Here is a 230,686-nt window from a genome sequence, read left to right on the forward strand (position 1 = left end):
CAGACTGGAACTTGTCAGTACTCTCCTGGCACGGGCTGCTAGTGACGCGGACTGAGAATCGCTTATTCGGGCAGAACGGCCGTATTTGCAGATCAAGCGGACTCAGAATCCCTTATATATCCGCAGATCCTCATTTCAGACAAAAACACATATGATAACGGAATCTCAGTCCGCTTCGGCGCCAATATGATGATTAATGGAGAAATAAGCGCTTCTCAGTCCGCTTGCGTCAGGTTCAGCTATTCAACTATATAAACCCCATTTAGCAACAACCCTACAACTACCGTTCAGCTGCTGTGTGGGACTGGAGGAATACATCAATTCCATAAGCTTGATTCGTTGCCGGCAGAAAGACTCTTAGGAAGCTCTGTAGACATAAATGTTGTACGTTCTGCAACTTTGATTCCTTGATAGCAGGGCGTTCGGGCGGATTTTCGTATAAAAATACAAGAATAATCCTGATAAACCCCTTGAACACAGTGAAATCCTTCCTTTTATACAACATTTTGGACTTGCGCCGATAGGATGAGGGAAATGTTGTATTTTGGGCAGGATTTTGTATAAAGTTACTCTATTTCTGCCCCAGATAGCTGATGATTCGGTGAATTCCAACGACAACTACAGCAACCACGGTAAATACGTAAATACGTAAATATGGCATTACGGCAATAGCAGACGCCCGGAAGTCCAACTATTCAGAGGGTGAAGGATAGAATATAGAATAAAACCACAAAAAGACCCCGTGAACCATGGGGCCGGCTGTACATCGATTTCACATTAATTCGACACCGGAACGGCATCATAATATTCTTCGAGGGTAATCCCTCTCTCCGATACGGACGCGGCAATCTCCTTCCCTACATAACGGACATGCCAAGGCTCATAAATATATCCGGTGATCGCCTGCTTGCCTTCGAGGAACCGTATAATATATCCGTATTCAGCGGCATGATCCGCAAGCCATTCAGCTTCCTTCGTACCGGCAAAGCAGCTTTCGGCCGCACATTTGCCATCACTGCCGGACAGGTCTATCGCCAGACCCGTCTGATGCTCGCTGTGTCCGGGCAACGCACTGTAGGTACGGGCTTTCTCTTCACCATCCCGGGCTACATAGTTATTGAACAGCCTTCTCTGGGTCGCTTCCGAACGGTAGCCGGATACGCCGGCCAGATAAATACCGTCCTTCTTCGCTCCGGCAAACATCTCCTCCAGCGCCGTGGCAGCTTCACGCCGCAGCATCCGCTTCTCGATCTTCTCCGAGAAAATAAAAGGCACATCAGGATAGACCAGATCGGCCGGCTTATATTTGTCAGGCAATCTGTACTGCTTATTAACCATGACCGCGATACTCTCCGGTTCGGCGGCAACCATCTCTGCGTCACCATTACTGCCCGAATCCGTAGCCGCCGGCTTATCCGTAGGGGCAGGCTTGTCCGTAGGGGCAGGCCTGTCCGTTGGTTCCGGAGCCCCGGCCGCATTATTCTCCCCGCTCGTTGAATCCGCCGGGGCTTCAGTTACAGCCGGCTCTGGCTCAGCCCCTGTATTATTGCCGGAGCCCTGCTCCTGGCTGTCCGGATCTGCGTTTGGCAGTGCTGAAGTCTCCGGCGCCGTACCCGGCCCTGCCCCGAGATCGGTACCTGTATTTATATTCGTTCCGTCTTCCCGGGAAGCGGATGGGCTAGTATACTTCCCGATTCCCCAGCCGACAGCAATGACAACGATGAACATGATGACAATCTTGGTAGTTCTGGACATATGCAGTTTCGTTCCTCCTAAAAATCTGTATTCTTCCCAAAAGCTTAGTCTGGTAAACATGAATGCTAAGCTATGCCAGCTTCCCGTACAGATCTTCTTCTGATGTGAAGCGGAGCTGTTCATGCATTTATTAGACAGGCTGAAGGGCCGAAATGTTTCAGTCCGGGCTGATAAATGTGCAGTAGCCCCTTAAAACAAATATTACCATAGAACAATTAGCCGATACGCTAACCGCCCTATGGTAACAAGTTTCACTTATGAATGTAAAGCGCCTTTATCTGGATGAGCCGCGTCCGCCGCGTGAACCGCCGCCGGAGCCGCCACTGCGTCCGCCGCGCGATGAGGTTCCGCCGCTGCTGCGTCCGCCCGAGCTGAAGCCGCCTTTGCCGCCCTTGGAGCCGCCGCCGGCACTATAACCGCCGCGTGAGCCGCCGCCCTTGGTAGCGGGCGCGCCTGAGCCGCCGCCTTCATTGCTGCGGGCTACATGCGCCCGGAATTTCGGGCTCGACTTCGCTCCGCCCGGGTTGTACCCGGCACCGGAGCCGGCGCCCTTCGAAGCACCATAGCTGAATCCGCCGGCATCCGCGCCTCTGGATACATTGGTGCTGTAGCCGCTGCTCGGGCCGCCGCTTCTGGCACCGCCACCCTTATTGCCGCCGCGTCCGCCTGCGGCATTCGCTCCAGCGGCATAACCCGGAGCCGGGCTGCTGTCGCCGCCGCTGGCGAAGGCGCCGTAGCCGCCGCCCGGTCTTGGCTTCGCCGCGCTCTTGCCGGCGGAGTCGCCGCCCCGCGGAGCCGCAGCCGCGCTGTACGCGCTGCGCTTGCCGCCACCGCCTGCCGCGTCCTTACGGCTGCGGCTTCCGCCTTCCGCAGGCGCACCCCAGCCGCCTGCTTCCTTGCCGCCGCGTCCGCGTCCGCCCGGACGCCCTGCGGCTTCCGCGCGCGGAGCACCGCCGCTGCGGCCCTGCCCGCGGCCGCCGCGTCCAGCGCGCGCCGCTTCAGGCGCTGCGCTCTGCCGCCCGCCGCGCGGCGAGCCGCCGCCTTGCACAGAGGTGAATTCGCCAACGCCGAATTCATCCTTCTCGTACCGGCGGCGGTCCAGCCGCTGGGAAATGCCGTGCTCGATCAGTTCGAGCCCGGCGCGTTCACGCGGCGAAGAGAACGTGATCGCAAGGCCCTTGCCTCCGGCGCGGCCCGTGCGGCCGATCCGGTGAATATAGCTGTCCGCATCCAGCGGAAGATCGTAGTTGAAGATGTGGGTGATGCCTTCCACATCAAGCCCGCGGGCTGCTACATCCGTAGCAACCAGCAGCTGCAGCTTGGCATCGCGGAACCGCTTCATGACGGCTTCGCGTTTGCCCTGGGACAAGTCGCCGTGCAATTCGTCGCAGTCATACCCGGCTGCCTGCAGCGCTTCGTTCAGCTTGATGGCCCGGCGTTTGGTCCGGCAGAAAATAATAGCCAGATACGGACGGTCCCGCTCAATCAGGGCAATAAGCGCTTCTTCCTTATTGCGGTCAGAGCATTCCACCACCTGCTGGCGGATATTGTCCAGCGGAATTGGAGACCCGCTCTTGATAATGATATCGAGCGGTTCTTTCATATAATTCGCAGCCAGCCGTTTGATCGGGTCCGGTATTGTCGCAGAGAACAGCATCGTCTGGCGGCGGTAAGGCACAGCCGTAATGATCGTCTCTACATCCTCCAGGAAGCCCATGTGGAGCATCTGGTCCGCTTCATCCAGCACCAGCATCTTCACGCCGCCAAGGTCCAGCGTCTCCCGGCGCAGGTGATCCAGCAGCCGTCCCGGCGTTCCGATAATCAGATGTCTGCCGCCTTCCAGCTTGCGGAGCTGCTTCTCCACATCCTGTCCGCCATAGACTGCCAGAATCTTCACTCCCGTATGCCGCGCCAGCTTGCGCGCTTCTTCGGTAATCTGCAGTGCGAGTTCACGCGTCGGCGCAAGAATAAGCGCCTGCGGATAAGCCGCCTCTACCCGGATCTTGTCCATAATCGGCAGCAGGAAAGCCAGCGTCTTCCCTGTTCCCGTCTTAGCACGGGCGATAACGTCCAGACCCTCTACGAGCGGCGGGATCGCTTCTTCCTGCACCGGCGTCGGTTTCACGATTCCCTGCCCCTTGAGCAGATCGTTTAGTACTTCAGAAACTCCTAATTCTTTAAAACCCGGCAATTGCTCCACCTCACTATTTTCCCTAAGTTTTCACTTCATAACTTATATTCATCCATTTATCGGAGTAATGTACGCATTCACAAGGCTTGGCCTGCGGCATAAGCCCGTTATCAGGCGGCAACGGCTGCACCGTCCTGCATAGTGTGCTGTGCCAGGACAGCCAGTCCAGTTATCGCTCTCAGGTATCCGTATCAAACAAAAGCGGAAGAACCCCGTTGCCGGAGCCCTTCCGTTCCACTGGCCCGCAAGGCTGCAGTCGAAGTTCGGTTTCTGGGGCAGCAGCGATCCACCGGACATTCAGACGGCACTCCATTTGCGTTCCATTACACTTTAATTTTGGGCAAGTTATCTTAATATATTGTACTTGATTTCGCGTAGCTTGTGTGCATCTGGGGAAGAATAATTATTTCCCGGGCTTATCCCGCTAGAATCTTCCTGATTTGAATATCGAGAACAGCAGCCATACAATCATCAGCATAGCGATGACGGAGCCGATCTCCACGATGGGGAAATCCCAGAGCAGCGAAGGCTCGCCGCGCAGAGAGGAAGCCACAATTAGACCGGCCATAATAATGCTGAAGGCCAGCAGCACGATACTGAAGGAGAGCCGGTTGCCGACCCGGCTGAACTTGTGCTCCAGATTCTGGAGCTCAGGGACCCCAATCTCCACCTTGAGCTTCCCCTTGCTGAGCAGCGCGGAGAGCTGCCGGGCCTGGGCAGGAAGCTCCACCAGACTCTCGGCAAGATCGGCTACTCCGCCGAGCAGCTTGCGCTGAAGCCGGCTTCCGCTGAATCGCTGCTTCACCAGTTGCCTGCCGAACGGCTCGGCCATCTGCACTATGCTGAAGGCCGGATCGAGGCTGGCGACCATGCCCTCCAGCGTCAGCATCGTCTTACCCAGCATCGCGAGATCGGGCGGAATAACCAGCTGGTGCTTGCGGGCAATGCTGAACAGATCATTCAGCGCCTTGCCGATGCTGACCTGCTTGAACGGGATATCATAATACTGCTCCCGCAGCCGGTCCATATCATCGTGCAGTGCCATACGGTCGGCATCCTCCGGAATCACACCCAGCCGCAGAATGGCACGTACCATCGAATCGGTATTCTTGCGCATCAGTGCGATCACGAGCGCGGACAGCCCATCCTTCATTTCCTCGCTCAGCCGCCCGACCATCCCGAAATCAATCAAAGCCAGCTTGCCGTCCTCCAGCACCATGACATTGCCCGGATGCGGATCGGCATGAAAGAAGCCATGGATAAAAATCTGGTTCAGCATCATCTCTACAAGCTGCTGGGCAATAGTCTTGAGCTTGACGCCCTTGTTCAGTAGCTCATCCCGGCGGTTCAGCGTAATTCCGTCCACGTATTCCATCGTCAGCACCCGTGTGGAGCTGAAATCCCAATAGATGGCCGGTATATATACATTATCCTGGGCAGACAGATGCCCGGCTATACGTTCGGCGTTGCGCCCTTCCTGGGCATAATCAAGCTCGGCCATCAGGGCACGGGAGAACTCCTCGACCATCCGGGTTAATCCGTATTGTTTGGCCCAGTCCATCTTCCGCTCAGCCAGGACGCTTAAATCCAGCAGAATTTCAAGATCCCGGCTCATGGTCCGCATGACACCGGGACGCTGAATCTTGACCGCGACACTCTGGCCGCCGTGCAGGACGGCCCGGTGCACCTGACCGATGGAAGCTGCAGCAAGCGGATTGTTCTCGAAGTACTCAAAGACCGCATCCATATGCTGATCGAGTTCCTGCTCGATAATATTGCGGGCCGTCTCCGCCGAGAACGGCGGCACATTGTCCTGCAGCTTAATAAGCTCTTGTATAATTGAATCCGGCAGCAGATCGGAACGTGTACTGGCGAGCTGGCCCAATTTGACAAACGTCGGCCCCAGATCCTCCAGCACCCGGCGGATCCGCTCCCCGAGTGTTACACTTTCGTGAACCTCCTGCGTAATAATCCGGCGCGGAAGGGACAGAAGATGATAAAGGCCCAGTTCCTCCACCATATAGCCGAAGCCATGACGCATAAGCGCCATGGCTATTGCCCGGTACCGGCCGGCATGTCTTATGCGGACTGCCATTTATTCCGTGTGCGTTTCCGGCACGACATCCTCCTGGGTGCGGGGAGCCGTATGGCCCTCCAGCTCGGCCACGCGGCGCTCAAGCACAGCGATGCGCGATTCCAGTCCGGCAATGTCTCCTTGAACAGGCACCTTGAGCTCCCTTAGCACCTTCTGAACCTGCTCATGTACAGCGGATTTGAAGGTACCGCGTTCTTCTTCACCGCGCTCCACCAGCCGGTCAACCAGTGCCTTGGATTCCGATGGCGCAAGCTCGCCCCGCTTGACGAGTTCATCTACGACCTTTTCAACCTTTTCCTTGCTGACAATGGTGAGGCCCACTCCTAAAGAGATTGCTTTCTTGAACAAATCACTCATGGTACTTCCCTCCCAAAGATTCCAGTTATGGTTAGAGTATACCCCTTAGCGGGCCAATTCACAAAATAACCCCACAAAGTGGGGCCAAATCTTCGATGATTACTCAGGTACTTTGCGGGGACACCGAAAATATATACTGTCTTTCATAAAAGTCCGGGTTATCTGGGAATCCGTGCCGCCCAGGTGGCTGCGCGCAGAATCAGCTGGCGGACTGCCGGATGTCGGAACGACGGCTCATGATGGCCGGGCATCAGATAGACAACCCGTCCCTGACCGTAGCTGTGGCACCAGGCCGCAGGCAGCAATTCCCCGTCCGCTTCATATTCAAGCAGAATCTTCTTATCGGTGAAGGGGTCGAACTCGAAACGGTACGGCTCTTCATCGAGCTGGAAATCCTCAATGCCTTCGGTGATATCATGTTCCCGCACCTTGAAATTCAGCGGTGTATAGGGAGGATGTCCGGTGAATCTGCCGCCGATCAGATGTGCCAGCTCATACCGCTTCGCCAGCGAAACACCGGTATGCAGGACAATCAGGCCGCCGCCGCCGCTTACATAACTCAGCAAACCCGCCGTCTGCTGGGGAGATACGGTTTCGTTCCATAATTCGTTATATGCAATGCAGAGATCATATCCTGCCAAATGTTCGCTTAACAGCAGCTTTTTATTCTCCGAGCACTGTACGGTCAGAAGATCATTCAGAATCTCGCTGACCTGCTTGTCTACGCCTTGCAGCGGGTGAAACCTCGGGTGGGTATAATCGCCAAGTAACAGGCATTTTCTCTTATCCATGGGTCTCCTCCTCCTTATTTCTTTATCTTTGTAGTGGAACGTTGCCTATTCCTGTGCCGCCCGGCCGGGTGCTACCGGTTACCGGGAAGCCGCGATATACCGGCCCAGCTCTACGAACATGCTGCCCATCCGTTCATGCTCCGGCATAATGATCCGCTTCACGCCCTCTTCCTTGAGGGCTTCAGAGGTAAGACGGCCGACAGATACAGCCAGCACCTTATCCTCGAATGCCTGAACGAGTTCTTCCAGCCTGCCCTGGTCCCGCGCATACTGCGCCAGGAAACGGAATTGCGGAGCACTTGTGAAGGCTACCGCATTCACCCGGCCTTCTGTAATATCCGCCAGCAGCAGGGCCAACGCTCCTGGCTCCGGCTGCGTGTACCGGTACGGCTGTACCCAGCTGACCTCTGCTCCCGCATGCTCCAGCCACTGGACCAGATGCGGGGCGGACTCTCCGTGCAGCTGCAGTCTGACCCGCTTGCCCTGTAAATCCCAATCCTGCAAACCGCGGATCAGCCCTTTGGTGCTGCCGTCATCGTCGCGCACCACGGGCTCCAGCCCCCGCTTCTTCAAGGCATTGACTGTCTTATAGCCGCGCGCAGCAATAGGTGAAGCGGAGAGAACTTCCAGGAAGCGGTCCGCAAGCTCCAGCTTCGCGGCCATCTCGAACAATGCGTCGAGTCCCATTCCGGTCGTCAGAACTGCCAGGTCCGGCGGCTGGTCTGTCCAGGCGGTCAGCCCGTCACGCAGTGCAGCATCATCCAGAAATGACGTCCCCTGGGCGGGACGGTGCAGCGCAGTCCCACCCATATTCTGTATCAGCTTTGCCATTTCTTCCGCCTTGCGCGGACCCGCCAGGGCAATGGTAATGCCCTTCAATTGCTCTGCCATGAATGCTTCTCTCCTTCGTCACCCCATATTATTGCTTATCAGTATACTTGCAAAAGGAGGTAAAAGGGAAGACCGCAGCGCATTTTTAGCTTCAGGAACTCCGCTGGTCTCCGGAACCACCGCTACCTTGCCGGACGGTATCCGCTGCACCCGGAGCCTGATTTCCCGGATATAATTTGAATTTGCCGACCAGCCGCTGCAGTTCATCGGCAAGATGGCTCAGATCTGCCGAGGAAGACGCGATCTCTTCCACTGATGCCAGCTGCTGCTGGGCAGCAGCAGAGATAGTTTCGGTATTGCCTGCCGCCTCCTCGGTGATCCCGCGGATCTCTCCGATGGCCTTCTCCATACTATCCGCTTCTTCCGTCAGCGTATGCACAGCTCCATTCATCGCTTCAATTTTCTCCGCCGCCCCTTTAACCGCCCTGCGGATCCGTGAGAAGGAGCGTCCGGTCGTATCGACCGCCATAATGCCTTCGGATACCCGGTTCTTCGCATACTCCATGGTAGCTGTAGCCTGGATCATCTCCGCATTAATGGAAGTAATCTGTTCGGAGATCATCCTTGCCGACTTCTCTGATTCTTCAGCCAGCTTGCGCACCTCTGAAGCCACAACCGCGAAGCCGCGGCCCTGCTCGCCTGCTCTGGCCGCTTCAATGGAAGCATTCAGGGCCAGCAGGTTGGTCTGCCGCGAGATCCCGGTAATTACACCGACAATCCCCTGGATCTGTCCGGTCCGCTCATTAAGCTTATCAATGACCCCGCCCAGCTCCTCTACCGTTTCATGAATCCCGTTGATCTTATCGACTACGCTGATTACAGATTCATTCCCCTCCGAAGCAGAGAGCGAGGTCTTGTCCATCATCGCCGATACTTGCTCCATAAACCCCGAAATATGCTCTACTTCGCTTGTAGTGGCAGCCGTACTTATCATTCCTTTATTGACACTGTTAACCTGGCGTTCTGTTCCGGCCGCTACCTCCTGAATCGCTATCGTAACATGCTCTATCGCTTTGGTAGTCTGCTCGGCCCCCGCTGTCAGTTCCTCTGCGGATGAGGAGACATTGTCGGTCATCTCCTGTACACCGATAATCATCTGCCGCAGATTGCCGACCATCAGGCGGAAATTCTCAGCCAGCAGGCCAATCTCATCTCTGCGGAAGTCCCCGATATCCTGCGACAGATCGCCCCCGGCGATTAGCTCTGTCGCTCTGCGCAGCCGCACCAGCGGCTTCAGGATCGATGAGACATTGAGGTAGATAAGGACCAGCGCCAGCAGTACAGAAACAGAGATTACAATGAATACCGTCTCCCGGATATCACTCGTCGCACGGGTAATCTCATTCTTGCTGATCGTCCCCCCGATTCTCCAGCCGGTCAGCTCATTCACCATGAAGGTCATCTTCTTGGATGAATCTTTATAGTCATAATCAAAGCTGCCGCTCTCACCTTCGAACATTTGCTTCACGAAATCAAGCGAGGACTCCTCGCCAATAGTCTCAGTCGGGTGAACCAGGAATTTCTTGCTGCTGTCGATAATTAGTATATAGCCTTCTTCGCCTACCTTGATATCTGTCAGATCAGCCAGCGAAGACAGGTTCAGATCCAGACCCACTACCCCGTTCCCGCCTTCGAGCACTGCTGAAATAGCAATGGCCGACTCTTTATTCACGGTCTGAAATACCGGAGAGATCACAATCCCGCTGCCATGCTTAAGGGCATTGATATAAGCGTTCTCCTTGCGCGGGTCATAGCCGTCCGGCAGCTGGATATCGGCCGCACGGATACCCTTGCCTTTACTGGTTCCGGCATAAATATCAAGTACATCGGAATGCAGTTTGGCATACTCCTTAAGTCTGGCCTCCAGTACAGGCGCGGCCGCCCCCGCCGCTTCATTGTTAATAGTGTCCGCCGTGAGCTGTGCAGCAAAGTAGTTAATATCAGCAATTTTGGATTGAATGTTTGCATCGATAATCTCGTTAACCGCCACTACACTTTCCGTGGCATTTTGGGTGAGCTGCTCCCCGACTTCACTGCTGGCAGATTGATAGGTCAGCCAGCCTATAATGATGCTAGGTACAAGCAAAACAAGCAAATATGTAAGAATTAGCTTCGTGCGGATGGTCAGACGCGCCTTTTTATTCATATGATGGGCTCACACTCTCTTTCTTTATGGGTCTTAAGCACGATAAATCTGCAGACTCAATATATAATTAAATATCGCCGCTGGAAATCCTCTTTTCTTCAAGAATTCATTATTATTCTCATATGTTGCTTAATAATTTTCATAGATACATAGCAAAAAACCGTTTTTATGAAAACGGTCTTTTGTTATATTTATTCTTTTCACTAGTGCGAATTCTTATTCCGGCAGGCTGGACATACGCCTCCAAATACAACATGTGTATGGGTGATTGAATACCCCGTATCCTCCGCTACCGTGTCGATCCACGCCTGCGGAACCTGACTCATCACTTCATCCACGGCACCGCAGATTTCACAGATAATATGCTGATGGTCGTCCAGACGGGCATCATATCTGCTGGCTGCCTCTCCGAGCTTCAGTTCACGGATCATTTGTTTATCCGAAAGATACCGCAATGAATTATAGACGGTCCCATAGGCCAGGTTATGCCCCTGCTCTACAAGCCGGTTCATTACCTCGGCAGCAGTAGGATGGTCATGGGAATTACGGACGATATCATACACGGCCTGACGTTGAGAGGTTAAGTTCAGCGTTCTCATCTTTATCATCCTCTAACTTGTTTTTAGATCAAGTATAAGTCCTGATGCTGGAAGCGTCAATGCACGGGACACTATTTGATCATTCCCGAGTATTTCACTTCCACGTCGGCTTTCACCTCGAATTTCAGACGGGGATACAGGCTCTCCCATACCGCCATTTCCGTGTCATTATTCCAGTGTCGTGCCCCGTAATGCAGCCCCCAGCCCAAGGGATCCATTCCGCTGTCCCGGATTTTCAGGAGCAATGCAGTAACAGCCTGGCTAAGCTCCGTCCCTCCGGCGGCGGCAATCTTCTGCAGCATATGATGAGTGATCATCTGCACCGTACTGTTCTCTTCCAGGATCGCACGGATCTTAATTTGGTAGCGAATGGCCGGTTCCCCATCCTGCCTCGTCACAATCCGGTAGCTGGAAGAACTGCTCTCCGTATAGTACTGATACATTCCGTCGCCTAAACGGGCGGGAAAGTTCGTGCGCAGATTGGAACGGGACAGCAGATTGAACAGCCGGGTCTCATCGGGTGAGAGGACAAGCTTGATTTTACTCTTATCCAGCAGAGCAATCTTGTCGATCAGGAACTGCTCCTTCCCCTGTGCCTCGATAATCGGCAGTATGGGATCTATACCCTTCTCATAAATACTCCGCATCAGCTGATAGGAGTATACACTCGAGATAAAAGGCGACTCTGTTCCTTGTCCGCTCATAGCCAGAATCAGCGAGTTGGACGGAATACGCTCAGAGGGCGGCTTGACCTGCAGCACTTCAAGCGCTCCCGGCTTTCCTACCGCAAAATTAAGAATCGACTGGATATCTCTGCGCCTCATCGCCCAGTCTGTCACATGCCGGATATCTTTGGCGGCGATTTGCTCGCCCAGAATCAGCGTCTTGCAGTGGACATAGTCCAGCTCCTTCTCTACTTTGGACTTCATTCTCCGCAGCGCTTCAGAGATGCTCTCTGATTCTTCAGTGACGATCAGCATCTTCTCATCAATCTTGGTAACATCCCCTTGAGGGATAGCCAGCTTCAGGCTTACCTTGAACGTCCCCTCCTCCTTACCGGGGTCTATCCCGATGGCTACTACAAATATTCTCCGGTCAATATCTTTGAAATTGCAGCCTGTCAATACCATACACACCAGCAGCAGGAGAAGGATGACTCTGCCACGCATGCTTCTCATGCTCTCCGCCCCCTCACAACCCAGTAGCACCAGAACAGCAATCCAACCATCAGCAGCTCTCCGTACCAGCGGATATGCAGCAGGAATACACCAAGCATATTAAGGTTGTATTGATCCAGACGCAAGAGGGCAACCGCTCCTGCAGCAAACAGGCTCAGGATAACAATTTCCTGCCAGAGCTTTGTCTTAGGCTTCCCGGATGTGGAGGGAAGCAGGCTAAGGAACAGCTCTTTGCCGACATGCCACTGGATAATGGCACTGACCAGCGATAAGGTACTGTAGGCGAAATAGAAGATATACAGCATGCGTTCGATCAAAAAAGCTTCAACACGGATACTGTCCGCCGTCGTGAACCAGGTATACACATGCCGCTCGATACCGATTGTCCCATGATACCCTATAGGCACGAAAAAAGTGACCAGCAGCATCAGGAAACCTTCCAGACTGAGGATCCATATATGCTTAAGCTTCAGCCCATGAAATACCCGGTTGAATACCGCCATATTAATGTAGCCGCTGAACGTAAAGGTCGCTGCTGCCAGGCTGTTCATATCCGGAGCATGCAAGGAATGGGTCATTACCTGGAGCACAGCGTCCCAGCTGAAATCCGGATTAATCACTGCCTTGACCATCGTATACAGGATTAAGGGCAAGGTGATGGCAAGCGTAACCTCCAGTCCATAGAGAAGTGACAGTGAATCTATCCGGGAACACAGGCAGACGAGCGCCAGGAACCCAAACATTACCGCATAAGGACCTGTATCCGGACTGATAAACCGCAGTGTAATATCCACGAAGGACAGCAGGATAAGCGCCCCCGCCATATACCAGAGCACCGCATATACCAAAATCAGCGGAGAAGCCAGCAGCTTTGGCAACGCAGATCCGAAGATTTCCGGCAGTCCCTGCCCAGGAAATTTATTAATGACTTTGGTGAACAGGTAGATGAATAAAGTGCCCACAGCCACTGCAACGAGAATGGAGGACTGTGCACCGTCGAAGCGGGCATCGATCAGCTCCCGGGGGGTGAAATTAACGATATTGATCAGGGTATTCATGAGAAAAAGGCAATAGAAATAGCGGCTCTTGGCCCTCATTGTCTACCGCCTTTCTTCCTCAATGCAGTTCCCAGCGTATCGAGAAAAAACAACTTGAAATACGGCTGGCCGAAGCTGCGCTGGCTGCATAAATACATGGTAAAGCCTACGAGGCAGACGACAACACCAACGAGTCCCAGCACCGCTGCCGCCATGACAAAGAAATATTTCAGGACGCGGATGGAGAAGCTCATCATATTGAGGGGAATCAGGAAATTCGATATCGCCACTACGGATACGAGAATAATCATAATATTGCCGATCAGCCCTGCTGCAGTGGCGGCTTGTCCCAGAATCAGACCTCCAACCGTTGTGGCCGTCGGGCCAATGGCTCTGGGCAGCCGCAAACTCGCTTCCGTCAGAAATTCCATCATGATCATCATAAGAATGACTTCGACAAAAGAAGGATACGGCACAGTAGCCCGGCTCCCCCCGATTAAGAGGGCAATCTGCACACGAACAATCTCTGGATTGTAGGAGGTAAAGGCAATATACAGGGCCGGCAGCCACAGCGTCATGGCCACACCGAGAATACGCAGCATTTTTAAGAAACGCCCTACAAAAGGCAGTTGAATCTTGTCATCCATGGCCGTGAAGAAATCATTGAAGATCGAAGGAAGCACAATCGCATACCCTGTGGTATCCAGCAGCACCGCTACTTTGCCTTCAGCTAAATTGAATACCACCCGGTCGGGCCGCTCTGTAACAATCGTTTTGGGAAAAATGCGCAGCTTATCGCTGCTGATATATTTCTCCAGCTCACCGGCAGCCTGCAGAACATCCAGCTTCAGCGTGTCCAGCTTCTCTTTTAATTCGGCCAGAACATCGTGATTCACTCTGCTTTCGTCATAGAGTATAGCCACTTTGGTCTTGGACACGTTGCCGATAATGGTGAATTCCATCTTCAGTTCGGAAGACTGATAACGCCGCCGGATCAGGTTCAGACTAACCGCCAGACTCTCACTGAGCGCATCGGAAGGTCCCTGGCTGATACTCTCCGTAATAGTCTCCTTGACACTGCTGACCTCAATCTTGAGCGCATCGAAGAAGCAGAGCTTGCCAGAGCTGCCTATACAGGCATAACCGCTTAGCAGAAGATCCAGCGCGCGCGTCCCCTCCGTAACTTCCTCACTCCCGGGATAGTCCGCGATGTAATTATAGTACGCTGACGGATTACCCATCTCGTAGAACGGCTTCACGATATTCCGGCTGACCGTCAGTCCATCCGTAATACTCTTGATATACAGCAGGCTGACCTCTCCCGAGGGAACAGCCATGATATTGTCCTCAAGGTCACCGAAACCGCTCAGCTGTCCCCTGATCCATTCCAGGGTCACTCCCTGCTTATGCACTTGTCCTGACATGGATCATTCTCCCTCCAGGCCCGAATTGCCGGGAACTTCCCCTTATTTTGGCACTGTCGCCCTCATTTCATACACCCGCTGCCGGATCGAGGCGTTTCTTTTGCCGGGAGTGTGGTAATAAATGAAATGAATAATGACTAATGGAGGGATCACTTCATGAATTCACAGGATCACCGCTCGCAAGGTCTTCCGCAATTTCCGGAATCATTATGGAGGGGCAGTACAGAACTGCCCTCTTTTCCGGAGCTTGCGGAAGATCATGTCACAGATGTAGCCATTGTCGGAGCAGGCATTACGGGTATTACGACAGCTTATTTGCTGTCCAAGGCAGGGTATAAGGTCACTCTGCTCGAAGCGGGAGAGATCCTTGGCGGCACCACCGGCTTCACCAGCGCCAAAATCACCGCCCAGCACGGAATGATCTACAGTGATCTGCTGAAGCACTTTGGGGAGGAACAGGCCCGGCTCTATTTCCAGTCAAACAGTGAAGCGCTGGAGTGGATGATCGCTACGGCTGAAGAAGTGGGGCTGTCCTGCGGGTTGACGCGGGAAGCTGCGTATCTGTATGCCGATAGGGGAGATGAGAAGACGCTCAAGCAGCTGGCTGCTGAATTCGAGGCATACAGTAAGCTTGGACTGCCGGGAGAATGGCTGGACCAGGTTTCGCTGCCACTGAGAGCAGGCGGTGCGATCAAGCTGCCTGGACAAGCCCGTTTTCATCCGCTGGAGTACCTGAAGGGGCTGCTGCAGGTCGTGCTGGACAAGGGCGGCAAGGTATATGAGCATACGATGATCGGGGAAAAGGTCGATACGGACGGGCATCTCACCCTCTATACCGAAGGGGAGAAGTTCAAAATTAAATGCCGCCATGCCGTGTCCGCCTCCCATTTCCCATTCTATGATGGAGGCTCCCTCTATTTCTCGCGGCTGCACGCGGAGCGGTCCTATTGTCTGGCTATTGAGCCGGAAGCTGATTATGAGGGCGGCATGTACCTGAGTGCCAGTGAACCTACCCGCTCGCTGCGCGCGGTGGAATGGGACGGGCGGAAGCTCGTAATCGTCGGCGGTAATAACCACAAGACCGGACAAGGCATCTGTACCTTCGGCCACTATGAGAATCTGGAGAAGTTTGCGGGAGAATTGCTCGGCATTCGCAGCATTCCCTTCCGCTGGTCGGCGCAGGATCTCATCACTCTGGACCGGGTCCCCTACATCGGCAAGCGGGCGGAGGATGAAGAAATCTATATTGCCACAGGCTTCGCCAAGTGGGGAATGACCAGCGGGACGCTGGCTGCACGCCTAATTGCAGATGGGATCCTGGGAAGCAGCAACCCTTATACAGAGCTGTACGATCCGACACGCTTCAAAGCTAATCCGGGCATCAAAAATTTCATCGTGCAGAACTTCTCGGTCGCCAAAGAGCTTGTAGCCGGAAAAGTGGAGATTATCCATAAAAAAACAGAAGATCTTGCACCGGATGAAGGGGCCGTTGTTTTCCATGACGGCAAACGGGTTGGCGGCTACCGCGACCCTGAGGGCAAGCTGCATCTCGTGGACAGAACCTGCACACATATGGGCTGTGAATGCGAGTGGAATAACGGGGAACGCTCCTGGGATTGCCCGTGCCACGGCTCCCGCTTCTCTTATGAGGGCGATGTGATCGAAGGACCGGCCACAGTCCCGCTTAAGAACCTCACAGCCAAGCAGTAAGCCTGCTTCATATACAGTAGTGTACAGAGCATACAATTAGAATGGACTGTCTTGTCCCTCTTCGCCTGTCCCGGCGTGATTGTCTCTGTCCGCTCAGGTATAATAGGCTTATGTTCATCCAATATATAGAATTTTCTATCTTAAGGAGCGTGACGACAGGTTATGGATTTAAGAGGAACCAGTATTGTAATTACAGGTGCAGGTAAAGGGATCGGCAAAGCTCTCGCGATGGCACTCGCTAAAGAAGGCGCTAACCTGGGGCTTATCTCCAGAACTTCAGCAGATCTGGAGGCACTGAAGTCGGCATTGACTGAGGTATATGACATCAAGGTCAGCATTGCTGTAGCTGATATTGCGGTGCGTGAGGAAGCAGAGCGGGCGGTTGTGGCCCTGCAGAATGACCTTGGCCCGTTCGACGCACTTATCAACAATGCCGGGATTGCCCAGTTTGGCACCTTCCTGGAGATGGACCCTGCTGACTGGGAGCGCCATATGCAGATCAATCTGTTCGGCACTTATTATGTAACCCGTGCGGCACTGCCTGCTATGATTGAACGTTCCAGCGGTAACATCATCAATATCTCTTCTACGGCAGGAGAACGCGGCTTCGCTACAGGCTCAGCCTATTGTGCTTCCAAATTCGCTTTGATGGGTATGACGGAAGCGCTGGCGATGGAGGTCCGCAAGCATAATATCCGTGTCGTGGCACTAACCCCCAGCACCGTCAACACAGGTCTGGCCACCGGTGCCGGCCTGAAGATCGGTGATGAAGACCGGATGATGCAGCCCGAGGATGTGGCCGAGCTGACGCTCGCTGCCTTGAAGCTTCCAGACCGCGTCTTCCTGAAGACCGCTGGCATCTGGACGACTAATCCGCAATAACAATGGCAGATTACACCCACACCCTATGAGGAGGACTTGGCATGCTGGTAGTAACCAACACGATTAAGATCAAAGAAGGACATGGCGAAGCACTGGCCTCGCGTTTTGGGGCAGACAATGGGGTGCAGAGCATGCCCGGATTTATCCGCATGGAGGTCTGGCAGGGCGCGCCCAAAGAAGGCGTGGAGGAGCTGAAGATCTGTACTGTCTGGGAGAGCGAGGAAGCCCTAAGCGGCTGGACGTCCAGTCCCGCCTTCCGCGATTCGCACCGCGGGGCCGGCCGGAATGAAGCCATTGTCGGCGCCTCACTCGACAAGTATGAGCTGCTACTCAGCCGAACTCCCGGTAACTGAATCCAGCCGTTATACGCATATACACAACAGGGATGCCCCGCAGCCTTTAAGGCTTGACGGGGCATCCCTGTTATTGCTTCTGTAGTTCACAACCCGGTTATTCGCGGCCTGTTGCCGGAGACTCGCCCACGTCCTGATGCTTGCCCGGCCAGAAGGCCCGGCGGCCCAGAAGCACGGTGATGGCCGGAACCAGGAACGGCCGGACCACGAAGGTATCGAGCAGCACGCCAATCGCGGTGATGATACCGAATTGCACCAGCACCTGAATCGGCAGACTCGCCAATACAGCGAAGGTACCTGCCAGAATGAGTCCGGCGGAGGTGATTACCGATCCGGTTTCGTTCACGCCTTCGGCGATGGCCTGCTTCAGCGGCATAGCTTTACGCTTTTTCCAGATATTCGAGATCATGAAGATGTTATAATCCTCGCCCAGCGCTACCAGGAAGACGAAGGAATAGAGCGGAATTGCGCCTTGAATTGCATCTGCACCGAGCAGATAATGAATAATAATCCAGCCCAGACCGAGTGCCGAGAAGAAGGAGAGAATTACCGTAGCTACCAGATAAATGGTCGCCACTACAGATCGGAGATAGATCAGCAGCAGCACTGTAATCATCCCGATAACCACCGGTATAATCAGATCGGTATCCCGTTCCCCGAGCTCCTTGGTATCATACTGGGTAGCGGTCTGTCCGCTAATCCATACCTTATCCTGCGCGTTCTCTATTCCCGACTCCGCCAGGGCCTGCTCTACAGTAGCCTGGAGTGCCGGAATGTGATTCATCGCCTCGATGGAATACGGATTAGCCTTGAATTCAATATCATAGGCAGTGATGTTCTTATTAACGGCCCCCTGCTGCGGATCAGATACCACGTCCACATAGGACAGGCCGCCCAGGATGACCTTCAGATCTTCTCCGCCGCGCAGGCCCTCTGTATCCACCATCAGCTTGGCCGGTGCCAGCTCTCCGGGAGAGAACTGCTTGCCGATCTGGTCGAACCCTTCACGCGATTCCATATCTTTCGGGAAGGAGGATAGGATATCATAGGTGAATTTAATTCCGCTGGAGAACGAGGCCAGGATGCCCAATACCACCACGGTTACTCCCACGATCGCCCATGGCCGGGAAATGACAAGATACCCGATTCCTTTTTTGGGTGAACTCTTCGGCTGCGGTACCGGCTTCCCCTTGGCCTTGGCCCGCTCAATCTCCATTTGCGGAGTGCGCGGAACGAACGGGAAGAACGAGGTTCGACCAAAGATAGCCAATAGTGCCGGAACCAGCGTCAGACTGGCAATCCCCATAATGAGAATAGAGACACTGAACGGAACCGCAAAGCGGTGGTACGCCCCGTATTTGGCCAGCAGCAGCGCGAAGAGCGCAAGCACAACTGTGAATCCGCTCATGGCGATCGCTCCGGAGGAATGGGTGATTGCACTCAGCAGTGCACGCCCCTTGTTCTCCTCAACCTTCAGCATCTGGCGGAACCGGGAAATCATAAACAGGCAGTAGTCTGTCCCCGCCCCGAAGAGCAGCACCGTCATAATAGATACGGCCTGCGAATCCACCGTAATCCAGCCTTCCTCTGCCATCTTGCCAAGCAGCGGGCTGGTTACACCGTAAGCAAAGCCGACTGCAACCAGCGGAATCAATGCCAGAATCGGCGAACGGTAGATCAGCAGCAGGAAGACCAGCACCAGTATTACGGTTGCGATCAGCAGTGCAACATCAGCATTCTTGAATAAGCCTGTTGCATCTACCGATATCCCGACTGGACCGGAAACCCTAAGGCTTAAATCGCCGCTGTCTTGCTTGGCTGCAGAAGGGTCTGTGCCAGTTTCAGCGCCGATCAGCGTCTTCATCTCGGTCAGTGATTCGCCGAGCTGTTCACTGTCTGCCTTCTTGTCAAACAGCACTGGTGTGACGATTGTACTTCTATCCTCCGACAGTGAAGCCTGCAGCGCCTGTGGCGGCAGCTGACCAAGCGGCGGAACGAAGTTCTGATGCGCGAGCGGCTGCTGCTCAAGCTTGGAGTATACAGCAGTTATATGTAGGAGATCTTCCTCTGACAATCCGCCTTCACGATGCCATACCAGCAAGGCCGGTACGCCGCTTCCGGCAGGGAATTCTGCCTCCGCAAGCGCTGCTGCGCGGACAGATTGCGAATCCTCCGGCAGGTTGGGCGCGTTATTGACAACCTGCGAGTTCACCGAAGGCCAGATCATAGTCAAAGCCCCTACAACTGCAATCCACACCAGAAGGGTAATCCATTTTGTTTTGCCTCCTGCTACCCATTTACCGTAGCCTGACATTCCTTTCATCCTCTCTCCCATCCGCAAGCCCAAAATGAGCCGCGGGTCATTTTACTATCCTTATCATATATACCTTAAAAATTTTAAGCAAACCTTTTTTCTAAAGCAATAGATAGTAAGAGTTACAGTAGACGACATTGCCTCATGAAACCCCTGATTCATTACGTCTAGAACGGGTGAGCACCGTTGTCTCTATTTCTATTATTATCTGGAAACTAGTATATGATACCCAAGGGAAAATAGATGGCTCTACTTAAGCCGCGCGGCATGATTCTGCCCGAAATGTTGCCTTTTGTACAAAAAATTTTGATTTTAGACCGATTTAACGAGGGGATTGTTGTATTTTATGCAGGATTTTTAAGCGAATAGTCCATTTACCGCCACCTAACTCCAGCTCAACTGACCGTATATAGTAAAAGCCCCGGCGTTCACGCAGACTGCCTGCAGTGAACGCCGGGGCTATGAGCTAAGCTGAGGGATACAGCCGATTGTTAAAATACATCTTCACAGTACATTTTAGAAGAGATGTTTGGAGTAATCTCTACAGTTTACCCGCGGTCATATACCGTTTAGCCCACGTCCGGCAGATCATCCCCGGAGAACTGGCTGTTGTAGAGGTCGGCGTAGAAGCCGCCTGCTTCGAGCAGCTCCAGGTGGGTGCCCTTCTCAATCACGCTGCCCTGATTCATAACCAGAATCAGATCCGCATCACGGATGGTGGACAGGCGGTGAGCGATGACGAAGCTGGTTCTGCCGTTCATCAGCGTATTCATAGCCTTCTGGATCTGCACCTCCGTGCGGGTATCGACGCTGCTGGTGGCTTCATCCAGAATCAGGATTGAAGGATCAGCCAGGATTGCCCGGGCAATGGTAAGCAGCTGCTTTTGCCCTTGGGAGATGTTCGAGGCTTCCTCGTTCAGGATCGTGTTATAGCCCAGCGGCAGCGTGCGGATGAAGTGGTCGGCATGCGCAGCCTTGGCTGCCCGGACCACATCAGCTTCCGTAGCCCCTTCGCGGCCATAAGCGATATTGTCACGGATGGTGCCGTTGAACAGCCAGGTATCCTGGAGCACCATACCGAACTTGCTGCGCAGCTCGCTGCGCTTCATATTGGTGATGTTGACACCATCGATCACAATCTCCCCGCCGCTGATCTCATAGAAGCGCATCAGCAGGTTGATCAGGGTCGTTTTGCCGGCTCCGGTTGGACCTACAATGGCAATGGTCTGTCCTGGGCTGACCTCGATATTCATGTCTTCAATGAGGATAGCATCCTCTTTGTAGCCGAACTTCACGTGGCGGAATTCCACGGAGCCCTCTTCGGCATCCACTGGACGTTTCGCAAGTGAAGTCCCCACTTCAGGAACTTCCTCTTCTTCATCCAGCAGTTCAAATACACGTTCCGCCGAAGCGATGGTGGACTGGATGATGTTGGCGATATTGGCCGTCTGCGTAATCGGCATTGTGAACTGGCGCGAATACTGGATGAAGGCCTGGATGTCCCCGACATCAATTGCTTTTTTGGTTACGAAGATCCCGCCGACCACACAGACGAGCACATAGCCAAGGTTCCCGATAAACATCATCAGCGGCATAATAATCCCGGAGATGAACTGGGATCTCCAGCCGGAATTGTACAGGTCATCATTAATTTTGTTGAAGTCCTTCAAAGAGTTCTTCTCGCGTCCGAACGCTTTGATAATACGGTGTCCGGTATACATTTCCTCAACATGACCATTCAGCTGTCCCAGCGACTTCTGCTGGCCGATGAAATAGGTCTGTGAGCGTTTGGTGATCAGCATAATGACCACGAAGCTCAGCGGCAGTGTTACTATGGTAATCAACGTTAGCCACGGGCTGATGGTCAGCATCATTACTATGACACCAATAATCGTCACAATGGACGTAATAAGCTGGGTCAAACTCTGCTGCAGGGTAGTACTGATATTGTCTACATCATTGGTCGCCCTGCTTAATATTTCCCCGTGTGTCCGGGAATCGAAGTACTTCAGCGGCAGCCGTTCAAGCTTGCTGTTGATCTGTTCACGCATATCATAGACGACCTTCTGCGCCACACCGGCCATTACATACTGCTGTATATAACTGAACAATGCGCTTAACAGATACAGTCCGGCCAGGAGAATCAGAATATCATTAATATAGCCAAAATCAATCTCCGCTCCAGGTACACCCATCAGCTTGCCATAGGCGCCTTCAAACAATTTGGTGGTAGCTCTACCCATTACTTTAGGGCTGAAAATGCTGAATATGGTACTGGCAATCGCCATCACAAACACAATAATCAGCTGAACCTGGCGCGGGCGCAAATACCGGGTCAGGCGCCGCAGCGTTCCTTTGAAATCCTTGGCTTTCTCAGCCGGCATTCTCATGCCCGGACCGCCGGGTCCTCCGCCTGGTCCGAAGCCACCACCTGAACGCTGCGGCGGTTTCATGTTTTTATTCTGCTCACTCATGCTATTTCCTCCTCTGACAACTGCGAGGATACGATCTCGCGGTACACCTCATTGTTATCCAGCAGCTCACGGTGTGTGCCCATTCCAACAATCTCACCGTCATCCAGTACGATAATCCGGTCTGCATCCATAACCGTACTGACACGCTGTGCGACAATAAGGACTGTAGATTCTGTAGTCTCGCCTTTAAGGGCAGCACGCAGCTTGGCATCGGTCTTGAAGTCAAGCGCCGAGAAGCTGTCATCAAACAGATACACTTCCGGTTTCCGTACCAGTGCACGGGCTATGGACAAACGCTGTTTCTGGCCGCCGGAGACATTGCCTCCACCCTGGGAGATTTCCGAATTGAAACCGTCCTTCATGGCCGTTACGAAATCATAGGCCTGGGCCACCTTGGCGGCATGAAGGATTTCATCGTCCGTAGCGTCCTCTTTCCCGTAACGGATATTCTCGTTAATGGTACCGGTGAACAGCACGGCTTTTTGCGGGATATAACCGATCTTACTCCGCAGATCCTCCTGCGTCATCTGGCGTACATCCACTCCATCGACGCGGATCGAACCTTCAATAGCATCATAGAATCTTGGAATCATGTTTAGCAGCGTTGATTTACCTGACCCTGTTCCGCCGATAATAGCTGTAATCTCGCCGGGGCGTGCACTGAAGGTAATCCCGGACAGTGCAGGCTGTTCAGCCCCCGGATAAGAGAAGGTTACATTGTCGAACTCCACAAAACCACGCATTCCGTCACGGCCGTCAGCATGGGTAGCCGTAGCTGTAGTCTTCAGGTCTGCAGTTGTCGGATCTGTAATTTCAGGCTGCATATCGAGGACTTCATTGATACGCAGTGCAGAGGCAGAGGCTCTTGGAATCAGGACAAACATCATTGAAACCATGATGAGGGAGAACATAATCTGCATTGCATATTGAATGAAGGCCATCAGTGAACCTACCTGGAGATCACCGTCTCCAATCCGGATTCCACCATAATAGAGGATAGCGATCATGGAGAAGTTCATTACGATCATCATCAGCGGCATCAGTCCGGCCATAACTTTATTCACTTTGATTGCAGTATCCGTCAGATCTGCATTGGCCAGACTAAACCGCTTATTCTCATGCTCAATCCGGTTGAACGAGCGGATGACGCGGATACCGGTCAAATGCTCTCGCAGCACAAGGTTTAATTTGTCCAGCTTGATCTGGATGGCTTTAAACAGCGGAAGTCCCTTCATTCCAATGAAGAAGATCGCTCCAACCAGCAGCGGAATCACCACTACAAAGATCAGCGAGAGCTTGGCATCCTCAGACACCGCCATAATAATCCCGCCGATCATCATCATCGGAGCACCAATCATCATGCGAAGCATCATTGTTAATACAGTCTGGACTTGTGTAATATCGTTGGTAGTACGTGTAATCAACGAAGCCGTACCCAGCTTGTCGAATTCATGCAGCGTGAAATTCTCGACATGGTTGAACATCCGTGACCGGGTGTTCTTACCGAAGCCCGCTGCTATCTTAGCCGACAGATAGCTGGCAACAATGGAGCAGGCTGCACCGCCGGCCGCTACGAGCAGCATGAAGCCGCCGATTCTCCAGATGTAATTCTGGTCGCCGTTCACAATCCCCCTATCAATAATGTCACTCATCAGGGTCGGAAGATACAAATCTCCCATGGACTGCAGGAATACGAGAATCAGTACTGCGGCTATTGCCAATCGGAAGGGTCTCAAATGCTTTAGTAATTTAATCAAGTTTCTCATCTCCGTTCATTTGTAACCGGTCTAGATTTGGCGGTGGATTGTCTTTCATGAAGGCATGTACTTTAAGCAGCAGCTCTGCCAGCTGATCGGACTCTTCCTCACCCAGATACTCCACCATTTTGTTAAGCGTGGCGTCCATATGCTTCTTGGCCTTGCGGGTAATAATTTTCCCCTGTTCCGTCAACTTGATGCGTACCACTCTCCGGTCGGAGACGTCGGCTTGCCGTTCCACCATGTGCTTAGCCTCCAGACTGTTGATCAGCTGTGTGACCGTAGGCGGAGTCAGCCCCAGAAAGCGGCTGATTTCAGAAACCTTGAGTCCTACATCAGATGAATGGGACGCCCGTGCAATACATATCAATAAAGTCATCTCACTTGGCTTATGACCCTCCACGGAATGATACAGGTGGCCTTTGCGCAGCTGCCGGAGTGCGGAGAAAAGCTTGTGTCCGACTGAATTTTCATCTTCTCTATTTATCCCAATGTTCCCACCTCTTTTTTAGTTAGGTATACAAATAATTAAATACTATATTAATTAGGCTACCTAATTATATTTTCCGGGCAATACTTTGTCAATTCCTGAATTCGCTATCAATTATTACAGATTGAAGAACGCAGGTTGAGGGATGTTTGTGCTTTTTTCACATAATTACGCATAAATGCTCCCGCGACACGGATGGCCGGGGAGTGATCCTTAGATAAGGCAATGATAAAGTTAAACTACGCCAAAACGGGGGCTCTCATGATCAGTAATTTCCTCACGCTGTCTTACATCCCGTAGCAGCTCCCTGTAAGCGGTCTGCTGGGTGTCGGAGGAGGCGTCCCTGTTCAATTCGAACAGGGTCACACAATTAATGAAGTCCTTTCCGCTATTCAGCCTGACGGTTAGCCGCAGACATTGAATAATATAGTCAATTCCTTTGGAGTACTGTTTACGTGAGATATAATACATGGCTATCTGGTAATAGAGACGGTACACACGGTCTACATTAATCGGGTCCTGAAATTGTTCAAAACGCAGCATCTCCCTGGAAAAGCGTGACAGCACAGCGTCTGCAGAGAATCCGAAACGGTTGGCCGACTCCAGAATAATGACCATGCCGGATAGAATTTCACCGGGATGCTCTGCCAGAAAAGCTATATATGCCGGCAGCTCAGAAGTATTGCCCATTAATATCTCAAGGGTAAAGCTATTGGCTACAGCAAACAGCCGGAAGCTATCCACGGCACTGCGCCCTTCATCATCCAGCAGCTCAAACCATCCCAGATCTGCATACCCGGCGGTGTATTTCTTGGCCTGCTCATATTCTCCCTGCTTAGTAAGCGCCGAAGCCTTCAATAGATAGCCATGGCCATAATAGACTACCAGCGGGCGTTCCGCCTGGAAAGCCTCCACCCGTTTCCCCTTGCTTCTGCGCAATTCCTCCCGGTAGATCCCATGGGTTAATGCTCTCAGCTCATCGGCATATTTCTCTACATCCTTCCAGCGGTGCAATGCAAAGCATACCTTCGCCAGCTTAAGCAGCCCGTCCAGCTGCATGTCCTCGGGAAGCAGACCGCGGAACGGCTCAAAGCGGATTACAGCGCGCAGCTTCTGTTCCATGTCCACATCAGGTGTAGACTGCAGGGATTTGAACATACGATACTGGCTGATGGCCATCCGTTCCGAGTAGCTATCCGGCTCATTCTCTACAATAAGCCTGTAGAACACGACCGATTCCTGTGTCTTGCCGCTGCAGAACAGCCTCTCCGCTACCGTATAGATGATATCCAGCGGTTTAGGATATTCCATAATCCTGCTCAAGACTTCATCAATACACTGCTGCTTGCCAATTTCGGCACAGCGGACCAAAAAAGGCTCCATACGGCGGCGTGAAATTCTGTCCTCACTAAAGCACTCTTCCACAAATAGCGGATACAGCCAGCCCTCCGGGAATCCGAAGGCCCGGGTCATCGCATCCAATTGTCTCAGAGAAACCGGCTTAGGCGGATTACCATGAAGGATCGCACTGAGACTGCCGCGGTTCAGTCCGGATATTTTGGCAAATGAGGCAAGATTATGGCCCGAGCGGGATAAATTTTTCTCAATTTCTGTTCGTAGCGTAGTCAGTTTCGCCTCCACCCGGCACCTCCTCAAGGATTCACTTGTACCCCTTCTATTTATTGCCATTATAGGTGATGACTATTGAAAGCACAACAAAATGGCCCCACATAGTGAGACCTCAACATCCAGACGCTAACTGGAGTTATTGTATAAATTCAGACTACTGCTGCAAGGCAGCTTTATTTCTGATCCGCTGGTTTATGGTGTTCTTGGTGTACCCTGCTGCCCCGTTCTTGCGGCTGCGCAGACTCTCCATCATCAGATTCTGGGCCAGTACAATATATCCGTCCAGCCGCTGGCTGAGTTCCAGAACCGCATGATCACTCAGACTCCGCTCCTGGGCCACCTCCAGCAATTCACTTCTTAAGTTCTCTATAGTAAGAAACAGCTCATCTTCTCTGTAATCCCTGCTCTGGTTATCGGAAGAATTCTGGTAAAGGTTCACGGTTACTCACCTTCTCTCTATCAACTTCTCCCTTATCATAATTCATGATGCCAAAAAACATATTTTGAAAAAAAAGAAAAAAATGTCGTTTACAGTTCCCCGAGCACTTTCATCGCGAAGGCGATCCACTCCCGAGCGGCGAAGGACAGATAACGGTCTCTGCGCCAGATCATCCCCAGCTGCCAGGGAATCACAGGCTCGGTCATTGGGATGACAGCGATCCGTGAACGGTCCATATCCCGGCATATGGTCTCCGGCAGTAGCGCAATGCCCATTCCTGCAGCTACCATCCGGCTGATCAGATCCCACTGCGAGCTCTCATAGACTACCTTAGGCTGGAAGCCTGCTTTGACACATTCCGAAATAATCCGGTCATGCAGGGCGAAGTCCTCCCGGAACAGCACGAATTCCTCTTCTGCCAGCTCTTTCAGTTGCACATTCTGCACCCCGTCCAAACGGTGTCCTGCGGGAACCAGCAATTGCAGCTTCTCCTCCACAAAGGTGAAGCAGTGAAACTTGGCTTTGTTGACAGGCAATACAATCGCCCCGATATCAATCAGGCCGGCCTCCACATCATCCTCTACCTTTTTGGCGCCGTCTTCATGCAGCCTTATCGTCACCTCCGGGTAACGGCGGTGAAATTCCCCGATGACAGCAGGGAAGAAACTGGCACCTACCATAGGAGGCAGTCCAATGCGGATATGACCCTGCTTCAGATTGCGCAGACTATCCAGTTCCGAGGAGAGGCTCGTGAAGGACTCTACAATATTCTGCGCCTTAACCAGCAGTAGCTCGCCTGCATCTGTCAGACGGATGCTTTTGCCTTCCCTGTAAAATAGATCCGCCCCCAGTTCAATCTCCAGATTGCGGATCATCTTGCTGATCGTGGGCTGGGTAATGTACAGCGATTCCGCCGCTCTGGAGAAGCTATTCAGCCTGGCCGCCTGTACGAAATACTCCAGTTGTCTGATGTCCATACCGGTAACCTCCATATATAGATGAAAAGAATGTGAGATATTCAATCTATTCATTGTACCTATGAAAGAAAAGGATGTAAACTTTCAGTAAGACGAAAGGAAGTAATCGCTATGAAAAAGATCGCCTTAGGCTTACTGCAGGTAGCCGGACTTACCGTCTTCTCCCTGCTGGTGAATACGTTAACCTCATTTCTGCATATTCCGCTTCCCGGAAGCATTATCGGGATGATTCTCTTATTTCTGCTGCTGGAATCCGGTGTGATCCGGCTGAACTGGGTAGAGGTTGGCGCCTCTTGGCTGCTTGCTGAGCTGCTGCTGTTCTTCATCCCTTCCGCTATAGGTGTTATGAAATATTCGAAGCTGCTCGAGGCAGACGGTCTGCAGGTGCTGGCGGTTGTACTCGTAGGTACGTTTGCTGTAATGGCCGGCTCCGGGGTACTCACGGGTGCAATTTATAGAATAAAGGAGCGTAGAAGCTCATGATAACCGGATTATTATTTCTTGGACTCACCGTCGCTGTCTACCTCCTGGCCAAACGCATCTATGCCTCCAGCGGCAAAATGTACACTTCCCCGCTGATTATTACACCGCTGCTGATCATCGCCTTTCTGCTGATGACGGGCAGCTCCTATGAATCTTACAATGCGGGAGGCAAATGGCTATCGGACCTGCTTCAACCGGCGACTATCGCCTTTGCGATCCCACTCCATAAAAACTTCAAGGTACTCAAAAAGCACGCCGCCGAAATTGCGGCAGGCGTGCTGTCAGGAACGGTTATTGCCGTGATCTCATCCATGCTGCTGGCCAAATGGCTGCATCTTAGCGGTGATCTGGCAACCAGTCTGGTGCCTCGCTCGGTGACCACACCGATCGCCATGAGCATCTCACAAAGCATCGGCGGTGTTCCCAGCATTACAGCGGTCTTCGTCATTCTGACCGGTGTACTGGGAACGATGATGGGACCGTCCGTGCTCCGCCTTTTCCGCATTGACAATGAAATTGCGCGCGGGGTATCGCTGGGAACCGCAGCGCATGGTACCGGCACGTCCAAAGCCTTCGAGCTGAGTTCGCTGACCGGCACCATCTCCAGTATCGCGATGATTCTGACGGCGCTGTTCTCTATCGGGCTTGCGCCGGCACTGCTCGCGGTTTTCCTCCACTAGGCCGCCCCGGCTTGGGCCATAGACCGGCAGCAACGGCGAAAGCCATGCTGCGGGTCTTTTTTCTACATAGTAACCATACATGCCTCCTACAACTTCACCGGCAATCCGCTCTGTGCGGAGTCATAAGCTGCGCAGGTCACCTTCAAGGTCTTATATCCGTCCTCATAATCGCTGAGAATGCGGGAACGGTCTCCGGTCCGCACAGCATGCAGGAATGCTTCGCTCTCCACCGCGTAAGGATTACCTGTGTTCTTGAATTCCTTGCTGGCTCCGCTGCGGACTTCCAGCAGACGTTCCGGGTTCCAGTCAAGCATTCCGTTATCATTATAGAAGCTGATGCCCGCTTTACCTACTTCTCCAGGCAGCACGCAGGTGTTGGAGATGCTGGCAATGATGCCGCTCTCCAGCTTCAGGGACACTGTACCCACATCGGACACAGTCACCCCTTCATGCTTCTCATGCATAATCCGGTTGCCGAACATCCCATAGACCTCCGTTACCTCACCGGCCAGATAACGCAGCAGGTCGACGATATGCGTAGTCTGCTCCGTGAATTGTCCGCCGGACTGCTCCTGGTTGCGCCACCAGGCCACGCCCGGCATACCGCCCATCCATTCTCCGACGATCATCCCTACCTTATCCGAACTAAGCGATTGCTTGAGCCGCTGGATGTTCTCCTGATACCGGAAATGATAGCCGACGGAAGTCAGCAGCTGATGCTCCTTAATATCCTGCAGCAGGCTGGCCGGAATGGCCGTGCTTGAGCCCAGCGGCTTCTCAACAAAGAAAGGGATATCCCTTCGAATCAGCGTCCGTTCAATCGCCCCGTGTGACTGTGGAGGCACACAGATATAGACGGCATCCAGCTTGTGCGCATCCAGCATCTCGATAATATCCCCATAGCCCTCGGCTCCGTAAGGACGGGCCATGTCCTCACCCTTTGGCTTGCTGCTGCCGCAGACGGCCTTCAATGATACATCCTCCATCCCTGCCAGCAAATCCGCATGCACCTTGGAGAACCACCCTGTTCCGACTATTCCGATATTTAGCGTCATGTCCTTACCTCCTGTTGTCTATGAATGCCTTTTCATTCGATTATACCCGCTTATGCCATGACAAAGTAGTCCCGCCACTCCTCGGGGAGCAGTTGCCGGTAAGAACTCTGGAGAAAACGGTCATCCGCCAGCACAATAATGCCGCTGTCGTTCTCGCTGCGGATCAGCCGGCCCCCTGCCTGCTGCACCTTGCACATGCCCGGGTAGACATAGGCGTAATCGAATCCGTTCTTGCCCTGCGCTTGAAAGTAGCTCCGCAGCAGATTGCGCTCCAGCCCTACCTGCGGCAGGCCGACCCCGACCACCATCACACCATTCAGCCGGTCACCCGGCAAATCCACCCCTTCGGAGAAAATCCCGCCCAGCACAGCAAAGCCGAGCAGGGTATCCGGATTGTCCGGGCGGAACGCTGCAAGGAAGTTCTCCCGCTCGGTCTCGCTCATCCCGCTGCCCTGCAGCAGGGTAGCGACTTCAGGGTATTTCTCAGTGAACACTTCATATACATTCTTCAAATAGAGATAAGAGGGGAAGAAGACCAGGTAATTCCCTTTCCTTGAGACCATCCCTTTCAGTGCATCGCTAAGCGGCTGTAAGGAGGCGTCCCGGTCATGGTAGCGGGTGGATACCGGAAGCACAGATACCTGCCACTGCTCTTTATGAAAAGGCGAGGACAGGCTCAGGCTATAGTCCTCCTCATCTGCGCCGATCATATCCCTGTAATAGGAGAGCGGCGAGAGCGTGGCAGAGAACAGGATTTGGCTGCGGAAGCTCCCACCCATCTGCTGCAGCAAATGCGACGGATCGAGATTGAACAGCTTCAGGTACACATCACCGCTGCGCACTTCCGCATAGGTCATGTAACGCTCATCATAGGTCTTGAACGTACGCAGCATCCCCTGCACCGCATAGTACGTATCCAGCAGACTGCCGGCTTCCCCCTCCGCCGGCGGAGTGATCAGTGAGGAAGAATGCAGCAGCTCCAGTTCGGCTTCGGAAGCGAAAAGCTCGAGCAGCTCCGGCAGCTCTGCGTGATACTCCTTCCATTCTCCAGCCCCCTTGTCCCCGCAGCTTTTACGCAGCGCAATGAAGAAGGCATTTACGGCCCTCGCCGCGCTGCTTAGCCGCGGATTCACTGTTTTGTACTGCCGCTGAAGTGCCAGGAACGGCGCCTTGGTCAGCGAGGCGGAGTACATCTCCCGCCCCCGGTCTACCAGATTGTGCGCTTCATCCACAAGCAGCACAGTTTTTTTCTTCCGCTCCTCGGACAGCCGCTTCAGGCTGATCCGGGGATCATAGATATAGTTATAATCGCAGATAACAATGTCGCAGGCGTAGGCAGCATCCAGGGAGAATTCGAACGGGCACACCTCATGCTTTCGGGCATACGCGGCAATGATCTCGCGCGTCATCAGCATTTCGTGCTCCAGCATATCGAGCATGGCGGCATTGATCCGGTCATAGTAGCCTTCGGCAAAAGGACAGGAATCCGCGCCGCAGCTTCCATCCTCACGGAAACACGCCTTCTCCTTGGCCGTAAGCGTAATCACATGCAGATGCAGCCCCCGGCTGTTCAGCATCATCACCGCCTCCTGTGCCGCAATCCGTGTAACTGTCTTGGCGGTCAGATAGAAGATGCCGGACACCTTATCCTCTCCAAGGGCTTTGACCGCCGGGAAAAGGGTGGACATCGTTTTGCCGATGCCTGTGGGTGCCTGCGCGAAGAGATTGGCCCCCTCTGCAATCGAAGTGTAGACTGCAGCAGCGAAATGACGCTGGCCGGGCCGGTAACCCGAGAACGGAAACGACAAGCTATGGATGCTCTCTCCCCTCTTCGCCTTGTAGCGGACCATCATTTCAGCATATGGCGCATACTTGGCTACCGTCTCTTCAGCAAAGGCTGTCAGCTCTTCGCGGGTCATTTCCCTGTATAGGCTGTACTGCTCCTCACTTCCCCGCTGCACATAGGTTAACTTAACCTGTATTGCCTGGAGATCCAGATCCTGCGTGAGGATATAGGCATACATGAAAGCCTGTGCCCAGTGTACCTCCCGTCCTTCCAAGGCGGAATCCGGCGTTCCGGCGATGGATTTGATCTCCTCCACAGTCAGGCTGCCGTCCCCGGCTGCAAGCAGGCCGTCGCAACGCCCGTCGATGATGAACAGCAGATCCCCATGCGGAATCTCCGTTTTTAAATATACCTCTTTGCGGTCCGCTTCCTTATATTGCTTCTGAATCAGCTGATGGCTGCGCGTACCCTCCACCATAGCCGTACCGCTGCGGAATCCCGGCTCCAGACTGCCGCTGCTGAAGGCATATTCCACCAGTGCCCTCACGGACAACGCGATTTCTGCATAGCTCATCTTGCAACACCTCCATTAATTCCCGGTTTATTCTTTTGACTCAGATGTCATTTTCGTCCGTTATCAAGGATTTAAGCCTGCCTGAGGGCATTACCGGCCCTTGGATTCATTCAGGATTGATTTTACGCTTTCCCCAAAGGGTATACGGCGGTTTCTGATTTTTGACATTCCTTGCCTGGCGCTGCATAATAGGCTTTATTGATAATGGTATTCTTTTGTCCTCATGCTGCTGTTTCCTCCCAGCCGGGAAACATGTTTATTCTTAAGAAAGAAGGCGAAGCTGTGTCATCCGTAACGATCAAACGATGGTTGCTCAAGCCATTTGTGTTCTTCTCTATTATTTTCGTCCTTAAAAGCCTTTTAGCCTGGGGTGTCATTTTTGAAGACCTGCAGTTCTGGAAATCGGTACTGACTGAAATCCCTTTTGTCTGGGCACTTTTCTTCCTGATTGAGCGTTTTGCCTCCAAACGGAAACTCGGATATTATATGACGGTTAATCTGCTGGTTACCGCCATCTTTTTTGCCGCTATTATGTACTTCAAATATTACGGGGTTATTGTCACTTACCATGCGGCAGAGCAGGTGAACCAGGTCACTGCGGTGCGCAACAGTGTATTCTCACTCATGGACCCTTATTATCTGCTGATCTTCACCGACATTATCGTCCTTGGCTTCTACTTCTTCATTAACAAGAACGGACGCAATTACAAGAAGGATACCATCAACCGCCACAACGGAAGAATGCTGCATGTCGTCCTGTTCGCTGTTTCACTCGGACTCTGCCTGTTCAATATTCTTCCCAACAAAGCAAGCATGAACGAGATCAAGAAGGCCCAGGAAATGGGTATCCTTAATTATGAAGCATATACTATCTTTGCTCAAGATAAACCAGAGCTTGTAAATGCCAGCGAGATTACGCAGGACACCATTAATCAGCTTAAGGGAATTGATTCTTCAGCAGTATCCCCGTATGCCGGGGCTGCCAAGGGCAAGAATCTGATTATTATCCAACTGGAGTCCTTTCAGACTTTCCTGATGGGCCTTAAGATAGACGGACAGGAAATCACACCTAATCTGAACCGCCTGATGGAAGACAGCCTGTATTTCAACAACTTCTATCAGATGGTCGGCCAGGGCAATACTTCAGATGCAGAATTCGTAGTTAACTCATCCTTCTACATTCCTCCGCAGGGTGCAGCTACAATGTCTTATGTGGATAAGGAAGTGCCAAGTCTGCCGCGTCTGCTGCAGGCCAACGGATATCAGACAGCCACCTTCCATACGAATGATGTGGAATTCTGGAACCGCGGCGAGCTATACAGCTCACTGGGCTGGGAGCATTATTACGATCACAAGTTCTTCGGGGACGAGGACACCTTCTTCTTCGGGGCTTCCGATGAAATGCTCTACAGCAAAACTGCTGATAAGCTGAAGGAAATGAAAGACGGGGGACAGCCATTCTACGCACAGGTGATCTCCATGTCTGCGCATCATCCGTTCACTATCCCTGCAGAAAAGTACAAAATGAAGCTGCCTGAACGTTATGAAGGCACGTTCGTCGGAGACTATATCCGGTCGCAGAATTATGCTGACTATGCCTTCGGGCAATTCGTGGATGAACTGAAGGCGGACGGAATATGGGATAACAGCCTGATTATGGTCTACGGCGACCATATGGGACTGCCCATCTACTCGCTTGATCACGACGATAAGGAATTAATGAAGGAAATCTACGGCTATGATTATGCCTATGCGAATATGCTGAATATCCCGCTGCTCGTTCACGGCAAGGGATTGGCGGCGCAGACACTTGAGCAGGTGGGCGGAGAAGTGGATATTATGCCTACTGCTGCCAGCCTGCTGGGTGTATCGATGGATAACAATATTCATTTCGGCCAGGATTTGCTCAGCCAGTCTTACAATCTGCTGCCTCAGCGGTATTATCTGCCTACTGGCTCGTTTATCGCCAGCTCCGGCCTGCTGATTCCCGGCAACAGCTTTGAGGATAATACACAATATCCGCTTGCGAGCGGCGGTCATGCTCCGGCCGGCACCGAGGATGAATATACCCGTGCCTTACGGCTGCGCCAGTTGTCGGACAGCTATGTTACACAGCTGCCGGACAAAGAACCGGCTGAAGAATAGTTCTGAGTCTGTCATAGAACCTACAGAAATAAGCCAGCCTCCCGAAATTAGGGGGCTGGCTTATTGTATATACTCCATGGCTGCTATCACTGTTCAAGGATTATCGTTCCTGCTTCTCCAGCAGCAAATAATAGTGTGCGAAATTCTCGAGCTCTTCTGGCTCAAGTATGGATAAATGCTCTTCCAGCAGCAGCATCGACCGGTGTTGCGCTTCTTCCAGAACTCCTTGCCCCTTACCCGTTATCGTCACGATTACCGCCCGGCGGTCGTTCTCATCGGGAACGCGCGCAATCAGCTCCAGCAGTTCCAGACGGTCCAGCATTACCGTGACCGCACTGGATTTCACCTCCATTTTATCGGCCAGCTGAATAACCCGTGCCTGTTTCTCCTGAGCGATCATATGCAACAGTCCAAATTGCGGAACCGTTAACCCTAATTCCTTATGCAGGGACATCTGCGACATTATTTTGCGTTGCACCTTCCACATGGATATGCCCACGCGTTCGATCAACGGATTGATATCTTGCGTCATCCCTTCAGCTCCCAGTCCGTTTGTCTTATTCCAAGCGTACCATTATCTTGGCTACAGATTCAATGCTTTTCGTTTACACAAATCATCATTCTCCGACACAAAAATACTTTATTCTGGCTGATGCCTTGGCATCAGCGATGCGCTATAATCGTAGCAGTGATAAGAACTCACTTAATATACTTAGAGTCAGGGCTGGTGATCATTTTTATGAAATTGGCAACAAAATTAACGTGGATGATGCTGATTGTACTGCTTCTGGTCGGATCATCCATTGGCTTTTTCGGTTATAATGCTGCTTACAAGCAAATCGATGAAGCCGCAGGAATTGAACTGGTAGGCTGCGCCAATATAACTACCGGCCTCATTGATCCCGCCGATATAGCCGCTCTGGCTGCAGGCGATACTAGCAAGTTAAGTGCCATTGAGGACCGCATAGGCTGGATTAATGAACATAAACCTATTTTTAAAGAAGCGTTCATCCTCTCGCTCGACGGCAAAGTGCTGGCCGCTGATGCCCGGTTCAAAGAACGAGGTTATAAAGCCGGAGATCCCTTCTATTTCTCCGATGAAGATAAAGAAATGATTACCACCATGAAGCATTCCGCATACTCCAAAGTATATACATATCAAGGAACCTCGCTTAAAACCGGCTACGGCCCCATTTATCAGGACCATGACCCTACCAAACCAATCATTGCCTTGATGGCTATTAACTTTGACGGCCCGCTGATTCAGACGCGGACAATGGATATTATTACTCAGCCCTTCATTATCGGGAGCTCGATTCTCATTGTGGCCATATTTGCCGCATATCTGATGATTCGCCGGATGGTGAACCCGCTCACCAAACTGTCCGCTTCCGTAAACACCGTAGCCAAAGGTGATCTTAGCCGGGAACCTCTACTCCTCAAGAGCAGAGATGAGATCGGGAAGCTGTCGGGCGATTTCAATGAAATGACCCTGAATCTGCGTAATCTGATTACACAGGTTAATGATACCTCGATGCTGGTCGCCTCCTCCTCCCAGGAGCTCTCCGCCAGCGCGCAGGAGACCAACCGCGCCGGGGAACACAGCGTCAATGTTACCCTCGAATTGGCAGACGGTGCACATACGCAACTGCAGAATCTCGAAGGCAGCTACAAAGCCGTACAGGAAATGTCGCATTTCATTACCGAAATCGCCGACAATGCGGATAGCGCGATGAACAATGCCGCCGTTAATGCCCAGAAAGCCCGGACAGGCCGGGAGTCTATGGATTTGACCACATCCCAGATGGAGATTGTGAGCGTAAGCATCTCCGATCTTTCCGGCATTATTCAAACGCTTGGCAGCCATTCCAAGGAGATCGAGAATATTGTCGGTACGATTGCCAGTATTGCCGAAGAAACAAATCTGTTATCCCTGAATGCAGCCATTGAAGCGGCCCGTGCCGGGGAGGAAGGCCGGGGATTCGCCGTTGTGGCAGGCTCTGTCCGCAAGCTGGCTGAACGTTCGGCGAAGTCTGCCGGTCAGATCGGTGAACTGGTCAGTCTCATTGTGAATCAGATGGACAAAGCCGGAGAGACTATGAAACGTTCCACGGAAGAGATGCATCAAGGCAAAGAGATGATCATCGCTGCCGGACATTCCTTCTCAGAGATCGAGACCTCCGTCTCCGATATGTCTTCGCAGAGCCAGCAGATCTCGGCAACCGTCCGTGAGCTTGCGCTGATCTCCGACGGCCTTGTAACTGCTATCCAGAAGATTGTAGACGTCTCTAACCAGACTGCTGAAGGTGCAGAGACCTTATCGGCCACTTCCCAGGAACAGCTTGCCGCCATGGAGGAAGTAGAATCCTCCGCAGCGTTCCTCTCCTCCCTCGCCGAGAAGCTGCAGGTATTGGTCGAGAACTTCAAAATCGCCCCATGAAGCGGGACCTTGGCTTCCGAGATTATTCAGGTACTATCCGGGGACCCGGGAATATAAATTCTTCTCTTTCAAAAAAAGGCTGTCCCGAACGTGGAATGCTCCACGGCCGGGACAGCCTTTTATTTCGAATGAATCGGCATACATTATGCCGTATTCTCTATGAACCATTGGCCCAGTTCATTGACCGGCATCGGCCGGCCGTAGTAGAAGCCCTGCATCACTCTACAGCCCAGGGATTGCAGCAGTTCAATCTGCTCTGTAGTCTCTACGCCTTCGGCAACAACCTCCATATTAAGATTGCTGGCTATGGCAATGATATTACTGATAATTGCTTTCTTGGAGTGCATCTTGCTCTTACGGATGAATACCTGATCAATCTTCAGTGTATTGACCGGAATCTCATCCAGATTGCCCAGGGAAGAGAAGCCTGTTCCGAAATCATCCAGCGAGACTCTTACTCCGAGATTACGCAGCTTGGAGAGCTGGGCAACCGTTTCTTCCATGTTGTTCATCGCAATGGACTCTGTAATCTCAAGTTCAAGGAAATGCGGCTCCAGACCAGCACGCGACAGTGCTTCTTCCACCACATCGTACAGACTGCCGTTCTCAAACATCCGGGCTGACATGTTGATCGAAACCGCTACATTCGCCACCTTCGCCTTATGCCAGAGCATATTCTGTCCGCATACATCATGGAGCATCCAGTAGGTAATCGGCACAATCAGGCCCGTCTCCTCGGCAATTGGAATGAATTCAGCCGGAGAGATAATTCCATGCTCCGGATGTCTCCAGCGCAGCAGGGCTTCAAGACCTACGGTAACATTCATCAGTGAATCCCACTTCGGCTGGTAGACAACCATGAACTCCGATCGGGCCAGCGCCTTACGCAGATCCTTCTCCAGCGACATCCGCCGTACCTGATGACGGTTCATTTCCAGATCGAACACACTGAACTTGTTCTTGCCCGAGTCCTTGGAAGTATACAGGGCTGTATCTGCAGCCTTCATTAGCGCCGAACGGTCCGTTCCATGCGCGGGAGTCATGCTGATCCCTAAGCTGGCGGTTACATACAGTTCATTGCCTTCGATGCTATAAGACTTCTTAAGCTCCTGCAGAATATGCTGCGCTTCTTCCTCCGCTGCTCCAATCGTACAATCGGGCAGGGCAATCAGGAATTCATCGCCGCCGAGCCGGAAGACCTTGCCTTTCCCGCCCACACAGCAGGTCAGCCGTTCGGATACTTCCCGCAGCAGCAGGTCGCCGATATCATGTCCGAGCGTATCATTAATGGATTTGAAGCGGTCCAAGTCAACGAAGAACACGGCTCCCGAGATCCCTCCGAAGAAATCATCCTTGAAATAACGCTCCAGTCCGTGCCGGTTCGGCAGTTCAGTAAGCGGATCATGGTAAGCCATACGCTCCAGGACATGCCTGTCCAGAAAAACAGCTCCGCCGGAGAGTGCCAGCATAAGCAGGGTAACCAGCGAAATGCCGGTCAGCAGAATGACATCTGCCTCCATGAGTGCAGGGTTCGTGCCCAGCCAGTTATCATACTGCAGATGGCTGGTTGACAGACTGGTATAATGCATTCCGGTAACCGCAAGGGCGATGATCAACGCTGAATACAGCTTCCAGCGGCTAAATCCTCTATAATCCTTGAATTTGCGAAACATAAATACTCCGATGTAGGAGGCCAGCAGAGCAATCAGAACAGACAAGGCCTGTTCCTTAATTTCGTAATGAACCTTTACCTCCATTTCCATGGAGGACATTCCGATATAATGCATGATTGAGATACCGCCGCCCAGTATTACACCCCCAATAAGAAACCGCCACAATCTCTGGCGGGAAGCCGTCGCTATCTGGAGTGCCGCATAACAGGACAACATACTGACGAGCAGGGACAGAACAGCTGTACCTGGATGGTAGCTGACCTTGAAAGGGAGATGGCTGGCCATAATGCCTACAAAATGCATGGCCCAGATTCCGCTTCCCAGCACGCAGGCACCAGAGAGCAGCCAAAGGCGCCTGACTCGGCCAGTAGAATGGGACACCTGCGAAATCAGATTAAGCGCAGAGTATGCCGCAGTTGCAGCAAGCGCAAAAGATAGTAAAACAATCCAAATATTATAGTGGATTCCCATTTGATCCATAGTTGACCTCTTCACCGGTTTTATTATCATCGTCGTTTTCAGTGTTAATCTCAAGTTAAAAATCAATATACGAATAGTAGATAAATGGAAGAGTGCATAAAGATTATAGGCGATCCCTGAAATATAACTTTAGCTGTATTTTACCTTTTATTTGGCAGACTGTCTAAGTAAATACTGGAACTTAGACCCTTTTTTTAGTGTCGGCAAAAAATGTCCATATTTGGCTTCAGCCCCCCGCCCGAAGGGTTGGAAGCCGGCCGCTGCGCGAATCCTCCGGCAGGAAGGCCCGGTGCCATATCCAGGCGTTTGCAGCTGCCAGAATTACCAGATAGATGTATATTCCCGCAGGAATTAAAGTGAATACATAATGTATCCCGGCCAGTCCTGCCAGAACGAACAGCTGCACAAAAGCACTGCCGGTGAATTCCTTCCGCCGCGCTGCTTCATACTTCTCCGAGAACGGCAGCGCCCTGGGGAACAGAAGAAAGCAGAGCACCGAATACAGCAGCAACGCAAGCAGTACGGCTGCCATATCAGCAATAATCCTGGACCCGAACAAGCCGATGAACACAGCTGCCTCCAGAGTAAACAAAGGCACCAGCAGCTTAAGCACCACTGCCTTCAGCATCCCGCGGTACACCATAGCGGTTCCCGGCAGGGGGATTACTTTATAGATCCATGCGCCTTTATAGCTGGTGGAGTAGCGGAGCATTTGTACCGCCGTCATCATCAGGAGAGCACTGTAATAGATAAACAGGAACGATCTGGAGCCTCTGATGGCTGCCAGATCCCCGCTCCACACCTGATTGAAGATAAAGATAAAAGGCAGCACGAGGGACAAGCCTACAGTTGGATATACCCTAAGCTTGAATTCGCGCTCGTGCTTCATCATCGACCAGGTGAAGCGGAAGAACATCGCCTCTACCTTGTTCCGGCATGTTATCTCTGATAGCCTGCGGGATATCCGCCCGTTGCCCTGCCCTGAAGCGCCTTGTTCAGCCAGCTTCTGGAGACTGCGTTCAAACAGCGGCATCAGCCGGATATAGGCTGCAAACAACACGATAGGAGCTGCGAGAGCGAGTACGGCCAGGATAGTTAGATGCCTGCCCTCCGCTCCCCCAACCAGCAGCTCAAACGGAGCCCCGAACCAGACGGGAGGCAGCGCGAAGTGCCACCACGCAGGAGTGAAGCTGAGGCCGAACTCTGTGATATTAAACAGGCGAGATACGAGCTGAGCACCGACAGTTACACCAACGGACAGAATAATCTGCACATAATTGATGATGTCCTTAAGCTTTTCACCGTCAAAAAACCTTAAAATCAGCAGATAAACCAGTGCGGTAAACACCAGAATGAAGCCGTCCATCAGAATGATCTCCGCAGCATACAGGAAGAAGAACAGTGCCCCGTGCCGGAATAACGAGAACAGAAGCGAGGGGCCGGTGAAGGTCAGGGTTAACGTGAGCAGATAGATCAGAATATGGATGCTTTTGGCCATGTTTAGCGTCCGGCGGTCCACCGGCTTGGAGAAGAGGATGTTTTTGTCCCGCAAATCCAGCATGACTGTCGAGAAATCAGATATCAGCGTCGTTGTGATCATGAACATCACTATGCTGAACATCAGGCTCATGGTCAGAATATAATTGTCTGCAGGTACAACCAGCGCGATCAGCATCAGCCCGAGCAGCAGATACAGCCACTGTACCCGGAACGGAGAGCCTTCCATATTCAGCTTGGGTTCCTGCGATCCGGAGAATATCGTTGGTGTCCGCCGGCCGTCCATCGTAAGCTTAACCTGAAGAATGCGGCGCAGTACGGCATAATCGACTCCGAGGACCTTAAATATCCACTGCATCCGGTCCAGCAGCTTCAGTACAAAGAAATCACGCATGCGGCGCACCCTCTCCAATCACAGCAACGAACTCACTGGCGATATCCCTGTACTTGTCAAATCCGGTCAGCTGATTGAAAATCTCCTCAAGCGAGCCCTCCCGGCTCTGCTCCCGCAGCTGCGCGAAGGTTCCGTCCGCAACGATATCTCCCCCGTCCAGCAGAATAATCCGGCTGCTGATCTTCTCCACCACGTCCATAATATGCGACGAATAAAAGATTGTTTTGCCCCTTGCCGCAAGTGTTGCAAAAATCTCCTTCACCACCATTACACTGTTGGCATCCAGACCGCTGAGCGGCTCATCCAGGAACAGAATATCCGGGTCATGCAGCATGCTGGCAATCAGCAGCACCTTCTGCTTCATCCCTTTGGAGTAGGAGGCAATCCGCATGTCGTAGGCCTTATCCAGGTTCAGCAGGCCCATCAGTCTCTCCGCCTTGAGCTCAGCATCCGCCTTCTTCATGCCATACAGCTCTCCGATAAAAGTAAGATATTCCCGGGCAGACAGGCTGTCATATAGCTCCGCCACCTCCGGCACATAGCCGATTCTTCTTTTGTAGGCCGTGTCCCCGTCTGAGATATCTCTGCCAAAAATGCGCACCGTCCCGCTATAGCCCTCCACGAGCCCCAGCATGATTTTGACCGTGGTACTTTTGCCGGCGCCATTGGGGCCGATGTATCCGATAATCTGTCCCCGGTATACCTCCAGGTCAATTCCCCGCAGCACCATTCTGTCACTGTAATTCATCCATAGACCTTCAATTGAAATGACCGGTTCTTCTGTATAACCCACTACCCTCTCTCCCTTCGGCATGCACATCCATCATCTTCAAATTATGTTTTAGCTGTTGTCCCTATTTTAGCAAATTTTAACACCTACTACCTATGAGTTATCGCAACACACATGACTGCATAGGCAGAAATGTTGTACGAATTGCAGCTTTGATTGGGTGTTACCGTGGTGTTCCGGAGGATTGTTGTATAAAATACATGAATTGGCCTGCTTATGTAATTATATAAATACGCAAAAAAGGGATACTGCTTCCTGCGGCGGTATCCCTTTTTCTTGAGGAAAAATGATTATTCCTGATTGCAAATGGCAAGCGCTGATTCCTGCCGGCTACACCAAGCTGATTCTTTCCCGTTTCCGGGCAGATTCCAGGCAGCTCTCAATCAGCTTCATATTAAGCACCGGGTCCTCTTCGGCGATCCAGGGCTTGCCGCTGAAGACCGCTGTGGCGAAATGATCCGCCTGCTGCACGTACGGATTGGCTCCGAAGGCTTCCACCAGCCGAGGCTCTCCGCTGCTGCCATACACGAAGAACTGTGCATCGTCGAACCTGGCGTTGAACGGCATCGGGATTTCGATCCGGCCTTCTGTGCCAAGCACCTCCAGCAGCTGGCGGTTATACGCCCACATGCCGCAATCGAAGATCAGGCTCCGCCCGCCGGGGAACTCAACCAGGCCGGAGGCCATCATGTCTACATTATCATGCTCCGGTGAGAAGAGCGCCTGCACAGTTACGGCCTCCGGCTCTGCACCGAACAGCAGCCGCGCCGCTGTGAGCGGATAGCAGCCGACATCATACAGCGATCCTCCTCCCCAGGCAGACTTGAAGCGGATATTGGAAGTATCCGTTACACCGTTATAGGTAAACGTGCCGCGGATGGAACGCAGTTCCCCGATCTCACCGCCCGCTATGATCTCCTGCAGCTCAGTGATCCGCGGATGATGGCGGTACATATAAGCCTCCGCCAAGTGAACTCCCGCCTTCCGGCAAGCCTCCACCATCCCGGTTGCCTCACGGCTGTCCAGGGCAATCGGCTTCTCGCACAGGACATGCTTGCCTGCCTCTGCCGCGCGGATCACCCATTCATAGTGCAGATGATTCGGTAGCGGAATATAGACCGCATCGACATCCGGATCGGCCAGCAGTTCTTCATAGCTGCCATAAGCCTTCCCAATACCGAACTCGGCCGCAGCAGCGCTGCTCTTCTCAAGCCCCCGGCTGGCGATCGCCGTAATCACTCCGGTCTCTGACTCCTGGATGGCCGGCATTACTGATCCTGTGGCGATCTGCGCGCAGCCCATAATTCCCCAACGAAGCTTCTGTGTCATAGTTATACACCTTCCTTATATAAGTTCTTCCGCGTATCCCCTATAAACACAATATCATAGAATCGGGTATACCTCTAAGCAGGCCATATGGAGACCCATATAACAGCTATACCCAGCACTATGATTCTTGCCGCGCTCATGAGCATGAAATTCTTGACGGACAGAATGAAGGTCGTACCTTTATGCTGCTCCTGCTGGAACCGCGCGATATTGCGGCGCAGCGGAATCAGTGTCAGCAGGAGCAGAAGCACCAGTACCGGATGCACACCAAGCAGGACCAGCACGATCAGATCAATAAAAGAAACATAGTAGAGCAGCTCGAACAGCAACAGCGCATTTTTGCGTCCGATATACACAGGCAGCGTATATCTGCGGTTATCCATATCATCCTCAATATCGCAGATGTTGTTAGCCAGCATGATGCCGGCAATTCCGAGGATGGCCGGTACCGAGAACCAGAACAGATACAGTACCTCAAGGAAATTAATGTGCAGACTGATCCAGTTCCCCTGAAGCAGGAGGGTTACCACAGCCTGATCCGAGTGAATGTATGCCGAGATGAAGATAATGACGAAACCCATGAACAGGCCGGAGAACAATTCCCCCAGCGGCATCCGCGAGATTGGAATCGGCCCGAAGGAATACAGGATGCCGATTAGGAAGGACAATCCGCCGAGCAGAAATACAATCAGTCCCGTCTGGGAGACCAGAGCGATCCCGCCGCCCGCCGCAAGTACAAGGAGGGTGACGATCGTCGCCACCACCGTGCTTTCCTTCAGCTTGTAATGGACGATGGGATTATGGGTTTCATACCCGTAGCCGTGGGTTTTTGCCGCTTTTTTGAAATCATAGTAGTTATTGATCGCCGTTGTTGCCATATCGAAGCTGAGGAGCGATACAAACATCATCGCGAAGCGCAGGATATAGAAGTCCTCGAACCGGTATAAGGCATAGAGTGTTCCCAGCAGCAGCGGCAGCATACTGGCTACCTTCGTTGGCAGCTCGACAAACTTGAAGAAAATTTTTATATTCACGGCCAATCATCCTTATCTGTTAGATGCGCACTGTTACTTTGCAGAGGTTGTAACGGTCACCGGTGACCATTCTGCAATTACCGTCTGCCCGTGTGCGGATACGCTGCCCTCCGGCGTCAGATCCTTCTCGGTCATAATGCCCAAAGCGATAGTGAAGCTGTTGAATTTAACCGGCACATTCTGCTCGCGGCGCACCTCTTGACCGTTCACAAAGAATACAGCCTCGTTTTTACCCCGGTGGTAAGTGATTTTGTAAGTATTGAATTCACGCGCCTTGAAGCCGGTATCCTCTGTGAAAATGCAGAAGTATTTGGTTCCTCCGGTCTCGGGTACTGTTACACCCGGAAACGGCAGAATTCCATACACACTGGCATATTTATCGTTGCCGGCGAAGAAATCAAGCGCGGCACCTGTCGTGAAATCAAGTAAATTCAGCGAAACATAGCCGTCATACAGATCGCCCGGCGCTGTCCCCTGCGTACGGGCACGGATCTGCAGCTCGAAGCTGATTTCCCCCTCTTCAGGCACTTCTACCGGCTGGGCCGAATAATACATATGCTTGGCGTTATCAAGAATCTGCACATGGTCGTTCTGGCGACTCAGCTGAGCCCGCACATACAGATATCCATTACGTACAATCACTACAGCTTCCGGTTCACGGTAAGCCCAGAACGAGCCGTCAGGCAGCGTGAAGCCGCCGGTTCTCCAGACCTTACCCTCAGTCAGAATGGTATGAAAATCTCCGATTACAGTTTGTTTAACCTCAGCCGGTTGCACTTCTTCACTAATTGGTTTGTTCTTGTCCATGGGTTTTCCCGCTTTCTGTAATGTAGTAAATTCCCGGTTCAGACCAGTCCCTGAATGAGCAGTGCCACCGCCATGATTAACCCGCAGCGCACAGAGGCCCGCTGTGAGGCGCCCATGAGCGGCAGATAAGCGGCAGATGCATTCTGCGGCTGCAGGTTGCGGTAGACATGCACCGGTGTAATGGCCGTCAGCAAGGCGAGCAGCGCATACACCGGCAGTACATCAAGCAGTACACAAACAATAAGGGATGCATATGAGGTATAGAGCAGCACATGAGAGAAAATCAATGCTCTGCGTTCGCCCCATACTACAACAAGCGTACGCTTGCCGGCCTGCTGGTCAGCTCTCCAGTGCAGGAAGTGGTGGTTGAACAGCAGCAGCGTTGTCAGAAGCCCGATCGGCAGAGACAGCAGGACAGGCTTCAGGCTGAATTCCCCGGTCTGAACGAAATAGGCGCCCAGAACAGGCATCAATCCGAACGCAAGGAAGATAGCAAGCTCACTGTAGCCCTTGCCGCGGTAGCCGAAACGCAGCGGCGGCGCGACGTAGAAATAAGCGATCAGTGCACCGCCGGCGACAAACCATAGTATCTCCCAGCCGCTGTACAAGCTAAGCAGTAATCCGCAGGCGACTGCAACGGCCAGCAGACCCCAGGTCAGAAGCGCAAATAGCGACTCCCGCATCATTCCTCCGGACAAGAAACCGGAATTCGTAGAAATGGCCTCAGGTGTATTATGCGCCTCCGTGTCGGTTCCGTTGCGGAAGTCCCATAAATCATTCACCATGTTGGAGAATAAGTGTGCCGCAGCCGCTCCGACAAAGGTTATAACAAACAAAAACGGATGGAATACTCCCTGCCATACATATGCCCCGACTGTTCCCAAGACAACAGGTATAAGCATAACGGGAATAACTCCAAACCGTGAGGCTTTCTTAAATATCGTCCATTTTTCCATCATGCCAAGGATTATCTCCTTCAATTATTATTTGATAATAATTATCATTAAATTATTATACATCAAATTTCGACACTTTGGGGAGATTTACGCTGCAAAATATTCCCTAATCGTGGTACACTATTATAGATGGTACTTATTTCCTATTAAGTCTAAAATATTAAAGGGGAACACCATGAAACTCCGCAAAAAAATAATGATCTTCATTGGCTTTGTAGCCGTACTCGGAATAGGCACTACCTACCTGCTTCTTCACATGATTCTGCTTAACCGTTTCGAGAAGCTGGACGAGGCGCAGCTGCAGCGCAACTTGAACAAAGCTGTGGCTTCCTATAATGAAGAACTGCAGGACATGAAGACCGGACTACTAAATTACTCCGTGGGGGAAGAAACCTACAGGTTCATGGAATCCGTAAGAAATAACGGCCCGGCCTTATCCGGCAGTATTGCCCCCACCCCCAGCAGCTTAGATCAGACCACCTATGAAATCAACCGTTTCGATATGATCGCCCTGCTGGATTTGAACGGCAGTCCAATATACGGCGGCTCCTACGATCTGGCATTAGGAAGTGTTACCCCCTTGACACAGGAACAGCTCACTCTTTTCAAGCTGATCCACAGCCGTCTGCCTGCTTTCACCGGAACCGAAGAGAGCAGGAGCGGCGTTGTTATTCTGGATAAGGGTCCTATGCTGATTACGCTCACGCCCATTGCCGGCAGCAGCAGTGACAAGGCAGTGATTGGAACGGCCGTTGCCGGAAGAATGCTACACCCGGAAGAGAATACGCATATCTGGAAGGACACCCTCTCAACTATTCATGTGTCCCGCGCCACCTCTGCGATGCTTGCGGAGAGCGGAGGCCAGCCGACCTGGACCCGCCTGGTCTCGGACGATATGATGTCGATTCATACGGCGGTGAATGATTTGTTCGGTGATCCGGGCCTGATCATCTCCCTGAAGGAGCCCCGGCAGCTCTACAATAGCGGACTGAAGTCCATAGGCACCTTCTGCAGGCTCTATTTCATCTCCATGCTGCTGCTGCTTGCCGCAAGCATGCTATTCGTCAACCGGTTTATTCTGAACCGGATGTCATCGCTGATAAGAAATATCCGCGCTATCGGCAGCAGCAAGGATCTGTCTATCCGGATTCCCAGCACCGGGCGGGATGAATTCGGCGAAGTGGAGGTTGAATTCAACCGGATGATCGATTCACTTGAACAGGTGCAGGACGAGCTGCGGCAGCAATCCCTGCTGGACCCGTTGACCCAGTTGCCTAACCGCTCACTCTTTTTTGCCAAGCTGAATGAAGCCATCGCCGGGGCCAAAGCAATCAACCGGCAGATTGCCCTGGTATTTATTGATCTGGATCATTTCAAGACGGTGAACGACACTCTGGGCCATGATTTCGGGGATGCCATCCTGAAGGAGACGGCCTTCCGGATCTCACAGGTTGTCGGCAAACACGATGTGGTCTCCCGGCTTGGCGGGGACGAATTCACCATACTGCTCTCCGATATCGCCGATGCCGGGAGCATTCATACGCAGCTGTCGCAGATTCAGGCGGCCCTCTCCATGCCGCACCATATTAAGGGACATCTTCTATATAATACGGCCAGTATCGGTATCAGCATTTATCCGCAGAACGGTGAAGATGCCGATTATCTGGTCAAACAGGCTGATCTGGCCATGTTCCATGTCAAGGAGACAGGCCGCAATAACATCTTTCTGTATTCAGAGGGTCTTGAGGCAGGGATCCGGCGCAAGAAGGTCCTGGCCCAGCAGTTGCTCTCAGCCGCAGTGGCGAACGAGTTCGAGGTGCATTATCAGCCTATCCTTGGTGCAGGTACTTTGCAGGTATCGAAGGTGGAGGCACTGCTGCGCTGGACCAGTCCGAGCTACGGAAGCATCTCACCGGCCGAGTTCATCCCGCTGGCGGAGAGCAGCGGCTCGATTGTCGGCATTGGCGGCTGGGTACTGCGGCAGGTCTGCTCCGATATGCGTGAATTCCGCAGCCGGGGCCTGGAAGTCACCGCCGCAGTCAATATCTCTGCTCTGCAGCTGATGCAGCCCGGTCTTCTTGAACTGCTGCTCGATCTGCTTCATGAGTATGAGCTGCCTGCGTCAAGTCTGGAGCTGGAGATTACAGAGAGCGTTCTGGTCTCCGGGGACAGCATCTTCCGGTCGCTGCAGCAGCTTAGAGCCCACGGCTTCCGGATCTCGCTTGATGATTTCGGCACAGGTTTCTCTTCCTTAAGCTATCTTCGCCGCTTCCCTGTCGATGTGATTAAGATTGACCGTTCATTCGTTTCCGAGATGTCTCCGGCCCCGCCGGGTGATGTGCTCGTCAAGGCAATTATTGAGCTAAGCCATAACCTCGGGCTGCGGGTAGTCTCCGAAGGTATAGAGCATAAGGAGCAGTTCGACATGCTGCGCGAGCTGGGCAGTGACGAGCTGCAGGGATACTATATCAGCAGGCCTCTTCAGGTCACGGCGCTTTATTCTTTTTTGGCGCAGAAAAATTACTTTTCGGAGTCAAAATAAGCAGTAATTTTATAGGCAAGCTACCGGGTATATGATATGATAGGCAAGCTGATAACAGCACCCGCTCCGGGTGCTGTTATCCTATGCGAACAATTATGAAAATTGGAGGCTTTAATTGTTATGTCAGCGCAACCGCAAACAACTCAATCCGTCAAAATCGTCACCGCCGACCCCAGCGCCATCGGCTTGTTCGGATTGGCTATCGTCACCTTGGTCGCTTCTTCACAAAAGCTCGAAATCACAACAGGTCTAAGCTACGCTATTCCATGGGCTATCTTCCTCGGAGCCTTCGCCCAGCTGTTCGCATCCATTCAGGATGCCAAGCACAACAACACCTTTGGCATGACCGCTTTTGGTGCCTATGCATTCTTCTGGTTCGGCATGGGCGCAAGCTGGCTGATCAAGCTCGGGGTATTCGGTACGGTGCTGGCAGAAGGCGTTGATCCCAAGCAGCTCGGATTTGTTTTTGTAGGATATCTTGTGTTCACCCTGTTCATGACGCTCGGCGCTGTTGAAGCGAACCGCGTCCTGCTGGTCATCTTCATTCTCATCGACTTCCTGTTCCTCGGCCTCGCTATGGATTCCTTCGGAGTCGCTGCGGAATTCTTCCACAAGCTGGCTGCCGTTGCGGAAATGGCTATCGGAATTGTATCCCTCTACGGCTGCGGCGCATCTGTGCTCAATGCTCATTTCGGACGTACTTTCCTGCCGATCGGCGCACCGCTGGGCATCTTCAAGAAATAATTACAGGTTCAGGCTCAAGCTACTTGGGCTCCAATCTTAAGAGCAACGGATAAATACTTGCTGCCCCAGGCAGAAGGTGTTTATCCGTTTTGAATTTACACGGCTGTTTGTTAGGTTTTTCCTTGCGCAAAGACGATAAAAATGACATGCTATAGAGACACCTACGACATATCTCGACATTTTTCTGCGGTGCAGGAACCGCTTTTTATGAATAGCAAATCTACTGCTTTAATCTTTCGGGTATCGGAGGCAATCCATGGCTTTCATTAATAAAAAGCCTTTAACGATTATTGTCGGCTTCTTAGTCGTCCTGCAGCTCTCGCTGTTCTATTATTATTCCTTGTCCGTGAACCGGGAATACAGGGCTGAGAAGGCCGATCTGTCCTCACAGGCAGTCATGCTGACCTCAAATATTGAGGAGAGAGTGGCAATTGTCAAAGGCGTAAGTTCCTTTATTCAAACGGTCGGCTTCGATGCTGATCCCGCACTCATTAATAACTATCTGGTAACGGCACACAACAACAACTCAAGCTATGTCACGAACATTATGATCGCTCCTGACGGTCTTATCCGCTACCTCTACCCTCTTGAAGGCAATACAGCGATTCTGGGCAAAAGCCTGCTGCTGGATGCCTCCCTGGCCTCCCCCGGCATGATCCAAGAAACGATACGCTCCCGCGGCATTACGGTAGACGGGCCCCGTACACTAGCCCAAGGCGGCTATGGAATGGTAATCCGGCAAGCAATTTACAAAGACAACTCTTTCCAGGGCATCGTCTCGGTTACAGTGAAGATTGATAACATTGTGAACCAGCTTGCGCTCGAGGACAGCAATATATATGTTACAGCCGAGGACCACACGTTCCTCTTTGGCAATGAATCCCATGCAGATGAACTGCAGCTTACCGTTCCTGTTCAGGCCTATAATCAGCATTGGCTGATGGGGATTTCCCTGCCCACCTACAAGAAATGGCAAGTGTTCCGCAGCGTACTGTGGATCGATATTGCCTTCCTGCTTGTGATTGCCTTCATTCTCTATATCTTCTGGCATCAGAGCCGGTTCAACCGTGAGCTGGAGCGGGTAGTCAGCATCCGGACCCGTGATTTGCGTATTTCCAAGCGTCTGTATGAAAAGCTGGCGCATTACGACAGTCTGACAGAGATACCGAACCGGCGGTTTTTCATGGATGAATTCGAGCGGCTGCTGCAATGTTCTGACCCGACTCAGACTTATAGCTTATTCTTTTTCGACTTGAACCGGTTTAAGGAGATCAATGATACGCTTGGGCACTCTACAGGAGATCAGGTGATTAAGACACTGGCCGGCCGGTTGAAATCCGGTGATCTGCCCTTCAAGCTGTTCGCGCGTACCGGCGGAGATGAATTCGTCATGATCTTCCCTGACCTGCCGCATGAGCAAATCCCTGTAGTTGCCGAACAGATTAGCTTAATAATCTCGCAGACGCTGCTGATCTCCGGAGCACATCTCAGCTTGTCCACCAGCATCGGCATCTCCCTGTACCCTGAGCATTCGAAGAATAAAGATGATCTGCTCAAATTCGCGGATATGTCCATGTACCAGGCCAAGATACAGGAAGACACCAACTTCTTCATCTTCGACTGGGAGCTGCGTGAGAAGCTGGAGCAGAAGACGATGATCGCTAAGTATTTGCATTCTGCACTGGAGCGGGAGGAATTCGTGCTGTATTATCAGCCGCAGATCAATGCAGTCACAGGTAAAATGATCGGTATGGAGGCGCTAATCCGCTGGAACCATCCCGAGAAGGGTCTGATCGGACCGGGTACCTTCATCGCCGCCGTGGAAGAAGCCGGACTGATGATCCAGCTGACCGACTGGGTGCTGCGCGAGGTATGCCGCCAGCTCTGCGAATGGAGAAAACTGGGGATTCCGCTGCTGCGGACATCCATTAATATCTCCAACAGCTGGTTCTACAACCGCAATCTGATCGAGAATCTGCTCTCCGTGCTTGACCAGTACGGACTGGATACCAATGTGCTGGAATTCGAGATTACAGAGAGCACCGCATTGCTGGAAGAACACTATCCGCTGCTGCAGCAGATGCGCGATCACGGAATCATCGTTTCCATTGACGATTTCGGCACGAAATATTCCTCACTGAATTACCTGAAGCATTTTCCCGTGAACAAAATCAAAATTGACCGTACCTTCATCACCGGCATCGGTGTCAGTTCCATTGACGAGACCATCATCAAATCCATCGTCTTTGTCGCCTCGCAGCTTGGCTATGACCTGATTGCCGAAGGGGTAGAGACACCGGAGCAGCTCGCCTTCCTGGTGAAGCATGATTGCCCGCATATTCAGGGATTCCTGTTCTTCCCTCCGCTGCCTGCCGACGAAATCCGCAAGCTGGCTTCATAAACGGGGGATCGTTATAATAAAGGTAAGACTGATTTTAACCCGAAAGACGAAAGGATTATGAGAACATGAATGGATTGACTACCGGCGAAATTGCCGGAACTGTTATATTTGCGCTGATCCTGGCTATACTTGCCTACCGCATTATCCGCGGCATGCCGAAGATGGCCGGAGAACTTACAGCTTTCCGCAAACGCACACTCGTCTGGACCCAGGTCGCATTGGTACTTACGGTCCTCCAGTTGAACTTCAAAGCAGGAGACTGGCGTTTCGGAATTATTCTTGGACTGATCGTGCTCTTTACCGGAAGCATCTGGCTGTCCGCCCGCCGTTATGATAACGCCCGTCAGGCTGAGTCCGCAGCAGAGCAGCAGGACAGCACCAGAGAATAACATACTAATCTTTCAAGTGGAAACGGCTTTGCCGTCCTTTTGAAGGGCGGTATCCGTTTCAGTGAGAAATAGAAGGATAATTAATAGCGTGTAACATATAAATTCTTATATTTGAATTTGAAGCTCCCGCGTGGGGGCTTTTTTTAAAAAGGAGGAGGAGCTGTGAGCAATACAAACGAACTGGGCATCTACGGCTTCCGCTTCAGTGAGCCGGACCGGCTGCCGCTGCTGAATCTCTTTGCAGCCGGGCATTCGGTTGAGCTGAGCCCGGAGTATCACTGGAACGGCCTGGAGCGCAGCGATGGTCCGCTGCTGCTCTTCCAGTACACCGTTTCGGGAAGCGGGATCTATGAGCTTGACGGGGAGAGCTTCAGCATCGGCCCCGGACAGGCCTTCATGGCTGAGATTCCCGGCAGCCACCGGTATTATCATCCCGGCGGCACGGAGCCGTGGGAGTTCTATTTCCTGCTCTTCCGGCCGGAGCCGCTGCTGCCGCTCTGGAATGATATCAAATCCAGAATCGGGGAAACCCCGGCCCTGGATTCCGGAAGCCCGCCGGTCCGTATGCTGCGCGATATCGTCCGTGAAGCCCACGCCGGACGGATTACCGATCCCTACTCGGCTTCCTCGCTGCTTCATCAATTCATGATGGAGCTCGGCAGGCATACCTCCGGCGGTCCGCGCGACGCGGCCGACTGGCCGCCCGCCATCCGGGAATGCGTCCGGTTCATCGAAGCGAATTACTGCTCTATGATCGGCCAGGAGCAGCTCGCCGGGAAGCTGGGCCTCTCGAAATTCCATCTGCTGCGGACCTTCAGCAAGGCAGTGGGTGTTACCCCCAATGACTATTTGAACCGGGTCCGCACTCAGCATGCCGTGGAGCTGCTGAGAACAACAGACTGCAGCATCGAAGCCATTGCGGGTCAGGTCGGCTATTCCTCTGGCAGTTACTTCATTAAGGTATTCCATAAGCTTACCGGCCAGACACCAGGTGCCTTCCGCTCAGGGAACAGCAGCCTGAATTACAGCCGTCTGTTCTTCAGCTGAGTGTTGCTGATACACGCCCCTTGTTTTGGAGTTGGATAGACATTTGCGCTCGGTGAGGACGCTCCGAGAACGGACCGTTGCTCCAATCGCTGTGCTCTCCAGATTTTTTTCATTCCCCTTTGCGGTGAAAATCCGGAGACCAAGGCGAACGCTATCGCTTTTCCACAATCGTTCCGTCCTCTCCGCTGTTTAAGCGGGAAATGGACAACAATATTTATATAAATGCAAAAGAAACCACTCTTTTGGTAAAATGGAAGTGCGACCAACCATTTCAAAGGAGAGGTTTCTTTTGTACATTCAATATACAATGGACCAACTTTGCCGCACGCTCAACCGCTTTCGTTCTCAACGGATGAAGGACGTCCTTGAAACGGTTTTTACCGCTGTGCTTCAGTTTCTGGCGGACGAGAAATACATCTCCTTCGAGCATTATTTTGTAGATGGCATAAAAATAGAGGCGAATGCGATTCGCTATACCTTCGTGTGGGGCAAAGCCGTCAGTAAACATAAGGCGAAGCTGCAAGAAAAGGTACATGCCTTGTTTGCCAACATTGAGGCTGCAGAGAAACAAGAAGAACAGAAACACCGCGGCCAAGACCTGAGCGAGCTTGGCGAGTCCGCCGAGATCGACAGCGAGAAACTTGAACAAATGACCCATGCGCTAGAGTCGCAACTGCTGGAGAAACCTAAGGACAAGCCCATGAAAAAAGCGGTTCAGAGGCTCCGTAAGGATCTGTTACCGAGACTGCTGAAATATGAGCAATACCAAAACCTGCTCGGGGACCGAAACAGCTTTAGTAAGACGGACCCGGATGCCACCTTCATGCGGATGAAGGAAGATCACATGCGAAACGCTCAACTCAAACTCGGCTACAATGTACAGATTGGAACCGAAAACCAGTTTATTTTGGCGTATAGTTTACACCAAAGACCGACCGATACCCGTTGTCTACAACCACACATGGAAAAGGTATGGCAGATCCTGGGGAGACTTCCGCAGGCGGTGATTGCGGATGCCGGCTACGGTAGTGAAGAGAACTATGCGTATTTGGAAAACGAACACGTGAAGGCTGTGGTCAAATACGGCAGTTACCACAAAGAAAAAAGCAAAGCGTGGAAAGAGAACGACGGAAAGATAGAGAAATGGACGTATGACGAAACCAAAGATACATGGACCTGCCCTGCCGGACAAACGCTACATTTCCGCAATGAAAGCAAGGAAACGCTCAAGAATGAATATAAGATTCGAAAACGTCATTACCGTAGCCAGAGCTGCGAGAACTGCCCACTGAAGGAACGATGTACGAAATCCGAAGGAAATCGAGAAGTAGTCGTCAGTTTGGAACGACTGCGGCACCAGAGTCAGGCTCGGGAGATTCTACGGAGTGAAGAAGGTTACGCCTTGGCCATCCGCCGAATAACAGAACCAGAAAGCGTGTTTGGACAACTGAAGAACAACCGTGGCTTCCGAAGGTTTCTGCTTCGCGGCATGGAAAAAGTGACGCTTGAAGTCGGGAGGCTTTCTCTTGCCCATAATCTGCTGATGCAAGCTGCCAATGACAAAAAACGCAGAGCAGCGATCCTCCAATAACGGGAGGATCGCTGCTCTGTTGACTTTATTGGGTTTTTGAAAAAGAGGAAGGGTCTGTCTCTGCTCGTAAAAAATCCACTTATGGGACAGCCCCTCTTTTCCCCATTTATAAATACTTCCGGCAGCTCCCCCCGCTGTTGCCAGGCGATCCTACACATCACTCTTGAGTCTAGCCTTATGCTCATACATTGCCCGGTCAGCATAAGTGAATACTGTATGAATATCCTCCCGGCCCCTTGTATGAAAAACGGAGTAGCCGTACGCAAGCACAAGAGGAAATCTCCGGTTCCGGTTGATATCCTTTGCTGCGTGATCCATTTGATATAAAGCTTTGTCCACGGCCTCCACCGGCATGTCCTTGCACAGCACACAAAACTCATCACCGCCGATTCTGAAGGGTCTGCCGATTCCTTTGAAGCTCTGTTTAATCACGTTAGCACAATCCACAATGGCTTCATCTCCAGCAGTATGTCCAAAGCAGTCATTGATTGTCTTTAAGTGATTTAGATCAATCACTACGACCACCACTTGCTCGCTGGCCTTCCCGCTATGCTCCATATCCTTTTCAAAAGCAGAACGGTTCTTAATCAGCGTAGGTGCATCATAAGTAAACTGCAGCTCACGCAGATAGATATAGTACATCAACAGGGATATCGCGACACTCGCCCAGATAATGATGAAACCGGTATAAATAATCTGAATCACCATGCATAAGACGGGTACGAGCAAAATGAGCAGCAAAACCTTGTTATTCTCCCATTCGTATTCTGCATTGGTTCTCAGAATAGCTGCGATGAGGCCAATGATGTAATACATACTTACGATTGCCGGCAACAGAAAGAGGTCTCCTCGCGTATAATGGCCTGCAGCATCTACATAATAAACCCAACCCGTCCAGCAGCTCAGTACACAGACTACAGCATTGATAAGGAGCGGTATCCGCAACAGCAGAGCTTTAAGGGTGCTACTCTTGCCGATGCTATTCAAACACAGCAAAAAAAAGGGTACAAGGGGACTTAGTGAAAAGCCCAGGCTGTTGATCATCCGGTAGAGGATTACATAGCTTGCACTCCTGTTATTCTCCAGATAGACCGTTGCAGTCTCAAGCAGCAGCAAACAAATCGTCGTAACCGCCGCACACAAATAAAGGTTATTCTTCTGACGGTTAACGACGATGTTTTTTGTGGCAAAACTGATAGTCAAGCATAAGGAAAATATACCAAGGGTATTCCCAACAATAGTATCGGTCATATCTTTGCCCCCACCTGCCCGTCCGTATCCATATTCACTGAATTCCGTCTCCTGTTGCAGCTTTCCTTGATTATATCTCCATCTCCGGCAGTTTCCCATCATTTCCTTTCATTCTGGAATTGAACTATACACGTCACTGCTTTAAATTACATTAATTACCACTTTACGTTCAACAGGCATACTTTACCTCCGTACAACCATACTAATGACATTCTATGAATACTAATGGAGGGTTAACGTATGGGTAAAAAATTAAATCTGCTGATGTTCAGCGGAGAATATGACAAAGCCATGGCGGGACTGATTCTGGCGAATGCCGCTAGGGATATTGAGGTAGAGGTTACGATGTTCTTCTCATTCTGGGGGCTGTTCCTCATCCGGGACCCGGAGACAATGACGCTGGAGGACAAGAGTATCTACGAGAAGCTGATGGATGTTATTACGCCCAAAGGGCCGGAGCAGCTGCCGCTCTCGCGGATGAACTTCAGCGGCCTAGGCAAGCTGATGCTGGAGGAGATGATTGAGGATCAAGGGGCACCGAAGCTGATTCACTTCCTTAAGGGGGCGCGCAAAAAGAACATCAAGTTCTATGCCTGCAAGCTCTCGGTGGAAATTATGGGCTTCAAGCCCGAGGAGCTTCTGCCTGAGGTGGAGATTATCGATGCTGCCGCGTACCTGAAGGACGCGCTGGAAAGTGATATCCAGCTTTTCATCTAAGCAGCATTAGGTCCAGCATGGGCTTTAACCTAATTCCGGGCACGGGCATATACTGAGGGCAAGCGGAAACGGATTTGCCGTCGTTATATTAGGGCGGTACCGCCATCCCTCCAAGGACGGTCCCCTTCCGTATCCGCGACCACAGATTCATTGTCTGGAGGGATTATCCGTGCTGAGTATCCGTCACGCCGGTGCAGCAGAGGCGCCGCCATCATTGCAGGAGCATTTCGCGGCTTTTCGCGAGCATACCATAGGAAACCGTCATATGATTACTACCCCGTACGGCCGCCAGCCGCTGCTGTATGCCGACTGGACGGCCAGCGGTCGGCTCTACGAGCCGATCGAGCGCAGAATGCAGGAGAGCTTCGGCCCCTATGTTAGCAATCCGCATACCGATTCCAATACTACAGGGCTAACGATGACCCTGGCTTATAATGAAGCCCGGCAGATCATCCGGCAGCATGTGAATGCCGGTCCCGGAGATGTGCTGCTCTTCTGCGGCAACGGCACTACCGGAGCGGTGAACAAGCTGCAGCGGCTCATGGGCCTGAGGCTGCCGGAATGGCTGCAGCAGAACTACGTCTGCCCGCCGGAGGAACGCCCGGTTATCTTCGTCAGTCATATGGAGCATCATTCCAATCTGCTGCCCTGGCAGGAAGGCATCGGCGATGTGGTCACCGTTCCATCCGGGCCGGGCGGGCAGGTTGACCTTCAGCAGTTAGAGGAGCTGCTGCTCCGCTACCGGAACCGCCGCTTCAAAATCGGCTCTTTCACCGCCTGCTCCAATGTGACCGGCATCCAGACACCCTACCATCAGCTTGCCGCGCTCATGCACCGGCATGGCGGGGTTTGCTTTGTCGATTTTGCCGCGAGCGCACCTTATGAACGGATTGACATGCATCCCGTATCTCCTCAGGAGAAGCTGGATGCCATCTTCTTCTCTCCGCACAAATTCCTCGGCGGCCCCGGAACAGGCGGAGTGTTGCTGTTTGATGCCGCACTTAGCACCGGCAGTGTGCCGGATGAACCCGGCGGTGGCACCGTGGTATGGGTCAACCGCTGGGGCGGGCGGCGCTATATTGCTGACGTGGAGGTGCGCGAGGACGGAGGCACCCCCGGTTTCCTTCAGGCTATCCGCACAGCGCTGTGCATCAGACTGAAGGATCAGATGAATGGACCCGGACAATATATGGTCGTCCGGGAGCAGGAGCTATGCCGGAAGCTGCTCGCGGAGCTTGCGCAGATTCCTGGCTGCTCTGTACTAGCAGGCGCGCAAGCTGAGCGCCACGGGATCATCTCCTTCACGCTGAAGGAGATCCACTACAATCTCGCCGTCCGCCTGCTGAATGACCGCTTCGGTATTCAAGCGCGCGGAGGCTGCTCCTGCGCCGGCCCGTACGGCCATCAGCTGCTCGGGCTGGACCCTGCGGATTCGCAGGCGTTCATCCAGGCGATCCTCGCAGGTGACCAGTCACTGAAGCCGGGCTGGGTCCGCCTGTCCCTGCACCCGGTCATGACTGACCGGGAGGTGGAGCATATGGCCTTCGCCGTCCGTTCCATCGTCAGCCGCATCGGCGAATGGAGCAGCGACTACCGCTATAATCCTGCCACCAACAGCTGGCTTCACTCCGGGGATACCAGGGAACCTGGCGGCGAGATCCGCGAATTATTCTCTCTGTAGCGGTTTGCTGCTTGATTCCCGTTCCCGGGCCATCCGGGCGAATCTGGACTCAATCGCCTTAACCCCCCACAGCGACACCCCGATAAACAGCAGCACGTAGACCATCTCTCCCGGATGACGGATGAACCGGTCCACATCATTGCCGATGTAGGAGACCGCGAATACCATAATGGCTTTGCCGGCGCAGAGGGCAATCAGATAGGAGCGAAGACGCATGGCAGCAAGCCCGGCAGCCATATTGATGACTACGAATGGCCCTACCGGAAACAGACTGAGCAGAAAAACATAGCTGAACCCGCTCTGGCGGACCCAGGTCATGCTTTTGGCGACCTTGGGCCGCTCGGCCCATTTGCGCAGGTAGCGGTGGCTGCCGATTTTACGGATAATCAGGAAGGTAGTTACACACCCCGCTACAAGACCGATCCAGGAATACAGGAACCCGAGCCATAAGCCGTATACTGCTCCGTTAAGCCCCACAATCGCGATGGTCGGCAGCGGCGGCACGAATGATTTCATGAAGGTAAGACCCACTCCGGGCAGCGGCCCGAGCGAGCGGTACTGCTCCAGCAGCGTCCGCAGCCGCTCCTCGGTCAGCCATGACATTATATCTAAAAAGAACATTTCCTCAGCTCTCCTCATTACATTCTGGAATAGTTGAAAGTTATACATAGCATTGAGTTTCAATTATACAATACTTCTGTCCGCCTGACGCTAAAACGTCAACTGACTAGACAAGCATAAGCTGCCGGGGATATGATGAAATCAACTAGTAACAGAGTCGGCATGAACCTGGATATACTCTTATCCTGTCGAATTATCAGTCAGCCCGAAGTGAGGTCTTCATGAAACCATTTGATTATAGTCTGCTGGCCAAAAGAACGCTCGCCCTGCTGTGCATCTGCCTGCTTGCCGCATCTGCCCTGGTACCCTTGCTCGACAACTCCGCTTCTGAATGTACTAGCCGGAATCCCGGTTATATAGATTTGTCCACATGTACCTTCGATGATTCTGCTGTCTTCCCGCTGGATGGAGAATGGGAATTCTACTGGCAACAACTGCTGGACCCGCAGGAGAACCTCTCCAGGACTGCGGAAGCGCCAGCTTATTTGACCGTGCCCGGGACTTGGACCCCGCGTACTGAAGCTAGCGGATTCTCCCGTTATGGGTATGCCACTTACCGTCTGCTGGTCCAGCTCCCGCCGGATATCCCCGCCTTTGCGCTCAAGGTAACCAGCATCCGCTTTGCCAGTCTGGTATTTGTGAACGGCAACCTTCTGGAGGGAAGTGGAATACCGGGCATATCCCGTCAGAACACTGAACCGCGGAATAACCCGTATTCTCTTACCTTCAGCGCCAAGAACAATAAGGCTGAGATTCTGATTCACGTGTCCAACTTCACTTATACCAACGGAGGAATTGCCGAGTCTATCCGGATTGGCACTCCTGCTGCTATAGGAGCCATGGACCAGCGCAACAGCACCTACGATATATTTCTGGTGGCAGGTTTTGCTTTTATCGGACTCTACTTCTTCGGACAGGGGTTGCAGCGTAAGGAGGATAACTCTTCCCTACAATTGGCCATGTATTGCTTCACTATTGCCCTCTACATGATGACACACAGCGAGAAGCTGCTTTTTGAATACTTCCCTTCGATCTCTTACGAGGGATTCAGCAAGCTGCAGGCGATGTCTAGTGTGATCGGATTCTATTTCGTATCCAGCTATACCTATTCCCTGTTTCCTTCTCTCTATTCCCGGCTTTTCCGGTGGATTACCCTTATTTATTCACTAGGCTTCTGCCTGATTGTCCTTACAAGTACAATTACTGTTTACTCCCGCGTCGCAAGTATACTGCTGATTTTCAGCCTCATCTCCGCCTGCTATACCTTCTATGTTATGGCGAAGGCTGCCTGGCGGCGGGAGACCGGTTCTTATTATTTGCTCATCGGTGTAGTCGCTGCGATCATGTTCACCTCCTCGCTCTCCGCCAACCTGTTTCTGGGCACAGGACTATATGCTATCCCTCCGGTGTCCGGCCCCATCTTCGTTCTTGCCGAGGGTTTGTTTCTGTCTGCACGGCATGCACATGCCTATCAGACGATCAAGCAGCTCTCCCTTCAGCTCGAACGCAAGGACAGGGACAAGGATGAGTTCCTGCTCAAGACTTCGACCCAGCTGCGTACACCGCTGAATGCTATCATCAATATCTCACTGTCTATGTATGAGGGCGCCGGCGGGCCGCTTACCCCTTCACAGCGTGAGGATATGCGGCTGATCCTCGGAACCGGAAGACGGCTGGCCTTCCTGGTCAGGGATATCCTAGATTATGAACAGATCAAGCGGCAGCGCATCACCCTGCACTGGGGTGCTGTGGATATTCAGGGCGTTGCGAAAATTGTAATTGAAGTCTTCCAGTTTCTAAATAAAAACGGTGAGATCCGTATCAAGAACCGCATTCCGCCGGGTGCGTTCCTGGTCCAGGCCGATGAACAGCGGCTGATGCAGATCCTCTACAACCTGATGGATAATGCGCTGAAATTCACCGATCGCGGCAGCGTGATTATTGAGGCCGCTCAGCTGGATGATTCCATATCGGTTACGGTCACCGATACCGGCCGGGGCATTCCCCAGGAACAGCTGGAGAGCATCTTCCGTGATTATGAGCAGGTTAACGAAGCCGATTCGCTGGAGACTGGTGGACTGGGCCTGGGTCTGGCCATTACCCGTAAGCTTGTAGAATTGCACGGGGGAAAGATTACCGTGTCCTCCACGCTTGGCCGCGGAAGCAGCTTCACCTTCACACTCCCCGCCAGGCAGGCTGACGCTGCCGTTAAGGAGGAGCCGGAAGACCGTCAGCTACTGCTTAGACCGGTGCAGTCGCCTCCGGAAGCTGTCGATGAAGAGTGGAAGTACAGAACCACCCTAGTAACACACTCCACCGGACAGGCTGGCCCCTACGCTCCCCGCATTCTGATTGTGGATGACGATTATGCCAATCTGAAGGCGCTGACCAACCTGCTGTCGCTGGAGAATTATACGATCTCCAGTATGGGCAGCGGCAATGACGCACTGGCACTGCTTGCAGAGGACCGTGATTTCGACCTCTGCATCATCGATGTCATGATGCCGGGAATGTCGGGCCTAGAGCTGTGCAGGAGGATCCGCCAGACTTACACGCCTCTGGATCTGCCGATCCTGATGGCCACTGCCGGACAGCAGCTTCACTTCAATGAGGCGGCCTTCCGTGCCGGAGCTAACGACTTCATCCATAAGCCTTATGCCTGGAGCGATCTCAAGGGGCGCGTCAATACCCTGGTACAGCTGAGACGATCGGTATCCGACCGGCTAAGTTCGGAGATCGCGATGCTGCGCGCGCAGATCAAACCGCATTTTCTCTACAATGCCATTAATACGATCATCTGGATGAGCACACGCAACAATGAGAAAACCCGGCATTTGTTGTACGATTTGAGCCACTTTCTGCGCGGCAGCTTTGATTTCAGCAATCAGGAAACGGCGATTCCGTTTGAGAAGGAGCTTGAACTGATTGAGGCTTATCTGTCACTGGAGCAGGCCCGTTTCGGGAAACGGCTGAATGCCCAATATAATATTGAAGTCAGTGAATTCTCATTGCCGCCGCTGATTGTGCAGCCGATCGTGGAGAATGCCGTACGCCACGGACTGATGGAGAGGATTGATGGCGGAACCGTAATCCTCTCCACCAGACAGGAAGGCAATTCCATCCTCATTACTGTCGCCGATAACGGTAAGGGAATGAGCGATGAGCAGCTCTCCTCCTGGATGAACGAGGGCTACCGTTCTCCACATGGAGAAGGCACCGGAATCGGCCTGCGGAATATCAACCGCCGGCTGCTGACACAGTTCGGCTATCCGCTTGTCATTTCACGTGGGAGCAACGGGGGTATTGAGGTACTTATAACAATCCCATGGAAGGATGAGGTCTCCTGAGTATATCTGTAATGGTTATTGACGACGAATGGCCAGCGCTGGAGCAGATGCGTGAGCTGCTGCTTCAGTGTGACGGCATTCCCTCTGTTATTGTGTATGATAATCCGCGCGAAGCTTTTACGGCTGCTGTAGAACATAAACCTGACATTCTATTTCTGGACATCCAGATGCCTGAGCTGTCCGGCTTGGCTTTTGCCGAGAAGCTGCTGCCCTTCTCACCGGACACGGATATCGTATTCGTGACAGCGTACCGGAATTATGCCGTCGAAGCCTTTGAGCTGTCGGCGGTGGATTATCTGCTGAAGCCCGTAGACCCCTCCCGCCTGCTCAAGACGTGGAACAAGATACTCTCCAAGCGTATGCTTCCCGTCGCCACCGGGACAAGAAGTGCCGAAACGGCCTTCCGCCTTCTTGGCGGTTATGAGCTGACCGGTCCACAGGGAGCCGTGAAATGGAGCACTCATAAGGCGGAGGAGTTATTCGCCTATCTATGGATTCACAGACAGGGCAGCGTAAGCGTAATTCTGAATGATGTGTTTCCGCAATGGAACTATGAGAAGGGCAAGCAATATCTGCACACCACTGTCTATCAGATCCGCAAAACCTTAAAGAAGGCTGCGCTGGAGGACAGTATTGAGCTGACCTTCGACAGGGAAAACTACCGGCTGGAATCCAGGGGGATCGAAGGCGATACCGAAAGATTCATGGAGGCAGCCACGCTCGCACTGCAGAACAATCAGCTGGAGGAGATGCGCGAGGCTGCCGCCCAGTACAAAGGGGACCTGCTGCAATCGCTGGACAGCCTCTGGGTCTATTCCTCCCGCGACAAATACCGCCGTCTCTACCTCAAGCTGCTGGAGCAGCTTACCCTGGAGCTGATACAGGCCGGGCGTCATTATGAAGCGGAAGATTATGCCGTGCGCCTGACCGAGCTGGAGCCGCTGGATGAGAGCTATGCCCTGCAATTGATCTCCATTTATTATGAAATCGGCAAGCCTCTGAGGGCGCAGCGAAAATTCACCCAATTCAGAGACTCCTACCAAGCCGAGACGGGCGATGACCTGCCGGAATGGTTCATGGAGGTCTACCAGCGGCTGGGCAAATAAATGCTGAAGCGCACTTTTTCTTCGTATATTTCACGAGGCGCGGGCAATTATAAAAGACGACATTCCTTCCCCAGCCTGGCGAAGGAATGTCGTCTTTATAGACTTCATCTTTACTGAGATAAGTCTCAGTGAGCTCGTTAGCTTATAATCCCGTTCAATCACATTGAAAGAGGCGTATCCATGCTTACGAAAACAACAACAGATGATTTTATCATTTAGATACTAATTGGTTCTCGATAGCTGCCGCCAAAATCTCATAAGAAGAATCCGGTAGTAGTGTCCCGTTAACCATAAATTGAGGAGTTCCATTTATTCCGTAATGTCCAGCTGTTTTATAATCTTGTTTAACATCCAACATATACATACATTTTTTCGTAAAAACCCCAAAATATTTCATTATTTTGATGGGCAATTGCTTCTCCGGCGCTTGCTGCGAGAATAGAATCACGATCTATAAATGCGTAGTTAATAAAAAATATTTCTGCTTTACCCGAATCGACAAATTCCTTTTTTAGACGTTCCCGGTTTGCTTCCTTCCACTTTTTACAGGCTGGGCACTTAAAGTCAGCATATTCAATCACCTTTACTTTAGCATCAGTATTTCCAAGGTGTGGCTGCTTTTCGTATTTAAATCCCTCCACATAATACTTTCCTTTAATTTCCGTATAATTTGGCATCTTTTCCAAAGCGGATATTTTAGGAGAATTATTATTGTATACAACAAGAAGCGCAAGAAATATTACAAGAAGAGATAATATAGAAATAATAAAATATAGGCTCTTATTACGAAATTTATTCATACTCTCTCTTTCTCACTTCATATTCTAAGGTTGATTTTTCATCCATACAATCTGACCATTCTGATTAATATATACTTCTTCTTCTTCAACACTACTATATGTGTAAGAAAGACCATTCGTAAAGTTCTGGGCCCATGCCAATGTTGGCTGGATAACCCACACTCCTGTCTTATTAATGAAGCCTGTCTTCCCTCCCGTTTCAGCAACTGCAAGTCCCTCATGAAAGTCGCCCGCCGCATCAAATTGGTTGTGAATAAGCAGCATTCCTTTGTTATCTATATAACCTGATTTTCCATTTATTTTAACAACTGCCAATCCTTCCGAAAAGGAGTGAACTGCCTCATAGATAGCAGGAATCACTAATTTTCCTTTCTTATTAATAAAGCCATACTTAGTTCCCGCTTTAACAGCTGCCAATCCTTCTGAAAAAGATTCCCCATTTGAATAATTTGCATTGAATAAGAATTTCCCTTTGTTATCGATATAATGGGAAGTTCCATTTATTGTAACCTGAGCAGCCCCTTCAGAGAAATCCTTAGCGCTGTTATATTGAGCCTTAATTACTATTTTCCCTGAAGAATTGATATATCCATATCTACTCCCCACCTGGACAGCGGCCAATCCTTCGGAGAATTTATTAGCTTTTTTAAACTGCGGTTTTATAACACTGGCTCCCGTAAGGTCCATATAACCATAGTTAGAAACAGCATAGTTAGATGCAGTATCAAGCGTTCTATACGCTGCAAGTCCTTCTGAGAAATCTTTGGCATCATAGTAGTTTCCCTTGGATATCACTTTATTCCCTTGCTGATTGATGAATCCGTCAAATTTTGCATTTGAATAAACAATAGCCAAACCCTCATTAAAAGCATAGGCATCTGTAAACTTTGTTTGATAATCAATTACAATCTTGCCATCCGCATCAATATAGCCGAATTTCCCACCGTTTGATACCGGAAAAAGATTTTGCTTAGAGTATAGTGAGACAATTTGAGAATTCCCATACCACTTCACTTCGAGACTGCTAGCTTCACCTATAAAACGAAGAGGTACAAATGTTGTCCCATATATAATCTGAGGAGCTACTTGAAGTGTAATTGGAGCATCATTAATCCATGCCGTATTTTGATTAATTACTAATTTAATAGTAGTGCCTGCTTTATCTCCAAAGATTGTTTTGCTTGCTGAATCATAACTAACAGTAAAACCCAGTTTTGCGAATATGCCTTTAAAGGGAACCAACACCGTATTATTTTTCAGAATTGTGGAGTGCTCCATTTGAATGGAATTTCCATATAAAATAACCTTAATCCCATTTTTTGCAAAAGCAGACTCTTTACTGACTATTACAATAATGAATATAGCAATGAAAAATGAGAAGGCCACTTTTATTGATTTAAACATACCCTACAATTCAGCTCCTTGTATCTTTCAAATTCATCAAAGAAACTACATGATATAGCCAATTCCCTAACATCGCAGGAAATTGGCTATACCATTGATTACATTCCAGTTACGGCAATTATAACATTGTTGCTAGCATCACGTGTTACGGTAGCATAATCTTGATCTGGAGCTGGGAACGCACTACTTGGTACAGCTACTCCATCGACTTTGATATTAGTAAATTCCGACTTGTTTTTTCCGTCATCATCTCCGGTTACCACTGATAAAAGTTTCCACTTCTGAAAACTTGATGGCTGAATATTATAATTAGTATTAGATACTATTATTGTAGTCAATGGTTTATCAGCTGAACTACTACATCCAAGATCGCCACAAATAGCTTTACCATCAATTTTCATACGGATTTTCATGTTATTGTTGTACCATGCATAGAAAGTAACCTGTGAACCTGCTGTACCAGCATCGATGAATGTTTCCATATTTGATTCTGAGTGATCAACTGGAACAAAAAATGCTTTCTTTTCATGATTAACATCTTCTTCGTAAAAATAATAACCGTTATCTTCTACACTTATATAATCATATACCTGCTCTGAGAATGTTGTAGTAGCAAATCGTTTTAAATTTTTTATTAGCTTCTCTTTCTGAACCTCAGTAGCAGCCTCGGAGAGGAATTGATCAATTACATTCTGTAAGATACCAATTTCATTTAGTATCTCAACTTCACTTGTTGGCTCATTGGTTACTGAAATAGCCGCATTTTTAAAATCCATTGTTTTTTCTTCCTATAATTTAATTTTTTGAATAAAAAGTTTCCACCCAACGCTCCTCTCATATAATGAAATATTTGGAATTTTAAAGCTTATAATATTCCATATTTTTCAAAAATACAATCTATTTTAGAAATGAAAGTTATTTAAAGTTATATAAAACCAATTTTACATTTTTTATTAATTCGCATTTACTGTAAATTTATTTTCATAAGTAAGTGGTTAGCATATAAAAGACGATATTCTTCCCGCGGCAGTCGGGTGAATATCGTCTTTATTAAATATAGATCCTGAATCACCAAAATATACATAAAAAGCACAACATTTCATCCGCAGTTTTGCGGGTAAAGATCGTATTTTTTGGGGTATTGCTACAAGGGGGGGAATTCACTTTTCAGGCTGCTTTTTAGCGAAAATATGTATATTTTGTGCTCATCGATTCGATATTTTACGTCATAGTTCGACGTTTATCAGTGTTTTATCAGTGACAATTGTTACCATAGCCTTACACAAGTTAATTCAGACACAGGACCCATGATTAGAGCTATGGAGGTTATATAATGAATAAATGGACCGGATTCAAAAAAGTTGTCAAAAACACCCGATTGCTTCCACTTATGATGTCGATCATTCATGATGTTACTGTAGATAGTACAACTCCTGCGATGTCTGTAGAGGTTGCCACGGATAAAAGCTCTTATTTACCCGGGGAAGAAGTAACCGTGCTGTTGCTGTTGCGGGATTTCGCTCCTAATGACCATGGCTACAGCTATTTCAACTTCATTGTGCAATATGACAGCCAGGTATTCGACAACTCCGAATACACGCAGCAGTCAGTCTATACTGAAAGGAACTTTACCCCAGGTGACGAAGTGAATAATATGTTCCAGTTCAATTTCCAGAACCCGGTTGACGGAAGCATCTATATCGGAATGAATACCACTATGCGCGGAATTGATATTCAAGTCGAAGCTGCCAATAAGCTAAGCTTCATTCCGGCTGTAGACCAGACGCTGATAACCTTCAAGCTGCGGGTCAGAGAACAGACGCTTGCGTCCTCCTCGACCATCAGCCTTGCGAATGAATTCACCAGAATCCGAACTTCTGAGGCGGGCAACAGCTTTTATCTCTACTCACCCGATGTTAACGAAATCGCTCCCGTGCCTGTTGAAATCACCCAATCCCCGTCCGTTTCCGTCTTCTCACTGGAGTCAACCAACCGTCTGGCGTAGCGAAGTACCCATCAAAACCAGATCCAGCTTCAGATACACTTCAAATTGGCAGCCGGCTCTCCTTCCTGTACTATAGCTGTATACATACTCAGGAAGCAGGTGGATTGTTATGCTGCATTCAGAAATTATAAAGTTACGGGCAACAACCCTGGAAGATCTCGACTTTGTCCTGGATGCCGAAGGGGCTGAGCTAAACCGCCGGTTCATCGGCCAGTGGAGTAGGGATCAGCACACAGCAGCTTTGGATGACGGAGATATTATGCACCTGATTGTTCAAGACTCAGCCGGGGAACCGGCAGGTTACGTGATCCTTACAGGAATTCAGGACCGTAACCTCACGATCTGTATCCAGCGGATTGTCATTCAGACCAAGGGCTGCGGCTATGGAACAATGACACTGAAGCTGCTGACCCACTGGGTCTTCACCCATACAGATACTCACCGGCTGTGGCTGGACGTCAAAGATTATAACGCCAGAGCACAGCATGTCTATGAAGGGGCCGGCTTCAAACCGGAAGGCATCTTGCGCGAATGTGTACGAACTGAGGAAGGCTTCGAATCGCTGCAGATCATGTCTATCCTGCGGCAGGAATACAGACACGAATAATTACTGCAAAAACAGCCGGTCAGCCCATGTTCAGGGGCGATCCGGCTGTCTTTATTATAGAATGCAGGAACTGCAGTCACGATAATATTGGCAAAAAGCCGCGATCCCAGGATCGCAGCCCCTCTATCCGATATGTTGATTTACGTGTGGGTTTCAATCGGAGCCGCTGGCTTGCTGCCGCCAAAGATCAGCGTCGTCACATGCTTGCGTGCATCTGCTGTAAGCAGCAGCAGCTCTACCGGTTCTCCGGCCGGCTCCCTGCGGATAAATCGGACCTTCGCCCCGTCCAGATCCTCGAAGATGCCGGTAACCGTATATCCTTGCAGCAGGAGGCTGTCAATCGCCTGCCGCTCTTGGTCGAACTCCTCGAATGCCGACATCTCAGATCACTCCTCCGCTGATTTCCGCCTGGACCGGACGGGGCGCTTCAGCCTCGAAACGCTTGCGGTGCAAATACTTGCCCGCACCGGCCGTACCGACGAACGCCTTGTCGCGGATAACGAATTCTCCGCGGCTGAGCACAGACACCGGCTCGCCCTGAACCTGCATACCTTCAAAAGCATTATAATCCACATTCATATGATGGGTTTCTGCGGACAGCGTTCTTTCTACAGCCGGATCGAAGATGACGATATCTGCGTCACTGCCTACAGCGATTGTGCCTTTCTGCGGGAACAGGCCGAACAGCTTGGCACTGGAGGTGGAGATAATATCCACGAACTTGTTAAGTGAAATGCGGCCCTTCTGCACACCTTCAGAGTAGAGTACACTGAACCGGTCTTCGATGGTTGGCCCGCCGTTCGGAATCTTCGAGAAATTACCCAGTCCCAGATCCTTCTGTCCCTTGAAGTTAAAAGAGCACTGATCCGAGCCAATCGTCTGCAGCGTGCCGCTCCACAGCGCATCCCAGAGTACATCCTGATTCCACTGCTCGCGCAGCGGAGGAGACCAGACATACTTCGCACCCTCGAAGTCCGGCTTCTCAAGCGCTGACTGGTCCAGCACCAGATACTGCGGGCAGGTCTCGCCGTAGACGCGCAGCCCTTTCTTGCGGGCTTCCGCGATCTTCCAAGCCGCTTCGGCGCAGGTCACATGCACTACATAGAGCTGCGAATCCGTCAGCCCCGTTAAATATGCCGCCCGGCCGGTGGCCTCGCCCTCCAGCTCAGGAGGACGGGTCAGCGCGTGATAGATCGGATCGGTGTTGCCGGCAGCCAGCGCCTGGTCGACCAGATACTCGATCACATCACCGTTCTCGGCATGCACCATAACGAGTGCGCCTTCGCGCCTCGCCGCCTGCAGCGTCTTGTACAGCACGCCATCATCGGCCTGGAACGTGTTCTTATAAGCCATGAAAACCTTCAGCGAAGTGATGCCTTCCTTCTCAATAATCTGCGGCAGCTCGCCAAGCACCTTGTCGTTAAGCTCTGAGACCATCAGGTGAAAGCTGTAGTCAATGACTGCTTTATCCTGCGACTTGTTATGCCAGGTGTCTACCGCCTGCTGCAGCGGCTGGCCCTTGGTGGTCAGGCAGAAGTCGATAACCGTTGTGGTTCCGCCATAGGCGGCGGCCATCGTGCCGGTCTCGAAATCATCGGCAGTGACGGTACCGCCAAAAGGCATATCCAGATGCGTATGCGGGTCAATCCCCCCCGGAAATACGTAACAGCCGGAAGCGTCGACAATCTCTGCTCCCGGCGCTTCAAGATTCAGGCCAATTCCGGTGATGATCCCATCTTCAATCAGGACATCCCCTGTATAAGTATCCGCTGCTGTGACGATAATGCCGTTCTTGATGATCTTCTTCATCTTAACCCACCTCCACTTCCGAATAAGAACCGTTTAATCCGCTAATGACCTGATTACGCTGATTCCAGGTCATCGGGGCCGCTCCGCTATCCAGTGCAACCATATCAATGGCACCCTCCGCCGGGCAGACAATCGAACACAGATTACAGCCTACACAATCTTCCTCACGCACCTGCAGAATCGCCTTGCCTTCGGCATTCGTAAGCATGTCGATACATTGATGCGAAGCGTCCTCGCAGGCGATATGGCATTTATTGCAGTTAATGCAGTTATCCTCGTTAATCCGCGCAACCACTTTATAGTTAAGGTCGAGATCGCCCCAGTTGGAATACTTGGGCACCGATTTGCCGATCAGCTCCATCACAGAGGCCAGGCCCTTCTCATCCAGGTAATTATTCAGGCCGTCGATCATCTCCTCCACAATCCGGAAGCCATGATGCATAACCGCCGTACACACCTGAATGCCGGTGGAGCCCATCAGCATGAACTCTACGACATCCTGCCAGGTGGAGATGCCTCCGATTCCTGAAATCGGAACACCGACTGCGCGGTCGCGGGCGCATTCCGCCACCATGCTGAGGGCAATCGGCTTCACTGCCGGACCGCAGTAGCCGCCGTGTGCACCCTGTCCGCCGACATTCGGGATCGTGTTCCAGCTGTGAATATCCACTCCGGCCAGACTGTTGATCGTATTGATCAGGCTGATTGCATCCGCGCCGCCCTTGACGGCATGCCGGGCTACGACCGTAATGTCGGTGATATTCGGCGTCAGCTTCACAATGACCGGTGTTGTCGCCACTTCCTTGACCCAGGCGGTCTGCGCCTGCACCAGATCGGGCTGCTGGCCGGAGGCTGCGCCCATTCCACGCTCGGCCATCCCATGCGGACAGCCGAAGTTGAGCTCAAGGCCGTCTACGCCGACCGCTTCGACGCGCTTGACGATTTCATGCCATTTCTCCTGCTTGGGCTCGACCATCAGCGAAGCGATAATCGTATTGTTCGGGAATCTCTTCTTCGTCTCATAGATTTCCTTGAGGTTAACCTCCAGCGGACGGTCGGTAATGAGCTCGATATTGTTGAAGCCCGCTACACGCTGCCCGTTAAAATGAACGGCAGCAAACCGCGAGGAGGTGTTAATGACCGGCTCGCCCAGCGTTTTCCACACCGCACCGCCCCAGCCCGCTTCGAAGGCACGCTGCACCTGATAACCTGTATTGGTAGGCGGCGCAGAGGCCAGCCAGAACGGATTCGGTGACTTGATTCCTGCAAAATCAATACTGAGATCTGCCATTGATATTCCCTCCCTGTCTTATGAAATCTATACCGCAGAGCCAACCACACTGTCCTGATGGCCCGACATTTGCTTCACAATCGCATAGGCGGCATCCTTGCCCTGCTGGGCGGCGGAGACAACCATCGCTTCACCTGCACCGGAACCGAAGACGATATCACCGGCAGCATAGATCTGCGGATCAGAGGTACGCCCGGTTGCCCCGTCAATCTTCACTACACCCCGGTGATGCTCCAAGCCCAGCGCTTCAATGAGGTCAATCCGCCGCTTCTGCCCGATCGCCACAACTACAGCGTCCACGGGCAGGATGAATTCTGAGCCCTCCACCGGCATCGGAGCAAGGCGGCCATCCGGACCTGTCTCACCCGTCAGCTTCATCTGCACACATTCCAGCCCGGTAACATTCCCAAGCCCGTCCCCGACAATCCGCTTCGGCAGGGTCAGCCAGCTGAACTCCACGCCTTCCTGCTTAGCGAATTCATATTCGAAGTCATAGGCCGTCATCTCCGTACGGGTCCGGCGGTAGACCATCTTCACGTTCGCTGCGCCAAGCCGCACGGAGCAGGTAGCCGCATCAATTGCCGTGTTGCCTGCACCAATGACAGCAACGCGCCGGCCCATCAGCTCCAGGGTAGGAATCCCGGTCTTCGTGGTTTCCACCAGCTCTATCGCATCATAGACACCGGACAGCTTCTCGCCCTCGATGCCCAGCGGAGGGACATAGCCCATGCCTGCAGCCAGCACAATAGCATCATACCCGGCCTTCAGCTCTTCTACAGAGATATCCACTCCGACCTTCATTCCGGTGCGGATCTCTACACCCAGCTTCTCTACCTGCTCTACTTCCCACAGGGAGATAGACTGCGGTAGCCGGAAGGATACGATCCCGTGCGTATCGAGGCCTCCTGCCAGCTGCTTCGCTTCATAGATCACCACCTGGAAGCCTTCCCGCGCCAGCTCTCTGGCTGCAGACAGCCCGGCCGGTCCGCCGCCGATCACGGCGACTTTTTTACCGTTGGGGACACCTGCCTTGAATAATTGAACGCCGCTGCTGATCGCCCAGTCAGTAGCGTAACGCTGCAGCAGGCCAATCTGAATCGGCGCCGAAGCGTCATTCAGGACACAGGCACCCTCGCACAGCTCTTCAGTAGGGCATACGCGGGCGCAGCTGGCACCTACCGGATTGGAATCCATAATCGTCTGCGCCGAACCCTTCAGGTTATCGGTGGCGATTCTTTTGATGAAGGAAGGGATATTAATGCTGGTCGGACAGGCCTTGATACAAGGGGCATCATAACAATACAGGCAGCGGTTGGATTCCTCGATTGCACCTTTGCGGGTAAGTCCCGGCTCAGCCTCGGCAAAATTACGCATGAATAGTTCAGGTGTGAATGTTAACGGTGAAGCCTGCTCCATCGGTTATCCCTCCTTTTGTATGATAGCTTCCGCATTCGAATCAGGTTTGTGTTATATAATATAACATTATTACGATGATTGCCTTAATATTTTACTTACTTATCAGGATTATTGTAGTAAAATAAACTCTAAGCCAACATCAACACCCTAAAATTAAATATTGAGTCATATTTCCTGACATATTATATTAAAACTATAGTCAATTCGATTTTTCGTTACATTAGACACATTGTCTAATTTCAAAACTCTATTTTTTACCTGTGAGAATGTGCTGAGAATGAGGAAGCCGCGCAGGCGGGCTGCAAGATATACGTTCAAGCGAGGGGGAAGCTTATGGATTGGGAACTTGTATTTACGATCCGCGATGCACTGAAGAGACCGCTGTTTGCGGAAGCCGAGCTGATTGGAGGAAGAAACGGCCTGAACCGGGCGGTCCGCTGGGTGCATGTGCTGGAGAGCTCAAGCTTCGACAGCCTGATTCACGGAGAAGAGATGATTCTGACCACCGGGATGAGTGCAAGCACTGATTTAGCCGCTTCATTATCTTTTATGCAGAATTTGATCGATAAGAACGCTGCCTGTTTATGCATTGAGCTTGGAGCGTATTTCAGCTCGATCCCGCAGGAAATGATTGATCTGGCGGGCCGTCACGACTTCCCGCTGATCCAGTTTACCCGCACTGTACGTTTTGTAGATATCACGCTCGATCTGCATTCCCTCATCATCAACCGCCATCACCGCATGCTGCAGGAGCTGGAGAGCATCTCCCGCGAATTCCACCGTCTGACGCTGACCTCCCAGGGGACCCTTAAGGTATTGCAGTTACTATGCAAAAGCACCCGCACGCAGATTGTCTATATGCAGATTCAAGGTAAACCCCTCTTCTTCCCGGCCCTGCCGCCCGAGGAGCAACAGCCGCTGCTGAATTTCTTCGAGACCTTCAGCGAAGAAATGGAGGGCGTTCAACCGGATGCCGCACCGCATATCCGTGAGTACGGCCATAAGACCATTGCCCTGAAGCCAGTCGGAGCCTTAGACCAGACCTGGGCCTATATCCTGATGGTCTGCAATCACAAGCCGCAGGAATTCGACTGCCTGCTGCTCGATTCGGCCTCCCTGTCGATCGCCCAGGAGCTGCTGCGCACGCGGTATATGGAGGAACGGAAGCTTTTCTCCGAGAATCTATGGGTGGATGAGCTCGTTAGCGGCCGCGGCCAGGATGATAACCGGATCAAAGGGCTGGTCGGACCCGATTTCAACGTGGTTAACGAGCTGCCGTACCGCGTATGCCTGATCGAGATTGAGAACCCGCGTGACGTCAAATGGAACAGCTCGGAGAATGACTGGGAATCGATCACCTTCCATCTCTCGCTCATTCTGCGCTCGATCTTCGAGAAGTACTCCCTCCGTCCGCTGATTACACTGAAGAATAACCGGCTGACCGTCATCGCCCTGGACATCCAGTCCAAGCTGCCCGGCAAGCTGCGGCTGCAGCAGGCGCTCGACTCCCTGCAGCATATCCGCTCGGACGAGAAGCTGAAGGACCTGCAGCTCGTTACCGGAGTCAGCAAGTCCCACAGAGGTCTGAAGCATGCCCATGCCGGATACCAGGAAGCCGTACAAGCGCTGTCTCTCTATTCTTGTTACCAGAAGTCCATTCTGTTCTATGAAGAACTCGGCGTCTTCCAGCTGCTGCTGAGCCTGAACGACGGCAAGACGCTGGAGAATTTCATCCGCAGCTATCTCGGCCCGCTGATCGACCACGATGAGGCCAAGGGCAGCGAACTGATGCTGACACTGCGCGTCTACCTCGACCATGACGGCTCCAAGCAGATTGCCGCGCGGAATCTGTTCATTGTACGGCAATCCCTCTACTACCGGCTGGACAAAATCACCGAGCTGCTCGGCGAGGACTTCATGCTTCCGGAGAACCGAATCTCCATTCAGGTGGCCCTGCGGGCTTACCAGTTCCTGTACCCGGAGAAGTTCAGTTTGCCCAGCTCCCGTTCAGCACAGCTTTGAAGGTGTCGATAATGAACTGAATATCCTCATCGGTGGAGGATAAAGGAGGAGCGAACGTGAGGACATTATTGAAGCCCGCTACCGTATCCCCGTTCTTGCCGATGATCAGCCCCTTGGATTTGCATTCCGCGATAATACCCTTGACGATGCTGAGGTCAACAGGCTGTTTGGTGGCTTTATCCGCAACCAGCTCGATGCCTATCACCAGCCCGAAGCTGCGGATGTCACCTACCAGCTTGTGATCCTGGAGACTAGCGAATTCATCGGACAGCCTTTTGCCCAGAATGGCGGCGCGCTCCACCAGATTCTCCTGCTCCAGAATCTCCAGGTTACGCAGCGCGAGCGCACAGGCAGCCGGATTGCCGCCGAAGGTATTCACATGACGGAAGTGGCCGTAGTCATCGCTGCTATCCTTGAAGGCCTCATAGATCTCCTTGCGTACCGCCGTGGCCGACAAAGGCAGGTAGGCGCTTGTCAGCCCCTTGGCCATCGTGACAATATCCGGCTTGATTCCGAAGTTGTGGTGGCCGAACTTACGGCCGGACCGTCCGAAGCCGCAGATCACTTCATCGATGATCAGCAGCACACCGTGGGTACGGCAAATCTCCTGCACCCTGTCCAGGTAGACCTGATGCGGCACAATCACGCCGCCGCCGGTAATGACCGGCTCCATAATCACCGCCGCGACCGACTCTACGCCCTCCCAGATGATCATATCCTCAATAGCCTGTGCATTCTGAAGGTTGAACGCTTCCTCGGTCATCCCCTCAGGACGGCGGTAGCTGTCAGGCGGAGCCACATGCAGGAATCCGCCGCTGAGCGGCTCATATTTGTATTTGCGCTGTGCCTGGCCGGTGGCCGACAGGGAGCCCATCGAGCTTCCGTGATATCCGCGGTAACGGGCAATGAATTTATGACGGTAATGCTGGCCAATCTGCTGCTGGTACTGGCGGGCGATTTTGAAGGCAGCTTCATTGGCTTCCGAGCCGCTGTTGGAGAAGAAGATGACATAATCATCCTCCAGCCATTCGTTCAGCTTCTCCGCCAGAGCGATCGCCGGCATATGGCTCTGTGTCAGCGGGAAATACGGCAGCGTCAGCAGCTGATTATAGGCCGCTTCCGCCAGCTCCTTACGCCCGTACCCGACATTCACACACCATAGCCCGGACATCCCGTCCAGAAATTTGTTGCCATCGATATCGGTAACCCATGAACCGCTTGCGGATGCGGCAATCATCGGCGGGTTCTTCTCGCTGTATGGCGTAATATTATGCCATAAATACTGCTGATCCTTCTTGAGCAACTGCTCGCTTTCTTTGCCCAGGCTCTGCACGGCACTCTCTCCTCTCGAAACTCCCATTTGATATTTAAAATAATCAACTAATAACGCGCGGTGACCATTTTCTTGCGGGTGTAGAATTCAACGCCGTCCCGGCCGTTAGCATGCAGATCGCCATAGAACGACTTCTTATAGCCTGAGAACGGGAAGAACGCCATCGGGGCAGGTACGCCCAGATTGACCCCCAGCATCCCGGCATCAATTTCTTCGCGGAACTCACGGATCGCCTTGGCACTATCGGTATAGATGCAGGCTCCATTGGCAAAAGGCGACTCGTTCGTGACGGCTATCGCCTCCGCCAGATCCTTAACCCGCACTACAGACAGCAGGGGCGCGAAGATTTCATCACGCCAGATCGTCATGCCCGTCTGCACATGATCAAAGATCGTCGGGCCGATGAAATAGCCGCCGCCTGTTGCTGCAGCGTCCTTCCGGCCGTCCCGCACCAGTTCAGCCTGCTCGGCAAGCCCGGTCTCGATGTAGGCTATCGTCCGGTCCTTGTTCGACTGCCGGATAACCGGCCCCAGGAACACGCCGTCTTCCTTGCCGTCCCCGATCTTTAGCCCGTCGGCCGCCTCCTTCAGACGGATCACCAGTTCGTCCGCGATTGCCTCATGCACCGCGACCACCGAACAGGCCATACAGCGCTCACCCGCCGAGCCGAAGGCTGCGGAAATGATGTTCTTTACCGCATTGTCGAGATCCGCATCGGGCAGCACAATCGAATGATTCTTGGCCCCGGCCAGCGCCTGGACCCGCTTGCCGTGGGCTGTGCCATGCTTATATACATATTCCGCCACCGGCTGCGAGCCGACGAAGGAAATTGCCTTCACCTCTTCATGCTCCAGCAGGCCGTTCACCACCTCATGTGTACCATGCACGACATTCAGTACGCCCGGCGGAAATCCCGCCTCAGCGAACAGCTCTGTCAGCCGGCCCACAAGGAGCGGCGTCCGCTCGGAGGGCTTCAGCACAAAGGTATTGCCGCAGGCAATGGCCAGCGGGAACATCCAGCAGGGCACCATCATCGGGAAGTTGAACGGGGCAATGCCGCCGATTACCCCAAGCGGGTAGCGGTACATCCCGGATTCCACGCCCGTGGCGATATCCGGCAGCTGGCTGCCCATCATCAGTGTGGGAATACCTGCGGCAAATTCCACACATTCGATGCCGCGCTGCACTTCGCCCAGCGCCTCCTCCAGGCTTTTGCCGTTCTCCAGCGTGATCAGCTCCGCCAGCTCTTTCCAGTGCTGTACCAGCAGCTGCTGGTACTGGAAGAAATAGCGGGCCCGGCGAGGAACAGCTACTCTTTTCCACGATGCATAGGCCACTGAAGCTGCCTGCACAGCAACGTTCAGCTCTGTACGGCTGGAGATCGGCACATAAGCAATCACTTCGCCCGTTGCCGGATTGAATACTTCCTCTTCCTGCCCGGATGAGGATTCCACCCAAGCACCATTCACATAGTTCTTCACTTTACCGGCCTGCCCCACGAGCAGAGACATAGTCTGCACCTCTTTCCATATTCTGGGCTGCTTATTATAATAGATGACCGCCGTGCCCGGGCGGCCATCTATTATAGCTATATAAGCTGAACTTAAGAATGATGCCCTGCTGATTCTTAAACTCACTATATATAGGAAGGAACTTGGTTATTTTGCCGCCATCTCAACAATTTCGTTCGTATAGGCTGCATTCACATCAGATGCTGTCTTGATTACTCCGAATTTGAGCGCAATATCAGCTGTCTGCTGGAATGCCGCTGCATCCGTATACCCCATCTTGGAAGCATCGAAGCCCTCCGGCTGAATCAGCTTGGCAACTTCAGTCATCATGGTCAGCTGATGCTCGCGGGACGTACTACCTTCTTCCGCAAGCTTCATTACACTGTCCACAGCCGCTTCTGGATCGGCTATCGCATCTGCCCAGCCTTTGAGAGAAGCACGGACGAACTTGGCTGCCGTCTCCTTATTGGCTTCCAGCCACTCCTTGTTGGCGAACAGGTTGTCTTCGAGCATCGCCACACCCTCGTCATTCATGTCGATTACACTCAGGTCCTCTGCCTTGATACCTGATTCCAGCACCACCTGATATTCGTTGTAGGTCATGGCCGAAGCTGCATCAATCTCACCGCCGAGGAATTGGTCCATGGTGAAGCCCTGCTTGGTGAAGTTCAGATCTTTATTAGAATCCAGTTTGTATTTATCAAAGAGTGCCAGAATTTCGAACTCGTTACCGCCCATCCAGTTGCCGACCTTCTTGCCCTTCAGGTCAGCCGGTGTAGCGATACCCGCGTCCTTCTTGGATACCAGCACCAGGCCGCTCTTCTGGAAGATCTGGGCGATCTGCACCAGCGGCATTTCCTGCTCCTGGCTGGTCAGCAGACTCGCCACCCAGTCTACGCCGATGTCCGCCGAACCGCCGGCCACCTGCTGCTCCGGCACGATATCCGGACCGCCGGGCAGAATCTCGACATTTAGCCCTTCTTCTGCATAATAGCCTTTGTCCTGAGCTAAGAAGTAACCGGCGAACTGCGCCTGTGGTACCCACTTGAGCTGCAGCTTCACGGTAACCGGATCCGCCGCCGGTTCTGTAGTTGCCGCCGCTTCCGGTGAAGCCGCAGCCGCATTGCCCGCTGTCGCCTCTGCCGCCGGGGCAGTATTGTTATTGCCGCCGCAGCCTGCCAGCAGTGAAATCATCATAATAACCGCCGCCATCATTAACCCGCCACGAAATTTGCTTTTTTTACCGTTCATCTCAGCAACTCCCCCTACCAAATTGAGTTTTGTAATCCGGCCAAACACAGCATGGTTGCCATCGTGGTGCTCTATGCATACGGTCATGCGTTGACAGCTTCTCTATATCCCGTCAGCGCAGAAGCCGGATGTAACAGGTACAGGGTGTTACGGTTGTTGCAGGTGTTACGCACGCTGGGAGGGATGCCACTTGATGAATACCTTCTCCAGCCGTTCAACGGCCAGGTAAAAGATCACTCCGGCAATGGCTGCCAGCACAATGCAGGACCAGCCCAGCGGCATTTTGGCCACCTTAATGGAGTTGGAGAGCAGATAGCCGAGTCCCCGCGAGGAGAAGAAGAACTCCCCGACAATGGCTCCAATCATACTCGCCGTAGCGTTGATCTTCAGCGCCGTGAATACATAGGGCAGGCTGTTCTGAATCCGCAGATAGCGGAATACCGCCGGTTTGTCCGCTGCATAAGAATGCATCAGATCAAGGGCCAGTGGATCAACAGCCGCCATGCCTTTGTAGGCATTAATGGCCATAGCCGCCATCGTGGTCGCAGTAACAATAGCGGCCCGTGAGCCGATGCCGTCACCGAACCACAGGTTCATGATCGGGGCAAGCGCCACGATCGGCACGGCATTCAGCGCAGCTACCATTGTCAGGCTGCCCCCGCCCCAGCGGGGCCAGGCCGTTGCGGCCAGTGCAATGAGGAAGCCGCAGGCTGAACCAATCAGCATGCCAAGGACGGCTTCTGCGAGGGTGTATCCGGTGTAAGAGAGCAGCAGGCTGAAGTTATCCCGCATAGCTTCAGCTATGGCCGAGGGCAGCGGCAGCTGATATTTCTTCAAATCGAAGATTCGGTGAAACACTTGATATTCCCACAACACCAGGAATATCACCCCGGCCAGGAGGGGAAGGATGATTCCGGGACTCAGCCGCCGAAAGGGACGGCGGGGATTCTTAGACTTCCCTGGTTCTGATGAAGTTCCGTTGTTAGATGCAGAATTCGGAGCAGAACCCGCCTCCGCGCCGGCAGAAGTAATGAATGGGATATCGCGCACAGAATTGCTTGCCATCAGCGGCTCCCTCCTTTGGGACGGAATTCCGGCTGCCATGGCGCCACCAGACGTTCGGCCAGGCTCATCAGCCAGTAGCTTGCCATGCCGAGCAGGGCGCCGACCAGTACCGTGGACCAGAACATATACGTATGAGAAGGGCCGTAGTAGAGATTGCGGAGCATAATTACACCGATGCCGTGCTGCGCACCCATCAGCTCAACGAGAATAGCTCCCGTTACAGCCAGCGGTGCAGCAATCTTCAGGCCGCTGAACAGACCCGGCAGCGCTGCGGGGAAACGCAGCTTCCAATAGACCGCCCAAGGCTTAGCGGCATAGGAATGCATCAGCTCCAGTGCGGATAGATCCACACTGCGCAGTCCGCGCAGCATGTTAAGCGCCACTGGGAAAAAGGTGATATACCCGGATATAATAATCCGCGACACCTGCTCGTCGCGTACAATGCCGTAGATAATCGGCGCCAGGCCAAGGATTGGAATCATCTGCGAAGCAATGGCATAAGGGAAGGCAAGCTGTTCTATTGTCTTCGACAGGCTCATCAGCACTGCCAGAATGACCCCGGCCAGCGCTCCGATCAGAAATCCGACACCAGCGTTGCCGAAGGTGGCCCCGCCCTCTTTCAGGAGCGTCCCGCTATACTTCCAGAGGGTTGCGGCCACTTCATGAACATAAGGCAGCTTGGACTGGGCCAGCGGCGTCTTCGCTACGTTCAGCAGCCACCATGAGACAGCCTCCCAGACCACCAGCAAACCAAAGATCCAGACGAACAGCGGCAGCACGCGCTCCCGCATAAACGCACTGTTCTGCTTCATGCCTACACCCCTTCGAAGCTGTCGCGGATGCGGGCGATCAGTTCAAAAAACTCAGGACTGTTTCTCATCTCCGCCGTCCGCGGGCGCGGCAGCGGAATATCAACAATCGCAGACAGTCTTCCCGGATGCGGGGATAGCACGAATACTCTGTCTGACAGGAAGATGGATTCAGGGATGCTATGAGTGACGAATACAATCGTGCTCTGGACCTTGCTCCAGACGGAGAGAAGCTCTTCATTCAGGCGTTCGCGGGTAAATTCGTCCAGCGCAGAGAAGGGTTCATCCATGAGCAGAATTTCCGGCTCCATCGAGAGTGCTCTGGCGATGGCTACGCGCTGCTGCATCCCTCCGCTCAGCTGCCAGGGATATTTATCAGCGAACCCCTGCAATCCCACGAGATCCAGCAGTTCCAGCGCTTTATCCTCGCGGACCGATTTCTTAACGCCCATCAGCTCCAGCGGCAGCGTAATATTATGTTTGACCTTCCGCCAGTCATACAGCACCGGACTCTGAAAGACAATCCCATACTTTTGTGCCAGCCGTGCTTCCTTCGCCGTCTTCCCGGCCACCATGATATTTCCGGCTGTTGGTGTTATAAGATCTGCCATCAGTCTCAGCAGTGTGGTTTTACCGCATCCGGAAGGCCCCAGCAGGGACACGAACTCTCCTTTGGCAATATCAAGACTTACCTGATGCAGCGCAAGCACGTCAGCCGCTTCCGTCTGATACCGCATCTCGACGCTCTCCAGCTGTATTTCAGGAATTTTCGTCGCTACTAATGACATTCCCAGCTCCCCCTTCATCCCTGAATCTATTGTATGTTAAATAACATAACACATATGTTTTGAAAAAACGCCTTTTTTCTTATTCCGTGTTCGATTAACTAACATCTTACACTTTGCTCTGCAGACCCACATTAGACAAATCGTAAAATGGACTCTGAGAAATTCCGTCATTTTGTCCAGGAGCCCGTTTGTATTGTTAATAATCTAGAATTGTGCCGATAAAGTTAGTATGTATTCTCACCCTCTGTTGCCGGATTCCTGCCAACTGTTATCTATGCAGTTGTGTGATATCATTTAACTATATCTACTCTTATAGAGGAGACCTTGAGCCAATGTTCAAAGCCTATTCCTACACATGGAGGCGCTACCCATGGAATCCATGATTTCCAACTATATAGTCATCGTCTCAATCTCAGGTGTGCTGAGCGCATTGCTGGCGCTGTTTGCCTATTATAGGAAGACAGATTTCTCCGGTCTAAAAGCTTTCATTGTAAGCTCAGCTGCTTCGGCGATATATACCTTCGGGTTCGCGCTGGAACTCTCCGGCAGCACCATGCAGGAAATTGCGTTGTGGGTTAAGCTGGAGTACCTCGGTATGCCTTATATCGCCCCCTCCAGTTTGCTGATGATTATGCACTTCGTAGGTCTGGAGCGGCTGATTTCCAAAAAACTGCTGACCGTCCTGTATTCGGTGCCCGTGATCTCTACTATGCTCGTATGGACCAACGAGTCCCATCACCTGTTCTATCAATCCATGCATTTCCGGGAAGGTGCCCCTACGCCGCTAATCGATATCGTTATGGGGCCCTGGTATATCGTGCAAGGCAGTCTGACCTTCGGCTGCATGCTGGCCGGCATGTGCCTTATTCTCTGGCGCTGGAACCGGATGAAGCGGGCTTACCTGCGGCAGATGGTGATCATCTTCATCGGGCAGTTTCTGCCTGCGCTGGGCGCATTCCTCTACCTGATAGATGCGACCCCGTATGGAATGGACCCCGTGCCCGTAATCATGAGTGTAACGTCCACCCTGTATATATGGGCTATTCTCTCCCGGGGTATGCTTACCGCCGCGCCCATTGCCCGCGAGAATCTGTTCGAGAGCATGCGGGACGGCGTGCTGGTCATGGACCTCTCGGACAAGCTTGTCGATTACAACCGGGCCGCAGCCGGGATGCTGCAGGATCTCGATGCCTCCGCAATCGGCAGGCCGCTGGCACAGCTGTTCCTTCCCGCCGGCAAGGAAGCTGTCGATTATGTGATGAATTCCAATCCCGGGGACAGCGAGGAGCAGGAGCTTGTCTGGAATATGGGGGAGGATGTCCGTTATTACCAGATTCGCTCCTCCCCGGTGCAGAAGCATGACGGGCATCTGGCCGGACGGATGATTATGCTGATCGATGTCACTGAACGGACACTGCTCCAGGAGAAGCTCCTGCAGCTGGCCACCATCGACAGTCTTACCGGTATTTATAATAGGACGCATTTCATGGAACTGAGCCGGGGCTTGCTGGAGGAAGCGGCCGAACGCTCCGCCCCCTTTTCGATCATTCTGCTGGATATCGATTTCTTCAAAAGCATCAATGACCGTTACGGACACCAATATGGCGATATGGCATTGCAGCATGTAGTGGGTATATGCAGCCGGCATGTGCGGGAAAAGGATATCTTCGGACGTTATGGAGGCGAGGAATTCGTCTTATGTCTGCCGGATACTCCCTTGAAGCAGGCGGCGGTCATCTCAGAGCAAATCCGCGGGGATATCGAGCGCAGCGCTTTCTACACGCTGTCCGGGTCCATCAATGTAACGGCAAGCTTCGGTGTAGTGGAAGCCTTCCGCAGTAATATATCGCTGGAGGAGCTGCTCTCCGAAGCCGATCATGCGCTCTACACCTCCAAGCGTAACGGCCGCAATGCCGTTCACTTGTCCAGTGGTTCTGCGATCACGCATTTCAAACCCGTATAAATTCATAACAATAACACTACCCTCATGCCCGGAGAGAATCCTCAGCACGGGGGTAGTGTTATTTTTGAGGAAATTCTTTTTGGGTACCAGAGAGGATGGAATGTCGTGGATAAGTTAACAGAAATATTAGAGGCCAAGCAAGTGGAGTTTGAAATCCTCCATCATGAAAGACAGATTCGTACAGCGCTAAGCCTAAAGAGGTTGAGCAGATAACCGGCTCTACCGTTGGCAATGTTTCCATGGTACTTCCCCTGCCCTATATTCTGGACAGAGGGCTTTTCCGTTACCCGTTTATTTACGGAGGCACAGGCGTGCCGGTATCCACACTCAAGCTTAATCCGCATGACTTGGAGAAGCTGAATCAAGTGGTTGCTTTTGGGGATTAGTCTCGGCTTCGGCTGCGGAGTATCACCTTGCGCCCTCCAGGAAATATTCCACGCTCCGCAATAAACCCGATGGCAGCTCCTCCAGCTGAAGATACGCCTTAAGCTCCAGCAGCACCCGTTCACGGTTATCCCCGAAGACATCCACAATCCGGGCAAGGCGTTCCCAAGAGGCTATGTCTGCGCGGAATTCCTGGTCCGTCATCGGCACTCCATGTGACTCCACAAGCACGTGCGCCTTATAGCCGGAGATAAGCCCCAGCAGCTTAAGGAACCCCGTACTGCTGTAGCGGCGCGGCCCGCCGTATACGGAGGGTCCCAGAGCATCTCCCAGGAAGAGAACTTTATCTTCTATAACATGCAGGACGCAGGAATCAGCTGAATGATCACCGCCCACATGGTTTAGCTTACAAGTGACTCCGCCCAGATCTACAGTAATGCTTCCGCTAAATATAAGATCAGGCGGACACACGGTAATTACCCGCGGAGAGCCATATTCCAGGCGGATATGCTCTGCACTCCCCTCACTGATGGTCCCCTCCTGCACCAGGCGCTCCAGCTCTTCATCACTTCCGCTCAGCCCTGCGAGCCGGTTAAGTACCCGCGCCGTTTCTTCATGCGCAATCACAGGGACGTTCCAGGCTGTCATTCCGAAGGTGTGGTCCCAATGCCAGTGCGTCAAGGCCAGCAGATCCGGCTGACGCCAGCCCCCTCTTGCCAGCTCTTCCCGGAACAGCTCCGCATGGGCGGGGGAATTCCCCGCATCCATCAGCAGTGTCCGGCGTGAGCCGGAGACGGCCGCCAGGATCGGGCGGTCCGTGTCATGCTCCGCATGCATGATAAGAATATGCGGACTTAGCTCCTGAAACTTATGTTCCATACACAACTTCCTTTCCATAGCTATACCTTAAAGGGTAGAGTAAGCAGAATAAAAGGCATTCTGCCGGAGTATATCCTCTTCCTCTTTTGGTGATAACAGCACCATTAGCAGTTTTTCATTCACAGTATTCTGTTCCAAATTCTATCTTCATGTTGCCTGAGTTTCAGCTTTTAATCAAATGCCCTTGTTTGCCTTGACGGGTTTTCAGTTTAATAAGAGATAGCCAGTGTTGAAACTGGCGTAGAGCAGGCTGATACAAGGAGGGCGTTCTATGATTAAGATCGGGCTTACCGGCTTCGGAGACCACGAGGAGCTGTACGGCAAAATCAAACCTGCCGACCGGCTTCCTGCATATAGCGCTTATTTCTCCATTGTGGAGATCGACAGTTCTTTCTATGCTGTGCAGCCGGTCAAGAATTATGTGAAGTGGGTTAACCAGACGCCGGAGCAGTTCAAGTTCATTGTGAAGGCTTACCAGGGGATGACCGGACATCTCCGTGATAAAAAAAATTATTACTATACGCCGGAGGAGATGTACCGCGCCTTCCATACCTCCATTGCCCCTGTGCGTTCGGCAGGCAAGCTGGCCATGACGCTGTTCCAGTTCCCTCCCTGGTTCGACTGCACCAAGGACAATGTGGAATTTCTGCGTGAGGCTAAGGAAAGAATGCTGGATGTGCCCTCCGCCATCGAATTCCGCAACGATTCCTGGTACAGTCCTGAGCTGCGCAGCAGAACTTTGCAGTTCCTGGAGCAGGAGGGCTGGATTCATACCATAGCCGATGAGCCGCAGGCTGGTTCAGGCTCGATCCCGATTGTACCGGTCGCTACTACGCCAGACATCACCTATGTACGGCTGCACGGCCGCAATACCGGTGGCTGGAATCAGAGCAGTCATCCCGATTGGCGGAAGCTGCGATATCTGTACCGTTACAGCACCGAGGAACTGGTGGAATGGAAGAACCGTCTGCTTACACTTACGCAGAGCAGCCGTGATATCTACGTAGTCTTTAATAATAATTCCGCCGGTGATGCTACACCCAATGCGCAGGAGCTGCAGTCCCTGCTTGGGATTGACGGCGGTTTGGCCCCGCGCCAGCTGGATTTATTCACCTGAGGTTCGGAGGTCTACATAAATCTCTTCTACTCCTTGCTGAAGCAACAGACCCAAGAATTGTTCCATTCGTTTCACAACCCTTAAGGAGGCTAACCTGGAATGAAGAGAAACCATACCATGATGCAATTTTTTGAATGGCATGTTGCCGCAGACGGAGAACACTGGAAACGCCTTGCCCAAATGGCCCCTGACCTGAAGGCAGCGGGGATTGATTCCGTATGGGTCCCTCCCGTAACCAAGGCGGTCTCTCCAGATGATACCGGTTATGGAGTCTATGATCTATATGATTTGGGGGAATTTGATCAAAAGGGTGCCGTGCGCACGAAATACGGAACCAAGCAGGAACTGGTCGACGCGATTGCCGAATGTCTGAAGAACGGAATCGCGGTTTACGTGGATCTGGTCATGAACCATAAGGCCGGGGCGGATGAGACAGAAGTGTTTGAGGTCATTGAGGTCGATCCTAACGACCGCAATAAGGATATCTCCCAGCCGTTTGAGATCGAAGGCTGGACCAAGTTTGATTTTCCGGGACGCGGGGATGAGTACTCCAGCTTCAAATGGAACCATACCCACTTCAACGGCACCGATTTCGATGCCAAGGCGAGCCGCAACGGCGTATTCCGGATCGATGGGACGAACAAAGGCTGGAATCAGAATGTGGATGACGAATTCGGCAATTACGACTATCTGATGTTCGCCAACATTGATTACAGCAATGAAGACGTGAAGAACGAAATGCTGAACTGGGGCAAATGGCTGGTGGACACCCTGCAGTGCAGCGGCTACCGCCTGGATGCTATTAAGCATATCAACCATGAATTCATCAAAGAATTTGCGGCGGAGATGAAAAAGAAACGCGGCGAAGACTTCTACATTGTCGGCGAATTCTGGAACTCCAACCTGGAGGCCTGCCGCGAATTCCTGAACACTGTTGACTATCAGATCGATCTGTTCGATGTATCGCTGCATTATAAGCTCTACTCGGCTGCGCTTGCGGGCAGGGACTTCGATCTGACACATATCTTTGACGATACGCTGGTCCAGACGCATCCGGCCAATGCCGTCACCTTCGTTGACAACCATGACTCCCAGCCGCATGAGGCGCTGGAATCATGGGTCGGCGACTGGTTCAAGCAGAGCGCCTATGCCCTGATTCTGCTGCGGAGGGACGGATACCCCGTTGTCTTCTACGGCGATTATTACGGTATCGGCGGCCCGGCGCCGGTGGAGGGCAAGAAAAACGCCATCGATCCTCTGCTCTGCGCCCGTTACAATAAGGCCTACGGCGACCAGGATGATTATTTCGACCATCCCAACACCATCGGCTGGGTGCGGCGCGGCGTCCCGGAGATCGAAGGCTCCGGCTGCGCCGTAGTGATCTCGAACGGAGACAACGGAGAGAAGCGGATGCTCGCCGGCGAAGAGCGCGGCGGGGAAGTATGGGAGGATCTGACCGGCAACCGCCAGGAGACTGTCACCATCGGAGAAGACGGCTGGGCGGTATTCCCGGTGAATGGCGGAAGCGTCTCGGTCTGGGCTCTGCCTGATCCGGAGCCGGAGGACGTCTGCGTGAAAGAGTGAGCATTGGAGTCTTGGCGGGCGGTGCACAGCCGGGGCGGGCAATGGACTGGCGAGGACAGGCGGCGGGCGGGCAGACGAGGACAGGCTGGGCGGGCGGGGAGTGACGAGGACAGGCGGTGAAATCAGGGGCACTTTTGCCCTTCATTCCCACTTTTGCCCCGCATCCGGCCAAATCAGGGGCACTTTTGCCCCTCATTTCCTCCTTTTGCCCGCATTCGGTGAAATCAGGGGCACTTTTGCCCCTCATTTCCTCCTTTTGCCCCGCATCCGGCCAAATCAGGGGCACTTTTGCCCCTCATTTCCTCCTTTTGCCCCGCATCCGGCCAAATCAGGGGCACTTTTGCCCCTCATTTCCTCCTTTTGCCCGCATTCGGTGAAATCAGGGGCACTTTTGCTCTTCATTTCCTCCTTTGGTCAACGTCCGGGTGTGATTAGAGGGATTTATCCCTTTGATTTCACCGTGCTGCCGACTCCCGGGGGATTCGGTGAAGTTTCCTGATATAAGAACAAATTTGTCCTTCAAGCGGATTGGCTCCAAGCTCCAAAGAAGCGTAACCAGGACATCTTGCACGTTTTATCGACTACAGACGGACATCATAATTTTCTAAATAATAATAAAAGAGGCGACTCCCTGCCATACGGCAGCGAAATCGCCTCTTTGCTCCGTGCAGCCAGCCATTAGCCAGCCTCATCCAGCCGTTCACCACCTCAGCCAGCCGTTCGCCAGCCTCAGTCAGCTGTTCGCCATCTCAGTCAGCTGTTCGCCATCTCAGCCAGCCGTTCGCCAGCCTCAGCCAGTTGTTCGCCACCTCAGCCAGCCGTTCGCCAGCCTCAGTCAGCTGTTCGCCATCTCAGCCAGCCGTTCGCCACCTCAGCCAGCTATTCGCCACCTCAGCCAGCTATTCGCCACCCTCAGCCAGCCGTTCGCCATCTCAGCCAGCCAATTAGCAGCCTCAACCAGCCACAGCGGCTAACGAATGACGGTTGACTTCTCCCCGTCTGCCCAGACACCGGAATCACTGTTTAAAATACGGTCGATCGGATACACCTTCCACACAGCCGTCACTACGGCAGAGCATAGTACTGCCTTGGTCAAGTCGCCCGGAATGAACGGCCACATGCCTGCAGTTAACGCCTTGGAGAGCGAGTCCATGCCGGTAGAGTGGGCCAGCCACCATACGCCGCCAGGATAGACAAGCAGCGCACCAAATATAAAGTTAGCCGCAAGCAGCTTCACGAAAGTATATTTATCCTGCTTAATACGCTGGGCGAAGAAGCCGATCAGCCAGGCTACGAACGGCCAGGAGAAAATATAACCAGCAGTCGGGCCAACCAGCACCGCGAGTCCGCCGCTTCCGCCCATCACCGGGAAGCCCGCAGCAGCAAGTCCGATCACGATCAGTACGGCGAGGGTGCCGTAGCGTGCTCCCAGAATAGAACCGGCCAGCATGACAGCCAGGGTCTGCATAGTAATAGGTACAGTAGAAAAAGGCAGAGAGATCTTTAAAAAACTCAGAGCAATCATTACTGCGCCGAATAATGCACTGAATATCAGGCCGCGGGTCGTCCATTTCTTCATTGCCGGGAGTACCCCCTTTTTTAGGATCACTATATCATCCCCCTCCGGATACATCAATCCTTAAATCTTTGTTATAATGGGGAGCGATTGTTGACTAGAGCTGTAAGGAAAGCGGGCATGAGGATGATCAGGGCGCATAATTTGACCTTGTCTTTACGGGATGGCCAGCACAGGCGCCCGGTTCTGCAAGGGATTAGTATCCATATTGGACGGGGAGAATGGGTTGCGCTCACAGGAGCCAACGGCTGCGGTAAAACATCGCTGGTCCGCACCTTCAACGGGCTGATCCCCCCGTCAGGAGGCAGTCTGTCCGTCGCCGGGCTGGATCTGCGCTCGCCTCAGAACCGCGCGGACGTGAAGCAGCAGGTCCAGCTTGTATTTCAGAATCCAGAAGCACAGACGGTGGGCTCTACGCCCTTTGAGGACATCGCTTTCGGGCTGGAGAACCGCGGACTGGACCGGAATCTGATGATTACGCGAATCTATGATATTCTGCAGCAGGTAGGACTGGCCCACAAAGCCGATGCAGATGTCGCCAGTCTATCCGGCGGAGAACGCCAGCGCCTGGCTGTCGGCTGCTGCCTTGCCCTGGAAGCCGGCATGATCATCTTCGATGAGGCCACTTCCATGCTGGACCCGGTGGGAAGGCAGGATATTCTAGAGCTGGCCCGGCGGTTGTGGAGGAGCGGCACAACTGTGCTCTGGGTCACGCAGCGGATGGAGGAACTGGCCGAGAGCCCGCGCATTGCCGTTATGGGCGAGGGCCGGCTGCTCTATGACGGCGATCCGCGCACCCTGTTCTACGCCTCCGGCCTGCCGGATGCGCTCGGATGGGCTCCATCGCCCGTGGTCCGCATCGGGAGACTGCTGCAGAGACAGAACTGGCCGCTTCATCTGCTCCCGCTGACCGAGCCGCAGCTGGAGGCGATGCTATGAGGATTCGGGCAGAGCATCTCTCCTTACATTACGACGGCAAGTACGCCGTGCAGGATATCTCCCTAAATATCTCCACAGGCACACTGACCGTGCTCTGCGGAGTTAACGGAAGCGGCAAGTCCACTCTGCTGCGCCTGCTCGCCGGGCTGGAGCAGCCGGCATCCGGCAATATCATTCATGAGGATACGAAGCCTGCGGACCGCAAGGCCGGGGAGGCTGTTGCTATGGTATTCCAGCAGCCGGAGACCCAGCTGTTCGCGGACAGCGTCCATAAGGATATCGAATACGGCCTGACGCAGCGCGGCGTGCCTAAGGTACAGCGGACGGACATCATCCGCAGCGCCCTCGCGCGCACCGGGCTGCCTTATGAGGTGTTCGCCGAACGTTCCCCTTTCCTGCTTAGCGGAGGCGAGAAGCGGCGGGTCTGCATTGCCGGAGCCATAGCCTCCCGGCCCGGGCTTCTCATTCTCGATGAGCCGACCGCAGGACTGGACCCGCTGGCGGCACAGTCGCTGCTGGAAATGGTGCAGGAGCTGCGGCAGAGCGGCCTGACTCTGATCATCGGCACACATGATCTGGACAGCTTTCTGCCGATTGCCGACGGGGTGATCGTGATGAAGCAGGGCGCAGTCCATTATGATGGCCCTGCTGCGGCACTGACAGCAGATCCCGGCCTGCTTAGAGGTGCCGGACTTACGCCTCCGGCTTATGCCTCGATAGGCCGCAGGCTTGTTGAACGCGGCTGGCTTGAAGCATTGCCGGACAATCTGGAGGAGCTGCTCGCCGGACTGGATAAGCAGCCTCTGCCCGTTCCGCAGGATGTCAGCCCCCCGGCGAACATCCCTGCAGCTCCTGTGCCGGACGGCCAGGATAACCGTCAGAGGGATCACGGTGAAGGGACACAGGACCAGAGTGCCCCTCCCCTGCAAATCGTCGCAGAGACGGTGTTATCTGCATCAACATCATTCAAACAAGCCCCTGGCCGGATACGCTGGCAGGGACTGGATCCCCGGGTCAAATGGCTGGGGATGATTACCGGATCACTGACCGTGCTGGGGATGGACACCTTCCTCCCGCTGCTGCTGGCTGCATTCCTGCTGGCCGGACTCACGGTTTCGGCCGGAATTTCCTGGCGGAGAGCCTTCCGTTTCTTCCGCCCGTTCCTCCTCATGTTCCTGTTCCTCTGGCTGCTGTCCGGGCTCAGCTGGAACTCACCCGGCTTCAGCATGGGTCCGCTCAGCTTCAGTTCTGCCGGACTTCAGCGCGGAGGAATCAGCGTGCTGCGGTTTCTGCTGCTGATCGTCCTCGGGTTCCTGTTCACGGAGACCACTACCGGCACTCCGCTGCGCGAAGGGCTGGAATGGGGAATTGCTCCGCTGAGACATCTTGGAATCCGGACCCGCAACTGGTCGCTGGCTGTGTCCGTGACGCTGCAGTTCGTGCCCTGGATTCTCGGCAAGCTGACACAGCTGCAGCTGGCGCTGAGCTCGCGCGGCAGACGGGCCCGCGGACTGGCGCGCTGGTCCCCGCGTCAGATTGCCCTGATCATCGTGCCCCTGCTGATCCTTGTCCTGGGCATGGGCGACGAGCTGGCTACAGCCGTTGAATCACGCGGGTATGATCCCGCCAAGCAGCGGACTCCTGTCTATCAGCTGGCCTGGAACAAGCGCGATACATTGGTTGCGCTATGTATCCTGACGGCAGCGGGCCTGCTGTGGTGGGTTGCCCGGATCAGCTAAGTGTATAGCTGAGCATGTATTCCGTATTCGGACTTCCGGCTTCTATACCTGGATCATTAATGGTCCAGGTGCCTGGGATATCCAGCTCCCGGCAGGCCAGTTCGAAATTGCAGGCGGCAATGCCGATATCAATCCGCTGCATCTGGAACCCGAGCTTATTGCCGCTGTAATTAGGCGTATGCTCCAAGTAGAAATGTAACTGCTGCCGGTCTGGAGACAAGACAAGTCTCCAGGGCTGCTTGTTGGAGGCTGACGGGCCGATCCGGACCATCTCGATGGGGACGGCCAGCTTCCCCGCGGCTTCCGGTGTCAGCCGTTTGCTGAAATCACCGTCACAGAAGAGCTCCTGCCAAGGCTTCTTATTGTCGGCTCTGACCACATACCGCATCGTGGTATCCAGCAGGCGCTGCTTCTCCCGCGCGTAGCCTAGCGGCGTAATGCAGGGAATAATCTCCCCTTCGGCAAGCTCCAGCTCACGCGTAAAGGATTTGCGGTTAAAGGTTCCACCAATCCAGCAGGTTCCAAGACCCAGCCCGGTCGCAAAAAGAATCAGCTTCTGGAAGGTATATCCGAACTCCAGCAGTTCCAGCTTCCCGTTACGCACGGAGCCTACCAGATAAGCCTGCGGATTCACAATGATCCCGTAAGCGCCCAGCTTCATGCCCTTGCCTTCCCCCGCCCCGCCTTTGGCCCAGATCCATTCAATCCCTGATATCCCGCCAAAAGGACCGCGCAAATTCTCTTCCTTATCCAGATACTCCATAATGGAGGCATGGGCTGCTGTATCAATTGGTGTGGTTTCATAAGTCCGCACAGACTTGCGTTTCTCCATAATTTCCATTACTGCATTCCCCATAACAGCCGCCTCCTCAAATTATCCCGCAACCCTGGCTTGCCCTGCCCTGTCCTTACTGGCTGACTTAGCCTCCTTGTTACAGCTTCAAGCCCAAGAAAGAGGGCTCCGCTAAGAACAGGAGCCCTCCCGAAATGATCTATACTCTATAGTTGCCTGTTCTGCAGTCCGGTTGCTGGTAAAATTAGTATCCTCCATTTCAGGAGAATCGTCCAGCTCTTATTCCTTATCCTCCGGACCCGGATGGCGCGAAACCAGTCTCACCAGATCGAGGGTTAAAGGGTACAGGGTAAGCGATGCAGGATAGGCCAGATACCGCGGCTCCCACTGCGGCCCGAATTGCTCCTTATACCGCCGCAGGCCGGAGAATCCGTACCAGTGCCCGCCGCGTTCAAAGACCAGGCGGGCCACCTTCTCCTCGCGCAGCGCTCCGGTATTCCTGCCGGCACCAGGCAGTGGGGCATGACCCAGATGAAAGCTGCGGAACCCCCGCGACTTCGCCCACTCCAGCAGACACAGGAATACGTACTCCATAATCCCGTTTGGGGTATCCTTGCGGTGGCGCATGAGATCAATGGACACGGACTTGTGTCCGTAGCAGCAGATGACCCGTATAACGGTTGTATGTTCACCAGAGTTAGACAGCCGGCAAAGTGCAAATCACTGCAGAGTAGCAATAACCAGAGGAATAGCTTGAGTTTCAGCGGAAAACCGAAGGTTGATTGATCCTGGGATACAAAATAATGGGATACAAAAAATAGACACCCGGACTGCGATCAGTCCGGATGCCTATTTCTTGTTGCACCCTGGCAATTGCGGTCCTCTTCTCAGGCATGCTGGTTAGCCGGGGTTATACCCGAATGTCAAATCTACCTTCGCGATCTGTAGTTGCCGTCGCAATTTCCTGCGCAGATGCCGCCATCAGCTTACTGCTGTCAGCAGGTTTCTCTGGCGGTACAGCTGCACTTCCGGCCGAAGAGGAGCTGCTTGTCCCCTGTGACTTTTGGGCAATTTGCGCTTCGATCTGCTTGATCTGCTGCTCAAGCTGTTTGGTCTTGGTTTCTTTGGTCTTCTCGTCGTCTTTACTTGAACTTACCTTCTCAAGATCAGCTTCCAGCTTTGCCTTTTGCTTCTCTAGCGCGGCTGTGTCCGTTGCACTGGAGGACGAATACGAGGTGGACGTTGATGCGGATACGGATGAAATATTCATGCCTATCCCTCCCTTCACCTCTTCAATATAGCCCTCTCACCCCAGAAGAACGTTAAAATGCGCTGAAAGTTTGCTGAATGTCTGTTGTCCTAAGACCTGCGCAGCTTCCGGTTAACCAGTGTTACGCTCAGCAGGATGATAACCAGTCCGGCAAGGGTATTGGCATAGACCGGCTCATGCAGGAAGATGGCTCCCCACATCAGGCCGAATACAGGCACGAGAAATGTGACGCTGACGGTCTTGACCGGACCGATGCTCGCGATCAGGCGGAAGTACAGCAGGTAAGCCACCGAGGTACAAATCAGCGACAAACCTAGTACGGAGTATACAGCAGCGGCCGAGGGCAGATGATCCGGGGCAAAAATCACCGCCAGCGGCAGCAGCACCACGCTTGCACCCAGCTGTTGTCCGGCAGCAAGCGCCAGCGGCGTGAGGCCGGAACCCACACGTGAAGCATACAATCCTCCGAATGCATAGCACAATGCGGCGCAGAGCGAGTACCCCACTGACAAGAGAACTGTACTTGTGAGCGGTACCGGACTCCAGCCGACCAGAACAGCTACGCCAATTAGACCAATGACCAGGCCGGCCGACTTGGCCAGGCCGGGCTTCTCCTGCCGGGTTCCCCAGGCGGCCAGGGCCGCAAACATCGGGGTCGTGGCATTAAGGATTGCCGCCAGCGAAGCACTCAGATGCAGCTCAGCCATGCAGATCAGGGTGAACGGAAGCGCGGCATTAATGGCACCGAGCAGCAGGAACTGCTTCCAGTGCTTCAGGATGCCCATCTTGCGCCGGGTCACTAACGCATAGAGCAGCAGGGCTGCTCCGGCAAGCGTAACACGCAGCTCGGTCGTGAAGACCGGCCCCAATTCGGGAGAGGCGATCCGCATGAACAGGAAGGAAGCTCCCCAGGCAAAGGCAAGCAGCAGCAGGGTGGTGAGATCCTTGCGGCTCATGGCTTGTCCGCCCTTTTGCAGAGCAGCAGGTAAGATAAAATGGACAGAATTCCTGCGCCTGCGATGACCAGCGCCATCGGCAATGCAGAATCACTGCCGCCAAGTCCGACTAACGGAGCCGCACAGCTGCCCAGCAGCAAGGGAAGCAGACCCAGGAGTGCAGAGGCACTGCCTGCCGTTTCCCCCTGATCCTGCATGGCAAGTGAGAAGCTGGTTGTACTCACCAGACCCACACTGGAGACCACGGCGAACAGGCAGACCAGAATCGGCAGCAGCCCGCCTCCGGCAAGGAGGGTAACCAGCAGCAGGACACCGCCGAAAGTACAGAGCAGAAGGCCGCTAATCAGCAGCTTGCGCTCCCCTACTCTTGCGGACAACCGGCCGGCAATCTGCCCGGAGATAATAATGCCGAGCCCGTTAACTGCGAAGATCAGGCTGTACATTTGCGGGGATACCCCATAAATAATCTGCAATACGAAGGAAGAACCGGAAATGTAGGCGAACATAGCCGCTGTAACGAAGCCCTGGGAGAGGGCATAGCCCATAAACTTGGCATTGCCGAGCAGGATACGGAAGGTGAGCAGGGTCCCTTTGAGCCCGCTTTTGATTCGGCGTTCTTTGGGCAATGTCTCCGGCAGGCGCAGCAAAATAATGGCCGCAAAAAGCAGTCCGAACACAAACAAGACTATAAACACACCCTGCCAGGTGGTTACTCTCAGCAGCTGTCCCCCGATGACAGGAGCAAAGATCGGCCCCAGCCCGTTGACAATCATCAGCAGCGAGAAGAACTTGGTTAATTCCGAGCCGCTGTACATATCGCGGACCGCCGCCCGGGAGATAACCACACCTACCGAGCCGGCCAGCCCCTGGATGAACCGCAGAAACACCAGCAGCCCGATTGAAGGACTGAACGCACAGAGCAGTGAAGATACCGCGTAAATCACCATACCGATAAAGAGCGGAACACGGCGTCCATGGACATCGCTGAGCGGTCCGGCCACCAGCTGGCCCGAGGCCAGCCCCAGCAGGAAGAAGGTCAGGCTGAGCTGCACCATGGCCGGACTGGTGGTGAAATGGACGCTTAGTGCAGGCAGAGCCGGCAGATACATATCAATGGACAGGGGGCCAATCGTGGCGATAGCCCCCAGAATGACTGCAAGCTGCAGCCGCTGTTTCTTGGACGGCCCACCCTCCGCCAGGCCTGAAATATGATTTTGCTTAATCATGAATAGTGACGCAACCTTTCTCTTGGCACCCCTTTAAAAGACAGCAAATCCGTTTTTGCTCAGGTCCGTTTTTTATTCTTCATACTACCCGATCACAGCCTGAAAGTTCAATGCTTTTATGCATTAACGGGGAATAGAAGGGGAGCAAATGTATCGGGCCTATACCTTTATATCGCAAATAACCGCCTGCAGGAGCCGGCCAGCCGATTATGTCACTGATCAGCAGCCCCCGCAGGCGGTGCACATACTATTATATTTATTCTCCGGAAGCTGTGAGACCGGCCAGCCAATCCCTGGCCGCTTCAGCCTCGGCGGCGCTCAGGCGGTGTCCCTGATTGCCCCAGTGCGAGGTGACCTCGGCTCCCGCGCCGCTCAGCAGGGATTCCAGCTCACGTGTCTCTTCAGAGCGGATGATCGGATCATTGGTTCCTGCCCCGATAAAGACCGGAACCCCCTGCAGCGACGGGATTGCAAGGCCGCGCAGCGGAACCATCGGATGCAGCAGCACTGCCGCGCGGAAGAGGCCTCCGTAATGGAAGAGCAGGCTGCCGGCGATGTTCGCACCGTTGGAGTAACCCACTGCAACCAGATTGCCGGCATCGAATCCGTACTTCGCTGCAGCCTCATCCAGGAATTGCTTCACCTCATGGGTGCGGAAGATCAAATCCTCCTCGTCGAAAATCCCTTCAGCCAACCGCCGGAAAAAGCGCGGCATGCCATTCTCGAGTACATTCCCGCGGATGCCCAGTACCGAGGCGCCGGGAGCCAACAGCCCGGCCAGCGGCAGCAGGTCATGCTCGTTGCCGCCTGTGCCGTGGAATAATACCAGCGTCGGCTGAGTTACATCCGTACCTTGATGGAATACATGCGTCATATTCATTTCTGCTTCACCCCGATTTCGCGGATTTCAAATGGGCTTAAGTTCTGTTCTATCACCGCACGCTGCGGCTCAAACCATGCCGGAAGCATCAGCTTCTGTCCCAGCGCGTCCGGTGCTTCATCACGGGCAAAGCCGGGAGGATCGGTCGCAATCTCGAACAGGATTCCACCTTCTTCACGGAAGTAGATGGCATTGAAGTACTGGCGGTCCTGCACCGGAGTCGGCTGATAGCCGTGGCTCTGTACGCGGCGGCCCCATTCCAGCTGCTCGGCATCATCTTTGGCGCGCCAGGCGATGTGGTGGACGGTACCTGTGCCGCCAGCCCCCTGCGGAACCGGAGTAGACTTCAGATCGATAATATTCCCGATATCACCGGCAGCTCTGTACCGGATGTAGCCGTCACCTTCAGCAGTCCGCTCCATTCCCAGCGTACGGGAGAGAGTGTCTGCTGTTTTGTCCGGGGCAGCGCTGTAGAGAACAGCACCTCCGAAGCCTTTGATCGCATGTTCTACGGGTACTCCGGCGAAGGACCAAGTGCTCAAGGAACCCTCTTCACGTTCCACCAGCTCAATCCGCAAACCGTCGTAGTCCGCGAAGGAGAGATAAGACTCGCCGATCCGGCTTACTTTGGTAACCGGAATCTGATAAGCGGCCAGCCGCTGCTCCCAGAACCCGATGGAGCCTGCCGGCACAGCATAAGTGGTTACGCCCACCTGACCGCCGCCAATTCTGCCCTTGCGTCCGGTAGACCAGGGGAAGAAGGTAATAATGGTGCCCGGTGCACCCTGCTCATTGCCGAAGTAGAGATGATAGACGTCGGGTGCGTCGAAGTTGATGGTTTTTTTGACAAGTCGCAGTCCGAGAATTCCGGCATAGAAATCAGCGTTGCGCTGAGCGTCTCCTACAAAAGCGGTGATATGATGAATTCCTGCAGTTTGCATAGTCATGATTATTACCTCCTGAAATTGGGTGTGTTGTACAATCTGTTTTTTCGTAAAATGAGGATGCTATCTTGACGTCCGCCTTGGGCAGCCGCCCGCTGTCTGTGGAGCAGGCTGCCTGGCGAACCGGCTATTATTTAAAGAATAGTGCATCAAGTGAAATCGAACCCGGACCCGCCAGGGCCACCCCGACCGCCACCACCAGCACCGTCAATGGAAACTCGATCCCGTTAGCCGTAGACCAGAACCCGTTAGGAGCATGGACTTTGACAATCGCGCCAAGCATGGTTGCGGCAATCAGCACAGCAGCCACCGGGGTCAGCAGACCTAGTGTGAACAGCAGTCCTCCGACCAGCTCCATCAGTCCTGCCAGCACCGCCATGCGTACGCCGGGCTTAATGCCGATCGACTCCATCCAGCCGCCTGTACTTTTGGGGCCGTAGCCGCCGAACCAACCGAACAGCTTCTGTGCACCATGCCCGATAAACGCTACACCAATTACCAATCTCATCAACAATAAACCTACACTAACCATTTTAAACACTCTCCATTCTCTCGATTTTAATTATCTTAACGTTAAGATATTAGGTAAAAATTTTGGGTCCTGCTGATCTATATATAATTTGCCCGCATCCGGGGACTTAGCTTGATCATCAATGCCTCATCCCGCTGCTAAAGCTGACTGTCATCTATTGGGCTCCGGCCAGTTCTTCAACTTGCTGCGCGGTCCATCTTCTATACACCCTTGCCCAGCTTCTTCAGCAGCTGAGTGGCTTGAGCCTTCTCTTCACTGTCCAGCCCGCCCATCAGGCTGTGTATGGAACTGACATGACGGGGAAAAATATCATCGAACAGCTCGCGCCCCGCTTCCGTAATCTCGGCATAAGTTACACGGCGGTCGTCCTCGCATGGAACGCGCTTCAGAAGTCCGCGCTTCTCCAGCTTATCGATGTTGTAGGTGATGCTCCCGCTGGTGACCAGAATCTTCTCGCCAATCTGCTGCAGTGGAATCCGCGTTCTATGATACAGGACTTCCAGCACCATGAACTCCGCCGATGCCAGCCCGTGGCTCTTCATATCCTTCACCGCCTGATCCATCAGGCTCTTGTAAGCCTTGGACAGAACAACGAATAATTTCAGTGATGCCGCCTGCTCCTGATCGATGCTTCCTTCAGCTGCTGTACCTGCTGTGTTTGTTGTGTCATTAGTTCCGCTCATAATGTGCACCTCCTTCGTGTTCGCGTTTATCTTTAAGTTAATTATCTTTAAGTTAAGATAAATATACAGCATGCTGTAGAATCTGTCAACAGTATAGGGTGTACAAAAATTTAGACCCCATTACGTATAGAAACGCCCCCTTTACTCATTTACTTGCTTCTGGAGAAAAATATCCAGCTTCTTTCTAAAAGCTGTAGAATTACTCTGTGACAACGGAATAATATCCCCGTTCGTAATATAGATATTGTACCCCTTTACATAATTAACATAGTTCAGATTAATTACAAAACTCTTATGCGGAACCACAAAATCATATAGACTCATTTTCTTCGAAATATTAGATATCTTTTCTTTATGGATTATGTATTCTTTATCCCTTAGTGTCTGTAGATGTATGTCACGGTTCATATACTCAAAGTATAATATTTCCTTGAGGTGAAACGACTTCACACCTTCCTTGAACAAAAATTTAACCTGTTGTGTGTCTTTTTTTCTCGGCGAAATGTACTTAACGGTATCTCGGAGTATAGCAGAAAGAATATCACGATTAACCGGTTTAACCAGATAGCCAAAAGCATGAACTGAGAACGCATAATCTTTGTAGATTGAGTAATTGGTTATAAATACTATCTTCACTTCTGTATCAAGCTCCCGGATTTCCTGTGCCAGCTCATATCCGTTCATGCCCGACATATCTAAATCTAGAATCACCAGATCAAGAATTTCTCTGTCCTTTAGCATGGCCATTCCGAAATTGTATTCCTTGATGCTGTATTCTATTTCATTGTTTAAAGCTTCTTGAATACAACAGCTAATTTGATTAAGGACGTTTTGTTCATCCTCACATATTCCTATCTTAAGCATCTATGTCATCTCCATACATTTTTCTATGAGACCTTCACAATACAATTTTGATCTGTAGGTGGTCTCCAGATAACTCGGCACTGATCGTTCCGCGTATTTTATCAATTAGAATTTTGACGATCGACAATCCTAGCCCTGTGCTCCCTACACTTCGCGATACATCTGAAGTATAGAAGCGGTCGAACAGCCGTGCCGGATCAACCTCTTTCGGACTTGATATCGTATTCGTCATCATCAATTCTGTCTTACTATTCTTCAGCAGGGTGATCATGATCTCGCCTGTGGCATACTTTGCTGCATTATCAAGCAAGTTCTGTAGGATACGCCGCAGCATATCCTCATCCGTCCAGACAAACACGCTATCTTCCGGGAGCGTTATCTGCGGATGCAGCCCCCGCTCTTCAAACATGGCGGCGTTCTCCACAACGCTATCCATAATCACATTAGAGTAATTCACATTCTTGAACTTCGGCTGAATTTCTTCTGAATCCAATACAGCCAGTTCATAAAATGATTTAATTAATGTCTGCAGATGATGGCCCTTGCGCAAAACAATTCCTATTTGCTCACGCTGCTCTGGTGTTATAGCCCCTTTTTGCAACAGCTGGAGGTAGCCAATCATCGAGGTCAGCGGTGTGCGCAGGTCATGGGAGATGTTAGCTATGGATTCTTTCAGATGATTGCCGCTTCGTGCCATGTTAATACGGAGCTCACGCTGCTTCGTCAGGTTCTTGTTTATTTCTGCAGTGAGCACATTCAAATTCTTATCTATTAATGAAATATTCAACTTCTTTTCAATAGTCCCGGATGACAGTTCAACCATCTGTTTAGTGACATTGCGTATTTGCCTTTTCAACGAAAAGAGGCGAAACATAAGCACCGCAAGCATTACCGTGAGCAGAACAACAATATACATCATGGATTATTACGCCTCCTTCCCCGTCCCTATTTGAGTTCACAAGTATTGAACCTCTGAAATGAAAGTGCGATGAACAACAGCAGGTACACTATCCCGGAAAGTGCAATCTCTGTCGCCTGGACCAGGGAGAGAGAATAGGCTAAAGATGCTCTAATTTGATTCATCGGCAGAAACCGCAGCCACGGTACAACATCATACCAGCCCATCGGCCCGGCATAGGCGATACACATAGCGCTGATAAACAGAACAATCATCGATACAGATACCGTTTTAGCAGAATCCTTGAATATGAAGGCAAAAAATATACAGACTGAAAATACTGCGCTGTTCAGCAATAACGAAAACAGGATTACCCGCAGGATATACAAAGCATCATGATTCCATGAATCTCCCCAGCCCAGCTGAAAAGACATTCTTATGCTACCCACCACCGGACCCAGCAGCATTAAGAGGTTAAACACGGCTAAATAGATAAGACATTTGCTGAAGAAGATTTTTATTCTGGAATGACCTGCTACAACCTCCAGGTGAATCGTGCGGTTAGTGAAATCATGACCGATCATCAGAGCCACGATAGCAGAGAACAATACAAGCCAGACAGTGGAGTCATAAACCATGGCATAGAAAATCCCTATAGCGTCTTTATGTGTGGTCAAATCGGCAATATAGCTTTTGCTGGCAAATAGTCCGTAAATGATACTCAGCAGCGCACAGCCGACAAAAAATTTATTGTACTTTATGCGGTACCATTCCATCTGCATAAGATTATTCATGGCATCCCCCCCTTTAATAAAGTTCCGAATGGTTAAAAATCCTGCCGGCCGCTACGCAGAAGCAGCCTAATAAAATTATTCCGACCAGCAGAGCCGCTCCTGTCGATGAAGAATCCCCGATTAACAGTCTCAGCTGCCCCAGGGGAATAAACCGCGCAATTTCTTTCGCGTTCGGGCCGTTTAACAGGAATATGGTCAAAAAATAAAACAGCGCTGGAATGGATAAGGTTTTACCAACATCTTTACATATGAATGCCGCCAGTAGGGAGATTCCGCACATAGCCGCATTCAATACGGCTGTTGTAAGAAATAATTTTATTATCTCCTTCAGATCTGACCCGAAAGATTGGTGCCCCCACCCGTAAATACCGGCATTAAGAGCGATACTAAGGATCGGCTGCAGGAGTAAAATCATGTTCGACCCCGCTACAAATAGGATCGTTTTGCTAAGAAATACATGGTTCCGTGAATGCCCAGCGCAAATCATGTGATGCAGCGTGTGGTCTGCAAAATCCTTTCCAATGTAGAGCGCCCCAAATACACATGTCAGCAGCATTAATATAGGTGCATTATACAAGGACGCAAATACACTCTCATATCCGGTAAGTTTTCCTTGATCCAGCATAAGGAAGCCGCCCAGTACTATAGACAAAGCCAAAAGGATAAAAAAGCTCCGGTCATGCACCAGCTTGTAAATTTCTGCTTTAATGAGACAATGCATGCTTCTCTCCTCCAATACGGTCGAGGAAGTAACTTTCCAGAGTATCTCCAGCCATTGTCATCCCCGTAATCAGGACGCCTTCCTTCATTAATGTGGACGAGATGCCTTCCATGTCATCCAAGTGATCATACAGCTTAATGGTTCCGTCAGGCATAACCTGATAATCTTTGATATGCAGCCGGTTTTCTAAAGCAAGCAGGGCATTCTCTACATGATTGGTCTGCAGCGCAATATGGCGTTTGCACTTCTCATTCAGCTGGCTTTGTGTTAATTCTTCAATCAGGACACCTTGATTAATAAGGATATACTGCGACACCGTCTGATAAAGCTCGTTAAGGATATGGCTCGATATCAATATCGTGGTCCCGCGTTCCGCATTTAAGCGTTTCAGCAAGATCCGCATTTCGGCGATCCCCATGGGGTCTAGCCCATTAATCGGCTCATCTAAAATAAGCAGTTCAGGGTCATGCAGCAAGGCAATCGCAATACCCAGCCGCTGGCGCATTCCCAGAGAAAAATTACGGACCGCTTTTCTGCCAGTAAGATGATCATCCAGACCGACCAGCTCCAGCGTCTCCCTGATAACATGCCGATCGGGTATTCCCCGCTGAATCCGCTGGACTTCCAGATTCTGCACAGCAGTCATATTGGGATATAGAGCAGGCGTTTCAACCATACAGCCGATCCGTTTACGCTGCTCTTGCAGCGCCTGCTTCCCTGTCTTGCCGAACAGGTACAACTCGCCGCTTGTCGGAAAGGATAACCCTACAATAAGGCGGATCAGCGTTGTTTTCCCAGCCCCATTTTGACCAATGAAGCCATACATCTTTCCTCTTTCAATGTTCAGATTAATATTATCCAAGGCCAATGTATGATTATATTTCTTGGTGAGATTGTTGGTCGTAAGGATGATGTCACTCATGTCTGTCACGCTCCAGTTCTACGGTTAAGCATTAAGTATATATTTACCGTTACTGACTATAGTAAGAGGTAATCTTAAAGAAATTCTTAATTTCCTCCGGGATCTCTTTAAAGAATTCTTAAAGTTATGGTTCATGCGAGCTTTTGCTCCCAACAGGAAGAGCCGCTTGCGCCATGAGCAAACGGTTCCTTCATAATAAGGCATATAATAATCAACCGGTTCTAGTCTGTTTTATACAAGCGGTAGCCTATTCCCCAAACGGTTTCTATGTATAACTTATCCGGACTGGCTGCCTTCAGCTTATTGCGTATATTGCTAATATGAACATTTAGTGTATTGTCTTCACTCATATATTCTTCATTCCAGATGCTTTTGAATAGATTGGCTTTAGAGTATATTTTCTCCGGATGTTTCATAAGCAGTTCAAGAATTCCATATTCTTTGGCTGTAAGCGCAAGCTCGCGACCCTTAACCTCTACATTATGCTTCATCTCATCGAGCTGAATATCCTGATAGGTTAAACATCTGTTTCCCGCAGTATCCTGGTTCATTTTATTCCGCCGTAAATTACTTTCTATCCGCGCAAGGGTCTCATCGAGATCAAAAGGTTTAGTGATATAATCATCTGCCCCGATCCGTAAAAGCTCAATTTTGGTTTGCGTTGTATCCTTGGCTGAGATCACAATCACTGGTACTGCAGAATGTTCCCGTAATTCACACAGAAGCTGATCTCCGCTCTTATACGGCAGCATCAGGTCTAGCAGAATCAGATCATAAGATTCTCTTTGAATAAGTTGCAGGGCCTCTAATCCGTTATACGCAGAAGTAGTCAAATAACCGTGTTCCGATATGAAGCAGCGAAGCAGACCGTTAATTTCTTTCTCATCCTCAACTATCAGTATATGCTCCAATTTTCCACATCCTTATATACCTGCATTCACTGCTCACAAATCCGGCCAATCTCGGACTCATGGAATTTTTACGTATATTTTTTCCTCTTATCCTTTATTTTAACACTTATTCTTGAAAAAACGATTATCAACATCCTGTTATATCTTTGCGCATAGAACACATTTTTTTCAACATAAGATCAATATTTTCCAGTCCGATAGCCAAAGAAATACTGTTCGGAATAGCATTTGTATCTGCCGTTATACACGTCTGGAGATTCCGTTAGAACACCCCCTGCGAATTTGACCTGTTCTCAGAAACGGCGTAGACTTTCAAAGGTAAAGATGAATTGAAGGAACAGAATCCCGGCAAGCGGTTTTATCGAAGATCTTTAGATACAAACATATAAAGGGAGGCAGATTATGGAAGCGAAGGTTGAGTTGAATTCGCAGACCGCCGCGGACCTTGTTGCAGCGCAAGAAGCACGCGCGGCGCGCGTGCTGATCGTAACCGCTGTCGCAGCCGAGCGGGATGCCGTCCTGCGCGGCCTGCAGGGCAGCCGCAGGTTCCATGTCATCGCAGCGGGAGCCGGCACCGCTGCGGCTGCGGCGGGCACCGCCGCCGCTCTGGCAGCCGGCTCCTACGGCTGCGTCATCAGCGCCGGGATCGGCGGCGGCTTCCCCGGCCGTGCACCCGTAGGCTCGCTGGTCGTCGCCAGCGAGATGCTTGACGCGGCCCTCGGCGCAGAGACGCCGGAGGGCTTCCGCAGCGCTGCCGAGCTCGGCTTCGGCAGCGTGTCCGTGCCTGCGCCGGGCGGCACGGTCCAGGCCCTTGCGGCCGCGCTGGCAGCGGCCGGGCTCACGGTAAGCACGGGCACCGTGCTTACCGTGTCGACCGCGACCGGCACCGCCGGGACGGCCGCGGAGCTTGCCGCGCGCCATCCGCAGGCGGCGGCGGAAGCGATGGAAGGCCACGGGGTCGCCGTGGCCGCCCATGCCTTGGGGATCGCAGCGCTGGAGCTGCGCGCGGTCTCGAACCCGGTCGGCCCGCGCGACCGGGCCGCGTGGAAGATCAAAGAAGCCCTGGATGCCCTCACAGCGGCAGCGGCTATTCTACTGGAGGTGCTGTAATGACAACCGAACTTCATATTGCTTTTTCTCCATGTCCCAACGATACCTTCGTATTTCATGCCTGGGCGCACGGGCTGGTGCCGGATGCACCCAAGCTGGAGGTGACCTTTGCCGATATTGATATCACCAACGGACTCGCGGCAGACGGTGCCGGTCCGGAAGTGCTTAAGATCTCCTACGCCGCGCTTCCCTGGGTGCTGGATAAGTACAAGCTGCTGCCATGCGGCGGTGCACTTGGACGGGGCTGCGGCCCGCTCGTACTTACGCGCAAGGGTGCAGGCGCGATCAAACATCCTCGTCAGCTATCCGGCCGCAGAATTGCAGTGCCAAGCGAGCGCTCCACCGCCTACCTGCTCTTCCGGCTGTGGGCCGCGCAGCAGGTGCCGGACGGCCCGGCCGAGATCGTCGTCATGCCCTTCGATGAAATTATGCCTGCTGTACAGAATGGCACGATTGATGCCGGGCTGGTCATTCATGAAGCACGCTTCACTTACCCGTCCTATAACCTTAATCTGCTGACTGACCTCGGCAGCTGGTGGGAAAGCGACACCGGCCTGCCTATTCCGCTCGGCGCGATCATCGCCCGCCGGGATCTGGACCACGAGTCCATTACCGGCTGGATCCGCAGCTCTTTGCAGTATGCCTGGGATCATCCCCTGGACTGCCAGGAATATGTCCTGAGCCACGCCCAGGAGCTCTCCCCGGAAGTAGCCAAATCGCATATTGATCTTTACGTCAACGAGTTCACGATGAACCTGGGCGAGGACGGCTACGCGGCAATCTCTGCCCTGCTGACCCGCGCCGCTGCCGAGGGTCTCGTGCCTGTCATTGATCCGGAGCTGCTGCGCTAACTCAGAAGCTGGTTGCTTTTTATCCGCCTATGTTTATCCGGCTTCTTGATATCACCGCTTGGACTATCTATGATAAAGCACAAACACAACTCATATGGAGGCTGATTCCTATGATTCCTGCAGGTAACAGCAAGCCTAATATTGACCGCTTCTTGGGATATCAGGATGAATACGACCGTTACCGGCCCGAAGCGCCGCCGCTGGTTATTGAGCTGCTGAGTAATTACCTGGGCCGCCGTCCGGCCGTGGTCGCTGATATAGGCTGCGGCACCGGTCTGTCCACCTTCCTGTGGAAAGACGCCGCCGACTCCGTAACCGGAGTGGAGCCTAACCCGGATATGCTGGGCAAAGCGCAGGAGAAGCTGAATCGCCTGGACAACGGGGCGCAGGTTTTGTCTTTTATCCAAGGCTACTCCAATCAGCTTCCCTTCGCCTCAGAGGGCGTCGACATCATCACCTGCTCGCAGTCATTCCACTGGATGGACCCGGCCAGCACACTTCAGGAAATCTCCCGCTGTCTGCGTCCCGGCGGAGTGTTCGCAGCCTATGACTGCGATTGGCCTCTGGTACTGAACCCTGCTATTGAAGCCCGTTACAACAGGCTGATTGCCACTTCAGACGCCCTGCTTAAGGAGCTCCAGCCTGATTCGGATCAGGCCCGCAAGTGGGATAAGGAAGGACATCTGGGCCGGATCAATGCCAGCGGATGTTTCACTTACGCGCGAGAAATTGTTTTTCACAACACAGAAGCCTGCGATGCAGAGCGCTATATCGGATTGGCCCTCAGCCAAGGCGGGATACAGACTGTCCTGAAGCTTAGCCCGGCCTCACTTGAGCAAGAGATTGCCGAGTTCTCGGCAGAGGTTAAGAACTACTTCCGAGGCCGGACATTGCAGGTGCTGATTAGCTACCGGATGCGGATCGGCGTGAAATAAAAGCTTTTCATGCTGTCATTCTAGCCTTATCCAAGCTTTTCACCTATACTTAATAACAGCGAGACGAAGAACGTCCCGGTTGCCCTCAGCGAGGGTGCCGGGGCGTTTTCTATTTTCCGGGGAGGCTTGAGAATCATGACATTTGAAGAAGCACATCTGCAGTTTATCAACGGACATCTGGGCAGCAGACCTGAAGGAGAACGCCGGGCACGATTGGATCGGGGGCACCGGCATGCCGAGGTTCTGTTCCTGAGGAACATCTGGTGGCCTCTGCGGGGCCACTTTGGCGGACTTCATCCGGAGTATGAAGTCATGGACTGGCGGGGAAGATCTTATTTTGCAGATTTCGCCTGGTTACCGGGATACGTGAAGCTGCTCATCGAGATCAAAGGCTATGCCTCACATGTACGCGATATGGACCGGACTAAATACTGCGGCGAACTTAACCGGGAAACGTTCCTGTACGCCATGGGCTATCATGTGATTTCATTCGCGTACGATGATGTTGAGCAGCGCCCTGAGCTTTGTATGACCCTGCTGCGGCTCGTACTGGGCAGATATCAGCCTGCCGAGGCACCTGTGTCACGTGTACAGCTAATGGAGCAGGAGGTAATCCGGCTGATTATCCATCTGGCCCGGCCCATCCGCCCACAGGATGTGAAGGAACATTTCTCTGTCGATTACAGAACCGCAGTCCGGACGTTACACAACCTGGCTGACAAAGGCTGGCTTCTTCCCGTCCCCACCAGTAATCAGGAACGGACCGCACGGTATGAGCTGAAGCGCAGTGTGCTTGAATATATTAATTAATCTGCATACGGAGCAATCTACTTGCGTTTCCGCAGCAGACCAAATTTAATGTAACGGCTGCGGGCTGGGGCTGCGGACCAGCATTAATGCGACCCGTTGCGGGCCATACACTGACGTAGATGAACATTGCAACACAAGTGGATCTCCACTATACTTTGTCCGCTCGACGTTTGCCCAGTAACATGTATCCGAAAAGTACGCTGAGCTTTAACCAGAACCGCCAGCAACGTTCAGGTGGATCGTTGAACCCGCTGCTGGCTGTAGGCTGTAGTGCCGCGAATCAACTGCTGTAACAGTAAGTGGAAAAAGGTATCTTAATTTATCGATTTCGTTGGATCGTGGGCAAGCAAGTGGAAAAACAGCAACTAATTGGGGTGGTTTCAGCTACGTGGGGTGAAATGTAATAATTTAAGTGCTGTTTATCCACCTGCTGCATTCGCAGGGTTCATTCGTTCACCAGCAAGTGTAGAAAATCCAACTAATACTGCCTCTATTGCCTCAGTAGCCGGTGAGGGCCATACAATTCTCCAACAAGTCATGCCCCTCACCAGTGCTCTGACCCTAGCCTTCAGCTTCGCCCGTCTAGCCAACCCCTCTGACCCTAGCCTTCCGGCTTCATCCTTCTCACCCTCCCTTTAATCTCATCCTTAGCTTCGTCCTACTCCCCCTTCCTCTAGCCTCAGCCCTCCAGCTAACTCTTTCTCTTCAATCCCTCTAGCCCCAGCCTCCCCCCTTCCTCTCCCTCCAACTTCACCCTTCTAGCCCAATCCCTCTAGCCTTATCCCTCCAGCTTCCCCCTTCTCTCCCTCAAGCCCTAGCACCCAGCTTCATCCCTCTAGCCTTAGCCCTCCAGCCTCACCCTTCTCCCCCTCCCTCTAGCCTTATCCCTCCAGCCCCATCCATCTATCCCATCCTGCCAGCCATCCCGCTCTGCAGAAGCTCCCCCTACCCTTCCCCAGCAAAAAAACACCCGCATGCGAAACCTCCGCATGCGGGCACTCAATGACCGGCAACCTACTTCTTATTCATCTTAAACTTCAGGAACAGCTCGTTATAATGGGCAAGCATCCGCTTACCGAGGTTATCGTAGACCTCCAGCCGGTCTGTGATCTCGGCGGGCGGGTAGAAGCGCTCGTCGCCGGAGATGTCCTCCGGCAGCAGCTTCAGGGCAGGAACGTTCGGCGTAGAGTAGCCGACATATTCCGTATTCTGCGCCGCCACATCCGGGCGGAGCATGAAGTTGATGAACTTATGTGCCCCTTCGATATTGGCTGCGCCGCGCGGAATGACCATGTTGTCGAACCAGATGTTCGAGCCTTCCTCCGGCACTACGTAATCCAGCTTGTCGTTCTCATCCATAATCTCCGAAGCATCGCCGGACCAGACGATTCCGACAGCCGCCTCCTCGTTCGCCAGCAGCATCTTGATCTCGTCGCCGACGATCGCCTTCACATTCGGCGACAGCCGGTTCAGCTTGGCCAACGCCTCCTGCAGATGCTCTTCATTCCTGTCATTGACGGAATTGTGCAGACTGTTCAGCGCCATGCCCATCACCTCGCGTGCTCCATCGACCAGGAAGATATTATTGTCCAGCCGCTTATCCCAGAGCGAATCCCAACTGCTGAAATCGATGCCCTCCGTCATCTCGGGGTTGTAGATGATACCTACCGTCCCCCAGAAATAAGGCACCGAATACAGGTTACCGGGATCAAAGGACAGATCCATGAATTCGGACCCGATATTGGCCAGATTCGGAAGCTTGCTGTGATCCAGCGGCAGCAGCAGGTTCTCTTCGCGCATCTTGGCAATGGCATAGTCGGAAGGGACCACGACATCGAAGACCGTACCGCCCTGCTCAACCTTGGTCAGCATCGCCTCATTAGAGTCAAAGGTCTGGTAGATCACCGTAATGCCGGTCTCCTCCTGGAACTGCTCCAGCAGCTCAGGATCGATGTAATCACCCCAGTTGTAGATCGTCAGCGTATTGCCGCCGGAATAGCCCTCGGCCGAGTTCAGCCTGGAGGCCAGGAACATCAGCCCGAATGCCACGATCAGAATCGCCAGAAACGTATTTACCAGCTGTTTCATCTAGGCACCCCCGCTTCGGCAACCGGTTCTGCAATCTGCATAGGCGGGCGGCTCTTCCGCTGGTTAAGGTAGTAGTAACCTACTACAAGCAGAATCGTGAAGAGGAAGATCAACGTCGACAATGCATTAATCGACAATGAGACCCCTTGGCGTGCCCGGGAATAGATTTCAACCGACAGTGTGGAATATCCATTACCGGTTACGAAGAAGGTTACCGCGAAATCGTCCAGGGAATAGGTAAGCGCCATGAAGAACCCGCTGAAAATCCCCGGCTTGATGATCGGCAGAACTACCTTCGTAAGCACATCGCGGCGCGTAGCCCCGAGATCCCGGGCAGCGTCAGTCAGTGTCAGGCTCATCTCCTGCAGATGGGGCAGGATCATGATGACGGCAATTGGAATACTGAACGCCACATGCGAGAGCAGAACGGAGGTGAAGCCAAGCTTGATCCCGACAATGGTGAACAGGATCAGGAACGAGGCTCCGATAATCACATCCGGGCTGACAATCAGCACATTATTCAGCGAGAGCAGCGTGTTCTTGGCCCGGCGGCTGCGGACATGCTGGATTGCCAGTGCTCCGATGATCGCAATCAGTGTCGCAATCGCCGAAGACAGGAGCGCGATCACCAGCGTGTTAATCACAATAATCATTAGCCGGGTATCAGCAACGACCTCACGGTAATAATCCAGTGTGAAGCCCTCGAATTCATGCATGGTGCCGCCGCTGTTGAACGAGTAGTACATCAGATAGAAAATCGGCGCATACAGAACAAGGAAGACCAGCACCAGATAGATATTGGCAATCCCGTTTTTATTTTTGCTTTTGTTTCTCACCCGCGCACCCCTTTCCGCGAGCTGCCCGTAAGAATCATGAACAGCGCCATAATGGCGATCAGGAATACCGCTACCGTAGAGCCCATGCCCCAATCCTGTGTGACCAGGAAATGCTGCTCAATCGCGGTGCCGAGTGTAATGACCCGGTTGCCGGCAATCAGTCGTGTAATCATGAAGAGCGACAGCGCCGGAATGAATACCGCCATAACGCCGGAACGGACCCCGGAGATCGTCAGCGGAAACACAACCCGCCGGAACGTCGTCCACCCGGAGGCACCCAAATCACGTGCAGCATCCACCAGCGACAGATTCATCTCATCCAGGGCACTGAAGATCGGCAGGATCATGAATGGAATGAAAATATAGACCGATACAAACACAAAGCTGAAGCCTGTGAACAGGATCTGCTGCTCCCCGAGCCCCACCAGATCAAAGAAATTGTTGACCGGGCCGAAGGTGCCGAAGATACCGATGAAGGCATATGTCTTCAGCAACAGATTGATCCATGTCGGCAGAATAATCAGCAGCAGCCACAGCTGCTTGTGCTTCGTGCGCGTCAGCAGATAAGCAGCCGGGTATGCCACCAAGAGCGAGAACAGTGTGATCAGAAAAGCATACCAGAAGGAATTCAGCATCATTCTCATATATACCGGCGTGAAGAAATTGACGTAGTTGTCCAGCGTCAGCTTCCCGTCCAGATCGAACAGGGAATAATAGACAACCAGCAGCACCGGTGCAATAACAAACAACGCAATCCACAGGTAATACGGGATGAGGTAGTACGACTTGCCCTTACTCTTCATCGCTCTCCACCTCGCCGTAAGCCTCCAGACGTTTGTCGAACTCTTCCTCCGTTTCGCCGAAACGCATAACATGGATCGCTTCCGGATCAAAATACAGCCCGATTTCGCTGCCTACCTCCGCCTTGCGGGTGGAATGGACCAGCCATTCATGGCCTGAGCCGTCATAGCAGCTGATCTCATAATGTACCCCGCGGAACAACTGGGAATCCACGCGCACCTTCAGCTTTCCCGCTTCTACTGTGGCAATCTCCAGATCCTCCGGCCGGATGACGATCTCCACCGCCTCATTCGGCTTCAGGCCGGCATCGACGCACTCGAACCGGTGGCCGTTAAATTCAACTACATAGTCCTCAATCATTACGCCCGGCACGATGTTCGACTCGCCGATGAAATCCGCCACGAAGCGGTTGATCGGCTCATCGTAAATATCATTAGGCGTACCGCTCTGCTCAATCTTTCCGCCGTTCATGACGAAGATCCAGTCGGACATCGCCAGCGCCTCTTCCTGGTCATGGGTAACGAAGATGAAGGTGATGCCCAGCCGCTGCTGCATTTCCCGCAGAATATACTGCATCTCCGTGCGCAGCTTCAGGTCGAGCGCGGACAACGGCTCGTCCAGCAGCAGTACCTGCGGCTCGTTGACAATCGCTCGCGCAATTGCGACACGCTGTCTTTGTCCCCCGGACATCTCATTTATCGCCCGCTGGTCATAGCCGACCAGATTGACGAAGCGCAGCGCCTCCTGCACCTTTTGATTAATAACATCCTTCTTAAGCTTCTTGATCCGCAGTCCGAAAGCCACATTCTCAAATACGTTCAGGTGCGGAAACAGCGCATAGTCCTGGAATACCGTATTGACCTGCCGCTCATTGGCGGGAATATGGTTGATGATTTTGCCGTTCAGATAAATGGAACCTTCAGTCGGCTCAGCGAAGCCGGCAATCAAACGCAGAATGGTCGTTTTCCCGCAGCCCGAGGGGCCCAGCAGTGTATAGAATTTACCACGTTCAATTTCGAAGCTCACGCCTTTTAATACAGCCTCTTCATCGTCATATTGCTTAATAACCTGATCAAAAGAAATAATAGTGCCTTCCTGGGTAGCTATAGCTAACAACCTCCCTACCTTATGTAGTACAACCTATTTTACCCGCTTATTGCGGGAGACAATCCATAAGCAGCATCCTCAGCGCGGATAAGTGACATTTCCTCCCTTTGTTCGACAGACTTCAATATATATAGCATATAGGAATCATTCGATATATGCGATAGCTTACATTATTAATTGCAGTACAGAAACTTAACAAGTTCGTAAAAAATGGACCCGGCGTGGCCTGTTTTGAGGTGCTATAATGAAAACGGCTGAAAAACATAAAATTTTTCTTACATTTGCGAAAGAAGATGACTACCATGAACGAGGGGTTACAAGACCGCCTTGAGAAGTTCGGATTATCCCTTTATATGATACGTGTTACCCTTGCTGCATCACTATCCTGGCTCGCGGTACACAGCTTGTATGGCGACCGTTATCTGTACTTTGCGCCGCTGGCGGCGATTCTTATCACCCAGAGCAGTGTCAAAGCCTCGCTTGAAAAAGGGGCATACCGGCTGCTCGGTATTGTGCTAGGCGGAATCGCCAGCCTGGTCGTGGGCCGCTTCTTCGATGTTGGTGCGCTCTCGATTCTGCTGATGCTGCTGCTCGGTATAGGCGTAGCCACCGCCTGCCGGATTAATATCCAGGCCGTTTCGCAGGTTGGCGTCACTTCCGTCCTGGCGCTCACCTTCTATCAGGATGGGTACATCGTCTGGAGAGTCGCCGAGACCCTGATCGGCGTGCTGATTGCCTTAATTATAAATATGATTATCGTTCCGCCCAAGGGGTTCGTCAAGGTCAAGGACTTGGCACTGAGGGGCAGCCTGACATTGTCCGATGCCTTAACCGGCCTGACGTCCGGCGGACGGGATGCTGCCCAGGCACTGACCGCGCTTAAGCTTTCCGGTGAACTGCTTGGCAAGAGTAAGCAACTGCAGAACGAGCTTCACTTCACGCTCTCCCATTACCAGTGCCGCAAAGAGCTCGGTACACTGTCACAGGCTACCTCCCATCTTAGCAGGGTGCATTCCTACGTCAAAGGAATTTCCGAAGAGCTCTCCCTGCTTCCTGCCCATTATGCCGCAGCCGACTGGATGACAGAGGTTGTGACGGCAACGGCAGACTGCATTGCCTTATATGGTACCCGGACGCTGTCGGATGCGGAATGCGGACGTTCGCTCCCCGAGAGCCTTCGCCGCGCCCGTGATGTGCAGCTGGCCTGGTTCTCTGAGCTGCAGGGTCAATGCCCGCTCGCCGCATTCCGTGATCTTGGCGCGGTGTTCTCGCATCTGAACCGGATTCTTGAAGAGATTGAACGCGCTGATTATGCGGCAATCTCAGCTGGCGCGCAGCCCGCCAAGGCTGCACCGGCGCGCGCTATACGTTTCATACAAAAAGGACTCTCCCATAAGCTATAAGCTGGGGAGCGTCCTTTTTTTGGGGGTGGGGGCTAGTACAAGTGATCCATTCAACAATTCAACAATTATGTGAAGTTCAGATCGAAGTGAACATTCAGTTGAACATTCAGTGATAGTTGTATTCTGTACAATTAATAACAGCAAAAAGGATGGCTTGCCTCTGATAACTGTAGTCTGTACAACTAAATTTGCCCGAATGAGTGAAACCCAATCTATGTAGAGCAGAGTAATTCTACGAAATACAACTAAACGGATGATCGGTTGTAAATAAGGGGAATTAGTTGTACAAAGTGCAATTAAGTATACCGCATGTACCGTAATCGGGGACTGCGTAATTATTATCTTGCCTTCTTCCGGAATATCAAAAAACTCATGAACAGCCTGGAATCTACACCGCTTGTCAGGAATATCAAATCGCCCCGCAAGCAATACTTCTGCTTGCGGGGCGTTCGCGCGCTCCAACAGGACATTATTCAATTTACAGGAAGATTTTTCCATCCCCCGTATGCCGTAATATTCTCGGCCCCGGCTGCGGCATAGCCTTCGCATATGAAGCCAGTCACTTCCCGGCCGTCTTCGAGCACCACCCGCCCGAGGCCCAGCGGAGCAGGAATGAGCGATGCGAACGCACCCAGCGACTCTGCCGGCATCCGCCACAGCTCCAGCTCGACAGAGCCTCCCCCCTCCGCCTGCCGGAGCAGGCCGGGCTTGGGCGGCACGGTCTGGAGCTTGACCAATTCATAGCACGGGGCCGTCCGCGCCTCCCGCCAGAACCGGGCACCATGCTCCAGCATCTGCTTCTCCAGCGGGAAGCCTCGCATATGAAGACCGCAGACTGCCAGTGTCATCATACCCGGAGATGCCGTCTCATCAGCAGCACCTTCCGGCGGACCGTTCTCTCCAAGAAGCTGTGCGCCCGCTCCGGCCAGCAGATGCTCGCTGTCCGCCAGAGCGAACATCGTGATGCCGAACGGCAGGCCCGCCGCCGCATCCCCGGCAGGAACCGCCACGGCTGACAGATCAAGCAGGTTGCAGTGGTTGGTATAGCGGCCCATATCGGAGTTGGCCCCTACCGGATTACGTGCAACCTGCTCCCGGGTCCAGGTTCCGCCGCAGGTCGGGAGCACCAGCACGGCATCCTTCAGCAGCAGCTCCGCTTCCCGCTTATAGCGCTGCAGCCGGTGCATGGCCTGGAACAGGCTTGCGGCCGTATGGCGCCCGGCCGCCCCGGAAGACAAGATGGACTCCGTCACCGGCAGAACAGCTTCACGGTGATTCTCCACGAACTCACCCAGACCGGCCCAGCGCTCGGCTACCCAGGGACCCTCGTACAAGATAGCTGCCGCTTTGGAGAACAGCGTACAGTCCACCCGTTCAACCGGCAGCCCCAATGCCTGCACGGCAGCTTCGGCCCTTCCCCAGGCCTCCCGGTATTCTTCGGCATGGGGGCCATAGAACTCCGGCGGAGACTCCGGAAGCAGCAGCTTCGCCGGAAGAGCGGCGGGCCACAGCTTCACGGAACGCGACCAGGGGTCGGCTTCATCGAAGCCGCGCGCTGCGCGGTCCACCGCGAGGGCATCCTCCAGATTGTGCGCAAACACGGTGACGCAGTCCAGGCTGGCACAAGCGGGCACTACCCCGCGCACCGGCCAGGCGCCGAGGCTGGGCTTATAGCCGACCAGCCCGTTCAGCGAAGCAGGCACGCGGCCCGAGCCGGCGGTATCGGTGCCCAGGCTGAACACGGCCTGGCCACGGGCAACAGCCACGGCGGATCCGGCGCTGGAGCCTCCGCTGATATATTCCGGGCGCAGGGCGTTATGCGTCTCGCCGTAAGGGCTGCGTACACCGACGAGACCGGTGGCGAACTGGTCCAGATTGCTTTTGCCCAGAGGGATAGCTCCCGCAGCAACCAATCTTGCGACAACCGAAGAGTCATGATCCGGCTGATAAGCATATTCAGGACAAGCTACCGTTGTGGGCAGTCCTTTAACATCGATGTTATCCTTAACGGCGAACGGAATGCCCCACAGCGGATGGCTCTGCGGGTCCAGCTCCCTGAGCCTCTCAAGAAAGGGACGGATATGCGCCTCGGCAGGCGGCTCAATCCAGATGTTCATTGCCTTGTCGCGTGCAGCGCGGCGGATGATCTCCCGGACCACCTCCTCCGGGTCCAGCACACCGCTTAAATATTGCCCGCGCAGCCAGCCTGCGGTCAGCTTGGCGGGAAATTCAGTTGTTGCCGTCATGATGCTTCATCTCCTTCTCTGCGATTCCGTACGTATCCTGCGGCCGCTGCTCATCTCGTGCAGCTTGAGTGCAAGCTGCAGCTCCAGCATATCGTCACCGTCATTCTGGCTGAGTCCCAGCAGCTCGCAGGCCCGTTCTATCCGGTAAGTCACCGTATTATAGTGGGTGAACAGCTCGGCTGAGGTCCGTTTGATGTTGCGGTTGCACTTGAAATACAACTGGAGTGTCTGCACGAGAGACACTCCATGCTTGCTGTCATACTCCAGCAGCGGAACGATGTACTGGTCCCTGTACCCGCTGATCTCCGCAAGCTCCGGCAAATGGTACAGCAGCCGGAAGACACCCAGCTTCCGGTAATCCACATAAGCCCCGCTGTAACCGCTGACCTCGCAGATACGGGCGATTTTGCGGGCGGACTCATAGCTGAAGCGTACCTGGTCGGGACCTTCCGCAAGATCTCCGATGCAGAAGGCGCAGCTCTCCTTGGCAAACACCCGGTTCATCTCAGCCAGCAGTCGTCCCAGCGTTTCCTCCAATGGAATATCCGGCTGCTCCGGAACCGTCAGAACCAATTCCCCTTCAAGGATCGTAAGCTTCACATGCTGAAGATCTCCCCGGGCCCGCACCCGCTTCACCGCTTGCTGCAGCTGCTTAAGCTCCGGCTTCTCCTCCAGCCAGCCGACGGTTACGGCGCGCAGCGGGCGCTCAGGAAGCGGGCAGCCGCAGGCCTCGGCCCGCAGCTTCAAATCCTCAGCTGCGGCAATCCGGCCGCTGATCCAGTCCTGCAGAAACTGGTCGACATACTTCAGTTCAACCTCCCGGCGGGCACCGGCGTTGATCATCTCCAGGCCGACCAGTACACCCACCCGGTCAATGGTTAACTGATCTACAACCGCCAGCTCGCGGTTCCACTCCAGCAGCACCAGCAGGCATTGATCCACCCCCTTGTCATGGACGGACGAGACATATGCGCGGATCCGCCGCTCTCCGACCGTCAGGAAGGTAATCCCCAGACTGCCCTCCTGGCGCAGCTGCATCCATAACGGAAGCTGCTCTGCCAGCGCCAGCGCCTCTGCCTGCGGGGAACAGAGGACCTGATCGGTATCATCCAGCAGCACGACCGGATTATGCAGCATACCATCCAGCGTCAGCAGGAAATCCTCGATGCCGTCGCCATGCAGAAGCTGCTTGGACAGCTTCTGGAAACGGCTCTGCAGCTGGGAGAGCTCCCTGGCCTCCTGCACGAGCACCCGTTCCATAATGTCACGTACAACGTCGGAGAAGGAGATAGCCGCCGGCAGCTCGAAGATCGGGAAATTAAGCTGATCCGCCAGCTCCAGCGCCCGTGCCGGAATTTCGTCGATATAACGCTTTGTCTTGATCCCAAGCGCGGATACGCCCTTCTGGTTCAGCTGGGGAATAATCTCGGTGATGAGCTCCGGCTGACCGTGGAAGGGGAAGCCGCTGGTAATCAGAAATTCTCCCGGACGGACCCAGTCAATCACATCGGGAACCTCCATCACATTGACACGGTTAATGTAACGCCCAAGACCTCCGGCTCCCGCCAGGACCACCGCTTCCTTCAGATCGGGAATCAGCAGGATATCGCTGCAGTTCAATCCGGTGATTACATTGCTGCCCATAGCTCCGCCGCCTTTACTTTAGCTTGGAAGAATACACATCCTCGATCAGTGTGGTGCCAAAAAAATGGTTCGCAGGTACATTCGCCTCGGCCGGCACAAAAATACTGATCTGCTCAGACGGCGAATCACCCGCATTCGCAACGGAGTGGACTACACCCGCAGGTACATGGAAGGTATCCCCGGCCCGGTAGCTGTACCATTCACCCTCGCACAGCAGCTTGACCTCCCCCACAGTGATATGAATAATCTCCACCACATCATGATGGTGCGGTAATACCTGGCCGCCGACGCCCAGCTTCTCCCACAGAATGGAGCTCATCCGGATGCCCAGACGGTCCGCCTGCGCTGCCGAGACGATCTCCCGGTGGTACAGCTCAATATGATTCGGCATTAACTCCCATGTCATGTCCGCCGCTGTCAGCACTTCCGTTTCCTGTGTATGCATAATCCATTCCTCCATGATGTATAAGTTATAGGTATAGGTTGAAAAAAGCCCGCTATCTGCGGCGGAATACAGCCGCTACCGGCCCTCCGCCTTGTGGCCCCTGGTGCTCGCCTCCGCCGGATACGTAGATCATCGGATCGCCGCCGACATAGGCCAGTACACCTCCGACCACGGCCCGCGCATGCCGCGTATGATTGATATCCGAATCATCCAGCATGATATGGCGCCGTCCGCGGATGACTCCGTCCGGATCAGCTTCAGCTTTGGCCAGCACCTGCACCAGCTCCTCACCGGGATACCGGTCCAGCAGGCCCTGCAGCGCTGCGCCGTCAATAGCATCCTTCATGACTGCATGGTCGATGTGATACGGGCCTTCCGCAGACAGCGAATTGCCGAACACAATCACTTCGCAGTAGGCAAGCTCACTTCCGGCTGAAGTAGACGCCACAGCACTGAATTTATCCCAGTTCACGCATATATCTTCTTCACTTAAGGTCGAGCGCTCCACTTCACCCAGGGCAACGGCAGTCCCAAGTGCGGATGCACCCCTGGAATATCCCATGGATTTATAGGTATCCTCTGTAACGAGCGATACCTGACGGCTGTGCGCGTCATATATCTGCTCTGCAGTGAGCAGCGGGCATTTAATCTGCACAAAATGCACATCCGCTTTCACGGTGATTCCGGCATCCAGGACCGCCCGGGCCACGGCATCCGCCACAGCGTCCACCTGGCTGAGCCGGCCCAGCTCCTCCGGCCGGAAGATCCGTGTTCTGGCAGTACCGACCGCAAGTGACTTCAGACCATCAGCATTTATGCCCGTCTCTGCCTGGCCGCTGCGGCTAATTACCGTGAAATGCGGGCTGAGCACACCTTCCGTCCCTCCGGACATCACATAGGATATTTCTGCAGGCCGCTGTTCCTGAGACACCCCGGCGAAGAACGCCTTCAGCGCCATAACGGCATAGCCCCGCGTGAAATCATTGACACAGCCGTTCCCCTCGGTCTTTCCCAGTACAGCTGCAACCTCTTCGGGCCGCAGCACCCCCTCTTCTATCGCCGCCTGCAGGCCGGACATATCATTCGGCGCACCTGCAGGGATTTTGATCACCGAGCATTTCATCACAGATCATCGCTCCTTGTCCAGAAAATAACCTTCTTCTCCAGCAGCCCGATACACCAGAACAGCAGCAGGCCGCACAGCGCCGAAGCAATAATGGCCGAGAACATCACCGGAGTATCCATATGATAGGAGGAGACAAGCACCACATAACCCAGCCCCTTATTGGCCCCGACAAATTCGCCGACAATCGCTCCAACAATGGCAAGCGAGGTCGAGATTTTCAGTGCGGAGAAGATATAAGGCAGACTGGTCGGCAGCCGCAGCTTCCAGAAGATTTCACTTTTGGTTCCTTTATAGGTGGAGAACAGCTCCCAGGCCTCGTATTCAATCGCCTTAAGACCTTTGACACTGTTCACCAGAATCGGGAAAAAGCAGATCAGCATTGAAGCGATGACCTTCGAGGTATATCCGGTCCCCAGCCACACGACAAGCAGCGGCGCCAGCGCAACCAGCGGTGTAGTCTTAAGGGCAATGGCGAGCGGGAACATCCCCTTCTCGATCGGCTTGGAATGAACAAAAATAACCGCAGTAATCAGGCCCAGTATGTTAGCGAGCATGAACCCGGTCAGGGATTCACCCAGGGTAACCAGCGTATGGGACCACAGCGAACCGTCGATGGCCGAGACCACCTGGGTTGGAGAAGGCAGCAAATACATTGGAACCGACAGGAGCCGTACGGCCAGCTCCCACAAGATCAGGAAGCCGAGCGCAAAGGTGACCGGGTACAGGCTGTCCTTGAGTTTGGCTGTCATAGATGCTTCACCCGCTTTCTCAATTCCTTGACGGTCCGGTGGAATTCCGGCAGCTCTTCCATTCCCGCTTGACGCGGTGAAGGCAGCGGTACCGGAATAATATCTGTCACCCCGGCCGGCCGGGGTGACATCATCACCACCCGGTCCGACAGAAGCACGGATTCCTGAATGGAATGGGTAACCATTACAATGCTGCTTAGACTTGTCTCCGGACTCTCCCACAGACGCAGCAGCTCAAAGTTCAGCTTCTCGCGGGTCAGTTCATCCAGCGCACCGAACGGCTCATCCATCAACAGCACGGTCGGATCGGCGGCCAAGGCTCTGGCAATCGCCGCCCTCTGCTGCATTCCGCCGCTGAGCTGATGCGGGAAGTGGTTCTGGAAATCCTGCAGGCCGACCAGCCGCAGGGCGCTTTCCGCCTTTTCACGCGCTTCCTTTTTGCTGAATTTCTTCTTCGGGCCCAGCTCAAGGGGCAGCATGACATTCTGCAGGGCACTGAGCCATGGCATCAGGACAGGCTTTTGAAAAACCATGCCCAGCGACAGATCCGGGGAGGAATACGCAACCTCCCCGCCTCCTTCCGGGCTTAGCAGCCGCAGCATCAGCCGCAGCGTCGTTGATTTCCCGCAGCCGCTCGGTCCGAGAATGGAGATGAATTCATTGCGGTATACGTCAAGACTGACATTATCAAGCACAGGCACATTGCCGAAGGAAAGAGAGCAATTGTGCAAGGAGAGCATCGTGTCCCGGGTACCGGGATTCTTCACAGGGGCGGAATCCATCTGTTCTTTCATCGCTGTTGTCATACCGGTTCCCTCCTTATTTCAAGTACTCATTGGTGAACAATGAGCCGATGTCCTGCTGCTTCTTCACAAAGTCCAGGTCAATCAGATTCTGCTGCAGCGTCTCCCACGCCGCCTCATCCATCGAGCCGAGTGGAAGCTTCTCCGGCTCAAGCAGCGGAATGCTGGCCTTCATCATGCTGACTTCATGCGCAAGATCAAGCTTTTCTCCATATTTCAGGCCGAATTCTGCCGCTTCCTCAGGATGCTCCATCGCATAATCCCAGCCCTTCATAGAGGCCTGTACGAAACTCCGGACCATTTCCGGATTCTTCTCAATCACAGACTCCGTGGTAAACAGGGTATCGGCATAGAAATTGATGCCATAGTCGTTCGGGTCGATAATATTAACTTCCTTGCCCTGCTCCTGCACAGCCAGCACCTCATTAATTACATATCCGGGCCATGCCTTGACCTGGCCGGTCAACAAGGGGCTGAGATCATATTTGATCGGCATCTCTTCGATTTGCGAGGTTTCGATGCCCGCGCTTTTCTCCATAGCACGGAAGGTCAGCTCTTCATTGCCGCCGAGCTTGATGCCCACCTTTTGGCCGACAAGATCTTCCATTGTAGTGATACCGGATTCTTTAAGCGTGAACATTACGAACGGGGTTTTGCGGTATATCGCAGATAACGCCTTAACCGGTACGCCTTTTTCTCTGGCAATAATGATCTGATCAGCACCGGTTACCCCGAACTCCTCACTGCCCGAAGCGACCATCTGTACCGCCGGAAAATCCGAGCCTCCCGGCCGAATCTCGACATCCAGCCCCGCCTCCTTATAGAAGCCCTTTTCAACTGCGGTATAGAACCCGGCAAACTGCGCCTGATGAATCCACTTCAACCTCAGAACAACCTTCTTAAGCTCACCGGAGCCTTCCGCCCCCTGCCCCTCAGCCTTGCCGGTATCCGAATTGTTGCCGCAGGCCGTAATGAGCAGCATTAGTGAAGTGAGCAGGATGAGCGCTTTGGTTCTGGACTTGTTCCACATGGTGATTCCCCCGTTATGATGTTATTTGGAATACTGGTCATTCGTAATTCGTATTTAGAATTGCTCCAGCGCCTTAAGCACCGCTTGCGAATCACTCACACTGCCGAAGACACCGCCCTGCATTTTGACCATATTCAACGCTGCCAGGTGATTGGCATAATCCGTAGCGCCCGTGCAATCCTCCAGGATCAGACATTCATAACCGCGGTCATTGGCTTCGCGCATCGTCGTGTGTACACAGACATCCGTCGTGATTCCGGTCAGAATCAGATGGGTAATCCCTTTATTCTTCAGTATTAAATCCAGGTCCGTAGCATAAAAGCTGCCTTTACCCGGCTTGTCGATAATGTGCTCTCCCGGTATAGGTGCCAGTTCATCAATGATCTGCCAGCCGCGCTCACCCCGTACGAGAATCCGTCCCGCCGGTCCTTCCGAGCCGATCTCAGCACCGATCTGTCTGCTCCGCCACCGTTTATTCGCCGGCAGATCGGACAAATCCGGCTTATGGCCTTCCCGGGTATGGATAACGGTGAATCCGTTAATTTCCCGGATGCGTGCCAGCAGCCGCCCAATCGGCTGAATCGCTCTGGCTGTTAATGAGAGGTCGTAGCCCATTCGCTCCACGTAACCGCCTTTGCCGCAAAAATCCGTCTGCATGTCGATAATCATCAGTGCCGTCTTCGCCGGATCAAGGACGCCGTCATAGGGCCAGGTGTAAGGTGCTGCTGTAATCTGCATGGTTCATGCTCCCCTTCCAGAATTCAATGCATGTATTTAATGTTATGTTTATTAACATTAATTTCATCTTTCCTGCCGTTTGTTAGATTATATTACAACAAATTTGCAATGTCTTCGTTTTTATTACGAAATAATGCGCTAATTGTTTGTGTTATTCTACATATATAACATAAAAGTAACATGCAAACCCCGAATTAACCCCATTCATATATTAAAAAAGCCGCCCAACGCAGGCAGCTCAGCAGCAGTCCGTTCTCCAGCTCAAAGATCCGGCTGTTCTTGCAGAGCAGACTTCTCCCATAAGCTGTAAGCGCTGGGAAACCAGTTTTTCAAGCAATATAGAGCTGCACATTTCAAGATTATTAATAGATTGGCAGAATACAGTTGAAAAATAGCTCCTTAAGTACTAGAATTAAGCTTGTTTGCAGAAGTTCCTACAGCCCAGGAACCAGTTATGACCTTTTTTGTCGATTGCGGTCGATTGAAATCGCCTCATGCTGAGTGTATATCATTGATCTATTTCTAAAGGCAAACTTCCTGAAAGGGTAGGACGCAAAGCAATGGGCCTAAGAATGCAGAGAATCCGCATTTATGGTCGCCAGGCTGCCAATAGAGACCACGTAAGCCATCAGTCACCGGGAGATCCCCCAGGCTTTATGATGCTCTTTTCTGTACGAATGCCATTGATTATACGAAAAAGCGAGGTTAAGATAATGCCGCAGCAATTCATCGAACCAACCCGATATGATTTCGTGGAATCCTTGATGCTTGAACGGACCGGATTCCTGGATTCTTTCTCTGTGGAGGGCCGGACTTCCGGTGGGATGAATGGAGATAAGGATGGAATTATCCTTGTGCAGAATAATCAGATCTTCATTACTCCCCCGCTCTCTGGCGGCAAGCCCGCCCGGATCTCCGCTGTTCATCCTGTAGTGCTGAAGATCAACTGGAAGACCGTTACAGAGCCTACTGAGGTGACCTCAGCGGACCATATTACCTGGGAAATTTGCGAGAAGCCACAGTATCAGATTACAGTTTCACCTGACAAGCTCAAAGTGCATTTCACCTTATACCGTGCAGAGAAGTACGCCTGGAATCTGGTCAATTGCCCGGCTTCCTTCGAAGCCGCAGTCCGGGCCGAGCCTAACCGGGCGATGCTGCTGTCCACGCTCACCATAGAACAGATTCTCTCTTCGCTGGATAACCGCTCCATTCTGCGGAATCTGAATATCCCGGCCCTATACGCCGAACTGAACAACCCTACATATCTCCCTGTCTGTATCGCAGAAGGGAGAGCCCCGCTGCCCGGCAAGAAATCAAGGCTGCAGCTATCCCTCCCGGAGCATACGCTCACAGGTAATGGAATGCTCCGGGAGGGGCGAACTGCGGAAGGTGCAGATTCCTTAGATTATCTGCGGTTTCCGGGAGCACCCTTCGCCAGAGAGGGAGAGGTCTTCGCCCGCAAGCTGCCGCCCGAAGAGGGAATTCCCGGATTTGACGTAGAAGGAGGCATCTTGCCTCCACCTCCACCGCAGGATATTTATTTCGCAGCCGGAGACAATGCACGGCTGCTTCCAAACGGGGAGATCGCAGCTCTGCGTACGGGCAGACCCCGCATCTGCGGAGACTCCGGCAGCGTTACAACCTGCGATTTCCCGGCCCTATGCCTCATCACCAAGGAAACGGCGGCAACGGCCCGTGAGATTATGTTTGCAGGTGACATCGTTGTACCCTCAGATATTGAAGGCCCTATGTGTATTGAGGCGTTAGGGAATGTGTATGTCTACGGCAACGTCTGCCAATCTACAATTACAGCTACCGGCAGTATCTATATAAGCGGTCAAGTAACCGGCTGCAGCCTGCACACCGGACTTGCCGGGGTACACCAGCACCGCCTGCACCGCTTCTCCAGTCTGCTGCTGACTGAAGTTGGCGGACTGCGGGAAGCCGCCCGTCTGCTGGCCAAGAATGTAGAATCCCGCCAGCAATCCGTGAAATACGGTCTGGTGGTTATGCTGCTGCTGGAGGATAAGTACAGCCATATGGAACGTCTGATCAGCGATCTTAAATCCGCACTGCTGTGCATGGAAGGAGCTTCCCGGCCCGGTACGGATCAGCTCAAGCAGATGCTGGAGGTTTTTACCCATCCGGGGCAGTTCACCGAGTTTATCACTGACAGTGTTCTGAACAGCTTCTCCCGGCTGCTGCGTAGTCTGTGTGAAGACATTGAACTGCTCCAGGAGGAGCATGTCTTCATTAATATCGCCCGTTCCCATAACAGTATCCTGGAGTCCGGCGGAGAACTGATCCTGCGGGATTTGGACAGAGATCCTATCTGATCCTGCTGTGACCCCTGACAAGTACAAACGGCTGCCCCTCTTCTGAGGGAGCAGCCGTTTGTTTATTCCTTACCCAGACCGGGTACCGGGGTCTGCAGGACACTCCCGGCCTTCCGGCCCAGCCTGACATTCACCAGAATAATGCTGCTCACAATCAGCAGCATACCGATGACCAGATTCAACGTAATCTGTTCATGCAATAAGACTACACTGGAGCCGATGGAAATCAGCGGAATCAGAAAGGTGAACGAGCCTACCTTGCCGGCCTCTCCTTCATTGATCAGCTTGAAGTATACCATCCAGCCCAGCGCAATCACGAAGACCGCGATGAACAGTGTATTGATTATAAAAGTACTACTCCAGGTAATATCCGCCCAGCTCTCCGAAGCCGAGCCTGCCGCCAGCAGGATTACCCCGCCGATCATGATCTGCATCGCGGTCATCCACAGCATATCTACTCTGGCTGCGTTACGTTTGGTGTAGACCGTAGCCAGCGCCCAGCTGAGTGCACTGGCCAGGGCCAGGAGGACGCCTATTGGCGAGATACTTCCGGTTAATCCCCCAAGGCTTAACGAGGCTACCCCGAGGAAGCCGATGACGAGGCCGGCGATCTTAAGCCCGTACATCCGCTCGCCCAGCCAGATCCAGGCAAAGATTCCGAGCAGCACCGGCTGCAGGAATACAATGGCCGAGAAGAGGCCGGACGGTACATACTGCAGGCCAATCGTCTGGAAGCCATAGTAGAAGACGATACTGAGGAAGGCTGACACCAGATAGACGGGCCAGAGCTGGTGCAAATTCAGCTGCTTCCGCTTCGGCAGAGCCGCGATGATTAGTATAATACCGGCAATGACCGTTCGTATTCCGGCGAACAGCAAGGGCGGGGCATACGTTAAGGCAATTTTGGAGAGCGGCCAGTTGATGCCCCAGACAATAACCAGGAACACTAGTAAGCCAATGGTTTGCTTCCGCTTCTGCATGTGTTCACCTCTTGTTCTGATTTCTTCCCAAATGATACAATAGATTCAGTCATAATTGAAATGAATTATAATCATGAGGGGCATACCAGATTAGATATGAATAATACTCAAATTCGCCTATTTGTCTTAATCGCTGAGAGCCGCAGCTTCACCAAGGCAGGTCTTGAGCTGAATATGACCCAGCCCGCAGTCAGCCGGGCCATCGCCGCACTCGAAGCCGAGCTGGACGTGAAGCTGCTGCTGCGCGACCGGCGCAGCGGATTGATACTGACGGATATCGGCAAGCGGATTCTGGTTATCTGCCGCGGAATCCTCAGCGGCCTTGATAAGATTGACCAGGAGATTGCCGCCGAGAAGGGTCTGGAGAAGGGCCTCATCCGCATCGGCGCCTTTCCGGTTGCCGCTGCCTATTTTGTCCCGAAGATTATCAGTGCCATCACTGCCAAATACCCCGGAATTGAGATCAGATTATATGAAGGTTCGGTCGCCGAGGTGAAGGACTGGCTGGCATCACGGTTCATTGACGCAGGCCTGATGATTCCGCCGGTCGAAGATCTCGCCTCCCTGCCGCTGTTCCGGGAGAAGCTCTACGCCGTATTGCCCGGGGATCACGAGCTTCGGCACAAGCAGATCATCTGTGTGAAGGATCTGGAAGCTCAGCCTATGCTGCTCTGCCGGTCGGGCTACGAGCCTCCGGTAGTGGACTTATTCAACCGGGCCGGAAGCAGGCTGAATGTGAAATACGAGGTCAATAGCTACATTACCGCACTGAACATGATCAGGGAGGGGCTCGCCGTCGGTGTGATGTCCCAGCTCTCCCTCTTGTCGCTGCCGCCGAATGTCGTGGTCCGGGAGCTGGCTCCTGATGCTTACCGCGATATCCATATCGCCGTCCCTTCCCTGGAGGAGACTTCTATTGCCGTACAATTATTTATTGATACTGCACTGCAGCTGTTCTCCGGCAATGAAGCTGCTCCCCCGCCGCTGGCCGCAGCCAGCCTAATTAACGTTAATGATAATAAATAATGATAATGATAAGGAGTGATCATGATGCATTATAAGCGTCTCGGAAACAGCGGCCTGCAGGTATCTGCACTGGGTCTTGGAACCAACTCGTTCGGCAAACGGGCCGATCAGGAGGCCTCGATCCGCATTATTCATGCCGCCATGGATCAGGGAATCAACTTCATCGATACTGCCAACATCTATGCCGGCTCCGAGTCCGAGCGGATTATTGGCCTCGCTCTTGAGGGCAGACGCCATGCTGCCGTTCTGGCTACCAAAGCCGGCCTTCCGAAGCATGACGGGCCTGACGGAAGCGGCTCTTCGCGCCGCCATCTGATGCAGGAGCTGGAAGGCAGCCTGCGGCGGCTGAAGACGGATCATGTGGATCTGTATCAGATTCACACCTTCGATCCCTACACCCCGCTGGAGGAAACGCTGCGCACCCTTGATGATATGATCTCTGCGGGCAAAGTGCGTTATATCGGAGCCTCCAATTATGCTGCCTGGGAGCTGATGAAGGCGCTGGGCATCAGCGAAGCGCGCAGCTGGGCCAAATATGTCTCGATCCAGTGCAGCTATTCGCTTGCCGACCGCACACCTGAAGCAGAGCTGCTTCCGCTGTGTCTGGATCAGGGACTGGGCATCATCCCGTACTTCCCGCTGGCCGGCGGCATTCTCACCGGCAAATATACCAGCAGTGCCCCTGCCGGTTCCAGAGCGGAAACCGATCCTAATTTCCGCCGCTTCCTTACCCCGGAACGCATCTCGCTCGGGGAGCAGGTTAGTGCAATCGCGGAAGAGCTGGACACTTCACCGGCGGCGCTGTCTCTGGCCTGGCTGATGAGCAGGCCGGCCGTCTCCACGGTGATTGTCGGTGCCACCCGGGTGGAGCAGGTGGAGCATAACCTGCAGAGTCTCTCCGTCCGGCCGGATGCGGCAACGCTTGAGAAGCTGGATCAGGCCAGCGCCGCCTTCCGCAGCGGGGAGCCGTTCGCTGTCTATCGGCTGCCATAACCGCAGCCGGCGCACACACAAATAAGCGCGTCCCCGTTGTGCCGGGGACCCGCTTATTTGTGCGTTACATAAGATGAACAATCGCTTTAGTCAACCACCAGACAAGTTACCGAAAATTCCTGGCATTAGCGGCCAGCTGAAGGTCTTGTGAGACATAGCGCCGCAGGATAGACGGTCAGTTATTCTGTGTTACACTGCTGCAATGAACCGCTCCATGTCTTCCTGTACGGTAGTAATGCCGCCTATGCCAAAGCTGTCTACCAGCACCTTGGCTACATTAGGTGACAGGAACGCCGGAAGTGTCGGTCCGAGGTGAATGTTCTTCACGCCCAGATGCAGCAGCGCCAGCAGCACAATTACCGCCTTTTGTTCATACCAGGCAATATTGTAGGAGATCGGGAGATCGTTGATGTCGTCCAGGCCGAAGACTTCCTTCAGCTTCAGCGCTATGACCACAAGGGAATAGGAATCATTGCACTGGCCTGCATCAAGCACGCGGGGAATTCCGCCGATATCGCCAAGCGCCAGCTTATTATATTTGTATTTGGCACAGCCTGCGGTAAGAATCACAGTATCTCCCGGCAGCTCTGCCGCGAAGTCCGTGTAATAATTCCGGCTCTTCATCCGGCCGTCGCAGCCCGCCATTACGAAGAATTGTTTGATTGCGCCGCTCTGGACGGCCCCGACTACCTGATCTGCCACGTTCATTACTGCCGCATGGGCAAAGCCGCCGATAATCTCACCTGTCTCGATTTCTACCGGAGCGCTGCAGCCTTTGGCCTGCTCAATCAGTGCCGAGAAGTCCTTCACTCCGTCTGCTCCTGCTGCAATATGCTGAACTCCCGGATAACCTGTGTTGCCTGTTGTGTACAACCGGTTCTTATAGCTTTCTTTTGGAGGTACGATACAGTTCGTAGTCATTAGGACCGGGCCGCCAAAGCTATCAAATTCTTCAGTCTGCTTCCACCAGGCGTTGCCGTAGTTGCCCACGAAATGGCTGTATTTCTTGAAGGCCGGATAATAATGGGCCGGCAGCATCTCACTATGCGTGTATACATCGACTCCGGTACCCTCCGTCTGCTTCAGCAATTCCTCCATATCCTTGAGGTCATGTCCGCTGATCAGAATGCCGGGGTTCGTGCCCACACCAATATTCACTTTGGTAATCTCCGGACTGCCGTAAGCCGCCGTGTTCGCACGGTCAAGCAGTGCCATCACATCCACACCGAATTTGCCGCATTCCAGAACCAGGGCAGTCAGCTCCCCCCCGCTCAGGGTATCATCCAGCACGGCCGTCAGGCCTTTTTCCATAAAAGCATGTGCGCCTGCTTCATAGAATCCCAGCACCGCCGCATGCTCCATATAAGCTGCCATTCCCTTCAGACCATAGGTCAGCAGTTCGCGCAGAGAGCGGATATCCTCATGCTCTGTAGCAAGCACACCCACGGTTGCCGCCTTGTCCATCAGTTCCTCATCCGTAACAGCACTCCATTGCGCTGCGTCATGCTCTGACAGATACGCGATCACTCCGGCATCCGCAACTCTGCTGCGCCAGTTATCCCGCAGGGCCAGCCCCTCCCGGATCTTCGCAGTGAAGTATTCCGGTACAAAATTAGCGTTGGTAATCGTAGCGAACAGGCTCTCTATAATAAATTTCTCTGTCACCGGATCGGTAATCCCCAGCTCACGGCCGCTGCGTGCGAACACTGCAATGCCTTTGAGCGTATACACCAGAAGATCCTGCAGATTGGCTACATCACTGGTCTTGCCGCATACCCCCTGAATCGTACAACCCGTCCCCTTGGCTGCCTCCTGGCACTGAAAACAAAACATGTCGCTCATTACACATTCACTCCTCATTATGAATTGGATAGCTGGACAGGACAACGCTGCGTCCCGCCTTTACAGTTACCAGTAATTGTAGTAGACTTTCGTCTATCAATCGGTAACGGATGTTACCGATTATTATGAATTCGGAGGAAATGTATGAAACCGGAGCCTGCCGCGCTGCAAGCCTGCCTGTTATTCCGCGGGAAATCCGCAGAAGAGATCGAACTGCTGCTGCATACGCTGGCCTATACCGTCAGCACTTACCGCAGGAATGCCATCATCCTCGCCGAAGGCGATCCGGCTGACCGGCTGGGAATTCTGCTCTCAGGCCGGGTCGAGGTACAGAAGACACATTCCACCGGCAGCAGCGTTACCATCGCCCACCTCAAGGAAGGACAGACCATCGGGGAGGCCGTGTTATTCCGCAGGGATAATGTAGCCCCCGCCACGGTAACAGCAACGGGGCCCTGCAAGGTGATGTTCATCGGCAAGCAGGAGCTGCTGCGAATATTCGCAGCAGACACAGATATCCTCACCCGCTTCATTGAGAATCTGTCCGAACGGCTGGTGCTTGTTAACCGGAAAATCGAGAACCTGTCCGCCGGGCCGCTGCGGCGCCGGATCATAGACTTCCTGCTGGAGCAGGGCACGCAGCAGGCCTCCGATACGCTGAAGCTCCCCTTCAGCCGCAAAGAATGGGCCGGGCATCTGAATACCGCCCGTCCTTCATTGTCCCGGGAGCTTGGATTCCTGCGCGATCAGGGCTGGATTGACTTCAAGGGCAGTGAAATCACGCTTCTGGACCGCAGCCGGATGAATGATTACCTCCTGAGCCTGCCCTCTTCAGCAGGTAACCTGTGAACAACGCCTCTGTTGCAGAGCAGACTGGGCTAGACTAAATAGACGCACCAGGCAAGCTGTTATATTCCGATAGATTCACCCGAGGAGGATGCAAGCATGTTGCAGTTAACCGCACCCCATATCGACCAGCTGCTGGCAGAGCATAGACAATGGTTCAGCAGCGGAATCACGAGAACCCCCGGCTTCCGGCTGGAGCAGCTGCAGAAGCTGAAGGATGCCATCAAGCGCAGTGAGCCCCGGATTATCGCCGCCTTGAATAAGGATCTGCGTAAGAGTGAGTTCGAGGCGTACGCCACCGAAATCGGCTTTACGCTGGACAGCATCGGCTATATGATGAAGCATCTCCGGCGCTGGATGAAGCCGGTTAAGGTAAGATCACCGCTGCATATGTTCCCGGCGAAGAGCAGCATTATAGCAGAGCCTTATGGGACTGCGCTCATCATCGGACCTTTCAATTATCCGTTCCAGCTTCTGATTGAGCCGCTAATCGGGGCCATTGCCGCCGGCAATTGCGCGGTATTGAAGCCTTCCGAGAGTACCCCGGCTACTTCGGCAGTCATTGAAGACATGATCCGGGAGACCTTTGACCCCGCATATATCCGGGTGGTGCAGGGTGAGAAAGAAACGACAAATCTGCTTATTCACGCGAAATTCGATTATATATTCTTCACCGGCAGCGTGCCTGTAGGCAGAATTGTCATGGAGGCGGCAGCGAAGAATCTGGTGCCTGTAACCCTTGAGCTGGGCGGTAAAAGTCCGGTCATTGTCGACAAGACCGCCAATCTGGAGGCCGCGGCCAAACGGATCGTGTGGGGCAAGCTGATCAATGTCGGGCAGACCTGTATCGCCCCGGATTACCTGCTGGTCCATAGCGATGTTGCAGCTGAGCTGATCGGGCGGATCAAACACAACATCACCGCATTCTACGGAACGGATATCCGGCATAACACAGACTACGGACGGATTGTGAATGAACGCCAGCTGCGGCGGATTGAAAAGATGCTTGAGCAGGACCGCGATAAGCTGATCCTGGGCGGCAGCGTTGTGCCGGAGGATCTGTACATTGAGCCGTCCCTGATCTACCCGGCTTCCTGGAGCGATGCCTCGATGGAGGATGAAATCTTCGGACCGGTGCTGCCGATTATGGAATACAGTCAGATTAGCGAGGTGATCCGGACTATCAACGATCACCCTAAGCCGCTCGCCCTCTATCTGTTCACTGAGGATAAGCAGGTCGAGGAACAGGTGATGGGCAGCGTTTCCTTCGGGGGCGGCTGTGTGAATGATACCATTACCCATGTAGCCAGCACCCATCTGCCGTTCGGCGGTGTGGGGAATTCCGGGATAGGCGGCTATCACGGCAAGCATAGCTTTGAGCTTTTCTCCCACCGCAAGAGCATTGTTAAGCGAAGCACGAGACTGGATTTCGGGATTGTCTATCCGCCATACGGCAACAAGGTCAAGCTGGCACGGAAGCTGCTGAAGTAGAGGAGACGGGATAGCCCCCTACCCCACTTTTGCGCAAAAGAATAAACAAAAAGGAAGCCTCCCTTGCTAAAAGGTGGTTTCCTTTTTGTTGTTATATTACATACCTGGACTATAAACGGAGTACATTCCGTATACCTATTGCTTCAGCCCGCACGCCGTCCGGCAACCCAGCCCGCAACCTCTTTCTCCGGGATAGGCCTGCTGATATAATAGCCCTGAATCTTGTCACAGCTCGTCCGCTCCAGAAAAGCCAGCTGCTCAGGTGTCTCCACCCCTTCTGCGGTAACATTCAGGCCCATATCGTGGCCGATGGTCACAATGGAGCTGGCCAGCGACATGTTGTTCGGGGTATCGATACTGTCGATGAAGGACTTATCGATCTTCAGTGTGGTAATCGGCAGCTGCTTCAGATAGCTCAGTGAAGAATAGCCCGTACCGAAGTCGTCCAGCGCGATGCCGATCCCCTTCTCCTTGAGTGCTTCCAGCTTGGAGCTAATGGCTTCGAAGGATTCCATGAAGATCGACTCCGTAATCTCAAGCTCCAGATATTCCGGGGCAAGTCCGGTATCCCGCAGCACCGTAAGCACCATGTTCGTGAAATCATCCAGCATCAGCTGAATGACCGAGATGTTAACCGAGATATGATAACCCGCATACCCCTGGCTCTGCAGATCCTTGATGAACTGGCAGGCGGTGCGCATCACCCATTCCCCGATAGGCACAATCAGCCGGCAATCCTCGGCAATCTTAATGAAGGACAACGGCGATACGAAACCCAGCACAGGATTGTTCCAGCGGATCAAGGCCTCGAAGCCCCAAATCTCGTTCGAACCGATATCTACCAGCGGCTGATAATGCAGCGATAGCTCATTATTGGAGATGGCGTTTCTTAGATGCATCTCAATAATCATCCGCTCATCGAAATGCTGCTGCATCTCACGCCCGTAGATCACATAAATGCCTTTGCCTGCTTCCTTCGCTTTATACATGGCAATGTCGGCATTCTTCAGCAGTTCCTCCGCGTTCACGCCATTCTCCGGATATTGGGCAATCCCGATACTGGCCGAGATATGTACGACACTGGCACTCAGCTGAAACGGCTCCTTGAAGCCCTGAACCAACGAGTCCGCATAGCGGATTACTTCACTATACCCGTCTACATCCTTGAAAAGAATCACAAACTCATCGCCGCCGAAGCGGAAATGCTTACTGCGCCCGTCAGACAGCTCCAGCAGCCGCTCGCCGACCTTCACCAGCAGCTCATCGCCGAAGGTGTGGCCCATCGAATCATTGATATACTTGAAATTATCAATGTCCAGGAAGAACAGCGCCGCATGGCCGCCGGAGTGCTCCTGAATAAATTTCTTCAGCTCTTCGGAAAGCGACAGCCGGTTCGGCAGGCCGCTCAGTACATCATTATAGGCCAGCAGGCGGTACTTCTCTTCACTGGTCTGCAGCAGCGCCTGGTTCTCCACCACCTTGTTATACTGCTCCAGCAGCTCATCCTGCAGTGCTGTCAGCTCCTCATAAGTAGACTCCAGCTCCTGATAGCTCATCTGCAGCTTGCTCTCATACCCTTTGCGGTCGGTGACATCGACCATCGACCCGGCAAACCGGATATATCCGCCGCCTGCATTACGCAGCACCTTGCCCCGGGCCTGGAACCATTTGTATTCCCCCGACTTGCTGCGCATCCGGTATTCGGCGTAGTAATACGAAGAACGACCCTCCAGATGCTGGGTCCGCAGCCGGTCCTCCTGCTCGGCATCCTCAGGATGCAGGAGGTCTCTCCAGCCGCCGCGGGTCTCATTGACCTCATCCCGTTCATACCCCAGCAGCTCGTACCAGCTGTCCGAGAAGTAATAGATCATCGTGGACATGTCCACGTCCCAGATTACCGCGTCCGCGCCATAGGTGGCCAGGCTGAAGCGTTCATTGCTTTTTTCCAGATTGCTTCTGATCCGTTTCACCAGCTGTACATAGAATAATAAAACAAAGATAAAGGTCAGCAGCACGGCAAAAGCGGCAATAATGCTCAGTACCAGCGCTTTGTAGGTCTGATAGAAGGAGAACGGCTTGTTAATGACTTCGCTGCCCTCCGGCAGCTTGTCCAGCGGTACGCTGAAATGCTGAAGCTCATTGTAGTCAAATACATTGCGGACATTGCTGTCAGTCACCACAGGGATATTATCCGCACGCTCCCCCTGCAGGATACGCAGCGCCAGCTCCGCTGAGGTCTGGCCCTGAATTCTGCCGCTGATCAGACTGCCGCCAAAGGCGCCGTGGTTTAGTCCAAAATCATAGATATGGTACACCGGAACACTGCTGCTCTTGCCCAGTTCACTTGAGAACCTGTCAAACTCAACAATCCTTCCGGTAGAGTCACTATAGTATGTAGTCATCAGCACGATGCTGTCCGGAGACAGGGCGGATGCCGTTGCTTTAATTTGTTCAATAGAAAAACGGTTCATAGGGAAGATCTCCAGCCCCAGGTTCAGGGCGTCAATCTGATCCATCACCATTTTGCCGGTCGACAATCCGCTCTCCGAATTATCAAAAACAACGTAAACCTTCCTCACGGAAGGGTTGATCTCCAGCGCCATTTGGATCGTACGCGTAGGATCAATCTTCTCGATAACGCCTGTGATATTGTGAGTGTCCGGGATGCCGGCCACACCCAGCTCATTGACACCGCTGAAGATGATAGGAGCATCATCCAGGATCTCCCGGCGGTATCTCATAGCAAAGCTCAGGGCTGCATCATCTGTGGCGAGAACCGCATCAATATGGACATTCTGATACTTGAATTTGATCGTTTCGTAGAAATGTTCGAGGTTCTCCTGATTGGGATACCGTTTCCAATCCATATACTCGGTATAGATTACGGGCAGAGCGGCTGCACTTTTGAGGCGTTCTTCAATTCCGGCACTCTGTTCATCGCTCCAGGCAAAACCTTTCTGATAGGAATGCAGCACCAGCACATTCTGAGCGGGAAGTTCTTCGGCGTAGGCGTGTGTGCCTTCTGTCGTACACAGTAAGATAAACAGCGGCAAGAGCAAGCTTTTTAACAACCTGAGATGAATTTTATCTACACCCATTCGCACACTCCCGTTCATCTATCTCAAAGTCAGATTTCGATTATAAAACGAGGAATTTCGACATTATACTAATTCGTTAAACCCATTTCCCATCCCTCTTTTGAGCGAAAAAAGCCACCCCATTCTGCACCGTACGGTATCAGCGTAAAAAATAAGGATAATTTATTGCATAAAGCAAATGAATTCTTATCTTTTAAATTTGCCGCTTTCTTATAATTATAGGGGGAAACGATATTTTAATAAACAACAAATAGAGCGGAGCTGCGGCCTTTGTGGACAGAGAACAGCGCTCACGTTAGAATGAATTTGCAGTTGACTGCTTAGACAGGAGGCCAGGCCATGCCGACCATCAAAGACGTTGCGCTGAAGGCTGGCGTATCGGCGACTACCGTATCCCGGGTGCTGAACAACAGGGGGTACTTAAGTGAAGAATTGAAGCAGAAGGTGCAGCAGGCGATGGACGAGCTCAATTACCGCCCGAATGAACTGGCCCGCTCCCTCAGCCGCTCGAAATCAAACATCATCGGACTGATTATTCCGCATGTTTCCCTGCCCTTTTTCGGGGAATTGACCAGTCATATTGAAGAACATGCCTACCGGGAAGGCTACAAGCTGCTGCTATGCAACTCGTGGCAGGACAAGCAGAAGGAGCAGGAGTATATCAACATGCTGCGCGCAAGCCGGGTCGACGGCATTATTATGGGCAGCCATACGCTTGAAGTCGAGGATTACCGGCAGATGAACCTGCCTCTGGTTACCTTTGACCGGCAGATTTCGCCGGATATTCCTTATGTATGCTCGGATAATTATACGGGAGGACAGCTGGCCACGACCCTGCTGATTCAAAAAGGCTGCCGCCGCCTGGCCCATATCGGCGGGCATCCCAAGCTGAATATCTTATCGCATCTGCGCTGCGTGGCCTTTGAGGATACCGCGAAGCAGCACGGCGCCCAGTACGTTTCGCTGCATACGGACAACAACAGCTTCGACTTCGATGCCTATGAGCTGCTGCTGGCCCAGCTGTTCCGCGAGCATCCTGAGGTGGACGGCATCTTCGCCGGCAGTGATATCATTGCCGCCTGTGCCCTGAAGGCCTGCCAGATCAGAGGGCGGCGCGTTCCCGAAGATGTGCGGATAATCGGCTATGACGGCATCGCCCTCCGCAGCCTGCTGTATCCGGCCATCAGCTCTATCCGCCAGCCGATGGAGGCGATGGGCAAGCTGGCCGTCGATTTAATCCTGCGCCAGGTGCAGGGTGAGCATGTCGAGTCAGCATACATCCTGCCCGTGGAGCTGGAGGAGGGCGCTACGACTTAGCCTTTGACATGGGCATAGGCACAGACACAGACACAAAGTCACCCTAACGGGTGAATCAGGCTGGAGTTTATACGGTTAAATGACATATAAGGCCTGCTGGGCAGCTCATGCAGATATCCAGGCCGCCACGCATGGCTTCATTCAGGCTGCTTCTGGGTCGCCCCGGTGAAGCCTGGGAAATCAAGGGCACTTTTGCCCCTCATTTCCTCCTTTGGGCCGCAACTGGCGAAATCAAGGGCACTTATGCCCCTCATTTCCTCCTTAGGCCCGCAACTGGCGAAATCAAGGGCACTTATGCCCCTCATTTCTTCCTTGCGCGCGCATCTGGCGAAATCAAGGGCACTTATGCCCCTCATTTCCTCCTTAGGCCCGCAACTGGCGAAATCAAGGGCACTTATGCCCCTCATTTCCTCCTTAGGCCCGCATCTGGCGGAATCAAGGGCACTTATGCCCCTCATTTCCTCCTTTGGGCCGCATCTGGCGGAATCAAGGGCACTTCTGCCCCTCATTTCTTCCTTGCGCGCGCATCTGGCGAAATCAAGGGCACTTTTGCCCCTCATTTCCTCCTTTGGGCCGCAACTGGCGAAATCAAGGGCACTTATGCCCCTCATTTCCTCCTTAGGCCCGCATCTGGCGGAATCAAGGGCACTTATGCCCCTCATTTCCCCTTTCCGCCCACTTCCGGCGGGGATTAGAGGAATACAGCAATAGTTTCTCAATAGTCTCTATATAGTGTCTATATTTGAATTCAGGGATAGACTCCTGATCCAATCCTATTCACACTTTATAGTTGAAAGGAAGCGATGTTTTGATGCTAACGCCTATGATTGCAGAGCTGCAGCTGCTGCTGGCAGCAGTACCCGCTGCGTATAACCGTCTCACACCAGAGGAAGCCGCCGCACCGCGTCGGGGAGGCAAATGGTCCTGTTTGCAACTACTCGGACATTTATGCGATTCGGCAATCAACAATCTCACCCGGTTCATCAAGGTTCAGTACGAGCCGCAGCCCCTGCAGCTGGCTTATTATGACCAGAATGAATGGATGAATGCCCAGCATTATGCCTCGGCTCCGCATGAAGAAGTGCTGACCCTGTGGATCAGCCTGAATCAGTCGGTCCTGCGCGTAATTTCGCGACTGTCTGCTGAGCAGCTGAACCTTCTTTTCCTCCGGAATGACGGTACTACAGTCACCCTGCAATGGCTGGTTGAGGAATACGTGAATCACATGAAGCACCACCTGCGGCAAATGTTCCCGGAGCAGGGCTGGGATAGCTCAGCGATAAATAACCTTAACCCGTAAGAAATAGCCTTGCCGTCATTAATAAGGACCGTCCATTCCAGCGGGAAATAGGAAGGAGAAGTAATCGTGTGAAACTTATACATTCTTGAATTTCAACAAAGACGCCCATGCTCCCCCCACCAACTAAGGAGAACACGGGCGTCTAATATTTCTCTTAACCGCAAAGCGGAGCACTTCAGCATACTACGGCTCCCTTCACATGCCGTACATACACCGGTTTCAACACCGAAAGTTCGCTGCTCTGCCGGTTACCGTGCGCACAGCTCCAGCAGCTTCCCGGCATCCAGCGCCGAGGTAGACGGCAGCAGCAGGTCAGCCGCGCTCAGCTGCGCCGCGCTGCCAATGCCTACGGCCTTCATGCCCGCCGCCTTGATCGCGGCGACCCCTGCGGCCGCATCCTCCACGCCGATGCAGTTGCCCGGCGCGGCCCCAAGCAGCTCCGCCGCCTTGAGGAAGATCTCCGGGTCGGGCTTGCCCTTCCGGAGCTCAGCCGGGTCGGCGACCGCCTGGAACCAATGGGCTGCGCCGAGGCGCTCCAGAATCAGCGGCGCATTCAGGCTGGCCGAGGCCAGCCCCGTAGAGATTCCCCGCTCGCGCAGGGAATCCAGCAGTTCAGGAATCCCCGGCAGCAGGTCAGCCGGGGTGATCCGGCCGATCATCTGCTTGTAATGATCGTTCTTCTTCTCCGCCAGCCGGAGCTTCTCGGCTTCTGGCAGCAGCGCAAGTCCGCTGCCCTCCAGCACAATCTCCAGCGATTCCATCCGGCTGACCCCTTTCAGCCGTTCATTCTTCTCTCGGCTGAAGGGAATGCCCAGCTCATCGGCGAGTGCCTGCCAGGCCAGATAATGATATTCAGCCGAATCGGTAATGACGCCGTCCAGATCGAAGATTACCGCCTGAAGCCGGCCCGCAAGCGAAATCTTCACCGGTTCCTGCGGAAGCAGCCGCAGCAGCTGATCCTTATGCCGGATCTCAAGACCCGTACCGGCCAGCAACGTATATACGGCAACCTCACGATCAACGAATATATCCAGAAGCTGCCCGCGCACGGTGATCTTGAAGCGGTAGCTCTCCCACTGCTCCGGCAGGGCAGGATCAAAGCTCAGCTGCCCTTCATACAGCCGCAACCCTCCAAAGCCGTTCACGATCGACATCCACGAGCCAGCCATCGCCGCCATATGCAGCCCGTCCTTGGCGTTGCGGTTAATGTCATCAAGATCCATCCGCACAGTGCGGTCGAAGTAGGCATATGCCCCGGTTAAATCACCGATCTCAGCAGACATGATGCTGTGAATACAAGGCGATAAGGAGGAGTCGTGGGTGGTTAGCGGCTCATAGTAATTATAGTTGCGGATTTTATCCGCCAGGCTGAACTTGTTCCCGAGCAGGAACATGGCCATCACAAGATCCGCCTGTTTCAGCACCTGGTGGCGGTAGATCACCAGCGGATGATAATTCAGCAGCAGCGGATATTTATCCGGCGGCGTATGCTCGAAATCCCACTTCTGCTTCGTCAGGAACGTATCATCCTGGGCATAGATGCCGAGACCCTCGTCGAAAGGAATAAACATCCTTCCGGCGGCTTCCCTCCAGCCCTCCGCCTCTTCCATAGACAGTCCTATGGCCAGCTGCAGGCGTTCATAGTCTGCAGGATATTCCTCCTGCAGAAGTTGGGCGGTCTCATAGGCATACATGAATTGGTCCTGAACCATGAGATTGGTGTAGGCATTGTTATTCACAATCGCCGTATATTCATCCGGTCCAGTCACAGCATCAATGCAGAAGGCACCTCCGCGCGCGGGGTTGTAGTGACCAAGATCGGCCCAGAAGCGCGAGGTCTCAAACAGAATTTCCGCCCCTTGGGCAACCAGGAATTCCGTGTCGCCCGTTGCCAGCACGTATTGCTTCAGCCCGTAAGCAATATCGGCATTGATATGCGCCTGGGCGGTCCCGGCAGGGAAGTAGGCGGAGTTCTCCTCACCGTCAATCGTCCGCCATGGATACAGCGCCCCCTTCTGGGACATGACCGCCGCACGTTCCCGCGCCTTGCCAAGCGTAGCGTAGCGGAATTCCAGCAGCGCCCGGCTGACTTCAGGCTGGGTGAAGGTGAAGAACGGCAGCATGTACATTTCCGTATCCCAGAAATAATGGCCTTCATAGCCTTCTCCGGTTAAGCCTTTGGCCCCGATATTGGTCGCGCCGTCCCGGCCTGCCGATTGCAGTAGCTGAAAAGCATTAAAGCGGATACCCTGCTGCAGCGCCGGGTCGCCGTTGATCTCCACATCCGTATGCGCCCAGAAGGTATCCAGATATTCCTGCTGCTCCCCGGCCAGACCGGTGAATCCAAGCTCTCCGGCCATCTCCAGCACCCTGTCACTCCGGCCCTGCAGTTCCTCCTCCACGTAATCCTTGGAGGTGTGATAGGTTATATATTTGGTGAGTCTTACGGTCTCACCGCTACACACCGCTGCGGCATAACATACCGATATCCGTTGACCGATCAGTTGGTGGCTCATCTCGCGCCCGGACTTCGCCAGCAGCCCATGGCTGACTGCGGTCAGCAGCGCAAACCGCGTATGCCGTGTCCGCTGCTTCATCCATAGCTTCCGGGTGGCAGTGTCGTAGCCGGTATCCTCCAGCAGCAGGCTGGGCTCGGCACTGCCTGCACCCAGCCGCGGATCATCGGTGGCCTCCGGCCGCCGGATCTCGCCGTCCACGGCAGATTCAAACTTCAGCGTGCCGGAGAAGTTCAGCGCGGTCACTGCATAGTCGATTGCGGCCAGATGCTTGTGCACAAGCGACACCATCCGGCGGATCTGCAGCAGCACCCGGTGGCCGGCAGGGGATTCCCACTCCACCTCCCGGTGCAGAATACCGCTCTGCATATCCAGGCAGCGTTCATACCGGTGCACCTTCCCTTGGTCCAGCCGGAAGTCATGTCCTTCAATACTGAGTTCGATCATACGCGCATCGGTCACATTCAGCATCGCCTGATTCCGGGAAGGGAACCCGAAGGCCCCTTCGGGATAGACAATCGGCTCAGAATCATAGAATCCGTTCAGATAGTTCCCGGCTACGGAAGTGCCCGCCTTGCCTTGGTAGCCTTCCTCGAAATTACCGCGCATACCGATATATCCGTTGCCGAGCGCGAATACGCTCTCGCTCCGCTGATTATACTCCTCCTCGTAGTGTTCCTCACCGAGACTCCACTCGCGGTAAGGATATAATGCCGGCGGATGTTCATAGGGCTTCATCTTCATCTCTATATTCTCCTCCTGATTGCGAATTTCTCCTGACCCCCGTATTGGATCTCCGGGGGACAGACCTCCGCTCTTTACATTCCCGCCGGAAATGGCGGTACTCATGTACACCCGGCACCTGCTCTGAGCCATGGGCTCAGCCCTTCACCGAGCCGCCCATCAGACCTCTGACGAAATACTTTTGCAGCAGGAAGAAGATCGCCAGCGGCATCAGCATTGAGATAAACGCAGCTGAAGTCAACAAATGCCAGTCATTGCCGCGTGAGCCGACCAGATCGGCGATCTTCATGGACATTACCTGCACCGACGGCTGGTTGCCGATGAAGATCAGTGATACCAGATAATCATTCCACACCCAGAGGAACTGGAAGATTCCGATGGAGGCGAGCGCAGGCACAGAGAGCGGCAGAATCAGTCTGCTGAAAATGGTAAAGTGGCTGGCCCCGTCAATGAAGGCTGATTCAAACAGATCCTTCGGCAGCTGGCTGATGAAGTTATACATAAAGTACGTAACCAGCGGCAGGCCGAAGGCCGTGTGCGCCAGCCAGATTCCGAGATAACTGCCGTTGAGCCCCAGCGACGTGTAATCCTTCAGCACCGGAATCAGCGCAACCTGTATCGGAATGACCAGCATCGCGATAATGATAACGAACAGCGTCTTGCGGCCGGGAAATCGTAGCCAGGCGAAGGCGTATGCGGCAAAAGAAGCGATCAGCACCGGAATCACCGTAGCCGGAACGGCAATCGTCAGCGTATTCCAGAACGCCTGCGATAATCCGCTGCCCTTCTGCACCGTCTCACTGCCGTCGGCTTCCTTAAGCTTGTATTCCTTGCCGGACAGTACATTCTTATAATTATCAAGCGTCAGGTCAGGCGTAGTCTTCCAGCCCTGCTCCTGCATATTGACCGTGCGTGCTCTGCGGTTCTCCCAGATCAGGCGGCTGTCATCCGCCTTCACACCAGCTTTGAGCTGATCATCACTGTAGGTTTTACCGTTCACCTCAATCGGCTGCCGCAGATCCACATCCTTGGACAGCTGCAGCGTTTCGCCAGCCTTCCACTCCTGATGAGGGAAGACCTTCCACCAGCCGGTGTGCAGAATATCCGCAGCCGGACGGAAGGAGGAGGCAAAGAGCCCGAACGTTGGCAGAATCCAGATGAAGCAGATGACGCCCAGTATCAGGTTAACAACCGTTTTGCTGCCTTTTCTTTTCTTTTTGCCGACCATTAGAATCCCCCCTGCTTGCGGAACTGACGCAGATTAATAAGAATAACAGGCAATACCGCGATCAGGAGTACGATAGCCAGTGTTGAGCCGTAACCGAAGTTGCGGTACATGAAGAATTGCCGGTAGAACTGTGTCGCTACTACTTCTGTATCGTATTGACCTCCCGTCATCACCATGACGACGTCAAATATTTTCAAGGTAAAGACAATAATGGTTGTGGTTACAGTCAGGATTGTCGAGGAGATAAACGGAATCATGATACCGAAAAAAATCTTCACCTCACCGGCGCCATCCACCCGTGCGGCTTCCAGAATATCGTCAGGAACACCTTTGATCGCAGCGGAGAAGATCACCATCGCGAACCCCGTCTGCATCCAGATCAGGATAATTATAAGGAAGAAATTATTCCAGGGCTGCAGCATACTCGTCCAGGCCTGCGGTTCGCCGCCGAAATAGGTTACGATTGCGTTCAGCAGTCCGATTTGCTCATCGCCCGGCTGATAATAATAGACAAACTTCCAGATCACACCTGCGGCAACAAAGGATATGGCCATCGGCATGAAAATAATTGATTTGGCGATACGTTCATAACTGCTGCGGTCGGCAAGAATGGCAATAAGCAGCCCGAAGCATACACAGGCCAGCGTACCCACAAACACCCAGAGCAGATTGTTTCGCAGTGCAGTTGCCATCAGATGGTCGCTGAAGATTGCAGCATAGTTGCTGAGTCCGACGAACTTCTCCGAAGAAGCATTGAAGAAGCTTAAGTACAGGGTCCGCAGCGCAGGCAGGATTAACAGCCAGCCGAGGATAATCACCGCGGGTCCGACAAATACGTAGGGCAGCACTTTCCTGCGGATACGATCGGGGTATTGCTCAACCGCCCAGGTCAGAGTGTAATAGATCAGATATACACCCAGTACGCCCCACAGCACGGCAAGCACCGCAGTCAGCAGCGGATTAAGCGTAGAATCGCGGAAAAACAAGAAGATCAGCCCATTGATCACAATGTTAGCGAGCAGCACTCCCAGCGATAAAAGCACCGCCCGGCCGCTGATTCTCTGCTTGGCCTGCGTACCTGGGGCACCGGCCTCCGGCTTTATTTGTGCATCCATATCAGTTCCTCCTAATAAGTTTTGCGCAGCAAAACTCTCTACATAAGCATTCTTTAACAAGTGGAAACGGCTACGCCGTCCTTAATAGGAATGCGTATGCTTCCGAAGCAGCGATACTACGTATCGCTTTCAGGTATCCGTTTCAGCGAGAAATAGAAGGATAAATTATGGTGTGAAACATATAAATTCTTATAATTCAAGAAAAAGAGGGGCAGGATTCATCACTGCTGCCCTGCCCCTCTTCATCATTTACTTCCCCCTAAGTCCCGCTTACACGCTCCTTAGTTGTTCCAGCCGGACTGGATCTGCTCCAGGGCCTGATCCAGAGTAGCCGTTCCGCTCACATAGTCGGTCATGCCTTTCCAGAACGTGCCCGCACCCACCTTGCCGGGCATCAGGTCAGAGCCGTCAAACCGCAGGGTTGAAGCATCCTGCACCAGCTGCGCCATCCGGCGGTCGGATTCGGACTGGTACCAGTCCAGCGGGGCATCATTCATTGGCGCCACTACGCCGCCGGATTGTACCCAGCTCTTAATCGATTCACCGGTGGTGAAGAATTCCATGACAGCACGTACTTCAGGACGGTCATTGAACATCGCGTAGATATCGCCTGCTACAAGTACCGGCTTGCCGTATTGCTCATCAATCGGCGGGAGGTAGAACCAGTCATAATCTTCATCAACCTTGGCGGTTTCCGGGAAGAAGCTGGTAATGAAGTTCCCCATCAGGTTGAACCAGGCTTTGGGAGGGTTCTCGAACATTGGCTTCGGAGCATCCCCGAAAGCAGTGGTTACGATGGATTTAGCGCCGCCGTATACATAGTCCTTGTTCATCCAAATTTTGGACATCACTTCTACAGCATTCTTCACTTCAGGAGAGGTGAACGGCAGCTCCCCGCTTACCCACTTGTCATAGTTCTCAGGAGTTGTGGTGCGCAGCATGATGTTCTCCACCCAGTCGGTGGCTGCCCAGCCGGTAGCCGCGCCGCTCTCAATACCGATAGCCCAGGCAGGATCACCGTCTTTGGCAATTTGCTCTGTCAGCGCCATCATCTCATCCCAAGTCTGCGGAACCGTGTATCCGGCATCGTCAAATTGCTTCTTAGGGTACCAGACCAGACTCTTCACGTTGCTGCGGTTCCAGATCCCGGCCATAATCTTGCCGTCTTTACCGTCCATGGTGGACATATCCAGCCAGCTCTTATTGTAATTGGCTGTCAGTTTCTCTTGATCCAGCACCCCTGTCAGATCGACTACCTTGCCGGTCTTCGCAATGGAAGCCAGGAGGCCCGGCTGCGGGAAGTCAGCGATATCCGGAGCGTTGCCGCCGTCGACACGGATATTAATCGTAGCTTCGAATTCCTTGGAGCCTTCATACTGAATATCAATCCCGGTTTTTTCTTCGAACTCTTTGATGCTGCTCTCAAATTTCACCTGGTCGGCGTCCACAAACGGGCCGAACATCGTTACCTTAGTCCCTTTATATTCACCTTTCATCGCTAAGTCCAGCGGGCTGCCAGCAGCTGTAGCCTCCGCATTATTTGTCGATTCCTGGTTGTTATCTGCTGCTGTTGCTGCCGGGGCCTCTGTTGCTGCCGGGGCTTCCGTCGGTGCCGCATTATTGTTATTCCCGCCGCATCCGCTGAGCATCATGGTGAAGGATAAACACAGCACCATAGCGAGTGACAGTTTACGTCCTGGAGCCTTCTTCATTGTTTCATACATCCCCTTTAATTGTTTTTAGAGACTGCATTAGGTCAGCTTAATTCCCGGAATGGCTACCGGCTGAGCACTGGACCACCTCCTTGCAAAGCTTTTCAGAGAATGATAATTTGTACAGTTTAATGTCAGGGATTCCTGAGTCAGCAACATTAATATAGCGCTTACATTTCCATAATATCACATGTTGAATGCGTTTCCAATACTGTAAATTCATCTTTTCCAGGGTTTTATTTTTAATTTGAGGTATTTCTGCACCTTTCACCTCTGGCAACCGTATTTTCGGCAGATTTTCGTGTAAACTAAGCGTAATAATTTACATTAATCTGCTGAATTTTGGTGAAAAGCTTTTCAGATTTAGAAAAAGAGACCGCTCTGCCCCTCCACAACCCAGGCCGCAGCGCTTCAATCCTGTCCGCAAGCAGGTTTCATTTCTCACGCGAGGATTCTCTTACAACCAGCTTATGCTCCATCTTTTCTTTCATGACAGCCACAGAGCCGGTCGTTAATAACTCATGCAGCTTCTCCGCAGCCCGGTAACCCAGTTGATAAATCGGCTGTGCGATCGTTGTCAGCTTCGGAATGAACATGCCGGACATCCGCAGATTGTCGAAACCGATCACCGACACCTGACCCGGCACCAGAATATTGCGGTCCTTCAGATAAGAGATCGTTCCCATGGCGAACTCATCGGCCACACAGAATACAGCGGTCAGCTCCGGATAGTCACTGAACAGCTCATGCGATGCCTGATACGCCTGTTCAAAGCGGTGATTGGCGTATTTGACCTTCTCCACATTACGTTCCAAACCGAATTCCTTGAGCGCTCTGACGAATCCGGCAACACGCGGGGGCCCGGACACCGAGTTATCATGATTGAAGCCGATCATTCCGATCTCCTGGTGACCCAGCTCAATCAGGAATTTCACCGCATCATACGCTGCCTTCTCATCATCGACCTCCACCGAAGCCACCTCATACTCATCGGAATGGGAGGAGACCAGCACGAACGGAATTCTGCAGCCTACCAGCTTCTCATAATACTCGGGGTACAGCACATCACTGGCGAACACGACTCCGTCCACCTGCTTCTCATGGAAGGTATCGATATAAGACAGCGTCCGCTCCTTGTCCCGGTCTGTATTGCAGATCATCAGACTGTAGCCGAGCTTAATGCAGGCATCCTGCATCCCCCGGATCACCCCTGCGAAATACAGGTTCTCAATATCGGGAATAAGCAGGCCCAGTGTATAAGACTTCTTGTAAATCAAACCGCGCGCAAACGCATTAGGCTGATACTTCAGCGCTTCTATGGCTTCCATGACCCGGCTGCGTTTACTCTCAACTACCGTGTCCGGCGCATTCATTACACGGGAAACCGTGCTGATGGATACATCGGCCATTCTGGCTACATCCCTGATTGTTGGCTTCATAGCTCTGACTTCCTTTTTATAAAGATAAGAGTTTATCTGCTTACGCAATAAATGTTCCTTATCTTTCTCGCTGAAACGGATACCTGAGCCGATATGTAATATCGCTGCTCCGGAAGCATAGGCTTTCCTGAAGCACAGCGCAGCCGTTTTTAATTAGAAAAGCTTTTCAAAGCGATTATAGCAAGGCTCCCGCAAATTGGCAAGATCTTTGTTATACGCTTACATTTCGCTTCCCCCGGAAGGAATTTCTGATAATTAATCCCCCTTATGCTATTCACCGGCTGCGGATTTTGCCTGTTTGGCTAATGGACAACGCCTATTTTTTAATCACCTCCGTCCATCTGAAAAGCTTCCCAACTAACCATTTCACCTTACCCTGCAGACCATTATGTAGCTATAGCACATTAATCGCTATACCTATATGGAGTGAACTTACGTATATAGATCTAACTTGCTGAACAACGCCTGCATATCAATTGAGAGTAACGAGTGTGGAATGCACAGCAGTTAATTGTATTTCCTGCAGACAACTATTCAAATTCCGGTCAGTCACTGCGGGACTGGGGGAGTACGTCAATGCCTTACACTTGATTCTCCAGCGGAAGAGTAGAGACTTCTTAGGGAGCACTTTAGATACTGTAGAAACCGTAGATAGTTTAGAGACTTTAGAGACTTTAGAGACTTTAGACACTGCAGACAAAAATGTTGTACGTTTTACAACTTGGATTGATGGTTAGCCGGGTGTTCGGGAGGATTGTTGTATGAAATACAACAATAATCCTGCTGAGCCGCTTGAACAAGGTAAAATGTTGCCTTTTGTACAACAATTTTGGATTAGGGCCGGTATGAGGAGGATAATGTTGTATTTGGTGCAGGATTTTACAATAAGTAACTGCATCTCTGCCACAGAAAACGGATTAAATCGGGAAATTCCTCGTCAACAGTGCCGCCTAGAAGTTCAATTCACAGAATAACGGATTAGCCAGGATTGGTTTTATGTTGGGGTTTTATGGTGAAATCTTGAGTTCAGTCTAGACAATGCTAGGATAAGGGTCCGTACCAGCCTGCCTGCAGATTAAGCCATGAGCCCGGTGCAGATCTGGTGCTGATTTAGTGCTGATCCGGTGCTGACCTGGTGCTGATTCGGTGCTGACCTGGTGCTGATCCGGTGCTGATCCGGTGCTGATTTGGTGCTGATTTGGTGTTGACCCGGTGCTAATCAGGTGCTGATCCGGAAGAATACCGGACCAAGCGATATAGCTTCTTCATCCGTAATATCCCCTCCTTCCCCATACCGCTTACTTAAAGTGTGTAAATAATATTATTTCATGTTATAATTGGCGGGTAGATCAATCCATAGCTGCAAATACTGCTTACTGATGCTGAAGCATCCATTATGGGAGGGATTATGGTGAAGCAATTGCACGACATTCCGTTCTCCGTGCTGGATTTAGCCCCTATTCGCGAGGGCGGAACAGCGGCGGATTCATTTCATAACACACTTGATTTAGCACGTCATGCCGAAGAATGGGGATACCACCGTTACTGGCTGGCGGAGCATCATAATATGCCCGGCATTGCCAGCTCTGCCACGTCCCTTGTGATTGGACATGTAGCTGGAGGAACCAAGCGTATCCGCGTCGGCTCGGGAGGCATCATGCTCTCCAACCATGCACCGCTTGTTATCGCTGAGCAATTCGGCACGCTGGAGTCCTTATATCCCGGACGCATCGATCTTGGCCTCGGCCGGGCTCCCGGCTCCGACCAGGCCGCTGCCAGAGCGCTGCGACGAGGTCTTGGCAGCGACGGCAGCGAATTCCCCGAGCAGCTCAGCGAGCTCCGGGCTTATTTCGACGCTAACGGGGCAGGCGGCCGCCCGCTCGGTGTACGCGCCGTTCCCGGCGAAGGACTGAATATTCCGATCTGGCTGCTTGGCTCCAGCGGCTTCAGCGCCCAGCTTGCGGGCCAGCTCGGTCTTCCGTTTGCTTTTGCCAGCCACTTTGCACCGGATTACCTGCTGCCGGCACTGCATTTGTACCGCAGCAGCTTCAAGCCTTCCGCTGTGCTCGATAAGCCCCATGTCATGATCGGACTGGGAATAACCGCCGCAGATACGGTGGAGGAAGCGCGTAGACTGGCTACCTCACAGCAGCAGCAATTCCTGAATATCATCCGAGGCCGTACCGGCAAGCTCCAGCCTCCGGTGGACAGCCTGGATGGAATCTGGACGCCACAGGAGAAGGCGATGCTGCTGAGCAAACAGCAATATTCCATTGCCGGCGATCCTTCGCTAATTAAAGAACGGCTGCTGGAGATTCTCGAGGAGACTGCTGCTGACGAATGGATTATTGCATCACAGATTTATGATCACTCCGCACGCCTGCACTCTTATAAGCTGGTATCCGAGCTGCTGCAGGAGCAATAAACCGATACCGCCCATCAAATAACCGGCCCGTTTAACTACACACGGAGAAATCCGTGCATGTAGCTTAAATGGGCTATTTGTATGCAAGAAACACCGCTAGTCTCTTCATTTACAGCTTAACAATGAGTCGTTCTCTATAAAATACTACATATTCATTAATATCCGGAGAAATAATGAGTGAACAGCAGTAAACTGTAGAAAACAAATAATTATGTGCATCAAACCTTCATTTATACCTAATTTAGACCAATTTCAATGTTTTTATTTATCTTTAAATTTGATTATACTGTAGTTATTCGTTATAACGAACAAATGCGCAATTGCATTCTTCAAGTTCGTTCTATCGGGTACTATCGCCCCATTTCGTAGTGGTTCTCTAAAAAACCACTTTATTCGACAAAGCATGTGCAGGCAGGCATGAATTGCGGCGGATCGTGGCTGGAAACTGCAGAATTAGGCGGTTATAGGCTAGGAATTACGGGTTGTAGGCGGGCGAGTGAAATAGAAATAGAGTAAAGATGACTTCCCAGAAGAGAGGGGCGGGAATGTGAAAAAGAGCTATCGCGCGTCCTTGCTAGGCGCTTATATTCTAGTCGTGCTGGCTGGTGTCGTATGGCATGCCGGAGGGGCCAGCGCCGAGGACACGATTAAGCTGACCGTGAATTCGCATACGACCAGCACTGCGACCATGAACAACATGCAGCCGGGAGATACTATGGCTTCAGACTATACGGTCATCAACGACGGAAATGACCCGTTTGATTATTCTGTAGACTTCAAATTCCTCTCCGGGGACGCAGAATTGTACAAAATCCTGCAAATGACCCTGCAAAAAGAGGGAGTAATCATCTATACAGGGGTAATGAGCGAGGCAGAAGGCCGGGTGACTATCGGCTCGCTTGAGGGCGCTGAACAAGAGGCCATCCAGATGGACGTGGTATTCCCGCCTGAAGCCGGCAATGAATTTCAGGGGAAGACGGTGAGCGTAGCCTTTGAATTCACCGCTACGGCAGAGCCTGCGCCGACAGCTGAGCCTACGGCAACGCCGGTACCGACCGCGACACCAGACCCTACAGCTGGGCCTACGGGAGAACCGACTGCCGAGCCTACGGCAGCACCGACTGCTACGCCAACGCCGGACTCCACAATCGGACCCGGCAGTACGCCAACAGCAACGCCAACTGCAACACCAGCACCGACGGATACACCATCCAGCACGGAACCTGTAGTTACACCATCTCCTTCCCCAACAGCTGCAGCAACACCGGCAGTTGATGAAGTGACTGTAAGTGAAGCACCGGTACCCCTGGGCGGCGGGGATAACAATGGAGGGAGCAGCCCGTCTGCTACGCCAGACGCTGGAGCTGTCACCGCCAGCAGTACCCCAGCGCCTTCACCGGAGGATGGGGTAACCCTTACCGATGACGAGCTTCCGCTCGCCGGACCGGATGAGGACGGCAAGCTGCCGGATACCGCAGAGCCCTGGTACAATCTGATTCTGGCCAGCATGGCTGTAGCTATTCTCAGTCTGATCGTCATCCGCAAGCTGGGCTCGAAGAAATAATATTTCACACAAGGCTGGAGGAGAGAGTATGAAGAAGCGTTCCGGTATATCCATAGCCGTGAAGCTGATCTTCATACTCTCTTTATGCGTCATGCTGTATTCGGCCGTCCAGATCTTCAAAGCGCCTGCAGAAGCCCGGGAAGCCCTGCAAACCTGGGAGAAAAAGAAGGAGGAAGCCCATCTCCCTGTGGCAACAGAGGAAGAAACCCCGCTGCCTGACGGTATGATCAGCAACCCTGCAGAACAAGGCGGCGCCAACCCCGCATATACGGAGGGGGAGGTGATTGGAGAGATCTATTTTCCCAGGCTGGACAAACGGGTGGCTATTCTGGAGGGGACGGGACGGCACGCTCTTAAAAAAGGGGCAGGACATGACGAAGGAAGCGCAGCCATAGGCTCCTCCGGCAACAGCGTGCTGGCAGGACATCGCGATACGGTGTTCCGGGGCCTTGGAGAGCTGGAGAAGTCGGATGTTATTGAACTCGAAACGGCGGACGGGAAGTTCACCTATGAGATCACAGGGAGCAGGATTGTAGACGGAGAAGCCCGGGGAGCCATTAAGCCAAGCAAAGAACCTGTCCTTACCCTGATCACCTGCTATCCCTTCTCCTACGTCGGTTCAGCTCCGGACCGCTATCTGCTCTCGGCCAAGCTGATTGCAAGCCAGCCGCTGGTACGGCAGCCGTAAGCAGATATTTCCCTCTTCGGAAGTCCGCACGGGATGAGACCTCTGGCGGATCGTGATAATATAGACATACGAAGATGAAGAGGAGATGACCTGAATTGAAACAAGAGCTGATCAAGCGTTTTATTTCTTATGCTGAAATGGATACCCAATCGAATGAGGATAGTGAGACCTGCCCTTCCACCCCCGGCCAAATGGTGCTTGCCCATAAGCTGGTACAGGAGCTGCAGGAGATCGGGCTGACGGAAGTCACAGTGGACGAGCATGGGTATGTTATGGCTTCACTGCCGGCAAACACGGACAAGGACGTTCCGGTAATCGGCTTCCTGGCCCATTTGGATACGGCAACTGATTTCACCGGCACGAATGTGAAGCCGCAGATTGTAGAGAACTATGACGGGAACGATCTTGTGCTGAATGAAGCGCTGAACGTCGTCCTTACCACACAGAGCTTCCCGGAGCTGAGCGGCTACAAGGGGCATACTCTGATTACCACTGATGGCACTACCCTGCTGGGGGCAGATAACAAGGCTGGTATTGCAGAGATCGTTACGGCGATGGTGTATTTGCTCGCGCATCCGGAGATCAAACACGGCAAGATCAGAGTTGCCTTTACCCCGGATGAAGAAATTGGACGCGGCCCCCATAAGTTCGACGTTGCAGCATTCGGCGCTTCCTATGCCTATACCGTTGATGGCGGCCCGCTCGGAGAGCTGGAGTATGAGAGCTTCAATGCCGCTGCCGCCAAAATCAGCTTCCATGGGGTCAACGTGCATCCCGGTACAGCCAAGGGCAAGATGATCCACTCTTCCAAAATCGCCATGGCCTTCCATCTCCGGCTTCCTGCCGGTGAAGCGCCTGAATTCACGGATGGATACGAAGGCTTTTACCACCTGATCTCCATGCAGGGCAACGCCGAGCACAGCAAGCTGCATTATATCATCCGTGACTTTGACCGCGAGCATTTTGAGAACCGCAAAGCCCATATCGCCGCCATTGTGGATGAATTCAAGTCGACTTACGGAGCAGACAATGTAGTGCTGGAGATGAATGACCAGTATTATAATATGCGTGAAAAAATCGAACCGGTGCGCCACATCGTTGATATCGCCCGTGAAGCGATGGAGGGTCTGGGGATTACGCCGGTGATCCGCCCGATCCGAGGGGGAACTGACGGCTCACAGCTGTCCTACATGGGCCTGCCAACACCGAATATCTTCACCGGCGGCGAGAATTTCCACGGCAAATTCGAATACGCCTCTGTAGACGTGATGCTGAAGGCTGTTCAGGTTATCGTAGAGATTGCCCGTCTGGCTGAGCAAAAAGCTTAACTCCTCCCGCATAGCACAAATACCCCCGGTAAAGCGCACCTCGCTTATCCGGGGGTATTTGTGCTGCGCGGAGCTGCTTCCATGGAGTCTTCTCTGGCCCGGCCGCCTGCAGGCTGCAGCTCAGGTCCACTCTGGGCCAGTACCTCCCTGTATCCTTCGCCCCAGTGTTTGATACTAAGCAGGCCGGATTCCAGACCCCGGGCCCACTCGGTCAGAGAATACTCTACCTTCTGGGGCACCTGCGGGTACACCTCACGGTGAACCAGACCGTCACGCTCCAGCTCCCGCAGCTGCATGGCCAGCATCCGCTGGGTAATGCCCGGACATAATCTGCGCAGTTCATTGAACCGCTTTGTACCGCTGATTAGATGGTAGAGAAGGACTCCTTTCCATTTACCGCCGATGACCTCAAGCGTCCGCTGAAAAGAAACCATTTCTTCATCACGCCTCATCTCTTCCGCATCGCCGGAACTATCGTTTCTCCCCTGTACATTCATATCTGCAAACTCCTCATTGTAGGATGCTCCGTTAATTAATACGATTGTATCATATATAGATTTCCACGTTTATGCAATATGGCAAAAAACCTCTGGAAGCCTTAAATATAGGCACCCAGAGGTCATGAATAGGTTACAGACGCAGGACAGACACCCTCCTGCTACCTGCTATTTACTGCTTCACCGGCAGCCAGCCCGGCGTATGAATCAGTGCATTCCAGAGCGGGTCCGGGATTACAAGCTCAGCTTGGGCGGAAGGGTCCAGCTCAGTCTTAATCTCAGCTGCACGCCCTTCGGCAACCTTCTGAACCCAGTCCGGTTCAATCAGGAGCGGACGGCCCAGAGCGACCAGGCTGATCCCGCTGTCCAGACCCTTCAGGGCATCAGCAGCGGTATAGAGCGAGCCTACTCCAATTACAGGGGCCTTGCCTCCCACGCGGTCTACAATTTGCTCGATCCGCGGACGGCTATCCTCGGTACCCCGGCGCGGCAACGACCACAGCTCCATCAGGGAAGCATGCAGATAATCAAGCCCTTCCCCTGTCAGTGCATCGATCAGCGCAAAGGTATCGGCCATCGTAATTCCCGGTGTTTCCGGCTCTTCAGGCGAGAAGCGGTACCCTACAAGGAATTCACCCTGTGCATGCCGCTTCACCGCATCCTTGACACTGCGCAGAACAGCCAGCGGGAAGGTCAGGCGCTTCTGCAGATCGCCGCCCCAGCGGTCTTCGCGCCGATTGGAATGCGGGGAGAAGAACTGCTGCAGCAGATAGCCGTTGGCACCGTGAATTTCCACACCATCGAATCCGGCCTCGATCGCCCGGCGTGTAGCTTCTCCGAAATCAGCGATAATTCCGGTAATTTCTTCATCAGTCAGTGCGCGCGGAACCGGTCCTTGCCCGCCGCCCGGAAGTTCCGAAGGTACTTCACTTGCGCTGACCGTCTGTCCGTCAGGCAACTGTGCCGGAGGGCATTGGCGCCCGCCATGGAAGATCTGCAGAACCGCCTTCGCCCCTTCACCCTTAATGGCCTCGGCCAGCCCGCGCAGGCTCGGAATCAGCCCGTCATGGTCAGCACCGAATTCACCCGGGAAGCCTTTCCCGCCGCGTGATACATATACACAGGCTGTAACAACCATTCCTGCCCCTTTGGATCGGCGGATGTAATAATCAAGCTCCGGCCCTGAGACGGTTCCATCCTCATTCGAGGAGAAATTGGTCATCGGTGCCATCACCACACGGTTCTTCAATTCAATGCCGTTCGCGAACTTAAACGTCTCCAGCAGCGGGCTATATTCTGTCTTCAGCATGATTATCAATCTCCTCCATTTGTCTAAATCTATATGAATTTCATTTCATCGATCTGTTGCGTTCAGGGTCGTCCTTCCAAATGACGTTCTCCCCGTAATTCTTGCCCCAGTCATACATCATGCGCAGCACAGGCATCAGCGTATGCCCATACTCCGTCATGGAGTATTCTACTCTCGGCGGGACCTCAGCATACACTCGCCTGAATACCAGCTGATCTTCCTCCAGCTCACGCAGCTGATTGGTCAGCATTTTCTGGGTAATATGCGGAATCAGCTTCTTCAGCTCGCTGAAGCGTTTGGTCCCTTCCAGACCCAGGTGCCACAATATGATAAGCTTCCATTTGCCGCCGATGACGGCAAGCGTAAGCTCCTTCTCGCAGTTGATTTCCTTCAGATTGATACGGTCTTTAATCTCAGTCGCCAATACAAGTCCCTCCTTTCGTTCCTTAATATCATACTACAATACACCCGGGGACTGCACACCGCCGGAAGACGCCCTGGGGCAGACCCCATAAATACGTAACAGACCGCCGGCCTAGGGCCCGCGGTCTGTATACTGCATAAGGGCCTTGCCCCTGCCATAATAGACAGTGCTGCTGCCCATTCCGGCAGCAGTATCAGTATCAGCTTCAGCAGCGCCACCCCCTGACACGCTTAGAATGCAGCCAGCCTGCCCGGAGGTTCCGGACAGGCTGGCTTTACGTTACGTTATTCCAGATTCGCATGGTTACCGTACATCTTACCGGTGGTCTGCCCCGTTTGCTCCATCATCCGTAGGATGACGGCATCGTAGAATACCAGCAGCGTCTGCTCAAACAAGGAAGCCATCGGCTGGATCGTAGCATAGCTCCCGCCTGTCTGATCCTTGGGCGAGCCCGGCAGCTTGACGATATAATCTGCGAGACGCCCGAGTGACGAATCTGGGGTGACGGTCACGAGCACTATAGCTGCGCCGATCGCCTTGGCTTTCTCCGCCATGGATACCAGCCCCTTAGTCTCGCCGGAGCCGGAGCCCAGCACAAGCACATCGCCGGAGCCGATCCCCGGGGTGACCGTCTCCCCGACGACAAACGCAGCCTGCCCGGCTTGCATCAGCCGCATCGCGAACGCCCGGCCCATCAGTCCGGAGCGGCCGGCACCGGCTACAAAGATCTGCCCGGAGCGCAGCAGCAGCTCCGCCATGACTTCGCCTTCTCCGGCGTTCAGCCCGGAGACCGAGCCCTGCAGCTCCTTCACAATTTCCTGTGCGTAATCCAGCGTATCCATAGCTGCTTAGGCCTGGCTTACAAGGCGCTTCATCTCCGCCGCAGCCGCTCTCTGATCCGCTTCGCCGGTAATCCCGCCGCCCACGATTACCAGATCAGGATTCGCAGCAATCACTTCAGGCAGCGTGCTCAGCTTAATCCCGCCGGCAATCGCTGTTTTCGCTTTTGTAACCACACTCTTAATCGCTCTCAGATCCTCGAAGGAATTCTTGCCTTCTGCCTGATGATCATATCCGGAGTGCACACAGACATAATCAACGCCAAGTGCGTCCACTTCAGCGGCTCTGGTCTTCAGATCCTTTACGTTGATCAGATCAACCAGGATTTCTGCGCCGGTCTTCTTGGCTTCTTCCACCGCGCCGCGGATCGTTGAATCATCGGACACGCCAAGCACGGTAACGATTCCCGCCCCTGCTTCTACAGCCTTCATCACTTCATAGCCGCCGGCATCCATGATTTTGAGATCGGCCAGGACGGTCAGGGCCGGAAAAGCGTCCTTGATCGCTTTTACCGCATGTAAACCTTCATTAATGACAACCGGTGTTCCAATTTCCACGATATCTATAAATTCGGCAACTTCCGCAACAATGGCCTTGGCTCCCGCAATATCCACCAGATCGAGTGCTAGCTGTAATTTCATAGGTTTAGAATCTCCTCGTCGTTAATATATTTTAGTAAGTGATGTACTAAGTTTAGGGATATACTGCCGATAAGGGAAGTAGGCACTTTATTGTGATGTAGTTACCTGAAGGATACTATTGGGCGGGGAAGGGGCTCACTGATGCCTCTTTTTGAAAAACGAAGGTTGATTTTATTTACGATTTTCTTAAATTCACTGCATTTTCACATAAGCTGTGCTACCATACATTAGATTTACAAATTCTCCAGCGGCAATCCTATTTTATCAACAAGAAGGTGTAAGGTTTATTATGGAAGCAAACAAACCCAAAGAGTTCAATTTAATTAAGCTGACCTGGCCGATTTTCCTCGAGTTGTTCCTGTTTATGCTCATGGGGAGTGTAGATACATTCATGATCAGCTCCGTATCGGATGATGCCGTCTCCGGTGTCGGGGCGGCCAATCAGATTATTGCCATAGCGATTCTCGTGCTCAGTGTTATCGGGAACGGCGCGGCCATTGTCGTGTCGCAGTATCTCGGTTCCAAGCAGCCCAAAGAAGCAGCCAAGGTAACGGGCAATGCCATAACACTCAATCTTGCAGTCGGAATTATTCTGAGTACAATTCTGCTGCTGTTCGGAGGCAGTCTGCTGAGCGCACTGAACGTGACGGGCGATATTCTCATCTACGCCAGATCGTACATAAATATTGTCGGGGGCGGGATCTTCCTCCAGGCACTGCTCAATGCACTGGCTGCCACTATCCGTACACACGGTTTCACGAAACATACGATGATCGTCTCCATGCTGATGAATGTGATCCACGTCGGGGGCAACTATCTGCTGATTTTTGGACATTTCGGACTGCCTGCGCTCGGTGTAGAGGGGGCTGCAATTTCAACGCTTACCAGCCGCCTGATCTGTCTGATCCTCTACTTCCTGCTGCTCTACCGGATTATGGAGGTGCGGGTCAAATGGACCTATTACATTCATCTCTCCAAAAAATATGTGCGGCAGATTCTCAAAATCGGCATTCCGTCCGCATTTGAATCGGTGATCTATCAGTGCTGCCAGCTGGTCTTCACTTTATACATCACCTATCTGGGTGCAGAAGCCATGGCTACCCGCCAATACGCGCTGAACATCTCCAGCTATATCTTCCTCTTCAGCGTAGCCGTATCCATGGGCACCTCGATCATTGTCGGCCATCTCGTGGGCGCAAGGCGGCCTAAGGAAGCTTACTCGCGGGTGTTCTCCAGTGTGAAATGGGCGCTGCTGGTCACCGTAATTATGGATGCGGTTGTCATTCTGTTCCGCGTACCGCTAATGGGCCTGTTCACGGATAATCAAACGATTATAACTATGGGCGCCCAAGTCATCCTGCTCAGCTTCTTCCTTGAGACGGGACGCACCTGCAACCTGGTCATCATCAACTCGCTGCGCGCTTCCGGCGATGCCAAGTTTCCGGTCTACATGGGCCTGATCTCCATGGTCTGCATGAGCCTGCCGCTGGGCTATTTCCTGGTATTCACGCTTGATCTCGGTCTGGCCGGAGTCTGGCTGACCACTGCATTCGATGAATGGGTGCGGGCGGTCATTATGTACTTCCGCTGGAAGAGCAGAGCCTGGGAGAAGCACGGCCTGATCCAGCATGAACCTGCAGAACCGCTGAGCACTGCGCCGGTGCATTAACCTGCGACAACAAACAGGCGGTTCACCCTGATCTCTTCGATTGGGGCGGCCGCCTTTTGAATACATAATCCTATTCATTTGGCAGGAAGAATGAGGAAGACTATGACAACACGTCTGACTGCCTTAATTATCCGGCTCCGCAAATAAGGGATGCCCCGGCCGTGTAATCCGGCTAATTGGCATCCCTTTGTGATAAGGTTGTACGCTTATTAGGTTCCTTTGGCTACAGCTTCTTTATGCTTGGCCGCGAACTGCTCAGGTGTAATCGCTTTGCCGAACAGTGCTTGAATCATATCCAGATGGACCTGGGCGGCGTTCGGCTTCATCTGGATATCAGCAAACAGGGTGATACTGCTCGCATGGTTTAATTCATTCAGCAGTTCGACATACAGCTGCGGCAGCTCTTCATTCGTGGTATCCACTTTGGTCGCCGGAATCACACCTGCACTGGTTACAGACGCCTCCCCCCATTTGTATACGAAATATTCGACAAATGCTTTCGCTGCTTCCTTAACCTTGGAAGCTTCGGCTACGAACAGTCCGACACCCGGTCCTCCGACCCAGCTGTTGATATTGCCCTTTCCGCCTTCCACAGTCGGAAATTTGAAGAACCCTACTTTATCTTTGAAGTCTTGCGGGATCTCCGGATTCGTCGTGAAGTTGGGAAGCTCCCAGGTACCCGTCAGATACATTGCCGCCTTCTCATTCAAGAATTCCGATTTGCCCTCATCATTGGATAGCCCGTTGAAACCGCTGTTGAAGGTGTTCATATCCACCAGCGTCTGCACTTCAGCCGCAGCCCGGACCAGGCCGGGATCATCGAAGTAGCTTGTCCCCTTCGTAGCGCGCTTCAGTGTATCACTGCCGGCGATACGGTCAGCAAGGTACATATACCATAGTGAGCCGGTCCAGCGGTCCTTGTTGCCAAGGGCAACCGGAGCCACGCCATGCTGGGATAACGTTCTTACCGTTTGCTTGAACTCTTCGTAAGTAACAGGCACCTGGAGATTATATTTCGCAAAAATATCCTTATTATAGTATACCGGTGAAATGTTCAGCTCAATCGGCAGGGCATAGGTCTTATTATCGACCACATAGGCTTCAGTAGTGCCTGTTACGAATTTACCCTTTAACCGCGTACCATTCAGGATGTCATCCAGCGGAGCGAATAATCCGCCCTTCACATAAGGCTCCATGAAGCCCGCAGCCCAGGTGATTCCTACATCCGGCAGGTCATTCGAGGCAGAGAGCACCTTCAGCTTATTCTTGTACTGTTCATTCTCCAGCACGCCCTGCTGGATAATAATATTAGGATTCTCTTTCTCGTATTCTCCGATGATCTGGCTAACCAGCTTATTCTGCTGGGCGGAGAGGCCGGCCGGCCACAAGTGCATCATATGAATCGTTATTTTTGGGGCCGAAGCATTGGTGGCTGCCTCCGCACTATTATTATCCTGTGTAAAGCTGCAGCCTGTTAGAGCAAGGGCCAATGTAAGTGTCAGGAACAGTCCCTTGGTTATGTTATTCCTCAACATTGCTATAGCCTCCCATATCACATTACGCGGCCTGATGTAATCGCTACCAATCAAATTCTAGCATCGTACCCGGAGGGATATAAGACTACACTTATTGGCTAAAATTCCACATTTAATGGATTTCCTGCGATCCGCCCTTCATCTTATGCCTATAGCGGCTTGGGCTTAACTGTTCCAGCGACTTAAACACCTTAATGAAGTACTTATCCGTCCGATAGCCTACACGCTCCCCGATCTCCCCTATAGAAAGTGTGGTCTGCAGCAGTAATTCCTTAGCCCGCTGAATTCGCAGACGTGCCAAATATTCGCTGAAGGATACTCCGGCCTGCTCCTTGAACAATACGCTGAAGTAGCTGGCATTCAGATGGATGAGTCCCGCTACCTCTGCCATTGTCAGCTGTTCATGCAGGTGCTGCTCCACATAGGCGATCGCATCTTTGACCGGCTGCCCCATTCGTGCCTGATCCGGGTCTATCTCCATCAGCTTATGATCCACCAGCTTCTCCAGCTTCACGTGGCGCTGCTGCTCTTCCTCCCGCTTCAGCGCATCCTCAACCACGGACAGTAACTCGGACTTGTCCAGCGGCTTAAGCAGGTAGTTGACCGCCCCCAGCCGCATAGCCTGCTGCACATAATCAAATTCGGCATAGCCGGATATGACAATAATAACCGGCTTCCAGGCTGTCTCCTGCAGGGAACGGATCAGATCCAGTCCGCTTACTTCGGGCATGCGCACATCTGTAATCAGGAGATGGACCCGCTCCTGCCGCAGCCGCTCGCGCGCTTCAACCCCGTTGTCGCAGGTCTCCACGGCATACCGGCCTGCCGCCCATACTTCCAGCGTCTGCTTGATTCCCTGCCGTGTTCTCGGTTCATCATCCACGATCAGAATCGTCCTATTGCTCAGGCTCATAGGTATATCCTCCATTGCTTGGAATTTCAAAAGTAATAACGGTCCCTTCGGATACCTTGCTCTCAATCATCAGACCCTCTGACTTGATGCCCTCTTCCCCGTAATACAGCTTGAGCCGCCGCTGCACATTCACCAGGCCGACCCCATTGCCTTTGGCGGAGATCGACGGGCCGCCCTCCAGTGTATTGCGCAGCGCCCGCAGAGTATCCTCATCCATGCCGGGCCCATTGTCGGATACCTTCACCGAGGTCCAGCCGTTGCGGGGTGATGGCGTGATCATAACCTCCACACTGCCGCTGCCGACACGGCTCTCCACTCCATGAAGAATGGCATTCTCCACAATCGGCTGAATCAGCAGCTTGGGTACCGGAACAGCAGCCTCGCTTGGGTCCAGTACAATATCCCAGGACAGGCGCTCGCCCATCCGCATCTCCATGATCTTCAGATAACGCCTGATCTGTTCAACCTCTTCACTAAGTGCAACCCACTCCTCTTTATTATTGGGACGGCCAATAATATAGCGGAACAGCCTGGACATGACTACGACCAATCCGGCCAATTCCTCCTCCCCCTTTTCCTCAAGCGACCAGTTAAAGGCTTCCAAGGTGTTGAACAGAAAATGAGGGTTGATCTGCGCCTGCAACGCTTTGAGCTCAGTCCGGCTCTGTAATACTTCCTTCTCATAGACAACCCGGATCAAATCATTCATATTGGCAACCATACCGTTATAAGTATAATTCAGCTCCCGCAGCTCCATCGTAGATACCTTCTGCGAGTTGGGCGTCAGCACGCCTAAGCGCGATTTGCGCATGGCCCGGATCAGATGAATAATCGGCCTCGTGATCATCGTTGACAATAGAAACGACATAATCAGGAAAAGCAGGGCTCCCAGCCCCCCTGACAGCAGCAGAACCGTCCGCAGCACAGACAACCCCTTGGTGACATAGCTGACAGGGGTCAGCACAAGCAAGGTCCAGCCGGTCTTGTCCGAGCGCAGCTTAACCTGTACATACTCCTTGCCGTGAAAGCTGACCGTCTGGTCCACACTATCCAGCAGCGGCATCAGGTCTGCCTCCGGTGTTCCATTGCTGCCCAGGAGGCGGCCTTCGTCATTCACCAGCAGCACAGACTCGCCTCCGTCACTGCCGGAGATCGGATCATCCAGCTGGAAGTAGCTGCGCTGGATGCGCGCCATCAGATACCCTCCCCGCGAGAACCAGCGGTCCATGAGGCTAACCTGGCGGATGGCCAGCAGGCTCTGGCTGTCATGCGGATCGACGCCGATCCAGACCAGCCGCCCTTTCTGGACATTAGCCTCGCTGATATATGGCTCGTTGATTCTCGTCCCCAGACTGCCGTCCTTGATCGGGAAGAGCAGCCGGTAATCGGCAGTATACAGCTCAAGAGATCCTACGCTCGGCATATACGCCTGATAGCTGGAGATAATCTGCTGCAGCGACTGCCGTTGATTGAATGACACTTCATTGCCGTTCAGCTCCTCCAGCAGCAGCTGCTGCACCGTAGGATGATTGGCCACCTGCTCCATCAGGCTGTCAATCTGGCCAATCAGCGCATTCAGCCGTCCGTTCGCCTGAACCGCCGTCTGCTGGATATGCCGCTCGGCATTATTTTTGAGCAGAATAGATACCCGGTCATATACAAACGCCCCTGAAACCAGAAGAATGATTAGCATAACCAGCACAAAGCCGATGAATATTTGATTGCGCAGCGTGTTGAGTTCTTTGAATCTCTGGAGCATCGGAATTCCTTCTTTCCTTGGCAGCGTTTCCAACTCTATTCTCCAAAACTCCCGGAGTTTGTCAAGAGAAAATAGTTGTCCGGCACAGGGCAGCAAAGAGCCCTTAAGCAATGCTCCTTGTTCCAGAGCTGTTTAAGGGCTGCAGCAGAAGGGACTAGATGAACATTATCGGAGTGATCCACTCCCGGTCCAGGGCTATCCACAGTAAGGCCAGCAGGACAGTACCGATGCTGTAGATCAATACTTTCCGTCGGGTGGGCTCCAGGTAAATATCCAGAATAACGACTATAATTCCTATAACAAGCACGGCTGCAAGCAGGACTGGATTGTGATATTTAATATTTACTGCATTCAAGATAACCATAACCAGGGCCAGGAGCCTAAGATATTTGTTCATAGCCACACCACGACCCCCTTGTCGTTGAGACCATTTTCCAATTATGTATCCTTCATCCTCATCTCTAATATCCCTTGATTCCCCGCTATTGTCAACCCCGGCCACCCATCCGCTGCCAAGACAAAAAAAATAGCCCGTTCCCCACAGGGAACTGACTGCTATCGTGTTGCTGCTATCATCTGATTCTGTACAGAGCGTTCAGGAATTGGCAGATTACCGGATGGTAATGCCCTTCTTGATCGCCTTCATGTCAAAATTCGTATTCACAAGCATAGGCAGTATCTTCATGCTTCTGGTCATAGGCGAGTTGCATTGCCAGCAGGTTGGGACATATTGGAAGGCGAAGTTATCACGCATCCACCCGGAGCAATCTTCCTTGGTGCAGGACCAAATGGCTGTGTCTTCTTGCGGAAGATCCTCCAGCGCTTTTTTACGAAAATACATAAGTACCCCTCCTAATAGCTTTGTTAGCATATACTTCCTGATTCGGTTCGTAATACAAAGCTCGCTTCGGAAGCATATCCTTCGAATAAAGACATATTTCCAGCCCAACTGGACTGTTATGGCAGGATGGTAGCTTGTTCTGGCCTGTTCAAAAAAAAAGCTGCCCTCAACTTGTGTTAAGGGCAGTCTATTTTTAATACTACAGTTTTACAACGTTTTCGGCTTGTGGTCCACGAGCGCCTTGAGTTACGTTGAACTCAACGCGTTGGCCTTCGTCCAAAGATTTGAAGCCGTCGCCAGTGATTGCGGAGAAGTGTACGAATACGTCGCTTCCGCCTTCAACCTCGATAAAACCGAAACCTTTGTCTGCGTTGAACCATTTTACTGTACCTGTTTGCATGATATTACCTCCAAGTTTTATTTAACACATGTCCTTTTATTCCTACGTATTGTACGAACAAATAAAAATTCACACATTGGAAAAGGATTCATACGCACAAATGATAACCTTTTACAATATGTGAATTAAGGGTTAAATTTATGATTAACTTCATTGTAGCACACTAATTCTCTAAAAGCAAAGGATTACTTAAAATTACTTAAAAATAAGTGGAAATATATCGTACCCGGCGCGCAGTGCTCTATGAATAACCGCACCACGCACCCGGCAGCTACAGGGTTTAGTCGATATATCCGGCCAGTCCCTTGTCCATCAGATAGTCCATCTCAGCATCGAGGATAGTCTCTACGGTCAGCTCGTCCAGCTTAACATCGTGCTGCGCAGTAACATAATCGACCAGATCATCATTATCGATATCAATCTCGCCCTTGGCATTGGCCTTGGCTTTGTTGATAAAGGCCTGCTCATGCTTCAGTACCAGCCGGATGACTGCCGGATCCACCTTCGTCTGTGCAGACAATACTTCCACCAGTTCCTGCTCATTCACTTCATTACTCATATTCGTTAGTCAGCTCCTTGGCATTTATGCACACTGATTGTACCATAAGTCCCCTCAGGCCGCGCAGCCTCATCTCCACCAGGGAAGTGCAGGATACTCCGCAGCTCCGGCCACTACAGTCTCCCCAATTCTTGGTGTAGCCAGCCGTACCCCTTTAGCTGCAGCCGCAGCTGCGATACGCTCCACCGGATCGGTCCAGTCATGCATCGACAGGGTGAAGGCCCCCCAATGAACCGGAATAAGCAGACCTCCCTGCACATCTATATGTGCTTCAACCGTCTGTTCCGGCAGCATGTGGATATCGGCCCAGCGCGGATCGTATTGGCCGCATTCCATCAGCGTAAGATCGAATGGACCATACTTGCGTCCAATCTCGGCAAAATGCGGCCCGTAACCGCTGTCCCCGCTGTAGAAGACCTTCGTCTCCGTCCCGCGGATGACCCATGAGCACCACAGGGTGGTGTTACGGTCCAGCAGACTGCGGCCGGAGAAATGCCGCGCCGGCTCACAGCTGAACGTAATCCCCGCATACGCAAGCTCATCCCCCCAGTCATGCTCGCGGATCTTATCTCCGCTTACTCCCCAGCGGCGCAAATGGGCGCCGACTCCGAGCGGCACAATGAACAGGCCTACCTTATCCTTAAGCTTGCGGATGGTGCCGTAGTCCAGATGATCATAATGATCATGGGATAGCACAACCGCATCAATCTGCGGAAGCTGGGAAATCTCCAGCGGCAGCTGCTTGCTGTAACGGCGGCCGCCGATGAACGGAAACGGGGACGGCGCATTCCCCAGCATAGGGTCCAGGAACAGCGTAACCCCATCCATCTCCAGCAATACCGCAGAGTGGCCGAACCAGGTAACGCGGGTGCCCGGGCCTTGCCCGATAGATGCAGGCTGCAGCGGTAGCGGCTGCAGCGGCTCGGCCGGTCTGGACCGGGGATTACCTTTAATGAAATCCTTCAGAATGGACAGGCCCCCACCGCCAGCCCTCTCGCCGATGAGTTCAGCCGTCTGCGGATAGGCAAATTTGCCCTTGCTATAATTAAGCGAGCGGCTGTTCAGCGCCTGTTCCTGCTTCCCTGCCCTCCGTCCAAACGCCGGATAGAGGGTCATAAGCAGATACGCCGCTGCAACAAGTATCACCAGTGAAGCTGCAATATCAATAATAATCAGAGTCATGCGGTAAGCCTTCTTTCTGCCAGTTCATTTCTACAGGCTCCAGCCCGGAATTTTGCGCAGATCCCCATCCCAGATCTGCACCGTGCTCTTCACCGGAACGTTATCCGGAGAGGAAGCTGTATGAATATAACACGAATCCATGCCGATTGTATTTGCTCCGGCAATATCCGTACGCGGATCGTTGCCGATCATAATTGCCGAACTTAGCTCGGCCCCATAGTTATCTGCTAAATACCGGTAAAATAGCGGGTCCGGCTTGCTTACACCGGCTTCAGAGGAAATGGCTATCCCATGGAATAAATGCAGAATGTTCAGCATGGTTAATTCTGCCTCAATGAAGGTCTTCTGGCCATTCGAGAGCAGATAGACCTTCTTGCCGCGCGACCGCAAGGTCCGGAGAATCTCCGGGACTCCGTCATAGAGCGCGATATGGTTCATGGATAAGGTCCGCAGCCAGCGGACAGTCTCATGCAGCCAGGCCTGCCCGGGGTCCCCCCCTAAGTCGCGGGCTACGGCACGGAAGACCTCTTCCATGACGAAATCGGGAAACTGGCATGTCTGTGCAGCGGCTTGAAGCTGACGGTCACGCTCCGCAAGGAAACGGGACTGCAGATCCGCACCTTGCGTGCGCAGCCCGTGATAGCTGAAATGAAGCGCCAGCCGCTCCCATACCTCGGGATGCTCTTCATCTGTCTCAATATCAATTAAGGTTCCATAAAGGTCAAAAATATAAGTCTGATACATAGATTCGGCATCCCTTCCTATTTGGTCCGGCCCAGCTTACGGGCCACGATGAGAATAAGCAGCAGGGAGACCACGATAATAATAAGGTTGAATCCCCATTCACTCTGGAACCATCCGCCTTGTGCCGGTGACTCTGTCGGTGCCTCAGGTATCATATTCACTGCACCAAGCGTAGCTGTGACCCGCTTGTCCCCGGCAATCTGGTCTTTGAAATTAATAATATCATACTGCGGAGCAAGTGCCAGGGCATTGCCGTAGATTAGCGAATACAGTCCCTGCTCCTGCTCTCCTCCCGCAAAGACAAGGCGGTCCACCAGATATTCTATTTTCAGGCCGTTAATTGAAATCGGGGCATCATCCAGATCATAGATTATAATCCGCAGGGCAGCAGAGGAAGATGCGTGAAGCGGCTGGATGTCCGTCCGTGAAATCCGGGTATCCTTGAAATCGAGCCGGTACAGCTCCCCGCTGCCCGCCACCGGCAGCCTTTTACCGTCACTGTCATACAGCTCATACCGCCGCGAGAAATTCCCGGTGCTGCCGAGTGTCAGCCTGGCAATCTTCAGCCGGTCCTTGTTGCTGATGACGATCTCTGTGCGGTTCTCCACCCGGCTGATCTCATACTGCGGCGTCTTCTTCCGCATGAATCCGGCCATCTTCACCTCCCGGCTGCTGTCCACCAGGGTCAGGCCGGGGAAATCCAATCCCTCCGGATTACTCTTTACTACAAGCCGGTAAAAGCTGAACTTGCAGCTGCCTTGCAGCTCAATGCTGTCCGCACTTAACCCGTTCGTAGCGTACAAATCCCCTTTGGCCAGTGGCTCCCAGGCATTCCCGTCATAACCTCCCCACACCTCCACATGTTTCAGGAAAGACTCATCCGGAAGCTCAAACACCAGCTTGTTTCCCTGAATATCCACATGCTCAGCAAGCGGTGTAATCTGATAATCCAGCAGGGTGTCCGTTCCTTGATCCGCCCGGCGGATCAAAATCGATGAATAGGCAGTGCTGCGCTCCTCCACCGTTCCCTCTCCGCTCTCCAGATAATAAGGAACCGGCTCGCCGGTGCTGCTGGTAATACGCAGATCGCGCAAATCCTCCGCTGCCGATCCATACACGCCTTCATCCAGATATACCTCATAATAAGGGGCCGGCTCTGGAATTCCGATGGCCCGCGAGAACTTCCACTGCCCGCTGTCAGCCTTCTCCGCCAAGCCAGTTGCCGCTGCCGTGCCCTCCGCCGGATAAGCGGAGGTGAACAGCAGCAAGCCTCCCAGCACCGAGAGCAGCACTGCCGCCCTAGCTCTCCGGCTGGTCTTTCTCTGCGAGCGCATAGGCTTCCTCCATTCTGGCTGACACCCGCTGATAGAGATACGAAATCCCCAGCAGGCAGAGTCCGAAGCTGAAATAAGCGATGATCTTGCTGCCGGTGTTCAGCAGGGTCAGATCATAGAGCAGCAGCTTGCCCGTTGCCAGCAGTGACAGGCCCAGCCCGAAACGGCGGATGTACAAATACCGCCTGCGGAAGCCGTACATAATGAACAGCACCGAGAGCAGCAGGTAGACCAGACTGAACGCCAGTCCTCCATCATGCAGCCGGATCTGTACACCCAGGAATGCAGTAATCATCACCAGCAGATAGATACCCATAGCGACCGGAACCAGCTCCATATTCTTGGAATCGCGCAGGAGCGTTGTCCGCAGCAATCTTCCGCCGCTGAACCACACGAACAGATTGAAGAGGATAAGCAGACCCAGCACCAGAAGATCTGCCCCGGAGCTTCCGGACAATCCGCCTTGCAGGCTGGGCATCCCCAGCGTAATGCCGATGCAGATAGCATAAGTGATCCCGTACATCAGCATAACCATGTAGCCGACCACCGCATCATAGAGCACCTTAACCTTCGGCAGCCCATAGGCAAGGCCGGCCGTGAGCAAGGCTGCCAGCAGCAGCTTGTAGAATGTACTGTGCGCCATATTTTCCGGGACTGCCCGGTCGTACAGACGCAAGGCTTCATACACCAGATATACATAGAAATTCAGGATCGCCGCATATTTGAACCAGACTACACCCTGCACCTCGGCAGGTGAGCTGCGGAGCAGAAGCTCCTCCCGGGAAAGGCGGACCGCATAGAACAAGGCTACCGTAACCATCCCCGCAGTAATAAACGTATATTTCAGCTCAAAATACGGATTGCTGTAGATGACCACTGGGCTTAGCTCGGATATCCGCAGCAGCCCTTCAATGCCGAAGAACGTCCCCAGGCAGAGCAGGAGAATCCCCCAGCCCGAGCGTTCCACCGCCTTGAAGCGATACAGCTGGCCGTAGACCGTCAGAACCACTCCCTCAATCAGCCAGCCGATGGACCACCAGGCCGTTCCTAGCTGGAACGGGATCATCAGTACGGCAAAGGTCAGAGAGGTGGCGTAGAAGAGCAGTCTGCTCTCCCGTTCCTGCGGCATCCGCTTCTCCAGCAGAACGCCAAGCCCCAGGTACATCAGACAGAAGAACAAGGCAAGCGCACCTTTGAATTCGCCCAGACCTGCATCCTGGAAAAGAATATACAAGGTTACGCAGCTGATGGCCGTATTGCAGCCCAGCAGGCAGAAATCCAGCCACGCAAGCTTCGACTTGTATTTGAACGGGTACCAGAGTGTGATGCCCAGATACATGACAAAGGTCAATATAGCGCAGAGCATGACCGCTGCACTGCTGTCCGACAGATTAATCAGCAGCAGCATGGAGGGTATATTAAACAGGAAGCTGATGTAATTGACAATAACCCAGCGCTTGCGCAGGGAGACCAGCAGAATGAGCAGGTTCAGCACGAACAGATACCCCATAGCCGCATACACTGCGCTGCCTTCCAGCCCGAACGCCCCTATATAAGAGAACAGCGGCAGATAACCGCCGACAAGTCCCATGGAACAGATCGTCCGCGACTCATAGCGCAGCGATAACAGCACAGCGGATAGAGTGACCAGTACGGATAGACCGATCCCGGCCCATAAACCGATAATCTCTAATAAAAAATAGCTGTAAAAGATCGAGCCGTAGAGTACGGATACCCCGCCTCCGATCAGACCCAGGGCAAAGGCTCCCCTGCCTTTGCGGAACAGCCACTCGCCGCCGCCCAGCATGATAGCGCCAAGCAGAAAGAAGGCACTGCCCTTCATATAGTCGTTGAACCAGGTGGAATAACTGTATCTGAACCCGGCCCCCACTGCCAGAATCAGCAGCAGAATCCCCAGGCGGTTGATCCAGTTCAGCCCGATCTTCATTTCAATCCGGTTCTGCTTGCGGCGGCGCAGCAGCGTCTCCTCACTGACCCCCTCAGCGGCAAAGACATCCATACGGCTGTCAAGCGCCCCTGTCAGTGACTGTTCCACCTCACGCTGCCGTTTTCTGCGCAGCAGAATACTCTCATTCAGTCTCCCTTGCACCTCTCCCAGCATGGCGGCTATCTGCCCCTGGTCTTGCCCCAGCTCAGCTTGGGCACGTCTGAACGTGACATCAATACGCTGCCTGGTCTCCAGCTCGAAGGAAGTCAGCCTGTCGAGGTAGGCATTATTCTGCGAGCCAAAGTAGGTCTGCAGCTTCTGCCGCGATACCCGGAGAATGCCCAGCTTCTCATCCAGAATCTGCTCACTCAGTGCCGTCCGCAGCTCGGAGTTATCCTGCCGCAATATAGAAGCCTGAATTTTCAGTTCCCTGAGGATCAGCTTGTTCTCTTCATTCTCCTTCTTCAGCGCTTCGTTCTCATGAACCAGATCGCTGCTCTCATATTCCTCAATCAAAGCCTGGTATTCTTTCAAAAGCCCGTCCTGCTGCTGCTGTACAGCCCTCAGCCGATCTCTGAAATCCTCCATAGCGCCCCCCAGTGCCTGCTATCAGCAATTGTTAATATTTTCATTTTACTATATCTGCCCAGGTAATCCAGTGCAACATAATGCGTCCAACCAGCGTTAGAGAAATAACACATACTTACCTACTGACATACCCAAAGGAGCTGTCCCATGAAAACTTCGCTCAAAACAAGTGCAGCGCTCCTGACGCTGTCGCTGGCCCTCACTACCGGAGTGGTCTCCGCTGCTCCTGCAGCAACCGGCTCGAACCAGACCAATGATGCCCAGAGCAAAGCTGGCGCCTCATTACGCGCATATGCCATTGCCATTAACGGCACAGCCATCTCCGAGACCGGCTTTCAGCCTTCCGGCACCAAGGAGCCGCTGATTCCGCTGCGTACCGTCGCTGAGTCACTGGGCTTCAAGATTACCTGGAACATGGCAACCAAAGCTGCCGACTTAAATAAAGGAAATATATACACAACTGTGAAGAACGGCGAAGACCGCTATGTGATTAATAAAATGTACACCTCACTCGGAACCGCTCCGCTGACTAAGGCAGACAAAATGTATGTCCCCGCATCCTTCGTAAGTGAGGTACTGCATCAGACCATTAGTGTGGAGGGGAACAATATCGTGATCACTTCAGCCGTAGAGCATGTCCTTGAGACCGGCGTCATCACCGCCATCCGGAATTCCGGCGACACTTCCTCCATTCAGATTAAGGGTACCGGAACCGCAGGGCTCGTACTGAATGTCAGCGGAGATACGTTATATGAGAAGACCGACGGCACCAAGCTGTCCTTAGCCGATCTCCAGATTGGTATGACGGTAGAGGCCGAGCACGCAGTGTTCTCCACCCGCAGCCTGCCGCCGCAGACGCCCGCTTACCGGATAACTGTCCAGGATACAAAGGCTCAGGCCGATATGCTGGGTACGGAAGGCACGCTTGAAGAGATCATCAGGGCCGAAGACGGCTCACTCAGCCTCCGCATCAAGGGCAGCGCCCTCAGTGACCTGTCGCAAAGCGAGATCGTGCTTCGCCTGACGGAAGATACCCTGCTGGTGAACGGGAGCGGAGAAGCTGTAGAACCATCTGCTCTGGTGCAAGGCATTACGGTTATGGGCTTCTACTCCCCTGTAATGACCCGGAGTCTGCCGCCAATCGGAACCGCGCTCAAAGTCGCTGTGCAGGCCGTTCAGCCTTAAAGAATATTATGCCTATAGTTCAATAGAAAGCCCCCGGCCTCTGCATCGGCAGAAACCAGGGGCTTTGCTGTATGATGTCCGGGTAACCGGCTAACCCTTGGCCGCCTGCCGCACAGCGGGCTGGCGGCCGAGCGTGACTCTGTTCTTGCCCCTGGCTTTGGACTGATACAGCGCTTCGTCCGCCTCGCGGTATAAGTCCTCGAAGGTCACATCGCTGCGCTCGGTGAAGGCTATGCCAATGCTGACAGTCAGCTGGATGCTGTGCCCCCCGTCAAGCAGGACGATGTGCTCGCCCAGGGCAGCGCGGAAACTCTCCGCTTCTCTCAAGGCCTCAGCCTCGCTGCCGGCAAAGAAGCAGACCGCGAACTCCTCGCCCCCCACCCGGCCGGAAATTCCGTTATGTTGGTACACCTTCATAATCTTCCGGGACAAATCTACCAGCGCCAGATCTCCGGCCAGATGTCCATATGTATCATTAATTAACTTGAAATCATCGATATCGAACAGCAGCAGCGCCATTCCCGCCCCGTGCTGCGCGGAATAATTCTGCACCAGCCGCATGAAATGCCTACGGTTGTACAGGCCGGTCAGATCATCAACGGTAGCCTGATGCAGCAGCTCGCGTTCGTACCTCTTCTTCTCACTGAGATCACTGAAGACCATCAGCATACCTGTGGTTTCTGCGCGGGCCCGCTCTGTGGCAATCAGTGCGACGCCGAAACAGGCGCCGTCCTTACCGGAAGGCTCGATCTCGAACTGACCTTCCAACCGTTTGGTATAATGGTCCGAAATCTGCCCGTACTGCTTCAGTAGCAGATGTATGCTTCGGCCCCTCCAGGTCTCCGCCTTCTCCTCCAGCAGCCCGGAGAGCATCGCATCCGCGGCTTCATTGACATCAATAATATGGTCATAGCGATCCGTCAGCACAATGCCGTCTTTCATATTCTCGAAGATTTTATTCTTGGCAAGCGGATATAAGGATAGCCGCGGATCACGGAACAAGGAGAGGTACGCCACGATGATGGGCGGAAGATAGGTAAATGCAGTGAACCCGGTAATCGTAATTTTGAGCAGCGGAAGCAGAAAGACCGTCATTACCGGAATCACCAGCCCGAGCAGCAGCATCAGATTACGGCGGAAATAATATGCCGGAGCATTCAGGAGGGAGATCGCCAGTAAATAGACAGCATACAACCCGAACAGCTGGTCATACGCAATAAGGATCATACTTAACACCGTAGGCTTCACAGTAATTCCGGTAACACCTGCCACGGTTGCGAGCCCCACCTCGCTGCGCATCAGATGATGATAGGAATCGGTGAAGATCAGCACAACATCGAGCACGACCGGAATACAAAAGAAAATAAGCCTCTTGGCCAAACCCTCAGAGGAACGGGATACATACTCTTTAATAACGGCATAGGTAAAGATCGTACTCAAAAAAAGCGGGCCCTGCTGCATGTTCTTCCACCCTAGCTTGGCTTGAAAGGAATCCGACAGAATCTCTCCGGCCGTAGCCGCGAATATCAGACTGACCAGCAGCATCAATATCCATAAATAGCATCTTCCTGGTGTGTGGCGGTGCTTGAAAGAACCGATGCCCATGTAGAGACTTAGAACGCTGCCCATTACTAAATAAAACGGATAACCCTGCATCCACGGCATGTCATATTTCTCCTATTTTTGAGATAACTTTGCCTTATTATATCCTACTCCTTCGTACAAATGAATCATTCTTCCAAAAATACTACCTGTACCCAAAGTATAACCGTCCGTCCGCCGTTTCATGGAGATGCCTGAACATACACGAAGACCCTACGGGCAGCCCGTAGAGTCTTCAAAAGGTGAGAAGCGAATTTATAGTTATGCAGGATTCCAGTTGCTAGGGTGCTAAACCGGAGTAGAATCGGCGTAATCTCGATCTTCTCCGTCTTTTCAAGTAGTACATGGGTTAATCAACTACCTTTCGGAAAACACGCAGGCATGCCCTTCCAAACGTCTAATTGATACCTTCCACTTCCCACCTAAGCATTAATACCCGCAATGCAGGCCGCTTAAACAAGCGTACATAATAAACAAAGAGGATACTCCTTCACCATCTGCATGGATGCGGGAATATCCTCTATAGTAGGAATACCATTATTTCTTCTGTGCCAACCGTTGTTTGAACTTGTCAACACGGCCGCCAGTTTCGGTATCTCTTTGTTTACCTGTGTAGAACGGGTGGGATGCGGAGCTGGAGTCTACACGGATCACTGGATAAGTGTTGCCGTCTTCCCATTCCATCGTTTCACCGGAAGACTTGGTGGACGAGCTCAGGAATTTGTAGCCTACGCTTGCATCGAAGAAGATAACCTGGTTGAACTTAGGGTGTATGCCTTCTTTCATTGTAATAACCTCCTTTCCGTACTAATACAACTTCTATGGTATTATGAAGCCATCTCTTGGTCTATTTAAGAATTCCGGTTAGACGAAGGGAGATGCGTAAATCTTCCGATTTTTACACGCCATACTATCATACGTGAAAGCGGGCCGTGAGTCAACCTTTTGAACTGGAAAAAAGGCAGTTTGTCCATCGGTTATCCACCATCTGCAACTAGGCTGTTTCCCTCCGGCTCCGGGATAAACGTTAGAGCGATTTCACCATTCCGCCGTCGACAAGCAGGGATTGGCCGGTAATATAAGTATTGGCAAAAGAACCGAGAAATACTGCCGCTTTACCGAACTCCTCCGGAGTTCCTGTTCTGCCGAGCGGAATCCCTTTCAGCGCCTCCGCCTGGACCTGCTCAAGCGAAGTCCCCACCGCTTCCGCCCGTTTGCCGTCGAGCTGTAGAATCCGGTCTGTACCGATGCGTCCGGGCGCCAGACTGTTGATCAGAATGCCTTCGGGCGCAAGCTCCGTGGCCAGGCTCTTGTTCAGCGCGTTCACCCCTGCGCGGAACACATTCGAGAGAATCAGCCCCTGGATCGGCTGCTTGATCGAGACCGAGCTGATGCTGACAATCCGCCCTCCGCCAGCGCTGCGCATATGCGGCAGCGCTTCACGGATCAGGCGGACCGTGCTCATCAGCGTAAGCTCGAAGCCGCCGCTCCAGTCCGCGTCGGCCATATCCCCGAAGCTGCCGCCCGGAGGCCCGCCGGCGTTCGTGACAAGCACATCGAGGCCGCCTCCGAATCCGGCGGCCGTCTGGACCGCCCGTTCAATATCCTCCGGGCGGGTCACATCCATCTCTGCCACCGCTACCTCTTGCCCCGTTGCTTCATGTATTGCCAGCCGCGCCGCTTCCAGCTGCGCGAGGCTCCGGCTCGCGATCGTTACCTTCGCTCCCTCACGCGCGTATTCTAGCGCGGTAGCCAGCCCCAGCCCTTTGCTGGCGGCAGCCACCAGTACCGACTTTCCCTCAAGACCCAAATCCATAATGATGTCCTCCTGTCAGAATGGTCTCAAACATGTAACCTTACTCTGCATTATACATCGTACTCCAGCTGCTTTTTAGCCTGGACAATGAAATCCAGCGGATTCTCAATCTTGTCCGCCTCATACTCCACTGCCCCAATCTTCAGCCCCAGGTTCACTTTATACTTGCCGGAGAACTCGGTATCATTCAATTCCTGCAGCCGGAGCTTAATCCGCTCAATGACAATCTTGGCCCCTTCACGGTCTGTGAAGAGCAGGAGCCCCCAGGTGGCGTCCTCCTTGTCCAGCAGATACAGCGCGTCATTGGTGCGGATACTGGACTGGCTGAGCTGGGAGACATCATAGATCGCTTCGGACAGCTGCTCTTCCGGAATCAGACGGCGGATCTCATTCCAGTATTTCACCTTGACGACAAGCAGCGTCAGCGGAATGTGATACCGTGTCGATATCCCGGTGAACAGGCTGGCATCCTTCTGAAAAGAAATACTGTTACGCAGATCCGTATTCTCATCCACGGCGGCAAGATTGGCCGTCCGCTTCTGCAGGCGCTCATTCTCGGCCTGCAGCTCACGGCTGCTGGACGTGAAGACCCAGAGGACGACTGTAATCAGTGGAGTCATAATTAGCCAGAAGTACGTATTTACGCCAATCGATGCCCCTTCGGACACCGTTTGATAGACCACGAAGAAGCCGTATCCGAAGATAAACGCCAGATTCAGCGTCAGTCCCGCAGTTACCGTGGTGAAATACGTGACCAGCGCCAGTAGGAAGGCCACATTCAGAATAATGATGTTCTGTATATAGTGATCCGGAGAGCCGGCAATGAATACGGTGCAGGCAAACATCAGGACCAGGAAGGCCAGAAACCCGAGATCAGAGATTAGGCTGCTGCGGTTACGTCTCACGCTTATCACCACGTTTCTTCATATGTTTGCGGAGCAGGAGCAGCAGCGATACAATGACCAGCGTGATCATAAGAACAGCCGCAACCACAAAGCCCAGCACATCTGAACGCTCAATAATCTGCGCCACTGTTGATTCTTTGGCCGCGCCTGAGAGGGTTTTGAAGCGGTACGCATGAACCTGGCCGTCTTTATCTGCAGCCACACCGTCCCCGTAGACCTTCCAGCGGTCTTTCTCGCTGGCAATCAGCTTCGAGACCAGGTAGTAGCTCTCGGAGCTGACCGCTGTAACCGCAAGCAGGCCCCGTCCGCTCTCGTAGGGTGAGTCCAGCAGCTGCAGCGTACCGATGCCGGCCCCGTACTGCTCCTCGATCGCTATTTTCTCATTGGACAGCAGGGTTGAGCCGTCTTTGTTGTATTTGAAGAAGAGCTTGTCGTTGTTGTCGCGGATCACCTTGTTGTTCTTATAAGTGCCGATGGCAATGATGTTGTTGTCCTTCAGATTATCCGCAGCCACATCATCGCTGTAATAATGGACATCGCCGGTGTTGCCTCCGGCGTATTGGCCAAGCATGTTGAAGATATTGCCCAGACTCTTATAGGCATAGTCGTCCATCTCCTGCGGCAGAACGACCGCTACACGGTTGAAGATGCCGTCCCGCAGGAACGGGTACGGATAGTTGCTCAGCAGCAGCTCTGTGCGGTCCTTCGTGTTCAGGCGCATCATCGATTCCTTGCTGATATATGCCCAGGGCATCTGCTCCGTATTCGGTGTACAGATGGCATTCGCCATCTCCAGATCAAAAGCCACCGTGACCGAGAAGTTGCCGGAGATGTTCAGGCTCTGCGGCACATCCAGAGTCAGCACATCACCGTCAGCCAGTTCCTTCGTCAGCTTCTTGCTGCCGACCGGCGTATTATTGATGCTCACCGTCACCAGTGAGCGCTCAAAATCCAGATTCCCCGCATAGCGGAAATCGAGGCTGATTTTGCCGTCATCCGCAATCGAGCGGTTGGACGGCAGCGAAACGAAATAAGTCTGCTCCTGATGATTCGGTCCGGTCAGCTTATCCCCAGTCTCTGTGAATGTAACATTCGAGCTGATGGGCGGCGCCGGGTCTGCTACAGCGGTAGCATCATCCACTAGTTTCAGGTCTTCGCTGCTCTGGCTCAGCAGCTCCCCGCTGGCCATGAAGCGTCCGGCCTTGATCAGCAGGCTCTCATCCCTGGAGGTAACCACCAGCACCGGTGAGGAATCCATGTTCACCAGCTGGATCACGGCATGGGTGCTAAGATCAGCTGTAGTGCTCACCAGCTTCTTCAGCGGGCCCGGCAGATGATCATACATCGCTACCAGCACTACTGCACGCTTGTCCTTCAGGGCTTCCTCACGGTAGGGCAGCAGCGGAATCGTCTTATCGTTCAGCGTATTGCCTTTGGCGAAGCCCGTCAGGGCGTAGGTAGCGCTCTCCAGTTCAGACCCTGTGGCATTCTCCGGCACGGCCAGCAGGCTTTGTCCTCTTTTCACCGTATCCATCCCTGAGAATCTGGCACTGAAATCGGCAATCCCGCCCGTTATCGCCTTAGGCACGTACTTCACGGATATATTGGAGGTATTGAACAGATGCAGCCAGTTGTCCTGCGTATTGTCTATACTGCAGAGCTGATAATCCCCCGTATCGGTCTTCAGATTCCCCTGAATACTTAGTGTGTTGCTGCCTTCCTTAAGGAAGCCCTTGGGCGCTGGAACGCTCAGGCTCTGCTCCCCGTTATTCTCAGTAGACGGTCTGAAGGAGTAGAACGGAATGCCGTTAAGCGACAGTGTCACACTTGACTGCTGGTCCGCATTAATCTGTGACACCTGAAAATGCAGCCTGATGTTCACCGCCTCGACGTTCCAGTAATCCATGACTGTGAAATACTGCTGCTGGGAACTTGTGCCCGTCAGAGAGATCTCACTGCCCGTAAATGAAGTCTCGTAAGTCATCGTGGCGTCACCGGGAAGCACTGCTGCTGCCAGTGCCGCAGGAATTTGAACCAGGAAAAGGGAGAGGCAAATCAGCCCTATCATTATCTGTTTTTTCATCATGTTCCGTATCTCCTGTATCGCTTATTTCTTCTCCTCCGGCGCTTCAGTAACGCTCGGTTTTGTACCATTTGGCTTCCCGTTTGAAAATGACGTCTTTGAGATAGTTATACAGTCCGTAAGCGGCAACCACCATCCACAGCTGGCAGTACGAAACATACATCAGCAGAATGATCCACAGGTTCGACAGGCTCATCTCGCCTTTCTCCGTTGTCAGCGTAACGAAGATTCCGACCACGAATAGAACAATGGCGAGCAGCCACAGGAAGCTGCTGAGCCCGGCAATGGTCGTATGGACGTACCCCATCGCATGAAGGACAAGCAGAACATCAGAGGTGACCAGCGAGATCAGGAGCAGGAAATAGATCGAGACATAATACAGGATATCGAAGCGGATCTTCGCCGCCTTCCGGTCGAAGAGGAGCGGAAGATTCTTCACAATGACATAGATATTCCCCTTCGCCCAGCGTGTCCGCTGCTTGAACCAGACCTTCACCGTCTGCGGCTCCTGCTCCCAGGTGACCGATTTCGGCTGGAACTTGATCCGGTACCCCATCATATAAATGCGGAAGCTAATCTCCGTGTCCTCGGCAATTGCCTTGACATCCCAGCCGCCGATACTCTCTACAATAGACCTGCGCATAATGAAATTCGTTCCCGGAATCGTACAGAGCTTAAACAGCTTCCAGCGGCCGGCTTGTGCCATCCATTGAAACGACAGCGTCTCAATATTAATAAACCGGGTCAGCAGGCTTGCATCGCGGTTGCGGGTTCTGAACTTGCCGATGACTGCTCCCAGGGTGGAGTCATTCATGATCTCAGCCACAAGATAGCGCAAAGCGGTGCGTTCCGGTGTATTGTCAGCATCATAGATGGCAATGAGCTCCCCCTTGCTGCGGGTGAAGCCAATGTTCAGCGCATTGGATTTTCCTTTGCCGCCGCTAATAGCATCCGTATTAATGATGATCAGATTGCGCTGCGGATTCCTCTGCTGGATATCGCTAAGCAGCTCCGCGCTGTTATCCGAGGAATTATCGTTGATGACGATGATCTCATACCGGTCATGCGGGTAATCGAGCGCCAGCAGGGATTCCACCGTTTTGCTGATGACCACGCCCTCGTTATGCGCAGGGACCATAATCGTCACCATCGGATACTCACCCCTGATCTCCGGCACTGCCTTATTCTCAGTTTCAATATAGTACAGGTAGCCCGCTATAATCAGCGCTACATTCACCAGCAGCAGTGACCAGATGCAGATCACCGCAATGACCATCAGCACGTCTGAGACCGTCATATTATTCTCCTAATGTTGTTTGATTTTTCCGGATTCCTTATTTCAAATATTTCCTCCGGTACAGCCTGTAGCCGATCGTAAGCAGCCCTCCGAACAAGAGCAGTGCAATCAGGATCACAATAATAAAAAACTGGTTCTGCACGCTGAACAGCCTGTTGAAGCTCGTAGCCTGCTCCTCCTGGTACTGGTAATCGGCTGCGACTGTCTGCGGGGTATAGTCGACGTTCAGATTGTTGCCGTTGATGTAAATTACCCCATCCGCTGATTCGATGGTGTTGATATCTGTAACAACGTTATGGGCCTCCCGTTTATAGTCGGCGAACGTATACCACTCTTCCTCCAGATTCTGCATCAGACTGTCCAGTGCAGCCTCATCCTCAGGCAAGTCGACAGTAACTGCCGCATTCAGCGGAAGCTCCGGCATCGCCTTGCCGGTCCTGCTGATCCCTTGCAGGAATTCCAGTGGGAGGCTGTACAGGGTGGACGGGAAGGTGACCGAGGTATCCGTCTGTTCCATATATCTGGCTTCTTCATCCGCATAGAGTACCGCCGAGTCGAAGAAGCCCATACCCGCCGTAGAATACTCCTTGTCATACGTCCAGTAGCCTTCTGCAGCCATACCCAGCGGAGCTACACCGCCCTCCGCCAGCACATTGATGAAGCTGTTCATCTTGACATGCAGCGACCGGTCACTAAGGCTGATCGGCGGTCTGACCGCCGGAGCATTGACAACAATGCTCCCATTACGGGACTGCACCGTTCTCAGGGCTTCCAGATACCGCTTCATCGCCGGAAAATCCGTATTGCCAAACACCGGCCGGACACTGGCGATGAATGGAATTCCGCTCTGATACAGCTTGTCTGCCGTTTGCTCAAGCAGCTCGAGATCGGAGAAGGGATAGATCTCCTTGAGCACCAGATACGTACGGGGCCGGGCGGAGGATTTCAGCCAATCCTTCAATACATATGCCGCGGCCATGCTGCTTAAATCGCCAGGCTTCAGATAGGGCATATAAGTAAATTCGCCGCGGCTTACCGCGTAGGGCATTTGCACCCCGCCATCTTCAAAAGACCACCCGCCGTACGTACGGCCGCCCTGTGAAGCAGTGATATAAGGCATTTCTTCCACTTCCAGCGGAATGCCGGTGAATCCGCCGATGGAGAGGCTTGCGCTGGCTCCATGCCACACGTCTGTCTTCAGCTGCATGGCCTGCTGCACCCGGTCCGGCGGCTGGTATCCGACATACATCACCGACCCTTTATAGCCTGCTGCGTCCTGCAAGTAAGCCCTATTCGTAATCTTCAGCTCCGCACTGTTAATGACGGTGATCATTCCGGAGTAGGCAGACAGGCTGCCTTGCTCATAATCGGATATATTCTTAAGCGTAACCTGTGTACTGTAAGCGGCAAGCAGCCGCTGCAGCTCTGCCACATTCCCTTCCTTCCCCGTGCCCCTCGCCAGGCTGTCATAGAGCAGCAGAATATGCTGCGCAGCGGCAGGTGACGCGGCGGCGGAAGCAGCCGGGGCGGAAGCAGCCGGGGCGGGCAGCAGGAGATTCCCAGCCAGGAGCAGCAGTAGAACGATGATCCCTCCGCGTTTCAAAGGCTCACCCCATTATTCAGGGCAGCATATTCTGGGGCCGGCACGGAAGGCGGTGCAGCCGGCATGGATTTCCGGGAGGAGATTCCGCGGCCAATGACGCTCGATATGACCTGGAAAGTGATCAGGTCAAAGGCTAAGGTAAACAGGAATTCATGCTTCGCAATATCGGCATCGCCGGCTCCGATAATGGAGACTACAATGCCGGACAATCCGACAAGCATTGTAGCCAGAATCACGAACAGCCGCTGCATTCCCCGGTAGTCCCGCACCCGGACCGCGCTCACGAAGGAAGGCATATAGACACCTGTAATCACAGCCATCCAGAGGAGGATGAAGGCAAAGGTGCGGGGAGCCAGCTTCTCCTTCAGCGTACTGTATACATTGAAGAAATGACTCTGCGCCCGGAACTCCTTGCCAGCAGATTTCTCATAATTTCCCATCGCCGCGGGCTTGATCGTATAGGCGCTTTCGGCAGCCGTATTGAGAATCGAGCCCAGCTGGTCCGGATGCGTAACATAATATTTCAGAATCGAGATGAAACCGTATTGGCTGTAGAAATCCTTTTCCAGCAGATCCGATTTCACATCCACGGTCCCGTATTGATCATAATAGGTATTCTCTTTGAGAATTGCGTACTGTTCATTAATCCCGAAGGATTGAAGCGCGGTCTCCGGATTCTCTGATTCCATTAGCACTCCGCGGGTCATGGCATGATACTGGTTAATATTCACGAACTCTTTGGAGATATTAAGATAGGTGGCAACACCGGCGAACATCATCAGGGCGGCGGACAGGAGCGTGACCCAGCGGAACAATTTATCCCGGCGGATCCAGACAAGTGAGATAGAGAGCAGGGAAATCACCATGCCCACAGGAGCATTTTGCTGCTTGGAGGTCGTTAGGATCAGCGTGCTGACCAGAAGTACCGCCAGCATGGCGTAATCGTTGTATCGTTTTCGGTACAGCAGCAGCCATGAGGCGAACACCAGAATCATCGTGACCATTACCAGGCTTTCGCCGAAGAACGAATTGAAGTAGGCGGTATACCCCGTGTCCCCGAAGATAAAAACTGCCAGAACCGCAACAATCATCCCCCGCTTCCGGGACATCTTGAACGTAACGGCTTCAATGAGCAAGTAGACAGCAGCTACATACAGGAGCGTATAGATCGCGGCCTGAAACCGGATATCGAACACTTCCTTGCTGAATACCAGCTTATTGACGAACAGCGCCAGCTTGATAAACAGGGACTGGGAGGAGACCAGCATCGAGCTGTTCTCGTTGTAGTACTGGTAGATTCCAAACTGCTTGACGAAATACCCGAAATACTGGCTGTCATAATCCGGGAGGTTGAAGTACAGTCCATTGCTATATATAATCCGGAAAAAGTCACCGTTATCTGCCATTCCCACATAGGGAGCGGTAAAGAGCGCGATGACTGTTACGAGCAATACGCCAAAAGCCGCGGCAAACGCTGGGGTAATCCGAAGGCTGGCAAGGGTTATGCCGGGCCGGGTTGATGTTTTCACTGGGTTGTCTATCATACGGATTCACCTTCGTTACTATTGTTGTGGGTTGGAATAGGAATAAGCGAGGAGCGCCATCAGGTTGTCAAAAGAATACGCCTGGCCGGCAGCCTCATCACCGAACCCGCCATACAGCGGACTTGCAGCATTCACGGCTCTGAATTCATTCATCCGTTCAATACTGGATGTGTAGAGAGACTGATCGCCCAGCACAGCGCCGATCATGGCCGTGAGCGCATAAATCGCCGTAGAACGGATATCATTCGTCCGCTGGCCGTCACGCGTATACTGCCCGTACAGTGTGCCCGCCGTAACCTGCTCTTTGATATAACGGATGCTCGCCGGCTTCTGCCGGTTGCTCTCGGTCAAATGAAGAATGGTAAGCAAAGATTCTACTGTGTTGATATGTTCGGAACTGTACTGGCCTGTCTTGTAATCAAATCTTGTCTCATAGAACGGGAAAGAGTCGGACAAATATCCGTCTTCCAGAATTCCGCCCATATTATTCAACAATATACCGCTTAATTCGCTAGATATCGACAATTTTCGCAACACACTCAGATCAATATAACACAAAGTTACGAACCCGTTGGTGGTTTTGAAAATATTGTCATAAAAATCATACATGTATCCATCTTTTACATTATTATCATAGAATCTTCGGCCATATTTATCGGCTGCTTCCGTATACTCAGGCTGATTAAATACCTCTCCTGCTTCATACAGAGCGCCGATCAGCCGCAGGTCGTCTACCGCTGCATTGACGGTGTATTGCTTCTGTTGCTTAGGACTGAACCTGTAACTGAAGCCGCCCTCCATATCGAAGGTATCGCGGGCCAGCGTCCACTGCTGGTCATATCTCTTCTGATCTCCGTTAAGCACGGCCGCCCTCATCAGAAGAGAAGCCGATTCGCTCAGAACCTCATGGCCTGTAGCCATCTCTGCCGATTCGCCGGTTTCCTGCAAATTCGTATATACCCCGTAGGGGCCAGTGAGCTGCGTATCTATGAATTTCAGTAATTGCTGTACTTCACCCGCTGTGTCAAGCAGCGGCTCCTCCGGCACGTTCGTTCCCGCAGGAGTAACTGCCGGAGAAGAAGTAGCCGCGGATGGTACGGGCCGGGCCTGATTACCGCTGCATGAGGTGATCAGAAGCAGCGATATACCCAGTGCAGCAGCCTTGCTGATTGTACTCCCCAATTCATCACATCCTTAAAAGACAAGTCTTTATATTGGCCATAATAATATAACGGTAATTTATGTCACATTGTTTACTGTTTTGGCGAACATTATGTGTCTAAATCATAGATAATTCCATTTATTCAAATAAAAGCAGGGCTGCCTGGATCAAATCGACCCAACCAGCCCTGCTTATGTTTACAATATACTTTAGCCTGTTTTAATTCTCCGGTAAGTCTCCTCATCGGCAACAATATAGAGTCTGGCATCGGCCGGAATCGGCTGCTCCAGCTTACGGTTAATGCCAAGGTCGCCACGGTCGGACAGCAGGGTTGCTCCCTGCCGCAGCAGAGCCTGAAAGGCGTCACCATAGGTATTCCAGGCACTGCTGCGCGGAATCTCATAGATATCATCGCCATGCTGGCGGCTGAGCAGTTGGGTGATCACTTCAGAATTGCCTTCCTGCAGGGCAGATCTTACCGCGAGTCTGGAGATGGCATCATGGGAGAGCACGAACTCGTTCACATGAACATGCTTGAAGTTCTGAATGTTCTTCTCCTGCATGATTTCTACGGTGGTATGTACTTGCGGGGCGATCCGTTCAATACTGGAGGCGATCAGCAGCGTCTTGCCGTCGCTCAGCGAGGCCTCGTCTATACGGGTATCGCTGAACACGATCGCCGCTCTGGCGCTCCCGATGTTCGCCTTCAGCAGAATATCATCACTGGAAGCATCCCCGCTGATGAAGTGAACCTGCTCCAGCTGTTCCAATGGATGCCGGCCGTTCTCATCAATAATCACGATCTTGCACTTGGCGTCATAACACAGAATTTCATCCACAGCCGCCTGCGTTTTACGGCTCCAGTTAATCAGTATGACATGATTATGCCCGTGAAAGTTCAAGGTTCCGGCTCCTCTCCTGCGCTGCATCTCTCCCATGGCATCGATAACCTTACCGATGACCAAACTGAGCAGTCCGATGCCAAAGATATATATGAATATCGTAAATACCTTACCAATGGCTGTAGTGGCGAAATAGTCGCCGTAGCCTACAGTAGCCATTGTGGTCATTACCCAATAAAAGGCGTTGAACCAGTTATGAAAAGTGTCCGGCTCCAGCAGGAACGCAGTGGTTGCACTCAGAATGATGAATGCCAGGATGATCAGAGCTATGGACTTCTTCTTTAGATGCAGCAGCTTGCCGGAAATTCGGATTAGAAAATGCAATGCTCATCCCTGCTTTCGGGTAGTTAGCTTAAGCCGGCCGGGCAGCTGCCGCCCCAACATCCGAGGTACGGCAGCTGCCCTGCTGTAAGGCCGGTCCTTTTAAATAATCAGGCTGCTGACCGCAAACGCTGTTCCGACAAAGACCATACAGAGTGTTACGCCTACCGCAACATTCCCTTTCTGCAGCTGCTCCGAAATCCGGAACCCGGGAGTGAACAGCTCAAAGATCCAGTAAGAGGCAACCAGGCACACATACCCCACCGCGAACCAGAGCATCATGAACCAGATGGAGGTATTCGTATAGGCCGCCACACCAAGAATGATCGCCGTGGCCAGAAACTTGCCGCCAAAGGCCAGTGATACCGCGACATTCCCCTTCTTCAGCTCCTCCATGTCTTTAAAAGGCGTCATCAGGGTGAATACAACCATACCCAGCACCTGAAGCAGAACAATGGTCAGAATACTAACCACCAGATTAATAACAATCGTCAATTAGCCCACCCCCGGAATTTCGCATAGGCCGAATCATAGTCGGCGAAATCATGTACTTCCTCCAGCACTACGGAGGCTGTCTTTTGTTTCTCGAGTGCTGTATAGCGCTTGTCGTCAATCGGCTGCTTGATCCGGTTGCCGGAAGGCAGCTCAAGTACGGCAAAGTTTCTGGTTTTATCCTGATACTGGGTTTTGTATACCCCGACAAGATCTACATCAGTTGTGATCGATACCTTGAGATTAGCCAGATCCTCCGTTGCTGTCTTCTGGTCCCCGTATGATTTAAGCGTAGTCCAGGAAGACAGCTTGATATCGTTCTTCTGATCGGCATCTGTCACGAGCTCAGCGTCCATGAACTGCAGCGTCCATATGGTATCGCCTGTAGCATAATTGCCGTCGTTAGGCAGCAGCTCATTATCCGGCAGCACGGTCATGTCGCTGCCGATCAGATCGCCTACCTTGCCTTCGACCACCCGGTAATCCCACGGTACCCGCGATACACTGTCCGTTGTTTCGGTATCCGTATGGAACACACTGTTACTGTTTCCTGAGCATGCGCTTAGCAGCATGACTGCCAGAAGCAGCATTGCGGTCAGCGCCCCGCCCCTAATTCTGCGTCCGGCGGCACGTCCCTCTCTACCCTTGTTCATCTTCAAGCCCCCTCACTCCTAGCGCGATAAAATGACTGGCATTGCCTGTAATCGGTCCGCCAGCCCTGCCGAGCAGACCGCAGGGCTTCCCGTTAATCACGAACATGCCGGTCAGCAGGTGAAGCTCTCCTTCACTGGTCTGAATCCGGGCCATTTCGGCTCTTTTTTGATAGACCACCGGGAACAGCTGGCTGCTGTCATAGCCTTCTTCATCCTCTATTTCAAGCGTACCGCTGTCATCAAAAATCCGCACGGACCCGCCTTCCCGGCCGAAGACAGACTTGGACACAAAGCTTTCGGAGAATACCGCCTTATTATACGTAGGCAGTATGTAACGGGAGATGACCTGACGTTCCTCTTCGCTGAACAGCAGGCCCAGCTCATACATCCCCCATACCGCAGCAATCAGCCCCTTGGATTGCAGGATGATGCTGTGCGGACCGTTGAACAGCTGGAGCTTCCCGGTCTCGATGGCGTAGGCCAGGGCGTCGCCGCCTTCATCCACAGCCATCCACTCCTTCGGATAGAGCGCGAACATCCGCTCAATGATCCGGTCCTCTGCGTCCTTCACTACACCTTCATCAATCCACAGGTCCAGGCAATCGACGCAGCGGATATCCAGTCCGCTATGTGCTGCCAGTGCATCTATCGTTCCGGTATCCTCCTGATGGCTGCCATAGGCAACACAGGCTGCCGTATCCGGACGTTCAGCGCCCCAGGCGGCAGCAAGCTGCTGCTTCATTGCGGCATTGGCATTCCCGATACCTGCCTCTGCGCAGATCCACGGCGTAGCAATAGAGGCCTCCACATAGCCGGTCGGCGTATCGGCATTCAGCTCCAGCAGCTTAATCGTCCCGTCTCCGGCTACAGCAAAATCAAACCGGGCATACCGGCTAATCAGCCCCGGCTCAGGCATTGGGCAGTCGTCGAGCATCTGCCACAGCACCGGGGGAATTCCCAGCAGATCATACAGGTCATGCTTAAGATGGACGTAGCGGACCGCCTTATCCAGAACCATCCACAGTCCTGATGAGGCATCCTTCAGTTCCCGGTAGGTCTCTCCGCGCATTACAGCTATCGCATCCAGCCAATATTCCTCTTCCTCCAGGTCAGCCCAGGTGAAGCCCAGCTCATGCAGCTGCTGTACCCGGGGTGCCCGCTCCAGAGCGGACTGGTCCAGATATTCGAAGACGCTCTCTGCCGGAATCATCCGCCGAAGCCGCTCTTGCTTGAGCTTTTGCCGGAGCTTTTACTTGAGCTGGACTTCGAAGTCGAGGAACTTGATTTGTTAGAGCCCAGCCCGCTGGAGGTGCCGCCGATTCCGCCTGATTTCGAAGAGGTGTTCCTTCTGGTGATGGAGCCGGTCGATGAAGTCGAAGTCTTCGGTTTCACCACTGATCCGGCTACAGGCTTGTTCTGGAAGCTGCCGCTGCTGTAGGTTGGTGGCTTATAGGCAGTACGTGTGCCTCCGTAATAAGTCGGCCGGTCATTGTACCAGCCTCTTGAAGAGTAGAACGAACCGCTGTTGAACAGCATGTGGTACAGAAGCACATCATCCCAGCCGAATCCCGAGTTATAACCGCCATAGTTGTTAATTACCGTTGTCCCGCCTGATGTTACCGCTCCCTGCCCTTCCTGGACAGTCTCCTCCTGATTCTCATCCGGATATGGAATATTCCAGTCAACATTCTTGTCGAAATAATTCTTAACTTCCTCGGTAGACCAGGATACCAGCTTCGGTTCATCCCCCGTACCGCCGGTACTCCCGCTGGCACCAGCGCCTCCGGGAATAAATAACGCATTGGCCAGCAGGGCAATGCCGAGCGAGGTCGACAATACGCGGATCGGCTTGCCATCAGGGGTGAACAGCCTGCTTACAGCAGGTTCTTTAACATTTTCGTCTTTTGCCAACTTGGGCCCTCCTTTCCTGATAATGTTCCTTAACCTTCGGTACGCATCGGAACCAGCAGAAGCTCAAGCTTCCCTTCGTCCACATTCAGCCGGCCCTCTACAGCCTCGAACTCACGGCCGCCTACGACTATATAATTCACATGCTCCAGGGCCGTGATCATGTTCATGCTCCAGACGCGCTCCTCAATAATCTGCAGGTCTCCTTCCGGCATCTTCTCGAACAGGATGACCTTCATTCCATTATCCACACCATACCAATCCCTTCTGAACACTCTTATGCTTCTGATACGCTGCCGCTATTATTTCGTTTCAACTCGCGCAGCCTGGAATATCTGTACCCCAGTACTCCATCCCTATCTATATTATCTGTTCAGGCTCAACTAAATTCTATGCCTAACAAATAATAATGGCAATGTCCTTAGGATGAATACCCCCGGCTGATTTATAGCACCTTCTGGACCCAGTTGTCTATGACATGATCCGGCTGGATGCCTAAATCCCGCTGTAGCAGTTCTTTATATTTATCGTAGTGTTTCCTAAACCCGATGAAATCTCCCAGGTCGGCGTAACTTCTCAGCACCAGCCGGCAGATTTGATCGGAATACGGGTCTAGTGCCTGCAGAATCAGCAGCCTGTCCAGTGCCTGCCGGGGACGTACGGAGGATAATTCATATTCGGCCGAATGCAGCGACATGCGGATAAAGCGGATCTGCAATTCCTTGCGCCGCGTTTCTGCCCAGTCATAATGATGTTCTTCCAGATAGTCTCCGCGGTACAGACTCAGCACCGCTTCTCTGCGCGCCCATTCCTCTTCCGATTCCACAGAGGTATTGCAGTATCCCAGCTCGAATTCTTCCAGATCGAGCAGCACCTTCTCCTTGGTCAGCCTGTAACGCTCCTGCGAGAACTCAACCCGCACATCCATATCCCAAGCCTTAAGCAGCTTACGGATATGGTACACCGTTGTATGCAGGTTGGTTACTGCTTTCTCCGGTTTGAAGTCCGGCCAGACCCAATCCACAATGGTATCCTTAAGAATCCATTGGCCGCGGTTATGGAGCAGCAGGGCGAACACTTCCTGCGCTTTGCTGGTTCTCCACTGCATCTTGCGCCCAGGCTCCGTGCTGTCCATGAACTCCAGACGTTTGAAGCAGAGAATCGAGAGCTGTTTGACGGCAGCTGCAGGCTCCGGGAGCGCCTCCACACGCGCTTCATTCTGCTCTATGCGAATCTCTAGGCGTTCGAGCGTTTTGCTCAGGCGCTGGGAGGTTACCGGCTTCAGCAGATAGTCGGCGGCGTTCAGTTCAAAAGCCTCAATAGCATACTCACTGTATGCTGTGATATAGACAATCCGCGTGCTCCGGTCCAGACCGGCTATATACTCGCCGGCTTCCAGCCCGTTCATCTCAGGCATACCTATATCCAGGAAGACGATATCCGCCTTCTCCCGCTCCAGATGCTCCAGTCCCCGTCTTGCCGAAGTATACTTGCCGGTAATCTCCAGACGTCCGTCTTTCAGGAGCAGGCGCTCCAGATGCTGCAATGCAGGCTTTTCATCATCGATTAGTATCGCTTTCATTGAAAGGACTCACCTCATGTCATCGTTCTCGAGTGTCGCTTATCTAGGAATTGTATAAGATATCGCCGTCCCCTGGCCGGGCACACTGTGAATACTCAGGCCTGTTCCGTACATTTTGAGCAGCCGGCGCTGAATATTCCGCAGTCCGATGCCGCCCTCTGTCCGTTCTTCTGACAGAACCTCCGCAATCCGCTGCGGAGACATCCCTACACCATCATCTTTGACGGCAACCACAAGCTGGCCGGGCAGCAGTTGAATCGACAGCTGCACTGTCCCTCCAGCCTCCTTCTGCATCAGCCCGTGGTTGACGGCATTCTCTACAATCGGCTGAATGCTGAGCGGCGGAACCAGTCCCATAATATCGTCCGGGACATCGAACTCGATATTCAGCCGCTCGTCAAACCGCGCCTGCTCGAGGGCGAGATAGGACTGAACCAGCCCCAGCTCCTTCTCAATAGGAACGGTCTGTCCCCGGTTCTGGAAGTCAAAGCTGCTCCGCAGGTACTGGCTGAGATCCAGCAGCAGATCAGTGGCCTTATCCGGGTCTACCGGACATACGGAGATGATCGCATTGAGCGCATTATACAAGAAATGCGGCTTGATCTGGGCCTGCAGGAAGGCAATCTCCGCCTGAACGGATATCCGGACAGACTTGCGCATATCGAGCAGTGTCTGCACGCGCGCCTTGAACTCACGCAGTTCCACCGGCTTGCTCAGATAATCATTGGCTCCGGCTTCGAACGCAGCCTGGATATCCTCGGGGCGGCTGCTCGCCATCAGCACCAGAATCGGCAGCTCCGACAGAACAAACCGTTCACGGATCGTTTTGCATAATAACAATCCGGGTATTTCCGGCATCACCCAGTCTGCAATGACGAGATCGAGTTCAGGGTACTGCTGTATTTTACTTATAGCTTCAGCCCCGCTGCTGGCCGTAATCACCGAATGGTTCTCCAGCTGCAGCACACTAACCAGCACCTGAAGATTGACAGGATCATCATCCACAACCAGAATGAAGCAGCATTCCGCAGACGGCGGCAGGACTGGTTCTTTTCCCGGCAGTTGGACTGCCGCCGCCTCCCAGCCGGTAATTTCCAGATACTCCTGCTCCAGCAGCGCTTTGCTTTTCCGCAGGATGGGTTGTGTGAAGCGGAAGACAGAGCCGTGCCCCAGCTCCGAATGCACCTCTATCTCTCCTCCGGCCAGCTCAACCAGCCTCTGGGTAATGCTGAGACCGAGTCCGGTTTCCCGGTAGGCTTTCTGGGCTGCGGGTCCGCTTGGATCATAGGCATCAAAGATGGAGTGCAAACGCTCAGGAGCAATCCCCTTCCCCGTATCCGTGATAAGAATGGCAACATACTCTTCTTTAACCTCTGCAGACAGCGTTATCACGCCTTGAGGCGTATAATTGACGGCATTTTCCAATAAATTATACAGAATTTGAGCAAGGCGCTGTTCATCCGTCTCCAGCAGGGGAAGCTCCCCGGGCAGATCCAGGCGGAATTCAAGATTGGACTTTCCGTATACCTGGCGCGTCACCTCCATGATGGAAACAGCCGCGGTGCGGAGATCCACCGCCTGCCGGCGCAGAAAGAGCGAGCCGTGATTCAGCTTCGCGAAGTCAGACATATCATTGATTAAGGCTGACAGCCGCTTGCCCGTCGAGACAATCATGAGCAACTGCTCACTCTGGGCACTGCTCACGGAGCCTGCCGCACCCTGCGCCAGTGTCTGGGCCATGTTGACCATTCCCTGCAGCGGCTTGCGGAGCTCATGGGAAGTATCGGAGATGAAATCGTCCTTCAAGCCATCCAGTGTCTGCAGCCTGCGTGACAGTTGCCCCACCTCAAGGAAAGAGGACGCATATTGCCGGGTCATAATAATCGCCTGAACGAACCCGAACAGGACAATTTCATAAGAGATTATGAAATAGCTGAATGACAGGTTCATAAAACTGACCAGGTAGCAAATAATAACGACGCTGAGACTCTCAATGCTGACCATCATCAGGAACATATTTTTCGGGTTCCGCCTTGTTCCCTGAACCATAGAGTAGAGCACAAAGCCGATACTTACCGCACCCCAGGTCAGCAGCATGCCCTCCAGATAGCTGAATAGATAGGCCGGCATGAATATTGAGATCAGCAGCAGCATGCTCGTAATCATTTTAGATGCCTTAATGACCACAATAGACATCGGGTAATTCACGGAATTGGCGACATAGCGCAGCAGATAATAGTAGACCAGCGTGGAAGAAGCCAGCTGCAGCTTGAGCACAATTTCATACGGAAGCCCGGGAAGCCCTGCCGAGATCAGCTTCTCGCCGTGGGTCAGAATGTAGACAAAGGCCGCCATGCAGAATAGACCCAGATAAAGGGTGACCCCCCGGCTCTCTCTAACCTTGGAGAACATCAGCAGGAATAGAGAAAGAATAATAAATCCGAACAGCGCCCCGCCGTCTACAAACAGCGCAAATTCGCGGTGCTTCATAATAGAGCCCTGATCACCGATGACAATCGGCATAACGATACCTCCGGAGGAGTAGCTGTAATTCGCCACCTGTACAATAATCTCCATGGTATCTCCGGTCACCGAAGCAAACCCCGTATAGGGTATATTATTCTGCTTCCCCTCAGAAGCCGTGGGAGCAGGGCTGCCGCTGCTGCCAATCTCCTGCCCGTTCACGAAGACCCGGCTTGCCGTACGGATGTTGCTGGTGCGCAGACCGTACACTACGGCTTCCCCATAGGCAATCCTGGCCTGCAAACGGTAAGTGCCGTACCCTTTGGCTGCGGGTTCCCCGGTGACGGATATATAAGGATTCCACTTCCCCGGAACCTGTACCATTCCGGACACGGCAGGCACGCCCGGGTCCTTCCGCTCCTTGGAGAACACCTCAGGCATCAGCAGCGCTCCGCGGTACAGCTCCCATTCCCCGTTCAGCTTCACAACACCGTCTTTGCCGAAGTCCCAGCTGCGCAGATCGATCATACCTTGCCGTGCCTGCGGCATTCCGCGGTTTATATGGAAAGTCTGGAGGACAGAGAGCAATGGAATGATCAACACCAGCACCAGACTGCCTAGAATACTCAGCCAATATTTTTTCATGCGCCATGCCATTCCCTTCTAGCTGTCAATGTATAAATTATACATTAAATTCTATTTACTTAAGTGCACTAAAAAAGCCGATTCCCATTTATTTCGGAATCGGCTGCTTATCTTATTAGATTAAAATTTTAGGAATATTTCACTTTACTTCCGGAGCTGCGACTGCGGAAGCTGTGCTCTCCTGGGTTTGGGACAGAAAGATATTAAGAATAATTGCTGTCAGAGACCCGGATACGATTCCGTTCTGCAGTAGCATTCTGGCGAATTCCGGCAGCTGGTCGAACATGGACGGCAGCACAGCAGAGCCGAGACCGACAGCAATACTACAGGCGGCAATCAGCAGATTGCCATCCTTACGCAGGTCAACATCCGAGAGAATCGACATGCCGGATGCGGCAACCGATCCGAACATGACAATCATCGCCCCGCCAAGCACCGCATTCGGCACGACTGTAGTCAGCGCTGCCAGCTTCGGCAGCAGCCCGAGCACGATCATAATTCCGCCGGCGGCAAAAATAACATTGCGCGTCTTCACCCGGGTCAGCGACAGCAAGCCGACATTCTGGGAGAACGCCGTATAAGGGAACGCATTAAACAATCCGCCGAGCATGATGGCAAGCCCTTCAGAACGCAGGCCGTTCACGATCTGCTTCTGTTCTACCTGCTGGTCTGTAGCCTTGCCCACGGCAAAATACACACCCGTCGATTCCACCATGGACACAATATTAACGATAATCATCGTGAAGATCGCAGTAATGCTGAACTGCGGCCAGCCGAAGTAGAATGGCTGGGCCACACTCACCCAAGAGGCCGTAGTCACTGTAGAGAAATGTACGATGCCCATGGCATAGCCGATTACGGTTCCGACAACCAGGCCTACCAGTACAGATACGGAACGCAGGAAACCTGTAGTCAGGCGGTTCACCGCCAGAATTACGAGCAGTGTAATCAGGGCCAGCAGCAGATTGCGGGGCTGGCCGAAATCAGCGCTGCCCTGTCCGCCGGCCACATTATTCATCGCTACCGGGATCAGCGAGAGCCCGATGATCGTTACTACGGAGCCGGTTACTACTGTAGGGAAGAATTTCAGCAGCTTCCCGTATATCGGGGCTGCCAGTACAACGAACAGACCGGAGATAATAATAGCCCCGTACGCTGTCGGGAGATTGGAGCCTGAAGCGATAGCGATAATCGGGCTGACTGCAGTAAAGGTACAGCCGAGTACAACGGGAAGTCCGCTTCCGAAATATTTGCTGCCCATAATCTGCAGCAGTGTTGCCAGTCCGCAGGTGAACAGATCCGCTGCGATCAGATACGCCATCTGCGTTCCGTTCAAATTCAGTGCCCCGCCGACCACCAGCGGCACAATCACAGCTCCGGCGTACATAGCCAGCACATGCTGAAGCCCGAGGGCGAATATCTTCTGTTTGCTTAGCATCCTGCACTCTCCTTAATTAATTCTTCCGCACGGGCAGTGCCGGTGCAGGGATTATCTATAAAGTGAACTTCTCCTGGAGACATCGAAGCAATCCGCGCCAGGGCATGTACCGGAATTCCGCGCTGCTCCAGCAGGCTGCGTCCTTCCTGGAAGCTCTTCTCAATGACACAGCCGACTCCCATCAGCCGCGCCCCGGACTCCTCCACGATATCGCATAGGCCTATAAGCGCTGCACCGGTAGCCAGAAAGTCATCGACAATCAGCACGTTGTCGCCAGGTCCGAGATACTTCTGCGAGATGCTGATCAGGTAGTCTTCCTGACGGGTGAAGGAATGCACCGGTGCGGAGTAGACCGCCTCGGTGAGGGTAACAGCCTTCTTTTTCTTGGCATAAATAAACGGCACACCCAGCGCAATGCCTGCAGCCATGGCGAACTGGATGCCGCTGGCCTCTACAGTCAGCACCTTGGTAATGGGCTGATCTCCGAAGATAGCTTTGAATTCCTGCCCGATTTGCAGCGCAAGCTCCGTGTCCACCTGATGATTCAGAAACGAGTCTACCTTCAGCACAGTCTCCGATAAAATTAAGCCCTCTTGTCTAATGCGTTCCTCCAGTACTTTCATTACAGCGATTCTTCCTCCTTTAAAATAAAAAGGACAGATCCCCTTGAGTGTTTCTCTCAAGTGAATCTGTCCTTCTGGGTTTTTGTCCCTTAGTGGTGTAACACATAAGCGTGTCCGCATCGCTTGGACCAGTCCTTCCTCTGCCGCAGCACAAGAAACGGAACCCTAGATGCGCTATTTCACTCATAGTCGGATAATTACAGTGGTCATCCGGTAGAAACTTATGGGCCATATTCCCAAGATTATATGAGGTATTATGATAAGCCTGTTTTTAAAAACCTTCGTATATCTTACACGCTCTGTATGATCCTTACAAGCAAAATTTTAAGTATATTTGCTGTGAATTTCAAAGTTTTTCATGAAATACACCCGCATTTCAGCTGGAAATGAACACCTGAAAATCTTGTAAATTTAGGTTTTTCGGTATTTTCTCTATGTCTTCTATTTCGCCCGCCGTCTATAGAAAGTATACTTATACATATTTGGTAGTACTAACTGAACAAAGGCGGCGAACTATGAGGATTAAACAACAGGTTTGGTTAGCAACACTCGCATCTATACTGCTGCTGGGCAGTATGATTACTATATCTACTCTCTATCTGGAGGGCATTCCCCGAATTTTCGCTACTGCATTAGGCGGGGTCGGCATTCTGATTGGAATAGGCCTCATCTTCAGCATTCAGCGGAATATAGACCACGGGCTGGACCGGATTACGAGTATCTCCCGGGATATCGCCGATGGGACGCTTAACCCTGCAGCCGCAGCTACTGTGCGCAAGGATGAATTCGGCCAGCTCGCGGACTCTTACTATACGCTGGCCGCCGATCTTCACCACAGAGCCGCTGAAGAACGCGAACTGCGCATGAAAGCGGAGGAGCAGGCCTGGATTAATACGCAGGTGTCTGAGATGGCTATGCAGCTTCAAGGATCGGTGCATCTGCAGACAGCAGCGCGTGTATTTATCAGCAGGCTGGCTGTCGCTGTCGGCGGAAGCTATGGAGCCGTATATATGAAGCAGGAAGGTCAGCTGAATTTCGCAGCTGGCTATGCCTTTGACGAATCGGCACGCCGCCTCGAACCCATCCAGCTGGGCAGCGGACTGGTCGGACAATGCGCGGTGGATCAGCAGACCCTCGTGCTGGTGGATCTTCCGGAGCATTATATCAAAGTCCATTCCGCGCTGGGTGAAGCTTCCCCTTCATCGCTTATCGTAGTCCCGATTATGCATGAGCGGGAAGTGGTAGCCGTAATGGAGCTGGCAGCTTTGCACCCGTTTGGCTCCAAGGAGCACGAGCTGATCGAGCGGACCGGTCAGAACATGGGAGTGCTGATCAATACTTTGGCCGGCGTGGCCAGAATTGAAGAACTGCTGAGTGAAACCCAGCTGCAGAAAGAAGAGCTCGAAGCGCAGACCGAGGAACTGACGGCACAAACCCAAGAGCTGGAGGCACAGACCGAAGAGCTTATGGCCCAAACCGAGGAACTGCGGCTGCAGACCGATCAGCTCCAGGATCAGGGAGAAGAGCTGAAGATGCAGGCCGAGAACCTGCTGTCCTCCAATGAAGAGCTTCAGGCGCAAATGGAGCTGACAGAGGAACAAAAAGCCGAGATTGAAGCCCAGGCCGATGAACTGAGGCAGCAGACGGAAGAACTGTACGCCTCTAATTTGGAGCTGCAGCAGCAGATGGAGATTACCAGCCGTCAAACCGCGGAGATCAAGGCGCAGGCTGACGAATTGTCTGCCGCCAACCGCGATATGCAGCAGCAGCTGCAGATTACTGAACGCCAGAAGGCCGAGATTGCCGATCAGGCCGAGGAGCTTCAGGCGCAAACGAACCAACTGCTGGACCAGAAGGAGGAACTCCAAGCCCAGACAGAGGAACTTCAGACGCAGACGGAGGAACTTCAGGCCCAGACGGACGAGCTGCAGGCGCAGGCCGATGAACTTCTGACCCAAAAAGAAGAACTCGCGGCCTCCCATGACCAATTGCTGCTTCAAGTTGAACTTACCGAACAGCAGAAAGAGGAGATTCAGGCGCAGGCCCAGGAAATCTTCTTAGCTGCCCAGTATAAATCGGAATTCCTTGCCAATGTGTCGCATGAGCTGAGAACACCGCTGAACAGCCTGCTGATCCTCTCGCAGATTCTCGCCGAGAACAAGGAAGGCAATCTTGAGGCGAAGCAGCTGGAATATGTGCATACCATCTTCTCTGCAGGCAAGGATCTGCTGCAGCTTATCGACGAGATTCTCGATCTGGCCAAGCTGGAGGTCGGCAAGATGACCTCCGTTCTTGAACCGGTCTCTTTGCAGGACCTTAGCAACCACGTCTTCCGCCATTTTGAACAGCAGGCCAAGAAAAAGAATCTCCGGTTCGATGTCCATTCAGACAGCAGGCTACCTGACCATCTGATGACCGACGGCCACAGACTGCAGCAGATCATGAATAATCTGTTGTCCAATGCTATTAAATTCACCCCGGAGCAAGGCTCCGTTTCCCTGTCCATCCGCACCAGCGGCGAAGAAGTAATCTTCTCTGTCAGTGATACCGGCATCGGCATTGCCGCCTCCAAGCTGGGGAGCATCTTCGAAGCGTTCCAGCAGGCGGACGGCACCACCAGCCGCAAATACGGCGGCACCGGTCTTGGGCTCACGATCTGCCGCGAGCTGGCTACCCTGCTGGGCGGAAGAATTGAAGTGGATTCCGTTGAAGGCAAAGGCAGCACCTTCTCGCTGATCATTCCTGCAGTCGAGCCGGGAGAGGACGCACAGGCGCTGGCTGCCGCTACCTTTGCAGCCGCAGCCACTGCGGATATGCCGGGCTGCGAGACCAACAGCCGGGAGAATCCAGCTTTCCGGGAATCGTTCGTTCCCGATATTTCCATCTCGAATCCGAAGCTGCTGCAATATGCCGAGATGGAAGATGACCGCGGCAATCTGCTCCCCGGTGACATCCTCCTGCTGATCATAGAGGAGGATGCGGAATTCGCCACTATGCTGCTTGAACTGGCGCGCAGCCGGGGCTTCAAGGCGATCGTCGCCTTCCAGGGCGATCAGGGTCTGGCGCTTGCACATGCCTACAAGCCCGACGCCATCCTGCTGGATCTGCATCTTCCCGTTCTGGACGGCTGGTCAATTATCAGCCGGCTGAAGAGCCGGCCGGAGCTGCGCCATATTCCGGTGCATGTCATCTCGACAGCCGAGGAGAATCAGCAGAGCCTGGCGATGGGCGCCTTGTCCTTCTGGAAGAAGCCAAGTGATTATGCCGAGCTGGAGGCAGCCTTCCTGCAGATTGAGACGTATATCCGCCGTCCGGTGAAGAGCCTGCTGATTGTTGAAGACAACAAGATTCTGCGCAGCAGCCTTGTCGAATTCATCGCCCATCCCGATGTGAACATTATTGCGGTCGGCACAGGCAGGGAAGCGATGGAGCATCTGGCCAGTCATCATTTTGACTGCATGGTGCTGGACTTAGGCCTGTCGGATATTTCCGGCTTCGATCTGCTGGAGCAGGTCAAAACCAACCGTAAGCTGCAAACCCTGCCGGTCATTATCTATACAGGCAAGGATCTCAGCAAGAACGATGAGCAGCGCCTCAAGCACTACGCCGAGAGCATTGTCATCAAGAATGTACGGTCTATGGAACGGCTCTACGATGATACGGCCTTATACCTGCACCGCAAGCATGCCGATCTGCCGCCAGACAAACAGCGCCTGATCGAGAATCTGCACAATCCGGAGTCGGCGTTTGCCGGAAAAAGCATACTGCTTGTGGATGATGATATGCGTAATATTTTTGCGTTATCCAGTGTGCTCGAAGGTTATAATATGGAGATCAGCTTTGCCCAGAATGGTAAAGAAGCCCTTGAGCATCTGGAGACACACCCGGATGTTGAGCTCGTATTCATGGATATTATGATGCCAGAGATGGATGGTTACGAGACCATGAGGCATATCCGGCTCAGACCGGAGTATGAACAGCTGGTGATTATCGCGTTAACCGCCCGCGCCCTGGAGGAAGACCGGGTCAAATGCCTGCAGGCCGGAGCGAACGATTATATATCCAAACCGATAAATACGACACAGCTGGTGAGTGTGCTGAAATTATGGTTGATTCAGTAGGAGGAATTATGGAGTATCCTATTAATATTTTACTTGTCGATGACCGGCCGGATGAGCTCCTGTCGATACAGGCTTTGCTGGCGGACACCCCTTATCAGCTGATTGGTGCAACCTCCGGCATGGAGGCCCTGAAGTGTCTGCTGGAGCAGGAGTTCGCCCTGATTATTATGGATGTGCTCATGCCGGACATGGATGGATTTGAAACGGCGAAGCGGATCAAAGCGCGTCAAAAGTCGCGTGACATCCCGATTATATTCCTCACCGCGCTGACTTCAGAGCTGGAGAACTATATGATGGCCTATTCAGCCGGAGCTATAGATTTCCTGACCAAGCCGTTCCATCCGATCGTGCTCAAGAGCAAAATTGACGGCTTCGTCCGCCTCTATCAGACCCACAAAGAGCTGCAGCTTAAATCCCAGGAGCTGGAGGCGGCGAATAGCGTCCTGACCGAGCTGAAGGACACTGCCGAAGTCGCTCTACGGATCAAAAGCGGCTTCCTCGCCATGATGAGCCATGAAATTCGCACACCGCTGAACGGAATTATTGCCATGTCAGATGTACTGCGGACCTCTGAGCTGGCGGCGGATGACCTGGAAATGGCCGAAATCATTCATACAAGCGGCCACGCGCTGGTGTCTGTCATTAATCATATCCTGGACTTCACCAAGATTGAATCCGGCAAAATGGAGCTGGACTATGAGCTGTTCAACCTCCACTCCTGCATCAAGGAAACCGTGGATCTCTTCCGGGCACTCGCCAAGGAACGCAATCTGGCCCTGGAGACCTTCATTGATCCTGCCATTCCCGCGCTGCTCGTGGGCGATCCCAACCGTTTGCGCCAGGTACTGAACAACCTGATCGGCAATGCAATCAAGTTCACCTACTCGGGCGGCGTTAAGGTAGGGGTTCATCTCCGGCAAGCGATGGATAGGGTAATGGAGCTTGAGTTCATTATTGCAGATACCGGCATCGGCATTCCTGCGGACAAAATGAAATACCTGTTCCAGCCGTTCACCCAGATCGGCGCTACGATCAACCGTAAGTTCGGGGGGACCGGACTCGGGCTGTCCATCTGCAAAATGCTGGTCGACCTGATGGGCGGAACAATCTACGCTAAGCAGGATGTTGAGCAAGGTGCCGTCTTTATCTTCACGATTCAGGTCAGTGAAGGACAACCGGATTAAGACGGGCCGAGTCCATCTGATGATTTCCGCAACTGTACCGTATTCTTTTGAGCAGAACTCCCGGAGTCCAGGCACATCAAAGAACCGTAAGTCTCCGGGGGGAGACTTACGGTTCTTTGTGTACGCTCATAGGTCTGCTGCGCCTTATTCCACGCTTATTCCACGCTTATTCCACGCCGCCAGGCAGCATTTCCACCTTTTTGTTGTTCAGCACATTGTCCTCAAGCACGGCGAATTTATCGCCATACTCTTTAATAATATGCTGTTCTCCCCAGGCGCACAGGGAATCCAGAATGGACCCGAGCGTCTGTCCATATTCGCTCAGCTCATATTCCACTTTGGGCGGAACCTGATTATAGCTAATCCGGTTGACGATGCCGTCCTGCTCCAGCTCGCGGAGCTGCTGGGTCAGCATTTTCTGCGTAATATTCGGCATATGCCGCTTCAGGTCGCTTGTCCGCAGCTTGCCATGCGTCAGGTGGCATAGTATAACGCATTTCCACTTCCCCCCGATCACTTCAAGCGTAGCCTCGACCGAAATATTATATTTTTTAGCCATTATAGTGCCTCCTGTATGCTCACTGTACATCCCTTTATGTGTCGCCAGCGGGTAGTTTATGGGTACTTTTTGGTACCTATAGTACTTTAAAGTACGTACTGTCCATTTTCGTATCTGTACTCCATAATAGCACTTACCGGCCGGTGATTACCATAGTAGGAGTGAAGAACATGTCTCTGGACACAAAAAGAAGTACCCTCGCGCTGCTGGCTCTGGCGGTCAGCGCCTTTGCGATAGGAACAACCGAGTTTATCAGTGTCGGGCTGCTGCCGCTCATTGCTGATGACCTGAATATATCCGTGACCACCGCCGGATTAACCGTAACTCTGTATGCACTCGGCGTAACCTTCGGTGCGCCTGTGCTAACCTCGCTGACGACAAGAGTCTCCCGCAAAACACTGCTGCTCCTGCTGATGCTCGTATTCATCGCCGGTAACAGTCTTGCGGCCGCTGCTGGCGGAATCGGCACTCTGCTGGCCGCCCGGGTGATATCCGCCCTCTCGCATGGCCTGTTCATGTCGATCGCCTCCACCATCGCCGCCGATCTGGTGCCCGAGAACCGCAGGGCCAGCGCCATCTCCATTATGTTCACCGGGCTTACCGTAGCTACGGTCACCGGCGTGCCGCTCGGCACCTTCCTCGGACAGCAGCTGGGCTGGCGGGCTGCCTTCACCGCCATTGTGGTGATCGGCATCCTCGCGCTGATCGCCAATCTGATTCTGGTACCCGCCGGACTCCGCAAGGGGACCCGTACGCCGCTGCGCGAGCAGGTTAAGCTGGTGACGAACGGCCGCCTGCTGCTGGCTTTTGCCATTACAGCCCTGGGCTACGGCGGAACGTTCGTCGTCTTCACCTATCTCTCCCCGCTGCTGCATGAGATCAGCGGCTTCCAGGAGAAGACGGTCGCCGTGATCCTGCTCGTCTATGGCATCGCCATTGCCATCGGCAATGTGATCGGCGGCAGAGCAGCGAACCGCAAGCCGATGAACGCCTTATTCTATATGTTCGCCCTGCAGGCTGCCGTGCTGCTGATCTTCACCTTCACGGCTCCATTCAAGACCGCTGCCCTGATCACCATCTTCTTCATGGGGCTGCTCGCCTTCATGAACGTCCCCGGGCTGCAGGTCTATGTAGTAATGCTGGCTGACCGGTTCGCACCCGGCGCCAGAGATGTCGCCTCTGCCGTCAACATTGCCGCCTTCAATGCAGGCATCGCCATCGGCGCCTATCTCGGCGGGCTGGTCACCGATCATATGGGACTGATCCACACCGCCTGGGTGGGCGCAGTCATGGTCTTCGGGGCCGTTCTGCTCACGGCCTGGAGCCGGGCGCTGGAGAACAGAGACGAGCGTATGCAGCGGACGGAAGCTGCTTAACCTGCAATGCTGTGTACGCCGCAAAAGGCAGTGTGCGCAGTCAAGAGGTATGTATGGTCTGATTTAGGCTATAGCTGCCGCAATCCCTTTCTCGTATTAACTCGCCGGCTATGGCGGGGAGAGCTCCTTGCTTCCTAAAATCCTGCCCAAAATACAACATTACCCTTTTTATTCCGGGCAAATTTCAAGATTGTTGGATAAAAGGCAGCATTTCTCGTCTTGTAAGCAGCTTATCGAAGAAATTATTGTATTTAATACAACAATCCTTTAGAAAATCCAGATATCAGGGAATCAAAGCTGCACTACGTACAACATTTTGCCCGTCCAGTTTGAAATTAATGTTTTCATTCTGTCATCAGCGAATCAGATCTGCGGATTGAATGTTCCGCTTGTCTAATTATTATCTTACCTTTAACTACACTATTCCTTCAGGAGGTCATTCAATATGGCACAGCATTTACAAGATACAACTATACTTCAGGGCGGCGTGAATATGCCGTGGGTTGGACTCGGAGTTTTTCAGGTAGAGGACGGCGACGGGCTGGTGCAGGCGGTGAAGTCCGCAATTGCCCACGGCTACCGCAGCATTGATACAGCCGCAGTCTATGCCAACGAACGCGGAGTGGGGCAAGCAGTCAAGGAAGCTATGGCCGATAACAAGCTGGCCCGCGAAGAGCTGTTCATAACCTCCAAGGTCTGGAATGCAGACCTTGGTTATGAAGAGACCCTTGCCGCTTACGAGGCCAGTCTTGAGAAGCTGGGCCTTGACTACCTTGATCTGTATCTCATTCACTGGCCGGTGAAGGGCAAATACAAGGAGTCCTGGAGAGCGCTCGAAGCCCTCTATAAAGCAGGCCGCGTCAAAGCCATCGGCGTCAGCAATTTCCAGATTCATCATCTGGAGGATATTCTCCAGGATGCCGAGATCAAGCCGATGGTCAATCAGGTTGAGCTGCACCCTTATCTGTCCCAGCAGCCATTGCGGAGCTTCGCTAAGACGCATGGTATCCAGATGGAAGCATGGGCTCCGCTGATGCAGGGCCAGCTGCTGGATCAGCCGGTGCTGGCTGAGATCGCCGCCAGCCACGGCAAGTCCGTTGCCCAGATCATCCTGAGCTGGGATCTGCAGCATGGGATCGTCACCATTCCGAAATCAACCAGAGAGCAGCGGATCATCGAGAACGCCTCCCTGTTCGATTTCGAGCTGAGCAGCGCCGACATGGAGCGCATTGACAGCCTCAATCGGGATCAGCGGACCGGCCCCGATCCGGACAATTTTGATTTCTAAGCGGTAGGCGTTCCGCCAGGTGTCCAGCACGCATTATAACTGCTATATACGGCACACTTAAGATTTGAATTTGAAGCTTGGTCGTCACTGCGCTGAACATTTGGACTTCCGGCCGTTGTTGTCCCCAGATTCACATGATTCGAACCGCTTTTCGCGGTAGAAATCCGGTGACAAAGCGGTCGCTATCGCTCCTACAATTCCAAATTCCCCCTCCGCTTTGTTTTTGCTTTTCGTTAATTTCTTTAGTGCTTCTTAATATAATAGTAGAAGCTCCCGCCTTCACACTCTGAAGGGGGAGCTTTTTGCTCTTACTCTTTGCTCTTACTCTTTACTCTTTACTCTCATTCTTTACTCTTCGCCCCTTTGCCCTTACGTTGCCTGCTCTGTCTCTACCCGCCCACCACAGCAATCAACACTGGGAGAGCCAGGAAGGACGCCAGCGTAGTCCAGACAATACAGCGCGAGACCAGCGCAGGCGAGCTGCCGAAGCGTTCGGCCAGCACTACGGAATTGACGGCTACCGGCATCGAGGCCAGAATCAGCAGCACCGAGAATAAGGTGCCCGTAATATTCAGCGCAAGCAGCACCAGCGCGGCCAGCAGCGGAGCCAGCAGCAGCCGGACGGTCAGCCCCGTCCAGAATGCAAGCTGCACGTTGCGCTCCGTATGCGCAGCCCGGACCTTCACCATCTGTGCGCCGAGGATCGCCAGCACTACCGGCGAGTACGCTCCTGCGGCCATCGATAAGCCCGAAGCCAGCTCATGCGGCATATGCAGGCCGAGCGCCCGTAGCAGTAGGGCCACCATGGCTGCATAGATGGCCGGCAGCGAGAAGACCGACTTCACGGCGCTGCGCACCGAGAACTGTGATCTGGCGGCAAAATACACGCCGATTGTATTCACAATCACCATCTGGGCGATGACATAGACCGAGGCCTTGTCCAGGCCAAGCTGGCCGAAGGCCAGCAGCACCAGCGGCAGACCGTAATTGACGCTGTTCGTGAAGGTGGAGATGAGCGTCAGGCCGGCGGCTTCCGGCGGAGCCAGCTTCAGGATTTTGCCGATCAGGGTAGCCAGCCCCCATAAGAGAAACAGATTCAGCAGCGAGAATGCGAGCGTCTTATAGACATCATCGAACGAGATATCCGCCGTAGCGAGCGTATCCAGAATAATCGCCGGACTGAGAAAATACAGGTACAGCGTCAGCAGGGGCTTCGTGTCGAGATTCTTATAACGTCCGAGCAGCGCCCCGGCGGCCACCGGAATGGACAGCGGCACAATAACCTCCACAAGTGTCGATAGCACAGTCTGAATCACAAGCCAGGACCCCTCTGTTCTTTAGTTACTCCCTACTATAACTCCCCCGGCAGGGAGCGTCTAAGACACGGAATCAATATCCTTAATAGAAACTGCCTATGGCAGCCCGCCGCTTGCAGTCTTTGCAACAAATTCCGCCCGAAGGGCAGAATCGGCACCTTACCAAGGGATAGATTAGACCTTACTCCCCCGCCCTGCCAAGGTGCCTGACATTCACCTGGAAGTGACGGCATAGCATCCCACACTGAGGCAATAGTTGGAAAAACGTATCTTAATTCGGCTTTTTATGATCCTTTGCCGCAATTAAGTGGATTAACGTCATTTAATTTCCTGCCTTTTCTCTATTCTGATTTATATGCAGCCTATTAAGTGCTGATTTTCCAACTATTGTCCGGCAGGTAATCTTCCGCTCATAAGCAAGTGGAGAAATTCCATCTATTTCGATCCACTGGCTCTACCTCCACCACCGGTTATCAGGCGCAGCGTATAAATTCATATCTTTAGACAAAAAATCCTGTACCCTTATTAAAGCAGGGTACAGGATTTAAGAATTACAGGATTTAAGAATTACAGGATTTAAGAATTACAGGATTTAAGGTTTACAGCATTTTAATCTCAAGCAGCTCATATTTGATAACGCCCATCGGGGCATTGACGCTGATAATGTCGCCCACTTTTTTGCCGATCAGCTCTTTGCCGAGCGGACTTTCGTAAGAAATCTTGTTGTCCAGCACATCAGCCTCTGCGGGACCTACCACTCTATATTCAATCTTTTCGGAGTATTCCACATCATTCAGAATAACGATGCAGCCCACGCTGACTGTGCTCAGATCCATATTGCTGGAATCCACAATCTGCGCCTTGATCAGCATCTTCTCCAGAATCATGATCCGTGTCTCCATGAAGGATTGATCCTCCTTCGCGGAGTGGTATTCGCTGTTCTCCTTCAAATCGCCGTAGCTGATCGCCAGCTTAAGCCGGGCCGCAAGCTCCTTGCGCCCTGCTCCCTTAAGTTCTCTCAGCTCTTCTTCGAGCTTGGCTAACCCTTCTTTCGTCAAAAACACTTCGTCATTGTTGGACATATTTACAACTCCTATTATTTGCTCGCTTTATTGTATTCTAACTCATATCCGCCCAACATGCGAAGAGAAAGCGCTACAATGGAGAACTTCCACTAGGACCGGCAAGAATCTGGCGTGGCGGGTTTGCTGTGTATCTGGCGATAACTTCAGTAGTCGCCCGCCTTCTGCTTCACGCGTCAGCCTGCGACGCAGGAGCTGCCGCAGCCTTGCCGTCTCCGCTTCTCAGCAGAAAGGTCAGCGGAATTGCCAGCAGGCCAACACCTGTAGCGATCAGGAAAATATCCTGTACGCCCAGGGTCATTCCCTGCGCCTTGATCAGTGCACCTGCCGCAGAAGCTCCGCCGCTGAGTTCCTGCTGATGGGCGAGTGATCTGGAGGCGAGCAAGGAGCTGAACACGGCAATGGACAACGCGCCTGTAGCCTGGCGGACCCAGTTCGTCACAGAAGAAGCATGCCCCGTGATCTGCTTGGGTACGGCTGACATCCCGGCATTCGTTACCGGCATGAAGGCCAGGGCAATGCCAACATTGCGCAGGGCCATCAGCATCGCCACACGGGTATGTGTAACGGCCAGCGTAATATGGCTAAGCTCCCAGGTTGAAGCGCTCAGCAGCAGAATACCGCTGAGAATGAGCCAGAACGGGCCAATCCGGGAATACAGCTTGCCGACGGCCGGCGACATGACCGCCATCACGATTGAGCCCGGCAGCAGCACCAGTGCCGTCTTCAGCGGAGTGGACTGCTGGATATCCTGCAGGAAGACCGGAATTAAGAAGGTCCCCGAGTATAACGCAACGGTAATAATACAGTTGATGATCAGACTGTAGGTGAACCGGTTCTGCTTGAATACCTTAAGGTTCAGCAGCGGCTCCTGCAGCGACAGCTCCCGGCGGATGAAGTAGGTTAAGGCCGCTGCGCCAACCAGCAGCAGGGATAAGGTCTTCCATGAGGTCCAGCCCCAGGCATTCCCCTTATTGAAGGCCAGAATAATAAAAGCGCTGCTCAGAATCACGGTCACGAATCCCGGCAGATCGAAGCTTCTGCTGCTGGCGGTTTGACGCTGGAACGGCAGGCATTTCAGCGCTACCACAATCGCGATCATGCCGATCGGCAGATTGATCATGAACAGCGACTTCCAGCCGAAGTACCCGGTGAGCCAGCCGCCGAGCGTTGGCCCGAAGGCAGGAGCCAGCATGGAGGACAGGCTCCAGAGGCTCATGGCGAAAGCCTGCTTCTCTTTCTCGATAAACTGATAAATCATCGTCATCGTCGTCGGGATAATCAGCCCGCCGAATATTCCCTGCAGGGTCCGGAAAATAATCAGGGAATGAATACCCCAGGCCACGGTACACAGCCCCGAGAACAAGGTGAAGCCTGACAGGGCAAACACATAGAGATATTTATAGCTCCACTTGTCGCCGAAATACCCTACGACCGGAGCAATTACGCCGGTAGCCAGCAGATAACCCGTAATCATCCATTGCACTGTGCTGATCTCGGCATGGAAGTTTTTCAGAAACACCGGGAACGCAACGTTAATCGTTGTTGTACTGAGAATAGCCATGAAATTACCGAAAAAGATGGCCAGAATAATAAGCCAGAATGATGAATTTTTTGCCGTCTGATTACTCAAGTATGCTCTCTCCTCTGCACTGCCACCACTATAAACCTTAGCTTCACACTAATATAGGTGTATGATACAATCATTTTAGCATATGTGTATTATACAACTATATTTTCGGAAGTCAATATGACTTATTTCATCAGAGTTTCATTATGCTCTCATAAATAACCGGTAGCTTTCGCTAAGGGCTGTATTATCACTTATAATATGGAGACATATAAGGCTGGACCTTAAGAATTACTCAATCATAAAGGACGGATACTAACTATGGCTGATGAACAGACTGATAAAAACCTCGAAACCCTGAACCATGAGCTGATTACGCTAATCCGCCTCGGTTCGCTCGATAAAAAACATGGCGGCCTGGACCGCTCCTCCTACACCCTGCTCCACCATCTGTCGAACCACGATAAGGTAGGCGTTAAAGCGCTCGCTGAAGAATTCGGCCTCGACACCTCTACCATCAGCAGGCAGACGAGCGTCCTTGAGGCGAAGGATTATGTGGTAAAGGTGCCAGATCCGCAGGATGGAAGATCGAGCTATTTTCAGATTACCGCGCTGGGTGCCCAGACGTTTGCCGAGGCCCGGGACATCCGGCTACAGCGCTATGAGCAGATTTTTGAAGACTGGTCTCCCGGGGACTGCCAGACCTTCAGCGGACTGCTGGCCCGGCTCAACCGGAAACTGCAGCAAAAGTCAGACTAAGGATTGACGAATAATGACGAAACTGGTAGATTGAATTAATCATACAATTTAACTCGGAATTATATTTTAGCCAAAGGGGCTGGTCCGCATGAACTTTATCTTCTTTTCCCCGCATTTCCCCAAGAACAGCGCTGATTTCTGTACCCAGCTGCAGCAGCAGGGGGCGACGGTGCTCGGGATTGGCGATGCCGAATATGACCAGCTGGAGGACAAGCTGAAGTTGGCACTGACGGAGTACTATAAGGTAAGCAATCTGGAGAGCTACGAGGAGATCCTGCGGGCCGTTGCTTTTTTCACCTATAAATACGGTAAGATTGACCGCTTCGAGTCGCTGAATGAATACTGGCTGGAGCAGGATGCCGCCATCCGCACGGATTTCAACATTTACGGCACCAAGTCCGATTTCGTCTCCAACCTGAAGCAGAAGTCCAAGATGAAAGAATTCTTCCATAAAAGCGGTGTGAGCACCGTTCAGTTCTCCACCGGGACTACGCGTGAAAGCGTGGAGAGCTTCATCCAGAGCGCCGGCTTCCCGCTGGTGGTTAAGCCCGATCTCGGCTCCGGGGCCAGCAATACGTATAAGATCAGTAATGAAGAGGAGCTGCAGCACTTTTTTGACACCAAGCCGGATGATGTGGCCTTCATTATTGAGGAGTTCATCGACGGGGTCATCCTGACCTATGACGGTCTGGTCGATATTGACGGCAACGTCCGGTTCGCGGTCAGTCACCTGTTCGAGAACAGTGTCATGGATGTCGTCAACACCGACAACCACCTCTACTACTTCTGTCTGCGGGAGATCAGCCCGGAGGTTGAGGCGGCCGGGAAGAGCATTCTGAAGGCTTTTGACATCCGGGAACGGTTCTTCCATATCGAGCTGTTCAAATCGCACAAGGATGGCCGGATCATTGCCCTGGAAGTGAATATGCGGCCGCCGGGCGCCTGGATGACCGATGCCATTAACTTCTCCTACGATGTGGATGTCTACAAAGAATGGGCCAGCATGGTTGTGCATAACGAGGTCGGCGGCCCGTACGATGGCAAATATTACACAGGCTATGCCAGCCGCAAGAGTCACAAGCATTATGCGCACAGCCACGAGGACATCTACCGTGAATTCGGCGGGAAGATTGTGAATTATGCCGAGATCGAAGAGGTATTCAGCAGAGCCATGGGCAACAGTGCGTATCAGTTCCGTTCACCCGAGCTTTCGGAGGTTAGGGACATCAGAGGTTATATTCACCAAGAAGAGGGATAGGATGTGTTAACGGATGAGGATAAGCTATCATAAGGAGTACAGCCACAACCTGGGCAGAGACATGGAATATAAAATATACGGCCACGCCGGCAAACCGATGCTCGTCTTCCCCACCTCGCTTGGACGCTTTTATCAATATGAGGATTCGGGCATGATTGACACGCTCTCCTCCTTCATTGAAGCGGGCAAGCTGCAGATTTGGGCCTGCGACAGTATTGATGAAGAGACCTTCTTCTCCACTCACTGGAATAATGAGGACCGGGTCCACCGTCATGAGCAGTATGATAAATATATCGCATATGAGCTGATTCCCGGCATTCTCCACCAGAGCAAGCAGAACAACGGAGGGACCGATCAGCGCATTCTGATCTCAGGCTGCTCTATGGGCGCTTATTACAGTGCCAGCTTCTTTTTCCGTTATCCGCACTATTTCGATACCTTAATCGCCCTGAGCGGCGTCTATTCCACCTATTATTTCTTCGGCGACTATATGAGTGAGCAGATCTACCTGAATTCACCGCTGCATTATCTGCCGGAACTGACGGATGATTATTATCTGAACCAGTACCGCAGCAGCAACATCATCGTCTGCGTCGGACAAGGCGCGTATGAGGACGAAATGCTGCATGAGACCCGTCTGCTTCAGGATGTGCTCGGACGCAAAGGCATTCCCGCACGGATCGACTACTGGGGGCATGATGCCAGCCATGACTGGCCGTGGTGGAACAAGCAGATTCATTATTATGTGGAAGGCTGCTTGTAACACTTTATAGAAAAAAAAGGAAACTGCTAGGTTCAGCAGTTTCCTTCCATTACTTACAGCCGAGTCTTATTCAGGCAAATGCTCTGAACAGAACAGAACCAGTGCTGCTTCCTCGTCTTCTTCCATATCGAAATCGAGCAACTGGCCTGACGAGGTTTCCTGCAGATCGTAGCTGACAATGCTTGTCTGCTCCTCTTCCACTTTAACAATCACACGGGCGGAAACTCCGTTCTCTACGTACAGCTCATCATCCTCAGGTACATCAATATTAACGACGAATTCATATCTCTTGCCGCTTAGTATACCAAAAGGATCTCTTACGTTCTCCACGGTGTAGCTTGTAAATGTCAACAAGTCGCATTCCTCTTTTCTCAATTCACTGCTGCCAGATTATTGTAACACAGGGCCGGACAAAAAGAACGGTGCGAAGTGAATCCATCACCGGCACCGTTCTTATAATATCATTCAGAAGCTGCATTTATCCTACAATGGCGCTGCCAGTCTCCGCTGCTTTGCCCTTGGTCTTCTTGATCTGCTTGCTGCGAAGCTGTCCGCAGGCCGCATCAATATCGACTCCATGCTCCAGCCGGGTGCTGACGCTGACACCCTGCTTCTTCAGCGTGTCGAAGAACGCACGTACGGATTCCCGCTCGCTCCGCTGATACTGGCTATGCTCATCTACCGGATTATACGGAATCAGGTTGACATTCGCCAGCTGACGCCGGTCTCCGATTAACTCGGCCAGCTCCAGAGCATGCTCCTCACGGTCATTGATATCCTTCAGCAGGATATACTCCAGGGTAATTCTCCGGTTGGTCTTCTCCAGATAATAATCAATCGCCGGCATTAACTTCTCTATAGGAATGGCACGGTTGATCTTCATGATCTGTGTCCGCAGCTCATTATTCGGCGCATGCAGGGAGATCGCCAGATTGACCTGCATATTGGCGTCAGCGAATTCTCTGATTTTGTCAGCCAGACCACTGGTGGATACGGTAATGCCTTTGCCGGCAATGGCCAGACCCTTGTGATCCTTGATCGTAATCAGGAAATTCAGCAGATGCCGGAAATTATCGAATGGCTCACCAATGCCCATTACGACTACATGGCTGACCTTTTGTCCAAGACCGGCCTGATCCAGATCAAGCTGGACCTTCATAATCTGCTCGACAATCTCGCCGCTGGTGAGATCGCGGCTCTTCGCCAGCAGCCCGCTTGCGCAGAAGCTGCAGCCGATATTGCAGCCGACCTGAGTGGTAACGCAGACGGACAGACCATACTTTTGCCGCATAAGCACCGTTTCAATCAGGTTGCCGTCCTGTAAGCGGAACAGGAATTTGACAGTGCCGTCAGCCGATTCCTGCTTCACATGCTCTTCCATCGTCTGAAAGACATAATGCTCTTCCAGCAGCTGTACACAGTCCGGGTTCATCCCCGTCATTTCTGCAAAGCTGGTAACCCGCTTGCGGTATAGCCATTCCCAGACAGCAGATGCACGGGATTTCTTGTGCCCATGCTCCAGCAGCCAGGCGGTCAGTTGTTCCAAAGTCAATCCATAAATGGATTCTTTATTCATTTCATATCCTCTTTTCAAAACGTTAAAGTTCAATCAATCTATTCTACCTTGCGGGGGACATTAGCAACAACAATAACTTATTGTCTCAAATTTTGTTTATTAAAACAAGGGGAAACACTGCCGATTCCGGGTCTTTTCCGTGCACATACGCAGAAAAAGCGCACCCCTCCATCCGGGATACGCTTCCTGGTTTTTATTTGAAGACGGCGAACTTTAGTCCCTGTGCCTGAAGATACTCAATGATCTCAGGAAGCGCCTGGACCGTAACTGCTTTCTCGTGCAGCAGATAGATGCCGCCGGACGGGTCCGTTGTATGGAAATAACGGAGGACCTGCGGGGCATTATCGGCTTTCCAATCCTCGGTATCCCGGTTCCAGAGCAGCAGCTTCATATGCTGCCGCTTCGCTTCAGCGGCCAGTTCATCGTTGACTGCACCATAAGGCGGACGGAAGATCGTTACCGCCGAGTTCATGTTCGACTCCAATTCCCGGCTGGCCCGCTCCAGATTCTTGCGGTTCTCCTCAGGGCTGTTCCGTGTCATATCACTATGATCCCAGGAATGGCTGCCTACTGGCATACCATGCTCATTAGCATAGCGGACCTCTGCCGGGCGGCGGCTGGCCTTCTGTCCAATAAACAGGAAGTTCGCCGCCACACCATACTCGTCCAGAATATCTACAATCTGCCTTGTGTACTGCGAGGGCCCATCGTCGAAGGATAAAGCCACATAACCCTGAGGCAGGCTGTATTCATAGCTATTCCCGTCCAGTTCTATCTCTTCAACCGCAGTCTCCGGAGCAGCTGCAGAGGTATCTTCCGGAGTATCTTCCGGGGCCTCTTCCGGGACTGCCGGGACTTCGCTGCTCTGGTAGGCCACCGTCTGGACCGCCGGTATAACATTAATAAGGGGACTGCTGCTGACGTCCGCAGCTACGGCCGATTGTACAGAAGCAGCTACGGCCGATTGCACCGGGTCCTCATGGGCTTCTGCACTGCTGCTGAACAGCTTCCCGTCCATGCGCAGCAGGAACAATGCGATGAGGCAGCTGAACAGAATGCCGCGCAGCAGTATAGCCCGGGCAGGCCGCAGGCTGCGGCTGCGCCTCACATGCCCAGGTTTGTGATGATGCAATTCAAGTGACGGTACATGAGCTGCAGGCCCGGGCTCAGCTGGACGTTCTTCCTCCTGCCGCGCCTTCACAAGCTGCGAGGCATACTCCTCGGAGCAGCCATAATACAGCGTTTCGCTAAACGTCTGGTTCATTTTGATCAGGGAGCTGAAGAAGCTGCGGCGGAAGGGGTCCCATTTGGGATAGAGAGACAGACGCACACGCTGACCCGCGAAGGGACCAAGCATACTCAATTGCACATATGTATATTCATCGATGAATAGTATTTGGCGGGCGGAACCGCTGCTGTGGGTTAAACCTACCTCCATCTGATAGACGCCCTGCCTCTGCTCAAGGGACAGCAGCTCTACCATCCGAGCAGCGATCGCCGGGTGCACTGGCATAAATCCTATGTATCTCCGTTGCTGTCGTTACGCTCTGCCGGCGGAGTGTTTCCGCTAAAGGGTACGGTCATGCGGTTGGTGAAATCACTGATCATGCTGGAGAGGTAGGTTTTCTCCTGCCGGACCGTATCGTATTTCTGCTTCAGGTGACTGTTCTCTGTCTCCAGGCGCCCGATCTTCTCTTCGAGCTCATTCATCCGCTTCAGCTTCTCGGAGATGGCATCATTATGTTTTTGTACAAGATTGGCATATTTCTGCTGCTCCAGATCAATAGTGCTCTTGAGCTCATCCATTTCCCCGGATAAGGTCGTGTGCAGCTCACGGTAATCCTCCAGCACCTGGTCCACCTTCAGATTCTTCTCCACCAGCTTATGCTCTAGCTCCAGAATGCTCTTCTCCCGCTCTTCAATTACCTTGTTCAGGTTCCTCAGATCCCGTCCCAGCCTCTCCACATGACTGCTGGAGTGATTCAGCCGGTCCTGCAGCTCATGGTTGTTCGTTTCAGCATGCGCTCTCGCCTGAATCATCTGTTCTACTGCGAAGATCAGGTCCAGCGACTTTTTATCCAGCTGCGCTTTGCCGACGGACACGAGGGCGGGAGCACTTTCAGCCTTCTCATAATTATCGCTATCTTCGGGCGGAAGTTCGGCCAGTTGAACCTTTTGAACCATACCCGGTTTGGCCGGTTTGTCCACAGCTTCTTTCTTCTTAAAAAACGGAGCCGCCATCTATAGAATCACCTCATTATAAATGTCAAAATATGTCGAGCATGTACGTGTTCATTATAGTTGATTTAGCGGATACGTTAGTGAGCCTTAATATCTAACTTTACTAAATGTATCCAAAGGCCCAAGTCGCGCCTTCCAGCTGCTGCCCGGCTCATTTCAAGACGAATCACCCCTGCCATTTGTACTGGATGTTCCCGTAAAATAAGAACTGCAACGCGCCTGATAATCCCGGATTATGCCTGCGTGTTGTCATAGCACCCTAGAGCCAGAGCAAATTCCTGAACAACAAAAAAACGCAGTCTGCAGAGACCACGCTTTTCATCCAAACTATTATTTATACAGTACCTTCTCCACATTGTATTTCGCCTTAAGCTTGTTCACAATGTAAGTCTCATAAATTTCTCTGTCGACCGGGTCTTCCACGATGCAGACTTCAATCTTGGTAACTTCGTCACGGTGTGGCTTCATGACCGATACGTTATCTTCGAAGTGCTTCTTGATCCGCGGTCTCAGTTTGCGTGCCTTGCCTACAAACAGCAGCTCATCCTTGTCATTGTAGAACATGAAGATGCCGCCAGCTTCGCGGGTGATCAGGTGAAAATCCGTAAATCCGTAAATATGGCTGAGCACAGGGTTCTCCTGCTTAAAAATAGTAACTTCCGGTGCCGGAATGGTAATGCTGATCATTAAGCTCACTTCCTCATTGTATATAGAAATAAATAGTATCACAGATTGGGAAACCTGACTATTTCTATCTTCTGCAGATAACCTGTGTTTTATGAGGGGGAGTTACACTTATTTGGCTGCACGGTTCTGGAGGGAATGGATCGTCGCTGTTATCCCCTGTTCAAAAGACGTGGCCGGAACCGGCCCGGCTAACCGCTCGTATTTCGCACCGCTGAGCCGCAGCGGCTCCTTCGTCAAATACAGCATCTCGACAATCTCTTTCATTACCGGTACAAACAGGCCGAGCAGTGACAGACCTGCTGCGCCTAAGGGGATAACCACTTTCGAGCTTCCGGCCGCTTCGCGGGCAATCCGGACGATCTCTTTGCCGGAGATCACGCCGGCTCCAGGAATATTCCAGTTCTGCCCGTAGGCCTCCTCGCGGAGGGCAAGCTCCACCATCATCACTGCCGCATCCGGCAGATAGACGTATTCACGCGGAACATTCATGTTACCGATGAACATCGCAGGTCTACCGGCAGCTATGGCTTCCAGCGTTGATCCGAGGTAAGAGGCTTCATTGGCCGTGGGGCCGTAATAATCCGGCAGGCGGACAATCATTCCCTTCGTGCCGCTCCAGCGCGGGCTGAAGAACATCCGCTCGAATTCCAGCTTTATTTTCCCCTTGCGGGTATGCGGATTCTTCGGATAGTTCTCGGCAATCGGCTGCTCATCCACTCTTCTGCCATACGGATAAATCCCGTCCACAGCCACTACCTTCACCCCCAGCCGGTTCGCGGCCTCCATCACAGCTTCACCCATCGGCAGCAACTTCTCGGCCATTTCGTGATAGGGCACCGATGCACTGTGAAAAATAACATCAGCCCCACGCGCGACCTTAAATACATCATCCGCACGGAACACATCACCGGTCTGCAGGCTCAGCCCTGCCGGATTCCCCAGCTTGGCCGCGAGCTGTTCCAGCTTCGGCATGGAGCGCCCAAAGGCTACAGTCTCGATCCCTCTTCGAAGCAGCTCGGCAATAATCACCGTTCCTGTCCCTCCGGTTGCTCCCAGTACCAGCGCTTTATTTATCATTTGAAATTCCTCCTGTTAGAATGAATTGTTATTGATTATTAATCACAATTAGTGATTGATCACTAACTATATAATAAATTTAAATTGTATATAGCTTAGCTTAAAGCGACTCATTGAAATTATCTTATTCATGGCCGCTTACCTGCGCTCAGAATGAAAATGATGGACACCTAACACTATTTAGTTTCGTTCAAGCTTTGCTTGTTCTTTGCTTGTTCTCCATTGCATTGTTGGTTATTGATCAGTCACTACTTAAACTTAAAAAATGATGATCCGGCTGGATCGGGGATTATGCGGCTGACTCTTACCTGCCGTGCTTACCTGTTGCTCTGAATATTGCTTAATCCACCTACTCCGCTCGGTGCACCGTTACACCCGATCATCCTCCAGCCCGCACCGATGCTTACAGATGCTTCGGCTTCAGCTCCGGCATTCCCAGCGTGAGGGCGATATTGCAGAGCATACCGTTAGCCATAAAGGTGCTCACCTCCACCTCAGGATGCGCAAACCCTGCTGCCGAGAACTTGCTCTCCATCAGACGGGCTACCTCCAGAATTCCAGCCTGCATCGACTGGCGGATAGCTTCATCCCGGATGCCGATGGCCTGCACCTGCAGAATAATCTCATTCGGATGGGTCTCCATCAGTTGCTCGTATACCTGAATGGCCTCTGCAAGTAACTGGTCTGCAGGAGCCTGAAGCCCTGAGAAGGTGCGGAGAATCCGTTCAAAAGCCCGCTCCAGCGCAGCAATGAACAGCTCTTCCTTATTCTTAAACAGCTTGAAGATATACGGCTGGGATATCCCCACCTTCTCGGCCACCTGCGCGGTTGTAGCCCGGTAATAGCCATGCTCTGCAAACACAACCACAGCCGACTCCAGAATCTGCTCCCTGCGGTTTACCGGAACGGCCTCCTCTCCTCTGGAACGGATAGTGCCCGATTGCTTGTTCATATAGGTCTCCATTTCTGCCGGAATGATAGGTGATCGTTTGACTGTCTTTTGGTTATTGATCAATCACTCTCTTATTTAGCAGTATATACTTCAATCTTTAAATAATCAACCACAGTCTGAAAAATAATAATTACTGAACAAAATCTCCCGGAAGGCGAATCAGCACCAATCAGCACCTCTCTAAGGTTAATTTAGACCTCACTCACCGTTCCCGGCTAATCCCCCTTTGTATTATCAGCTGCAAATATCAGCTGCGAAAATGGAAAATTAAGGTGATACACCTCCACTTCCTAATTAATTGGATAGACGTATCTTAATTCGGATGTTTCGGAGTATTCGAGGTAAGCAGTTGGATAAGTGCAATTAAATTTGATGTATTTCCTCCGTTCTGATCTATTTCAGCTAATTAAGTGCTGATTTTCCAACGGTTTCCTCGTAAGGGCTCCTCGGTTCATGAGCAAGTGGAGAAAAAGCAACTATTTCCGGCCGCCATACAGCCAAGCCCTTTCCCCTTGACAGCTGTGCAGCCTGAATTGCGCTTTGCCGGACCAGCCCCCATTTCAACCGCGTGCAGGGAGATTGCACGCGGCGCTAAGCCAATTGTTCCATATCATTATTTATTTTAACGGACCGGAGTTAGTGGGGTGATGGAAAGGACATGTCATCGCTTCGGCAGCACCCTGTTGCTCAGACTCTGCTGCCGGTTCATCCGTCTCCGCATGCAACGAGGCAGAGCCGCCAGCTTCACTGGATGGACCCGCTGCTGCATTTAACCTGTCCGCGTACGCCTTCTTCTGGTACATGAAGCGCGGACTTAGATGCAAATCTCTCAAGGTATTATCATTCCAGATCGGCGTGGACGAAGGCGACATCGGGGGGATCAGCCAGCCCCACTTGCCAGATACTTCGCGCCCCTGACGCTTCTCCTGTTCCTGGAAGCGGACGAACTGATCTGCCGCTGTATGATGATCTACAATACTGACCCCGGCCTGCTTGAAGGAATGCAGTACCGCGCGGTTCAGCTCCAGCAGCGCGCGGTCTTTCCACAGCGAGGTATTAGTCGAACGATCCAGGCCCAGCAGATCGGCCACTGCCGGCAGGCGGTTATAACGTTCTGTATCCCCCAGATTCCGGGAGCCGATCTCCGTTTCCATATACCAGCCGTTGAAGGGCGCCGCCGGGTAACGGATGCCGCCGATCTCCAGGCACATATCCGAGACTACCGGAACGGGATACCAGCGCAGGCCCAGCTCCGTGAACCGTTCGATCTCCGGATGACTGAGCGGAATCTCCTGCACAAGTCCCGGCGGGACAGGGAACCAGCGGGGTTCCTCCTCGCCGATGCTGATAACGAGCGGCAGAATATCGAAATCCCCGCCTGTACCCTGCCAGCCCAGCTTCAGGCAGACTGCAGTGAACTCATCCGAGGCCGGATCACCGGCACGCAGCTGCTCCCCGTCCCCGGGATAGCCGGCATAACGGATCAGCTGATGATTCCAGATCCGGATAGCTCTATCCGGCTGCTCTCCGCTGCGGAACACGGTAATGACCGGCCGGATCCTGCCGCCGTTATTCGCATGCTCCACATGCCGGAATAGCGCCTCGGCCACCTCCTCCATAGTCTCTGCCCCGCGCGCGTCAAGCACTGTAAGCGAATGCCAGAACAGCCTTCCGATACAGCGGCTGTTATGACGCCAGGCCATCCTCGCCCCGTGGGTTAGTTCTTCCTCCGTATGTATATAGGCGCCCGTAAGGATCACCTCTTCATGTATATCTGCAAGACGCCGCTCCCGCTCACTCTCGGACTTGTCCAGCTCCTGGTAACATGCAGTGATGAAGGATTCCGCCTGCCCGATTAACGCCCGGCTGCTGTGCTCTTGATCGTTATTGTTCATTTCGTTCACTCCCTGTTAGTCCGTTGGACATACGCACTCCTGTCCATTAGCTCAATCATAGTAATTGCAGGAGTAAGGATCAAGCTCACTCCACTCCTTGTTTCTGGTAAAATAATGTTGATCAACTCCGCCATTGGAGCGGATAACTACATCTACATGCTGGAGTGATGAGGTTGAGCAAATTTGGAATGTATGCAAAATTCACCGCTAAACCGGGTGAACGGGAGGCATTGGCCGCCATTCTGCTGGAAGCCGCAGCGGCGGCTGAGCCTGTTCAGGAATGCGAGCTGTATATTGTGAACCTCTCGGAATCAGAGGCGGATATCCTCTGGGTCACAGAAGTATGGAGCAGTGCGGAAGCGCATGCTGCTTCCCTTGCCCTGGAGGCCACCCGTGCCACGATCCAGCGGGCCATGCCGCTGATTGCCGGAGTCGAGCCGGTCAAGCTAATACCTGTAGGCGGAAAAGGGCTGGCGTTCGGTTCAACTGCCCCATAGGCGGCTGAATCCTTATAGCTTCCCTGAAATAGAGGCAAGGAATGCAGCCCTAGGGCAGTAATCCTTGCCTCTATTTCATCATGCCCGCCTTGCCGGCAGCCCCGCTGCCATTTATGCGCGGTTCGGCTTCAATCAGAGCCCTTATTTCAGCTCCAGCTCAGCCAGCCTGGCGATAATCCGTCTTTTGCGGTATAGCATACGGGCAGCCTCCGTCACATCCTCCAGCGTCTTCCGGTTGAGATACGCGCCAAAGAACATGCCCGCAACCGGAACCGTCTGGAGCAGCTTTTTCCAGCCCCAATTGTCACGGTATACCATAACAACCTCTTTCCAGCCCTGAATCTTCGAGACTGCCGCGTTCGTTCCGGCAATGATGTTGCCGTCCCCGCCGGCCTGCAAATTCAGCTCCCGCAGAATCGTCCGCTTGCCGACAATATCGGAGGATGCGAATTGCATCACCTTCACAGTGAATATCCGTTCCGCCTTATCTGTCGGATCGTAGCCATAGCATAGGCCAATCTCCTGGATGGCCTTCAATGAAAGGCCGAGCACAGCCGGAATATCGGCAGCAAGGGTGAAGATTCCGCCGAAGCCGGTAGTTGCCCCTTGGGCAGTTGCCGTATTCCGGCTCCTCTCTGAGAGCCGGAGCGCTGCCGCATCCATCACGGCCAGCGGATACGGCCCGTTCCCCGTACCCCCGGCTGCCACGCTTGCTTCCCCGATCAGCGTGCCTACCTTGCGCCCGGCAACCAGATAGTTGCCGCCATTCTGGATGTAGCTGCCCAGCTCATCCAGCAGCTTGCCTACCTTCTCATGAATAATCTTCGGTGTGATTTTATCAAGCAGCTTGAACGGCAGGCGGGTAATCCGGTCCCAGATCATCAGCTTATTCTGCTCTTTCTCCCACTTGGCAATCCGGGCAAGCTCGGCATGCAGTGTCTCCGGTGTCTCCAGCGGTACCCGTGAATCAGTAGCTTCTGACATATTTATGCCTCCCTTGAATGATGGTCTTGCCATGTTTGTTGCGTCTTAGTGGTATTACTACGTAGACTCTCTCTGATCCGGTTCATGTAAATTATAGATGTGCCTGATACCTTATAACCTTTTTCACTCCAAATGATTGCACAAGTTAGCATAAGCTGGCCCCTAAGTAGGTAAATAGCAAACAGGCATTCCCGGAGTCAATCCGGAAATGCCTGTTACACCAGTAACGCAGGTGCTTAATAGCCTGCCGAATTTAGGCCAGCTTCAGACTCGGTGCAGATCACGTTGGCTATTGCTCAGGCTTTAACTCTGGCTTTAGCCACGGGCCTTGCCGCCAGGTTCGTCCAGTGAAGCGAGTCTGCGTTTCTCTTCGGCCAGCCTATCTTCAGTCAAGTCTACACCGTGTCCGCCGACTGATCCTTCGGGAGCATGGCGAACGGCTTCCTCGGCATGCTCCAGGCTATTCTCTGCCTGGTCAATCATCTGCTCTGTCGGATGGCTTAACGCCTGAGTTACAGCGTTATGCAGCTTGGTCACAGAATCCTGCGCCTGATCCACCGTGCTGTTCGTCCGCAGACTGGATTCGTAATGCTTCATAAGTATACTTCCCCCTCAATCACGGTTTCTGTTCTTCTCTAGGATGGATTGGAGTGCGTATTCTTATGCAGACATTTCCTACACCAGAAACATGGCGGTGAGAGTCGTCGCCGCCAGCCCCAGCAGGACCGGCTTCAGATTGCGCCGGGCCAGCTCGAAGGGGCTGACGCCGCAGATTGCCGCGGCGGGAATGAGCGCCCACGGGATCAGGGTGCCGCCGCCGACCCAGATGGCGGCCACCTGCCCAAGGGCGGTCAGGGTCGCCGCGCCGGAATGGATCGCGGCGGCGAACAGCCCGGCAATCGAGCCGGCCAGCGAGATGCCGGAGAAGCCGGAGCCGTCGAGACCGGTGATCGCCCCGATCACCGTCAGCGTCACGGCTCCCACGGCACCATTCAGCGGCACGTGATCCGCCAGGGCAACGCCCAGGTCGTTCACGATGCCATGCGAGCCGTCCGGCAGCACCTGGCCGAACAGCCCGGTGAAGGCCGAGTCGCCAAGATAGAAGAAGGCGGCGATCGGGATGACCGGTCCGAACACCTTGAAGCCGAATATGAATCCTTCAATGAGATAAGCCGTGATTTTCTCCAGCCCCTGGCCCTGGCGGCGGTGGGCCAGCAGGGTAATGACAATCAGGATCAGCACGGCGGTTCCGCCGACCAGAGCTGTAGCATCACCGCCCTGCAGGTGCAGCATGAACATGGCTATCACATCCAGAAGGAAGAGCAGCGGGATGGCGATGGCCAGCGCTTTTCGAAGACCAGCGCTCATGAGTACCGTCCTGTCATCACCCGGTCCTGCTGCAGACAACGGCCCTGCTGTACCTTGGGCAGCGACCAGGCCGTCTCTCCACGTTCCGTTCTTCTGGTCTCTGCGCATCATCCAGAAGGCAGTGACAGTAGTTACAACACCCATCACGATAACCAGCGGAATACTTGCCTGCATGACGCTGGATACGGGAAGACCGGCAGCATCCGCAGTCAGCTTCGGCGCTCCCTGGATAATATAATCCCCGGAGAGGGCGATCCCGTGCCCGAACAGATTCATTGCCACCGCTGCACCAAGTGCAGGCAGGCCGACCCGGACAGCAACAGGCAGCAGTACCGCACCGACCAGGGCCACCGCAGGGGAAGGCCAGAAGAAGAAAGAGGTCACCATCATGATCAGCCCGATCCCCCAATAGGCCATCGCTGGTGTGCGCAGAAACCGGGTGAGCGGGGATACCATCGTCTCGTTGATGCCTGTAAGAATCAGAATCCGGCTCATCGCCACAATAATGGAGATGATCATAATGGTGCCGAGCAGCTCTCTGGTAGCATATACAAAGGAATTGAAGATTCCAGACACCGACCCACTGAGCGTAGCCGTTGCCAGCAGACCCAGCGCAAAAATCCCGGTCACACAGATCATTGTCGTATCACGCCGCCGGATCAGCAGCGCCAGAATGAACACAATAAACACTAAGTACACCCAATGAATCGCCGTAAGCTGGATACCCATTATTCTACGCGCCCCCTTTCCACTTCCTTATAGCAGGTTCAGTGCTATATGCTATGCAGGGGCATAGGCTGGTGTTCGTACAACCGGGCACATCTGCGCCATCCTTACAAGTGGAAACGGCTTTGCCGTCCTTTTAAAGGACGGTACCGTTTCAGCGAGAAATAGAAGGATAATTTATAGCGTAAAACATATAAATTCTTATATTTTAAAAAAAAGACCCCGGAATCCACGCAAACCGCGGACTCTGAGATCAATATATAGGTTTTTCCCTATTAAGACTGCCGGTTTGCCCTCCGCGCCCGGATGAAGGCGAGCTGCTGCAGCCGGTCCTGGGTGGAGCTTCCGCTCCACAGGCCAGGTTGACCGGCAGGGCCCCCGCTGCTCTTCCCTGCTTGATCCGGTGGAGGGGCAGAAAGGGACAGGGTACAAGTACCATCCCTGTATATGATCAGGCTACGATCAGCAGAGAGGTGATCTTTGGCGACATACTCATCGATGTAGCCGTATATTTTTCTTAAGGTCACAGGATCTTTGCTCATCTGCTGAAGGATATTCGGGGCAATTACAATCTCCCGCACCTCATCCCGGGCTCCCTTGCCGGCACTTTCCGCACTATTGCTCCCGTCCTTGGACACCGCTGTGATCTGGACAGACAGGCCGTATTTCTTCCTGATTCTGCGTGCCTGATCTTCAATGGCCGCAGCAACAGCTGCCAAAGTCTCCGAAAAACTAAGCACAGACGACTCTGCCGGAGCATGGGCCTCCTGATGCGGTGAACGGGTCAGCGAAGCGGCTTGAATCCGGGATATGGGAATATACATCGAACATTCCTCTTCTCGATAAAAGTTCAGGACAACTCTTTATCGGTGAAAAGAGGGAGATTGCTTAAACCGTTCTATTCTGTGCCCAGTGCCCCGGCCGCTGCATCCTCGCCGCCAAGCCGCCCGGAGGTGAAGGAATACCCCAGTCCGACGCCATTTCCTACATAAGTATCGTTAAAGAGTACGCCTTCGGACTCCACGCCCACGGCATATAATCCCTTGATAGGCACACGCTTGTCATTCAGCACCTGGAACTTGGTATTTACAAGCAGGCCGCCCACCGAGCAGAGATTGTTGATCTCGGAAATAATTGCATAATACGGGCCGCTCTCACCCATGGGAAGCAGATATTCCTTCGCTTTGCCGAACTCGGTATCGATGCCGGTCTTCGCCGCTTCCTGATACAGCTTAAAGTCAGCAGCGAATACCGCAGCGTCCATACCCGCATTCTTCGCCAGTTCCTCCAGGGTACTGCCTTTGAAGCCGTCGCCGTTGGCAACCATGGACTCGAATACTTTATCCGCATCCTTCCAGGGCTGGTCCAGCGTGAATTTGTCTTTGTAAGGGGCATAGAATTCCGGCGGCATTCCCGGCAGTCCGGGTGCCTTCAAGCCATTCATCCCCTTGGTCTTGAGGGCATCAATCTGCGCCTGCGAGAGGATAACCAGATGATAAGCTCCGTTAAAAGCACTCGTGTTCGCCGCTGCTACTGCGGTAAGAGTTGCCGCTTCATCTCGGAATCTCGCTCCGGAAGGGCCGACATTCATCAGCGTTGGCAGGTAGGAGAGCATCAGCGGATAGCTGGCTTCGAACGGCTCATATTCCGCCTTCAGCTTGTCCGTTGCTCTGGCCAAGGTCTGGTGAAGCATTTGTCCCCCGAAGTTATCGGGAACCTTCGCCCCAATATCCCAGGACATTTGCAGCCCTTCGCCGATATTCTGTCCAAGTCCGCCATTCACGCCTTCGAAGCCGAAGGCTTCCTTGACCATCTCTTTATTGCCGGCATAACCGCCGGTAGCCATGACAATGCTTTTGCCGGTGATCTCAAGCACCGTTCCATCCGCCTTCTCGGCAACCACTCCGGTAACCTCTCCATTACTGCCTGTAATCAGCTTCCGGGCTGTTGTTTCGGTGATTACCTGTCCGCCGCCCTTTTCCACAGATGCTGCAAGCATCGCCTTCAGCAGATCCTGGCGGGTGTCATAGGCCGGTAACATATGCAGCTGTTCTCCGCCAAAGTTAAGGAAGGTAGTGGTGTAGCCCTTGCCTGTCAGCCAGTCATAGGTTTCACCCGACTGGGTCACGTATTGGCGGATTGCCGCTGCGTCTACTCTCCAGTGATTATTAACGATCCAGTCGCCAATCTCCTTCTCTACTTCCACTTTAAGTCCGCTGCTGACAGCGGCTGAAGAGTTGTAGAACTTACCTGCCCAGGACAGATTACTTGCTCCGCCAATCGTAGCTGTTTTCTCAATAAGAATGACCTTTGCACCTTTATCGGCTGCAGAGACTGCCGCAGATACGCCGGATGCGCCTGCACCCACAACAACGACATCCGCAGACAGCTGCTCCGTCTTGCCTTCTCCCGATTTCACTACAGCTCTCGATTTAAAAGCCTCCACGTTGCCGCCCGCCTGCTTCACCGCATCTTCAACAGCTGTCAGGATCGCCGTGCTCGACTCCGAAGCGCCGCTGACTGCATCTATGGCCAAGGTCTGGCCGGCAATAATCTCTTCCTTAATCTTATTGATAGCCTCCACACCAATGCCGGCCGTTTCGTTCTGGCTGACCACCTGGATATCCGTGATTACGGATTCGGCGTTGAGTGTGACTTCTACCTGAATCTTGCCGTCTTTGCCGTCAGCTTCCGCTTTATAGGTTCCCGCTTTAAAAGTTTCCGGTACCGCACTGGTATCCGCCGGCTGCGTAGCCTCCGGTGATGATGAAGGCTGCTCCGATGCTGCCGGTCCGGCTGAATTATTGCCGCTGCAGCCGCTGATGAGCGACAGAACCAGGATCAGACATACGCTTACTTTTAACAATGGCCGTACTGCTTGCTTATGCATTATTTCTCCCCCTGTGTGGTTAGTGCAGCCCCGCTTCTCTCTCTATAAGAACTGCTGACTACGCACAGAGTGTAAACCTTGGTACAGCACCAAGGTCAATGAATTATATGTGAAATATTTCTCAATGTATGCAGGCGGGCGGTTCCGTTTCTGCTTGTTTTGCCGGAATATTGATCTCCAGATAGGTTTTGTTGCCGCTGTTCGTGCGCTCTGTAAACAGGATTTTACCGCTGATATCCCCGCTGACCGTATATCTCTGCGCCTTCGCATAATCCAGCATGAATCCGAAGGACTCCCGTTCGAGGTATTCCTCATAGGTGCTGGCAATCACTGCAGAGATGCAGGTTGCCGGCTCCAGATACTCCACACTGTCATTCAGGCAGACCTCAAGCTTCTGCTGATCCTCTTCCAGCAGGGCAAGCCCCCAGCTGTAATCCAGCTCTTCGGTTCCATAGATGCATTCTGTATTCTCAATACGGAAGGAATAGAAGGTGAACGGCAGCAGCTCCATCCAGGCCTGGACGGTTCTTTTGAGACCCTCCTTCTGCAGCAAATGGTTCTTGTTCGTCTGCTGAATCCGGTACATACCCGGCACTTGCTTGATTCTGCAGGTATAAAAGGATTCGCTGATCCCCCCAAGCTCGGCATGGATCTCCTGAATCTTATTCAGCAGCAGTGTGCTGCGGCGTATCTCTTCCTCCAGCTGCATTCCGGCAGCCGCTATCGACTCCACCACTTGCTCGGAAGGTGCGTCATTAATCAGTCCGGCCACATCCTGAAGCGGAATCTGCATACTCCGGTACCATCTGCTCGACAGTAAATTGCGCGCGTCCAGATCATTGAAATACCGGTAATTGTTATGCTGATCCTTCATCGGCCGGACAATATCATGTTTCTCATATAAGCGCAGTGTATCTGCCGTCACCCCTAGAATTGACGCGAATTCACCGATAGAATACTTCATCAGCAGCCCCCCAGCTTACTTGATCCCATTCTTTCATCAGTTCAATGATAGAGGGTTTAGCCGGGAGACTTTGTGGATTATGTCACACGGTTGCTACTGCGTCTTGCCTTCGCTTAGGCTCGCCATCGTCTTATTGAGCCGCCGCTGCCGCGTTTCCGCCGTCTTGGCATCCTCAATCGAGAGGACAAACCGCCGTTTATTCGTGTAGGAGAGCCCATCCCAAAACTGCTTCGCTCCGGCATGCTGCTCCAGCTCCGCAGCCAGATCAGCCGGCACTTCCACTTCACGCGGCTGGGTATCCAGCGCAAGCTATAGGCGCTTAGCCATTTTTATACCCATTGTAGTGCAGGGAATGGAGCTTTTCCAGTCGCCGGTGAGGGCGGCATGGTTTATACTTAAAGGTACTGAAGAATGTGACGAACGGAGGCGGCCGCCATGCCCGCGAATTTAACAGAAAAGGTAGCAGACCTTCCTTTATCGCCTGGCGTGTATCTGATGAAGGACAGTCTGGGCCATATCATCTATGTCGGCAAAGCGAAGCAGCTGAAGAAGCGGGTCCAGTCCTATTTCTACAATAACAAAGGACACTCGCCCAAGGTGAAGCAGCTCGTCAAGCATATCCGCGATCTCGAATACAGGCTGACCGATACGGAATTCGAAGCCTTCATGCTGGAATGCCAGCTGATCAAAGAGATCAAGCCAATGTACAACCGCAAAATGAAAAATCCGCTCGCCTACAGCTATATTTCCATCGTGGACACTGCGCCGTACCGGCAGATCGAAGTCGGCTATGAGCCCAGCACACAGGCAAATAGTCTCTCCTATGGTCCTTACACCAGCCGCAGCACCGTGGAGCGGGCTGTACAGGGCATTAAGGAATCGCAGAGAATCCTCTGCAGCAGCCCCCATTCCCGGACTACCCGCTGTCTCAACCATTCGCTGGGCTTATGCATCGGCATGTGCGGGGGTGGTGAGGCTCTGAACCGGTATGAGGAGATTATTGGGCAGATCATTTCACTGCTGAACGGGAGCGGCAATTCAATCCTAAGCGGACTGGAAGCCCGGATGGAGGAGGCGGCGTTGCGGTATGACTTCGAAGCAGCTGCCAAGTACCGGGATTACCTCGGGGCGGTCCACTCGCTGCAGCACAAGGAGGAAGTGATCGGCTTCACCGGGGAGAACAAGAATATTGTCGTGCTGGAGCCGGTGGACGAGCAGTCCCACAAGCTGATTCTTATCAAGGGCAGCGTGATTCTCTACCGCACCCGGCTGGCGACTGAAGCGCTGGACAGCGGACAGCTTACTAAGATGATTACCTCTGCCGCATTGGAGCATTTCCGCAGCAGCAGCCTGATTGCGGCTACAGAAGAAATGAGCCGCCATAAGATCGATGAGGCCCAGATCATCTACAGTTATCTGAAGAGCAGCTCCGGCAACTATCTGCTGGTTCCGCAGGAGTGGCTGGAGGATACGGATGCCGCTAAGCTGGAAGACGGGATTAACGGGCTGATCGGGAGCGCATTATAACCAGCGCGGATACCGGCTCTCCATGTGTCAGAAATACATCGTCAACCTACTCGCGGTAACAATAAATCTCTGCAACAATAGAAACCAGGACCTCTGCACACAAGCAGCGGTCCTGGTTTCTAATTTTAGAGGAGCTTACGGCTGCAGCCTTCCTCTGCTCGAGGGCCGCCGGCAGTCCTGACTTATTGGTTACACTTGGGCAGTAGGACGGATCACGATCTCGTTCACATCGATATCATCCGGCTGTTCAATTGCGTAGGCAATGGCACGCGCTACTGCATCCGGTGTCATCGCCAGCTTATCGCGGACGGCGGCAAGCTGATCTCTCACTGCCGGATCTGTCACACTCTCCGTGAAGCCGGTCTTGACGATACCGGGTGAAATGATAGTGACGCGCAGCTTGTCGCCCGCCTCCTGGCGCAGTCCCTCCGAGATGGCACGCACGGCGAATTTCGTTCCGGAGTAGACCGACTGGTTGGGAACCGTCTTATGTCCTGCTGTAGACGCAGTGTTCACGAAATGTCCGAAGCCCTGCTCACGGAAGACCGGCAGCGCTGCGGCAATACCATACAGAACACCTTTGATATTAACGTCAATCATGTCCTCCCAATCCTCGACGCGCAGGTCGTCGAGCGGGGAAATAGGCATCACTCCGGCATTGCTGACGAGCACATCTATCTTCCCGTACCGTTCACAGGCAAGTGCAACGAGTCTGCTTAGATCCTCCCGCTGTCTCACGTCCGTGCTTGCATAAACGGCTTCGCCGCCATTGTTCACAATGCGTGCCGCCAGCGCCGCCAGGCGGTCTGCTCCGCGCGCTCCAAGCACTACCTTTGCCCCGCGCTCCGCAAGGAGCAGCGCTGCCGCTTCCCCAATCCCGCTGCTCGCACCCGTAATGACGACAACTTTATTCTCAATGCTCATACTCATCCTTCTCTCTACGGTCTAATGGCCTTGCCTGTTCATTGTAAGTAAACAGCAGCCCAATCAGGTAGACAGATCGCCTCCGATCCTTGCCTAATCCTCTCCGGTGTATATATAATTAGCCATTAGACCTTCGCGGAAAGGAGCAGTGAAGCATGAACGACATCTCCTCCCTCTCTACCCTCTCTGCCCATTTACAAGACCTGATTCTGCTTATTCAGCGTCATGCGCCTTCAGAAGGAACACATGCTTCAGACTTGCCGGAGCTATGCTTCAGACGTGCAAGCCAGGTGTCCGAGCCGAGACATTCGGTCAATACGCCTTCGTTATACGTGATTGTACAAGGCTCCAAGACAGCTTCGCTGGCGGGAGATACTTACATATGCAGTCCGGGCAGCTACCTGGTCAGCCCGGTGCATCTGCCTGTAGTCGGGATGATTACCGAAGCCACGCCGGAGCTTCCCTATCTGAGCCTGCAGTTATCTATTCGTCCGGAGGTCATACTGAACATCATCCACAGCAGCGGTCCGCAGCGGGAAGCAAAGACAGAACGCGGTATTCTGCTGGGTCAATCCGATACGCCGCTGCTGGAGGGGCTGGTCCGCCTGGTCCGTCTTCTGGATACGCCTGAGGATATTGAGTTCCTCGCGCCGATGATGATCCGCGAGATTCTGTACCGTGTGATGAAGGATGATCAGGGGGCAATCATCAGCCAATTCTCCATTGCCGGCAGCTATTCGTATAACATTTCCAAAGCGATCCACCGGATTAACCTCGATTACTCTAAGCCCCTTGTGATTGAAGAATTGGCGAAGGAAGCCAATATGAGCCCTTCCTCCCTGCATAAGCATTTCAAAAAGATCACAGCAATTAGCCCCCTGCAGTATCAGAAGGCCATCCGGCTGCAGAACGCACGCCGTTTGCTGCTGTCAGAGGGATTAGAAGCCGCTGACGCGGGCTTTCGCGTAGGCTACGAGAGCCCTTCCCAGTTTAGCCGGGAGTATGCCCGCATGTTCGGGCGTCCTCCAATGAACGATGTTAAGCATCTGCGTAATACCTTACGTGTTCACGTGGATGAATAGGCGAACTGGGAGCTATCTGGCGCCGGTTAATCAGATACACATTATGCAGTATGCTTAATTGCACTTTGTACAACTAAAGCGGCTGATTTATAACCGATTATGCGTTTAGTTGTATTTCGTACAATTAAACTGCCATTTTAACCTTGGATATCCCCTTTAGGGCAGATTTAGTTGTACAGACTGCAGTTATACGGGGCAAGCAACCCTTTTCGCTGATTTTAATTGTACCAAATACAACTATCATTAAGCCGACTTGTTAACAACGGGAATCCAGACTTCCATTTCATACATGTTATTGCCCCGGTCATACGTCATCTCAAACTCAGGACCCTCTGTGGCTTCATAATTCGAGCCCGGGAACCATTCCCCCCAAATGCGCTTCCATAAATCATGAATATCGCTTTCTCCATCAGGATAAACTCCGGTCGTGAAAATTGCGTAGGTTTGCGGAGGGATCTGCAGCTGTTCAAAGCCTTCCGGCAAGCCGCTTTCGGGTACAAAATATCCGATCATGTATGAAGATTTCTCACCCTGCTTGTTATACATTACCGCATGAATTTGGCCGTTCTCCCCCAGTCCTGCGGCAGCCCGAATCCGGTTCACATCTCCGCCAGCAATACACCGGGTCCAAAAGGCAGGGATTTCAATAAACGGATTCTCGCCATCCGCATTAATTACAGTAGATACGCCAAACATTTCAACAGCTTGTTTTTCTTCGATTTTATAGTTCACTTCTACATCCCCCCGAATTGAAAGTTGAAAGGATAACCGGGGATAAGCCTTAAGTGAGACGCCCTTGTCGCGCGCGGACATTGGCATTACACCATGCATTTTTTTGAACGCTCTGGAGAAGGCTTCGGGCGATTCGTAACCATACTTCATAGCGATGTCGATAATCCGGGTTCCGCCTTGCTGCAGTTCAAAGGCTGCAAGGGTCATCCTTCTGCGCCTGATATACTCTGAGAGCGGCACATCAGTTATGAACGAGAACATCCGCTGAAAATGGTACGTTGAGCAGCAGGCAATCCTGGCCGCCTGATTGAAATCAATCACATCCGCCAGATGTTTTTCTACATATTCCATTGCGTTATTCATGCGGTCCAGCCAATCCATACCGGTCCCTCCTTTCAAGTCTGATTATAAGGGAGAATGAGACAGGAAACCTTGCAATCCATGCACCGAAATATCATGTTCGATATTGCTTCTCCAGATTCCTTCGCACGACGGAATCAAGTATGGCTTCGCCTGCCGGAATCCTTGGGTATGTAGTAAATCATTTAAGAAAAACTCTACCTTGGGCCTGCCGTTAGGCCGTGTCATAATACATCATGGGGCTTGCTTACCCGATCCGGATCCTGACAGCAATTAGGAGGCTGAACTTGATTATTGAAATATGCAATTCTGAAGAAGACCAGTACGGCAACAGTAAAGAGAACATATTTATTGCACTCGGTGAGCACGGGGAATACTTGGGAAGTGCCTTCACCTATCCGGCCATCAACTGTCACCAGACGCCGGATACACCTTATCTGATTTACATCAGTATAAATTCCGCCGGTCATTTAGATGAATCACTGAATAAAAAAGTTAGCCAGCGGCTATTTGACACAGTGCTTGCCAGAGCTAAAGCGCTGCGGACGCAGCATCCGGAATTAACCGCCAGAATATACGCCGGATTTGAACCGGATCAGGAGAAAATGGACTTCTATCTGGGCAACGAATTTGAGGAAAATTACATTATGGTTATGGAGGCCAGTATTCCTGACAGCTTCACCTATACCTTGCCGGAAGCTCTCGAAACAGCACCGTTGAACCTTAACTGCGGAAAAGAGCTTACGGAATATAAAGAGCGGTACGATGAGTTTTTTGTTACGCCGCTGAACCTGGAGGCGCTTGCAGAGCAAGCCAGACAGCCCTTTTTTACCAACCTCTCGTTTTTAAAAGACGGCAAGCTGCTGGGCGGCTGCACTATTTTCGCCAGGGATGGCTGCGGATATATTGAAACGGTATATGTGGTACCCGAAGCCCGCGGAACCGGCAGTTCCAAAATGATTATGAATTACATCTTCAATTACTTCTCATCAAACGGTTTAAATACTGCCCGGCTTGAGGTCTGGGAACTGAATACCCGCGCGGCCGGCCTATATAGATCCTTAGGATTCATC

Annotated in this window: 190 protein-coding genes, 3 pseudogenes and 2 riboswitches (1 of these 195 cut by a window edge); of the genes and pseudogenes, 57 read left to right on the top strand and 136 right to left on the bottom strand. The window is 52.9% G+C overall.

Going from position 1 to position 230,686, the window contains the following annotated elements; translation table 11 throughout:
* Positions 1 to 777: 777 nt before the first annotated feature.
* From R50912_RS30865 to R50912_RS30915, 11 genes are all read right to left on the bottom strand, one after another.
* Positions 778 to 1,755 (bottom strand): D-alanyl-D-alanine carboxypeptidase family protein, encoded by a 978-nt coding sequence (locus tag R50912_RS30865; RefSeq protein WP_052416773.1) that lies wholly within the window; start codon positions 1,753 to 1,755, stop codon positions 778 to 780.
* Positions 1,756 to 2,029: 274 nt separating this feature from the next.
* A complete protein-coding gene (locus R50912_RS30870) occupies positions 2,030 to 3,946 on the bottom strand; it encodes a DEAD/DEAH box helicase (protein ID WP_063840087.1) in 1,917 nt (638 codons plus the stop codon).
* A 424-nt stretch (positions 3,947 to 4,370) separates the two neighbouring features.
* Positions 4,371 to 6,041, bottom strand: coding sequence for an ABC1 kinase family protein (locus R50912_RS30875; protein ID WP_042240406.1), 1,671 nt, complete (start codon positions 6,039 to 6,041; stop codon positions 4,371 to 4,373).
* On the bottom strand, positions 6,042 to 6,398 hold the full coding sequence (locus tag R50912_RS30880) for a phasin family protein (protein WP_042240409.1): 357 nt from the start codon (positions 6,396 to 6,398) through the stop codon (positions 6,042 to 6,044).
* Between the two features lie 158 nt (positions 6,399 to 6,556).
* Entirely contained in the window at positions 6,557 to 7,189 is a 633-nt protein-coding gene (locus R50912_RS30885; protein ID WP_042240413.1) for a ThuA domain-containing protein, read from the bottom strand.
* Positions 7,190 to 7,267: 78 nt separating this feature from the next.
* Entirely contained in the window at positions 7,268 to 8,080 is an 813-nt protein-coding gene (locus R50912_RS30890) for a uroporphyrinogen-III synthase (protein ID WP_042240415.1), read from the bottom strand.
* A 91-nt stretch (positions 8,081 to 8,171) separates the two neighbouring features.
* Positions 8,172 to 10,226, bottom strand: coding sequence for a methyl-accepting chemotaxis protein (locus R50912_RS30895; protein ID WP_052416774.1), 2,055 nt, complete (start codon positions 10,224 to 10,226; stop codon positions 8,172 to 8,174).
* Between the two features lie 203 nt (positions 10,227 to 10,429).
* The gene (locus R50912_RS30900; RefSeq protein WP_039305505.1) at positions 10,430 to 10,825 is read right to left on the bottom strand and encodes a Fur family transcriptional regulator; all 396 of its coding nucleotides are present in this window, start codon (positions 10,823 to 10,825) and stop codon (positions 10,430 to 10,432) included.
* 71 nt (positions 10,826 to 10,896) lie between these two features.
* Complete coding sequence (locus R50912_RS30905) at positions 10,897 to 12,003, bottom strand: Ger(x)C family spore germination protein (RefSeq protein ID WP_052416775.1); 1,107 nt, start codon at positions 12,001 to 12,003, stop codon at positions 10,897 to 10,899.
* Positions 12,000 to 13,100 carry a GerAB/ArcD/ProY family transporter gene (locus R50912_RS30910; RefSeq protein WP_042240417.1) on the bottom strand — a complete coding sequence of 367 codons (1,101 nt, stop codon included), beginning with the start codon at positions 13,098 to 13,100 and terminating at the stop codon, positions 12,000 to 12,002. The genes R50912_RS30905 and R50912_RS30910 overlap by 4 nt, the downstream gene beginning before the upstream one ends.
* Entirely contained in the window at positions 13,097 to 14,464 is a 1,368-nt protein-coding gene (locus R50912_RS30915) for a spore germination protein (protein ID WP_042240419.1), read from the bottom strand. Before R50912_RS30915 ends, R50912_RS30910 begins: the two co-directional genes overlap by 4 nt.
* Positions 14,465 to 14,620: 156 nt before the next feature.
* Here R50912_RS30915 and R50912_RS30920 point away from each other — a divergent pair, with 156 nt between their 5' ends.
* The 3 genes from R50912_RS30920 to R50912_RS30930 all read left to right on the top strand — a co-directional run bounded on the left by R50912_RS30920 (position 14,621) and on the right by R50912_RS30930 (position 17,409).
* Positions 14,621 to 16,174 carry an FAD-dependent oxidoreductase gene (locus R50912_RS30920; protein ID WP_042240423.1) on the top strand — a complete coding sequence of 518 codons (1,554 nt, stop codon included), beginning with the start codon at positions 14,621 to 14,623 and terminating at the stop codon, positions 16,172 to 16,174.
* Positions 16,175 to 16,336: 162 nt separating this feature from the next.
* Complete coding sequence (locus R50912_RS30925; RefSeq protein ID WP_039305517.1) at positions 16,337 to 17,056, top strand: 3-ketoacyl-ACP reductase; 720 nt, start codon at positions 16,337 to 16,339, stop codon at positions 17,054 to 17,056.
* Positions 17,057 to 17,097: 41 nt separating this feature from the next.
* Positions 17,098 to 17,409 carry an antibiotic biosynthesis monooxygenase gene (locus tag R50912_RS30930; protein ID WP_042240425.1) on the top strand — a complete coding sequence of 104 codons (312 nt, stop codon included), beginning with the start codon at positions 17,098 to 17,100 and terminating at the stop codon, positions 17,407 to 17,409.
* A 97-nt stretch (positions 17,410 to 17,506) separates the two neighbouring features.
* Here the strand turns inward: R50912_RS30930 and R50912_RS30935 are convergent, their stop codons facing one another.
* The 7 genes from R50912_RS30935 to cidR form a co-directional block, all read right to left on the bottom strand.
* Complete coding sequence (locus R50912_RS30935; protein WP_042240427.1) at positions 17,507 to 19,732, bottom strand: MMPL family transporter; 2,226 nt, start codon at positions 19,730 to 19,732, stop codon at positions 17,507 to 17,509.
* A gap of 560 nt (positions 19,733 to 20,292) precedes the next feature.
* On the bottom strand, positions 20,293 to 22,197 hold the full coding sequence (locus R50912_RS30940; RefSeq protein ID WP_042240430.1) for an ABC transporter ATP-binding protein: 1,905 nt from the start codon (positions 22,195 to 22,197) through the stop codon (positions 20,293 to 20,295).
* Positions 22,194 to 23,954: an ABC transporter ATP-binding protein gene (locus R50912_RS30945; protein WP_042240435.1), complete on the bottom strand. Its 1,761-nt coding sequence runs from the start codon at positions 23,952 to 23,954 to the stop codon at positions 22,194 to 22,196. Before R50912_RS30945 ends, R50912_RS30940 begins: the two co-directional genes overlap by 4 nt.
* Positions 23,947 to 24,333 carry a MarR family winged helix-turn-helix transcriptional regulator gene (locus R50912_RS30950; protein ID WP_052416776.1) on the bottom strand — a complete coding sequence of 129 codons (387 nt, stop codon included), beginning with the start codon at positions 24,331 to 24,333 and terminating at the stop codon, positions 23,947 to 23,949. The genes R50912_RS30945 and R50912_RS30950 overlap by 8 nt, the downstream gene beginning before the upstream one ends.
* Before the next feature lie 345 nt (positions 24,334 to 24,678).
* On the bottom strand, positions 24,679 to 26,085 hold the full coding sequence (locus R50912_RS30955; RefSeq protein WP_052416777.1) for a hypothetical protein: 1,407 nt from the start codon (positions 26,083 to 26,085) through the stop codon (positions 24,679 to 24,681).
* A 142-nt stretch (positions 26,086 to 26,227) separates the two neighbouring features.
* Positions 26,228 to 26,512, bottom strand: a complete 285-nt coding sequence (locus tag R50912_RS36370; RefSeq protein ID WP_042240443.1) for an aspartyl-phosphate phosphatase Spo0E family protein — start codon at positions 26,510 to 26,512, stop codon at positions 26,228 to 26,230.
* 89 nt (positions 26,513 to 26,601) lie between these two features.
* Positions 26,602 to 27,489, bottom strand: coding sequence for a cidABC operon transcriptional activator CidR (gene cidR / locus R50912_RS30965; RefSeq protein WP_042240446.1), 888 nt, complete (start codon positions 27,487 to 27,489; stop codon positions 26,602 to 26,604).
* 111 nt (positions 27,490 to 27,600) lie between these two features.
* Here cidR and R50912_RS30970 point away from each other — a divergent pair, with 111 nt between their 5' ends.
* Positions 27,601 to 27,972 (top strand): CidA/LrgA family protein, encoded by a 372-nt coding sequence (locus R50912_RS30970; protein WP_039305543.1) that lies wholly within the window; start codon positions 27,601 to 27,603, stop codon positions 27,970 to 27,972.
* On the top strand, positions 27,969 to 28,652 hold the full coding sequence (locus R50912_RS30975) for a CidB/LrgB family autolysis modulator (RefSeq protein ID WP_081956731.1): 684 nt from the start codon (positions 27,969 to 27,971) through the stop codon (positions 28,650 to 28,652). Before R50912_RS30970 ends, R50912_RS30975 begins: the two co-directional genes overlap by 4 nt.
* A gap of 86 nt (positions 28,653 to 28,738) precedes the next feature.
* On the opposite strand, the gene R50912_RS30980 is transcribed toward R50912_RS30975, so the two are convergent.
* Together R50912_RS30980 and R50912_RS30985 are read right to left on the bottom strand one after the other, a co-directional pair.
* Positions 28,739 to 29,707: a Gfo/Idh/MocA family protein gene (locus tag R50912_RS30980; protein WP_042240449.1), complete on the bottom strand. Its 969-nt coding sequence runs from the start codon at positions 29,705 to 29,707 to the stop codon at positions 28,739 to 28,741.
* Between the two features lie 50 nt (positions 29,708 to 29,757).
* Complete coding sequence (locus tag R50912_RS30985) at positions 29,758 to 32,067, bottom strand: ATP-dependent DNA helicase (RefSeq protein WP_042240452.1); 2,310 nt, start codon at positions 32,065 to 32,067, stop codon at positions 29,758 to 29,760.
* Between the two features lie 252 nt (positions 32,068 to 32,319).
* On the opposite strand from R50912_RS30985, the gene R50912_RS30990 reads away from it, so the two are divergent.
* On the top strand, positions 32,320 to 34,212 hold the full coding sequence (locus R50912_RS30990; RefSeq protein ID WP_042240455.1) for an LTA synthase family protein: 1,893 nt from the start codon (positions 32,320 to 32,322) through the stop codon (positions 34,210 to 34,212).
* Between the two features lie 100 nt (positions 34,213 to 34,312).
* Here the strand turns inward: R50912_RS30990 and R50912_RS30995 are convergent, their stop codons facing one another.
* Entirely contained in the window at positions 34,313 to 34,744 is a 432-nt protein-coding gene (locus R50912_RS30995) for a MarR family winged helix-turn-helix transcriptional regulator (protein ID WP_042240457.1), read from the bottom strand.
* 207 nt (positions 34,745 to 34,951) lie between these two features.
* Between R50912_RS30995 and R50912_RS31000 the strand changes: the two genes are divergently transcribed.
* Positions 34,952 to 36,652 carry a methyl-accepting chemotaxis protein gene (locus R50912_RS31000; protein ID WP_042240459.1) on the top strand — a complete coding sequence of 567 codons (1,701 nt, stop codon included), beginning with the start codon at positions 34,952 to 34,954 and terminating at the stop codon, positions 36,650 to 36,652.
* 143 nt (positions 36,653 to 36,795) lie between these two features.
* On the opposite strand, the gene R50912_RS31005 is transcribed toward R50912_RS31000, so the two are convergent.
* From R50912_RS31005 to R50912_RS31035, 7 genes are all read right to left on the bottom strand, one after another.
* Positions 36,796 to 38,805: a putative bifunctional diguanylate cyclase/phosphodiesterase gene (locus tag R50912_RS31005; protein ID WP_042240462.1), complete on the bottom strand. Its 2,010-nt coding sequence runs from the start codon at positions 38,803 to 38,805 to the stop codon at positions 36,796 to 36,798.
* 226 nt (positions 38,806 to 39,031) lie between these two features.
* Entirely contained in the window at positions 39,032 to 40,696 is a 1,665-nt protein-coding gene (locus R50912_RS31010) for a hypothetical protein (protein WP_042240464.1), read from the bottom strand.
* A complete protein-coding gene (locus tag R50912_RS31015) occupies positions 40,689 to 41,444 on the bottom strand; it encodes an ABC transporter ATP-binding protein (protein WP_231637931.1) in 756 nt (251 codons plus the stop codon). The genes R50912_RS31010 and R50912_RS31015 overlap by 8 nt, the downstream gene beginning before the upstream one ends.
* Positions 41,445 to 41,816: 372 nt before the next feature.
* The gene (locus tag R50912_RS31020) at positions 41,817 to 42,815 is read right to left on the bottom strand and encodes a Gfo/Idh/MocA family protein (protein WP_042240470.1); all 999 of its coding nucleotides are present in this window, start codon (positions 42,813 to 42,815) and stop codon (positions 41,817 to 41,819) included.
* 74 nt (positions 42,816 to 42,889) lie between these two features.
* Positions 42,890 to 43,849: a 1,4-dihydroxy-2-naphthoate polyprenyltransferase gene (locus R50912_RS31025; RefSeq protein ID WP_042240474.1), complete on the bottom strand. Its 960-nt coding sequence runs from the start codon at positions 43,847 to 43,849 to the stop codon at positions 42,890 to 42,892.
* A 33-nt stretch (positions 43,850 to 43,882) separates the two neighbouring features.
* A complete protein-coding gene (locus tag R50912_RS31030) occupies positions 43,883 to 44,656 on the bottom strand; it encodes a DUF6081 family protein (RefSeq protein ID WP_042140312.1) in 774 nt (257 codons plus the stop codon).
* A gap of 38 nt (positions 44,657 to 44,694) precedes the next feature.
* Positions 44,695 to 45,615, bottom strand: a complete 921-nt coding sequence (locus R50912_RS31035) for a prenyltransferase (protein WP_231637741.1) — start codon at positions 45,613 to 45,615, stop codon at positions 44,695 to 44,697.
* Positions 45,616 to 45,787: 172 nt separating this feature from the next.
* Here R50912_RS31035 and R50912_RS33720 point away from each other — a divergent pair, with 172 nt between their 5' ends.
* From R50912_RS33720 to R50912_RS31065, 6 genes and pseudogenes are all read left to right on the top strand, one after another.
* Positions 45,788 to 48,154, top strand: a complete 2,367-nt coding sequence (locus tag R50912_RS33720; RefSeq protein ID WP_052416778.1) for a bifunctional diguanylate cyclase/phosphodiesterase — start codon at positions 45,788 to 45,790, stop codon at positions 48,152 to 48,154.
* Between the two features lie 120 nt (positions 48,155 to 48,274).
* A complete protein-coding gene (locus R50912_RS31045; protein WP_039305570.1) occupies positions 48,275 to 48,898 on the top strand; it encodes an acetate uptake transporter in 624 nt (207 codons plus the stop codon).
* Between the two features lie 256 nt (positions 48,899 to 49,154).
* A complete protein-coding gene (locus R50912_RS33725) occupies positions 49,155 to 51,299 on the top strand; it encodes a putative bifunctional diguanylate cyclase/phosphodiesterase (RefSeq protein ID WP_052416779.1) in 2,145 nt (714 codons plus the stop codon).
* A gap of 65 nt (positions 51,300 to 51,364) precedes the next feature.
* A complete protein-coding gene (locus R50912_RS31055; RefSeq protein WP_042240478.1) occupies positions 51,365 to 51,688 on the top strand; it encodes a hypothetical protein in 324 nt (107 codons plus the stop codon).
* Positions 51,689 to 51,850: 162 nt separating this feature from the next.
* On the top strand, positions 51,851 to 52,735 hold the full coding sequence (locus R50912_RS31060; protein WP_042240479.1) for a helix-turn-helix domain-containing protein: 885 nt from the start codon (positions 51,851 to 51,853) through the stop codon (positions 52,733 to 52,735).
* Positions 52,736 to 53,057: 322 nt separating this feature from the next.
* Positions 53,058 to 54,326: pseudogene (locus R50912_RS31065) on the top strand (IS1182 family transposase); the annotation flags it as partial.
* A 150-nt stretch (positions 54,327 to 54,476) separates the two neighbouring features.
* On the opposite strand, the gene R50912_RS31070 reads toward R50912_RS31065, so the two are convergent.
* Positions 54,477 to 55,577: a GGDEF domain-containing protein gene (locus R50912_RS31070; RefSeq protein WP_197073005.1), complete on the bottom strand. Its 1,101-nt coding sequence runs from the start codon at positions 55,575 to 55,577 to the stop codon at positions 54,477 to 54,479.
* A gap of 240 nt (positions 55,578 to 55,817) precedes the next feature.
* On the opposite strand from R50912_RS31070, the gene R50912_RS31075 reads away from it, so the two are divergent.
* Together R50912_RS31075 and R50912_RS31080 are read left to right on the top strand one after the other, a co-directional pair.
* Positions 55,818 to 56,294 carry a DsrE/DsrF/DrsH-like family protein gene (locus tag R50912_RS31075; RefSeq protein ID WP_042140320.1) on the top strand — a complete coding sequence of 159 codons (477 nt, stop codon included), beginning with the start codon at positions 55,818 to 55,820 and terminating at the stop codon, positions 56,292 to 56,294.
* 169 nt (positions 56,295 to 56,463) lie between these two features.
* Positions 56,464 to 57,975, top strand: a complete 1,512-nt coding sequence (locus R50912_RS31080; protein ID WP_042240486.1) for an aminotransferase class V-fold PLP-dependent enzyme — start codon at positions 56,464 to 56,466, stop codon at positions 57,973 to 57,975.
* On the opposite strand, the gene R50912_RS31085 is transcribed toward R50912_RS31080, so the two are convergent.
* Positions 57,961 to 58,596 (bottom strand): TVP38/TMEM64 family protein, encoded by a 636-nt coding sequence (locus R50912_RS31085; RefSeq protein ID WP_042240488.1) that lies wholly within the window; start codon positions 58,594 to 58,596, stop codon positions 57,961 to 57,963. The genes R50912_RS31080 and R50912_RS31085 overlap by 15 nt on opposite strands.
* A 221-nt stretch (positions 58,597 to 58,817) precedes the next feature.
* Here R50912_RS31085 and R50912_RS31090 point away from each other — a divergent pair, with 221 nt between their 5' ends.
* Positions 58,818 to 61,943 (top strand): ATP-binding protein, encoded by a 3,126-nt coding sequence (locus R50912_RS31090; protein ID WP_052416780.1) that lies wholly within the window; start codon positions 58,818 to 58,820, stop codon positions 61,941 to 61,943.
* 11 nt (positions 61,944 to 61,954) lie between these two features.
* Positions 61,955 to 63,049: a response regulator gene (locus tag R50912_RS33730; protein ID WP_052416781.1), complete on the top strand. Its 1,095-nt coding sequence runs from the start codon at positions 61,955 to 61,957 to the stop codon at positions 63,047 to 63,049.
* A 344-nt stretch (positions 63,050 to 63,393) separates the two neighbouring features.
* On the opposite strand, the gene R50912_RS31100 is transcribed toward R50912_RS33730, so the two are convergent.
* The 3 genes from R50912_RS31100 to R50912_RS31110 all read right to left on the bottom strand — a co-directional run bounded on the left by R50912_RS31100 (position 63,394) and on the right by R50912_RS31110 (position 66,029).
* Positions 63,394 to 63,849, bottom strand: coding sequence for a thioredoxin domain-containing protein (locus R50912_RS31100; protein ID WP_052416782.1), 456 nt, complete (start codon positions 63,847 to 63,849; stop codon positions 63,394 to 63,396).
* 24 nt (positions 63,850 to 63,873) lie between these two features.
* Positions 63,874 to 65,253, bottom strand: coding sequence for a WG repeat-containing protein (locus R50912_RS31105; protein ID WP_052416783.1), 1,380 nt, complete (start codon positions 65,251 to 65,253; stop codon positions 63,874 to 63,876).
* A gap of 98 nt (positions 65,254 to 65,351) precedes the next feature.
* Positions 65,352 to 66,029, bottom strand: a complete 678-nt coding sequence (locus tag R50912_RS31110; protein WP_042240492.1) for a YrpD family protein — start codon at positions 66,027 to 66,029, stop codon at positions 65,352 to 65,354.
* A gap of 557 nt (positions 66,030 to 66,586) precedes the next feature.
* On the opposite strand from R50912_RS31110, the gene R50912_RS31115 reads away from it, so the two are divergent.
* Positions 66,587 to 67,258, top strand: a complete 672-nt coding sequence (locus R50912_RS31115; RefSeq protein ID WP_042240494.1) for a hypothetical protein — start codon at positions 66,587 to 66,589, stop codon at positions 67,256 to 67,258.
* A 109-nt stretch (positions 67,259 to 67,367) separates the two neighbouring features.
* Positions 67,368 to 67,865, top strand: a complete 498-nt coding sequence (locus R50912_RS31120; RefSeq protein ID WP_042240496.1) for a GNAT family N-acetyltransferase — start codon at positions 67,368 to 67,370, stop codon at positions 67,863 to 67,865.
* Positions 67,866 to 68,005: 140 nt separating this feature from the next.
* Here R50912_RS31120 and R50912_RS31125 read toward each other — a convergent pair whose 3' ends face one another.
* From R50912_RS31125 to R50912_RS31140, 4 genes are read right to left on the bottom strand one after another with little or no spacing between them, the layout of a single operon-like run.
* Positions 68,006 to 68,245, bottom strand: coding sequence for a hypothetical protein (locus R50912_RS31125; RefSeq protein WP_042240499.1), 240 nt, complete (start codon positions 68,243 to 68,245; stop codon positions 68,006 to 68,008).
* Between the two features lies 1 nt (position 68,246).
* Positions 68,247 to 69,674, bottom strand: coding sequence for a dihydropyrimidinase (hydA, locus tag R50912_RS31130; RefSeq protein WP_042240501.1), 1,428 nt, complete (start codon positions 69,672 to 69,674; stop codon positions 68,247 to 68,249).
* 1 nt (position 69,675) lies between these two features.
* Entirely contained in the window at positions 69,676 to 70,965 is a 1,290-nt protein-coding gene (preA, locus tag R50912_RS31135; protein WP_042240504.1) for an NAD-dependent dihydropyrimidine dehydrogenase subunit PreA, read from the bottom strand.
* A 27-nt stretch (positions 70,966 to 70,992) separates the two neighbouring features.
* Positions 70,993 to 72,381, bottom strand: a complete 1,389-nt coding sequence (locus R50912_RS31140) for an NAD(P)-dependent oxidoreductase (RefSeq protein ID WP_042240507.1) — start codon at positions 72,379 to 72,381, stop codon at positions 70,993 to 70,995.
* Positions 72,382 to 72,714: 333 nt separating this feature from the next.
* On the opposite strand from R50912_RS31140, the gene R50912_RS31145 reads away from it, so the two are divergent.
* Positions 72,715 to 74,403 carry a PucR family transcriptional regulator gene (locus R50912_RS31145; protein WP_042240511.1) on the top strand — a complete coding sequence of 563 codons (1,689 nt, stop codon included), beginning with the start codon at positions 72,715 to 72,717 and terminating at the stop codon, positions 74,401 to 74,403.
* On the opposite strand, the gene R50912_RS31150 is transcribed toward R50912_RS31145, so the two are convergent.
* The 6 genes from R50912_RS31150 to R50912_RS31175 form a co-directional block, all read right to left on the bottom strand.
* Positions 74,369 to 75,736, bottom strand: a complete 1,368-nt coding sequence (locus tag R50912_RS31150) for an aspartate aminotransferase family protein (protein ID WP_231637743.1) — start codon at positions 75,734 to 75,736, stop codon at positions 74,369 to 74,371. The two genes, R50912_RS31145 and R50912_RS31150, sit on opposite strands and share 35 nt — an antisense overlap.
* 47 nt (positions 75,737 to 75,783) lie before the next feature.
* The gene (locus R50912_RS31155) at positions 75,784 to 77,247 is read right to left on the bottom strand and encodes a CoA-acylating methylmalonate-semialdehyde dehydrogenase (RefSeq protein WP_042240515.1); all 1,464 of its coding nucleotides are present in this window, start codon (positions 77,245 to 77,247) and stop codon (positions 75,784 to 75,786) included.
* A 147-nt stretch (positions 77,248 to 77,394) separates the two neighbouring features.
* On the bottom strand, positions 77,395 to 78,498 hold the full coding sequence (locus R50912_RS31160; protein ID WP_042240518.1) for an ABC transporter substrate-binding protein: 1,104 nt from the start codon (positions 78,496 to 78,498) through the stop codon (positions 77,395 to 77,397).
* A 165-nt stretch (positions 78,499 to 78,663) separates the two neighbouring features.
* Complete coding sequence (locus R50912_RS31165) at positions 78,664 to 79,563, bottom strand: ABC transporter permease (RefSeq protein WP_052416784.1); 900 nt, start codon at positions 79,561 to 79,563, stop codon at positions 78,664 to 78,666.
* The gene (locus tag R50912_RS31170) at positions 79,563 to 80,375 is read right to left on the bottom strand and encodes an ABC transporter permease (RefSeq protein WP_042240520.1); all 813 of its coding nucleotides are present in this window, start codon (positions 80,373 to 80,375) and stop codon (positions 79,563 to 79,565) included. The genes R50912_RS31165 and R50912_RS31170 overlap by 1 nt, the downstream gene beginning before the upstream one ends.
* A gap of 2 nt (positions 80,376 to 80,377) precedes the next feature.
* Positions 80,378 to 81,160: an ABC transporter ATP-binding protein gene (locus R50912_RS31175; protein ID WP_042240524.1), complete on the bottom strand. Its 783-nt coding sequence runs from the start codon at positions 81,158 to 81,160 to the stop codon at positions 80,378 to 80,380.
* Positions 81,161 to 81,530: 370 nt separating this feature from the next.
* Between R50912_RS31175 and R50912_RS31180 the strand changes: the two genes are divergently transcribed.
* The gene (locus R50912_RS31180) at positions 81,531 to 83,123 is read left to right on the top strand and encodes a histidine kinase N-terminal 7TM domain-containing diguanylate cyclase (protein WP_042240527.1); all 1,593 of its coding nucleotides are present in this window, start codon (positions 81,531 to 81,533) and stop codon (positions 83,121 to 83,123) included.
* Positions 83,124 to 83,320: 197 nt separating this feature from the next.
* Positions 83,321 to 83,509 (top strand): annotated as a pseudogene (locus R50912_RS36125) (hypothetical protein); the annotation flags it as partial.
* Between the two features lie 22 nt (positions 83,510 to 83,531).
* Here R50912_RS36125 and R50912_RS31190 read toward each other — a convergent pair.
* Entirely contained in the window at positions 83,532 to 84,386 is an 855-nt protein-coding gene (locus R50912_RS31190) for an MBL fold metallo-hydrolase (protein WP_042240529.1), read from the bottom strand.
* A gap of 271 nt (positions 84,387 to 84,657) precedes the next feature.
* On the opposite strand from R50912_RS31190, the gene R50912_RS31195 reads away from it, so the two are divergent.
* Positions 84,658 to 85,503 (top strand): DUF72 domain-containing protein, encoded by an 846-nt coding sequence (locus tag R50912_RS31195; protein WP_042240532.1) that lies wholly within the window; start codon positions 84,658 to 84,660, stop codon positions 85,501 to 85,503.
* A gap of 99 nt (positions 85,504 to 85,602) precedes the next feature.
* Entirely contained in the window at positions 85,603 to 87,087 is a 1,485-nt protein-coding gene (locus R50912_RS31200; RefSeq protein ID WP_042240536.1) for an alpha-amylase, read from the top strand.
* Positions 87,088 to 88,057: 970 nt separating this feature from the next.
* Here R50912_RS31200 and R50912_RS31205 read toward each other — a convergent pair.
* Positions 88,058 to 88,696 carry a biotin transporter BioY gene (locus R50912_RS31205; RefSeq protein WP_231637745.1) on the bottom strand — a complete coding sequence of 213 codons (639 nt, stop codon included), beginning with the start codon at positions 88,694 to 88,696 and terminating at the stop codon, positions 88,058 to 88,060.
* A gap of 87 nt (positions 88,697 to 88,783) precedes the next feature.
* Here R50912_RS31205 and R50912_RS31210 point away from each other — a divergent pair, with 87 nt between their 5' ends.
* Together R50912_RS31210 and R50912_RS33735 are read left to right on the top strand one after the other, a co-directional pair.
* The gene (locus R50912_RS31210; RefSeq protein ID WP_042240543.1) at positions 88,784 to 89,602 is read left to right on the top strand and encodes an energy-coupling factor ABC transporter ATP-binding protein; all 819 of its coding nucleotides are present in this window, start codon (positions 88,784 to 88,786) and stop codon (positions 89,600 to 89,602) included.
* Entirely contained in the window at positions 89,599 to 91,341 is a 1,743-nt protein-coding gene (locus R50912_RS33735) for an ATP-binding cassette domain-containing protein (RefSeq protein WP_052416785.1), read from the top strand. Before R50912_RS31210 ends, R50912_RS33735 begins: the two co-directional genes overlap by 4 nt.
* Here R50912_RS33735 and R50912_RS31220 read toward each other — a convergent pair.
* The 15 genes and pseudogenes from R50912_RS31220 to R50912_RS31290 form a co-directional block, all read right to left on the bottom strand.
* Entirely contained in the window at positions 91,334 to 92,197 is an 864-nt protein-coding gene (locus R50912_RS31220) for a nitroreductase family protein (protein ID WP_042240547.1), read from the bottom strand. The genes R50912_RS33735 and R50912_RS31220 overlap by 8 nt on opposite strands.
* Before the next feature lie 216 nt (positions 92,198 to 92,413).
* Positions 92,414 to 92,791: pseudogene (locus tag R50912_RS31225) on the bottom strand (phosphatidylglycerol lysyltransferase domain-containing protein); the annotation flags it as partial.
* A 253-nt stretch (positions 92,792 to 93,044) separates the two neighbouring features.
* Positions 93,045 to 93,404: a FlxA-like family protein gene (locus R50912_RS31230; protein ID WP_042240553.1), complete on the bottom strand. Its 360-nt coding sequence runs from the start codon at positions 93,402 to 93,404 to the stop codon at positions 93,045 to 93,047.
* An 89-nt stretch (positions 93,405 to 93,493) separates the two neighbouring features.
* Complete coding sequence (locus tag R50912_RS31235; protein ID WP_042240557.1) at positions 93,494 to 94,360, bottom strand: DMT family transporter; 867 nt, start codon at positions 94,358 to 94,360, stop codon at positions 93,494 to 93,496.
* The gene (locus tag R50912_RS31240) at positions 94,357 to 95,586 is read right to left on the bottom strand and encodes a multidrug effflux MFS transporter (protein WP_042240560.1); all 1,230 of its coding nucleotides are present in this window, start codon (positions 95,584 to 95,586) and stop codon (positions 94,357 to 94,359) included. Before R50912_RS31240 ends, R50912_RS31235 begins: the two co-directional genes overlap by 4 nt.
* 256 nt (positions 95,587 to 95,842) lie before the next feature.
* Positions 95,843 to 96,460 (bottom strand): alpha/beta hydrolase, encoded by a 618-nt coding sequence (locus tag R50912_RS31245; RefSeq protein ID WP_197073140.1) that lies wholly within the window; start codon positions 96,458 to 96,460, stop codon positions 95,843 to 95,845.
* Between the two features lie 2 nt (positions 96,461 to 96,462).
* Positions 96,463 to 97,413, bottom strand: coding sequence for a ring-cleaving dioxygenase (locus R50912_RS31250; protein WP_042240565.1), 951 nt, complete (start codon positions 97,411 to 97,413; stop codon positions 96,463 to 96,465).
* 127 nt (positions 97,414 to 97,540) lie between these two features.
* Positions 97,541 to 97,942 carry a DoxX family protein gene (locus R50912_RS31255; RefSeq protein WP_042240568.1) on the bottom strand — a complete coding sequence of 134 codons (402 nt, stop codon included), beginning with the start codon at positions 97,940 to 97,942 and terminating at the stop codon, positions 97,541 to 97,543.
* A 200-nt stretch (positions 97,943 to 98,142) separates the two neighbouring features.
* Complete coding sequence (locus R50912_RS31260) at positions 98,143 to 98,625, bottom strand: MarR family winged helix-turn-helix transcriptional regulator (protein WP_042240572.1); 483 nt, start codon at positions 98,623 to 98,625, stop codon at positions 98,143 to 98,145.
* Positions 98,626 to 98,766: 141 nt separating this feature from the next.
* Positions 98,767 to 99,489, bottom strand: a complete 723-nt coding sequence (locus R50912_RS31265) for a LytR/AlgR family response regulator transcription factor (RefSeq protein WP_042240573.1) — start codon at positions 99,487 to 99,489, stop codon at positions 98,767 to 98,769.
* Between the two features lie 34 nt (positions 99,490 to 99,523).
* Positions 99,524 to 100,408, bottom strand: a complete 885-nt coding sequence (locus R50912_RS31270) for a sensor histidine kinase (protein ID WP_042240576.1) — start codon at positions 100,406 to 100,408, stop codon at positions 99,524 to 99,526.
* A gap of 26 nt (positions 100,409 to 100,434) precedes the next feature.
* Complete coding sequence (locus tag R50912_RS33740; RefSeq protein ID WP_052416786.1) at positions 100,435 to 101,181, bottom strand: ABC transporter permease; 747 nt, start codon at positions 101,179 to 101,181, stop codon at positions 100,435 to 100,437.
* Between the two features lie 13 nt (positions 101,182 to 101,194).
* The gene (locus tag R50912_RS31280) at positions 101,195 to 101,902 is read right to left on the bottom strand and encodes an ABC transporter permease (RefSeq protein ID WP_042240579.1); all 708 of its coding nucleotides are present in this window, start codon (positions 101,900 to 101,902) and stop codon (positions 101,195 to 101,197) included.
* A complete protein-coding gene (locus tag R50912_RS31285) occupies positions 101,886 to 102,824 on the bottom strand; it encodes an ABC transporter ATP-binding protein (RefSeq protein ID WP_042240581.1) in 939 nt (312 codons plus the stop codon). The genes R50912_RS31280 and R50912_RS31285 overlap by 17 nt, the downstream gene beginning before the upstream one ends.
* 221 nt (positions 102,825 to 103,045) lie before the next feature.
* On the bottom strand, positions 103,046 to 103,735 hold the full coding sequence (locus tag R50912_RS31290) for a response regulator transcription factor (RefSeq protein WP_042240584.1): 690 nt from the start codon (positions 103,733 to 103,735) through the stop codon (positions 103,046 to 103,048).
* 402 nt (positions 103,736 to 104,137) lie between these two features.
* On the opposite strand from R50912_RS31290, the gene R50912_RS31295 reads away from it, so the two are divergent.
* The 4 genes from R50912_RS31295 (at position 104,138) to R50912_RS31310 (ending at position 107,441) form a co-directional block, all read left to right on the top strand.
* A complete protein-coding gene (locus R50912_RS31295) occupies positions 104,138 to 104,845 on the top strand; it encodes a futalosine hydrolase (RefSeq protein ID WP_231637746.1) in 708 nt (235 codons plus the stop codon).
* Positions 104,845 to 105,696 carry a 1,4-dihydroxy-6-naphtoate synthase gene (locus R50912_RS31300; RefSeq protein WP_042140350.1) on the top strand — a complete coding sequence of 284 codons (852 nt, stop codon included), beginning with the start codon at positions 104,845 to 104,847 and terminating at the stop codon, positions 105,694 to 105,696. The genes R50912_RS31295 and R50912_RS31300 overlap by 1 nt, the downstream gene beginning before the upstream one ends.
* A gap of 110 nt (positions 105,697 to 105,806) precedes the next feature.
* A complete protein-coding gene (locus R50912_RS31305; RefSeq protein ID WP_042240587.1) occupies positions 105,807 to 106,631 on the top strand; it encodes a class I SAM-dependent methyltransferase in 825 nt (274 codons plus the stop codon).
* A 135-nt stretch (positions 106,632 to 106,766) separates the two neighbouring features.
* Entirely contained in the window at positions 106,767 to 107,441 is a 675-nt protein-coding gene (locus R50912_RS31310) for a hypothetical protein (RefSeq protein ID WP_042240591.1), read from the top strand.
* 1,014 nt (positions 107,442 to 108,455) lie between these two features.
* Here the strand turns inward: R50912_RS31310 and R50912_RS31315 are convergent.
* Genes R50912_RS31315 through R50912_RS31330 form a run of 4 tightly spaced genes read right to left on the bottom strand, consistent with a single transcriptional unit; the run spans position 108,456 to position 112,282 of the window.
* The gene (locus R50912_RS31315; protein WP_042240594.1) at positions 108,456 to 109,529 is read right to left on the bottom strand and encodes an ABC transporter substrate-binding protein; all 1,074 of its coding nucleotides are present in this window, start codon (positions 109,527 to 109,529) and stop codon (positions 108,456 to 108,458) included.
* A complete protein-coding gene (locus tag R50912_RS31320; RefSeq protein ID WP_042240597.1) occupies positions 109,526 to 110,365 on the bottom strand; it encodes an ABC transporter permease in 840 nt (279 codons plus the stop codon). Before R50912_RS31320 ends, R50912_RS31315 begins: the two co-directional genes overlap by 4 nt.
* The gene (locus tag R50912_RS31325) at positions 110,362 to 111,168 is read right to left on the bottom strand and encodes an ABC transporter permease (RefSeq protein WP_042240600.1); all 807 of its coding nucleotides are present in this window, start codon (positions 111,166 to 111,168) and stop codon (positions 110,362 to 110,364) included. Before R50912_RS31325 ends, R50912_RS31320 begins: the two co-directional genes overlap by 4 nt.
* Positions 111,158 to 112,282 carry an ABC transporter ATP-binding protein gene (locus R50912_RS31330; protein ID WP_197073006.1) on the bottom strand — a complete coding sequence of 375 codons (1,125 nt, stop codon included), beginning with the start codon at positions 112,280 to 112,282 and terminating at the stop codon, positions 111,158 to 111,160. Before R50912_RS31330 ends, R50912_RS31325 begins: the two co-directional genes overlap by 11 nt.
* A gap of 293 nt (positions 112,283 to 112,575) precedes the next feature.
* On the opposite strand from R50912_RS31330, the gene R50912_RS33745 reads away from it, so the two are divergent.
* The gene (locus R50912_RS33745) at positions 112,576 to 113,676 is read left to right on the top strand and encodes an FUSC family protein (protein ID WP_052416787.1); all 1,101 of its coding nucleotides are present in this window, start codon (positions 112,576 to 112,578) and stop codon (positions 113,674 to 113,676) included.
* A gap of 473 nt (positions 113,677 to 114,149) precedes the next feature.
* On the opposite strand, the gene atzF is transcribed toward R50912_RS33745, so the two are convergent.
* The 8 genes from atzF to biuH are packed head-to-tail and all read right to left on the bottom strand — an operon-like array spanning position 114,150 to position 122,457.
* Positions 114,150 to 115,922, bottom strand: coding sequence for an allophanate hydrolase (gene atzF / locus R50912_RS31340; protein WP_042240603.1), 1,773 nt, complete (start codon positions 115,920 to 115,922; stop codon positions 114,150 to 114,152).
* Between the two features lie 6 nt (positions 115,923 to 115,928).
* Entirely contained in the window at positions 115,929 to 117,566 is a 1,638-nt protein-coding gene (locus R50912_RS31345) for a PucR family transcriptional regulator (protein ID WP_042240606.1), read from the bottom strand.
* Between the two features lie 13 nt (positions 117,567 to 117,579).
* Positions 117,580 to 118,011, bottom strand: coding sequence for a cupin domain-containing protein (locus R50912_RS31350; RefSeq protein WP_042240609.1), 432 nt, complete (start codon positions 118,009 to 118,011; stop codon positions 117,580 to 117,582).
* A 52-nt stretch (positions 118,012 to 118,063) separates the two neighbouring features.
* Positions 118,064 to 119,134, bottom strand: a complete 1,071-nt coding sequence (locus R50912_RS31355) for a cyanuric acid amidohydrolase (RefSeq protein ID WP_042240611.1) — start codon at positions 119,132 to 119,134, stop codon at positions 118,064 to 118,066.
* Complete coding sequence (locus R50912_RS31360) at positions 119,134 to 119,886, bottom strand: ABC transporter permease (RefSeq protein ID WP_042140360.1); 753 nt, start codon at positions 119,884 to 119,886, stop codon at positions 119,134 to 119,136. The genes R50912_RS31355 and R50912_RS31360 overlap by 1 nt, the downstream gene beginning before the upstream one ends.
* Positions 119,883 to 120,692, bottom strand: coding sequence for an ABC transporter ATP-binding protein (locus R50912_RS31365; protein WP_052416788.1), 810 nt, complete (start codon positions 120,690 to 120,692; stop codon positions 119,883 to 119,885). Before R50912_RS31365 ends, R50912_RS31360 begins: the two co-directional genes overlap by 4 nt.
* Before the next feature lie 13 nt (positions 120,693 to 120,705).
* Positions 120,706 to 121,719: an ABC transporter substrate-binding protein gene (locus tag R50912_RS31370; protein WP_042240615.1), complete on the bottom strand. Its 1,014-nt coding sequence runs from the start codon at positions 121,717 to 121,719 to the stop codon at positions 120,706 to 120,708.
* Positions 121,720 to 121,773: 54 nt separating this feature from the next.
* Positions 121,774 to 122,457: a biuret amidohydrolase gene (biuH, locus tag R50912_RS31375; RefSeq protein ID WP_042240618.1), complete on the bottom strand. Its 684-nt coding sequence runs from the start codon at positions 122,455 to 122,457 to the stop codon at positions 121,774 to 121,776.
* A gap of 517 nt (positions 122,458 to 122,974) precedes the next feature.
* Positions 122,975 to 123,068: riboswitch (cyclic di-GMP riboswitch) on the top strand.
* Positions 123,069 to 123,170: 102 nt separating this feature from the next.
* Between biuH and R50912_RS31380 the strand changes: the two genes are divergently transcribed.
* Positions 123,171 to 124,796, top strand: a complete 1,626-nt coding sequence (locus R50912_RS31380) for a flagellar assembly protein A (RefSeq protein WP_042240620.1) — start codon at positions 123,171 to 123,173, stop codon at positions 124,794 to 124,796.
* Between the two features lie 62 nt (positions 124,797 to 124,858).
* Here the strand turns inward: R50912_RS31380 and R50912_RS31385 are convergent, their stop codons facing one another.
* On the bottom strand, positions 124,859 to 125,776 hold the full coding sequence (locus tag R50912_RS31385; RefSeq protein ID WP_042240621.1) for a DMT family transporter: 918 nt from the start codon (positions 125,774 to 125,776) through the stop codon (positions 124,859 to 124,861).
* Positions 125,777 to 125,872: 96 nt separating this feature from the next.
* Here R50912_RS31385 and R50912_RS31390 point away from each other — a divergent pair, with 96 nt between their 5' ends.
* Both R50912_RS31390 and R50912_RS31395 read left to right on the top strand, forming a co-directional pair.
* Complete coding sequence (locus tag R50912_RS31390; RefSeq protein WP_042240625.1) at positions 125,873 to 126,802, top strand: LysR family transcriptional regulator; 930 nt, start codon at positions 125,873 to 125,875, stop codon at positions 126,800 to 126,802.
* Positions 126,803 to 126,826: 24 nt separating this feature from the next.
* Entirely contained in the window at positions 126,827 to 127,795 is a 969-nt protein-coding gene (locus tag R50912_RS31395) for an aldo/keto reductase (RefSeq protein WP_042240627.1), read from the top strand.
* 189 nt (positions 127,796 to 127,984) lie between these two features.
* On the opposite strand, the gene hcp is transcribed toward R50912_RS31395, so the two are convergent.
* Positions 127,985 to 129,637 carry a hydroxylamine reductase gene (hcp, locus tag R50912_RS31400; RefSeq protein ID WP_081956737.1) on the bottom strand — a complete coding sequence of 551 codons (1,653 nt, stop codon included), beginning with the start codon at positions 129,635 to 129,637 and terminating at the stop codon, positions 127,985 to 127,987.
* 144 nt (positions 129,638 to 129,781) lie between these two features.
* On the opposite strand from hcp, the gene R50912_RS31405 reads away from it, so the two are divergent.
* Both R50912_RS31405 and R50912_RS31410 read left to right on the top strand, forming a co-directional pair.
* The gene (locus R50912_RS31405; protein ID WP_042140367.1) at positions 129,782 to 130,486 is read left to right on the top strand and encodes a Crp/Fnr family transcriptional regulator; all 705 of its coding nucleotides are present in this window, start codon (positions 129,782 to 129,784) and stop codon (positions 130,484 to 130,486) included.
* A 96-nt stretch (positions 130,487 to 130,582) separates the two neighbouring features.
* Positions 130,583 to 131,974, top strand: coding sequence for an aldehyde dehydrogenase (locus R50912_RS31410; RefSeq protein WP_042240630.1), 1,392 nt, complete (start codon positions 130,583 to 130,585; stop codon positions 131,972 to 131,974).
* 143 nt (positions 131,975 to 132,117) lie between these two features.
* Here the strand turns inward: R50912_RS31410 and R50912_RS33750 are convergent, their stop codons facing one another.
* Positions 132,118 to 135,072, bottom strand: coding sequence for an ABC transporter substrate binding protein (locus R50912_RS33750; protein WP_052416789.1), 2,955 nt, complete (start codon positions 135,070 to 135,072; stop codon positions 132,118 to 132,120).
* Positions 135,073 to 135,411: 339 nt separating this feature from the next.
* Between R50912_RS33750 and R50912_RS31425 the strand changes: the two genes are divergently transcribed.
* The 3 genes from R50912_RS31425 (at position 135,412) to R50912_RS31435 (ending at position 137,689) form a co-directional block, all read left to right on the top strand.
* Positions 135,412 to 136,389, top strand: a complete 978-nt coding sequence (locus R50912_RS31425; protein WP_042240633.1) for a LacI family DNA-binding transcriptional regulator — start codon at positions 135,412 to 135,414, stop codon at positions 136,387 to 136,389.
* 131 nt (positions 136,390 to 136,520) lie between these two features.
* Positions 136,521 to 137,084 (top strand): hypothetical protein, encoded by a 564-nt coding sequence (locus tag R50912_RS35440; protein WP_156123427.1) that lies wholly within the window; start codon positions 136,521 to 136,523, stop codon positions 137,082 to 137,084.
* Positions 137,085 to 137,200: 116 nt separating this feature from the next.
* The gene (locus tag R50912_RS31435) at positions 137,201 to 137,689 is read left to right on the top strand and encodes a DinB family protein (protein ID WP_052416790.1); all 489 of its coding nucleotides are present in this window, start codon (positions 137,201 to 137,203) and stop codon (positions 137,687 to 137,689) included.
* A gap of 248 nt (positions 137,690 to 137,937) precedes the next feature.
* Here R50912_RS31435 and pgmB read toward each other — a convergent pair whose 3' ends face one another.
* The 5 genes from pgmB to R50912_RS31460 form a co-directional block, all read right to left on the bottom strand.
* The gene (gene pgmB, locus R50912_RS31440) at positions 137,938 to 141,054 is read right to left on the bottom strand and encodes a beta-phosphoglucomutase (protein WP_231637747.1); all 3,117 of its coding nucleotides are present in this window, start codon (positions 141,052 to 141,054) and stop codon (positions 137,938 to 137,940) included.
* Positions 141,055 to 141,085: 31 nt separating this feature from the next.
* Entirely contained in the window at positions 141,086 to 142,177 is a 1,092-nt protein-coding gene (locus R50912_RS31445) for a carbohydrate ABC transporter permease (RefSeq protein ID WP_042240639.1), read from the bottom strand.
* Complete coding sequence (locus R50912_RS31450; protein ID WP_042218315.1) at positions 142,177 to 143,292, bottom strand: carbohydrate ABC transporter permease; 1,116 nt, start codon at positions 143,290 to 143,292, stop codon at positions 142,177 to 142,179. The genes R50912_RS31445 and R50912_RS31450 overlap by 1 nt, the downstream gene beginning before the upstream one ends.
* A 281-nt stretch (positions 143,293 to 143,573) precedes the next feature.
* Positions 143,574 to 145,004: an ABC transporter substrate-binding protein gene (locus R50912_RS31455; protein WP_042240642.1), complete on the bottom strand. Its 1,431-nt coding sequence runs from the start codon at positions 145,002 to 145,004 to the stop codon at positions 143,574 to 143,576.
* Positions 145,005 to 145,438: 434 nt separating this feature from the next.
* The gene (locus R50912_RS31460; RefSeq protein WP_042240646.1) at positions 145,439 to 146,443 is read right to left on the bottom strand and encodes a LacI family DNA-binding transcriptional regulator; all 1,005 of its coding nucleotides are present in this window, start codon (positions 146,441 to 146,443) and stop codon (positions 145,439 to 145,441) included.
* Positions 146,444 to 147,204: 761 nt separating this feature from the next.
* Between R50912_RS31460 and R50912_RS31465 the strand changes: the two genes are divergently transcribed.
* From R50912_RS31465 to pepT, 5 genes are all read left to right on the top strand, one after another.
* Positions 147,205 to 147,417, top strand: a complete 213-nt coding sequence (locus R50912_RS31465; protein ID WP_042240649.1) for a hypothetical protein — start codon at positions 147,205 to 147,207, stop codon at positions 147,415 to 147,417.
* Positions 147,418 to 147,851: 434 nt separating this feature from the next.
* Positions 147,852 to 148,868 (top strand): LLM class flavin-dependent oxidoreductase, encoded by a 1,017-nt coding sequence (locus R50912_RS31470; RefSeq protein ID WP_171719127.1) that lies wholly within the window; start codon positions 147,852 to 147,854, stop codon positions 148,866 to 148,868.
* Positions 148,869 to 149,415: 547 nt separating this feature from the next.
* Positions 149,416 to 150,432 (top strand): prolipoprotein diacylglyceryl transferase, encoded by a 1,017-nt coding sequence (locus tag R50912_RS35445; protein ID WP_042240653.1) that lies wholly within the window; start codon positions 149,416 to 149,418, stop codon positions 150,430 to 150,432.
* Positions 150,433 to 150,460: 28 nt separating this feature from the next.
* Positions 150,461 to 151,120, top strand: coding sequence for a sortase (locus R50912_RS33755; RefSeq protein WP_052416791.1), 660 nt, complete (start codon positions 150,461 to 150,463; stop codon positions 151,118 to 151,120).
* Positions 151,121 to 151,215: 95 nt separating this feature from the next.
* Positions 151,216 to 152,448 (top strand): peptidase T, encoded by a 1,233-nt coding sequence (gene pepT / locus R50912_RS31485; protein WP_042240655.1) that lies wholly within the window; start codon positions 151,216 to 151,218, stop codon positions 152,446 to 152,448.
* A 44-nt stretch (positions 152,449 to 152,492) separates the two neighbouring features.
* Here the strand turns inward: pepT and R50912_RS34635 are convergent, their stop codons facing one another.
* From R50912_RS34635 to hxlA, 5 genes are all read right to left on the bottom strand, one after another.
* Positions 152,493 to 152,900, bottom strand: a complete 408-nt coding sequence (locus R50912_RS34635) for a winged helix-turn-helix transcriptional regulator (RefSeq protein WP_231637933.1) — start codon at positions 152,898 to 152,900, stop codon at positions 152,493 to 152,495.
* A gap of 217 nt (positions 152,901 to 153,117) precedes the next feature.
* The gene (locus R50912_RS31495) at positions 153,118 to 154,254 is read right to left on the bottom strand and encodes an NADH-dependent flavin oxidoreductase (RefSeq protein ID WP_042240658.1); all 1,137 of its coding nucleotides are present in this window, start codon (positions 154,252 to 154,254) and stop codon (positions 153,118 to 153,120) included.
* A gap of 40 nt (positions 154,255 to 154,294) precedes the next feature.
* Positions 154,295 to 154,678, bottom strand: coding sequence for a winged helix-turn-helix transcriptional regulator (locus R50912_RS31500; protein WP_042240661.1), 384 nt, complete (start codon positions 154,676 to 154,678; stop codon positions 154,295 to 154,297).
* 284 nt (positions 154,679 to 154,962) lie between these two features.
* Positions 154,963 to 155,520 carry a 6-phospho-3-hexuloisomerase gene (gene hxlB / locus R50912_RS31505; protein WP_042240663.1) on the bottom strand — a complete coding sequence of 186 codons (558 nt, stop codon included), beginning with the start codon at positions 155,518 to 155,520 and terminating at the stop codon, positions 154,963 to 154,965.
* Positions 155,521 to 155,526: 6 nt separating this feature from the next.
* Positions 155,527 to 156,159, bottom strand: a complete 633-nt coding sequence (gene hxlA / locus R50912_RS31510) for a 3-hexulose-6-phosphate synthase (RefSeq protein ID WP_042240666.1) — start codon at positions 156,157 to 156,159, stop codon at positions 155,527 to 155,529.
* A gap of 289 nt (positions 156,160 to 156,448) precedes the next feature.
* On the opposite strand from hxlA, the gene R50912_RS31515 reads away from it, so the two are divergent.
* Positions 156,449 to 157,828, top strand: coding sequence for an MATE family efflux transporter (locus tag R50912_RS31515; RefSeq protein ID WP_042240669.1), 1,380 nt, complete (start codon positions 156,449 to 156,451; stop codon positions 157,826 to 157,828).
* Positions 157,829 to 158,037: 209 nt separating this feature from the next.
* Here R50912_RS31515 and R50912_RS31520 read toward each other — a convergent pair whose 3' ends face one another.
* From R50912_RS31520 to R50912_RS31570, 11 genes are all read right to left on the bottom strand, one after another.
* Positions 158,038 to 159,363, bottom strand: coding sequence for an extracellular solute-binding protein (locus R50912_RS31520; RefSeq protein WP_042240672.1), 1,326 nt, complete (start codon positions 159,361 to 159,363; stop codon positions 158,038 to 158,040).
* Between the two features lie 112 nt (positions 159,364 to 159,475).
* Positions 159,476 to 160,276, bottom strand: coding sequence for a response regulator transcription factor (locus R50912_RS31525; protein ID WP_042240676.1), 801 nt, complete (start codon positions 160,274 to 160,276; stop codon positions 159,476 to 159,478).
* Entirely contained in the window at positions 160,260 to 162,035 is a 1,776-nt protein-coding gene (locus tag R50912_RS31530; protein ID WP_042243770.1) for a cache domain-containing sensor histidine kinase, read from the bottom strand. Before R50912_RS31530 ends, R50912_RS31525 begins: the two co-directional genes overlap by 17 nt.
* 154 nt (positions 162,036 to 162,189) lie before the next feature.
* On the bottom strand, positions 162,190 to 162,438 hold the full coding sequence (locus R50912_RS31535) for a hypothetical protein (RefSeq protein ID WP_042240679.1): 249 nt from the start codon (positions 162,436 to 162,438) through the stop codon (positions 162,190 to 162,192).
* A 207-nt stretch (positions 162,439 to 162,645) separates the two neighbouring features.
* Positions 162,646 to 162,876, bottom strand: a complete 231-nt coding sequence (locus R50912_RS31540; RefSeq protein ID WP_039304815.1) for a cold-shock protein — start codon at positions 162,874 to 162,876, stop codon at positions 162,646 to 162,648.
* A gap of 199 nt (positions 162,877 to 163,075) precedes the next feature.
* Positions 163,076 to 163,276, bottom strand: coding sequence for a cold-shock protein (locus tag R50912_RS31545; protein WP_019914790.1), 201 nt, complete (start codon positions 163,274 to 163,276; stop codon positions 163,076 to 163,078).
* Between the two features lie 280 nt (positions 163,277 to 163,556).
* A complete protein-coding gene (locus R50912_RS31550) occupies positions 163,557 to 163,835 on the bottom strand; it encodes a hypothetical protein (protein WP_042240682.1) in 279 nt (92 codons plus the stop codon).
* Positions 163,836 to 163,904: 69 nt separating this feature from the next.
* On the bottom strand, positions 163,905 to 165,017 hold the full coding sequence (locus tag R50912_RS31555) for an MBL fold metallo-hydrolase (protein WP_042240685.1): 1,113 nt from the start codon (positions 165,015 to 165,017) through the stop codon (positions 163,905 to 163,907).
* Positions 165,018 to 165,047: 30 nt separating this feature from the next.
* Entirely contained in the window at positions 165,048 to 165,761 is a 714-nt protein-coding gene (locus tag R50912_RS31560) for an HAD family hydrolase (protein WP_042240689.1), read from the bottom strand.
* Positions 165,762 to 165,778: 17 nt separating this feature from the next.
* Entirely contained in the window at positions 165,779 to 167,095 is a 1,317-nt protein-coding gene (locus R50912_RS31565; protein WP_042240692.1) for a hypothetical protein, read from the bottom strand.
* Entirely contained in the window at positions 167,061 to 169,631 is a 2,571-nt protein-coding gene (locus R50912_RS31570) for a DUF2339 domain-containing protein (RefSeq protein WP_042240696.1), read from the bottom strand. The genes R50912_RS31565 and R50912_RS31570 overlap by 35 nt, the downstream gene beginning before the upstream one ends.
* A gap of 147 nt (positions 169,632 to 169,778) precedes the next feature.
* Between R50912_RS31570 and R50912_RS31575 the strand changes: the two genes are divergently transcribed.
* A complete protein-coding gene (locus tag R50912_RS31575; RefSeq protein ID WP_042240698.1) occupies positions 169,779 to 170,816 on the top strand; it encodes a copper amine oxidase N-terminal domain-containing protein in 1,038 nt (345 codons plus the stop codon).
* 90 nt (positions 170,817 to 170,906) lie between these two features.
* Here the strand turns inward: R50912_RS31575 and R50912_RS31580 are convergent, their stop codons facing one another.
* From R50912_RS31580 to R50912_RS31670, 19 genes are all read right to left on the bottom strand, one after another.
* Positions 170,907 to 172,481 carry a sensor domain-containing diguanylate cyclase gene (locus R50912_RS31580; protein ID WP_042240701.1) on the bottom strand — a complete coding sequence of 525 codons (1,575 nt, stop codon included), beginning with the start codon at positions 172,479 to 172,481 and terminating at the stop codon, positions 170,907 to 170,909.
* A gap of 474 nt (positions 172,482 to 172,955) precedes the next feature.
* Positions 172,956 to 173,204, bottom strand: a complete 249-nt coding sequence (locus tag R50912_RS31585; RefSeq protein ID WP_039304788.1) for a type B 50S ribosomal protein L31 — start codon at positions 173,202 to 173,204, stop codon at positions 172,956 to 172,958.
* Between the two features lie 241 nt (positions 173,205 to 173,445).
* On the bottom strand, positions 173,446 to 174,234 hold the full coding sequence (locus R50912_RS31590) for an SDR family oxidoreductase (protein WP_042240705.1): 789 nt from the start codon (positions 174,232 to 174,234) through the stop codon (positions 173,446 to 173,448).
* Positions 174,235 to 174,284: 50 nt separating this feature from the next.
* Positions 174,285 to 175,139 carry a diguanylate cyclase domain-containing protein gene (locus tag R50912_RS31595; protein WP_042240708.1) on the bottom strand — a complete coding sequence of 285 codons (855 nt, stop codon included), beginning with the start codon at positions 175,137 to 175,139 and terminating at the stop codon, positions 174,285 to 174,287.
* Positions 175,129 to 177,225 (bottom strand): cellulose biosynthesis cyclic di-GMP-binding regulatory protein BcsB, encoded by a 2,097-nt coding sequence (locus tag R50912_RS31600; protein ID WP_052416792.1) that lies wholly within the window; start codon positions 177,223 to 177,225, stop codon positions 175,129 to 175,131. The genes R50912_RS31595 and R50912_RS31600 overlap by 11 nt, the downstream gene beginning before the upstream one ends.
* 43 nt (positions 177,226 to 177,268) lie before the next feature.
* Positions 177,269 to 178,519: a glycosyltransferase family 2 protein gene (locus R50912_RS31605; protein ID WP_042240711.1), complete on the bottom strand. Its 1,251-nt coding sequence runs from the start codon at positions 178,517 to 178,519 to the stop codon at positions 177,269 to 177,271.
* Positions 178,520 to 178,556: 37 nt separating this feature from the next.
* On the bottom strand, positions 178,557 to 180,122 hold the full coding sequence (locus R50912_RS31610; RefSeq protein WP_042240714.1) for a hypothetical protein: 1,566 nt from the start codon (positions 180,120 to 180,122) through the stop codon (positions 178,557 to 178,559).
* Complete coding sequence (gene wsfD, locus R50912_RS31615; protein WP_042240718.1) at positions 180,119 to 181,666, bottom strand: glycan biosynthesis hexose transferase WsfD; 1,548 nt, start codon at positions 181,664 to 181,666, stop codon at positions 180,119 to 180,121. Before wsfD ends, R50912_RS31610 begins: the two co-directional genes overlap by 4 nt.
* 18 nt (positions 181,667 to 181,684) lie before the next feature.
* Entirely contained in the window at positions 181,685 to 182,848 is a 1,164-nt protein-coding gene (locus R50912_RS31620) for a hypothetical protein (protein WP_052416793.1), read from the bottom strand.
* 189 nt (positions 182,849 to 183,037) lie between these two features.
* Positions 183,038 to 184,054, bottom strand: a complete 1,017-nt coding sequence (locus R50912_RS31625) for a potassium channel family protein (RefSeq protein ID WP_042240722.1) — start codon at positions 184,052 to 184,054, stop codon at positions 183,038 to 183,040.
* A 99-nt stretch (positions 184,055 to 184,153) separates the two neighbouring features.
* Positions 184,154 to 184,546, bottom strand: a complete 393-nt coding sequence (locus R50912_RS31630) for a DUF350 domain-containing protein (protein ID WP_042240724.1) — start codon at positions 184,544 to 184,546, stop codon at positions 184,154 to 184,156.
* Positions 184,543 to 185,196 (bottom strand): hypothetical protein, encoded by a 654-nt coding sequence (locus tag R50912_RS31635; protein WP_042240727.1) that lies wholly within the window; start codon positions 185,194 to 185,196, stop codon positions 184,543 to 184,545. Before R50912_RS31635 ends, R50912_RS31630 begins: the two co-directional genes overlap by 4 nt.
* Entirely contained in the window at positions 185,183 to 186,406 is a 1,224-nt protein-coding gene (locus R50912_RS31640) for a glutathionylspermidine synthase family protein (RefSeq protein WP_042240730.1), read from the bottom strand. The genes R50912_RS31635 and R50912_RS31640 overlap by 14 nt, the downstream gene beginning before the upstream one ends.
* Positions 186,403 to 187,107, bottom strand: coding sequence for a hypothetical protein (locus tag R50912_RS31645; protein ID WP_042240733.1), 705 nt, complete (start codon positions 187,105 to 187,107; stop codon positions 186,403 to 186,405). Before R50912_RS31645 ends, R50912_RS31640 begins: the two co-directional genes overlap by 4 nt.
* Positions 187,108 to 187,136: 29 nt before the next feature.
* The gene (locus R50912_RS31650; protein ID WP_042243779.1) at positions 187,137 to 187,343 is read right to left on the bottom strand and encodes a hypothetical protein; all 207 of its coding nucleotides are present in this window, start codon (positions 187,341 to 187,343) and stop codon (positions 187,137 to 187,139) included.
* 206 nt (positions 187,344 to 187,549) lie between these two features.
* Positions 187,550 to 188,686 carry a response regulator gene (locus tag R50912_RS31655; protein ID WP_042240736.1) on the bottom strand — a complete coding sequence of 379 codons (1,137 nt, stop codon included), beginning with the start codon at positions 188,684 to 188,686 and terminating at the stop codon, positions 187,550 to 187,552.
* A gap of 39 nt (positions 188,687 to 188,725) precedes the next feature.
* Positions 188,726 to 191,794, bottom strand: a complete 3,069-nt coding sequence (locus R50912_RS31660) for a hybrid sensor histidine kinase/response regulator (protein ID WP_042240741.1) — start codon at positions 191,792 to 191,794, stop codon at positions 188,726 to 188,728.
* Positions 191,795 to 191,933: 139 nt separating this feature from the next.
* Positions 191,934 to 193,232 carry a nucleobase:cation symporter-2 family protein gene (locus R50912_RS31665; RefSeq protein WP_042240743.1) on the bottom strand — a complete coding sequence of 433 codons (1,299 nt, stop codon included), beginning with the start codon at positions 193,230 to 193,232 and terminating at the stop codon, positions 191,934 to 191,936.
* Positions 193,226 to 193,855 (bottom strand): xanthine phosphoribosyltransferase, encoded by a 630-nt coding sequence (locus tag R50912_RS31670; RefSeq protein ID WP_042240744.1) that lies wholly within the window; start codon positions 193,853 to 193,855, stop codon positions 193,226 to 193,228. The genes R50912_RS31665 and R50912_RS31670 overlap by 7 nt, the downstream gene beginning before the upstream one ends.
* A 166-nt stretch (positions 193,856 to 194,021) precedes the next feature.
* A riboswitch (purine riboswitch) is annotated at positions 194,022 to 194,125 on the bottom strand.
* 245 nt (positions 194,126 to 194,370) lie between these two features.
* On the opposite strand from R50912_RS31670, the gene R50912_RS31675 reads away from it, so the two are divergent.
* Together R50912_RS31675 and R50912_RS31680 are read left to right on the top strand one after the other, a co-directional pair.
* Positions 194,371 to 197,976, top strand: a complete 3,606-nt coding sequence (locus tag R50912_RS31675) for a response regulator (protein ID WP_231637748.1) — start codon at positions 194,371 to 194,373, stop codon at positions 197,974 to 197,976.
* An 8-nt stretch (positions 197,977 to 197,984) separates the two neighbouring features.
* Complete coding sequence (locus R50912_RS31680) at positions 197,985 to 199,160, top strand: ATP-binding response regulator (RefSeq protein WP_042240745.1); 1,176 nt, start codon at positions 197,985 to 197,987, stop codon at positions 199,158 to 199,160.
* A 166-nt stretch (positions 199,161 to 199,326) separates the two neighbouring features.
* On the opposite strand, the gene R50912_RS31685 is transcribed toward R50912_RS31680, so the two are convergent.
* Positions 199,327 to 199,719 (bottom strand): winged helix-turn-helix transcriptional regulator, encoded by a 393-nt coding sequence (locus R50912_RS31685; RefSeq protein ID WP_197073007.1) that lies wholly within the window; start codon positions 199,717 to 199,719, stop codon positions 199,327 to 199,329.
* A 170-nt stretch (positions 199,720 to 199,889) separates the two neighbouring features.
* On the opposite strand from R50912_RS31685, the gene R50912_RS31690 reads away from it, so the two are divergent.
* Entirely contained in the window at positions 199,890 to 201,095 is a 1,206-nt protein-coding gene (locus R50912_RS31690) for an MFS transporter (RefSeq protein ID WP_042240749.1), read from the top strand.
* 445 nt (positions 201,096 to 201,540) lie between these two features.
* Positions 201,541 to 202,383, top strand: coding sequence for an aldo/keto reductase (locus R50912_RS31695; RefSeq protein ID WP_042240751.1), 843 nt, complete (start codon positions 201,541 to 201,543; stop codon positions 202,381 to 202,383).
* Between the two features lie 389 nt (positions 202,384 to 202,772).
* Here R50912_RS31695 and R50912_RS31700 read toward each other — a convergent pair whose 3' ends face one another.
* The 3 genes from R50912_RS31700 to R50912_RS31710 form a co-directional block, all read right to left on the bottom strand.
* On the bottom strand, positions 202,773 to 203,699 hold the full coding sequence (locus R50912_RS31700) for an AEC family transporter (protein WP_042240753.1): 927 nt from the start codon (positions 203,697 to 203,699) through the stop codon (positions 202,773 to 202,775).
* Positions 203,700 to 204,298: 599 nt separating this feature from the next.
* Complete coding sequence (gene greA, locus R50912_RS31705) at positions 204,299 to 204,781, bottom strand: transcription elongation factor GreA (RefSeq protein ID WP_042240755.1); 483 nt, start codon at positions 204,779 to 204,781, stop codon at positions 204,299 to 204,301.
* Positions 204,782 to 204,950: 169 nt separating this feature from the next.
* Entirely contained in the window at positions 204,951 to 206,414 is a 1,464-nt protein-coding gene (locus R50912_RS31710; RefSeq protein ID WP_042240756.1) for a DHA2 family efflux MFS transporter permease subunit, read from the bottom strand.
* 258 nt (positions 206,415 to 206,672) lie between these two features.
* Here R50912_RS31710 and R50912_RS31715 point away from each other — a divergent pair, with 258 nt between their 5' ends.
* From R50912_RS31715 to R50912_RS31725, 3 genes are all read left to right on the top strand, one after another.
* Positions 206,673 to 207,110: a MarR family winged helix-turn-helix transcriptional regulator gene (locus R50912_RS31715; protein WP_042240757.1), complete on the top strand. Its 438-nt coding sequence runs from the start codon at positions 206,673 to 206,675 to the stop codon at positions 207,108 to 207,110.
* A gap of 88 nt (positions 207,111 to 207,198) precedes the next feature.
* Complete coding sequence (locus R50912_RS31720; RefSeq protein WP_042240758.1) at positions 207,199 to 208,368, top strand: ATP-grasp domain-containing protein; 1,170 nt, start codon at positions 207,199 to 207,201, stop codon at positions 208,366 to 208,368.
* 13 nt (positions 208,369 to 208,381) lie between these two features.
* Positions 208,382 to 209,131 (top strand): esterase family protein, encoded by a 750-nt coding sequence (locus R50912_RS31725; RefSeq protein ID WP_042240760.1) that lies wholly within the window; start codon positions 208,382 to 208,384, stop codon positions 209,129 to 209,131.
* A 66-nt stretch (positions 209,132 to 209,197) separates the two neighbouring features.
* Here R50912_RS31725 and R50912_RS31730 read toward each other — a convergent pair whose 3' ends face one another.
* The 8 genes from R50912_RS31730 to R50912_RS31765 form a co-directional block, all read right to left on the bottom strand.
* A complete protein-coding gene (locus R50912_RS31730; protein ID WP_042240761.1) occupies positions 209,198 to 209,485 on the bottom strand; it encodes a DUF6509 family protein in 288 nt (95 codons plus the stop codon).
* A gap of 124 nt (positions 209,486 to 209,609) precedes the next feature.
* The gene (gene rlmN, locus R50912_RS31735) at positions 209,610 to 210,707 is read right to left on the bottom strand and encodes a dual-specificity RNA methyltransferase RlmN (RefSeq protein WP_042240763.1); all 1,098 of its coding nucleotides are present in this window, start codon (positions 210,705 to 210,707) and stop codon (positions 209,610 to 209,612) included.
* 193 nt (positions 210,708 to 210,900) lie between these two features.
* Complete coding sequence (locus tag R50912_RS33760) at positions 210,901 to 212,220, bottom strand: polysaccharide deacetylase family protein (protein ID WP_052416794.1); 1,320 nt, start codon at positions 212,218 to 212,220, stop codon at positions 210,901 to 210,903.
* A gap of 5 nt (positions 212,221 to 212,225) precedes the next feature.
* Positions 212,226 to 212,948, bottom strand: coding sequence for a hypothetical protein (locus R50912_RS31745; protein WP_042240764.1), 723 nt, complete (start codon positions 212,946 to 212,948; stop codon positions 212,226 to 212,228).
* A gap of 330 nt (positions 212,949 to 213,278) precedes the next feature.
* On the bottom strand, positions 213,279 to 213,635 hold the full coding sequence (locus tag R50912_RS31750) for a nucleotide excision repair endonuclease (protein ID WP_197073008.1): 357 nt from the start codon (positions 213,633 to 213,635) through the stop codon (positions 213,279 to 213,281).
* 108 nt (positions 213,636 to 213,743) lie between these two features.
* Complete coding sequence (locus R50912_RS31755) at positions 213,744 to 214,712, bottom strand: NAD-dependent epimerase/dehydratase family protein (protein WP_042240768.1); 969 nt, start codon at positions 214,710 to 214,712, stop codon at positions 213,744 to 213,746.
* 403 nt (positions 214,713 to 215,115) lie between these two features.
* Positions 215,116 to 215,664 (bottom strand): TetR/AcrR family transcriptional regulator, encoded by a 549-nt coding sequence (locus tag R50912_RS31760; protein WP_042240770.1) that lies wholly within the window; start codon positions 215,662 to 215,664, stop codon positions 215,116 to 215,118.
* Positions 215,665 to 216,281: 617 nt separating this feature from the next.
* Positions 216,282 to 217,559, bottom strand: coding sequence for a nitric oxide synthase oxygenase (locus tag R50912_RS31765; RefSeq protein WP_042240772.1), 1,278 nt, complete (start codon positions 217,557 to 217,559; stop codon positions 216,282 to 216,284).
* Between the two features lie 173 nt (positions 217,560 to 217,732).
* Here R50912_RS31765 and R50912_RS31770 point away from each other — a divergent pair, with 173 nt between their 5' ends.
* On the top strand, positions 217,733 to 218,056 hold the full coding sequence (locus R50912_RS31770) for a putative quinol monooxygenase (RefSeq protein ID WP_039294950.1): 324 nt from the start codon (positions 217,733 to 217,735) through the stop codon (positions 218,054 to 218,056).
* Between the two features lie 141 nt (positions 218,057 to 218,197).
* Here the strand turns inward: R50912_RS31770 and R50912_RS31775 are convergent, their stop codons facing one another.
* The 7 genes from R50912_RS31775 to R50912_RS31805 form a co-directional block, all read right to left on the bottom strand.
* Entirely contained in the window at positions 218,198 to 219,040 is an 843-nt protein-coding gene (locus R50912_RS31775; RefSeq protein WP_042240775.1) for an EcsC family protein, read from the bottom strand.
* Between the two features lie 315 nt (positions 219,041 to 219,355).
* The gene (locus R50912_RS31780) at positions 219,356 to 219,637 is read right to left on the bottom strand and encodes a hypothetical protein (protein ID WP_042240778.1); all 282 of its coding nucleotides are present in this window, start codon (positions 219,635 to 219,637) and stop codon (positions 219,356 to 219,358) included.
* A 78-nt stretch (positions 219,638 to 219,715) separates the two neighbouring features.
* A complete protein-coding gene (locus R50912_RS31785) occupies positions 219,716 to 221,137 on the bottom strand; it encodes a hypothetical protein (RefSeq protein WP_042240779.1) in 1,422 nt (473 codons plus the stop codon).
* Positions 221,138 to 221,409: 272 nt separating this feature from the next.
* On the bottom strand, positions 221,410 to 221,958 hold the full coding sequence (locus R50912_RS31790) for a hypothetical protein (protein WP_042240781.1): 549 nt from the start codon (positions 221,956 to 221,958) through the stop codon (positions 221,410 to 221,412).
* A gap of 74 nt (positions 221,959 to 222,032) precedes the next feature.
* Positions 222,033 to 224,024 carry an FAD-binding protein gene (locus R50912_RS31795; RefSeq protein WP_042240784.1) on the bottom strand — a complete coding sequence of 664 codons (1,992 nt, stop codon included), beginning with the start codon at positions 224,022 to 224,024 and terminating at the stop codon, positions 222,033 to 222,035.
* A 121-nt stretch (positions 224,025 to 224,145) separates the two neighbouring features.
* Complete coding sequence (locus tag R50912_RS31800) at positions 224,146 to 224,988, bottom strand: MerR family transcriptional regulator (protein ID WP_042240786.1); 843 nt, start codon at positions 224,986 to 224,988, stop codon at positions 224,146 to 224,148.
* Positions 224,989 to 225,081: 93 nt separating this feature from the next.
* The gene (locus tag R50912_RS31805; RefSeq protein WP_052416795.1) at positions 225,082 to 225,270 is read right to left on the bottom strand and encodes a YdeI/OmpD-associated family protein; all 189 of its coding nucleotides are present in this window, start codon (positions 225,268 to 225,270) and stop codon (positions 225,082 to 225,084) included.
* A gap of 153 nt (positions 225,271 to 225,423) precedes the next feature.
* On the opposite strand from R50912_RS31805, the gene R50912_RS31810 reads away from it, so the two are divergent.
* Positions 225,424 to 226,515, top strand: a complete 1,092-nt coding sequence (locus R50912_RS31810) for a GIY-YIG nuclease family protein (RefSeq protein ID WP_042240789.1) — start codon at positions 225,424 to 225,426, stop codon at positions 226,513 to 226,515.
* 189 nt (positions 226,516 to 226,704) lie between these two features.
* Here R50912_RS31810 and R50912_RS31815 read toward each other — a convergent pair whose 3' ends face one another.
* Positions 226,705 to 227,445 (bottom strand): SDR family oxidoreductase, encoded by a 741-nt coding sequence (locus R50912_RS31815; RefSeq protein WP_042240790.1) that lies wholly within the window; start codon positions 227,443 to 227,445, stop codon positions 226,705 to 226,707.
* Between the two features lie 149 nt (positions 227,446 to 227,594).
* On the opposite strand from R50912_RS31815, the gene R50912_RS31820 reads away from it, so the two are divergent.
* Positions 227,595 to 228,521, top strand: a complete 927-nt coding sequence (locus tag R50912_RS31820; RefSeq protein ID WP_042240793.1) for an AraC family transcriptional regulator — start codon at positions 227,595 to 227,597, stop codon at positions 228,519 to 228,521.
* 243 nt (positions 228,522 to 228,764) lie between these two features.
* Here R50912_RS31820 and R50912_RS31825 read toward each other — a convergent pair whose 3' ends face one another.
* Positions 228,765 to 229,634, bottom strand: coding sequence for an AraC family transcriptional regulator (locus R50912_RS31825; RefSeq protein WP_042240796.1), 870 nt, complete (start codon positions 229,632 to 229,634; stop codon positions 228,765 to 228,767).
* A gap of 266 nt (positions 229,635 to 229,900) precedes the next feature.
* Between R50912_RS31825 and R50912_RS31830 the strand changes: the two genes are divergently transcribed.
* A protein-coding gene (locus R50912_RS31830; RefSeq protein WP_042240797.1) for a GNAT family N-acetyltransferase crosses the window boundary here: on the top strand, positions 229,901 to 230,686 show its 5' portion. It continues 42 nt past the right edge of the window; 786 of the gene's 828 nt are visible here — the first part of the coding sequence; its start codon is at positions 229,901 to 229,903; the stop codon falls past the right edge of the window.

Source organism: Paenibacillus sp. FSL R5-0912, from assembly GCF_000758605.1.
Lineage (GTDB): Bacteria > Bacillota > Bacilli > Paenibacillales > Paenibacillaceae > Paenibacillus_AQ.

What these genes read in the sequence shown, in the direction of transcription:
- R50912_RS30865 (WP_052416773.1), bottom strand. Translation starts at nt 1,755, where the DNA reads ATGTCCAGAACTACCAAGATTGTCATCATGTTCATCGTTGTCATTGCT.
- R50912_RS30875 (WP_042240406.1), bottom strand. Translation starts at nt 6,041, where the DNA reads ATGGCAGTCCGCATAAGACATGCCGGCCGGTACCGGGCAATAGCCATG.
- R50912_RS30880 (WP_042240409.1), bottom strand. Translation starts at nt 6,398, where the DNA reads ATGAGTGATTTGTTCAAGAAAGCAATCTCTTTAGGAGTGGGCCTCACC.
- R50912_RS30885 (WP_042240413.1), bottom strand. Translation starts at nt 7,189, where the DNA reads ATGGATAAGAGAAAATGCCTGTTACTTGGCGATTATACCCACCCGAGG.
- R50912_RS30890 (WP_042240415.1), bottom strand. Translation starts at nt 8,080, where the DNA reads ATGGCAGAGCAATTGAAGGGCATTACCATTGCCCTGGCGGGTCCGCGC.
- R50912_RS30895 (WP_052416774.1), bottom strand. Translation starts at nt 10,226, where the DNA reads ATGAATAAAAAGGCGCGTCTGACCATCCGCACGAAGCTAATTCTTACA.
- R50912_RS30900 (WP_039305505.1), bottom strand. Translation starts at nt 10,825, where the DNA reads ATGAGAACGCTGAACTTAACCTCTCAACGTCAGGCCGTGTATGATATC.
- R50912_RS30905 (WP_052416775.1), bottom strand. Translation starts at nt 12,003, where the DNA reads ATGAGAAGCATGCGTGGCAGAGTCATCCTTCTCCTGCTGCTGGTGTGT.
- R50912_RS30910 (WP_042240417.1), bottom strand. Translation starts at nt 13,100, where the DNA reads ATGAGGGCCAAGAGCCGCTATTTCTATTGCCTTTTTCTCATGAATACC.
- R50912_RS30915 (WP_042240419.1), bottom strand. Translation starts at nt 14,464, where the DNA reads ATGTCAGGACAAGTGCATAAGCAGGGAGTGACCCTGGAATGGATCAGG.
- R50912_RS30920 (WP_042240423.1), top strand. Translation starts at nt 14,621, where the DNA reads ATGAATTCACAGGATCACCGCTCGCAAGGTCTTCCGCAATTTCCGGAA.
- R50912_RS30925 (WP_039305517.1), top strand. Translation starts at nt 16,337, where the DNA reads ATGGATTTAAGAGGAACCAGTATTGTAATTACAGGTGCAGGTAAAGGG.
- R50912_RS30930 (WP_042240425.1), top strand. Translation starts at nt 17,098, where the DNA reads ATGCTGGTAGTAACCAACACGATTAAGATCAAAGAAGGACATGGCGAA.
- R50912_RS30935 (WP_042240427.1), bottom strand. Translation starts at nt 19,732, where the DNA reads ATGAAAGGAATGTCAGGCTACGGTAAATGGGTAGCAGGAGGCAAAACA.
- R50912_RS30940 (WP_042240430.1), bottom strand. Translation starts at nt 22,197, where the DNA reads ATGAGTGAGCAGAATAAAAACATGAAACCGCCGCAGCGTTCAGGTGGT.
- R50912_RS30950 (WP_052416776.1), bottom strand. Translation starts at nt 24,333, where the DNA reads ATGACTTTATTGATATGTATTGCACGGGCGTCCCATTCATCTGATGTA.
- cidR (WP_042240446.1), bottom strand. Translation starts at nt 27,489, where the DNA reads ATGGACATCAGACAACTGGAGTATTTCGTACAGGCGGCCAGGCTGAAT.
- R50912_RS30970 (WP_039305543.1), top strand. Translation starts at nt 27,601, where the DNA reads ATGAAAAAGATCGCCTTAGGCTTACTGCAGGTAGCCGGACTTACCGTC.
- R50912_RS30975 (WP_081956731.1), top strand. Translation starts at nt 27,969, where the DNA reads ATGATAACCGGATTATTATTTCTTGGACTCACCGTCGCTGTCTACCTC.
- R50912_RS30980 (WP_042240449.1), bottom strand. Translation starts at nt 29,707, where the DNA reads ATGACGCTAAATATCGGAATAGTCGGAACAGGGTGGTTCTCCAAGGTG.
- R50912_RS30985 (WP_042240452.1), bottom strand. Translation starts at nt 32,067, where the DNA reads ATGAGCTATGCAGAAATCGCGTTGTCCGTGAGGGCACTGGTGGAATAT.
- R50912_RS30990 (WP_042240455.1), top strand. Translation starts at nt 32,320, where the DNA reads ATGTTTATTCTTAAGAAAGAAGGCGAAGCTGTGTCATCCGTAACGATC.
- R50912_RS30995 (WP_042240457.1), bottom strand. Translation starts at nt 34,744, where the DNA reads ATGACGCAAGATATCAATCCGTTGATCGAACGCGTGGGCATATCCATG.
- R50912_RS31000 (WP_042240459.1), top strand. Translation starts at nt 34,952, where the DNA reads ATGAAATTGGCAACAAAATTAACGTGGATGATGCTGATTGTACTGCTT.
- R50912_RS31005 (WP_042240462.1), bottom strand. Translation starts at nt 38,805, where the DNA reads ATGGATCAAATGGGAATCCACTATAATATTTGGATTGTTTTACTATCT.
- R50912_RS31010 (WP_042240464.1), bottom strand. Translation starts at nt 40,696, where the DNA reads ATGCGTGATTTCTTTGTACTGAAGCTGCTGGACCGGATGCAGTGGATA.
- R50912_RS31015 (WP_231637931.1), bottom strand. Translation starts at nt 41,444, where the DNA reads ATGAATTACAGTGACAGAATGGTGCTGCGGGGAATTGACCTGGAGGTA.
- R50912_RS31020 (WP_042240470.1), bottom strand. Translation starts at nt 42,815, where the DNA reads ATGACACAGAAGCTTCGTTGGGGAATTATGGGCTGCGCGCAGATCGCC.
- R50912_RS31030 (WP_042140312.1), bottom strand. Translation starts at nt 44,656, where the DNA reads ATGGACAAGAACAAACCAATTAGTGAAGAAGTGCAACCGGCTGAGGTT.
- R50912_RS31035 (WP_231637741.1), bottom strand. Translation starts at nt 45,615, where the DNA reads ATGATGGAAAAATGGACGATATTTAAGAAAGCCTCACGGTTTGGAGTT.
- R50912_RS33720 (WP_052416778.1), top strand. Translation starts at nt 45,788, where the DNA reads ATGAAACTCCGCAAAAAAATAATGATCTTCATTGGCTTTGTAGCCGTA.
- R50912_RS31045 (WP_039305570.1), top strand. Translation starts at nt 48,275, where the DNA reads ATGTCAGCGCAACCGCAAACAACTCAATCCGTCAAAATCGTCACCGCC.
- R50912_RS33725 (WP_052416779.1), top strand. Translation starts at nt 49,155, where the DNA reads ATGGCTTTCATTAATAAAAAGCCTTTAACGATTATTGTCGGCTTCTTA.
- R50912_RS31055 (WP_042240478.1), top strand. Translation starts at nt 51,365, where the DNA reads ATGAATGGATTGACTACCGGCGAAATTGCCGGAACTGTTATATTTGCG.
- R50912_RS31070 (WP_197073005.1), bottom strand. Translation starts at nt 55,577, where the DNA reads ATGACCGATACTATTGTTGGGAATACCCTTGGTATATTTTCCTTATGC.
- R50912_RS31075 (WP_042140320.1), top strand. Translation starts at nt 55,818, where the DNA reads ATGGGTAAAAAATTAAATCTGCTGATGTTCAGCGGAGAATATGACAAA.
- R50912_RS31085 (WP_042240488.1), bottom strand. Translation starts at nt 58,596, where the DNA reads ATGTTCTTTTTAGATATAATGTCATGGCTGACCGAGGAGCGGCTGCGG.
- R50912_RS31090 (WP_052416780.1), top strand. Translation starts at nt 58,818, where the DNA reads ATGAAACCATTTGATTATAGTCTGCTGGCCAAAAGAACGCTCGCCCTG.
- R50912_RS33730 (WP_052416781.1), top strand. Translation starts at nt 61,955, where the DNA reads ATGGTTATTGACGACGAATGGCCAGCGCTGGAGCAGATGCGTGAGCTG.
- R50912_RS31100 (WP_052416782.1), bottom strand. Translation starts at nt 63,849, where the DNA reads ATGAATAAATTTCGTAATAAGAGCCTATATTTTATTATTTCTATATTA.
- R50912_RS31105 (WP_052416783.1), bottom strand. Translation starts at nt 65,253, where the DNA reads ATGTTTAAATCAATAAAAGTGGCCTTCTCATTTTTCATTGCTATATTC.
- R50912_RS31110 (WP_042240492.1), bottom strand. Translation starts at nt 66,029, where the DNA reads ATGGATTTTAAAAATGCGGCTATTTCAGTAACCAATGAGCCAACAAGT.
- R50912_RS31115 (WP_042240494.1), top strand. Translation starts at nt 66,587, where the DNA reads ATGAATAAATGGACCGGATTCAAAAAAGTTGTCAAAAACACCCGATTG.
- R50912_RS31120 (WP_042240496.1), top strand. Translation starts at nt 67,368, where the DNA reads ATGCTGCATTCAGAAATTATAAAGTTACGGGCAACAACCCTGGAAGAT.
- R50912_RS31125 (WP_042240499.1), bottom strand. Translation starts at nt 68,245, where the DNA reads ATGTCGGCATTCGAGGAGTTCGACCAAGAGCGGCAGGCGATTGACAGC.
- hydA (WP_042240501.1), bottom strand. Translation starts at nt 69,674, where the DNA reads ATGAAGAAGATCATCAAGAACGGCATTATCGTCACAGCAGCGGATACT.
- preA (WP_042240504.1), bottom strand. Translation starts at nt 70,965, where the DNA reads ATGGCAGATCTCAGTATTGATTTTGCAGGAATCAAGTCACCGAATCCG.
- R50912_RS31140 (WP_042240507.1), bottom strand. Translation starts at nt 72,381, where the DNA reads ATGGAGCAGGCTTCACCGTTAACATTCACACCTGAACTATTCATGCGT.
- R50912_RS31145 (WP_042240511.1), top strand. Translation starts at nt 72,715, where the DNA reads ATGGATTGGGAACTTGTATTTACGATCCGCGATGCACTGAAGAGACCG.
- R50912_RS31155 (WP_042240515.1), bottom strand. Translation starts at nt 77,247, where the DNA reads ATGTCTCTGCTCGTGGGGCAGGCCGGTAAAGTGAAGAACTATGTGAAT.
- R50912_RS31160 (WP_042240518.1), bottom strand. Translation starts at nt 78,498, where the DNA reads ATGAACGGTAAAAAAAGCAAATTTCGTGGCGGGTTAATGATGGCGGCG.
- R50912_RS31165 (WP_052416784.1), bottom strand. Translation starts at nt 79,563, where the DNA reads ATGGCAAGCAATTCTGTGCGCGATATCCCATTCATTACTTCTGCCGGC.
- R50912_RS31170 (WP_042240520.1), bottom strand. Translation starts at nt 80,375, where the DNA reads ATGAAGCAGAACAGTGCGTTTATGCGGGAGCGCGTGCTGCCGCTGTTC.
- R50912_RS31175 (WP_042240524.1), bottom strand. Translation starts at nt 81,160, where the DNA reads ATGTCATTAGTAGCGACGAAAATTCCTGAAATACAGCTGGAGAGCGTC.
- R50912_RS31180 (WP_042240527.1), top strand. Translation starts at nt 81,531, where the DNA reads ATGGAATCCATGATTTCCAACTATATAGTCATCGTCTCAATCTCAGGT.
- R50912_RS31190 (WP_042240529.1), bottom strand. Translation starts at nt 84,386, where the DNA reads ATGGAACATAAGTTTCAGGAGCTAAGTCCGCATATTCTTATCATGCAT.
- R50912_RS31195 (WP_042240532.1), top strand. Translation starts at nt 84,658, where the DNA reads ATGATTAAGATCGGGCTTACCGGCTTCGGAGACCACGAGGAGCTGTAC.
- R50912_RS31200 (WP_042240536.1), top strand. Translation starts at nt 85,603, where the DNA reads ATGAAGAGAAACCATACCATGATGCAATTTTTTGAATGGCATGTTGCC.
- R50912_RS31210 (WP_042240543.1), top strand. Translation starts at nt 88,784, where the DNA reads ATGAGGATGATCAGGGCGCATAATTTGACCTTGTCTTTACGGGATGGC.
- R50912_RS33735 (WP_052416785.1), top strand. Translation starts at nt 89,599, where the DNA reads ATGAGGATTCGGGCAGAGCATCTCTCCTTACATTACGACGGCAAGTAC.
- R50912_RS31220 (WP_042240547.1), bottom strand. Translation starts at nt 92,197, where the DNA reads ATGGGGAATGCAGTAATGGAAATTATGGAGAAACGCAAGTCTGTGCGG.
- R50912_RS31230 (WP_042240553.1), bottom strand. Translation starts at nt 93,404, where the DNA reads ATGAATATTTCATCCGTATCCGCATCAACGTCCACCTCGTATTCGTCC.
- R50912_RS31235 (WP_042240557.1), bottom strand. Translation starts at nt 94,360, where the DNA reads ATGAGCCGCAAGGATCTCACCACCCTGCTGCTGCTTGCCTTTGCCTGG.
- R50912_RS31240 (WP_042240560.1), bottom strand. Translation starts at nt 95,586, where the DNA reads ATGATTAAGCAAAATCATATTTCAGGCCTGGCGGAGGGTGGGCCGTCC.
- R50912_RS31245 (WP_197073140.1), bottom strand. Translation starts at nt 96,460, where the DNA reads ATGACGCATGTATTCCATCAAGGTACGGATGTAACTCAGCCGACGCTG.
- R50912_RS31250 (WP_042240565.1), bottom strand. Translation starts at nt 97,413, where the DNA reads ATGACTATGCAAACTGCAGGAATTCATCATATCACCGCTTTTGTAGGA.
- R50912_RS31255 (WP_042240568.1), bottom strand. Translation starts at nt 97,942, where the DNA reads ATGGTTAGTGTAGGTTTATTGTTGATGAGATTGGTAATTGGTGTAGCG.
- R50912_RS31260 (WP_042240572.1), bottom strand. Translation starts at nt 98,625, where the DNA reads ATGAGCGGAACTAATGACACAACAAACACAGCAGGTACAGCAGCTGAA.
- R50912_RS31265 (WP_042240573.1), bottom strand. Translation starts at nt 99,489, where the DNA reads ATGCTTAAGATAGGAATATGTGAGGATGAACAAAACGTCCTTAATCAA.
- R50912_RS31270 (WP_042240576.1), bottom strand. Translation starts at nt 100,408, where the DNA reads ATGATGTATATTGTTGTTCTGCTCACGGTAATGCTTGCGGTGCTTATG.
- R50912_RS33740 (WP_052416786.1), bottom strand. Translation starts at nt 101,181, where the DNA reads ATGAATAATCTTATGCAGATGGAATGGTACCGCATAAAGTACAATAAA.
- R50912_RS31280 (WP_042240579.1), bottom strand. Translation starts at nt 101,902, where the DNA reads ATGCATTGTCTCATTAAAGCAGAAATTTACAAGCTGGTGCATGACCGG.
- R50912_RS31285 (WP_042240581.1), bottom strand. Translation starts at nt 102,824, where the DNA reads ATGAGTGACATCATCCTTACGACCAACAATCTCACCAAGAAATATAAT.
- R50912_RS31295 (WP_231637746.1), top strand. Translation starts at nt 104,138, where the DNA reads ATGGAAGCGAAGGTTGAGTTGAATTCGCAGACCGCCGCGGACCTTGTT.
- R50912_RS31300 (WP_042140350.1), top strand. Translation starts at nt 104,845, where the DNA reads ATGACAACCGAACTTCATATTGCTTTTTCTCCATGTCCCAACGATACC.
- R50912_RS31305 (WP_042240587.1), top strand. Translation starts at nt 105,807, where the DNA reads ATGATTCCTGCAGGTAACAGCAAGCCTAATATTGACCGCTTCTTGGGA.
- R50912_RS31310 (WP_042240591.1), top strand. Translation starts at nt 106,767, where the DNA reads ATGACATTTGAAGAAGCACATCTGCAGTTTATCAACGGACATCTGGGC.
- R50912_RS31315 (WP_042240594.1), bottom strand. Translation starts at nt 109,529, where the DNA reads ATGAAACAGCTGGTAAATACGTTTCTGGCGATTCTGATCGTGGCATTC.
- R50912_RS31325 (WP_042240600.1), bottom strand. Translation starts at nt 111,168, where the DNA reads ATGAAGAGTAAGGGCAAGTCGTACTACCTCATCCCGTATTACCTGTGG.
- R50912_RS33745 (WP_052416787.1), top strand. Translation starts at nt 112,576, where the DNA reads ATGAACGAGGGGTTACAAGACCGCCTTGAGAAGTTCGGATTATCCCTT.
- atzF (WP_042240603.1), bottom strand. Translation starts at nt 115,922, where the DNA reads ATGACGGCAACAACTGAATTTCCCGCCAAGCTGACCGCAGGCTGGCTG.
- R50912_RS31345 (WP_042240606.1), bottom strand. Translation starts at nt 117,566, where the DNA reads ATGGGCAGCAATGTAATCACCGGATTGAACTGCAGCGATATCCTGCTG.
- R50912_RS31350 (WP_042240609.1), bottom strand. Translation starts at nt 118,011, where the DNA reads ATGCATACACAGGAAACGGAAGTGCTGACAGCGGCGGACATGACATGG.
- R50912_RS31355 (WP_042240611.1), bottom strand. Translation starts at nt 119,134, where the DNA reads ATGAAATGCTCGGTGATCAAAATCCCTGCAGGTGCGCCGAATGATATG.
- R50912_RS31360 (WP_042140360.1), bottom strand. Translation starts at nt 119,886, where the DNA reads ATGACAGCCAAACTCAAGGACAGCCTGTACCCGGTCACCTTTGCGCTC.
- R50912_RS31365 (WP_052416788.1), bottom strand. Translation starts at nt 120,692, where the DNA reads ATGACAACAGCGATGAAAGAACAGATGGATTCCGCCCCTGTGAAGAAT.
- R50912_RS31370 (WP_042240615.1), bottom strand. Translation starts at nt 121,719, where the DNA reads ATGTGGAACAAGTCCAGAACCAAAGCGCTCATCCTGCTCACTTCACTA.
- biuH (WP_042240618.1), bottom strand. Translation starts at nt 122,457, where the DNA reads ATGCAGATTACAGCAGCACCTTACACCTGGCCCTATGACGGCGTCCTT.
- R50912_RS31380 (WP_042240620.1), top strand. Translation starts at nt 123,171, where the DNA reads ATGCCGCAGCAATTCATCGAACCAACCCGATATGATTTCGTGGAATCC.
- R50912_RS31385 (WP_042240621.1), bottom strand. Translation starts at nt 125,776, where the DNA reads ATGCAGAAGCGGAAGCAAACCATTGGCTTACTAGTGTTCCTGGTTATT.
- R50912_RS31390 (WP_042240625.1), top strand. Translation starts at nt 125,873, where the DNA reads ATGAATAATACTCAAATTCGCCTATTTGTCTTAATCGCTGAGAGCCGC.
- R50912_RS31395 (WP_042240627.1), top strand. Translation starts at nt 126,827, where the DNA reads ATGCATTATAAGCGTCTCGGAAACAGCGGCCTGCAGGTATCTGCACTG.
- hcp (WP_081956737.1), bottom strand. Translation starts at nt 129,637, where the DNA reads ATGAGCGACATGTTTTGTTTTCAGTGCCAGGAGGCAGCCAAGGGGACG.
- R50912_RS31405 (WP_042140367.1), top strand. Translation starts at nt 129,782, where the DNA reads ATGAAACCGGAGCCTGCCGCGCTGCAAGCCTGCCTGTTATTCCGCGGG.
- R50912_RS31410 (WP_042240630.1), top strand. Translation starts at nt 130,583, where the DNA reads ATGTTGCAGTTAACCGCACCCCATATCGACCAGCTGCTGGCAGAGCAT.
- R50912_RS33750 (WP_052416789.1), bottom strand. Translation starts at nt 135,072, where the DNA reads ATGGGTGTAGATAAAATTCATCTCAGGTTGTTAAAAAGCTTGCTCTTG.
- R50912_RS31425 (WP_042240633.1), top strand. Translation starts at nt 135,412, where the DNA reads ATGCCGACCATCAAAGACGTTGCGCTGAAGGCTGGCGTATCGGCGACT.
- R50912_RS35440 (WP_156123427.1), top strand. Translation starts at nt 136,521, where the DNA reads ATGGCTTCATTCAGGCTGCTTCTGGGTCGCCCCGGTGAAGCCTGGGAA.
- R50912_RS31435 (WP_052416790.1), top strand. Translation starts at nt 137,201, where the DNA reads ATGCTAACGCCTATGATTGCAGAGCTGCAGCTGCTGCTGGCAGCAGTA.
- pgmB (WP_231637747.1), bottom strand. Translation starts at nt 141,054, where the DNA reads ATGAGTACCGCCATTTCCGGCGGGAATGTAAAGAGCGGAGGTCTGTCC.
- R50912_RS31445 (WP_042240639.1), bottom strand. Translation starts at nt 142,177, where the DNA reads ATGGTCGGCAAAAAGAAAAGAAAAGGCAGCAAAACGGTTGTTAACCTG.
- R50912_RS31450 (WP_042218315.1), bottom strand. Translation starts at nt 143,292, where the DNA reads ATGGATGCACAAATAAAGCCGGAGGCCGGTGCCCCAGGTACGCAGGCC.
- R50912_RS31455 (WP_042240642.1), bottom strand. Translation starts at nt 145,004, where the DNA reads ATGAAGAAGGCTCCAGGACGTAAACTGTCACTCGCTATGGTGCTGTGT.
- R50912_RS31460 (WP_042240646.1), bottom strand. Translation starts at nt 146,443, where the DNA reads ATGAAGCCAACAATCAGGGATGTAGCCAGAATGGCCGATGTATCCATC.
- R50912_RS31465 (WP_042240649.1), top strand. Translation starts at nt 147,205, where the DNA reads ATGAAATACAACAATAATCCTGCTGAGCCGCTTGAACAAGGTAAAATG.
- R50912_RS31470 (WP_171719127.1), top strand. Translation starts at nt 147,852, where the DNA reads ATGGTGAAGCAATTGCACGACATTCCGTTCTCCGTGCTGGATTTAGCC.
- R50912_RS33755 (WP_052416791.1), top strand. Translation starts at nt 150,461, where the DNA reads ATGAAGAAGCGTTCCGGTATATCCATAGCCGTGAAGCTGATCTTCATA.
- R50912_RS34635 (WP_231637933.1), bottom strand. Translation starts at nt 152,900, where the DNA reads ATGAGGCGTGATGAAGAAATGGTTTCTTTTCAGCGGACGCTTGAGGTC.
- R50912_RS31495 (WP_042240658.1), bottom strand. Translation starts at nt 154,254, where the DNA reads ATGCTGAAGACAGAATATAGCCCGCTGCTGGAGACGTTTAAGTTCGCG.
- hxlB (WP_042240663.1), bottom strand. Translation starts at nt 155,520, where the DNA reads ATGGATACGCTGGATTACGCACAGGAAATTGTGAAGGAGCTGCAGGGC.
- hxlA (WP_042240666.1), bottom strand. Translation starts at nt 156,159, where the DNA reads ATGAAATTACAGCTAGCACTCGATCTGGTGGATATTGCGGGAGCCAAG.
- R50912_RS31515 (WP_042240669.1), top strand. Translation starts at nt 156,449, where the DNA reads ATGGAAGCAAACAAACCCAAAGAGTTCAATTTAATTAAGCTGACCTGG.
- R50912_RS31520 (WP_042240672.1), bottom strand. Translation starts at nt 159,363, where the DNA reads ATGTTGAGGAATAACATAACCAAGGGACTGTTCCTGACACTTACATTG.
- R50912_RS31525 (WP_042240676.1), bottom strand. Translation starts at nt 160,276, where the DNA reads ATGAGCCTGAGCAATAGGACGATTCTGATCGTGGATGATGAACCGAGA.
- R50912_RS31530 (WP_042243770.1), bottom strand. Translation starts at nt 162,035, where the DNA reads ATGCTCCAGAGATTCAAAGAACTCAACACGCTGCGCAATCAAATATTC.
- R50912_RS31540 (WP_039304815.1), bottom strand. Translation starts at nt 162,876, where the DNA reads ATGTATTTTCGTAAAAAAGCGCTGGAGGATCTTCCGCAAGAAGACACA.
- R50912_RS31545 (WP_019914790.1), bottom strand. Translation starts at nt 163,276, where the DNA reads ATGCAAACAGGTACAGTAAAATGGTTCAACGCAGACAAAGGTTTCGGT.
- R50912_RS31550 (WP_042240682.1), bottom strand. Translation starts at nt 163,835, where the DNA reads ATGAGTAATGAAGTGAATGAGCAGGAACTGGTGGAAGTATTGTCTGCA.
- R50912_RS31555 (WP_042240685.1), bottom strand. Translation starts at nt 165,017, where the DNA reads ATGACTCTGATTATTATTGATATTGCAGCTTCACTGGTGATACTTGTT.
- R50912_RS31560 (WP_042240689.1), bottom strand. Translation starts at nt 165,761, where the DNA reads ATGTATCAGACTTATATTTTTGACCTTTATGGAACCTTAATTGATATT.
- R50912_RS31565 (WP_042240692.1), bottom strand. Translation starts at nt 167,095, where the DNA reads ATGCGCTCGCAGAGAAAGACCAGCCGGAGAGCTAGGGCGGCAGTGCTG.
- R50912_RS31570 (WP_042240696.1), bottom strand. Translation starts at nt 169,631, where the DNA reads ATGGAGGATTTCAGAGATCGGCTGAGGGCTGTACAGCAGCAGCAGGAC.
- R50912_RS31575 (WP_042240698.1), top strand. Translation starts at nt 169,779, where the DNA reads ATGAAAACTTCGCTCAAAACAAGTGCAGCGCTCCTGACGCTGTCGCTG.
- R50912_RS31580 (WP_042240701.1), bottom strand. Translation starts at nt 172,481, where the DNA reads ATGCCGTGGATGCAGGGTTATCCGTTTTATTTAGTAATGGGCAGCGTT.
- R50912_RS31585 (WP_039304788.1), bottom strand. Translation starts at nt 173,204, where the DNA reads ATGAAAGAAGGCATACACCCTAAGTTCAACCAGGTTATCTTCTTCGAT.
- R50912_RS31590 (WP_042240705.1), bottom strand. Translation starts at nt 174,234, where the DNA reads ATGGATTTGGGTCTTGAGGGAAAGTCGGTACTGGTGGCTGCCGCCAGC.
- R50912_RS31600 (WP_052416792.1), bottom strand. Translation starts at nt 177,225, where the DNA reads ATGATGAAAAAACAGATAATGATAGGGCTGATTTGCCTCTCCCTTTTC.
- R50912_RS31605 (WP_042240711.1), bottom strand. Translation starts at nt 178,519, where the DNA reads ATGACGGTCTCAGACGTGCTGATGGTCATTGCGGTGATCTGCATCTGG.
- wsfD (WP_042240718.1), bottom strand. Translation starts at nt 181,666, where the DNA reads ATGATAGACAACCCAGTGAAAACATCAACCCGGCCCGGCATAACCCTT.
- R50912_RS31635 (WP_042240727.1), bottom strand. Translation starts at nt 185,196, where the DNA reads ATGAACAAGGGTAGAGAGGGACGTGCCGCCGGACGCAGAATTAGGGGC.
- R50912_RS31640 (WP_042240730.1), bottom strand. Translation starts at nt 186,406, where the DNA reads ATGATTCCGGCAGAGAGCGTCTTCGAATATCTGGACCAGTCCGCTCTG.
- R50912_RS31650 (WP_042243779.1), bottom strand. Translation starts at nt 187,343, where the DNA reads ATGAAGGTCATCCTGTTCGAGAAGATGCCGGAAGGAGACCTGCAGATT.
- R50912_RS31655 (WP_042240736.1), bottom strand. Translation starts at nt 188,686, where the DNA reads ATGAAAGCGATACTAATCGATGATGAAAAGCCTGCATTGCAGCATCTG.
- R50912_RS31660 (WP_042240741.1), bottom strand. Translation starts at nt 191,794, where the DNA reads ATGAAAAAATATTGGCTGAGTATTCTAGGCAGTCTGGTGCTGGTGTTG.
- R50912_RS31665 (WP_042240743.1), bottom strand. Translation starts at nt 193,232, where the DNA reads ATGCTAAGCAAACAGAAGATATTCGCCCTCGGGCTTCAGCATGTGCTG.
- R50912_RS31670 (WP_042240744.1), bottom strand. Translation starts at nt 193,855, where the DNA reads ATGAAAGTACTGGAGGAACGCATTAGACAAGAGGGCTTAATTTTATCG.
- R50912_RS31675 (WP_231637748.1), top strand. Translation starts at nt 194,371, where the DNA reads ATGAGGATTAAACAACAGGTTTGGTTAGCAACACTCGCATCTATACTG.
- R50912_RS31680 (WP_042240745.1), top strand. Translation starts at nt 197,985, where the DNA reads ATGGAGTATCCTATTAATATTTTACTTGTCGATGACCGGCCGGATGAG.
- R50912_RS31685 (WP_197073007.1), bottom strand. Translation starts at nt 199,719, where the DNA reads ATGGCTAAAAAATATAATATTTCGGTCGAGGCTACGCTTGAAGTGATC.
- R50912_RS31690 (WP_042240749.1), top strand. Translation starts at nt 199,890, where the DNA reads ATGTCTCTGGACACAAAAAGAAGTACCCTCGCGCTGCTGGCTCTGGCG.
- R50912_RS31695 (WP_042240751.1), top strand. Translation starts at nt 201,541, where the DNA reads ATGGCACAGCATTTACAAGATACAACTATACTTCAGGGCGGCGTGAAT.
- greA (WP_042240755.1), bottom strand. Translation starts at nt 204,781, where the DNA reads ATGTCCAACAATGACGAAGTGTTTTTGACGAAAGAAGGGTTAGCCAAG.
- R50912_RS31715 (WP_042240757.1), top strand. Translation starts at nt 206,673, where the DNA reads ATGGCTGATGAACAGACTGATAAAAACCTCGAAACCCTGAACCATGAG.
- R50912_RS31720 (WP_042240758.1), top strand. Translation starts at nt 207,199, where the DNA reads ATGAACTTTATCTTCTTTTCCCCGCATTTCCCCAAGAACAGCGCTGAT.
- R50912_RS31725 (WP_042240760.1), top strand. Translation starts at nt 208,382, where the DNA reads ATGAGGATAAGCTATCATAAGGAGTACAGCCACAACCTGGGCAGAGAC.
- rlmN (WP_042240763.1), bottom strand. Translation starts at nt 210,707, where the DNA reads ATGAATAAAGAATCCATTTATGGATTGACTTTGGAACAACTGACCGCC.
- R50912_RS33760 (WP_052416794.1), bottom strand. Translation starts at nt 212,220, where the DNA reads ATGCCAGTGCACCCGGCGATCGCTGCTCGGATGGTAGAGCTGCTGTCC.
- R50912_RS31745 (WP_042240764.1), bottom strand. Translation starts at nt 212,948, where the DNA reads ATGGCGGCTCCGTTTTTTAAGAAGAAAGAAGCTGTGGACAAACCGGCC.
- R50912_RS31750 (WP_197073008.1), bottom strand. Translation starts at nt 213,635, where the DNA reads ATGATCAGCATTACCATTCCGGCACCGGAAGTTACTATTTTTAAGCAG.
- R50912_RS31755 (WP_042240768.1), bottom strand. Translation starts at nt 214,712, where the DNA reads ATGATAAATAAAGCGCTGGTACTGGGAGCAACCGGAGGGACAGGAACG.
- R50912_RS31760 (WP_042240770.1), bottom strand. Translation starts at nt 215,664, where the DNA reads ATGAACAAGCAATCGGGCACTATCCGTTCCAGAGGAGAGGAGGCCGTT.
- R50912_RS31765 (WP_042240772.1), bottom strand. Translation starts at nt 217,559, where the DNA reads ATGAACAATAACGATCAAGAGCACAGCAGCCGGGCGTTAATCGGGCAG.
- R50912_RS31775 (WP_042240775.1), bottom strand. Translation starts at nt 219,040, where the DNA reads ATGTCAGAAGCTACTGATTCACGGGTACCGCTGGAGACACCGGAGACA.
- R50912_RS31780 (WP_042240778.1), bottom strand. Translation starts at nt 219,637, where the DNA reads ATGAAGCATTACGAATCCAGTCTGCGGACGAACAGCACGGTGGATCAG.
- R50912_RS31785 (WP_042240779.1), bottom strand. Translation starts at nt 221,137, where the DNA reads ATGGGTATCCAGCTTACGGCGATTCATTGGGTGTACTTAGTGTTTATT.
- R50912_RS31790 (WP_042240781.1), bottom strand. Translation starts at nt 221,958, where the DNA reads ATGTATATTCCCATATCCCGGATTCAAGCCGCTTCGCTGACCCGTTCA.
- R50912_RS31795 (WP_042240784.1), bottom strand. Translation starts at nt 224,024, where the DNA reads ATGCATAAGCAAGCAGTACGGCCATTGTTAAAAGTAAGCGTATGTCTG.
- R50912_RS31800 (WP_042240786.1), bottom strand. Translation starts at nt 224,988, where the DNA reads ATGAAGTATTCTATCGGTGAATTCGCGTCAATTCTAGGGGTGACGGCA.
- R50912_RS31810 (WP_042240789.1), top strand. Translation starts at nt 225,424, where the DNA reads ATGCCCGCGAATTTAACAGAAAAGGTAGCAGACCTTCCTTTATCGCCT.
- R50912_RS31815 (WP_042240790.1), bottom strand. Translation starts at nt 227,445, where the DNA reads ATGAGTATGAGCATTGAGAATAAAGTTGTCGTCATTACGGGTGCGAGC.
- R50912_RS31820 (WP_042240793.1), top strand. Translation starts at nt 227,595, where the DNA reads ATGAACGACATCTCCTCCCTCTCTACCCTCTCTGCCCATTTACAAGAC.
- R50912_RS31825 (WP_042240796.1), bottom strand. Translation starts at nt 229,634, where the DNA reads ATGGATTGGCTGGACCGCATGAATAACGCAATGGAATATGTAGAAAAA.